General features: G+C 70.1%; 213 protein-coding genes, 2 tRNA genes, 7 pseudogenes and 1 riboswitch (2 of these 223 only partly in view). Of the genes and pseudogenes, 92 read left to right on the top strand and 130 right to left on the bottom strand.

What is annotated here, in order from left to right; genetic code table 11:
• Together OG584_RS09730 and OG584_RS09735 are read left to right on the top strand one after the other, a co-directional pair.
• A protein-coding gene (locus OG584_RS09730; RefSeq protein ID WP_405777033.1) for a carbohydrate ABC transporter permease crosses the window boundary here: on the top strand, nucleotides 1-548 show its 3' portion. The gene continues 298 nt to the left of window position 1, outside the view; the window shows 548 of its 846 coding nt (coding positions 299-846); its start codon lies beyond the left edge, outside the window; its stop codon occupies nucleotides 546-548.
• 118 nt (nucleotides 549-666) lie between these two features.
• Nucleotides 667-1,341 carry a helix-turn-helix domain-containing protein gene (locus OG584_RS09735; RefSeq protein ID WP_405777035.1) on the top strand — a complete coding sequence of 225 codons (675 nt, stop codon included), beginning with the start codon at nucleotides 667-669 and terminating at the stop codon, nucleotides 1,339-1,341.
• An 89-nt stretch (nucleotides 1,342-1,430) separates the two neighbouring features.
• Here the strand turns inward: OG584_RS09735 and OG584_RS09740 are convergent, their stop codons facing one another.
• A complete protein-coding gene (locus OG584_RS09740) occupies nucleotides 1,431-2,666 on the bottom strand; it encodes a hypothetical protein (RefSeq protein ID WP_405777037.1) in 1,236 nt (411 codons plus the stop codon).
• A gap of 121 nt (nucleotides 2,667-2,787) precedes the next feature.
• Here OG584_RS09740 and OG584_RS09745 point away from each other — a divergent pair, with 121 nt between their 5' ends.
• Nucleotides 2,788-3,426 carry a TetR/AcrR family transcriptional regulator gene (locus tag OG584_RS09745; RefSeq protein ID WP_405777039.1) on the top strand — a complete coding sequence of 213 codons (639 nt, stop codon included), beginning with the start codon at nucleotides 2,788-2,790 and terminating at the stop codon, nucleotides 3,424-3,426.
• A 109-nt stretch (nucleotides 3,427-3,535) separates the two neighbouring features.
• On the opposite strand, the gene OG584_RS09750 is transcribed toward OG584_RS09745, so the two are convergent.
• Nucleotides 3,536-4,561, bottom strand: a complete 1,026-nt coding sequence (locus OG584_RS09750) for an ATP-dependent 6-phosphofructokinase (protein ID WP_356827058.1) — start codon at nucleotides 4,559-4,561, stop codon at nucleotides 3,536-3,538.
• 260 nt (nucleotides 4,562-4,821) lie between these two features.
• On the opposite strand from OG584_RS09750, the gene pta reads away from it, so the two are divergent.
• From pta to pyk, 3 genes are all read left to right on the top strand, one after another.
• A complete protein-coding gene (gene pta, locus OG584_RS09755; RefSeq protein ID WP_405777041.1) occupies nucleotides 4,822-6,921 on the top strand; it encodes a phosphate acetyltransferase in 2,100 nt (699 codons plus the stop codon).
• Nucleotides 6,918-8,123, top strand: coding sequence for an acetate kinase (locus tag OG584_RS09760; protein ID WP_405777043.1), 1,206 nt, complete (start codon nucleotides 6,918-6,920; stop codon nucleotides 8,121-8,123). The genes pta and OG584_RS09760 overlap by 4 nt, the downstream gene beginning before the upstream one ends.
• Before the next feature lie 81 nt (nucleotides 8,124-8,204).
• Nucleotides 8,205-9,638: a pyruvate kinase gene (pyk, locus tag OG584_RS09765; protein WP_405777045.1), complete on the top strand. Its 1,434-nt coding sequence runs from the start codon at nucleotides 8,205-8,207 to the stop codon at nucleotides 9,636-9,638.
• Nucleotides 9,639-10,001: 363 nt separating this feature from the next.
• Here pyk and OG584_RS09770 read toward each other — a convergent pair whose 3' ends face one another.
• The 5 genes from OG584_RS09770 to OG584_RS09790 all read right to left on the bottom strand — a co-directional run bounded on the left by OG584_RS09770 (nucleotide 10,002) and on the right by OG584_RS09790 (nucleotide 15,471).
• Nucleotides 10,002-10,985, bottom strand: a complete 984-nt coding sequence (locus OG584_RS09770; protein ID WP_405777047.1) for a hypothetical protein — start codon at nucleotides 10,983-10,985, stop codon at nucleotides 10,002-10,004.
• Nucleotides 10,986-11,209: 224 nt separating this feature from the next.
• Nucleotides 11,210-12,586, bottom strand: coding sequence for a hypothetical protein (locus tag OG584_RS09775; RefSeq protein WP_405783967.1), 1,377 nt, complete (start codon nucleotides 12,584-12,586; stop codon nucleotides 11,210-11,212).
• Nucleotides 12,576-13,145 carry a DUF6114 domain-containing protein gene (locus tag OG584_RS09780; protein ID WP_405777049.1) on the bottom strand — a complete coding sequence of 190 codons (570 nt, stop codon included), beginning with the start codon at nucleotides 13,143-13,145 and terminating at the stop codon, nucleotides 12,576-12,578. Before OG584_RS09780 ends, OG584_RS09775 begins: the two co-directional genes overlap by 11 nt.
• A 95-nt stretch (nucleotides 13,146-13,240) precedes the next feature.
• Complete coding sequence (locus tag OG584_RS09785) at nucleotides 13,241-13,885, bottom strand: DUF6230 family protein (protein WP_405777051.1); 645 nt, start codon at nucleotides 13,883-13,885, stop codon at nucleotides 13,241-13,243.
• A 611-nt stretch (nucleotides 13,886-14,496) separates the two neighbouring features.
• Nucleotides 14,497-15,471: a tetratricopeptide repeat protein gene (locus OG584_RS09790; RefSeq protein ID WP_405777053.1), complete on the bottom strand. Its 975-nt coding sequence runs from the start codon at nucleotides 15,469-15,471 to the stop codon at nucleotides 14,497-14,499.
• Between the two features lie 384 nt (nucleotides 15,472-15,855).
• Between OG584_RS09790 and OG584_RS09795 the strand changes: the two genes are divergently transcribed.
• On the top strand, nucleotides 15,856-16,485 hold the full coding sequence (locus tag OG584_RS09795) for a TetR/AcrR family transcriptional regulator (RefSeq protein WP_405777055.1): 630 nt from the start codon (nucleotides 15,856-15,858) through the stop codon (nucleotides 16,483-16,485).
• A gap of 9 nt (nucleotides 16,486-16,494) precedes the next feature.
• Here OG584_RS09795 and OG584_RS09800 read toward each other — a convergent pair whose 3' ends face one another.
• Together OG584_RS09800 and OG584_RS09805 are read right to left on the bottom strand one after the other, a co-directional pair.
• Complete coding sequence (locus tag OG584_RS09800) at nucleotides 16,495-17,502, bottom strand: SDR family NAD(P)-dependent oxidoreductase (protein ID WP_405777056.1); 1,008 nt, start codon at nucleotides 17,500-17,502, stop codon at nucleotides 16,495-16,497.
• Complete coding sequence (locus OG584_RS09805) at nucleotides 17,499-18,632, bottom strand: UDP-N-acetylglucosamine--N-acetylmuramyl-(pentapeptide) pyrophosphoryl-undecaprenol N-acetylglucosamine transferase (protein WP_405777058.1); 1,134 nt, start codon at nucleotides 18,630-18,632, stop codon at nucleotides 17,499-17,501. Before OG584_RS09805 ends, OG584_RS09800 begins: the two co-directional genes overlap by 4 nt.
• A gap of 64 nt (nucleotides 18,633-18,696) precedes the next feature.
• On the opposite strand from OG584_RS09805, the gene OG584_RS09810 reads away from it, so the two are divergent.
• The 3 genes from OG584_RS09810 to OG584_RS09820 all read left to right on the top strand — a co-directional run bounded on the left by OG584_RS09810 (nucleotide 18,697) and on the right by OG584_RS09820 (nucleotide 21,457).
• Nucleotides 18,697-19,416, top strand: a complete 720-nt coding sequence (locus OG584_RS09810; protein WP_405777060.1) for a response regulator transcription factor — start codon at nucleotides 18,697-18,699, stop codon at nucleotides 19,414-19,416.
• Complete coding sequence (locus tag OG584_RS09815; RefSeq protein WP_405777062.1) at nucleotides 19,413-20,810, top strand: sensor histidine kinase; 1,398 nt, start codon at nucleotides 19,413-19,415, stop codon at nucleotides 20,808-20,810. Before OG584_RS09810 ends, OG584_RS09815 begins: the two co-directional genes overlap by 4 nt.
• Nucleotides 20,811-20,932: 122 nt before the next feature.
• Complete coding sequence (locus OG584_RS09820; RefSeq protein WP_405777064.1) at nucleotides 20,933-21,457, top strand: adenylyl-sulfate kinase; 525 nt, start codon at nucleotides 20,933-20,935, stop codon at nucleotides 21,455-21,457.
• 43 nt (nucleotides 21,458-21,500) lie between these two features.
• Here OG584_RS09820 and OG584_RS09825 read toward each other — a convergent pair whose 3' ends face one another.
• From OG584_RS09825 to OG584_RS09845, 5 genes and pseudogenes are all read right to left on the bottom strand, one after another.
• Nucleotides 21,501-23,201 (bottom strand): methylmalonyl-CoA mutase, encoded by a 1,701-nt coding sequence (locus OG584_RS09825; protein ID WP_405777066.1) that lies wholly within the window; start codon nucleotides 23,199-23,201, stop codon nucleotides 21,501-21,503.
• Nucleotides 23,202-23,275: 74 nt separating this feature from the next.
• A complete protein-coding gene (locus OG584_RS09830) occupies nucleotides 23,276-23,614 on the bottom strand; it encodes a DUF3817 domain-containing protein (RefSeq protein WP_405777068.1) in 339 nt (112 codons plus the stop codon).
• 117 nt (nucleotides 23,615-23,731) lie between these two features.
• Entirely contained in the window at nucleotides 23,732-24,238 is a 507-nt protein-coding gene (locus OG584_RS09835) for a MarR family winged helix-turn-helix transcriptional regulator (protein ID WP_405777070.1), read from the bottom strand.
• A gap of 86 nt (nucleotides 24,239-24,324) precedes the next feature.
• Nucleotides 24,325-24,489 (bottom strand): annotated as a pseudogene (locus tag OG584_RS09840) (thiamine-binding protein); the annotation flags it as partial.
• Between the two features lie 38 nt (nucleotides 24,490-24,527).
• Nucleotides 24,528-24,722, bottom strand: a complete 195-nt coding sequence (locus OG584_RS09845) for a hypothetical protein (protein ID WP_405777072.1) — start codon at nucleotides 24,720-24,722, stop codon at nucleotides 24,528-24,530.
• Between the two features lie 312 nt (nucleotides 24,723-25,034).
• Between OG584_RS09845 and OG584_RS09850 the strand changes: the two genes are divergently transcribed.
• Nucleotides 25,035-25,775 (top strand): helix-turn-helix transcriptional regulator, encoded by a 741-nt coding sequence (locus OG584_RS09850; RefSeq protein ID WP_405777074.1) that lies wholly within the window; start codon nucleotides 25,035-25,037, stop codon nucleotides 25,773-25,775.
• A 4-nt stretch (nucleotides 25,776-25,779) separates the two neighbouring features.
• Nucleotides 25,780-26,250 (top strand): NUDIX hydrolase, encoded by a 471-nt coding sequence (locus OG584_RS09855; RefSeq protein WP_405777076.1) that lies wholly within the window; start codon nucleotides 25,780-25,782, stop codon nucleotides 26,248-26,250.
• Nucleotides 26,251-26,558: 308 nt separating this feature from the next.
• Here OG584_RS09855 and OG584_RS09860 read toward each other — a convergent pair whose 3' ends face one another.
• The 5 genes and pseudogenes from OG584_RS09860 to OG584_RS09880 form a co-directional block, all read right to left on the bottom strand.
• Nucleotides 26,559-26,687, bottom strand: coding sequence for a helix-turn-helix domain-containing protein (locus tag OG584_RS09860; RefSeq protein ID WP_405783968.1), 129 nt, complete (start codon nucleotides 26,685-26,687; stop codon nucleotides 26,559-26,561).
• A 30-nt stretch (nucleotides 26,688-26,717) separates the two neighbouring features.
• A pseudogene (locus OG584_RS09865) lies at nucleotides 26,718-27,026 on the bottom strand (recombinase family protein); the annotation flags it as partial.
• A gap of 494 nt (nucleotides 27,027-27,520) precedes the next feature.
• Nucleotides 27,521-28,987, bottom strand: coding sequence for a recombinase family protein (locus tag OG584_RS09870; protein WP_405777078.1), 1,467 nt, complete (start codon nucleotides 28,985-28,987; stop codon nucleotides 27,521-27,523).
• A 19-nt stretch (nucleotides 28,988-29,006) separates the two neighbouring features.
• Nucleotides 29,007-29,144 (bottom strand): annotated as a pseudogene (locus OG584_RS09875) (MTH1187 family thiamine-binding protein); the annotation flags it as partial.
• Complete coding sequence (locus tag OG584_RS09880) at nucleotides 29,141-29,485, bottom strand: DUF3817 domain-containing protein (protein WP_405777080.1); 345 nt, start codon at nucleotides 29,483-29,485, stop codon at nucleotides 29,141-29,143. The pseudogene OG584_RS09875 and the gene OG584_RS09880, both read right to left, overlap by 4 nt.
• Nucleotides 29,486-29,645: 160 nt before the next feature.
• Between OG584_RS09880 and OG584_RS09885 the strand changes: the two genes are divergently transcribed.
• The 4 genes from OG584_RS09885 (at nucleotide 29,646) to OG584_RS09900 (ending at nucleotide 32,331) form a co-directional block, all read left to right on the top strand.
• Complete coding sequence (locus OG584_RS09885; RefSeq protein ID WP_405777082.1) at nucleotides 29,646-30,284, top strand: AIM24 family protein; 639 nt, start codon at nucleotides 29,646-29,648, stop codon at nucleotides 30,282-30,284.
• Nucleotides 30,284-30,934, top strand: a complete 651-nt coding sequence (locus OG584_RS09890; protein ID WP_405777084.1) for an AIM24 family protein — start codon at nucleotides 30,284-30,286, stop codon at nucleotides 30,932-30,934. Before OG584_RS09885 ends, OG584_RS09890 begins: the two co-directional genes overlap by 1 nt.
• A 23-nt stretch (nucleotides 30,935-30,957) precedes the next feature.
• Nucleotides 30,958-31,707, top strand: coding sequence for an AIM24 family protein (locus OG584_RS09895; protein WP_405783970.1), 750 nt, complete (start codon nucleotides 30,958-30,960; stop codon nucleotides 31,705-31,707).
• Nucleotides 31,708-31,857: 150 nt separating this feature from the next.
• Nucleotides 31,858-32,331 carry a MarR family winged helix-turn-helix transcriptional regulator gene (locus OG584_RS09900; protein ID WP_405777086.1) on the top strand — a complete coding sequence of 158 codons (474 nt, stop codon included), beginning with the start codon at nucleotides 31,858-31,860 and terminating at the stop codon, nucleotides 32,329-32,331.
• Between the two features lie 87 nt (nucleotides 32,332-32,418).
• Here OG584_RS09900 and OG584_RS09905 read toward each other — a convergent pair whose 3' ends face one another.
• Nucleotides 32,419-33,876, bottom strand: a complete 1,458-nt coding sequence (locus OG584_RS09905; RefSeq protein ID WP_405777087.1) for an ATP-binding protein — start codon at nucleotides 33,874-33,876, stop codon at nucleotides 32,419-32,421.
• Nucleotides 33,873-34,535: a response regulator transcription factor gene (locus OG584_RS09910; protein WP_405777089.1), complete on the bottom strand. Its 663-nt coding sequence runs from the start codon at nucleotides 34,533-34,535 to the stop codon at nucleotides 33,873-33,875. The genes OG584_RS09905 and OG584_RS09910 overlap by 4 nt, the downstream gene beginning before the upstream one ends.
• Before the next feature lie 117 nt (nucleotides 34,536-34,652).
• Here OG584_RS09910 and OG584_RS09915 point away from each other — a divergent pair, with 117 nt between their 5' ends.
• Nucleotides 34,653-35,288 (top strand): PepSY domain-containing protein, encoded by a 636-nt coding sequence (locus OG584_RS09915; RefSeq protein WP_405777091.1) that lies wholly within the window; start codon nucleotides 34,653-34,655, stop codon nucleotides 35,286-35,288.
• Here the strand turns inward: OG584_RS09915 and OG584_RS09920 are convergent.
• From OG584_RS09920 to OG584_RS09930, 3 genes are all read right to left on the bottom strand, one after another.
• A complete protein-coding gene (locus tag OG584_RS09920; protein ID WP_405777092.1) occupies nucleotides 35,215-36,513 on the bottom strand; it encodes an MFS transporter in 1,299 nt (432 codons plus the stop codon). The two genes, OG584_RS09915 and OG584_RS09920, sit on opposite strands and share 74 nt — an antisense overlap.
• Before the next feature lie 226 nt (nucleotides 36,514-36,739).
• The gene (meaB, locus tag OG584_RS09925; protein WP_405783972.1) at nucleotides 36,740-37,711 is read right to left on the bottom strand and encodes a methylmalonyl Co-A mutase-associated GTPase MeaB; all 972 of its coding nucleotides are present in this window, start codon (nucleotides 37,709-37,711) and stop codon (nucleotides 36,740-36,742) included.
• Between the two features lie 64 nt (nucleotides 37,712-37,775).
• Nucleotides 37,776-38,975, bottom strand: coding sequence for an acetyl-CoA C-acetyltransferase (locus OG584_RS09930; RefSeq protein ID WP_405777094.1), 1,200 nt, complete (start codon nucleotides 38,973-38,975; stop codon nucleotides 37,776-37,778).
• 134 nt (nucleotides 38,976-39,109) lie between these two features.
• On the opposite strand from OG584_RS09930, the gene mce reads away from it, so the two are divergent.
• The 7 genes from mce to OG584_RS09965 all read left to right on the top strand — a co-directional run bounded on the left by mce (nucleotide 39,110) and on the right by OG584_RS09965 (nucleotide 48,740).
• Entirely contained in the window at nucleotides 39,110-39,580 is a 471-nt protein-coding gene (gene mce / locus OG584_RS09935) for a methylmalonyl-CoA epimerase (protein WP_405777096.1), read from the top strand.
• Between the two features lie 176 nt (nucleotides 39,581-39,756).
• Nucleotides 39,757-43,476, top strand: a complete 3,720-nt coding sequence (scy, locus tag OG584_RS09940; RefSeq protein WP_405777097.1) for a polarized growth protein Scy — start codon at nucleotides 39,757-39,759, stop codon at nucleotides 43,474-43,476.
• Between the two features lie 114 nt (nucleotides 43,477-43,590).
• Nucleotides 43,591-44,529 carry a cellulose-binding protein gene (locus OG584_RS09945; protein ID WP_164267514.1) on the top strand — a complete coding sequence of 313 codons (939 nt, stop codon included), beginning with the start codon at nucleotides 43,591-43,593 and terminating at the stop codon, nucleotides 44,527-44,529.
• Nucleotides 44,530-44,815: 286 nt separating this feature from the next.
• Nucleotides 44,816-45,814 (top strand): ABC transporter ATP-binding protein, encoded by a 999-nt coding sequence (locus OG584_RS09950; protein WP_405777099.1) that lies wholly within the window; start codon nucleotides 44,816-44,818, stop codon nucleotides 45,812-45,814.
• Between the two features lies 1 nt (nucleotide 45,815).
• Nucleotides 45,816-46,583 carry an ABC transporter permease gene (locus OG584_RS09955; RefSeq protein ID WP_405777101.1) on the top strand — a complete coding sequence of 256 codons (768 nt, stop codon included), beginning with the start codon at nucleotides 45,816-45,818 and terminating at the stop codon, nucleotides 46,581-46,583.
• A 151-nt stretch (nucleotides 46,584-46,734) separates the two neighbouring features.
• The gene (locus OG584_RS09960; protein ID WP_405777102.1) at nucleotides 46,735-47,886 is read left to right on the top strand and encodes an ATP-binding cassette domain-containing protein; all 1,152 of its coding nucleotides are present in this window, start codon (nucleotides 46,735-46,737) and stop codon (nucleotides 47,884-47,886) included.
• Nucleotides 47,883-48,740, top strand: coding sequence for an ABC transporter permease subunit (locus OG584_RS09965; protein WP_405777104.1), 858 nt, complete (start codon nucleotides 47,883-47,885; stop codon nucleotides 48,738-48,740). The genes OG584_RS09960 and OG584_RS09965 overlap by 4 nt, the downstream gene beginning before the upstream one ends.
• A 14-nt stretch (nucleotides 48,741-48,754) precedes the next feature.
• Here OG584_RS09965 and OG584_RS09970 read toward each other — a convergent pair whose 3' ends face one another.
• Nucleotides 48,755-49,087, bottom strand: coding sequence for an ATP/GTP-binding protein (locus tag OG584_RS09970; RefSeq protein ID WP_405783974.1), 333 nt, complete (start codon nucleotides 49,085-49,087; stop codon nucleotides 48,755-48,757).
• Between the two features lie 219 nt (nucleotides 49,088-49,306).
• Here OG584_RS09970 and OG584_RS09975 point away from each other — a divergent pair, with 219 nt between their 5' ends.
• Nucleotides 49,307-50,338 (top strand): LLM class flavin-dependent oxidoreductase, encoded by a 1,032-nt coding sequence (locus tag OG584_RS09975; RefSeq protein ID WP_405777106.1) that lies wholly within the window; start codon nucleotides 49,307-49,309, stop codon nucleotides 50,336-50,338.
• A gap of 87 nt (nucleotides 50,339-50,425) precedes the next feature.
• Here OG584_RS09975 and OG584_RS09980 read toward each other — a convergent pair whose 3' ends face one another.
• Nucleotides 50,426-50,818: an SCO5389 family protein gene (locus tag OG584_RS09980; RefSeq protein WP_405777108.1), complete on the bottom strand. Its 393-nt coding sequence runs from the start codon at nucleotides 50,816-50,818 to the stop codon at nucleotides 50,426-50,428.
• A gap of 214 nt (nucleotides 50,819-51,032) precedes the next feature.
• On the opposite strand from OG584_RS09980, the gene nucS reads away from it, so the two are divergent.
• Nucleotides 51,033-51,704: an endonuclease NucS gene (nucS, locus tag OG584_RS09985; protein ID WP_405777110.1), complete on the top strand. Its 672-nt coding sequence runs from the start codon at nucleotides 51,033-51,035 to the stop codon at nucleotides 51,702-51,704.
• Nucleotides 51,705-51,797: 93 nt separating this feature from the next.
• Here nucS and OG584_RS09990 read toward each other — a convergent pair whose 3' ends face one another.
• The 4 genes from OG584_RS09990 to OG584_RS10005 form a co-directional block, all read right to left on the bottom strand.
• Nucleotides 51,798-54,401 carry an ATP-binding protein gene (locus tag OG584_RS09990; protein ID WP_405777112.1) on the bottom strand — a complete coding sequence of 868 codons (2,604 nt, stop codon included), beginning with the start codon at nucleotides 54,399-54,401 and terminating at the stop codon, nucleotides 51,798-51,800.
• A 191-nt stretch (nucleotides 54,402-54,592) separates the two neighbouring features.
• Nucleotides 54,593-54,916 carry an STAS domain-containing protein gene (locus OG584_RS09995; RefSeq protein ID WP_405777113.1) on the bottom strand — a complete coding sequence of 108 codons (324 nt, stop codon included), beginning with the start codon at nucleotides 54,914-54,916 and terminating at the stop codon, nucleotides 54,593-54,595.
• 146 nt (nucleotides 54,917-55,062) lie between these two features.
• Nucleotides 55,063-55,911 carry a 3-hydroxyacyl-CoA dehydrogenase family protein gene (locus OG584_RS10000; protein ID WP_405777115.1) on the bottom strand — a complete coding sequence of 283 codons (849 nt, stop codon included), beginning with the start codon at nucleotides 55,909-55,911 and terminating at the stop codon, nucleotides 55,063-55,065.
• Nucleotides 55,912-56,041: 130 nt separating this feature from the next.
• Nucleotides 56,042-56,677, bottom strand: a complete 636-nt coding sequence (locus OG584_RS10005; protein ID WP_405777117.1) for a TetR/AcrR family transcriptional regulator — start codon at nucleotides 56,675-56,677, stop codon at nucleotides 56,042-56,044.
• A gap of 101 nt (nucleotides 56,678-56,778) precedes the next feature.
• On the opposite strand from OG584_RS10005, the gene OG584_RS10010 reads away from it, so the two are divergent.
• From OG584_RS10010 to OG584_RS10020, 3 genes are read left to right on the top strand one after another with little or no spacing between them, the layout of a single operon-like run.
• Nucleotides 56,779-57,561, top strand: a complete 783-nt coding sequence (locus OG584_RS10010; RefSeq protein WP_405777119.1) for an ABC transporter ATP-binding protein — start codon at nucleotides 56,779-56,781, stop codon at nucleotides 57,559-57,561.
• Nucleotides 57,562-57,572: 11 nt separating this feature from the next.
• On the top strand, nucleotides 57,573-58,322 hold the full coding sequence (locus OG584_RS10015) for an ABC transporter permease (protein WP_405777121.1): 750 nt from the start codon (nucleotides 57,573-57,575) through the stop codon (nucleotides 58,320-58,322).
• 24 nt (nucleotides 58,323-58,346) lie between these two features.
• The gene (locus OG584_RS10020) at nucleotides 58,347-58,919 is read left to right on the top strand and encodes a cob(I)yrinic acid a,c-diamide adenosyltransferase (RefSeq protein ID WP_405777123.1); all 573 of its coding nucleotides are present in this window, start codon (nucleotides 58,347-58,349) and stop codon (nucleotides 58,917-58,919) included.
• A 324-nt stretch (nucleotides 58,920-59,243) separates the two neighbouring features.
• On the opposite strand, the gene OG584_RS10025 is transcribed toward OG584_RS10020, so the two are convergent.
• The 25 genes from OG584_RS10025 to OG584_RS10145 all read right to left on the bottom strand — a co-directional run bounded on the left by OG584_RS10025 (nucleotide 59,244) and on the right by OG584_RS10145 (nucleotide 85,355).
• Nucleotides 59,244-59,690: a DUF2550 domain-containing protein gene (locus OG584_RS10025; protein WP_405777125.1), complete on the bottom strand. Its 447-nt coding sequence runs from the start codon at nucleotides 59,688-59,690 to the stop codon at nucleotides 59,244-59,246.
• Nucleotides 59,691-59,808: 118 nt separating this feature from the next.
• Complete coding sequence (locus OG584_RS10030) at nucleotides 59,809-60,183, bottom strand: F0F1 ATP synthase subunit epsilon (protein ID WP_405777127.1); 375 nt, start codon at nucleotides 60,181-60,183, stop codon at nucleotides 59,809-59,811.
• A gap of 129 nt (nucleotides 60,184-60,312) precedes the next feature.
• Nucleotides 60,313-61,764 (bottom strand): F0F1 ATP synthase subunit beta, encoded by a 1,452-nt coding sequence (gene atpD, locus OG584_RS10035; protein WP_405777129.1) that lies wholly within the window; start codon nucleotides 61,762-61,764, stop codon nucleotides 60,313-60,315.
• Entirely contained in the window at nucleotides 61,765-62,682 is a 918-nt protein-coding gene (locus OG584_RS10040) for a F0F1 ATP synthase subunit gamma (RefSeq protein ID WP_405777131.1), read from the bottom strand.
• Between the two features lie 20 nt (nucleotides 62,683-62,702).
• Nucleotides 62,703-64,298, bottom strand: coding sequence for a F0F1 ATP synthase subunit alpha (gene atpA / locus OG584_RS10045; RefSeq protein WP_405777133.1), 1,596 nt, complete (start codon nucleotides 64,296-64,298; stop codon nucleotides 62,703-62,705).
• Between the two features lie 129 nt (nucleotides 64,299-64,427).
• Nucleotides 64,428-65,243, bottom strand: a complete 816-nt coding sequence (locus OG584_RS10050; RefSeq protein ID WP_405777135.1) for a F0F1 ATP synthase subunit delta — start codon at nucleotides 65,241-65,243, stop codon at nucleotides 64,428-64,430.
• Complete coding sequence (locus tag OG584_RS10055; protein ID WP_405777137.1) at nucleotides 65,240-65,788, bottom strand: F0F1 ATP synthase subunit B; 549 nt, start codon at nucleotides 65,786-65,788, stop codon at nucleotides 65,240-65,242. The genes OG584_RS10050 and OG584_RS10055 overlap by 4 nt, the downstream gene beginning before the upstream one ends.
• Before the next feature lie 24 nt (nucleotides 65,789-65,812).
• On the bottom strand, nucleotides 65,813-66,067 hold the full coding sequence (atpE, locus tag OG584_RS10060; protein WP_405777138.1) for an ATP synthase F0 subunit C: 255 nt from the start codon (nucleotides 66,065-66,067) through the stop codon (nucleotides 65,813-65,815).
• 74 nt (nucleotides 66,068-66,141) lie between these two features.
• The gene (gene atpB, locus OG584_RS10065; protein ID WP_405777140.1) at nucleotides 66,142-66,948 is read right to left on the bottom strand and encodes a F0F1 ATP synthase subunit A; all 807 of its coding nucleotides are present in this window, start codon (nucleotides 66,946-66,948) and stop codon (nucleotides 66,142-66,144) included.
• Between the two features lie 307 nt (nucleotides 66,949-67,255).
• The gene (locus OG584_RS10070) at nucleotides 67,256-67,699 is read right to left on the bottom strand and encodes a hypothetical protein (protein ID WP_405777141.1); all 444 of its coding nucleotides are present in this window, start codon (nucleotides 67,697-67,699) and stop codon (nucleotides 67,256-67,258) included.
• A 308-nt stretch (nucleotides 67,700-68,007) separates the two neighbouring features.
• Nucleotides 68,008-69,378 carry an MraY family glycosyltransferase gene (locus tag OG584_RS10075; RefSeq protein ID WP_405777143.1) on the bottom strand — a complete coding sequence of 457 codons (1,371 nt, stop codon included), beginning with the start codon at nucleotides 69,376-69,378 and terminating at the stop codon, nucleotides 68,008-68,010.
• A gap of 106 nt (nucleotides 69,379-69,484) precedes the next feature.
• Nucleotides 69,485-70,726, bottom strand: coding sequence for a serine hydroxymethyltransferase (gene glyA, locus OG584_RS10080; protein WP_405777145.1), 1,242 nt, complete (start codon nucleotides 70,724-70,726; stop codon nucleotides 69,485-69,487).
• A gap of 117 nt (nucleotides 70,727-70,843) precedes the next feature.
• Entirely contained in the window at nucleotides 70,844-71,491 is a 648-nt protein-coding gene (locus OG584_RS10085) for a protein-tyrosine-phosphatase (RefSeq protein WP_405777147.1), read from the bottom strand.
• A complete protein-coding gene (locus OG584_RS10090) occupies nucleotides 71,488-72,135 on the bottom strand; it encodes an L-threonylcarbamoyladenylate synthase (protein WP_405777148.1) in 648 nt (215 codons plus the stop codon). The genes OG584_RS10085 and OG584_RS10090 overlap by 4 nt, the downstream gene beginning before the upstream one ends.
• A gap of 68 nt (nucleotides 72,136-72,203) precedes the next feature.
• A complete protein-coding gene (gene prmC / locus OG584_RS10095; RefSeq protein WP_405777150.1) occupies nucleotides 72,204-73,049 on the bottom strand; it encodes a peptide chain release factor N(5)-glutamine methyltransferase in 846 nt (281 codons plus the stop codon).
• Between the two features lie 25 nt (nucleotides 73,050-73,074).
• Nucleotides 73,075-74,154 carry a peptide chain release factor 1 gene (prfA, locus tag OG584_RS10100; RefSeq protein ID WP_405777152.1) on the bottom strand — a complete coding sequence of 360 codons (1,080 nt, stop codon included), beginning with the start codon at nucleotides 74,152-74,154 and terminating at the stop codon, nucleotides 73,075-73,077.
• Between the two features lie 106 nt (nucleotides 74,155-74,260).
• Complete coding sequence (gene rpmE, locus OG584_RS10105) at nucleotides 74,261-74,488, bottom strand: 50S ribosomal protein L31 (protein ID WP_405777154.1); 228 nt, start codon at nucleotides 74,486-74,488, stop codon at nucleotides 74,261-74,263.
• A gap of 170 nt (nucleotides 74,489-74,658) precedes the next feature.
• Nucleotides 74,659-75,762: an LCP family protein gene (locus tag OG584_RS10110; protein WP_405777155.1), complete on the bottom strand. Its 1,104-nt coding sequence runs from the start codon at nucleotides 75,760-75,762 to the stop codon at nucleotides 74,659-74,661.
• Nucleotides 75,763-76,147: 385 nt separating this feature from the next.
• Complete coding sequence (gene rho / locus OG584_RS10115) at nucleotides 76,148-78,289, bottom strand: transcription termination factor Rho (RefSeq protein WP_405777157.1); 2,142 nt, start codon at nucleotides 78,287-78,289, stop codon at nucleotides 76,148-76,150.
• Nucleotides 78,290-78,635: 346 nt separating this feature from the next.
• Nucleotides 78,636-79,553, bottom strand: a complete 918-nt coding sequence (gene thrB / locus OG584_RS10120) for a homoserine kinase (RefSeq protein WP_405777159.1) — start codon at nucleotides 79,551-79,553, stop codon at nucleotides 78,636-78,638.
• 439 nt (nucleotides 79,554-79,992) lie between these two features.
• Nucleotides 79,993-81,066 carry a threonine synthase gene (gene thrC / locus OG584_RS10125; protein WP_405777161.1) on the bottom strand — a complete coding sequence of 358 codons (1,074 nt, stop codon included), beginning with the start codon at nucleotides 81,064-81,066 and terminating at the stop codon, nucleotides 79,993-79,995.
• Between the two features lie 6 nt (nucleotides 81,067-81,072).
• Entirely contained in the window at nucleotides 81,073-82,374 is a 1,302-nt protein-coding gene (locus OG584_RS10130) for a homoserine dehydrogenase (RefSeq protein WP_405777163.1), read from the bottom strand.
• Nucleotides 82,375-82,468: 94 nt separating this feature from the next.
• Nucleotides 82,469-83,860, bottom strand: a complete 1,392-nt coding sequence (gene lysA / locus OG584_RS10135; RefSeq protein WP_405777165.1) for a diaminopimelate decarboxylase — start codon at nucleotides 83,858-83,860, stop codon at nucleotides 82,469-82,471.
• A gap of 12 nt (nucleotides 83,861-83,872) precedes the next feature.
• On the bottom strand, nucleotides 83,873-84,841 hold the full coding sequence (locus tag OG584_RS10140) for a DALR anticodon-binding domain-containing protein (protein ID WP_405777167.1): 969 nt from the start codon (nucleotides 84,839-84,841) through the stop codon (nucleotides 83,873-83,875).
• Between the two features lie 55 nt (nucleotides 84,842-84,896).
• Complete coding sequence (locus tag OG584_RS10145; protein WP_405777169.1) at nucleotides 84,897-85,355, bottom strand: PleD family two-component system response regulator; 459 nt, start codon at nucleotides 85,353-85,355, stop codon at nucleotides 84,897-84,899.
• 155 nt (nucleotides 85,356-85,510) lie between these two features.
• Between OG584_RS10145 and OG584_RS10150 the strand changes: the two genes are divergently transcribed.
• Both OG584_RS10150 and OG584_RS10155 read left to right on the top strand, forming a co-directional pair.
• Nucleotides 85,511-85,582: transfer RNA gene (locus tag OG584_RS10150), tRNA-Arg, on the top strand.
• A gap of 558 nt (nucleotides 85,583-86,140) precedes the next feature.
• Nucleotides 86,141-86,920, top strand: a complete 780-nt coding sequence (locus tag OG584_RS10155) for an SDR family NAD(P)-dependent oxidoreductase (RefSeq protein WP_405777171.1) — start codon at nucleotides 86,141-86,143, stop codon at nucleotides 86,918-86,920.
• A 97-nt stretch (nucleotides 86,921-87,017) separates the two neighbouring features.
• Here OG584_RS10155 and OG584_RS10160 read toward each other — a convergent pair whose 3' ends face one another.
• Both OG584_RS10160 and OG584_RS10165 read right to left on the bottom strand, forming a co-directional pair.
• Nucleotides 87,018-88,022, bottom strand: coding sequence for a hypothetical protein (locus OG584_RS10160; protein WP_405777173.1), 1,005 nt, complete (start codon nucleotides 88,020-88,022; stop codon nucleotides 87,018-87,020).
• A 270-nt stretch (nucleotides 88,023-88,292) separates the two neighbouring features.
• On the bottom strand, nucleotides 88,293-88,658 hold the full coding sequence (locus OG584_RS10165; RefSeq protein WP_405777175.1) for a YybH family protein: 366 nt from the start codon (nucleotides 88,656-88,658) through the stop codon (nucleotides 88,293-88,295).
• A gap of 105 nt (nucleotides 88,659-88,763) precedes the next feature.
• On the opposite strand from OG584_RS10165, the gene OG584_RS10170 reads away from it, so the two are divergent.
• Entirely contained in the window at nucleotides 88,764-89,657 is an 894-nt protein-coding gene (locus OG584_RS10170; protein ID WP_405777177.1) for a LysR family transcriptional regulator, read from the top strand.
• Nucleotides 89,658-89,935: 278 nt separating this feature from the next.
• Complete coding sequence (locus OG584_RS10175; RefSeq protein ID WP_405777179.1) at nucleotides 89,936-90,601, top strand: hypothetical protein; 666 nt, start codon at nucleotides 89,936-89,938, stop codon at nucleotides 90,599-90,601.
• 75 nt (nucleotides 90,602-90,676) lie between these two features.
• Here the strand turns inward: OG584_RS10175 and OG584_RS10180 are convergent, their stop codons facing one another.
• The 4 genes from OG584_RS10180 to OG584_RS10195 form a co-directional block, all read right to left on the bottom strand.
• Entirely contained in the window at nucleotides 90,677-91,411 is a 735-nt protein-coding gene (locus OG584_RS10180; RefSeq protein WP_405777181.1) for a glycoside hydrolase family 75 protein, read from the bottom strand.
• A gap of 234 nt (nucleotides 91,412-91,645) precedes the next feature.
• Nucleotides 91,646-93,496, bottom strand: coding sequence for an MFS transporter (locus OG584_RS10185; RefSeq protein ID WP_405777182.1), 1,851 nt, complete (start codon nucleotides 93,494-93,496; stop codon nucleotides 91,646-91,648).
• Between the two features lie 385 nt (nucleotides 93,497-93,881).
• Nucleotides 93,882-94,151 carry a hypothetical protein gene (locus OG584_RS10190; protein ID WP_405777184.1) on the bottom strand — a complete coding sequence of 90 codons (270 nt, stop codon included), beginning with the start codon at nucleotides 94,149-94,151 and terminating at the stop codon, nucleotides 93,882-93,884.
• Nucleotides 94,152-94,228: 77 nt separating this feature from the next.
• A complete protein-coding gene (locus OG584_RS10195; RefSeq protein ID WP_405777186.1) occupies nucleotides 94,229-95,425 on the bottom strand; it encodes a Ku protein in 1,197 nt (398 codons plus the stop codon).
• Between the two features lie 83 nt (nucleotides 95,426-95,508).
• On the opposite strand from OG584_RS10195, the gene ligD reads away from it, so the two are divergent.
• From ligD to OG584_RS10225, 6 genes are all read left to right on the top strand, one after another.
• Nucleotides 95,509-96,399 carry a non-homologous end-joining DNA ligase gene (ligD, locus tag OG584_RS10200; RefSeq protein ID WP_405777188.1) on the top strand — a complete coding sequence of 297 codons (891 nt, stop codon included), beginning with the start codon at nucleotides 95,509-95,511 and terminating at the stop codon, nucleotides 96,397-96,399.
• A gap of 121 nt (nucleotides 96,400-96,520) precedes the next feature.
• Complete coding sequence (locus OG584_RS10205) at nucleotides 96,521-96,832, top strand: zinc-ribbon domain-containing protein (protein ID WP_405777190.1); 312 nt, start codon at nucleotides 96,521-96,523, stop codon at nucleotides 96,830-96,832.
• 226 nt (nucleotides 96,833-97,058) lie between these two features.
• Nucleotides 97,059-98,438: an FtsW/RodA/SpoVE family cell cycle protein gene (locus tag OG584_RS10210; RefSeq protein ID WP_405777192.1), complete on the top strand. Its 1,380-nt coding sequence runs from the start codon at nucleotides 97,059-97,061 to the stop codon at nucleotides 98,436-98,438.
• Nucleotides 98,435-99,892, top strand: a complete 1,458-nt coding sequence (locus OG584_RS10215; RefSeq protein ID WP_405777194.1) for a penicillin-binding transpeptidase domain-containing protein — start codon at nucleotides 98,435-98,437, stop codon at nucleotides 99,890-99,892. The genes OG584_RS10210 and OG584_RS10215 overlap by 4 nt, the downstream gene beginning before the upstream one ends.
• Before the next feature lie 63 nt (nucleotides 99,893-99,955).
• The gene (locus tag OG584_RS10220; RefSeq protein ID WP_405783976.1) at nucleotides 99,956-101,053 is read left to right on the top strand and encodes an amidase; all 1,098 of its coding nucleotides are present in this window, start codon (nucleotides 99,956-99,958) and stop codon (nucleotides 101,051-101,053) included.
• A 23-nt stretch (nucleotides 101,054-101,076) separates the two neighbouring features.
• Nucleotides 101,077-103,869, top strand: a complete 2,793-nt coding sequence (locus OG584_RS10225) for a SpoIIE family protein phosphatase (protein WP_405777196.1) — start codon at nucleotides 101,077-101,079, stop codon at nucleotides 103,867-103,869.
• A 77-nt stretch (nucleotides 103,870-103,946) separates the two neighbouring features.
• On the opposite strand, the gene OG584_RS10230 is transcribed toward OG584_RS10225, so the two are convergent.
• The gene (locus OG584_RS10230; RefSeq protein WP_405777198.1) at nucleotides 103,947-105,047 is read right to left on the bottom strand and encodes a ferritin-like domain-containing protein; all 1,101 of its coding nucleotides are present in this window, start codon (nucleotides 105,045-105,047) and stop codon (nucleotides 103,947-103,949) included.
• Nucleotides 105,048-105,175: 128 nt separating this feature from the next.
• Here OG584_RS10230 and OG584_RS10235 point away from each other — a divergent pair, with 128 nt between their 5' ends.
• Nucleotides 105,176-106,108: a diiron oxygenase gene (locus OG584_RS10235; RefSeq protein ID WP_405777200.1), complete on the top strand. Its 933-nt coding sequence runs from the start codon at nucleotides 105,176-105,178 to the stop codon at nucleotides 106,106-106,108.
• 44 nt (nucleotides 106,109-106,152) lie between these two features.
• On the opposite strand, the gene OG584_RS10240 is transcribed toward OG584_RS10235, so the two are convergent.
• The 3 genes from OG584_RS10240 to OG584_RS10250 all read right to left on the bottom strand — a co-directional run bounded on the left by OG584_RS10240 (nucleotide 106,153) and on the right by OG584_RS10250 (nucleotide 109,172).
• Entirely contained in the window at nucleotides 106,153-107,373 is a 1,221-nt protein-coding gene (locus OG584_RS10240) for an MFS transporter (RefSeq protein ID WP_405777201.1), read from the bottom strand.
• Nucleotides 107,374-107,614: 241 nt separating this feature from the next.
• Nucleotides 107,615-107,821 carry a DUF397 domain-containing protein gene (locus OG584_RS10245; RefSeq protein WP_405777203.1) on the bottom strand — a complete coding sequence of 69 codons (207 nt, stop codon included), beginning with the start codon at nucleotides 107,819-107,821 and terminating at the stop codon, nucleotides 107,615-107,617.
• 85 nt (nucleotides 107,822-107,906) lie between these two features.
• Entirely contained in the window at nucleotides 107,907-109,172 is a 1,266-nt protein-coding gene (locus OG584_RS10250) for a 4-hydroxybenzoate 3-monooxygenase (protein WP_405777205.1), read from the bottom strand.
• A 151-nt stretch (nucleotides 109,173-109,323) separates the two neighbouring features.
• Between OG584_RS10250 and OG584_RS10255 the strand changes: the two genes are divergently transcribed.
• From OG584_RS10255 to OG584_RS10265, 3 genes are all read left to right on the top strand, one after another.
• Nucleotides 109,324-110,067 carry a TetR/AcrR family transcriptional regulator gene (locus tag OG584_RS10255; RefSeq protein ID WP_405777207.1) on the top strand — a complete coding sequence of 248 codons (744 nt, stop codon included), beginning with the start codon at nucleotides 109,324-109,326 and terminating at the stop codon, nucleotides 110,065-110,067.
• Between the two features lie 75 nt (nucleotides 110,068-110,142).
• Complete coding sequence (locus OG584_RS10260) at nucleotides 110,143-110,466, top strand: hypothetical protein (RefSeq protein WP_405777209.1); 324 nt, start codon at nucleotides 110,143-110,145, stop codon at nucleotides 110,464-110,466.
• A 159-nt stretch (nucleotides 110,467-110,625) separates the two neighbouring features.
• Nucleotides 110,626-111,846: an NlpC/P60 family protein gene (locus OG584_RS10265; protein WP_405777211.1), complete on the top strand. Its 1,221-nt coding sequence runs from the start codon at nucleotides 110,626-110,628 to the stop codon at nucleotides 111,844-111,846.
• 54 nt (nucleotides 111,847-111,900) lie between these two features.
• Here the strand turns inward: OG584_RS10265 and OG584_RS10270 are convergent, their stop codons facing one another.
• The 5 genes from OG584_RS10270 to OG584_RS10290 are packed head-to-tail and all read right to left on the bottom strand — an operon-like array spanning nucleotide 111,901 to nucleotide 117,286.
• Entirely contained in the window at nucleotides 111,901-113,136 is a 1,236-nt protein-coding gene (locus OG584_RS10270) for a styrene monooxygenase/indole monooxygenase family protein (RefSeq protein ID WP_405777213.1), read from the bottom strand.
• A 14-nt stretch (nucleotides 113,137-113,150) separates the two neighbouring features.
• Nucleotides 113,151-113,777 carry a GTP-binding protein gene (locus OG584_RS10275; RefSeq protein WP_405777215.1) on the bottom strand — a complete coding sequence of 209 codons (627 nt, stop codon included), beginning with the start codon at nucleotides 113,775-113,777 and terminating at the stop codon, nucleotides 113,151-113,153.
• Nucleotides 113,758-114,165, bottom strand: coding sequence for a DUF742 domain-containing protein (locus tag OG584_RS10280; RefSeq protein WP_405783978.1), 408 nt, complete (start codon nucleotides 114,163-114,165; stop codon nucleotides 113,758-113,760). The genes OG584_RS10275 and OG584_RS10280 overlap by 20 nt, the downstream gene beginning before the upstream one ends.
• Nucleotides 114,144-114,632, bottom strand: coding sequence for a roadblock/LC7 domain-containing protein (locus tag OG584_RS10285; RefSeq protein WP_405777217.1), 489 nt, complete (start codon nucleotides 114,630-114,632; stop codon nucleotides 114,144-114,146). Before OG584_RS10285 ends, OG584_RS10280 begins: the two co-directional genes overlap by 22 nt.
• Entirely contained in the window at nucleotides 114,629-117,286 is a 2,658-nt protein-coding gene (locus tag OG584_RS10290) for a nitrate- and nitrite sensing domain-containing protein (RefSeq protein WP_405777219.1), read from the bottom strand. Before OG584_RS10290 ends, OG584_RS10285 begins: the two co-directional genes overlap by 4 nt.
• 376 nt (nucleotides 117,287-117,662) lie before the next feature.
• Here OG584_RS10290 and OG584_RS10295 point away from each other — a divergent pair, with 376 nt between their 5' ends.
• Complete coding sequence (locus tag OG584_RS10295) at nucleotides 117,663-118,445, top strand: hypothetical protein (RefSeq protein ID WP_405777221.1); 783 nt, start codon at nucleotides 117,663-117,665, stop codon at nucleotides 118,443-118,445.
• 126 nt (nucleotides 118,446-118,571) lie between these two features.
• On the opposite strand, the gene OG584_RS10300 is transcribed toward OG584_RS10295, so the two are convergent.
• Nucleotides 118,572-119,054, bottom strand: coding sequence for a MarR family winged helix-turn-helix transcriptional regulator (locus OG584_RS10300; RefSeq protein ID WP_405777222.1), 483 nt, complete (start codon nucleotides 119,052-119,054; stop codon nucleotides 118,572-118,574).
• A gap of 223 nt (nucleotides 119,055-119,277) precedes the next feature.
• Between OG584_RS10300 and OG584_RS10305 the strand changes: the two genes are divergently transcribed.
• Entirely contained in the window at nucleotides 119,278-120,102 is an 825-nt protein-coding gene (locus OG584_RS10305) for a lysozyme (RefSeq protein WP_405777224.1), read from the top strand.
• Between the two features lie 88 nt (nucleotides 120,103-120,190).
• Here the strand turns inward: OG584_RS10305 and lon are convergent, their stop codons facing one another.
• Both lon and OG584_RS10315 read right to left on the bottom strand, forming a co-directional pair.
• Complete coding sequence (gene lon / locus OG584_RS10310) at nucleotides 120,191-122,593, bottom strand: endopeptidase La (RefSeq protein WP_405777226.1); 2,403 nt, start codon at nucleotides 122,591-122,593, stop codon at nucleotides 120,191-120,193.
• Nucleotides 122,594-122,620: 27 nt separating this feature from the next.
• The gene (locus tag OG584_RS10315; RefSeq protein ID WP_405777228.1) at nucleotides 122,621-123,484 is read right to left on the bottom strand and encodes a rhomboid-like protein; all 864 of its coding nucleotides are present in this window, start codon (nucleotides 123,482-123,484) and stop codon (nucleotides 122,621-122,623) included.
• Nucleotides 123,485-123,643: 159 nt separating this feature from the next.
• On the opposite strand from OG584_RS10315, the gene OG584_RS10320 reads away from it, so the two are divergent.
• From OG584_RS10320 to OG584_RS10340, 5 genes are all read left to right on the top strand, one after another.
• On the top strand, nucleotides 123,644-124,336 hold the full coding sequence (locus OG584_RS10320) for a spermidine synthase (RefSeq protein WP_405777230.1): 693 nt from the start codon (nucleotides 123,644-123,646) through the stop codon (nucleotides 124,334-124,336).
• A 131-nt stretch (nucleotides 124,337-124,467) separates the two neighbouring features.
• Nucleotides 124,468-125,205, top strand: a complete 738-nt coding sequence (locus tag OG584_RS10325) for a response regulator transcription factor (protein ID WP_405777232.1) — start codon at nucleotides 124,468-124,470, stop codon at nucleotides 125,203-125,205.
• Nucleotides 125,202-126,356 carry an ATP-binding protein gene (locus OG584_RS10330; protein WP_405777234.1) on the top strand — a complete coding sequence of 385 codons (1,155 nt, stop codon included), beginning with the start codon at nucleotides 125,202-125,204 and terminating at the stop codon, nucleotides 126,354-126,356. The genes OG584_RS10325 and OG584_RS10330 overlap by 4 nt, the downstream gene beginning before the upstream one ends.
• A 269-nt stretch (nucleotides 126,357-126,625) precedes the next feature.
• Nucleotides 126,626-130,492, top strand: a complete 3,867-nt coding sequence (locus OG584_RS10335; RefSeq protein ID WP_405777236.1) for a multifunctional oxoglutarate decarboxylase/oxoglutarate dehydrogenase thiamine pyrophosphate-binding subunit/dihydrolipoyllysine-residue succinyltransferase subunit — start codon at nucleotides 126,626-126,628, stop codon at nucleotides 130,490-130,492.
• Nucleotides 130,493-130,725: 233 nt separating this feature from the next.
• Nucleotides 130,726-130,914, top strand: coding sequence for a DUF6104 family protein (locus tag OG584_RS10340; RefSeq protein WP_214949374.1), 189 nt, complete (start codon nucleotides 130,726-130,728; stop codon nucleotides 130,912-130,914).
• Nucleotides 130,915-131,029: 115 nt separating this feature from the next.
• Here the strand turns inward: OG584_RS10340 and OG584_RS10345 are convergent, their stop codons facing one another.
• Nucleotides 131,030-131,836 carry a hypothetical protein gene (locus OG584_RS10345; protein WP_405777238.1) on the bottom strand — a complete coding sequence of 269 codons (807 nt, stop codon included), beginning with the start codon at nucleotides 131,834-131,836 and terminating at the stop codon, nucleotides 131,030-131,032.
• Nucleotides 131,837-131,958: 122 nt separating this feature from the next.
• Here OG584_RS10345 and OG584_RS10350 point away from each other — a divergent pair, with 122 nt between their 5' ends.
• Nucleotides 131,959-132,810, top strand: a complete 852-nt coding sequence (locus tag OG584_RS10350) for a DUF4097 family beta strand repeat-containing protein (protein WP_405777240.1) — start codon at nucleotides 131,959-131,961, stop codon at nucleotides 132,808-132,810.
• A gap of 1 nt (nucleotide 132,811) precedes the next feature.
• Entirely contained in the window at nucleotides 132,812-133,948 is a 1,137-nt protein-coding gene (locus OG584_RS10355; RefSeq protein ID WP_405777242.1) for a helix-turn-helix transcriptional regulator, read from the top strand.
• 91 nt (nucleotides 133,949-134,039) lie between these two features.
• On the opposite strand, the gene OG584_RS10360 is transcribed toward OG584_RS10355, so the two are convergent.
• A complete protein-coding gene (locus tag OG584_RS10360; protein WP_405777244.1) occupies nucleotides 134,040-134,609 on the bottom strand; it encodes a Clp protease N-terminal domain-containing protein in 570 nt (189 codons plus the stop codon).
• Nucleotides 134,609-134,818, bottom strand: a complete 210-nt coding sequence (locus OG584_RS10365) for a helix-turn-helix domain-containing protein (RefSeq protein ID WP_405777246.1) — start codon at nucleotides 134,816-134,818, stop codon at nucleotides 134,609-134,611. The genes OG584_RS10360 and OG584_RS10365 overlap by 1 nt, the downstream gene beginning before the upstream one ends.
• A gap of 115 nt (nucleotides 134,819-134,933) precedes the next feature.
• On the opposite strand from OG584_RS10365, the gene OG584_RS10370 reads away from it, so the two are divergent.
• Complete coding sequence (locus OG584_RS10370) at nucleotides 134,934-135,779, top strand: MBL fold metallo-hydrolase (RefSeq protein ID WP_405777248.1); 846 nt, start codon at nucleotides 134,934-134,936, stop codon at nucleotides 135,777-135,779.
• Nucleotides 135,780-135,796: 17 nt separating this feature from the next.
• On the opposite strand, the gene OG584_RS10375 is transcribed toward OG584_RS10370, so the two are convergent.
• Nucleotides 135,797-136,762 (bottom strand): zinc-binding dehydrogenase, encoded by a 966-nt coding sequence (locus OG584_RS10375; RefSeq protein ID WP_405777249.1) that lies wholly within the window; start codon nucleotides 136,760-136,762, stop codon nucleotides 135,797-135,799.
• 281 nt (nucleotides 136,763-137,043) lie between these two features.
• Nucleotides 137,044-138,258, bottom strand: coding sequence for an NADP-dependent malic enzyme (locus OG584_RS10380; RefSeq protein WP_405777251.1), 1,215 nt, complete (start codon nucleotides 138,256-138,258; stop codon nucleotides 137,044-137,046).
• A gap of 557 nt (nucleotides 138,259-138,815) precedes the next feature.
• Between OG584_RS10380 and OG584_RS10385 the strand changes: the two genes are divergently transcribed.
• From OG584_RS10385 to OG584_RS10395, 3 genes are read left to right on the top strand one after another with little or no spacing between them, the layout of a single operon-like run.
• Nucleotides 138,816-139,769, top strand: coding sequence for an ABC transporter substrate-binding protein (locus OG584_RS10385; protein WP_405777253.1), 954 nt, complete (start codon nucleotides 138,816-138,818; stop codon nucleotides 139,767-139,769).
• 29 nt (nucleotides 139,770-139,798) lie between these two features.
• The gene (locus OG584_RS10390) at nucleotides 139,799-140,734 is read left to right on the top strand and encodes an amino acid ABC transporter permease (RefSeq protein ID WP_405777255.1); all 936 of its coding nucleotides are present in this window, start codon (nucleotides 139,799-139,801) and stop codon (nucleotides 140,732-140,734) included.
• Nucleotides 140,735-140,739: 5 nt separating this feature from the next.
• Nucleotides 140,740-141,516 (top strand): amino acid ABC transporter ATP-binding protein, encoded by a 777-nt coding sequence (locus OG584_RS10395; protein WP_405783980.1) that lies wholly within the window; start codon nucleotides 140,740-140,742, stop codon nucleotides 141,514-141,516.
• An 80-nt stretch (nucleotides 141,517-141,596) separates the two neighbouring features.
• Here OG584_RS10395 and OG584_RS10400 read toward each other — a convergent pair whose 3' ends face one another.
• The gene (locus OG584_RS10400; RefSeq protein WP_405783982.1) at nucleotides 141,597-142,286 is read right to left on the bottom strand and encodes a class I SAM-dependent methyltransferase; all 690 of its coding nucleotides are present in this window, start codon (nucleotides 142,284-142,286) and stop codon (nucleotides 141,597-141,599) included.
• Nucleotides 142,287-142,492: 206 nt separating this feature from the next.
• Here OG584_RS10400 and OG584_RS10405 point away from each other — a divergent pair, with 206 nt between their 5' ends.
• Entirely contained in the window at nucleotides 142,493-143,122 is a 630-nt protein-coding gene (locus tag OG584_RS10405) for a CGNR zinc finger domain-containing protein (RefSeq protein WP_405777257.1), read from the top strand.
• Here OG584_RS10405 and sodX read toward each other — a convergent pair.
• Nucleotides 143,026-143,451: a nickel-type superoxide dismutase maturation protease gene (gene sodX / locus OG584_RS10410; protein WP_405777259.1), complete on the bottom strand. Its 426-nt coding sequence runs from the start codon at nucleotides 143,449-143,451 to the stop codon at nucleotides 143,026-143,028. The genes OG584_RS10405 and sodX overlap by 97 nt on opposite strands.
• A 141-nt stretch (nucleotides 143,452-143,592) precedes the next feature.
• Between sodX and sodN the strand changes: the two genes are divergently transcribed.
• Nucleotides 143,593-143,988 carry a superoxide dismutase, Ni gene (gene sodN, locus OG584_RS10415; protein WP_405777261.1) on the top strand — a complete coding sequence of 132 codons (396 nt, stop codon included), beginning with the start codon at nucleotides 143,593-143,595 and terminating at the stop codon, nucleotides 143,986-143,988.
• 46 nt (nucleotides 143,989-144,034) lie between these two features.
• Here sodN and OG584_RS10420 read toward each other — a convergent pair.
• Nucleotides 144,035-144,576, bottom strand: a pseudogene (locus OG584_RS10420) (tyrosine-type recombinase/integrase); the annotation flags it as partial.
• Nucleotides 144,577-144,749: 173 nt separating this feature from the next.
• Between OG584_RS10420 and OG584_RS10425 the strand changes: the two are divergent.
• From OG584_RS10425 to OG584_RS10440, 4 genes and pseudogenes are all read left to right on the top strand, one after another.
• Nucleotides 144,750-145,715 carry a radical SAM protein gene (locus tag OG584_RS10425; protein ID WP_405777263.1) on the top strand — a complete coding sequence of 322 codons (966 nt, stop codon included), beginning with the start codon at nucleotides 144,750-144,752 and terminating at the stop codon, nucleotides 145,713-145,715.
• Nucleotides 145,716-145,718: 3 nt separating this feature from the next.
• A complete protein-coding gene (locus tag OG584_RS10430) occupies nucleotides 145,719-145,856 on the top strand; it encodes a hypothetical protein (RefSeq protein ID WP_405777265.1) in 138 nt (45 codons plus the stop codon).
• 78 nt (nucleotides 145,857-145,934) lie between these two features.
• A complete protein-coding gene (locus tag OG584_RS10435) occupies nucleotides 145,935-146,744 on the top strand; it encodes an aminoglycoside phosphotransferase (protein ID WP_405777267.1) in 810 nt (269 codons plus the stop codon).
• Nucleotides 146,745-147,008: 264 nt separating this feature from the next.
• Nucleotides 147,009-147,442, top strand: a pseudogene (locus tag OG584_RS10440) (NUDIX domain-containing protein).
• Nucleotides 147,443-147,603: 161 nt separating this feature from the next.
• Here the strand turns inward: OG584_RS10440 and OG584_RS10445 are convergent.
• The 5 genes from OG584_RS10445 to OG584_RS10465 all read right to left on the bottom strand — a co-directional run bounded on the left by OG584_RS10445 (nucleotide 147,604) and on the right by OG584_RS10465 (nucleotide 151,568).
• Entirely contained in the window at nucleotides 147,604-148,671 is a 1,068-nt protein-coding gene (locus OG584_RS10445) for a protein kinase family protein (RefSeq protein WP_405777268.1), read from the bottom strand.
• A gap of 417 nt (nucleotides 148,672-149,088) precedes the next feature.
• Nucleotides 149,089-149,547 carry a hypothetical protein gene (locus OG584_RS10450; protein WP_405777270.1) on the bottom strand — a complete coding sequence of 153 codons (459 nt, stop codon included), beginning with the start codon at nucleotides 149,545-149,547 and terminating at the stop codon, nucleotides 149,089-149,091.
• Nucleotides 149,544-149,807 (bottom strand): hypothetical protein, encoded by a 264-nt coding sequence (locus OG584_RS10455; protein WP_405777272.1) that lies wholly within the window; start codon nucleotides 149,805-149,807, stop codon nucleotides 149,544-149,546. The genes OG584_RS10450 and OG584_RS10455 overlap by 4 nt, the downstream gene beginning before the upstream one ends.
• A 4-nt stretch (nucleotides 149,808-149,811) precedes the next feature.
• The gene (locus OG584_RS10460; RefSeq protein WP_405777273.1) at nucleotides 149,812-151,242 is read right to left on the bottom strand and encodes a C2 family cysteine protease; all 1,431 of its coding nucleotides are present in this window, start codon (nucleotides 151,240-151,242) and stop codon (nucleotides 149,812-149,814) included.
• The gene (locus OG584_RS10465) at nucleotides 151,242-151,568 is read right to left on the bottom strand and encodes a hypothetical protein (RefSeq protein WP_405777275.1); all 327 of its coding nucleotides are present in this window, start codon (nucleotides 151,566-151,568) and stop codon (nucleotides 151,242-151,244) included. Before OG584_RS10465 ends, OG584_RS10460 begins: the two co-directional genes overlap by 1 nt.
• Before the next feature lie 497 nt (nucleotides 151,569-152,065).
• On the opposite strand from OG584_RS10465, the gene OG584_RS10470 reads away from it, so the two are divergent.
• Together OG584_RS10470 and OG584_RS10475 are read left to right on the top strand one after the other, a co-directional pair.
• Entirely contained in the window at nucleotides 152,066-152,752 is a 687-nt protein-coding gene (locus tag OG584_RS10470; RefSeq protein WP_405777277.1) for an ArsR/SmtB family transcription factor, read from the top strand.
• On the top strand, nucleotides 152,752-154,134 hold the full coding sequence (locus OG584_RS10475) for an MFS transporter (protein ID WP_405777279.1): 1,383 nt from the start codon (nucleotides 152,752-152,754) through the stop codon (nucleotides 154,132-154,134). Before OG584_RS10470 ends, OG584_RS10475 begins: the two co-directional genes overlap by 1 nt.
• Here OG584_RS10475 and OG584_RS10480 read toward each other — a convergent pair.
• The 9 genes and pseudogenes from OG584_RS10480 to OG584_RS10520 form a co-directional block, all read right to left on the bottom strand.
• On the bottom strand, nucleotides 154,075-154,674 hold the full coding sequence (locus OG584_RS10480; protein ID WP_405783983.1) for a DUF1349 domain-containing protein: 600 nt from the start codon (nucleotides 154,672-154,674) through the stop codon (nucleotides 154,075-154,077). The two genes, OG584_RS10475 and OG584_RS10480, sit on opposite strands and share 60 nt — an antisense overlap.
• Nucleotides 154,663-154,980, bottom strand: a pseudogene (locus tag OG584_RS10485) (DUF952 domain-containing protein); the annotation flags it as partial. The pseudogene OG584_RS10485 and the gene OG584_RS10480, both read right to left, overlap by 12 nt.
• Nucleotides 154,981-155,236: 256 nt before the next feature.
• Nucleotides 155,237-155,605 (bottom strand): annotated as a pseudogene (locus tag OG584_RS10490) (carboxymuconolactone decarboxylase family protein); the annotation flags it as partial.
• Nucleotides 155,606-156,022: 417 nt separating this feature from the next.
• The gene (locus tag OG584_RS10495) at nucleotides 156,023-156,373 is read right to left on the bottom strand and encodes a GntR family transcriptional regulator (RefSeq protein ID WP_405777281.1); all 351 of its coding nucleotides are present in this window, start codon (nucleotides 156,371-156,373) and stop codon (nucleotides 156,023-156,025) included.
• Nucleotides 156,373-157,299 (bottom strand): DUF1648 domain-containing protein, encoded by a 927-nt coding sequence (locus OG584_RS10500; protein ID WP_405777282.1) that lies wholly within the window; start codon nucleotides 157,297-157,299, stop codon nucleotides 156,373-156,375. The genes OG584_RS10495 and OG584_RS10500 overlap by 1 nt, the downstream gene beginning before the upstream one ends.
• A gap of 195 nt (nucleotides 157,300-157,494) precedes the next feature.
• The gene (locus OG584_RS10505) at nucleotides 157,495-157,923 is read right to left on the bottom strand and encodes a DUF6304 family protein (protein WP_405777284.1); all 429 of its coding nucleotides are present in this window, start codon (nucleotides 157,921-157,923) and stop codon (nucleotides 157,495-157,497) included.
• 219 nt (nucleotides 157,924-158,142) lie between these two features.
• Complete coding sequence (locus OG584_RS10510) at nucleotides 158,143-158,733, bottom strand: GNAT family N-acetyltransferase (RefSeq protein WP_405777286.1); 591 nt, start codon at nucleotides 158,731-158,733, stop codon at nucleotides 158,143-158,145.
• A 99-nt stretch (nucleotides 158,734-158,832) separates the two neighbouring features.
• Nucleotides 158,833-159,867 (bottom strand): family 2 encapsulin nanocompartment cargo protein polyprenyl transferase, encoded by a 1,035-nt coding sequence (locus OG584_RS10515; RefSeq protein ID WP_405783985.1) that lies wholly within the window; start codon nucleotides 159,865-159,867, stop codon nucleotides 158,833-158,835.
• A 117-nt stretch (nucleotides 159,868-159,984) separates the two neighbouring features.
• On the bottom strand, nucleotides 159,985-161,391 hold the full coding sequence (locus OG584_RS10520) for a family 2B encapsulin nanocompartment shell protein (protein WP_405777288.1): 1,407 nt from the start codon (nucleotides 161,389-161,391) through the stop codon (nucleotides 159,985-159,987).
• Between the two features lie 255 nt (nucleotides 161,392-161,646).
• On the opposite strand from OG584_RS10520, the gene OG584_RS10525 reads away from it, so the two are divergent.
• Nucleotides 161,647-162,549, top strand: a complete 903-nt coding sequence (locus OG584_RS10525) for a 1-aminocyclopropane-1-carboxylate deaminase/D-cysteine desulfhydrase (protein WP_405777290.1) — start codon at nucleotides 161,647-161,649, stop codon at nucleotides 162,547-162,549.
• Here the strand turns inward: OG584_RS10525 and OG584_RS10530 are convergent.
• Nucleotides 162,528-164,123, bottom strand: a complete 1,596-nt coding sequence (locus OG584_RS10530) for a Na+/H+ antiporter (RefSeq protein ID WP_405777292.1) — start codon at nucleotides 164,121-164,123, stop codon at nucleotides 162,528-162,530. The genes OG584_RS10525 and OG584_RS10530 overlap by 22 nt on opposite strands.
• Nucleotides 164,124-164,167: 44 nt before the next feature.
• On the opposite strand from OG584_RS10530, the gene OG584_RS10535 reads away from it, so the two are divergent.
• The 3 genes from OG584_RS10535 to OG584_RS10545 all read left to right on the top strand — a co-directional run bounded on the left by OG584_RS10535 (nucleotide 164,168) and on the right by OG584_RS10545 (nucleotide 166,056).
• Nucleotides 164,168-164,428 (top strand): UBP-type zinc finger domain-containing protein, encoded by a 261-nt coding sequence (locus OG584_RS10535; RefSeq protein ID WP_405777294.1) that lies wholly within the window; start codon nucleotides 164,168-164,170, stop codon nucleotides 164,426-164,428.
• A gap of 294 nt (nucleotides 164,429-164,722) precedes the next feature.
• Entirely contained in the window at nucleotides 164,723-165,136 is a 414-nt protein-coding gene (locus OG584_RS10540) for an anti-sigma regulatory factor (protein WP_327295308.1), read from the top strand.
• A 14-nt stretch (nucleotides 165,137-165,150) separates the two neighbouring features.
• Entirely contained in the window at nucleotides 165,151-166,056 is a 906-nt protein-coding gene (locus OG584_RS10545; protein ID WP_405783987.1) for an RNA polymerase sigma factor SigF, read from the top strand.
• 92 nt (nucleotides 166,057-166,148) lie between these two features.
• Here OG584_RS10545 and OG584_RS10550 read toward each other — a convergent pair whose 3' ends face one another.
• Nucleotides 166,149-166,577, bottom strand: coding sequence for a hypothetical protein (locus OG584_RS10550; protein ID WP_405777295.1), 429 nt, complete (start codon nucleotides 166,575-166,577; stop codon nucleotides 166,149-166,151).
• A gap of 82 nt (nucleotides 166,578-166,659) precedes the next feature.
• On the opposite strand from OG584_RS10550, the gene OG584_RS10555 reads away from it, so the two are divergent.
• Together OG584_RS10555 and OG584_RS10560 are read left to right on the top strand one after the other, a co-directional pair.
• Nucleotides 166,660-167,628 (top strand): diacylglycerol/lipid kinase family protein, encoded by a 969-nt coding sequence (locus OG584_RS10555; RefSeq protein WP_405777297.1) that lies wholly within the window; start codon nucleotides 166,660-166,662, stop codon nucleotides 167,626-167,628.
• Between the two features lie 321 nt (nucleotides 167,629-167,949).
• On the top strand, nucleotides 167,950-168,207 hold the full coding sequence (locus OG584_RS10560; protein ID WP_004937597.1) for a WhiB family transcriptional regulator: 258 nt from the start codon (nucleotides 167,950-167,952) through the stop codon (nucleotides 168,205-168,207).
• 198 nt (nucleotides 168,208-168,405) lie between these two features.
• Here OG584_RS10560 and OG584_RS10565 read toward each other — a convergent pair whose 3' ends face one another.
• Nucleotides 168,406-169,872 carry a histidine kinase N-terminal domain-containing protein gene (locus tag OG584_RS10565; RefSeq protein WP_405783989.1) on the bottom strand — a complete coding sequence of 489 codons (1,467 nt, stop codon included), beginning with the start codon at nucleotides 169,870-169,872 and terminating at the stop codon, nucleotides 168,406-168,408.
• Between the two features lie 290 nt (nucleotides 169,873-170,162).
• A complete protein-coding gene (locus OG584_RS10570; protein WP_405777299.1) occupies nucleotides 170,163-170,780 on the bottom strand; it encodes a TetR/AcrR family transcriptional regulator in 618 nt (205 codons plus the stop codon).
• A gap of 81 nt (nucleotides 170,781-170,861) precedes the next feature.
• On the opposite strand from OG584_RS10570, the gene OG584_RS10575 reads away from it, so the two are divergent.
• A complete protein-coding gene (locus OG584_RS10575) occupies nucleotides 170,862-171,614 on the top strand; it encodes an SDR family oxidoreductase (RefSeq protein WP_405777301.1) in 753 nt (250 codons plus the stop codon).
• Nucleotides 171,615-171,686: 72 nt separating this feature from the next.
• On the opposite strand, the gene OG584_RS10580 is transcribed toward OG584_RS10575, so the two are convergent.
• Entirely contained in the window at nucleotides 171,687-172,739 is a 1,053-nt protein-coding gene (locus OG584_RS10580; protein WP_405777303.1) for an SIS domain-containing protein, read from the bottom strand.
• 176 nt (nucleotides 172,740-172,915) lie between these two features.
• On the opposite strand from OG584_RS10580, the gene nagB reads away from it, so the two are divergent.
• Entirely contained in the window at nucleotides 172,916-173,701 is a 786-nt protein-coding gene (nagB, locus tag OG584_RS10585) for a glucosamine-6-phosphate deaminase (protein ID WP_405777304.1), read from the top strand.
• A gap of 81 nt (nucleotides 173,702-173,782) precedes the next feature.
• On the opposite strand, the gene OG584_RS10590 is transcribed toward nagB, so the two are convergent.
• The 4 genes from OG584_RS10590 to OG584_RS10605 form a co-directional block, all read right to left on the bottom strand.
• Nucleotides 173,783-175,297, bottom strand: a complete 1,515-nt coding sequence (locus tag OG584_RS10590; RefSeq protein ID WP_405777306.1) for a glycoside hydrolase family 3 protein — start codon at nucleotides 175,295-175,297, stop codon at nucleotides 173,783-173,785.
• An 8-nt stretch (nucleotides 175,298-175,305) separates the two neighbouring features.
• Nucleotides 175,306-176,136 carry a carbohydrate ABC transporter permease gene (locus OG584_RS10595; RefSeq protein ID WP_405777308.1) on the bottom strand — a complete coding sequence of 277 codons (831 nt, stop codon included), beginning with the start codon at nucleotides 176,134-176,136 and terminating at the stop codon, nucleotides 175,306-175,308.
• Between the two features lie 2 nt (nucleotides 176,137-176,138).
• Nucleotides 176,139-177,116, bottom strand: coding sequence for a carbohydrate ABC transporter permease (locus OG584_RS10600; RefSeq protein WP_405777310.1), 978 nt, complete (start codon nucleotides 177,114-177,116; stop codon nucleotides 176,139-176,141).
• Nucleotides 177,117-177,199: 83 nt separating this feature from the next.
• Nucleotides 177,200-178,483: an extracellular solute-binding protein gene (locus OG584_RS10605; protein ID WP_405777312.1), complete on the bottom strand. Its 1,284-nt coding sequence runs from the start codon at nucleotides 178,481-178,483 to the stop codon at nucleotides 177,200-177,202.
• A gap of 305 nt (nucleotides 178,484-178,788) precedes the next feature.
• On the opposite strand from OG584_RS10605, the gene OG584_RS10610 reads away from it, so the two are divergent.
• Entirely contained in the window at nucleotides 178,789-179,553 is a 765-nt protein-coding gene (locus OG584_RS10610; RefSeq protein WP_405783991.1) for a GntR family transcriptional regulator, read from the top strand.
• Nucleotides 179,554-179,574: 21 nt separating this feature from the next.
• Here OG584_RS10610 and OG584_RS10615 read toward each other — a convergent pair whose 3' ends face one another.
• Entirely contained in the window at nucleotides 179,575-180,540 is a 966-nt protein-coding gene (locus OG584_RS10615; RefSeq protein WP_405777314.1) for an aldo/keto reductase, read from the bottom strand.
• Between the two features lie 254 nt (nucleotides 180,541-180,794).
• Here OG584_RS10615 and OG584_RS10620 point away from each other — a divergent pair, with 254 nt between their 5' ends.
• From OG584_RS10620 to OG584_RS10640, 5 genes are all read left to right on the top strand, one after another.
• Nucleotides 180,795-181,037 carry a DUF3311 domain-containing protein gene (locus OG584_RS10620; RefSeq protein WP_405777316.1) on the top strand — a complete coding sequence of 81 codons (243 nt, stop codon included), beginning with the start codon at nucleotides 180,795-180,797 and terminating at the stop codon, nucleotides 181,035-181,037.
• Nucleotides 181,034-182,665, top strand: coding sequence for a monocarboxylate uptake permease MctP (gene mctP / locus OG584_RS10625; RefSeq protein ID WP_405777318.1), 1,632 nt, complete (start codon nucleotides 181,034-181,036; stop codon nucleotides 182,663-182,665). Before OG584_RS10620 ends, mctP begins: the two co-directional genes overlap by 4 nt.
• Before the next feature lie 129 nt (nucleotides 182,666-182,794).
• Nucleotides 182,795-183,295: a GNAT family N-acetyltransferase gene (locus tag OG584_RS10630; RefSeq protein WP_405777320.1), complete on the top strand. Its 501-nt coding sequence runs from the start codon at nucleotides 182,795-182,797 to the stop codon at nucleotides 183,293-183,295.
• A gap of 46 nt (nucleotides 183,296-183,341) precedes the next feature.
• A riboswitch (cobalamin riboswitch) is annotated at nucleotides 183,342-183,483 on the top strand.
• A gap of 127 nt (nucleotides 183,484-183,610) precedes the next feature.
• On the top strand, nucleotides 183,611-185,968 hold the full coding sequence (locus tag OG584_RS10635; protein WP_405777322.1) for a ribonucleoside-diphosphate reductase subunit alpha: 2,358 nt from the start codon (nucleotides 183,611-183,613) through the stop codon (nucleotides 185,966-185,968).
• The gene (locus OG584_RS10640; protein ID WP_405777324.1) at nucleotides 185,968-186,993 is read left to right on the top strand and encodes a ribonucleotide-diphosphate reductase subunit beta; all 1,026 of its coding nucleotides are present in this window, start codon (nucleotides 185,968-185,970) and stop codon (nucleotides 186,991-186,993) included. The genes OG584_RS10635 and OG584_RS10640 overlap by 1 nt, the downstream gene beginning before the upstream one ends.
• A gap of 108 nt (nucleotides 186,994-187,101) precedes the next feature.
• Here the strand turns inward: OG584_RS10640 and OG584_RS10645 are convergent, their stop codons facing one another.
• From OG584_RS10645 to OG584_RS10655, 3 genes are all read right to left on the bottom strand, one after another.
• On the bottom strand, nucleotides 187,102-187,374 hold the full coding sequence (locus OG584_RS10645; protein ID WP_405777326.1) for a DUF4190 domain-containing protein: 273 nt from the start codon (nucleotides 187,372-187,374) through the stop codon (nucleotides 187,102-187,104).
• A gap of 60 nt (nucleotides 187,375-187,434) precedes the next feature.
• A complete protein-coding gene (locus OG584_RS10650) occupies nucleotides 187,435-187,590 on the bottom strand; it encodes a hypothetical protein (protein ID WP_405777328.1) in 156 nt (51 codons plus the stop codon).
• A 73-nt stretch (nucleotides 187,591-187,663) separates the two neighbouring features.
• A complete protein-coding gene (locus OG584_RS10655; RefSeq protein WP_405777330.1) occupies nucleotides 187,664-190,072 on the bottom strand; it encodes an MMPL family transporter in 2,409 nt (802 codons plus the stop codon).
• Nucleotides 190,073-190,176: 104 nt separating this feature from the next.
• Here OG584_RS10655 and OG584_RS10660 point away from each other — a divergent pair, with 104 nt between their 5' ends.
• Nucleotides 190,177-190,785: a TetR/AcrR family transcriptional regulator gene (locus tag OG584_RS10660; protein WP_405777331.1), complete on the top strand. Its 609-nt coding sequence runs from the start codon at nucleotides 190,177-190,179 to the stop codon at nucleotides 190,783-190,785.
• A gap of 64 nt (nucleotides 190,786-190,849) precedes the next feature.
• Here the strand turns inward: OG584_RS10660 and OG584_RS10665 are convergent, their stop codons facing one another.
• The 7 genes from OG584_RS10665 to OG584_RS10695 form a co-directional block, all read right to left on the bottom strand.
• A complete protein-coding gene (locus tag OG584_RS10665; RefSeq protein WP_405777333.1) occupies nucleotides 190,850-191,164 on the bottom strand; it encodes a DUF4873 domain-containing protein in 315 nt (104 codons plus the stop codon).
• Nucleotides 191,157-192,077: a diiron oxygenase gene (locus OG584_RS10670; protein ID WP_405777335.1), complete on the bottom strand. Its 921-nt coding sequence runs from the start codon at nucleotides 192,075-192,077 to the stop codon at nucleotides 191,157-191,159. Before OG584_RS10670 ends, OG584_RS10665 begins: the two co-directional genes overlap by 8 nt.
• Nucleotides 192,067-193,005: a HesA/MoeB/ThiF family protein gene (locus tag OG584_RS10675; RefSeq protein WP_405777337.1), complete on the bottom strand. Its 939-nt coding sequence runs from the start codon at nucleotides 193,003-193,005 to the stop codon at nucleotides 192,067-192,069. The genes OG584_RS10670 and OG584_RS10675 overlap by 11 nt, the downstream gene beginning before the upstream one ends.
• Entirely contained in the window at nucleotides 193,005-194,051 is a 1,047-nt protein-coding gene (locus tag OG584_RS10680; protein ID WP_405777338.1) for a hypothetical protein, read from the bottom strand. The genes OG584_RS10675 and OG584_RS10680 overlap by 1 nt, the downstream gene beginning before the upstream one ends.
• A 29-nt stretch (nucleotides 194,052-194,080) precedes the next feature.
• Nucleotides 194,081-195,298: an acyl-CoA dehydrogenase family protein gene (locus OG584_RS10685; protein ID WP_405777340.1), complete on the bottom strand. Its 1,218-nt coding sequence runs from the start codon at nucleotides 195,296-195,298 to the stop codon at nucleotides 194,081-194,083.
• A gap of 93 nt (nucleotides 195,299-195,391) precedes the next feature.
• On the bottom strand, nucleotides 195,392-195,781 hold the full coding sequence (locus tag OG584_RS10690; protein WP_405777342.1) for an SCP2 sterol-binding domain-containing protein: 390 nt from the start codon (nucleotides 195,779-195,781) through the stop codon (nucleotides 195,392-195,394).
• An 801-nt stretch (nucleotides 195,782-196,582) separates the two neighbouring features.
• Complete coding sequence (locus tag OG584_RS10695) at nucleotides 196,583-196,789, bottom strand: hypothetical protein (RefSeq protein ID WP_405777344.1); 207 nt, start codon at nucleotides 196,787-196,789, stop codon at nucleotides 196,583-196,585.
• Nucleotides 196,790-196,871: 82 nt separating this feature from the next.
• Here OG584_RS10695 and OG584_RS10700 point away from each other — a divergent pair, with 82 nt between their 5' ends.
• Entirely contained in the window at nucleotides 196,872-197,849 is a 978-nt protein-coding gene (locus tag OG584_RS10700) for a helix-turn-helix domain-containing protein (RefSeq protein ID WP_405777346.1), read from the top strand.
• Between the two features lie 159 nt (nucleotides 197,850-198,008).
• Nucleotides 198,009-199,916, top strand: a complete 1,908-nt coding sequence (locus tag OG584_RS10705; RefSeq protein WP_405777348.1) for a family 20 glycosylhydrolase — start codon at nucleotides 198,009-198,011, stop codon at nucleotides 199,914-199,916.
• On the opposite strand, the gene def is transcribed toward OG584_RS10705, so the two are convergent.
• The 8 genes from def to OG584_RS10745 form a co-directional block, all read right to left on the bottom strand.
• Complete coding sequence (gene def / locus OG584_RS10710) at nucleotides 199,892-200,521, bottom strand: peptide deformylase (protein ID WP_405777350.1); 630 nt, start codon at nucleotides 200,519-200,521, stop codon at nucleotides 199,892-199,894. The two genes, OG584_RS10705 and def, sit on opposite strands and share 25 nt — an antisense overlap.
• A 76-nt stretch (nucleotides 200,522-200,597) precedes the next feature.
• Entirely contained in the window at nucleotides 200,598-201,581 is a 984-nt protein-coding gene (locus OG584_RS10715) for a tetratricopeptide repeat protein (RefSeq protein WP_405777352.1), read from the bottom strand.
• 154 nt (nucleotides 201,582-201,735) lie between these two features.
• Complete coding sequence (locus OG584_RS10720) at nucleotides 201,736-203,019, bottom strand: HD-GYP domain-containing protein (RefSeq protein ID WP_405777353.1); 1,284 nt, start codon at nucleotides 203,017-203,019, stop codon at nucleotides 201,736-201,738.
• Nucleotides 203,016-204,359 (bottom strand): HD-GYP domain-containing protein, encoded by a 1,344-nt coding sequence (locus OG584_RS10725; protein ID WP_405777355.1) that lies wholly within the window; start codon nucleotides 204,357-204,359, stop codon nucleotides 203,016-203,018. Before OG584_RS10725 ends, OG584_RS10720 begins: the two co-directional genes overlap by 4 nt.
• 231 nt (nucleotides 204,360-204,590) lie before the next feature.
• Nucleotides 204,591-204,905, bottom strand: coding sequence for a mycothiol system anti-sigma-R factor (gene rsrA, locus OG584_RS10730; protein WP_405777357.1), 315 nt, complete (start codon nucleotides 204,903-204,905; stop codon nucleotides 204,591-204,593).
• Nucleotides 204,902-205,558 carry a sigma-70 family RNA polymerase sigma factor gene (locus OG584_RS10735; protein ID WP_328536786.1) on the bottom strand — a complete coding sequence of 219 codons (657 nt, stop codon included), beginning with the start codon at nucleotides 205,556-205,558 and terminating at the stop codon, nucleotides 204,902-204,904. The genes rsrA and OG584_RS10735 overlap by 4 nt, the downstream gene beginning before the upstream one ends.
• A gap of 245 nt (nucleotides 205,559-205,803) precedes the next feature.
• On the bottom strand, nucleotides 205,804-206,457 hold the full coding sequence (locus tag OG584_RS10740; protein WP_405783993.1) for an alpha/beta family hydrolase: 654 nt from the start codon (nucleotides 206,455-206,457) through the stop codon (nucleotides 205,804-205,806).
• Between the two features lie 13 nt (nucleotides 206,458-206,470).
• Nucleotides 206,471-207,292: an SOS response-associated peptidase gene (locus OG584_RS10745; RefSeq protein WP_405777359.1), complete on the bottom strand. Its 822-nt coding sequence runs from the start codon at nucleotides 207,290-207,292 to the stop codon at nucleotides 206,471-206,473.
• A 57-nt stretch (nucleotides 207,293-207,349) separates the two neighbouring features.
• On the opposite strand from OG584_RS10745, the gene OG584_RS10750 reads away from it, so the two are divergent.
• The 4 genes from OG584_RS10750 to OG584_RS10765 all read left to right on the top strand — a co-directional run bounded on the left by OG584_RS10750 (nucleotide 207,350) and on the right by OG584_RS10765 (nucleotide 210,910).
• A complete protein-coding gene (locus OG584_RS10750; protein ID WP_405777361.1) occupies nucleotides 207,350-208,036 on the top strand; it encodes a M50 family metallopeptidase in 687 nt (228 codons plus the stop codon).
• 87 nt (nucleotides 208,037-208,123) lie between these two features.
• Complete coding sequence (gene aroA, locus OG584_RS10755; RefSeq protein ID WP_405777363.1) at nucleotides 208,124-209,464, top strand: 3-phosphoshikimate 1-carboxyvinyltransferase; 1,341 nt, start codon at nucleotides 208,124-208,126, stop codon at nucleotides 209,462-209,464.
• Nucleotides 209,465-209,468: 4 nt separating this feature from the next.
• Nucleotides 209,469-210,479 (top strand): ribosome small subunit-dependent GTPase A, encoded by a 1,011-nt coding sequence (gene rsgA / locus OG584_RS10760; RefSeq protein ID WP_405777365.1) that lies wholly within the window; start codon nucleotides 209,469-209,471, stop codon nucleotides 210,477-210,479.
• 107 nt (nucleotides 210,480-210,586) lie between these two features.
• Nucleotides 210,587-210,910, top strand: coding sequence for a DMT family transporter (locus OG584_RS10765; RefSeq protein ID WP_405777367.1), 324 nt, complete (start codon nucleotides 210,587-210,589; stop codon nucleotides 210,908-210,910).
• Between the two features lie 22 nt (nucleotides 210,911-210,932).
• Here the strand turns inward: OG584_RS10765 and OG584_RS10770 are convergent, their stop codons facing one another.
• From OG584_RS10770 to OG584_RS10780, 3 genes are read right to left on the bottom strand one after another with little or no spacing between them, the layout of a single operon-like run.
• Nucleotides 210,933-212,987 carry a dipeptide ABC transporter ATP-binding protein gene (locus OG584_RS10770; protein ID WP_405777368.1) on the bottom strand — a complete coding sequence of 685 codons (2,055 nt, stop codon included), beginning with the start codon at nucleotides 212,985-212,987 and terminating at the stop codon, nucleotides 210,933-210,935.
• Complete coding sequence (locus OG584_RS10775; RefSeq protein ID WP_405777370.1) at nucleotides 212,984-213,919, bottom strand: ABC transporter permease; 936 nt, start codon at nucleotides 213,917-213,919, stop codon at nucleotides 212,984-212,986. The genes OG584_RS10770 and OG584_RS10775 overlap by 4 nt, the downstream gene beginning before the upstream one ends.
• Nucleotides 213,920-213,933: 14 nt before the next feature.
• Nucleotides 213,934-214,917 carry an ABC transporter permease gene (locus tag OG584_RS10780; RefSeq protein WP_405777372.1) on the bottom strand — a complete coding sequence of 328 codons (984 nt, stop codon included), beginning with the start codon at nucleotides 214,915-214,917 and terminating at the stop codon, nucleotides 213,934-213,936.
• Between the two features lie 291 nt (nucleotides 214,918-215,208).
• Here OG584_RS10780 and OG584_RS10785 point away from each other — a divergent pair, with 291 nt between their 5' ends.
• Nucleotides 215,209-216,903: an ABC transporter family substrate-binding protein gene (locus tag OG584_RS10785; protein ID WP_405777374.1), complete on the top strand. Its 1,695-nt coding sequence runs from the start codon at nucleotides 215,209-215,211 to the stop codon at nucleotides 216,901-216,903.
• A 19-nt stretch (nucleotides 216,904-216,922) separates the two neighbouring features.
• On the opposite strand, the gene OG584_RS10790 is transcribed toward OG584_RS10785, so the two are convergent.
• Nucleotides 216,923-217,519 carry a TetR/AcrR family transcriptional regulator gene (locus tag OG584_RS10790; protein WP_405777376.1) on the bottom strand — a complete coding sequence of 199 codons (597 nt, stop codon included), beginning with the start codon at nucleotides 217,517-217,519 and terminating at the stop codon, nucleotides 216,923-216,925.
• Nucleotides 217,520-217,662: 143 nt separating this feature from the next.
• Between OG584_RS10790 and hisN the strand changes: the two genes are divergently transcribed.
• On the top strand, nucleotides 217,663-218,457 hold the full coding sequence (gene hisN / locus OG584_RS10795; protein ID WP_405777378.1) for a histidinol-phosphatase: 795 nt from the start codon (nucleotides 217,663-217,665) through the stop codon (nucleotides 218,455-218,457).
• 143 nt (nucleotides 218,458-218,600) lie between these two features.
• The gene (locus OG584_RS10800) at nucleotides 218,601-219,002 is read left to right on the top strand and encodes a cyclic nucleotide-binding/CBS domain-containing protein (protein ID WP_405777380.1); all 402 of its coding nucleotides are present in this window, start codon (nucleotides 218,601-218,603) and stop codon (nucleotides 219,000-219,002) included.
• A gap of 161 nt (nucleotides 219,003-219,163) precedes the next feature.
• On the opposite strand, the gene OG584_RS10805 is transcribed toward OG584_RS10800, so the two are convergent.
• Nucleotides 219,164-220,633, bottom strand: coding sequence for a catalase (locus OG584_RS10805; RefSeq protein WP_405777382.1), 1,470 nt, complete (start codon nucleotides 220,631-220,633; stop codon nucleotides 219,164-219,166).
• A gap of 126 nt (nucleotides 220,634-220,759) precedes the next feature.
• On the opposite strand from OG584_RS10805, the gene OG584_RS10810 reads away from it, so the two are divergent.
• The 4 genes from OG584_RS10810 to OG584_RS10825 all read left to right on the top strand — a co-directional run bounded on the left by OG584_RS10810 (nucleotide 220,760) and on the right by OG584_RS10825 (nucleotide 224,201).
• The gene (locus tag OG584_RS10810; protein ID WP_405777383.1) at nucleotides 220,760-221,176 is read left to right on the top strand and encodes a Fur family transcriptional regulator; all 417 of its coding nucleotides are present in this window, start codon (nucleotides 220,760-220,762) and stop codon (nucleotides 221,174-221,176) included.
• 153 nt (nucleotides 221,177-221,329) lie between these two features.
• Nucleotides 221,330-222,148: an ABC transporter ATP-binding protein gene (locus tag OG584_RS10815; RefSeq protein ID WP_405777385.1), complete on the top strand. Its 819-nt coding sequence runs from the start codon at nucleotides 221,330-221,332 to the stop codon at nucleotides 222,146-222,148.
• Nucleotides 222,145-223,008, top strand: a complete 864-nt coding sequence (locus tag OG584_RS10820) for an ABC transporter permease (RefSeq protein ID WP_405777387.1) — start codon at nucleotides 222,145-222,147, stop codon at nucleotides 223,006-223,008. The genes OG584_RS10815 and OG584_RS10820 overlap by 4 nt, the downstream gene beginning before the upstream one ends.
• A 62-nt stretch (nucleotides 223,009-223,070) precedes the next feature.
• Complete coding sequence (locus OG584_RS10825) at nucleotides 223,071-224,201, top strand: ABC transporter substrate-binding protein (RefSeq protein ID WP_405777389.1); 1,131 nt, start codon at nucleotides 223,071-223,073, stop codon at nucleotides 224,199-224,201.
• A 110-nt stretch (nucleotides 224,202-224,311) separates the two neighbouring features.
• Here the strand turns inward: OG584_RS10825 and OG584_RS10830 are convergent.
• Nucleotides 224,312-224,385 (bottom strand) — tRNA-Met (locus OG584_RS10830).
• Nucleotides 224,386-224,487: 102 nt separating this feature from the next.
• A protein-coding gene (locus tag OG584_RS10835) for a tetratricopeptide repeat protein (protein WP_405777391.1) crosses the window boundary here: on the bottom strand, nucleotides 224,488-224,528 show its end. Its footprint extends 1,756 nt past the window's final position; only the last 41 of its 1,797 coding nucleotides appear in the window; the start codon falls outside the window, past its right edge — the gene reads right to left on this strand; the stop codon is at nucleotides 224,488-224,490.

Consider the following 224,528-nt stretch of genomic DNA (forward strand, 5'->3'; position numbering starts at 1 on the left):
GCTACCGGTCCCGTTTCAACCGGCCGTACCTGCTCACGATCCTCTTCTCGACCTGTCTCCCGATCACCGCGATCATGGTCCCGGTGTACGGACTCTTCGTGCAGGTCAATCTGATCGACACGGTCTACGGCACCTCCCTCTTCCTTGCCACCTCCCAACTCCCCTTCGCCGTATGGCTGATGAAGAACTTCATGGACGGCGTGCCGAAAGTGCTGGAGGAGGCCGCCTGGACGGACGGTGCGTCCATGCCGCAGACCCTGTGGCGGGTGGTGCTGCCTCTCATGGGCCCCGGCGCGACGGTCGTGATGATCTACACGTTCATCATGCTCTGGGGGAACTTCTTCGTCCCGTTCATGCTGCTGCTCAGCCCGGACCAGCTGCCCGCTTCCGTCACGATCTTCACGCTGTTCGGAAACTACGGGTCGGTCGCCTACGGCCAGCTCGCCGCCTTCTCGATCCTCTACTCCACACCGGTGCTGGTGCTGTACATCCTGATCTCACGCCGGCTGGGCGGCGGCTTCGCGCTGGGCGGGGCCGTAAAGGGGTGATCCGGGGGGTGCAGCGGCGGCGCCCCGGCGGGAGGATCGCCCCGTACGTTTCTCCACATACCGAGACTGTGCGAACAAACCGTATTCGCGGGACGCTCCTTGCCCTTACCGTGTGCCCGTGCACCAGACCCCGCCCTTCGATGCCCCCGCCGCGCGCCGTCTGCGTGAGGCGCTGGGCATGGCGCCCGGCCACGTCGCGTACGGGCTGCGCGCCCAGTACGGACTCCTCGTCACCCCGGACGTGGTGGCCGCCTGGGAACGCGGCCTCCAGGCGCCGAGCGCCCGCGAGCTGACGGCCCTGGCCGGGGTGCTGTGGTGCTCTCCTGGCGACCTCATGATCGAGGCCGTCACCCTGCGCGAGCACCGGCTGGCCAAGGGGATGGCGCCCGAGGACGTGGCCCGGCAGGTCGGCATGGACGCCGGGACGTATCTCAAGGCCGAGGAGTCGGGCCGCTGGCGCGGCAACGAACGCCAGTCCGTCGCGCTCGCCGAGGCTCTCGCGCTGACCCCGGCGGCCTTCCTCACCGCGACGGGGCGCGACGGCGAGCTGGCCGGAATCCTGCGCAGCGCGGTGACGACCCGCTGGCAGGCCCATGTACGGGCCACGGCCAAGCTCGTACCGATTCCCCGCGACGCGCTGGAGAAGGTGCTGGAGCAGTTGCACTCCGACTACCAGGCGCGGATGGTGACGACCCTCAGCTGGGGATCGACGGAGGCGGCCGGGACGGGCGACGCGGGGCGGCAGTTCCTGGACTCGATCGTGGTGCGGTTCTGGGAGCTGGCCGGGGGCTGAGGGTGCGCACCGGCGGCATCGCGGGCGCGGCGAACGCCCCCGCTCCGTGCGCGGCGCGGTGCGATCTCCGGCGCCCCGGTGCGAGGCGCTCAGAAGCGGATGATGGTGGACAGCGGCGGGAGGCGGTTGCCGAGCTCGTAGCCGCCGATGCAGACGTTCTTCGCGTCGATGGGGTCGTGGGAGGCGAAGGTGCGGGCGTTGCGCCAGTAACGGTCGTACCGGTAGGCGTTGGATGTGCTGCGTGCGCCGGTGATCTCGTGGATCCCGGCGGCGGCTGCGAGGGAGGCCTCGACGGATGCGACCTTGGCACGGAAACACTCGATGATCACAGCGTCCAGTTCCCCGGCGCTCCGTGCGTCGCCGGTGTCTCCGGTGTCGTGGGACTCTTCTGCACCGCCGGATGCCTCCAGCTGGTCCGCCGCACTGTGCAACAGCGCGCGGGAGGCGGCCAGTCCGCTGGAGAGGGCGCCGATGCGGCGCAGGATCAGGGGGTCGTCGGCCGGGGTGGCGAACTGGGGCAGCGAGCCGCGCTCCATGGTGCGTGTGTGCCGGACGAGGGCGTCGAGGGCGCCTTCGCCGATCCCCTGCATCAGGGCGGCGTGCAGCAGCATGGCCGCGCCCAGGAAGCCCGGCGAGAACTGCCCCGCCGGCTGGTGCAGGCCGTCGGGCACGAAGACATCCTGATAGGTGACCGTCTGGCTGCGGGTACCACGCTGGCCCATGTTGTCCCAGTCGTCGTGCAGCCGGACCCGCGGGTGTTCCAGATCCACCAGGACCTGGTGCGTGGTCCGGTCCCCCTCCAGCAGGCACCGGACCAGGGCCATGCCCCGGCCGCCGCTGTTGGAGTTGAAGGACTTCGTGCCACTGAGCACGACCCCGCCCTCGGCCGGCCGAACGGTCGTCCTGCCCGTGACCCCCGACTCCGCGCTGGAGGAGACGAGCCTGAGGCCTTCGTCGAGTATCCGGCGCGCCAGTTCGGTACGGGTCGCCTCCGGGAGGCCGCTGCCGGGGCCGAACAGCTCGCGGGAGACCAGGACGGTGGTGAGCCAGTTCTGCCCGGTGGGGCCGTCGCCCGCACTGACCTCCCGCACCGCCCGGATGACCGCGCCCCACCCCCCGTGTTCCGTGCCGTCCCACAGCCCCCCGTACGCGCTGGGAACGGCCAGCCGCGCCGCTCCGGTCCCGGCAAGGAGGGCCAGGCCTTCAGCGGGGTCCGCGTTGTCACGGTCGGCGGCGAAACCGGCATCGGCCAGCTCCGCACGGCACTCCCGGACGGCGGCGATCAGGGCGCGGGCCTCCGCCGCGCCCTCCAGCTGCATGGACATGGGGCTCCTCGACCTGGACCGAACCGGATGCGAACGCGCGCTCGCATCTACGTAGTACAGGCGGGCGCCGAGCGGGTTGTCAAGAACTTCTGCCCGCGCCGGCGCCGATACGATGCGGACCATGACCGACGAGCCGAGCCGCCGAGTGCACTACCGGGAACCTCAGCAGGCGCGCAGCGCCGCGATGCTGGCCCGGGTGCTGCAGGCGGCGGAGGAGCTCGTCTCGTCCGCCGGCCTGGAGGAGATGACGATCACCGGCGTCGCCGAACGCGCCGGCGTTTCGGTCGGCTCGATCTACCGGCGCTTCGAAGGCAAGGAGCAGCTGATCTCCGCTCTGACGGAGCGGATGCTGGAACAGCGCGAGGAGTACCTGGCCGAGCAGCTCCGCTCGGCCGAGCCATCACTCCTCGGCGTCCTGAACGCCTACGCCCACGCGCTGCTGCGGTCCTTCGCCGGTACCAGCGGCCTCTTCCCCGAGCTGCTGCGCGCACGGGGGACGGGCGCGCCGGACCGCGGCGCCCTGACCATCACCAGAATCCACCGCCTCCTGCTCGAAGCGGCGGCCCCTTACGCCGACCGGATCCGGCGCTCCGACCCCGGGGCAGCACTGGACACCACGGCCCGCGCCGTCCTCGGTGCCTGCTTCCACAACTCCGTACGTCCCGACCGCTTCACGGACGAGGCGTCCCTGAGCCGGTACGCGGACGAGCTGAGCGACATGGCGATCGCCTACCTGCTGACTCCGGACCGCCCCCGCTGAGACCCCGCGGGACACGGGGACTCCACACGGTCCCGGTAGCGGACGGTGCCGCAGTCATGCGGCTCCCCGGGCGTGCAGCCTCAGCCGGAGGCGGCTCCAAGGAGACGGCCTAGAAGACCGACTCCGCCTCGTACATCCGGCTCTCGTCGACCGTCTTCAGGTGCGTCACCGCGTCCGCCAGCGGCACCATCGCGATGTCCGTGCCGCGCAGCGCCGTCATATTGCCGAAGTCGCCGCGGTGCACGGCTTCCACCGCGTGCCACCCGAAGCGGGTCGCCAGGACACGGTCGTACGCGGTGGGGGTGCCGCCGCGCTGGACGTGACCGAGGATGACCGGCCTGGCCTCCTTGCCGAGGCGGGTCTCCAGTTCGATGGCGAGGCGGGTCCCGATACCGGCGAAGCGCTCGTGGCCGAACTGGTCGATGACGCCCTTCTCGTACGGCATGGAGCCCTCGGCCGGGTGGGCGCCCTCGGCGACGCAGATGACGGCGAACCGCTTCCTGCGGGCGAAGCGCTCCTCGACCATCTTCACCAGGTCGTCCACCTCGAAGCGGCGCTCGGGCAGGCAGATGCCGTGGGCGCCGCCCGCCATGCCGGACTCCAGTGCGATCCACCCGGCGTGCCGTCCCATGACCTCGACGACCATCACGCGCTGGTGCGACTCGGCGGTGGTCTTCAGCCGGTCGATCGCCTCCGTCGCGACGCCGACGGCCGTGTCGAAGCCGAAGGTGCGGTCGGTGCCCGAGATGTCGTTGTCGATGGTCTTGGGGACACCCACCACGGGCATTCCGGCGTCGGAGAGCATCCGGGCGGCGGTGAGGGTGCCCTCGCCGCCGATGGGGATGAGCGCGTCGATGCCGTACCGCTCGGTCAGCTCGGCGCAGTTCTCGGCGGCTTCGCGCAGCCGGTCGCGCTCCAGACGGGCGGAGCCGAGGATCGTGCCGCCGCGGGCGAGGATGCCGCTGACCGCGTTGAGGTCGAGGGGGCGGTAGTGGCCGTCGAGCAGCCCCTTGAAGCCGTCCTCGAAGCCGATGACTTCGTCGTTGTGCCCGGCCACGGCACGGTGCACGACCGACCGGATGACGGCATTGAGGCCGGGGCAGTCGCCGCCCGCGGTGAGGACTCCGATGCGCATCGTGCTGATTCTCCTGCTCCTAGTGGTACCTGCGAGCCGTGCCGATTCTTCCACGGACGGCCTTCGTGGTGGGTTCGCGGCCGCCCCTGAGCAGGCACGGTCGGGCCGGGACGGCCGGCGGCAGGCGTGGACAGGCGGCCCAGCCAGCCCCGAGGGTACTGTCAAGAGGGCGCGCCAGGCCGCCGTGGGAGCCCCCGGGGGGCCCGGCGCCGCTGTCCGGGAAGACCCGGGAATCGTGAGGAAGAGGACGGAGAACACGCGTGACGCGCAGCGTGTACGTGACCGGCATCGATCGCGGCGACGGCCGTCAGGTCGTCGAGCTGGGGGTCATGGAGCTCCTCACCCGCCAGGTGGACCGGGTCGGGATCTTCCGGCCGCTGGTGCACGACGGGCCGGACCGGATGTTCGAGCTGCTGCGGTCCCGCTACCGGCTCAGCCAGGACCCGGCCTCGGTCTACGGCATGGACTACCACGAGGCGTCCACCCTCCAGGCCGAGCAGGGCACCGACGAGCTGGTCTCACGGCTGGTCGGCCGCTTCCACGAGGTGGCCCGCGGGTACGAGGTGGTGCTCGTCCTCGGCACCGACTTCTCGGCCACCCAGCTGCCCGACGAGCTGTCCCTGAACGCACGCCTGGCGAACGAGTTCGGCGCTTCCGTGATCGCGGTCGTGGGCGGTAAGGGCCAGACACCCGAGTCGGTGCGCTCCGAGACCCGCAACGCCTACCGCGCGTACGACGTGCTGGGCTGCGACGTCATCACCATGGCGGTGAACCGGGTCGCCCCCGGTGACCGCGCGGAGCTGGCCGCGCAGCTCGCGGAGCAGCTTCCGGTGCCGTGCTCGGTGCTGCCCGACGAACCGGCGCTGGCCGCGCCGACGGTCGCCCAGATCAGCCAGGCACTGGGCGGCACGGTGCTGCTCGGCGACGAGGCGGGGCTGGCCAGGGACGCACTGGACTTCGTGTTCGGCGGGGCCATGCTGCCGAACTTCCTGAACGCGCTGACGCCCGGCTGCCTGGTCGTCACGCCGGGCGACCGGTCGGACCTGGTCGTCGGCTCGCTCGCCGCACACAGCGCGGGCACCCCGCCGATCGCCGGTGTGCTGCTGACGCTGGACGAGCGTCCGGTCGAGGCGATCCTCAGACTGGCGGGCCGGCTGGCACCCGGTACCCCGGTGGTCGCCGTGTCGGGCGGGTCGTTCCCCACCGCGGGCGAACTGTTCGCGCTGGAGGGCCGGATGGACGCGGCGACCCCGCGCAAGGCGGAGACCGCGCTGGGCCTCTTCGAGCGCCATGTGGACACCGCGGAGCTGCTTGACCGGCTCTCGGTGGCGCGCAGCGGCCGGGTGACCCCGATGATGTTCGAGCACGAGCTGCTGGAGACCGCGCGGGCCGACCGCCGCCGGGTGGTGCTGCCCGAGGGCAACGAGGAGCGTGTGCTGCGGGCCGCCGACATCCTGCTGCGCCGCGGGGTCTGCGACCTGACGCTGCTCGGTGACCCGGAGGCCGTCCGGAAGAAGGCGGCCGACCTGGGCATCGACCTCACGCGGGCCGATGTCGTCGACCCGGTGACATCGGAGCTGCGCCAGCGGTTCGCCGAGGTGTACGCGGAGCTCCGCGCGCACAAGGGCATCACCGTCGAGCTGGCCCACGACGTGGTGGCCGACGCCTCGTACTTCGGCACGCTGATGGTCCAGGAGGGCCTGGCCGACGGCATGGTCTCGGGCGCCGTGCACTCGACCGCCGCGACCATCCGGCCCGCCTTCGAGATCATCAAGACCAAGCCGGACGCGTCGATCGTCTCGTCGGTGTTCTTCATGTGCCTCGCCGACAAGGTCCTGGTGTACGGGGACTGCGCGGTCAACCCCGATCCGGACGACGGCCAGCTCGCCGACATCGCGATCCAGGCGGCGGCCACCGCGGCCCAGTTCGGTGTGGAACCGCGTATCGCGATGCTCTCGTACTCGACCGGCACCTCGGGTTCCGGCGCGGACGTCGACAAAGTGCGCCGGGCCACCGAGCTGGTCCGCTCGGCGCGGCCCGATCTGCTCATCGAGGGGCCCATCCAGTACGACGCGGCGGTCGAGCCGTCCGTGGCGGCGACCAAACTGCCCGGGTCGGCGGTCGCGGGACAGGCCAGCGTGCTGATCTTCCCCGACCTGAACACCGGCAACAACACCTACAAGGCCGTGCAGCGTTCGGCGGGCGCCGTGGCGGTCGGTCCGGTGCTCCAGGGGCTGCGCAAACCGGTCAACGACCTGTCCCGCGGCGCGCTCGTCGAGGACATCGTCAACACCGTCGCGATCACCGCGATCCAGGCTCAGGGCGAGAGCCGGAGCCGGGCCCAGGAGGAATCCGTATGACCGCCACCCGTGTTCTCGTCCTCAACTCCGGCTCCTCGTCGGTGAAGTACCAGCTCCTGGACATGGCGGACGGCAGCCGGCTGGCGATGGGCCTGGTCGAGCGGATCGGCGAGGAGACCTCCCGGATCAAGCACACGCTGCTCGCGGACGGCGGCTCCACCCGTGAGCGGACCGGGCCCGTGCCCGACCACTCGGCCGCGCTCAAGGCCGTCGCGGCCGAGCTGGACGGCGACGGCCTCGGCCTCGACTCCCCCGAACTCGCGGCGATCGGCCACCGGGTGGTGCACGGCGGGCTGACGTTCACCGCTCCCACCGTCGTGGACGACGCGGTGCTCCGGGAGATCGAGCGCCTGGTGCCGGTGGCGCCGCTGCACAACCCCGCCAACATCACCGGCATCCGTACCGCCCGGCAGCTGCGCCCCGACCTCCCCCAGGTCGCCGTCTTCGACACCGCGTTCCACACGACGATGCCGGAGTACGCGGCCAGGTACGCCATCGACGTGGAGACCGCGGACGCCCACCGCATCCGCCGGTACGGCTTCCACGGCACGTCGCACGCGTACGTCTCACGGAAGACCGCAGCGCTGCTGCGCCGCACCCCCGATGAGGTCAATGTCATCGTGCTGCACCTCGGGAACGGGGCCTCGGCGTCCGCGGTGGCAGGCGGCGTCTGTGTCGACACCTCCATGGGGCTGACGCCGCTGGAGGGACTGGTGATGGGGACGCGTTCCGGTGACATCGATCCCGCCGTGATCTTCCACCTCTCCCGGGTGGCCGGAATGTCCATCGACGGGATCGACGCGCTGCTCAACAAGAAGAGCGGTCTGGTCGGGCTCTGCGGGGACAACGACATGCGCGAAATCGTCCGGCGGACGGACGAGGGCGATCAGCGGGCGCAACTGGCCTTCGACATCTACGTGCAGCGGCTGAAGAAGTACATCGGGGCATACACCGCGGTACTCGGCAGAGTGGACGCGGTGACGTTCACCGCCGGCGTGGGCGAGAACTCGGCGCCGGTGCGTGCCGCGGCCGTCGCGGGCCTGGAGGGGCTGGGCCTCGCCGTCGACCCCGGGCTCAATGCCGTACGTTCCGAGAATCCCCGGCTGATTTCTCCGGAGGGCTCCCGGGTGGCCGTGGCCGTGATTCCGACGGACGAGGAACGTGAAATCGCGCAGCAGGTATACGCCTTGGTAAAAGACTGACACCTGAGCGCCGTACCGCCCATTTGTACTTTCCGCCAGACGGAATATTCCGTTGCGAAACAAACCGATAGGATCCGCCTCATGCGCCGTTCCAAAATCGTCTGCACACTGGGCCCAGCCGTCGACTCCTACGAGCAGCTGAAAACGCTCATCGAGGCCGGCATGAATGTGGCCCGTCTGAATATGAGCCACGGGTCCCACGCCGAGCACGAGGAGCGGTACCACCGCGTCCGCAAGGCTTCCCAGGACACCGGCCGCGCCGTGGGGGTACTCGCCGACCTCCAGGGCCCCAAGATCCGCCTGGAGACGTTCGCCGAGGGCCCCGTCGAGCTGGTGCGCGGTGACGAGTTCACCATCACCGCCGAGGACGTCCCGGGTGACAAGACCATCTGCGGCACCACCTACAAGGGCCTGCCCGGCGATGTCACCAAGGGCGACCCGATCCTGATCAACGACGGGAACGTCGAGCTCAAGGTCGTCGAGGTCGAGGGCCCCGAGGTCAGGACCATCGTCATCGAGGGCGGTGTCATCTCCGACCACAAGGGCATCAACCTGCCCGGCGCGGCGGTGAACGTCCCGGCCCTGTCCGAGAAGGACATCGACGACCTGCGGTTCGCGCTGCGGATGGGCTGCGACCTGGTCGCGCTCTCCTTCGTGCGCGACGCGAGCGACGTCATCGACGTGCACAAGATCATGGACGAGGAGGGCCGCCGGGTCCCCGTCATCGCCAAGGTCGAGAAGCCGCAGGCGGTCGCCCACATGGAGGGCGTCGTCGCGGCCTTCGACGGGGTCATGGTCGCCCGCGGTGACCTGGCCGTCGAGTACCCGCTCGAAAAGGTCCCGATGGTGCAGAAGCGCCTCATCGAGCTCTGCCGCCGCAACGCCAAGCCGGTGATCGTCGCGACCCAGATGATGGAGTCGATGATCACCAACTCGCGCCCGACGCGCGCCGAGGCGTCCGACGTCGCCAACGCCATCCTCGACGGCGCCGACGCGGTCATGCTCTCCGCCGAGTCGAGCGTGGGCGCGTATCCGGTCGAGACGGTCAAGACCATGTCGAAGATCGTGGTCGCCGCCGAGGAGGAGCTGCTCTCCAAGGGGCTGCAGCCGCTGGTGCCGGGCAAGAAGCCGCGCACCCAGGGCGGTTCGGTGGCCCGCGCGGCCTGCGAGATCGCGGACTTCCTGGACGCTAAGGCACTGGTCGCCTTCACCCAGTCCGGCGACACGGCCCGCCGTCTCTCGCGCTACCGCACCTGCCAGCCGATCCTGGCCTTCACCACGGACGAGGCGACCCGCAGCCAGCTCGCGCTGAGCTGGGGCGTCGAGTCGTACGTGGTCCCCCACGTGGACAACACCGACGCGATGGTCGACCTGGTCGACGCCGAGCTGCTGAAGCTGAAGCGCTACAACGACGGCGACCGCATGATCATCACCGCGGGCTCGCCCCCCGGCGTCCCCGGCACCACCAACATGGTCCGGGTGCACCACCTGGGCGGCGAGGACACCCAGAGCTGACGGGATCTCCCGGCGCACGGCTGTGGCCCGCATCCTCCTTACCGGGGGATGCGGGCCACAGCCGTATCCTGCCCGGCCACGCTCGCTGAGGTACGTCTCCAGCCCTGCGGCCCCGGCCGGCGCCGCATGCCTCCCGCAGGTTCGGCCGGGCTCCACTCGACCGGGTCCACCCGGCGGTCGGCAGTCGGCGGTCGGCGGTCGGCGGTCGGCGGTCGGCGGTCGGCGGTCGGCGGTCGGCGGTCGGCCGGAATCCCGCCATCAGGTCATGGGTCACGCCTGGCCGTCCAGGAATGCGGCGGCGGTCGCCGGATACGCGTTGAAGTGGCGGTGCGGCTCTCGTCGTCGACCCGGCGCCGGGTGATGTCACGGTCCGGCCCCTCGATGTACCCGTCCAGGAACACGGGCGTCATCGGAATAGCCGTTCGCGTCGCGGTCCTCACCGGCGTCCCGCCGGTATGCAGCAGGGGTCGTGCCGCACTGCGGGGACGCCTCCGGGACCACGCCCGCGGCCCCCGCAGACCCCGTCGCCCCACCACGGCCGCGGCGGCCGGACCGGGTGCAGACCCCGAGGACCAGCGCCAGGGCCACAGCCAACAGGTGCTCGCGGCCCGCGAGGTTCGGTCTGAGCACCGACTGGAGGACGATCACCCCGCTGGTCGCCACGGCGAACACCGGGGCACGCCGGACGACGGCCAGATAGGCGAGGAGACCGGCCACGGCGGCCGACGGGCCGGTGTCGGGGAGATGCGCGGTCCCGGGCGGCAGCCCGATGGGGCCGTGCCCCAGCGCGATCATCGCGCGGGCGCCGAGCGTGCCCGCGAGGGACGTACCGAAGGCGATCAGCAGGGTCCGGGTGCGGCCGATGAGGAGTTCGGCGAGCGCGAAAGCGAGAAACAGCTTGGGCAGCCCCGCCCACACCGGCAGACCCGGATCCGTGATCACCAGCGATACCGGGGTGCGCAGCAGGACCAGCGGGACGGGCAGATCGCCGCGGACCTCGCCGGTCACCCGTATCGCACCCGCACCCGCGTGGGTGCGTATGAGCATGTGAACGGCGATCACCGAGAAGACGGCCACCACACCCAGCGAGACCCCCGGCACCCCGCGCCGCGCGAATGCCCGTGCGGGCCCGACCGCGATGCGCAGCCACTCACCGCGCAGCAGATCCCTCAGCGGATTCTTCCGCGGGCAGCGCCGCAGGCGACGCCGCGGGTGTTCCCCGTACGCCGTGCACCGGCCCACGGCCACTCCCGGACGGGCGTCCCCCGCGGCGGGCCCCCGCTCCTCGTCCGCGGCGGCCCCCCGCCCCTCACCGCCGGTCGCACGGCAGCCGTCGACAGCACCCACCAGCCACTCCCCCACGCTCCGGCCCGCAATCCGCCGCCCGGCGCCGCGCACCCCTGCCGGGCCGGGGACACGGACGGGCACGCCATCCGTGATTCTGCCGCACCGCCCCGAGACCTGGCCGGCGCGGGCGCGGCTTCCGCATACGGCTGTGGCCCGCACCCTCTGCTTCGAGGGTGCGGGCCACAGCCGTTTCCGCGGCTCCCGGAAGTTCTCGCGCCGGCGGGTCAGGCGCCGGTGAAGTAGTTCTGGAGACCGGGCACATGGAGCGTGCCGCCGAACTGCCCTGCCTGCTTCACCGTGACGTTCGTGAAGAACGCGAACGGCACGTTGATCGGCGGCGGGGTGTCGGGGCTGAACGTGATCGGGATGAGGCCGAAGAGGTTGCCCTTCAGCGACTCCGTGTACATCGTGACCTCACCGTCGCGGATGGTCGACGTCGAGCCCGATGCTGCCTTCACATGCCCGGTGGACCCGTTCGGGCCGACGGTCATCTGGTGCAGGTCCTTGATGTCCAGCGAGGACGAGGTGAACTTCAGTACCTTCTTGATCTTGCCGCTGCCCGTTTTGACCTCGACGATGCCCTTGTAGTCAAGGCCGTTGAGGGTCAGCATCGAGCTCTTCAGCGTCCACGGGTCGTCGGGCAGGGCGGGGATGCCCTGTTCCAGATCGGCCGCGGCGAGCGCCTTCGGGTCGGCGGTCGGGCACGGGTAGGACGGCTTGGCGCCGTCCGGGATGGCCGTGTCCTTCTTCGGGTCCAGGCCCTTGGCATCCGCGGGGAGGTCCTTGACCGTCTTGCCGGCTTCGGCCGCGGCCTCGCGGATCTTCTCGGCGGTCTTGTCGGCCGTGGACTTCGCCGCGCCGGTGACCTGGCCGGCCTTCTTCGCCGCGGAGTCGTCCGCGGCCTTCTTCTCGGCCGCCTTCTTGTCCGCGGCCTTCTTCTCGGCCGCCTTCTTCTCGGCCGCCTCCTTCTCCGCCGCGGTCTTCCCGGAGGACGCGGAGGACGACGGGTCCGGGGACGGGCTCGCCGAGTCCTTGTCCTTGTCCGGGTCGAACAGGTTCTTGAGCGCGTCGCCCACGCCCAGCGGGTCCAGCGGGTTCTTGGACTTCGTCGCGCTCGGCGACGGGCTGGACGAAGGGGCCGCCAGGCCGGCGGTGTCCGATGCGGAGGAGCCGGTGGAACCGGCCTTCTTCCCGGAGCCGGTCGCGCCCGCCGAAGGGGTGGCCGAAGGGGCAGGCGTGTCCGACGGATCCGCGGACTTGTCGTCCTTCTTGGCCTTGTCCCCGGACGCGTCGTCCGACGCGCTGGCCGAGGGGCTCGGGGAGTCCGACGGCTTCGCCGATTCGCTCGGCTCGTCGGAACGCGACACACACGGCCCGGCCGCGAACGGCACATCGCCGTGGTCGTCGGCCATCGCCAGCTTGGGGGTGAGTCCCATACCGACGAACACCGCGGTGGGCATGGCGGCCAGGGCTATCGCCTTGCTCGCGGGTATGTGCAGCTTCGTCAGCAGCGACTTCCTCGGGGCCGCGTGACGGCCCCCTCTTCTCTCTCGGAAGTCGTCGCCTTCGGTGGTACTCAGCTGCGCTTCGTCACCCCGCACGGTGCCTCCCACCGTTGGCATCCACTGTCGTGTCCTTGTCATAAGCGGCCGACTGCTGCTGGGGTACGGGCGCTTGGCCGAAGGCGGAGAACTCGTCCGCGGGGGCGGCGCCCAGGAGGACCTCCTCCTCGGGCTCACTTCCGGCAGGTACCGCTGATTCGGCCTGCTCCTTCGGGGGTGCCCAGGAGAGCGAGAGCGCCCCGCCGATCATCGACAGCAGGAAGCCGACGACGAAGCCGCCGATGTTGGCCACCGGGAGGGAGATCAGCGCCAGCAGGATCGCCGCTATACCCGCGAACACCCGGACGACGCTGTGGAACCACATCGTCACACCGAGCGTGACCAGCAGCACGCCGATGATCAGCGAACCGGCGCCGGCCGTGGTGGACATCGCCAGCGTCACATTGCCGAGGTGCATGTTGGCGTATGGGAAGTAGGCGATCGGCACGCCTCCCACCATGGTGAACAGGCCCGCCCAGAAGGGTCGGTTCCCGCGCCATGCGCGGAAGCGAAGCCGCCAGGAGGTGAAATCGCGGGGACCTGTGGACTCGGCGCTCATGGAAAACAGCTCCCTGGTACCGGTGTTGCTCTGAGAAGTAGGGGGGTTCGGGCGGCCGCAGTGCCAGGTTCGCGCTCCGGCCGCCCAGGGGGTGCTTAGTAGCACTCCTTGACGCCCGACTTGAGCCTCAGGCTCAAGTTGCTGAGCTTGAAGGTGCCGGCCGTGGTCGCCCACGCCGTCTGCTTCACGTGCTCCAGCTTCGCCTCATCGGCGCGCTGCGCAAAGCCGTTCGGGTTGACGGCCTTCTCCGTACCGTGCTCGATGCCCGTCTTGTTCGACGGGTCACCGGCCGCTACACCGATGTCGATGTTCTTGAACGTCGCATCGGCGTCGAGGCTCGCGACATCGAGGTACAGATTCGTAGCCTCGACCGGCTTCTTGGTGTCGGTGCCCGCGTGCAGCTGCAGCGTGACACTGCCAAGCCCGAACGGCAGGTTGGGCGTGACCACCGACTGGCACATGTTGTTGATCGTCGCGCTGCTGAAGCCCGAAACGGCAACCGCGTGCGCGGCGGACTTGCCGTTGAGGTCCTTGCCCGTCGCGACACTGCCGTACTGGACGAAGTCCTGGCCGACCAGCTGGTCGGCACTGACCTTGAAGCTCTGGCCGGACACGCTGAACGAAGCAGCGAGCGCACCTTGCGCGAGGCCTACACCCACCGCGGCGGTGGCGACCACGCTCGGGACCATGACAAGCGCGAACCGCTTCCATCTGGTTCCGCCACGTACCTGGGAACTCACTTAGTTTCCTCCTTCTCGGACGTACATCTCCGGATCGGGCTCGGAGCCCGTCCTGGGATGGGAGAAGTGCTACGTCCTCGGGAAGGAGAGCGCCCGTTTCAGAAGCGCGAACCGCGTCCGAAGCACCGGCGATCACCCCCGAGCGACAACCACTGGCCACGCCTTCGCGCAACCGCTGGACAGGCCCCGCCGGGTGGCAGGAACCCCCCTGTCCCGCAGTCGGCGCCACTGCCGCCGACCGGCTCGGTGGGGACCCAAGAGGCCTCGGCGCGACCGGGTGTCGCGCTGGTGCGTTATTGGACCGAGCCTGGCCGATCGTGGTGCATTCGCGGCTGTGGCACAAGGGGTTCGTTACCGGCTAGTAACGGCCGGATAACCGAACCGCGACCGGCCGATATCGGCCGGGCACACAGGGTGGAGCCGACGCCGGCGCTACATCAGCCGGTAGTCACCCATAACGGGGCAGACGGAGGCCCTGGATTTACTCGGAGTAACAGATGGCCGCAATTACCAAGTTTTGGCAAAGTGCGGCCATCTGTTATCGCTGTGTCGCCAAATCGTCAGCGGCATCCCGCTGACACCGCGCGTTTAATGACTGTTCAGAAGCGACGTCAGAACAGCACGCGCGCCAGGGCGGACCGGGCGGCGGTCACCCTCGGGTCGTCGGAACCGATGACTTCGAAGAGCTGGAGCAGATGAACGCGCGCGGCCTCGCGGTCGTCACCCACCGTGCGCTGCACCGTCTGGACCAGACGGCCGAAGGCGTCCTCGGCATGCCCGCCGACCAGATCGAGGTCGGCCGCCGCGGTCTGCGCCGGGACGTCGGAAGGCCTGTCGGCCGCGTCCTTCCGGACCTGCTGGGGGTCCAGACTCTGGACCCGGCCCAGCAGTTCGGCCTGGGCGAGGCCGAGCTTGGCCTCCTCGTTGGCCGGGTCCTGCGCGAGGACGTTGCGGTACGCCTGGACAGCGCCGGGGAAGTCATTGGCGTCCAGCGCCTGTACGGCGGCTTCGAGCAGCGCGTCGTAGGGGCCGGGCGGCGCCTCGGCGGGCTCCGCTTCCGGCGCGGCCTCCGCGTCCGGGTCGACCGGGATCCCGGTGAGCCCGAAGCGCTCCTCGCCGACCTGGATCAGCTGATCGAGGGTCTGCCTGATCTGCGCCTCGGGCGCCGCGCCCTGGAAGAGCGGAAGCGCCTGGCCGGCGACCACGGCGAAAACGGCCGGAATCCCCTGGATCCCGAACTGCTGCATCAGCATCTGGTTGGCGTCGACATCGACCTTGGCGAGCAGGAAGCGGCCGTTGTACTCGACGACGAGGCGCTCAAGGAGCGGACCGAGCTGCTTGCACGGCTCACACCACTCGGCCCAGAAGTCGATGACGACCGGGACTTCGGCGGAGCGCTGGATGACATCGTGCTCGAAGCCGGCTTCGTCGACGTCGATCACCAGCGAGACGGGCGACACGGCCGCGCTGCCACCCTGCCGCGCGGTCTCGGCACGCGCCTGCTCCGCTTTCTGCCGGGCCTCGCCGGCGGCCTTCACTGCGGCGAGGTCGACGACGCCGCTCATGGACATGTTCCTAGGCTGCATGCGTACATCCTCCCCCCTCCGCCACTCGTTCTGGAAAGCCGTTCAGGAAAGCTGTCGGCGTAATCCGCCGGTGTTGCGGGCCCGGCCCGGCCGTACACCCCCCGCCGGATGCGGGGCGTACGGACGGACGCGGGCCGTCGGCCCGATACGGGCCCGGAGCCGGCGCAGGGTCCCCACCCTGGCGCCAGTGGCTCTGTTGTGCGGTACTGCCGGTTGTCGCGTGGTCTGTCGCGTGGTCGTGGTGCAGCTGAGGCGTGGTTGCCGCTCTTTACGCTACGAGTCGTAGCGTAACTGGTGAACCGCGGGCAGCGGGCGTTAATACTCCGACGGTTTCTCGTGATCTGACTCACGGCGGCTGAGCTACTGACCGGTATGGTCGCGGGCATGCCGCACAGCAAGCCCACCCGAACGGGTCGCCCACGCTCCGCAAAGGCCGATACCGCGATCCTCGTGGCGACCAGAGCCGCGCTGGTCGACCTGGGCTGGTCGAAGCTGACCATGGGGGATGTGGCGATCCGTGCCGGGGTGGCGAAGACGACGCTCTACCGTCGCTGGTCGCACAAGAACGAGCTGGTCGTGGACGCGGTGGCAGTCCTCTTCGATGAACTCGAGCTTCCCGACCGGGGCAGCCTGAGCGCCGACATCGAGGGCGTGGTGCTCCAGTTCGCCGCACTCCTCGCACAGCCCGAGACCAAGACCGCGCTGATGGCGGTGGTCGCGGAGTCGATCAGTGACGAGGCGCTCCGCGTCCGGATCCGCTCGGCCATCGTCGACCGGCAGAAGCGGCTGGTGACCATCGGCCGCGCGCGGGCCCAGGCACGGGGTGAACTCCCCACCGAGGAGGACCCCGATGCCTCGGCCCGGCACACCGACCTGATCTTCGACGTGGTCGCCGGAGCGGTGGTGCACCGGGCCCTGGTGAGCGCGGAGCCGGTGGACGAGGAGTGGGCGCGCGAGTTCACCCTGCTGCTCTGCGCCGGGCTGAGCGCGGCGGCCTCGCCCCCGCCCGCATAGCGTCCCGCCTCAGACCTGGTAGCGGTCGGCCGCGAAGAGGTGCAGGTGCTCCGCGATCCACTCGGACGTCTGCTTCAGACCGTCGGTGAGCGTGACCTCCGGGCGCCAGCCCGCCCATTCGCGGGCCCGCGAGTTGTCCGAGAGCAGCCGCTGGACCTCGCTGCCCGACGGGCGGAGCCTTGCCGGGTCCACGACGACCTCCGCGTCACGGCCGGAGGCCGCGATGAGGGCCTGGGCCAGGTCCCCGATCGAAATCTCCTGGCCGGTACCGAGGTTGACGCTCTCGCCCAGAGCCCGGTCGCAGTCCGCGAGCGCGAGGAAGCCGCGCGCCGTGTCCGTGACGTAGGTGAAGTCCCGTGTCGGCGCGAGCGATCCGAGTTTGATCTCCCGGGCGCCGGAGTGCAGCTGGGCCAGGATGGTGGGGATGACGGCGCGCGCCGACTGCCGGGGACCGTAGGTGTTGAAGGGCCGCACCACCGTCACCGGCAGTTCGAACGCGTGCCAGTGCGAGAGCGCCATCATGTCGGCGCCGATCTTGGACGCGGAGTACGGGGACTGCGGCTGGAGCGGGTGCTGTTCGCTGATCGGAGCGGTCAGCGCCGTTCCGTACACCTCGCTGGTAGAGGTGTGCAGCAGACGGCGTACGGAGTGACGGCGGCAGGCCTCTGCGACGTTCTCGGTGCCGACGACGTTCGTGGCGACGTACGCGCCGGGGGCGTCGTAGCTGTACGGGATGCCGATGAGCGCGGCGAGGTGGAAGACCGTGTCGCAGCCCGCGACGGCGTCGTCGACCCGGCCCGCGTCCCGGACGTCGCCCGCCACCATCTCGACCTGGGAGCTGCCCAGATGGCGGGCGAGGTGGCCCTTCTCGCCGTACGGCTTGTAATGGACGAACGCACGGACCTGCGCCCCCTGCTCCACCAGCAGGTCGACGAGGGTCGAGCCGATGAAGCCCTCGGCTCCGGTGACGAGCACGGTGCGGTTCTGCCAGTGGGACGTGGTCGGCCAGGTGGTCATGAGGTGAGCTCCCTTGCGTGGGACAGGACCCTGGCGGCGAGGAGATCCGCCGCCAGGGCGTGGGTGGACGGTCCGGCCGCACCGCTCATCGCGGCGAGCCGGGCGGGGTCGGCGATGAGCGGTGCGGTCACTTCGGCGAGCCGCTCGGCCGTGGTCTCGGCATCGGTGAGCAGCACCCCGGCACCGGCGTCGCTGAGGACGCGGGCGTTGTGGGTCTGGTGGTCGCCCGGTGCGTACGGATACGGGACGAGGACCGCGGGGACGCCCGTGGTGGCGAGCTCGGCGACCGTGGCCGATCCGGCGCGGCAGACGACCAGGTCGGCCGCGGCGTACGCGAGGTCCATCCGGTCCAGGTACGGGACGGCGCGGGCGATCCGGCAGCCGCCCTCGTCGGCGAGCCGGGTACGGGCCGCTTCCAGGGCCGCCGGACCGGTCTTGATGAGCAGATGGACGTCGGTGCGCGCCTGCCAGCGGGCCGCGAGCCCCACCGCGGCCGCGGTGAGCCGGGCCGCGCCGAGGCTGCCGCCGTTGACGAGCAGCAGCCTCGCCCCGGCGGGGACGCCGAGAGCGTGCCGGGCCTCGGCCCGCAGAGCGGGACGGTCGAGGGCCGCGATCGGTGCGGCGATCGGCATCCCCACGGTCTCCGCGTTCTCACCGCCCGCGAGGTGGGCCCTGCTGCGGTCGAAGGCGACGGTGAGATGCGGGGTGAGCCGGGCCGCGAACTGGTTGGCGCGGCCCGGCACCGCGTTGGACTCGTGAATGACGCTCGGCACACCGGCCATCCGCGCCCCGAGGACGACCGGCGCGCTGGGGTAGCCGCCCATGCCGACCGCGACATGGGCCCCCTGCTCGCGCAGGATGGCCCGGCACTGCATGCCGGACTTCAGCAGGGCGGCGGGCAGCAGATAGCGCCTGGCGCCGAGCGCCGGGTCGAAGGGGATCATGTCGACGGTGTGCAGCCGGTATCCGGCGCCGGGTATGAGCGTGGATTCGAGGCCGCGTTCGGTGCCGACGAAGGAGATCACCGCGCCGGGTTCGGCCCGGCGCAGTGCGTCGGCGAGGGCCAGGCCCGGGTAGATGTGGCCGCCGGTGCCGCCCGCACCGATCACGACGGAGAGTGGTGTGCGCATGGACAGCACACTCGCGCCGTGGGGTAAGAAGGTTCTAAGACCCGGGTTTGGCAGGCTTTGCTCCATGAACCCGCACCCGCACGCACACACCGCGAGGCCACCGCAGCGAAAAATCCTGGTCGTGGACGATCAGCCGGAGGTACGCGTGGCGGTCGAGGACGGCCTCGCGGTGGAAGGGTACGAGGTGCGGGGCGCGGGCGACGGTCTCGCCGCCCTCTCGGCCGTCTCCTCCTGGCAGCCGGACGCGGTCGTGCTCGATGTGATGATGCCGGTCCTCGACGGACTCGCGGTCTGCCGCCAGCTGCGTGCCGTGGGCGACCGCACACCCGTGCTGGTGCTGACCGCGCTGGACTCGGTGAGCGAACGCGTGGACGGTCTGGAGGCGGGCGCCGACGACTATCTCGTGAAGCCCTTCGCTCTCGACGAGCTGGTCGCCCGGGTGCGGGCACTGCTGCGGCGGGCGGCGCCGGTGGAGGACGAGCCGGGCGCGCTGTCGTACGGCGACCTCACGGTGGATCCGGCGACGCGCACCGGGCGCCGGGCGGGCCGCTCCATCGAGTTCAGCAGGACCGAGTTCGCCCTGCTCGACCTGCTGCTGCGCCACCCCGGCCAGGTCCTCACCCGGGAGCTGATTCTGGAGCGTGTCTGGGGGCAGGACTTCGGCCCCGGCTCCAACTCGCTTGCCGTGTACGTCGGTTACCTGCGGCGCAAGCTGGAGGCGGCGGGTGAACCGCGCCTGGTCCACACCGTCCACGGGGTCGGCTACCGGCTGGACACGGCGTGAGCACCCGCGGCGAGCGCACGGGGCCGCGCCGGGCGCCCTCGCACCGGCTCGGTGCGCGCTGGCGCCGCCGGCGCCCGCTGCGCACCCGGCTGGCCCTGACCGCTTCGGCCGCGGTGGCCCTGGTGGCGCTCGGTGTGTGCGCTGCGGCCTTCTTCGTCCAGCGGTACGAGATCTACCACCAACTGGACCTCAACCTCGTCCAGTCGGCGTCCCTGGCGGCCGGAGGGCGCGAGCAGCCAGGCGTCGTCGAGGGCCAGTGCCAGTTCCTGGCGTCCCCCGCCTGCTCGCAGATCGTGCCGGCCAGTCCGGCCGCGGACCCCGCGCAGCCGTACCTCCTGCCGGTCTCCGGGCCGGTCCGGGAGGTCGCGTCGGGCAAGCGGGCCCCGTACCTCAGCAACATCACGCTGGAAGGCCGCCCCACCCGGATGCTCACCACCACCTTCGGCCACCACGAGGCGGTCCAGGTCGCCCTGCGCTCCGACCCGGTGGAGAAGAGCGTGCGGCGGACGGCCCAGCTGCTCGCCGCTGTCGGCGGTGGCGGGGTGCTGGTCGCGGCGGCGCTGGGCTACTGGGTGTCGCGTACCGGGCTCGCGCCGGTCGCCCGGCTCACCAGGGCCGCCGAGCGCATCGCGGCGACCAGGGATCCGCGCCACCGCATCGAGCTGCCGCCGGGGCCCGCGACCCGCGAGGACGAGGTCACCCGGCTCGCCACCACCTTCAACACCATGCTCGGCGAGCTGGAACAGTCGGTCACCGCCCAGCGCCGGCTGGTGGCGGACGCCTCCCACGAACTGCGCACCCCGCTCACCGCGCTGCGCACCAATGCCGAACTCCTCGCCCGCGGAGACCGGTTGACCCCGGCGCAGCGTGACCGGGCGGCCGGCGCGCTGACCCGGCAGATCCACGAGGTGACGACGCTGGTGAACGATCTGATCGAACTGGCCCGCGACGAGGAGCCCGTACCGCTGGTCGAGAGCGTCCCGCTGGCCCCGCTGGTCGAGCACGCGGTGACCGCGGCCCGCGGCCACTGGCCCGAACTCGTCTTCACCGTGGTGGTGGAGGCCGGCCCGGTGCTGAACGGCGTACCTGCGCGGCTCTCCAGGCTGCTCGCCAATCTGCTCTCCAACGCCGCGAAGTTCTCCGGTGCGGGCGGCGAGGTCGAGATCGCCCTCACCGCGACGGAGCTGACGGTGCGCGACCACGGTCCCGGGATCGCGCCCGACGACCTGCCGTATGTCTTCGACCGCTTCTACCGCGCGCAGGCCGCCCGTGCGCTGCCCGGTTCGGGGCTCGGGCTCGCGATGGCCCGCCAGATCGCCCGCGCGCACGGCGCGGAGCTCACAGCGGAACGGGCGCCGGGCGGCGGGGCGCTGTTCCGGCTGCGGTTGCCCTGAATCCGGGGGTGCCCGCGGGACGGGCCCAGTGCAAGGACCCCTGAGTCAGGGGTGACCGCCGGTGCGCGTCCCCGCGCGAAATCCGGGTGCCCGCGCCGTCGCGCACTGTCAGGCTCCCGCGCATGACTGCGTACGAGGTGCTCCTCATCGGCGGCCGCTCCGGCGTCGGCAAGTCCACCGTGGGCCACGAGGTGTCGGAGCTGCTGCGGCAGGACGGCGTGGCGCACTGCGTGCTGGAGGGCGACGCGCTGGGCGGGGCCCATCCGGCTCCGCCCGGCGATCCACACCGCTCGGCGATCACCGAGCGGAACCTGGCCGCCGTGTGGGCCAACTTCGCGGCGCTCGGCCACTCCAGGCTGATCTGCACGAACACGGTGAGCGTGCTGGAGAGCGCGATGTTCCGGCGCGCGATGGGCGGTGAGTCGCTGCGCGTCGTGAGGGTGCTGCTCACCGCGGGCGACGCGACGGCGCGTGCCCGGCTGGAGCGGCGCGAGAGCGGCTCGCTGCTCGGTGTGCACATCGAGCGGAGCGCGGCCGGGGCCCGGCTGCTGGCCGCGCGGACGCCGCCGGGAACGGTCCGGGTGGCGACCGACGGACGGACGGTGGCGGACGTCGCCCGCACGGTGCGGGACGCCACCGGGTGGTGAGCCTGGGGGCCGGGGGCGCGGCCCCCGGCAACGTCGGCCCGGGTCAGAAGCCCGGCGGCTCCGTATAGACGCCCCACTCGTCCCGCAGCACCCCGCAGATCTCGCCGAGCGTCGCCTCCACCCGGACGGCGGCCAGCATCGGCTCGATCATGTTCGAGCCGTCCCGGGCGGCGGCGAGCATCGCGTCCAGCGCCGCCCGCACACGGGCGTCGTCCCTGGCGGCCTTGCGGCCCACGAGTTCCTGGACCTGGTCGCGTTCCACCTCATGGCTGACGCGCAGGATCTCCAGGTCGCCGGTGACCGATCCGTGCAGGCAGTTGACGCCGACGACACGCTTGTCGCCCTTCTCTACCGAGCGCTGGTACTGGAAGGCGGACTCGGCGATCTCGCCGGTGAACCAGCCGTCCTCGATGCCGCGCAGGATGCCCGACGTGACCGGCCCGATCGGGTGCTGCCCGTCGGGGTGCGCCCGCAGGCCGCGCTCCTTGATCTGGTCGAAGATCTTCTCCGCGTCGGCCTCGATGCGGTCGGTGAGCTGCTCGATGTACCAGGAGCCGCCCAGCGGGTCCGCCACGTTGGCGACACCGGTCTCCTCCATCAGCACCTGCTGCGTCCGCAGGGCGATCTCGGCGGCCTGTTCGCTCGGCAGCGCGAGCGTCTCGTCCAGGGCGTTGGTGTGCAGCGAGTTGGTGCCGCCGAGGACGGCGGCCAGTGCCTCGACGGCAGTGCGTACGACGTTGTTGTACGGCTGCTGCGCCGTCAGCGAGACCCCGGCAGTCTGGGTGTGGAAGCGGAGCCACTGCGCCTTGTCGGTCCGCGCACCGTAGACGTCCTTCATCCAGCGCGCCCAGATCCTGCGCGCGGCACGGAACTTGGCGATCTCCTCGAAGAAGTCGACGTGCGCGTCGAAGAAGAAGCTGAGGCCCGGTGCGAAGACGTCCACGTCCATCCCGCGCGAGAGGCCCAGCTCGACGTAGCCGAAGCCGTCCGCGAGGGTGTACGCCAGCTCCTGCGCGGCCGTCGCCCCCGCCTCACGGATGTGATAGCCGGAGACCGAGAGCGGCTTGTACGCGGGGATGGAGGCGGCGCAGTGCTCCATCAGGTCGCCGATCAGGCGCAGGTGCGGCTCGGGCTGGAAGAGCCACTCCTTCTGCGCGATGTACTCCTTGAAGATGTCGGTCTGGAGCGTGCCGTTGAGCACGGCCGGGTCGATGCCCTGCCGCTCGGCGGCGACCAGGTACATGCAGAAGACCGGGACGGCGGGGCCGCTGATCGTCATCGACGTGGTGACGTCGCCGAGCGGGATGTCCTGGAAGAGGACCTCCATGTCGGCGGCCGAGTCGATGGCGACCCCGCAGTGGCCGACCTCGCCGAGCGCCTTCGGTTCGTCGGAGTCGCGGCCCATCAGGGTCGGCATGTCGAAGGCGACCGAGAGACCGCCGCCGCCGTTGGCCAGGATGGTCTTGTAGCGCTCGTTCGTCTGCCTGGCGTTGCCGAAGCCGGCGAACTGCCTGATCGTCCAGGTGCGGCCGCGGTAGCCGGTGGCGTGCAGACCGCGGGTGTACGGATACTCACCGGGCCAGCCGATCCGCTCGAATCCCTCGTAGGTGTCACCGGTCCTGGGCCCGTAGACCGGGTCCACCGGGTCGCCGGACAGGGTGGAGAAATCGGCGTCCCGCTTGCGGGCCTTGTCGTACCTGGCCTGCCAACGGCGGCGGCCCTCTTCAATGGCGTGAGCGTCCATACCCATGAATTTACTAGGACGTCCTAGTATCTGTCGATGGCAGACCGCCCGCACATCGTGCGGGCGGCGGTGAATCAGGCCTTTGCGGCGACCGGGGCAGCCGGGCTGACCTGGGGCTCCAGCTCGCGGGAGATCTTCCGCTCGACAAAAAAGGCCGCAGTCGGGATGGTGCCGGCCAGCAGCACCCAGATCTGCTTGGCGACCGGCCACTTCGCCTTGGAGCCGAGATCGAACGCGAAGATCAGGTAGACCACGTACAGCCAGCCGTGCGCGATGCCGACGATACTGACGAAACCGGTCGCCCCGTTGATGTCCAGCAGGTACTTGGCGATGACGCCGAGGGTCAGCAGGACCAGCAGCACACCGGTGACGTAGGCCATCACGCGGTAGCGGGTCAGCACGCTTCGTTTCATGGAGTCGAGCGTATCGGGGCGCTATGGGCGATCTTCGGCGGGGTTGTCATTCCCCGGGCGGCGCACCTCGCAGTACACGGCACCGCTCCCCCGCGTCCACTCCCTGGGCCCGGCCGGCTACTCCTCGAAGTCGTCCGCGGCCACCCGCAGCGGCCTGAGCATCGCGAAGATCTCGCTGCACTCCTCCGCGTCGTACGCGCGCAGCCCGAAATCCATCTCCATCAGGTCCGCACTGGCCGCCTCCACGACCTCGCGGCCCTTGCCGGTGATGGAGGCCAGCGTGCCGCGCCCGTCGTTCGGGTTGGGGCGCTTGTCGACGAGGCCCGACTTCACCAGCCGGTCGACGGTGTTCGTCACCGATGTGGGGTGCACCATCAGACGCTCACCGATCTTGGACATCGGCAGTTCGCCGGCCTTGGAGAACGTGAGCAGCACCAGGGCCTCGTACCGGGCGAATGTCAGCCCGTACGGCCTGACGACGGCGTCGACCTCCGCGAGCAGGATCTGGTGAGCGCGCATGATCGAGGTGATGGCAGCCATCGAGGGCACCGGGCCCCAGCGCTGCTGCCAGAGTTCGTCGGCGCGCGCGATGGGATCGAAGGGAAGACTGAGCGGCTTCGGCACGGCACCGACCCTACCGGCCGGTCATATGACGGTCAGCCCTGTCTCGCCCTTCGGTCCGCGCACAGACGGGCGGCCGGGGTGCGGCCCTACCCGGCGAGATGCCGTTCCACGGTGTCGACCTTGGACGTCAGTCCGTCCGTGACCCCCGGCCTGATGTCCGCCTTCAGTACGAGCGAGACGCGCGGCGCCCGTTGCTCGACCACCTCGACGGCGCGCCTGACGACGGCCATGACCTCGTCCCACTCACGCTCGATGGCAAAGTATGGAGTACATAAAATAGGCTTCACCCCTACGGAGCACGCTTCACGCCGTCGGGCGGGACCGTCCACTCACGACCCCCACCCTCGGGCCACACAAACGCCGTCGGCCGCTTCCTGCGCTCCCCCGGTGGGTCCGACGGGTCCTCGTAGTCCCGGATCACATCGCGCAGGATGCCGATCCTCCCCGCACCGTCCTCGACCCGGTGGCCTACGTCCTCATTCATGACCATCGGGGTGCTTCCGCATCAAGATGTTGGCGTCCGTCACAGTCGTCCAGTCCCCACCAACGCGCGCACGGGTCCGGACGTTGGCCGGCTCCGCGCAACCGGCGCAACCGTGGATGGGGGTCGGCTCCAGCTCGCCGGACCGATCCGGGAGGTCAACCGGTGCGCTTGGATACGTTCTTGGCTCGGTCATGGGGTGATCCTCCGGCTGGTCGCTGGGACGGGGGAACCTCGCACGTTTCCCACTTTGGGACGTCCCGCAGCGGGTAGAACGTCCCGAGCAACGTCCGCGAGTTGGGGGAGAGTCTGGCCATGCCAAATGAGCGCTTGCGGGCCGTCATGGCGTCCGGGGGTTGGACGCACGGGAGCTTGGCCGAAGCGGCGGGGGTCGATCCCAAGTCCGTTGAGCGATGGGTCAACCACGGCCGTACGCCACGACGAGTGACGGCGCTCAAAGCTGCCGAGATGCTGGGGGAAGACGTGCACGCACTTTGGCCGGCGCTCAGGCAGGCACGCGCCGCACGGGCTGTCAGTCCTGAGCTCGTCGCCCTGTACGACCAGCGGGCTGACCTCCCGGTGTCCGTGTTCGTGGATCTACTCGCGGCAGCGCGCGAGCGAATAGACGTACTCGTCTACGCCGCAGTCTTTCTGCACGAGGCGTACCCCCGGCTCAACGACCTACTGCGCGAACGGGCCGAGGCGGGTTGCGCGGTCCGAATCGCACTCGGTGACGCCGACAGTGAGAACGTTCAACAGCGCGGCCAGGAGGAAAAGTTCGGCCACGGGATCGAGAGCCGTTGCCGCCTGGCGCTGATGCACTACCGACCACTCCTGGGAGTTCCCGGCGTAGAGCTACGGACGCACGGAACGACCCTCTACAACAGCCTGTACCGCGCAGACGACGAGGTGCTAGTCAACGCCCACGCGTGGGGCGTGAACGCGTACGGAGCACCCTTGTGGCACCTTCGCCGCAGCAGCAACGGGGGGATGTTCGACACCTACGCGGACAGCTTCAACGCCGTATGGGACACAGCCCGTCCCGTGGAAGGGTGAACCGATGGCACGCACCGAGTACTACGACGACCCGAACGCCCCGAAGCCCGACAGCCTGGTGGTAGCAGCCTCCGCCGTCGTGACCGATGACAGAGGACGCATCCTGCTCCAGCGCCGCCGAGACAACGACCTGTGGGCCTTGCCGGGTGGCGGCATGGACATGGGTGACTCGCTGCCAGGCACGGCCGTCCGGGAGGTCAAGGAAGAGACAGGCCTAGACGTAGAGATCACGGGACTTGTCGGCACTTACACAGACCCTCGCCACGTCATCGCGTACACAGATGGAGAGGTACGGCGGCAGTTCAACGTGTGCTTTCGGGGGCACATCGTCGGCGGGACGTTGGCCATCTCCGACGAGAGCACGGAACTCCGGTTCGTAGACCCTGTCGAGCTGAATGATCTAGCCATGCATCACACTCAGCGGCTACGGCTCCAGCACTTCCTGGAGAACCGGCCATCGCCCTATCTCGGATAGCTCCGCTGGACGACACCAGAACCCGTAGCTAGAGCGACCTGCTATTACATTCCAGTCCCTGATTAGGGCGTTAACGGGCACTCCCCACCCCGTAACCATGCCGTTCCCATCCCACCTTGGCGGCATTCCATCAGGTCAGCGCCTTACGTGGGCAGAAAACGGCGTCACACCCAGCGCGGGTAAGGCGAGCTTGGGCCGGGATCGCCAGACGGGCCACTGTCTGAACTTTCACTGCGCCCTGCCCTCGCTCCGAACACGGCAAAAGACCGTCCGCCACCAGGGCAGACGGCCACTCAAGTCCGGTCGGGTTACACGGAATCGCTCAACGCCCGGTACAGCGTCGCGCGGGACACCTTGAGCGCCTTGGCAATGGCCGTGACGCTCTCCCCCTGAGCCTTGCGAGCCTTGGCCGCAGCGAGCTTGTCAGCGTCCATCACGGCCGGGCGTCCACCGGTGCGACCCTGAGCCTTGGCAGCGTCCAGTCCCGCACGGGCCCGCTCAACGATCATGTCTCGCTCAAGCTCAGCAAAGGCGACCATCATCGTAAAGAAGAACTTGCCCTCACCCTTCGGGGAGTAGCTACCGGCCAGCGTGCCCGTCAGGATGCGCAGGCTGATTGCCCGCGCGTGCAGATCCTCAGCGATGGTGAGCACGTCCTTGGTGGAGCGCCCCAACCGGTCCAGCTTCCACACGCACAGAGTGTCGCCCTCGCGCATGTAGTCGAGAGCGGCTATCAGTCCCGCGCGGTCGGCGTTCTTGCCGGACGCCTTGTCCTCAAAGGTCCGCGAGCACCCGGCCGCGGAGGACCAACGGCAGCACGCACAGCCTCACGCGCCCTGCGAGCAGCAACCTGCAACCGCGCCGACTCACGGCACAGCGGCGCACCGCACGTCGCACGGTCACCATGCGGGCGCACCCCTAGACACTCCGAACACATCGCGCGCGACTCCTCCAACGCCTCCACAACCCCCACCCGCCATCATTTTTGTTGATCATGAAAGCCTCTGGCGTGTCCCCTCTGGGCCAGTAGCCGCAAGGATCAGCACCACTCCCGGGGACGGGCAGAGAGGCGAAGCAGCGCGAGCGGAACCCCCACCCCCGAACGTCGTTCCACCATTCCCCCGACGAAACCCCGACCGAAGTGCGACATCACCCCGACCCTAAGCCCAGCCACCGACAACGCCGCCAGAGGTCCCCGCGCCCCCTGGAGCACCGAACGACCCGCCACCGGGGCAATCCCAGTAACGGGCCGCGAACGGCGCTCAGGCGCTTACAGCAAGCTCTCTTGTCGCGCAATGTCGTCCAAGACATCCTGCCGAATCTCGTCGTGCTCTTCATCCGATATAACGCGCCGGCGGGGCAACTCCTCAGCCTCAGCGACAGCAGCAAGCTCAGCGGCCTCAGGATCGGCTGGACCCCACGCGATTTCAAGGCGCTCCGCCCGTTGCTTGGGGTGCAGCGTCACCGTGAGGTGCATTGCTTCAAGCAACCGGCTCTTACCTGCGTCGTCCAGCGCCGCCCACGCCTCGCCCATAGTGCGACCCGTCGGTGTGGCCACCTCGCGAACTTCGGGATCATGTGCGGCCAACAGCGCGGCATATGCGGCTTCGAGCTTCACGCTCATCTCTTCGTACGTGCCCATCATCAGCGGTCCGGCCGTCGCCATCTGGGCACCGATGCGCGCAGCTTGCTCCTGGGCTTCGATCATCTCCGCCGAAAGGTCGTTGCCGCCTTCAAGGTGGACGTTGACTTCGTTGAAACATCCCCACACCTTGAGGAATTCATCTTCGACCCGCCGGTCAAGGGTCTCTGCGTAGACAGTGACGTGACCTGCCTTGCACCTGTAGAGCCGCACCCCCTTGTCGCTGGTGCCTCCGTTCAACCGGCCGTCACAGCGGTGACAAAACGCCATCCCAGCGCATAGGGGCGCTGCCTGACGGGGAGCACGGTCAGCGCCGGTCGCAAGGTCAAGCATCCGTTGGCGGACGGCCATCAGTTCAGCGGCAGACAGGATCGGTTCGGCGAACGCGACCGGGGTCACCCCGTCAGCGGCCACAACCAACTTCCCCTTATGGGCGCGCTGCCCCCGGAGCGTCGGCGACTTGAGCATCCGCCGCCATTGGGGTTCGCTCAAGCCAGTCGTACGCGCTGTTCCGGCGACGGTACCCCCGTCGATCAACTCCCTTACCGCTGTGCGAACTTGAGCGGCTTGGGCATCGTCGATCTCAAGGTATGCGGCACCGTCCCGGCGGACCGTCTTGTACCCGAACGGTGCACGTCCGGCACCCCAGCGCCCCAAGCTCCGCCGGGTCTCGTGCCCTTCGCTGATTCGGGCGGAAATCATCCCCCGTTCCCACTCCGCAAGCGAAGCAAGAACGGTGGCGACCATGCGACCGGTCGGCGTGAGCGTGTTCACTGTGTTGTCGGTCGTGGCAAGCCGTATACCCGCCACCTCAGCCCACGCCACGAGCCGAAGAAACTCTGCGACCGATCGGGCGAGGCGATCCAGCTTCCACGTGATCACCACGTCAGGGCGGTCCGCCATGAGCGCACGGAGCCCAGGGCGTTCCTCAATGGGCTTCGCGCCGCTGACGTTGTTGTCCACGTACTCGACAGCGTCAGCCGGGTCGTGATCGTTGGCGGTCAGCCATCGACGGCAGGCAGCGCGCTGGGTGTCGAGTGAGGCACTGTCGTCAGCTTCACGGGACAACCGTAGGTAGATCGCTACTGAGGTCATGTACTCAAAGGTACGCGCGCTCACCCTCGATCGAGGTGAACATGGCGTCCGTACGGTTCGGGAGGCCCGACTCGCGTACGACGCGGACGGCGTCGGCGACGTACCCGCCCACGTCCTCGCCCACTCCCAGCGGAGTGATCGAGAAGGCGACGATCATGCGACCACGCCCTCGCGGCGGGCGCGCGAGGCGATCACAGCGTCCTCGGCCTCACGGCGCAGCTTGCGCTCGGCGAAGAATCCGCCGATCGGCACCACGGAGAGCACGAGGTAGAGGATCCCCTTCTTCGCGGGCCACTTGGCGCGGTTCCAGGCGTCCAGGCAGAAGAGCACGTACAGGATGAACAGAAGGCCGTGGACCCAGCCCAGGACAGGTACCGGGTTGAACGAGGTGGTGCCCTTGAGCACCACGCCGATCGGCAGCAGCAGGAAGTAGGACACCGCCTCGGGAGCGGCTACCAGCCGGAACCGGCGGAGGGCGGAAGCGGTCTTGATGTCCACGGAGGGGCGGCCTTCCCAGTCGAGGGGTACAGGGGGGTGATCTTGTGAATGCGAGCACAAGCTCGTCCCATTGTTGCAGCCACCCGCTCCGGGGCTCGTTCCGGGTGCGCGTACGCCCGGCGCACTGTGCGTACCGCCTCCGGCCCGTTACCTTCGGACCGTGGCTCAGTTCCGACTCCAAGGCAGCAAGATGCTCGCCGTCGACATGACAGGCGACGCCGTCAAAGCCAAGAACGGCTCGATGGTGGCCTACGACGGCCAGATGACCTTCAAGAAGATGTCCGGCGGCGGCGAGGGGCTCCGCGGGATGGTGACCCGGCGCCTCACCGGCGAGCAGATGACCGTGATGGAGGTCCGCGGCAAGGGCACCTGCTACTTCGCCGACCGCGCCACCGAAATCAACCTCGTCACCCTGCGCGGCGAGAAGCTCCACGTGGAGGCGAGCAACCTGCTCGTCACGGACGCCGGGCTGCGCACCGGCACGACCTTCACCGGGCTGCGCGGCGCGTCCCAGGGCAACGGCCTGTTCACCACCACAGTAGAGGGGACGGGGCAGGCCGCGGTGATGTCCGACGGGCCCGCGATCGTCCTGCGGGTCAGCCCGCAGTACCCGCTCCTCGTCGACCCGGGTGCGTACATCGCGCACACCGGCAGCCTCCAGCAGCACTTCCAGACCGGGGTCAGCTTCCGGACCTTCATGGGCGAGGGGTCCGGCGAGTCCTTCCAGATCCGGTTCGAGGGCGAGGGACTGGTGTACGTGCAGCCCAGCGAGCGCAGCACGATCGGGGGTGAGGTGTGATGCCGTTCACCGAGATCAACTCGAAGATGGTCGAGGCGACAGTGGCACCCGGCCAGAAGCTCTACAGCCAGCGCGGGGCGATGCTCGCGTACCGGGGCGATGTGACCTTCACGCCGAACATCCAGGGCGGCCAGGGCGGCGTGATGTCCATGATCGGGCGGCGGGTGGCCAACGAGGCGACGCCGCTGATGACGGTCGAGGGCCGGGGGACGGTGATGTTCGGGCACGGCGGCCACCACATCCAGGTGATCTCGCTGGCCGGCGACACCCTCTACGTGGAGGCGGACCGGCTGCTCGCGTTCGACGGCTCGCTCCAGCAGGGCACGATGTTCATGGGTTCGCAGGGCGGGGTCATGGGGATGGTGCGCGGCCAGGTCACGGGGCAGGGGCTGTTCACCACGACCCTCAAGGGCCATGGGGCCGTGGCGGTGATGGCGCACGGCGGGGTCGTGGAACTGCCGATCACCCCGCAGGGTCCGGTGCATGTGGACCCGCAGGCGTACGTCGCCCACCACGGGGACGTACGGAACAAGCTGTCGGCGGCGCTCGGCTGGCGGGAGATGGTGGGGCGCGGCTCGGGTGAGGCGTTCCAGCTCGAACTGTCCGGCAACGGCGCGGTGTACGTGCAGGCCTCGGAGGAGAAGCTGTGACGGGACCGGTGGTCCACGACCCGATGACGCTGCCGGCCAACGACAACGTCAACAACTACACCTTCTGTGTGGAGCTGAACAGCAGTCAGTGGTTCCTGCAGAAGGGCAAGATGATCGCCTACTACGGGCGGATCGACTACAACGGCTTCGGCAACGGCCGCTTCGACCATCTGCTGCGCAGCAGCTTCCACTCGCCGATGCACGCCGCGGACTGGGTGGTGGCGGAGGGCTCGGGCAAGATGCTGCTCGCCGACCGGGCCTTCGATGTGAACTCCTTCGACCTGGACGAGGGCAATCTCACGATCCGTTCGGGGAACCTGCTGGCGTTCGAACCGTCGCTCTCCCTGAAGCAGTCGATCGTGCCCGGCTTCCTGACCCTGATCGGTACGGGAAAGTTCGTCGCCGCTTCGAACGGGCCCGTGGTCTTCATGGAGCCGCCGATCCGGGTCGACCCGCAGGCCCTGGTCGGCTGGGCGGACTGCCCGTCACCCTGCCATCACTACGACCACGCCTATATGACGGGGGTGCTGGGCGGGATCCGGTCGTTCACCGGAATCGGCGGGGTGTCGGGCGAGGAGCACCAGTTCGAGTTCGTGGGGGCCGGGACGGTGCTGCTCCAGTCGACCGAGGCGCTCCTGCCGGAGAAGCCGACCGGTTCGGTACCGGACGAACCGGGGGTCCCCGGCGGACAGGGACCCCGTTCCGGCCAAAACCGCCCGGGACCGCGTTTTCCCGGCCAGGTCGGAGATCTTCAACGCCGCTTCGGGCTGTGAGCGATAGCCTGCGGAGTGTAACGTCGAACATCTGAACCCCCGGCATATGCACCGGATCGCGATCGGATCGCGATGGCGCAGCATGCGCGCGCCGGACGGCGACACTCCCGGAATTGTCCAATATTCAACTTCTTAGGTAGAATTCTCATTATGGAGACCGAGACGGCCACCCCCTGGCTGAGCGACGCCGAGCAGTGCGCCTGGCGCACCTACCTGGACGCGAACAGGCTGCTGACGTACCAGATGGAGAAGGACCTCCAGCCGTTCGGACTGACGATGAACGACTACGAGATCCTCGTCAATCTCTCCGAGGCCGACGAACGGCGGATGCGGATGAGCGATCTCGCCGCTGCCACCCTTCAGTCCAAGAGCCGCCTCTCCCACCAGATCACCCGGATGGAGAAGGCCGGGCTGGTCCGCAGGGAGAACTGCGAGTCGGACCGGCGCGGGCTCTTCGCGGTCCTCACCGACCTCGGCGGCGAGACCATGCAGAAGGTCGCACCCCACCATGTGGCCTCGGTGCGCAGACACTTCATCGACATGCTGGCACCGGAGGCGCTGGCCGGACTGAGCCGGTCACTGACGCCGGTCGCCGACCGGCTGCGGGGGCTGCGCAAGAGTTAGGGGCCTTGCACTACGAGCGTCCCATGAGGTCGCGTGGGCATAGTGCAAGCACCCCTCAAGGCCGCCTCCTGCCCGGATCGGGCCGTATCAGACCGGGTCGGGCCGGTCCCCGTGGGCCCGCGCGGCGGGCAGGTCCAGCGCGAAGACGGCGCCGCCCCGGACGGTGAGCGTCCCGCCGTGCCGCAGCGCGACGTCGCGGGCGATGGCCAGGCCCAGACCGGCACCGCCCTCGTCCCGGGTCCGCGCGTCGTCGAGCCGTACGAACCGCTCGAAGATGCGCTCACGCTGCGCGGGGGGCACCGCGGGACCATCGTTGGCCACCTCCACGACGAGCCGGCCGGCCCGCTCGTGCGCGGAGACCTCGATCCCCGCACGGGCGTGCCGTTGGGCGTTGTCCAGGAGGTTCCCGATCACCCGCGCCAACTGGCCCCGTGAGCCCGCCACTTCGAGCCCTCCGGCGGCGTGGACCGTCACCGGCACCCGGCCCGCGTGCAGCCGGGACACCTCCTCGCGCACCAGCTCCCCCAGGTCGATCCGGGCCGCGGCCGGCCGCTCCCCCGCGTCCAGCCGGGCGAGCAGCAGCAGATCGGCGGCCAGTTGCTGCAGCCGTACCGTGTCCGCGACCGCGCCGTCCACATCCAGCAGCTCCGGGTGTGCGGCGCCGACCTCCAGCTGGGTACGCAGACTCGCGATGGGGCTGCGCAGTTCGTGCGACGCGTCCGCGACGAAGCGGCGCTGGCGGTCGACGGACTTCTCCAGGGCGGTCAGCGTCTCATTGGTGGTACGGGCCAGCCGGGCCACCTCGTCGTGCGAACCGGGCTCCGGGACCCGCCGGGCCAGATCCTCGGACGCGGTGATCGCCGCCATCTCCCGCCGGATCCCCTCGACGGGCCGCAGGGCGCGCCGTGTGACGAGCCATGTGACTCCGGCGACGACCATCAGCAGGGCGGGCAGCACGACGAGCATCGCGCCGCGCACGGTACTGACGGCACTCTGCTCGGTGGTGAGGGGAGCGCCCGCGTAGACGATCAGTGTGTCGTCACTGCCGTTGGTCACCTCGACCGCGGCGAACCGGTAGTCGGCGGTGTCGCCGTCCACGGTGGCCGTGCCGGAGCTGAAGCGGGCGTCGTCGTGCGAGACCTTGCCGCGCGACGGATCGTCGGCATCACCGTGGTCGTCGTCGCCATGTCCGTCGTCGCCGTGGTCGCCCTCCGGCGTGGACCGCTCGGGCCGCACCGCGGTGGTCGCCGTCCCCGTCACCGCCTCCAGGTCGTCGCCTGCGGCGCGCAGCCCGCCGTGCTCGGTGACCACCTGCACCGGGTTCTCGTCGGAGTCGGGCAGATCGAGCTTGCCGTACGGGACGTCGAGCGCCACCTGCGAGGCGACGTCCTGGGCGGCGACCTGGGCCCGCAGATCGGTCTGGCCGGTGAGGTTCGAGCGCAGGACGAGCAGGACGGCGAGCCCGGTGGCGACGAGTGCGACGGCGACGACGGACGTGGCGCCCAGCGCCGCCCTGGCCCGTACGGATCCGAGGAGACGGCTCACCGGGCGACCAGCCGGTAGCCCGCGCCGCGCACGGTCTGGATGCGGTCGGCGCCCAGTTTGCGGCGCAGGGCGCTCACATACACCTCGACGATGTTCGGGTCGCCCTCGTAGGCGAAGTCCCAGACGTGCTCCAGGATCTCCGGCTTGCCGACCACTTCGCCCTGGCGTACGGCGAGTTGTTCCAGTACCGCGAACTCCTTCGCCGTGAGGGTGACTTCGTCGCCCGCGCAGTGCACCCGGCGGGTGGCGGTGTCGACCGTGAGACTTCCCGCGGTCAGCACGGGCGACGGCCGGCCGGCCGCGTGCCTGCGCAGCAGCGCCCTGATCCTGGCGACGAGGACCACGTAGGAGAACGGTTTGGCGAGGTAGTCGTCCGCCCCGGTGTCCAGCCCCTCGGCCTCGTCGTACTCGCCGTCCTTGGCGGTCAGCATCAGGATGGGCACGTCGTTGCCGGCGGCCCTGAGCGCCGCGCAGACCCGGTAGCCGTTCATGCCGGGCAGCATGATGTCGAGCACGACCAGGTCGTACGGGCCCTCGGCGGCCCGGTGCAGCCCTTCGAGTCCGTCGTGCACGACATCCACGGCGTAGCCCTCGGCGGTGAGCCCGCGGGCGAGGGACACCGCGAGCCGCTTCTCGTCCTCCACGATCAACAGGCGCATGGGGACAGCCTCCCAAATGCCTCCTGAAGAGTTCTTCAGGAGGCTTCAGGCCGCCTTCAGTGTGCCCCCGTCACATTGGGAACCGTCCACAGCAGTCGAGAAGACGGAGGAATCCTCATGAAGCGCAATCACGTCATCGCATGCCTCGCGGCGGCGGCCCTGGCGACGGGCGGCACGGTCGCCGGCGTCGCCCTCGCCGAGGGCGGCTCGGGTCCGGCCGCCTCCCCGGCGGCGGGTTCCGCCGCCTCCACGACGGCGTCCGCACCGGGCAGGAGCACCACGCCGGGCTCCGGCACCCGTCCGGTCTCCGCTTCCGGCGGCCCGGTCACCGTCGACCGGGTGATCGGCGCCGCGCGGGCGGCCGTACCGGGCACGGTCACCTCCGCCGAACTGGACCACGGCCGCTGGGAGGTCGACCTCCACGGCGAGGACGGCGCCTGGCACGAGCTGCGTCTCGACCGGCTGACCGGCAAGGTCGTCACGTCGCGCCACGACGGCGGTGACCAGGACGACCGCAAGGGCGCCCCGGTCACCGCGGTCCGCGCCGCGTCGGCGGCCCGCGGAGCCGTACCGGGCACGGTCACATCGGTCGAGCTGGACAACGGCCGCTGGGAGGCGGATGTGACCGCCCGTGACGCCTCACGGCACGAAGTCCGCGTCGACCTGAACACCGGCAGGGTCACGTCCGATCACCTGCACCGGCATCGTCACGAAGACGACGGGGCCGACGGGGCCGACGGGGACGACGACTGATCCGGTAACCGGCCGGCAGGGCCGAGCCCGCGCTGAGCAGTGCGGGAGCCGCCGCGAACGCGAAACAGAGGGCGAGCGGAACCCTGCCGACCAGGACGCCGACGGCGGCCGTACCCCCCGTGGACCCGGCGTTCACCGCGGTGTTGACCCAGGCACCGGCCCGGGTGCGGGCGGCCGGGTCCGCGCTCTCGTCGGCGATCAGATACGCGGTCGTCAGGGCGGGCGCCACGAACAGCCCGGCCAGGAAGGCGGCAGCGCCCAGCAAGGCCGGATCCGGTGCGAGCCCGGCGCCGGCCAGGGCGAGCCCGAGCCCCGCGGCGGACAGCGCGAGACGCAGCCGGGCGGGCGCGCGCCACGTGACCGCCCCGTTGACCAGGCCTCCGGCCACGCTGCCCGTGGAGAGCACGGCCAGCACCAGGGTGACGGCTTCCGGACGGCCGTGCTGCCCGGCGTGGGCGACCACCAGCAGATCCAGGCCGCCGAGCGCCAGTCCCACCCCGGCGGCCACCACCACGGGCTGCCGGGGCATCGCACCCGGCCACCGGATCCGTACGCGCACGGATCCCGTGTGCGGGCGCCCGGCGGCGCCCGGGGAGCCTTCCGGGGCCGGTGGCCTGGCACCCCTACCGTGGTACGGGCCGTCCGCGACCGGCGATGTCACCATCGCCACGGTCCCCGCGGCCACCAGGAGGGCGCTGACGGCCACCGCGGCCGACGCCGGCGCACACGTCAGCAGGCCGCCGACGAGCAACGGTCCGGTGACGTAGAGCAGTTCCTCGGCGACCCCGTCCAGGCTGTACGCGCGCCGGAGCAGTTCCCGGCCGGGGACGATCCTGCGCCACAGGGTCCGCATGGTCGGCCCGAGCGGTGGAGTGACCGCACCGGCGGCCGCGGCCAGGGCAGCGACCAGCTGCGGGGACGCACCCGGGTGCGTGGTGACGGCGGCGAGCACGAGGAGCAGCAGCGCGTAGCAGCCCGCCATGGGGACGAGGGCCCGGCGGGGGCCGTGGCGGTCGACGAGGCCTGCTCTGGCGGGTGAGAGGCAGACACTGGCCGCTCCGAAGAGCGCCATGGCGGTACCCGCGGCGGTGAAGGAGCCCGTGGCGTTCTTGACGGCGAGTACGAGGGAGAGGGAGACCATCCCGTAGGAGAGACGGCCGACCAGAGCGGCACCGAAGGTGCGGCGGGCATGCGGGGACCGCAGGACAGCGGCGTAGGACGGCATGGGAGTTCCTCGGAGCGGCACGGACAGGACACCGGGTGGTGGGCCGGGTCCTACGCACGGGAGAGGAACATGCGGTCAAGGTAGCAGCGGCGCCCGCCGTCCGGAAGGCGCTCCTGGGCACCGCTCGGCTTCCCGCCGGGATCGGCGCCGTCCGGCGCCGGGCCTCAGGGGTCCTTGCACTACGAGCCTCCGGCGGGCGACCCGGACGGGCACAGCGCAAGGACCCTCAGGCCGATGGGTCCGCGGCCCCGGACGTCACGGCTTCGACCAGGGTGTCCGCCGCGGCGTACGGGTCCAGCTGCCCCGTCACGATCCGCTCGGCCAGGGCGTCGAGGCGACGGTCCCCGCGCAGGTCGCCGATCCGCTCGCGCAGGGCCGTCACCGCGATCGTCTCGACCTCGTGCGCCGCCCGGGAACGCCGGCGCTCGCCGAGGACACCGTGCTCCTCCATCCAGGCCCGGTGCTTCTCCAGGGCCTCGACGACCTCGTCGACGCCCTCTCCGCGCGCCGCCACCGTCTTCACGATGGGCGGGCGCCAGTCCCCGGCGCCGCGCGCCTCGCCCAGCCCCAGCATGTGGTTGAGCTCCCGCGCCGTCGCGTCCGCGCCGTCCCGGTCGGCCTTGTTGACGACGTACACATCGCCGATCTCCAGGATTCCGGCCTTGGCGGCCTGGATGCCGTCGCCCATGCCCGGCGCGAGGAGCACCACCGACGTGTCGGCCTGGGAGGCGATCTCCACCTCGGACTGGCCGACGCCGACCGTCTCCACCAGCACCACGTCGCATCCGGCGGCGTCCAGCACCCGGATCGCCTGCGGGGCGGCCCACGCCAGGCCGCCCAGATGCCCCCGGGTGGCCATCGACCGGATGTAGACCCCCGGGTCCGACGCGTGCTCGGACATCCGCACCCGGTCCCCGAGCAGCGCGCCGCCCGAGAACGGCGACGAGGGGTCGACGGCGAGCACGCCGACCCGCTTGCCTGCCCGCCGGTACGCCGACACCAGCGCCGAAGTGGAAGTCGACTTGCCGACACCGGGTGACCCCGTGAGCCCGACGACGTACGCGCCGCCGGTCAGCGGGGCCAGCCGCGCCATCACCTCGCGCAGCTGCGGGGACGCCCCCTCCACCAGGGAGATCAGCCGGGCGACGGCCCGGGGCCTGCCCTCGCGGGCCTGTTCGACCAGGGTGGGGACGTCCATGTCCACGTTCACAGCTCCGCTCAGTCCGATTCCGTGTCCGGGCGTCCGCCGCCCCGGACCACTCCTACCTGGGTACGCGCACGATCAGCGCGTCGCCCTGCCCGCCGCCGCCGCACAGGGCCGCCGCGCCGACCCCGCCGCCGCGCCGCTTCAGCTCCAGCGCGAGGTGCAGGACCACCCGGGCACCCGACATCCCGATGGGGTGCCCGAGGGCGATGGCGCCGCCGTTCACGTTCACCTTTTCCGGCGAGACGCCGAGGTCCTTCATTGACTGGACGGCGACCGCGGCGAACGCCTCGTTGATCTCGATGAGGTCGAGGTCCCCGACGCCGATGCCCTCCTTGCCCAGGGCGTGCTGGATGGCGTTCGACGGCTGGGACTGGAGGGAGTTGTCGGGCCCCGCCACATTCCCGTGCGCGCCGATCTCGGCGATCCAGTCGAGGCCGAGCTCCTGTGCCTTGGCCTTGCTCATCACCACGACCGCCGCCGCACCGTCGGAGATCTGCGAGGAGGTGCCTGCGGTGATCGTTCCGTCCTTGGTGAAGGCCGGACGCAGCTTGCCGAGGGACTCCGCCGTCGTCTCGGCCCTGATGCCCTCGTCCTGCGAGAAGAGGACCGGGTCGCCCTTGCGCTGCGGGATCTCGACCGGTGTGATCTCGGCCTCGAACAGGCCGTTCTTCTGCGCGGCGGCGGCCCGCTGGTGGGAGGCCGCGGCGAAGGCGTCCTGGGGCGCGCGGTCGATACCGAGGCGGGTGTTGTGCTTCTCGGTGGACTCGCCCATCGGGATGGACTCGAAGGAGTCGGTGAGGCCGTCGTACGCCATCGAGTCGAGCATCTCGACCGCACCGTACTTGTAGCCCTCGCGGGACTTCGGCAGCAGATGCGGCGCGTTGGTCATGGACTCCTGGCCGCCGGCCACCACCACGTCGAACTCACCGGCCCGGATCAGCTGGTCGGCGAGCGCGATGGCGTCGAGGCCGGAGAGGCAGACCTTGTTGATGGTCAGCGCGGGCACGTTCATCGGGATGCCCGCCTTGACGGCGGCCTGGCGTGCCGGGATCTGCCCCGCCCCGGCCTGGAGCACCTGCCCCATGATCACGTACTGCACCTGGTCGCCGCCGATGCCGGCGCGCTCCATCGCGGCCTTGATGGCGAACGCGCCGAGGTCGGCGCCGGAGAAGGACTTGAGTGAACCCAGGAGCCGGCCCATCGGGGTCCTGGCTCCCGCGACGATCACGGAGGTACTGCTGTTCGTTCCAGACATGAGGCGCGGCCCCTTGGAAGAGAGTGAACGAGGGTTTACTTGAATGTACTGAGCGGTACCCCGCTCGTCATCGCCCTGCCCATGTGATCGCGCGCACGTTGCGTAACCATGTGTCGGCGCGCTGCACTGAGGGAATGCTGACGCGAATCGACCACATCGGGATCGCCTGCTTCGACCTCGACAGGACTGTCGAGTTCTACCGGGCGACATACGGCTTCGAGGTGTTCCACACCGAGGTCAACGAGGAACAGGGCGTCCGGGAGGCCATGCTCAAGATCAATGAGACGTCCGACGGCGGCGCCTCCTATCTGCAGCTCCTGGAGTCCGTCCGCGAGGACTCCGCGGTGGGCAAGTGGCTGGCCAAGAACGGTGAGGGCGTGCACCACATCGCCTTCGGCACCGCGGACGTGGACGGCGAATCCCAGGATATTCGGGACAAGGGTGTCCGCGTGCTGTACGACGAGCCGCGCACCGGGTCCATGGGTTCCCGCATCACGTTCCTGCACCCCAAGGACTGCCACGGGGTGCTGACGGAGCTGGTCACAGCGGCGCCGCCGCACGGGACGCCGGAGGAAGCCGATCCACTGGCTCATAAGGAGCACTGACCTCCGGATACCCGGGCCGGTAGAGTGGGTGGCTCCGGTCCGGGGCCGGATCGGGGCCTGTGACCCATGCCTCGTCGTCGATCTGACACCATTCCCCCGGGGGCCCGTCTTCACGAAGACGGCGGCGCTCGTACGGGAAGAGTGTGTTGCGACCAGGGGACGGATGGGACCGCGCAGTGCGGGGCTACGAACGCCAGGAGAGCCACCGGGCTGAAGACGACCATCTTTCGCGGTTCGAGGCCGAGATGGACCGGCTGAAGACCGAGCGGGAGAAGGCCGTCCAGCACGCCGAGGACCTCGGTTACCAGGTCGAGGTCTTGCGTGCCAAGCTCCACGAGGCGCGCCGCAATCTGGCGTCCCGGCCTGCCTACGACCAGGCGGACATCGGCTACCAGGCCGAGCAGTTGCTGCGGAACGCGCAGATTCAGGCCGACCAGTTGCGCACCGACGCCGAGCGGGAGCTGCGCGAGGCGCGCGCCCAGACGCAGCGCATCCTCCAGGAGCACGCCGAGCACCAGGCCAGGCTCCAGGCGGAGCTGCACGGTGAGGCGGTCACCCGTCGCCAGCGCCTCGACCAGGAACTGGCCGAGCGCCGGCAGACCGTCGAGTCGCACGTCAACGAAAACGTGGCGTGGGCCGAGCAGTTGCGCGCGCGGACCGAGTCCCAGGCGCGCCGGCTCATGGACGAGTCCCGCACCGAGGCCGAGCAGTCCCTGGCGGCCGCACGCGCCGAGGCCGAGCGGCTGGTCGCCGAAGCCCGCCAGCGCCTCGGCTCCGAGGCCGAGTCGGCCCGCGGCGAGGCCGACACGATCCTGCGCAGGGCCCGCACCGAGGCGGAGCGGCTGCTCACGGCGGCGTCCACCCAGGCGCAGGAGGCCACCACCCACGCCGAGCAGCTGCGTACGTCCACGACAGCCGAGTCCGACCAGGCACGCCGGCAGGCCACCGAGCTCAGCCGCGGGGCCGAGCAGCGGGTCCAGGAGGCCGAGCGCGCGCTGCGCGAGGCGCGGGCGGAGGCCGAGAAGGTCCTCACGGAGGCCAAGGAGTCGGCGGCCAGGCAGCTCACCACGGCCGAGTCGGTCAACGAGCAGCGCACCCGCACCGCGAAGGCCGAGATCGCCCGGCTCGTCGGCGAGGCGACCAAGGACGCGGAGGCCCTCAAGGCGGAGGCCCAGCAGGCCCTTGAGGACGCCCGTGGCACCGCGGAGCGGCTGGTGGCCGAGGCGAGCGACAAGGCGCGCTCGGCAGCGGCCGAGGACGCCGCAGCCCAGCTCGCCAAGGCCGCCAGGACGGCCGAGGAGGTCCTGACGAAGGCCTCCGACGACGCCAGGTCGACCACCAGGGCCGCGGCCGACGAGGCCGAGCGGATCCGCCACGAGGCCGAGGCGGAGGCCGCGCGGCTCAGCGACGAGGCCGCCGAGTCGGCGGAGCAGCTCAAGGGCGCTGCCAAGGACGACACCAAGGAGTACCGCGCCAAGACGGTCGAGCTCCAGGAGGAGGCCCGCAGGCTCCGCGGCGAGGCGGAGCAGCTGCGGGCCGACGCGGTCGCCGAGGGCGAGCGGATCCGCGGCGAGGCCCGCCGGGAGGCCGTGCAGCAGATCGAGGAGGCGGCCCGGACCGCGGAGGAGCTGCTGGCCAAGGCGAAGGCCGACGCCGACGAGGTCCGCTCGGGAGCCAGCACCGAGTCGGAGCGGGTACGCGCCGAGGCCGTCGAGCGCGCCACCACACTGCGGACCCAGGCCGAGGAGACGCTGGAGCGCACCCGCGCCGAGGCCGAGCGGATGGCCACCGAGGCGGAGGAGCACGCCGAGGAGAGCCGCACCCGGGCCGAGGAGGCGGCGCTCGCGCTGCGCGAGGAGAACGAACGCGGCATAGAGGCCCGCAGGGCCGAGGCCGCCGACGAACTGGCCCGGCTGCACACCGAGGCACAGGAGCGGTTCAACGGCGCCGAGACGGCGCTGGCCGAAGCCCGCGCCGAGGCGGAGCGGCTCCGCAAGGAGACCGCCGACGAGACCGAGCGGCTGCGCACCGAGGCGGCCGAACGGGTCCGCGCGCTGCGCGCCCAGGCCGAGCAGGAGGCGGAGCGGCTGCGTGACGAGGCGGCGGCCGACGCCTCACAGGCCCGTGCCGAGGGCGAGAACATCGCCGTACGGCTGCGCGGTGAGGCCACCGCGGAGGCCGAGCGGCTCAAGTCCGAGGCTCAGGACGCCGCCGACCGGATGCGCGCCGAGGCGGCGGCAGCGGCCGAACGGGTCGCCACGGAGGCTCAGGAGGCGCTCGCCGCCGCCCAGGAGGAGGCCAACCGGCGCCGCAGGGAGGCCGACGAGACCCTGTCGTCGGCCCGCGGCGAGGCGGAGCAGGAGCGGGCCCAGGCCCGCGGCCAGAGCGAGGAGTTGCTGGCCGCCGCTCGCAAACGGGTGGAGGAGTCGCAGGCCGAGGCCGCACGGCTGGTCGAGGAGGCGGACCGCAGGGCCGGCGAGCTGGTGTCGGCCGCCGAGCAGACCGCACAGCAGGTACGGGAATCCGTCGCCGGTCTCCAGGACCAGGCCGAGCAGGAGATCACCGGGCTGCGGTCGGCGGCGGAGCACGCGGCCGAGCGCACGAAGTCGGAGGCGCAGGAGGAGGCGGACCGGGTACGCGGCGACGCGTACGCCGAGCGGGAGCGGGCGTCCGAGGACGCGAGCCGCATCCGCAGCGTCGCCCACGAGGAGTCCGAGGCCGCCAAGTCCCTGGCCGAGCGCACCGTTTCGGAGGCGATCGCGGAGTCGGACAAGCTGCGCGCCGACACCGCCGAATACGCCCAGCGGATGCGTACCGAGGCCTCCGACACGGTGGCATCGGCCGAGCAGGACGCGGCGCGCGCACGGGCCGACGCACGCGAGGACGCCAACCGCATCCGTTCGGACGCCGCGGGTCAGGCGGACGCCCTGATCGCGGAGGCTTCCGGCGAGTCGGAGCGGATGCGGGCCGAGGCAGCGGAGACGGTCGGCTCGGCCCAGCAGGCCGCCGAGCGCATCCGGGTGGAGGCGGAGCGGGTCAAGGCCGAGGCCGCCGCCGCCGCGGAACAGCTGCGGGCCGAGGCGCAGTCGGAGTCCGACCGGGTGCTCGACGAGGCCCGCGAGGTCGCGTCCAAGCGCCGCGCGGACGCCGCCGAACAGGCCGACCAGCTGATGTCGAAGGCCCAGGAGGAGGCGCTGCGCACCGCCACCGAGGCCGAGGCGCAGGCCGACACGATGGTGGGAGCGGCCCGCCAGGAGGCGGACCGGATCACCGCGGACGCGACCGTCGAGGGCAACAGCCTGGTGGAGCGGTCCCGTACGGACGCCGACGAGCTGCTCGTCGGCGCACGCCGGGACGCGACCGCCATAAGGGAGCGCTCGGAGGAGCTGCGGGACCGGGTCACTGCCGAGGTCGAGGAGCTGCACGAGCGGGCCAGGCGCGAGACGTCCGAGCAGCTGAAGTCGGCCGGGGAGCGCGTCGACAAGCTGCTGAAGGCTGCCGCCGACCAGCAGGCCGAGGCCGAGGAGAAGGCCAAGGAGCTGGTGTCGGACGCCGAGTCGGAGGCTGCCAGTGTCCGGATCGCCGCGGTGAAGCGGGCCGAGGCCCTCCTCAAGGAGGCCGAGCAGAAGAAGGCCGGCCTGATACAGGAAGCCGAGCAGCTCAAGTCGGACGCCGCGGCCGAGTCGGACCACCTCATCGAGGAAGCCACCCACGAGCACGACGTACTGATGCGCCGCCGGGCGGACATCCAGGCCGAAATCTCCCGTGTCCAGGACGTACTTGAGGCGTTGGAATCCTTTGAGGCACCGACCGGGAGCGGCAAGACCGCGGACGGCGTCAAGGCAGGTGCGGCAGCAGGGGGAACTCGTTCGAGTGGCAAGCCTTCTGATGGCTAGCCACTCAAAAGGCTGGACATTCTCCAGATCAAACGGGCATCCGCTCGATGACACGCCGCTTCGGCCCCTAGGATTCCCCCTATCACCTCACCGGTCTCATTCGACAGGAACCCCATGAGCGACACTTCCTCCCCATTCGGCTTCGAGCTCGTGCGGCGTGGTTACGACCGCGGTCAGGTGGATGACCGCATTACCAAGCTCGTCGCCGACCGTGACAGCGCTCTGGCACGGATCACCTCTCTGGAAAAGCGCATCGAGGAACTCCACCTCGAGACGCAGAACGCGCAGGCCCAGGTCAACGACGCGGAGCCGTCGTACGCGGGTCTCGGCGCGCGCGTCGAGAAGATCCTCCGGCTGGCCGAGGAGGAGGCGAAGGACCTCCGTGAGGAGGCCCGTCGCGCGTCCGAGCAGCACCGTGAGCTCGCCGAGTCGGCCGCCCAGCAGGTCCGCAACGACGCCGAGTCCTTCGCCGCCGAGCGCAAGGCCAAGGCCGAGGACGAGGGCGTCCGGATCGTCGAGAAGGCCAAGGGCGAAGCGTCCACGCTGCGTTCCGAGGCCCAGAAGGACGCGCAGTCCAAGCGTGAGGAGGCCGACGCGCTCTTCGAGGAGACGCGCGCCAAGGCCGCCCAGGCCGCCGCGGACTTCGAGACGAACCTGGCCAAGCGCCGCGAGCAGTCGGAGCGCGACCTGGCCTCGCGTCAGGCCAAGGCCGAGAAGCGTCTGGCGGAGATCGAGCACCGCGCCGAGCAGCTCCGTCTGGAGGCGGAGAAGCTGCGTACGGACGCCGAGCGCCGCGCCCGTCAGACGGTCGAGACCGCTCAGCGCCAGGCCGAGGACATCGTGGCCGACGCGAACGCCAAGGCCGACCGGATCCGCAGCGAATCGGAGCGCGAGCTGGCGGCGCTCACCAACCGCCGCGACTCGATCAACGCTCAGCTGACCAACGTCCGCGAGATGCTGGCAACGCTGACCGGTGCCGCGGTGGCCGCTGCCGGTACACCGGCCGACGAGGAGCCCGCCTCCCGCGGCGTTCCGGCCCAGCAGACCCGCTGATCCGCTCATCCGCTGAGTCTTCGAACCGTCAGGTCCTCGAACTGCCAGGTCGTCGAACAGCTGAGTCGCCGAGCCGCTGAGTGACTGATACGTAGCTTCTCCCCCGGGGCCGCGTCCCGGTCCGCCCGCGGTATCGGCTTCACCCGGCAAGCCCCTCGTCATTCCAGTGGCGGGGGGCTTGCCGTGCGCCTAGCCTGGCCTCCGTGCTGCCCTCAGGATTCCGCGGCCCGGCCGGGGGCAGGGGGGAAGGCCAGGCGACTCATCCGATACAGCGAGGCGGAACGCAGTGATCGAACTCTCGGGGCTGACCAAACGTTATGGCGAGAAGACGGCGGTCGACCAGCTGACCTTCAGCGTGCGACCGGGCATCGTGACCGGCTTCCTGGGGCCCAACGGCGCCGGTAAGTCCACGACGATGCGCATGGTCCTCGGCCTGGACAACCCCACGGGGGGAGACGTCCGGATCGACGGCAAGCACTACGCGGATCTCAGGAATCCGCTGCGGCACATCGGCGCGCTCCTCGACGCCAAGACGATGCACGGCGGGCGTACGGCCCACAACCATCTGCTCTGTCTCGCCCAGAGCAACGGCATCCCGGCGTCCCGGGTCGGCGAGGTGCTGGAGACCGTCGGGCTCTCGCAGGTGGCGAAGAAGCGTGCCAAGGGCTTCTCGCTCGGCATGGGGCAGCGGCTCGGAATCGCGGGGGCGCTGCTCGGCGACCCCGAGATCCTGATGTTCGACGAGCCGGTGAACGGCCTCGACCCCGAGGGCATCCACTGGATCCGCAACCTGATGAAGTCCCTCGCCTCACAGGGCCGCACCATCTTCGTCTCCTCGCACCTGATGAGCGAGATGGCCCTCACCGCCGACCATCTGGTCGTCATCGGCCAGGGGCGGCTGATGGCCGACACCAGCATGGCGGACTTCATCGCACAGAATTCGCGGTCGTACGTGCGGCTGCGCTCCCCCCAGCAGGAGCAGCTCTTCGACGTGCTGCACCAGGCCGGGTACAAGCCGGTCTCGGCCGGCGACGGCACGCTCGAAGTGGACGGCACCGCCGCGGCCGACATCGGCGAACTCGCCGCCAGGAACCAGCTCGTCCTGCACGAGCTGAGCCCCCAGCAGGCTTCACTCGAAGAGGCGTTCATGCAGCTCACCGCGGAATCGGTGGAGTACCACGCACACGACGGGTCCACGCCGACGGCTCCGGGCGCGCCACCGGACCCGCGGCAGCAGCCGCCCGAGCAGCCCCGGTGGGGCCAGAACCCGCAGAGGGGGGCCTGACATGGCGGCCGCCCAGGTGATGCAGTCGGAGTGGACCAAGATCCGCTCAGTGCAGTCCACCGTCTGGACGCTGGCGAGCGCGCTGGTCGTGACGGTGGCGTTCGGGGCGCTGTTCAGCGCGCTCTCGAACAACCAGTTCAGCAATTTGAACCGCTCGGACCAGCTCACCTTCGACCCGACATCGGTGAGTTTCGCGGGAATCGTGCTCGGCCAGCTCGCGCTGATCGTCTTCGGGGTGCTCGTGGTGTCCAACGAGTACAGCACCGGAATGATCAGGATGTCGCTGGCCGCCGTGCCACAGCGGGGCACCTTCTATTTCAGCAAGCTCGTGGTGGCCACGGTGCTCGCGTTCGTCGTCAGCGTGGTGACGAGCTTCCTGACGTACTTTCTCGGCCAGGCGCTGCTCGGCGGCCACCGCTCCCACATCAGTGATCCGGGTGTCCTGCGGGCCGTGATCGGCGCCGCCCTGTACATGACCCTGATCACGCTGTTCTCGATGGGTGTCGCCTCACTGCTGCGCAGTCCCATGCTGTCGCTGGGCATCCTGATGCCGTTCTTCTTCCTGATCTCGAACATCCTGGGAAGCGTCTCCGCGACCAAGAAGGTCGGGCAGTACCTCCCCGACCAGGCAGGGAGCAAGATCACTCAGGTGGTGACGAGCGGCAGCGACGCCCCGTACGGCCCGTGGGCCGGGCTGGGCATCATGGCCCTGTGGGTGGCGGCGGCGGTTCTCGCCGGATTCGTCCTGCTGAAGAAGCGGGACGCCTGACAGCCGCCGCACCGCCGCGGCCGCGAACCGCCTGGTTCTCACGACTTGGCCGGAACCGTCAAGGCCTGGATATCCTCCTCACTCATACGGGGGTGTTCGGCCGGACGAGGCCAGGCCCCGACGACACGAAAAACGTCGATGGGGCTGGAGAATGATCGAGGCAGTCGGCCTGACGAAGCGCTACGGCGCCAAGACGGCCGTGTACAACCTTTCCTTCCAGGTGCGGCCCGGTACCGTGACCGGCTTCCTGGGGCCCAACGGCTCCGGGAAGTCGACCACCATGCGGATGATCCTGGGCCTCGACGAGCCGAGCGCCGGTCATGTGACGATCGGTGGCCATCCCTTCCGCAAGCTGCCGAACGCCCCCCGCCAGGTCGGTGCGCTGCTCGATGCCAAGGCGGTGCACGGCGGGCGCAGCGCGCGCAGCCATCTGCTCTCGCTGGCCCAGCTCTCCGGGATCCCGGCGAGCCGGGTGGACGAGGTGCTCGGAGTCGTCGGTCTGCAGGAGGTGGCCCGTAAGCGCTCCAAGGGGTTCTCGCTGGGCATGGGCCAGCGCCTGGGCATCGCCGCCGCCCTGCTCGGCGACCCGCAGGTGCTGCTCTTCGACGAGCCGGTCAACGGCCTCGACCCCGAGGGCATCCTCTGGGTCCGCAACCTGATGAAATCCCTTGCCGCAGAGGGCCGTACCGTCTTCGTCTCGTCCCACCTGATGAGCGAGATGGCCCTCACCGCCGAGCATCTGATCGTGATCGGCCGCGGACAGCTGCTCTCCGACATGAGCGTGAAGGACTTCATCTCGCACAACTCGGCGGACTTCGCGCGGGTCCGGACCCCCGAGGTGCCGCAGCGCGAGAAGCTGACGGCCGCGCTCACCGAGGCCGGCGGGCAGGTCATGCCGGAGCTGGACGGGGCGCTGCGGGTGACCGGGCTGCCGCTCGCGCGGATCAGCGACCTGGCGCACGGCGCGGACGTACGGCTGTGGGAGCTCTCGCCGCACCAGGCGTCGCTGGAGGAGGCGTACATGCGGATGACGCAGGGCGCCGTCGACTACCGCTCCACCGCTGACCACCTCTCCGGCTTCGGGCAGTCCGGGGGCCCGCAGCCCGCGCCGCCGGAGATGCCGCAGCCCGACTGGTACGCGCCTCCGCCGCCCGGACAGAACCTGTACGCCACTCCCCCGGCGGCCGCGCCCGCGCCGCCCGTGGCGGCGGGCCCGCCGGCGCCCGCCGTACCCGCGGCGCCCTCCGTGCCTCCGCAGAGCGCCCCCGCAGCGCCCGCTTCCGCCCCGAAGGACCTCCGATGACGACCCCAGCTCCCGCGCCGTTCCAGGCGTCGCATCAGCAGCCTCCGCAGCACCCGCACTACGTCTCCCCGATCCCGGTGACCGACGCGCACCTCGGCCACGCCGTCGCCTCGGAGTGGACGAAGATCAAGTCGGTCCGCTCCACGATGTGGACGCTCGGCGTGCTCATCGTGCTCGTCTTCGGCATCGGCCTGCTGTCGACGGTCGCCGTGCGGTCGTCCGGTTCCACGATGAACGGCACCCCGGTGCTGAGCATGGGCTTCTTCGGTGTCCTGCTCGGCTCCATGTGCGTCATTACGCTCGGCGTGCTGACGGTGGCGTCCGAGTACGGCACCGGCATGATCCGTACGACCCTGACCGCCTGCCCGAGCCGGGCGCGGGTGCTGACCGCGAAGGCGATCGTCTTCTTCCTGCTGGCGTTCGTGATCCTGACGGTGACGACCACACTGGTCGCGCTGTTCCAGTACGCGATGCTGAAGGGGACGGGCGCCGGGCTGCCCAGTGGCGGGCAGTGGATCCGCGCGACGGTGGGCGTCAGCCTCTACGTCGCCCTCCTCGGACTGCTGTCGCTGGCCATCGGCTCGCTGATCAGGCACTCGGCCGGTGCGATCACGGTGATGCTCGGGGTGGTGCTGCTGCCCCTGGTGCTGGCGCTGTTCATGTTCGCGCAGTCCTTGTCGGGTCTGCGCGAGAAGCTCTTCGAGTACTCGATCCCGAATCAGCTCAGCGCGTTCTACAGCACCTCGGTCTCCAGTTCGGGGCCGTCCGGCTGGCAGCCGCTGTGGATCCTGCTGGGGGTGACCGCTGTCGCGTACGCGGGCGCGCTCGCGGCGCTGAGCAGCCGCGACGTCTGAGACGGCCGGCCCGGTCAGTACCTGGGCGCGTTACGGGACCGCTGCACCCTGGAGGTGCGGCGGTCCTTCGCGTTCCAGCAGGCCTTGTGCCAGTGCCTGCGGTCGTCGACCCCGCCGTACTCGGGCCAGGCCACCACGTGCGGCACCCCCGACGGGATCTCCTGGTCGCAGCCGGGGCAGCGGTAGCGCTTGCCCTGTGCGCTCGCCCCGCTGACCATGCGGACCGACCACTCCTCGCCCTGCCACGACTCGGTGGCCTGGAGGCCGAAGCGGTCGGCTCCCCCACCCCCGCCGACGGGCTCGCTCGGCTTCTCGCCCCCACGGGGGCGGTTGCGGCGCGGGGACACGTAACACCTCACGGGGCAGACCGGACAGTTTCTCGCTCGGTCCAGCGTACGGGCAGCGGAACGGCACATCCGTACCGCTCACCGTGAGAACGTGAAAGCCCTGGGGCTGGTCTTACCGGAAAATCACAACAACTTTGCGGTGGGCCGTGCCCTTGGCACGTGTCAGGCGTTGTTGCCGGTAAGGGGAGAGTCGCGTCGGCCGCAAGGAGGCAGAAGGCGATGCGTGTTGGGGCATTTGTACTGGCAGCCCAGTTCCCGGGGCAGGGACAGGAAGAGGCTCTGCACCGCGCGGTGCGGACCGCCGAGGTCGCCGAGGAATCCGGGCTCGACTCGGTCTGGCTGGCCGAGCACCATTTCGTGCCGTACGGCGTGTGCCCGTCCGCGGTGACACTGGCCGCACTGCTGCTCGGCCGCACCCGGCGGATCCAGGTCGGTACTGCGGTGAGCGTGCTGCCGACGGCGCACCCGGTCGCGCTGGGCGAACAGGCGGCGCTGCTGCACATCACCTCCGGCGGGCGGTTCAGCCTCGGGGTGGGGCGCGGCGGGCCCTGGGTTGATCTCGAGGTCTTCGGCGCCGGCATCGACGCGTACGAGAGCGGCTTCCCGGAGTCGCTGGACCTGCTGCTGAGCTGGCTGCGCGGAACCAGCGTGTCGGCCGCCGGGGAGCGTTTCCGCTTCCGTGAGGTCCCGGTCGTGCCGAGGCCTCAGGAACTGCGGTGCGGCGAAGTGCCGGGCCCCGAGGTCATCGTGGCCTGCACATCACCTGCCAGTGTGCGGCTCGCCGCCGAGCGCGGGCTGCCGATGCTGCTCGGGATGCACTCGAACGACAGCGACAAAGCCGAGATGATCGCCCTGTGGCGGACCCACGCGCGGGCGGCGGGACATCCACCGGAGACCGTCGCGGGCGCGGGACACGTGGCGGCCGGGGTGGCACAGATCGCGGACCGCCGGGCCGAGGCTGCCGAGACCCTGGTCAAGGCGATGCCTGGCTGGCTCAAACAGGGACTGGACGCCCATGTGACCGTCGACGGGAGGTACCGGGCGATGCGGGACCCCGTCGCGTACACGGAGATGCTCTGCGCGATCCACCCGGTGGGTCCTCCCCGCCTTGCTGCCGACCGGCTCGCGGCCACGGCGGAGAGGACCGGCATCACGCGCTTCGCGATGCTTGTGGAGGGTTCGGGCGATGTGGCGGCCACCGAGGAGAACGTACGGCTGATCGGAGCCGAAGTCATCCCGCAGTTGGGCTAGTTGACCCAGGCCCTGGCAGGCCGGACCGGCCGCTGCCGCCCCGGCAGCCAAGACACCTCCTGCGGTGCGGAGCGGCAGTCCGGCGCGTCAGCAGTCCCTGAGTTCCGGAGACTGGTTCAGCAGCTGGCCCCGGATCGAGGTGAACCGGCCGAGCCGGTCGTCGACCGAGGGATCCAGCGGGAAGACCGCCACACGGTGGCAGTTCTGGAATGCCAGGCGCACCCCGAAATGCCGCTGCAGCGCTCCTCGTATCGCGTCACTCGCGAGTGCGCGCAGCAGCTGGCCGCGCGCCTGCTCATTGGGGGGAGGCGTCTGGTTGTCGGCGAACTCTCCGCCGTCGACCTTCAGCTGGGCCACCAGAGAGCTGATCATCTCCCATGCGTAGGGCAGGGAGGTCCGGACGCAGTCGACGAAGTCCGCTTCATCGACCTCGCCTCGCTCGGCCTGTTCGAGTAGGGCCGGTGAGACGTCGAGCGACATGGGTTCTCCTCTCGCGACCCCGGAGAATCCGGGGCCTTACGGGCAGGGGCGGGAGGACCGCGACGCAGAGTACACGCGCGACAACCTCCTGCTTCCACGGTATGCGTGTGCAGGCGCCCGCACCAGGAGAATGGGCACACAACCGGCCAATAACGAACGGGGTTGTTCAGGGCGAATCGCGTACAACCCGCGGTGTCGAGTAGCGTTGCCGACCATGCGTCTCGTCATCGCCCGCTGCTCCGTCGACTATGCGGGCCGCCTCACCGCCCATCTCCCGTCCGCCCCGCGCCTGATCCTGGTCAAGGCCGACGGAAGCGTCTCGATTCATGCGGACGACAGGGCGTACAAACCCCTCAACTGGATGTCTCCGCCCTGCACTCTGAAGGAGGGGAGCGGGGACGATGCCGGCCAGTGGACCGTCGTCAACAAAGCGGGCGAGAAGCTCATCATCACGATGGAGGAAGTCCTCCACGATTCTTCGCACGAGCTCGGGGTCGACCCGGGGCTCATCAAGGACGGCGTGGAGGCCCACCTCCAGGAACTCCTCGCCGACCGCATCGAAACCCTCGGCGAGGGCCACACTCTGATTCGGCGTGAATACATGACGGCGATCGGCCCGGTGGACATCCTCTGCCGGGACGCGGACGGCGGGACCGTGGCCGTCGAGCTCAAGCGGCGCGGCGACATCGACGGCGTGGAGCAGCTCACCCGCTATCTGGAGCTGCTGAACCGGGACCCTCATCTGGCGCCGGTGAAGGGGGTCTTCGCGGCGCAGGAGATCAAGCCACAGGCACGCGTGCTGGCGACGGACCGCGGGATCGAGTGCGTGGTGCTGGACTACGACGCGATGCGGGGCATCGAGGACGACAAGCTGCGGCTCTTCTGAGGGCCGGACGGCAGGGCGAAGGGCCCCGGCGGATGTCCGCCGGGGCCCTTCGCCGTACCGCGCCGTGCCCGGCCGGCGCAGGCGTGGACCGTGTCAGTCCGCCGCGGGAGCCGTGGAGGTGTCCGACGGGGTGGACGTGCTTCCCGTACTCCCGGAGGGCACCGGCCCGTTGGAGGACCCGGAGGGCCGTACGGCGCTCTGGGACACCGAGGGCGAACCGGCGGGCGGCGGGTCCTCGGTCGTGGAGTCCGACGGCGTGGGCGTCGGGCTGTCCGGCGGGTCGCTCGGCGAGGTCGAGGGAGTGCCGGACGGCGAGTGCGAGGGCTTGGTCGGGGGCGAGTGCGACGGCTTCGTCGGCGGCTTGCCGCTGGAGTGGGAGGGCTTGTCCGACGGCGACGAGGGCTTGCCGGACGACGAGGAGGACCCGTCCGACGGCGTACCGCTCCCGGAGGGCTTCGTGCTGCCGGTGGCACCCGTGTCGCCGGGAGACGGGGAGCCGGTGGTGCCGCTCCCGGCCGAGTTGTCCGATTCGCCGGGTGAACTCTGGGACGGGTCGTCCGCGCTCATGCCGTCCTTGCCCCCGTCGTCGTCGTTGACGGACCTGCCCGTCCTGCCGTTCCCGGTGTCCGGGTCGCTGTGGCTCGTCGCCCCGAGGGTCACCACGGTGCCGAGCACACCGGCGAGGAGCACACCGGCTCCGGCCGCCACCAGATTGCGCCGGGCGCCTCCCAGCACCGTGCGGCGCTTTCCGTGCGAAGCACCGCCCGCCGGCACCTCCCGGGACACCAGCGTGATGTGGTCGTCAGCGGGGGCCGGGGAGAGCGAGACGACCGCGCCGGCCGCGCCGACGGGTGATGTGACCTGGTCCTCACGTCCGGTCGGCGGAGGCACGAAACCTTCGGACGGCGTGTCGGCGCCACCGGGGACATAGCCCCCCGCCACGAATCCGCCGAGCGACGCTGCCCCCGAGCGGTCGGCGATGAGAGCGAGCGCCCTGCGCCCCGCGACCGTGCCCGCCTTGTCGGCCAGCGCGCCGCGCAGCGCTATGGATGCCTCCAGCTCGGCCAGTGCCCGGTCGGCGTTTCCGGTGCAGAGCGCCAGGACACCCAACTCATGGTGGAAATAGGCCTCTTCGGCAACCTCGCCGGAGAGCCTGGCGGCCTCCTGGCCGGTGCGCAGGGCGCGCTCCCAGGCGCTCCAGTGCAGTCCGGCCGCGAAGGCGGGGGCGGCGCTGCGGGCAAGCAGCACGGCGGCGCTGGGGTGTCCGGCGTCGGAGCCGGGCACGAGCGCGCTCATCGCGGCGAGGACGGCGTCGGCTTCGGCAGCGGCCCGTTCGGGCGCCACGGAGGGGTGACCGGCCCACCAGGCGTAGTGCTGTGCGGCGGCCCGCGCGTGTCCGGCGGACCCGTCGGCGTACCCGCCGGCCTCCAGCTGCTGGGCGACGCCGGCAGCGAGGCGGTAGTGCGAACCCGCCGGGGAGAGCAGCCCGCACTCGGCGAGCTCCCCCATCGCCGCGTCGGCGTGGGTGTCGCCCACCAGCGCCGGCAGATGGGCCTGGTGCGGCACCTCGCCGCCGAGCGCCACGGCAAAGGCCAGTGTGGCCCGTGCCGCGTCACTCAGCCGCTCGGCGAGCAGCTGGGCGGGCGCGGCGCCCTGGCCGAGGGTGGGCAGCTGCACATCGGGGGCCTCGCCCGGCATGCCGTCGGCGCTGGAGCCGTCGGTGAAGACCTCGTCGGTACGTGGCCCCGGGTAGGCGCCGGGGGTACCGGGGGCCGCGCCCAGCAGATCGCGCTGGCGCAGCAGCGCTCCCGCCTGGACGAAGCGCAGGGGCAGCCCCTCGGACTCGAACCACAGGTCGCCGGCCCAATTGGCCTCCTCATCGGTGAGCGGCCGCTCCACGGCACGCTCCAGGAGGTCGAGGGACGCACCGCGCCCGAGGCCGCCGAGGAAGACCTCCTCCAGGTGGGACTCGGCGAGAGGACCGGTCACGTCCGGGGTGACGGCGAACAGGAAGGCGCACTCGGGGGCGGCATCGAGCAGCTCCTCGAGCGCGGCTCCGCCGAACTCCAGGTCGTCGAGGACGACGATCGCGCCGATCCCGTGCACGAGGGCGAGGAGCTCGGTCCTGTCGGGCCGGTGGAGGGGTGCGCGGTAGACGGCGGCGAAGAGCGCGTGCAGGAGGTCGGCGGGGGTGCGGTGGTAGCCGGAGAGCCGGACGACGCCGTCGGGCGCGAAGCCCGAACAGTCCCGGGCCACGGCGTCGAGCAGGGAGCTGCGCCCGGAGCCGGCGGGACCCGTCAGACGCACGGACCGCCCGCGCGCCAGCAGCCGTACCAGCCGCTCGCGCTCTTCCTGCCGCTCCAGCAAGGGGAGTTCGGGGCCGGCGGGCCCTGGCGGCACCGGTGGCCCCGCGGCGCGCAGCAGGTCCCCGCGCTCCTGTGCGCCGTAGCGGGTGGGGGCGCCGGGGTGTTCGCCCGGCGGGCAGTGTTCGATCTCACTGCCGTCGACCGGGTTCACGGTGACCAGGAAGTCACCGGTGACGAGCCGGACGGTGCGGGCGCGGGTGGGCGCCTGCTGTCCGAGGTCGGGTGCGAGCGGATCACGCGGAGGTCTGGGCGCGGCAGGGCCGCCGGGCGGTGCCGGACGGTGGCCGGAATCCTGGCCGTACTCGTCCGGTCCACTGTTCATCGGGTCCATAGGTGAAAGCCCCCAGCTGGCGTTGCGCGCGGTCTGCCCTCCCGGCCTCGCACACCACGCTGTCGCTTCTGGTCCGGTGCCTACCGCACATGGGTTCGTCAATCAGTAGGCGACCGAACCCTAGACCTTCGGCCAGTATCCGTCATCTTCCGGGGTGCCCGGTGCCAGGACCGGGTGGTTCCCTGGGCGCGTCACACGCGGGGCAGGCATTCGGCGGCGATTCCGCCCTCGATGGCCAGAATGCGGTGCAGCCGGGTCGCCACCAGGAGGCGCTGCATCTGCGGCGGCACCCCGCGCAGCACCAGGCGGCGGCCGCATCTCCCGGCCCGCCGGTGGACGCCCATGATCACCCCGAGGCCGGTGGCGTCCCACGAATTGAGCTCGGTCAGGTCGAGTACCAGATCGCCGACACCGTCGTCGACGGCCGAGTGCAGGACCGTACGGGCGTCCGCCGCGCTCCGGACGTCGAGGCGGCCCCCGACGACCAGCTCGGCGTGGTCGCCCCTGATATGCATATGCGCTCCCCGAGAGTTCTCGGACTCCGTCACGTCTTTCACGTCTGTCACTGAACTGACTGCCCCGCCGGGAAAGAAGTTGCCGTCCGTAAGCGAACCGATACCGAATTCACCTCACCGGGTGATCGCGGGGCAGTCTGTGCGATTCAGTGCTTGTAGAATCCCTGCCCGCTCTTCCGGCCGATGTCACCCGCGTCGACCATTCGGCGCATCAGCTCCGGTGGAGCGAACTTCTCATCCTGGGATTCCGTGTAGATGTTGCCGGTGGCATGCAGCAGGATGTCGACACCGGTCAGGTCCGCGGTGGCCAGCGGCCCCATGGCGTGACCGAATCCGAGCTTGCAGGCGATGTCGATGTCCTCGGCGCTGGCGACGCCCGACTCGTACAGCTTGGCCGCCTCGACGACGAGAGCCGAGATGAGCCGGGTGGTGACGAAGCCGGCCACATCGCGGTTGACGACGATGCAGGTCTTACCGACCGACTCGGCGAACTCCCTTGCGGTGGCCAGGGTTTCGTCGCTCGTCTTGTATCCGCGGACCAGTTCGCACAGCTGCATCATCGGGACGGGCGAGAAGAAATGCGCCCCGACGACCCGCTCCGGGCGCTCCGTGACGGCCGCGATCTTGGTGATCGGGATGGCCGACGTGTTGGAGGCGAGGACCGCGTCCTCCCGTACGAGCTTGTCCAGCGCGCGGAAGATCTCGTGCTTGACCTCCAGCTGCTCGAACACCGCCTCGACGACGATGTCCGCGTCGGCGACCGCGTCCAGGTCGGTGGTCGGGGTGATGCGCGCGAGGGCCGCGTCCGCGTCGGCGTCCTCCAGCTTGCCCTTCGCGACGAATCGCGCGTACGACGCCTTGATGGCGTCGGTCCCGCGGGTCACGGCCGCATCGGTGACATCGCGCAGGACCACGTCCCAGCCGGCCTGGGCCGACACCTGCGCAATTCCGGAACCCATGAGTCCGGCTCCGATGACAGCGAGCTTCCTGGCCAATTGGCACCCCTTTGACGGCTTCCTGCAAACGGCTCTGGGGCGGAGGCTATAGGGAGCGGGGCGCCTTGTGGTGGCTAAGAGATGCGCGTCACGTCCCACATGGCGGACATCACACTCCGGGGCGTCATCCTCAGGCCTTTACCGCGTAGTTGAGCACTTTCTCCCCCAGAACCTCTTCCATGTCGTCGAGGAGATCCAGGGCCCGCCGGGAGACTTCGGCCGGAGCGTGGCCGGAGATCATCTCGTCCCCGATCCAGGCCATCAGCGTCGCCTGGATCCAGGAGAGCTGACCGGCCACCAGCGTCGGGAGCGTGTCCGACACGGCCGCACCCGTCTCCTCGCGCAGGGCCGCCTCCACGTTCGCCAGGGACTGCTGCTGGATGTGCCACATCCGGGAGCGGAGAGTGTGCGCGTCCTGCACGACGCGCATGAAGCGGTCGTAGCCCTCGAGGAGGCCGACCGTGGGCGAGACCGCAGCCACCTGGTCCCGCAGCTCGCGAAGGACGGCGCGCGCCGCCGACTCGCCGGGGTCACGGGCACGCACATAGCGCGCGAGCCGGTCCACCACACCCTTGCTGCGGTCCAGGAAGAGGTCCTCCTTGGCCGGGAAGTAGTTGTACACCGTGTTGACGGAGACCTCCGCGGCCTCGGCCACCTCCGCGACGGTCACCGCGTCGAAGCCCCGCTCCAGGAACAGGCCGGTCGCCACGTCCGAGATGTACTGCCTGGTCCGGCGCTTCTTGCGCTCCCTGAGCCCCTCAGCCATGCCCTCATCGTATGCGGGCCACTGAGATCGATGAATACTTGGTGGCACCCCAACTTTTAAGTCGATTGCAAAACTCAAGTGACTCTGTTTTTCTGGGTGCCATGCCAATCATCAGTACGTCCGGGCTGGCCCGGACCTTCACCACCAAAGCCGGCCCGGTGGAAGCCGTACGCGGGATCGACCTGAGTGTCCGCGCGGGCGAGATCCTGGGCTTCCTCGGCCCCAACGGCGCCGGCAAGACCACCACCCTCCGGATGCTCACCACCCTGCTGGCGCCCAGCGCCGGCACGGCCACCGTCGCGGGATGCGACCTGGTGCGGGACCCTGCGGGCGTCCGCCGGAGGATCGGTTACGTCGCGCAGGCCGGCGGGGTCGACCCCCAGATGTCCGTACGCGAGGAACTGGCCACCCAGGGCCGCCTCTACCGGCTGAGCCGGACGCACGCCACGGCCCGCGCCGGCGAGCTGGCGGCCGAACTGGGCCTGACCGCCCTTCTCGACCGCAAGTGCGCCGCTCTCTCCGGCGGCCAGCGGCGGCGCCTGGACATCGCGATGGGCCTCACCCACCGGCCCGACGTGCTCTTCCTCGACGAACCCACCACCGGCCTCGACCCCGGCAGCCGCGCCGATCTGTGGGAGCTGGTGCGCGCCCTGCGGGAAGAGCACGGCACCACCGTCATCCTGACGACGCATTACCTCGACGAGGCGGACGCCCTGGCCGACCGGCTGGTCGTCGTGGACAAGGGCGCGGTGGTGGCCGACGGCACACCCGGAGCGCTGAAACTCCAGTACACCGGGTCGATCGACGCGACTCTCCAGGACGCCTTCCTCGCCATCACCGGCCGCACCGCCGCAGCCGACGAGACCGCCCCCGTAGCCGTGTAGGAGCCCTTCAGATGTTTGTGCACGACATCGCGCTGATCTTCGGCCGCTACGCCCGGCAGACGGCGCGCTCCAAGTTCCAGATCCTCTTCGGCGTCCTGATGCCGCTGCTCTACCTGCTCTTCTTCGGACCGCTGCTGACCGGTCTGCCACTCGGTTCGCGCGGCGACTCCTGGCAGGTACTGGTCCCCGGCCTGCTCCTCCAACTCGCCTTGTTCGGGGCCTCGTTCAGTGGCTTCGCCATCATCATCGAGAACCAGACCGGGGTGTTCGACCGGATGCGGGCGACCCCGGTGAGCCGGCTCGCGCTGCTGCTCGGCCGCGTGCTGCGGGACGCAGCGCTCTTCGTCCTCCAGTCCGTGCTGCTGGTCGTGGCCGCTCTGCTGATGGGCCTGCGGGCGCCGCTGGGCGGGGTGCTGATCGGCTTCGCCTTCGTGGGCGTCCTGACGGTGGCGCTCGCCTCGCTCTCGTACGCGCTGGCCCTGAAGGTCTCCAAGCCGCACGAGTTCGGCCCCGTCATCAACGCGGTGACCATGCCGTCCATGCTGCTCTCCGGGCTGATGCTCCCCATGGCGCTGGCCCCGGGCTGGCTGAACGTGCTGTCGCACTTCATGCCGTTCCGCTACCTGGTCGACGCGGTACGTGCGGGCTATGTGGGCCAGTACGCCGGTACGGCCATGCTCTACGGGGTACTCACTGCGGCGGCCCTGGCGGCCGTCTCCGTGACAGTGGGCACACGTGTCTTCCGCAGGGCCGGCGGGTGAGCGCGGGCCATTAGGCTCGGCCGCATGGTCAATCTGACGCGCATCTACACCCGTACCGGCGACAAGGGCACCACCGCGCTCGGTGACATGAGCCGGACCGCCAAGACCGATCTGCGGATCTCCGCGTACGCGGACGCCAACGAGGCCAACGCGGCCATCGGTACCGCCGTCGCGCTCGGCGGCCTGGCTGACGAGGTCGTGAAGGTGCTCGTCCGCGTCCAGAACGACCTGTTCGACGTGGGGGCCGACCTGTGCACGCCCGTCGTGGAGGCTCCGGAGTACCCGCCGCTGCGGGTGGAGCAGTCCTACATCGACAAACTGGAGGCGGACTGCGACCGCTTCCTGGAGGGCCTGGAGAAGCTGCGGAGCTTCATCCTGCCCGGCGGAACACCCGGGGCGGCGCTGCTGCACCAGGCGTGCACGGTGGTGCGCAGGGCCGAGCGCTCGACCTGGTCGGCCCTCGAAGTGCACGGCGACGTGATGAACGAGCTCACGGCGACCTATCTGAACAGGCTCTCCGACCTGCTGTTCATCCTGGCACGCACCGCGAACAAGGAGTTGGGGGACGTCCTGTGGGTGCCGGGAGGCGAGCGGTAGGGGCGGTCACGGCCGCCTTTCCGCAGGGGGGGCCTCCGCTTCCCTGGCCTCATCTCCACCGCGCCGGAGCGCCCACCCCACGGCTCGGGGTGCCCTCGGGTCCACCGCGGTCATCGGCATCGGCGCCACGCCAGACGCGATAATGCGGACACGGCCCAGGGGTCGACGCGTGGCTCGGCGCGGCGAGGCGCGGTGCCGGGCCGCGCGACCCGGGCGGGCATAGTGCAAGGATCCCCAAGCCACATTGCCCCTCCCCCCGGACTCCGTCCAGGGGCACCCCCAACCAACGAGAACCTGCTTAAGCCACCTGCTTAAGCCACCTGCTTAAGCCACATTGACTCGTTGGCCGGGTGGGGCGGCTTCCAGCCAGGCGAGGAAGCCGGTCAGGGCGTCCTCGCTCATCGCGAGTTCGAGCCGGACACCCCGGTGGGAGCACCGGAGCACGGTCGCGTCGGAGAGCAGCGCCATCTCCTCCTCGCCCTCCGGCGTACGCCGGGAGACGACCTCGATGGACTGCCGCTCCAGCGTCCGGCGCGGGCGCGGGGCGTACGAGAAGACGCGGAACCACATGATGCGGTCGCCGCTGTACCGGGCGACCCCGTACACCCAGCCCTTGCCGGACACATCCGGTTTCTCCGGGAGATCCCAGCGCACACTGCAGTCGAACGTGCCCCCGGAGCGCTGGATCAGCCGCCGGCGCAGGCCGAAGACGAAGAGTCCCACCGCTACCAGTACGACGACCAGGCCGCACACAAGCAGAGCGAGGGTCATCTACACCGACCTCCTCGCCTCATGCCGTAAGGGAACTGGTTATGCATCGCCTCAGCCGCGACCCGGTCCGGATGCTTCCGGACGGGCCGCGGCTGAGGTCAAATCTCGGTGGGAGGCGTCAGTTCCCCGTCACCGCACGCAGTCGGACATCGGCGCGCCGCTCGGCGACCGCGTCATCCTCCGACTTCGCGCTCTCCAGGGCGCGCTCGGCGCGCTGGACATCGATTTCGTCCGCCAGCTCAGCGATCTCGGCGAGCAGCGAAAGCTTGTTGTCGGCGAAGGAGATGAAACCGCCGTGCACAGCGGCGACAACGGTCCCGCCGTCGCTCGTACGGATCGTCACCGGGCCCGATTCCAGCACACCGAGCAGCGGCTGGTGACCGGCCATGACGCCGATGTCGCCGGACGTGGTGCGCGCGACAACCAGGGTCGCCTCGCCGGACCAGACGTTACGGTCCGCCGCGACCAGCTCGACGTGCAGCTCAGCAGCCAAGGGTGGCTCCTCGGGTCACCACCCGGCACTGCTGCCGGGTGTTGGGTCAAAGTCTAATGGGCGTACGGAGAGGGGCGGGACATACCCGCCCCTCTCCAGGAGTCTGATGACTCACACGGGTGACCCGGCTCAGGAGACGCCGAGCTCCTTGGCGTTGGCCTTGAGGTCCTCAATGCCACCGCACATGAAGAACGCCTGCTCGGGGAAGTGGTCGTAGTCACCGTCGCAGATCGCGTTGAACGCGGTGATCGACTCGTCGAGCGGCACGTCCGAACCGTCCACGCCGGTGAACTGCTTGGCGACGTGGGTGTTCTGCGACAGGAAGCGCTCGACACGACGGGCGCGGTGGACAGTGAGCTTGTCCTCCTCGCCCAGCTCGTCGATACCGAGGATCGCGATGATGTCCTGGAGGTCCTTGTACTTCTGAAGGACACCCTTGACGCGCAGCGCGGCGTCGTAGTGGTCCTTCGCGATGTAACGCGGGTCCAGGATGCGGGACGTCGAGTCCAGCGGGTCGACCGCCGGGTAGATGCCCTTCTCCGAGATCGGACGGGACAGCACGGTCGTCGCGTCCAGGTGGGCGAAGGTGGTCGCCGGCGCCGGGTCGGTCAGGTCGTCCGCGGGGACGTAGATCGCCTGCATCGAGGTGATCGAGTGACCGCGCGTCGAGGTGATGCGCTCCTGCAGCAGACCCATCTCGTCGGCCAGGTTCGGCTGGTAACCCACCGCGGACGGCATACGGCCGAGCAGGGTGGACACCTCGGAACCGGCCTGGGTGTAACGGAAGATGTTGTCGATGAAGAAGAGCACGTCCTGCTTCTGCACATCGCGGAAGTACTCCGCCATGGTCAGACCGGCCAGGGCGACCCGCAGACGCGTGCCCGGGGGCTCGTCCATCTGACCGAAGACAAGCGCCGTCTTGTCGATGACGCCGGACTCGGCCATCTCCTCGATCAGGTCGTTGCCCTCACGGGTACGCTCACCGACGCCCGCGAACACCGACACACCGTCGTGGTTGTTCGCCACGCGGTAGATCATTTCCTGGATCAGGACGGTCTTGCCGACACCGGCACCACCGAACAGACCGATCTTTCCACCCGTGACGTACGGGGTGAGAAGGTCGATGACCTTGATGCCGGTCTCGAACATCTTGGTCTTCGACTCGAGCTGGTCGAAGGCCGGAGCCTTGCGGTGGATCGGCCAGCGCTCGGTGATCTCCGACTCGGCCTCGGGGTGGTTCAGGATCTCGCCGAGGGTGTTGAAGACCTTGCCCTTGGTGATGTCGCCGACCGGCACCGTGATGCCGTTGCCGGTGTTGACCACCGGGGCCTGGCGGACCAGGCCGTCGGTGGGCTGCATCGAGATCGCGCGGATCACTCCGTCACCCAGGTGCTGGGCGACTTCGAGGGTCAGGGTCTTGAGCTTGCCGTCCTCGGCCGGGTCCGCAACCTCGACCTTCAGGGCGTTGTAGATCTCCGGCATCGCGTCGACGGGGAACTCCACGTCGACGACCGGGCCGATGACCCGGGCAACACGGCCCATGGCGGCGGCCGTCGCCGCCTCGTCGATAGTCGTCGTCATTTACTTGTCACTCCCCGCGGTCGCGTCGGCCAGGGCGCTTGAGCCACCGACGATCTCGCTGATTTCCTGGGTGATTTCGGCCTGGCGGGCCGCATTGGCAAGCCGGGAGAGGCTCTTGACGAGATCCCCGGCGTTGTCGGTGGCCGACTTCATCGCGCGACGGCGTGCGGCGTGCTCGGAAGCAGCCGACTGCAGAAGCGCGTTGTAGACACGGCTCTCGACGTAACGCGGCAGCAGTGCGTCGAGAACGCCCTCCGCCGACGGTTCGAACTCGAACAGCGGAGGCACTTCGGCCTTCGTGTCCGACTCCTCGGCGGACTTGTCGAGACTGAGCGGCAGCAGCCGGTTCTCGACCGGCGTCTGCGTCAGCATCGACTGGAACTCGGTGAAGACGATGTGGAGCTCGTCCAGACCGCCTTCGGCCGTGTCCTGCTGGACCGCCGCGATCAGCGGTGCCGAGACGTTCTTGGCATCCGCGTACGTCGGGTTGTCGGTGAAACCGCCCCACGACTCCGAGACCTTGCGCTCACGGAAGCCGTAGTAGGCGACACCCTTGCGGCCGACGACGTAGGTGTCGACGTCCTTGCCCTCACCGCGGAGCCGCTCGGTGAGCCGCTCCGCCGCCTTGATGGCGTTGGAGGAGTACCCGCCGGCCAGACCGCGGTCGCTCGTGATGAGCAGGACTGCGGCCCGGACCGGGTTCTCGGCCTCCGTGGTCAGGGCGTGCTTGGTGTTGGAGCCGGTCGCCACCGCGGTCACCGCACGGGTGAGCTCGTTGGCGTACGGCATCGATGCCTGCACCTTGCGCTGCGCCTTGACGATGCGCGAGGCGGCGATCATCTCCATCGCCTTGGTGATCTTCTTGGTCGCGGTGACGGATCGGATGCGACGCTTGTAGACCCGGAGCTGGGCTCCCATGAGTCAGGTCCCTTCCGTCGTCACTTGGAGACGCTGACGGCCGGCGCGTCGTCGCCGAGGAGCTTGCCGTCCGAGGTCTCGAACTGCCGCTTGAACCCGGCGATGGCGTCACCGATCGCGGTCACGGTGTCGTCCGACATCTTGGCGCCCTCGCGGATGGAGGTGAGGAGTTCCTTGCGCTCACGGCGCAGGTGCTCCAGCAGCTCCTCCTCGAAGCGGCGGATGTCCTCGACCGGTACGTCGTCCATCTTGCCGGTGGTGCCGGCCCAGACGGAGACAACCTGCTCCTCGACCGGCATCGGCTGGTACTGGCCCTGCTTCAGCAGCTCGACCATGCGCTTACCGCGCTCCAGCGACGCCTTGGAGGCCGCGTCCAGGTCGGAACCGAAGGCGGCGAACGCCTCCAGCTCGCGGTACTGGGCGAGGTCCACACGGAGGCGGCCGGACACCTGGCGCATGGCCTTGTGCTGGGCGGAGCCACCGACACGGGAGACCGAGATACCGACGTTCAGCGCGGGCCGCTGCCCGGCGTTGAACAGGTCGGATTCCAGGAAGCACTGGCCGTCGGTGATGGAGATGACGTTGGTCGGGATGAACGCCGACACGTCGTTCGCCTTGGTCTCGACGATCGGGAGGCCCGTCATCGAACCGGCACCCATCTCGTCGGAGAGCTTCGCGCAGCGCTCCAGCAGACGGGAGTGCAGGTAGAAGACGTCGCCCGGGTAGGCCTCACGGCCCGGCGGACGGCGCAGCAGCAGCGAGACGGCGCGGTAGGCGTCGGCCTGCTTCGACAGGTCGTCGAAGATGATCAGGACGTGCTTGCCTGCGTACATCCAGTGCTGGCCGATGGCCGAACCGGTGTACGGCGCCAGGTACTTGAAGCCGGCCGGGTCGGAGGCCGGAGCAGCGACGATCGTCGTGTACTCCAGGGCACCCGCCTCCTCCAGCGCACCGCGCACGGACGCGATGGTGGAGCCCTTCTGGCCGATGGCGACGTAGATGCAGCGGACCTGCTTCTTCTCGTCGCCGGAGCGCCAGTTGTCACGCTGGTTGATGATCGTGTCGACGGCCAGGGCGGTCTTGCCGGTCTGGCGGTCGCCGATGACCAGCTGACGCTGGCCACGGCCGATCGGCACCATCGCGTCGACAGCCTTGTAGCCGGTCTGCATCGGCTCGTGCACCGACTTACGCACCATGACGCCGGGAGCCTGCAGCTCCAGCGCACGGCGGCCGTCGGTCGCGATCTCGCCGAGGCCGTCGATCGGGTTGCCGAGCGGGTCGACGACGCGGCCGAGGTAGCCCTCGCCCACACCTACCGAGAGCACCTCACCGGTGCGCTGCACCGGCTGGCCCTCCTCGATACCGCTGAACTCACCGAGAACAACAGCACCGATCTCGCGCTCTTCGAGGTTCAGCGCAAGACCGAGCGTGCCGTCCTCGAACTTCAGCAGCTCGTTCGCCATGGCCGAGGGAAGACCCTCGATCTTGGCAATACCGTCGCCGGCCACGCTGACCGTACCGACCTCCTCGCGCGAGGCCGCGTCCGGCTTGTACGACTGGACAAAGTTCTCCAGCGCATCCCGGATCTCCTCCGGCCGGATCGTGAGCTCCGCCATCTGGGTTCCCTGCTCTCCTTGTTGGGCCCGAAGTCTTTGGGGGTCTGGGGGCGACCCCCAGGAATCTTCTGCAATTTCTGCACGGCCCAACCGGGCCGCTCTTCTTGCTCTGCTGTTGTGCCGGCAGCCTCAGCCGGCCAGTCGCCTGGACGCCTCGTCGAGACGCTCGGCGATCGTGCCGTTGATGACCTCTTCACCGACTCGCACCGAGATCCCGCCGAGGACCTCGGGGTCCACGTCCAGGTTCAGATGCATCTGGCGGCCGTACAGCTTCGCCAGCGCGGCGCCGAGACGCTGCTTCTGCCCGTCGGTGAGCGGCACCGCCGATGTGACGACGGCGACGACACGGTCCCGGCGCGCGGCAGCGAGCCTGGACAGGGTCTGGAGACCCGCCTCCAGGCTACGTCCCCTGGGGTGCGTCACGAGACGCACGACCAGACGCTCGGTGACCGCGTTCGCACGGCCGCCGAGCAGGCTGCGCAGCAGCTCGCTCTTGGCGGTGACGGTGGCCGCACGGTCGGTGAGCGCGGCTCGCAGTGCGGTGCTCGACTCGACGATCCGGCCGAACCGGAACAGCTCGTCCTCGACGTCGTCGAGTGCACCGGCCTGCTGGGCCGCGGTCAGATCGGCGGTGGCTGCGAGCTCCTCCACCGAGTCGACCAGGTCACGCGAACGCGACCAGCGGGAACGGACCATGCCGGCGACCAGGTCGACGGCCGGGCCGCCCACCTGTCCGGACAGCAGCTGCCCCACGAGCGCGGCCTTGGCCTCGCCCTCCCGCGCCGGCTCGGTGAGGACCCGGCGCAGGGTCACCTCGCGGTCGAGCAGCGTGGTGACCTCGGCCAGCTGGTCCGCGAGCTGCGTGGCGTCGACCGACGGGGTGTCGGTCAGCGCCTCAAGACGCTCACGTGCGGCGGCCAGCGCCTCGCGGCTCGCTCCGTTCATCGCGTGGCCTCGGCCTTCGAAGCGCTGTCCTCGAGGTCGTCGAGGAAGCGGTCGACCGTACGGCTCTGCCGGGCGTGGTCCTCGAGGGACTCGCCGACGAGCTTTCCGGCCAGCTCGGTCGCGAGCTTGCCCACGTCCTGACGGAGCGCGGCGGCCGTGGCCTTGCGGTCCGTCTCGATCTGGGCGTGACCCGCGGCGACGATCTCCTCGCGCTGCCGCTGGCCTTCCGCCCGCATCTCCTCGATGATCGTGGCGCCCTGCTCGGTCGCTTCCTGGCGCAGGCGTGCAGCCTCGTGCCTGGCCTCGGCGAGCTGTGCCTTGTACTGCTCGAGCGTCTGAGTCGCCTCGGCCTGAGCCTCGGCCGCCCGCTCGAGACCACCCTCGATCGCGTCCTGACGCTCATCCAGAGTCTTCTGGATGTTCGGCAGGAGCTTCTTTCCGAGAATGCCGAAGACGATGAAGAAGCAGAGCAGGCCGACAATCAGTTCCGGGATTTCGGGGATCAGCGGATTCTGCGCCCCCGCTTCCGCCAGGAAGGTCATCATGTCTGAACCTTTCGTCCGGTACTGCTACTTGGCCGAGAAGATGAAGGGGACGACCAGGCCGAGAAGCGCGAGGACCTCACAGAGCGCGAAGCCCAGGAACATGTTGGTACGGATGATCGGCATGGCCTCGGGCTGGCGGGCCATGGCCTCGATCGAGTGGCCGAAGACCAGACCGATACCGACACCGGGGCCGATCGCGGCGAGACCGTAGGCGACGGCGCCCAGGTTTCCCTGAATAGAAATGTTGCTGGCGGCGAGGTTGACAAGCTCGGCAGACATCTTCCTGTCTTCCTGTGTGATGCGATCCGCTGGGGGACTTCCCAGCGGAGGTCTGATGGGGACGGGCGCGGGGGTCAGTGACCCTCTTCAAGCGCTCCGCTGATGTAGATCGAGGCGAGCAGCGTGAAGATATACGCCTGGAGGAACTGGATCAGCACCTCGAAGGCGGTCATACCGACGGCCAGGACGAAGGAACCGCCCGCGACGGCCGACAGGAAAGAGGGGGTGAGCAGGTACCAGCTGGCAACGCTGAACATGACGATCAGCATGTGGCCGGCGAACATGTTGGCCCAGAGTCGCACCGCGAGGGTGAACGGCCGGGTGATCACGTTCTGGATGAACTCCAGGAGCACGATCAGCGGCACGAGCGGCTTGGGCAGACCCTCGATCCAGACCAGGTTCTTGACGCCGCCCTTGAAACCGTGCGTCTTGAACGTGAGGTACATGTACGTGATGAACACCAGCGCGGCAAGTCCGACCGGGAACGCGAAGCGCGAAGTGGCCGGGAACTGTGCCAGCGGAATGATGGACATCACGTTCATGATCCACACGAAGAAGAAGATCGACGTGAGGAAGGGGACGTACTTGTTGCCCTTCTTGCCGATCACTTCCCTGGCAATGCTCCGCGCGACGAAGTTGTAACCGATCTCGCCGACCAGCTGGAACTTCCCCGGCACCAGCTTCGGCTTGTTGAAAGCGGCCCAGAAGAAACCGACAACAAGCAGCATGCAGATGACTGCGAGAAGCATCGGCTTGGTGAAGTCGAAGCTGCCGATGCTGAAGATCGGCTTGAAGTCGAACGAGTGGAGGCCCGGCGCCGGGAAGCCACAGTCCGCATTGATGTGGCACCCGCTTTCAGCGAGCAGCGTTTGGGCACTCACCCGTGACTCCTTCGTCGTGACGCATAAGTAACGGCAACCTTGTGTGTCAGCGCGGCTGCTGGGGCCGCTTGTCGGCACTGGGGACGTGGTGGTGTGGCGGTGCCGCCGCGGTGTGCTGGAAGCATCCGCCGAGGACCGGGCATCCCGGATTCCGCGCCGTGTTCACAGCTGCCGGGCCGAGTACGCCGCCGGTCGTGAGGGCTGCACCCTCCTCCGCCCATCAGGCGGGAGGGGCCTTCACTGGAAGCGATTCCGGACGATAGCAGACCGGGATCAACTCCCTTTAGGCCCCCCCTACACCCCATGATCAGGACTCCGTCTTCGCCAGGTCCGCCGGCCCCTTGGCGGGGACGGAGGGCTCAGGATCCACATAGAGCATGCGGCTCGTGAGACTGTGCCGGACCTGGCCTCCCACCCATGCCAGCGCGGTGACCAGCAGAGTCAGGGCGAACGCGCGGCCGTTGAACAGTGTCGTGTGACCGAAAGCGATGATGAAGACACCGATGAGCAGGATCTGCACGGCGTAGACCAGCAGGCCTGCCGTCATCGCCACCTGAGGCTTGTCCCGGGTGATGCGCATCAGGGCGGCGAACCCGAGCACGAAGAAGACACCGACGACGGCCAGTGCCACCAGTCCGCCGATCAGGCCCTTCTCGCCGGCGACGAGCGCACTGACAACGGTGGCGACAATACCGACAGGGGCAGCGATGATCGTCGCGCCCCGGAGGATCCGGGCGTCGTTGGACGGCATGCGAACAGCTCCAGAAGGAGTTGGGGGGTGGATATGCATGTGGTGACTGACGGCGACTCGTCGATGGTCTTACGTCGATCAGAGGTTAGCGCCGGGAGATGCGCCGGGAGACAGCTGCGGCTCGCCCAAAAGACCTTCCTACCAAGGCCTTTCGGTGCTTCAACCGGTGGTAGTGAACGCTATCACAAACTATTTGATGAGGTCTTTACCATGATGGTGTGCTGCCCGTCACACATGAGAGTCAATCTGCGCGTCTGTGCACGCGAGCCGCCGGTTTGCCTGATATTGGCGGCTGTTGAGTCAAATGCTCAACGCCACGTCCTGGTATCGCGTCGATCAGGAAGCCCGGATCGGGGACCAATTGCTGTCGCCCCGTTGACGCCTGCCGGAATCGGCTCTTTTCCGTGCACACCGACGAGCGCGGTGGGATCTTCCATTTCAGCGGAATTGCCCGACTCGTCGGATTCTGTGGCGGCTGCCGTCTCCGGTTCCGCTCCGGCGGCCGGACGGCGGCGCCCGCGGTATCGGGGCGGGACGAAATGCTGGGCCCATTTCGGGGCGCGCGGAGTGAAGCGCGGCATGAGCAGCAGCACGAGGCCGACGGCGCTCAGCACCACGACCGCCAGCAGGATCCAGGTGGATGTGGAGCGCACCGAGTAGGCCAGGGCGCCGAAGGCGAACAGGGCCGACCAGAAGTACATGATCAGCACAGCCCTGCTGTGCGAGTGGCCGATCTCCAGGAGCCTGTGGTGGAGGTGGCCGCGGTCGGCCGCGAACGGCGACTGGCCGTTCCAGGTGCGCCGGATGATCGCCATCACCAGGTCCGCGAAGGGCACCGCGATGATCGTCAGCGGCATCAGCAGCGGGATGAAGACGGGAAGCATGGCATGGGTGGCCTCGCGCCCGCCTCCCAGGTTGAGGCTCATGGCGTCCGGGTCGACCTGGCCGGTCACCGAGATCGCTCCGGCGGCGAGCACCAGGCCGATCATCATCGACCCCGAGTCGCCCATGAAGATCCGGGCCGGATGCATGTTGTGCGGCAGGAAGCCCAGGCACATGCCCATCAGCACGGCGGCGAAGAGGGTCGCCGGGGCGGCTGCCTCGATCCCGTACCCGTACCAGATCCGGTACGTGTACATGAAGAAGGCCGCGGCGGCGATGCAGACCATGCCGGCCGCGAGACCGTCCAGGCCGTCCACGAAGTTCACCGCGTTGATGGTGATCACCACCAGCGCGACGGTCAGCAGCGTGCCCTGCCACGAGGTGAGCGAGACGGTTCCGACGCCGGGGATGGGCAGCCACAGGATCGTCAGCCCCTGCATGACCATCACGCCGGCCGCGATCATCTGGCCGCCGAGCTTGATCAGGGCGTCGATCTCGAACTTGTCGTCCAGGACGCCGATGATCCAGATCAGACCGGCGCCGGAGAGCAGCGCGCGCGGCTCGTGCGACAGCGTGAAGACGCTCCCGAGGTTCTGGAGATGGGCCGCGACGAGGAGGCCCGCGCAGAGCCCGCCGAACATGGCGATGCCGCCGAGTCTCGGCGTCGGTTCGCGGTGCACGTCACGGGCACGGATCTCCGGCATCGCCCCGGCCATGATGGCGAACTTCCGCACCGGCCCGGTCAGGAGATACGTCACCGCGGCCGTGACGCAGAGCGTCAGCAGGTATTCACGCACGGGCTGCCCCACAGATATCGCTGGCCATCTCAGCCCCACACCTTAGCTTCGGCCTGCATGGGGTGGATGACACACGGGTAGCCCCGATGGTTGCACGAACATCGCTCTAGCCCGAATTCGACGGAAATCTCCTGGCGAGTTCCCGGACTTCTTCACGCGTTCCCCGCTCTTCGCGCAGTGCGGCCGAGAAGAGCCCGGCGATCTCGGCCATCTCGGGCGCCGCCATCCCCTGCGTGGTGACGGCGGCGGTGCCGAGGCGGATGCCCCGCTCGTCACCGTAGGGCAGAGCACAGGTGTCCAGCACCACCCCGGCCGATGCCAGCAGGGACCGTGCGGTCAGGCCGCCGGTACCCAGCGGCGCCGGGTCGGCGGTGATCAGGTGGGTGTCGGTACCTCCGGTGGTGACCGCGAAGCCCTCGGCCGCCAGCCCCGCGGCGAGCACGCGCGCGTTCGCCACCACCTGGTGCGCGTACGCGGCGAACGCCGGGGCCGCCGCCTCGCCGAAGGCGACCGCCTTGGCGGCGATCGTGTGCATCTGGGCGCCGCCCTGGGTGAACGGGAAGACCGCGCGGTCGATGCGGTCGGCGAGCCCGGCCCCGCAGAGGATGAGTCCGCCGCGGGGGCCGCGCAGCACCTTGTGGGTGGTGGCGCAGACCACGTCCGCGTACGGAACGGGGCTGGGCGCCGCTCCCCCGGCGATCAGGCCCATCGGGTGGGCGGCGTCCGCGATGAGGTAGGCACCGGCCTCGTCGGCGATCTCCCGGAAGAGCGCGTAGTCGGGGTGGCGGGGATAGGAGATCGAACCGCAGACGATCGCCCGGGGGCGGTGCTGCCGTGCGAGGGTCCGCACCTGGTCGTAGTCGATGAGACCGGTCTGCGCGTCCACGCCGTACCCGACGAAGTCGAACCACCTGCCGGAGAAGTTGGCGGGCGAACCGTGGGTGAGGTGACCACCGTGGGGAAGCCCCATGGCCAGCACGGTGTCACCGGGCCGCAGAAGGGCCGCGTACGCCGCCAGGACGGCCGAGGAGCCGGAGTGCGGCTGGACGTTCGCGTGCTCGGCTCCGAAGAGCGCTGCGGCCCGCTCACAGGCGATCCGCTCGGCGAGATCGGCCAGCTCACAGCCGCCGTGGTAGCGGGCTCCGGGGTAGCCCTCGGCGTACTTGTTGGCCAGCGACGAGCCGAGTGCGGCCAGGACGGCGGGTGAGGTGAAGTTCTCGGCGGCGATCAGCTGGAGCGAGCCGGCCTGCCGCTCGTCCTCGCCGAGGAGCACGTCGGCCATCTCGGGGTCCTGCCTGCGCAGGGCCTCGAAGCCGGCTGGGTGGGCTGCGGTGGTGGTGACCGGCATCGTGGGCTCCTCGGCGTCCCGTCCAATGTAGGACGGCCCACGCGCCGGCGCCTGCCGGTGATCTGCCGTACGGCGGACGGGCCCGCGCGGAACCGCCCCGCACCGCACCCGGGGGCCTCAGTGCGGCGCTGTCACACCTGTGAGCGCCGTGACCACCGGGTCGAGCGCCTGGTTGATCTCGTCACCGATCGACCGGAAGAACGTGATCGGCGCCCCGTACGGGTCGTTCACCTCGTCCGCTTCCACGGTCGGCGCGAGCAGCCAGCCCCGGAGCGCCGCGGCGGCCCGGACCAGCGCCCGTGCCCGCTCGACCACGCCCTCGTCGAGCGGGTCCGGCAGCGTCGCCGGGTCTATGGCCCGTACCAGCCGGGTGAACTCCTTCAGGGTGAAGGTCCGCAGCCCCGCCGAGTGCCCCATCGAGATCACCTGGGCCCGGTGGTCACGGGTCGCGGTGAGGACGAGATCGGCACGGATCACGTGGTCGTCGAGAAGTTCGCGGCCGAGGAAGCCCCCGGCGTCCGCGCCGTAGTCCGCGAGCACGGTCGCCGCGTTGGCCTCCATCGGGGCGCCCTCGTGGCCCCAGGTGCCCGCGGACTCCACGATCAGACCGTCGGCGAGGCCGGAGCCAAGACGGTCCGACAGGGCATGGCGGGTCAGCCGCTCGGTGATCGGCGAGCGGCAGACGTTGCCTGTGCTGACGTGGAGGATCCTGAACGTGCCGCCGGAGGCGGACACGCCTATGCCACGCCCCTCAGGGGCTGTCAATTGGCCACCTCAAGGTCGGGTACCACCTTGCGCAGTTCCTCGGCGGAGAGCGCGCCCGCACGGAGCAGGACGGGGACCTCGCCGGTGACGTCGACGATCGACGACGGCACGATGCCGGGGGTGGGGCCGCCGTCCAGGTAGACGGAGATGGAGTCGCCGAGCATCTCCTGCGCCGCGCCGCAGTCCTCCGGCGCGGGGTGCCCTGTCAGGTTGGCGCTGGAGACGGCCATCGGGCCGACCTCCGTGAGCAGCTCGATGGCGACCGGGTGCAGCGGCATGCGTACGGCGACGGTCCCGCGGGTGTCCCCGAGGTCCCACTGGAGCGAGGGCTGGTGCTTGGCGACGAGCGTCAGCGCGCCCGGCCAGAAGGCGTCGACCAGCTCCCAGGCCTGCTCCGAGAAGTCCGTGACCAGGCCGTGCAGGGTGTTCGGGGAGCCGATGAGGACGGGGCTGGGCATGTTGCGGCCGCGCCCCTTGGCGTCCAGCAGATCGGCGACGCCCTCGGAGCTGAAGGCGTCGGCGCCGATGCCGTACACGGTGTCCGTCGGAAGTACGACGAGCTCGCCCCGGCGGACGGCGGACGCGGCTTCACGCAGACCGGTGGTGCGGTCGGTCGCATCGTTGGTGTCGTATCGCCGTGCCATTTAGCGGGCCTCCCTGAGCAAAACCTGCAGAGCCTGAGAAATATGGTGCGGAACCGGTCCTGCCATCGTCACGGCAGGGCCTTGCGGGCCGTGGCGAAGCGGGGCCGGTTGTTCAGGTCGGGGTGGTCGGCCGCGTCGGCCCAGCCCCGCTCCTCGGTGAAGATCCACGGGACCTGGCCGCCCTGGGTGTCGGCGTGCTCGATGACGACGACGCCGCCGGGCACGAGGAGACGGTGGGCGGTGCGCTCGATGCCGCGGATCGTGTCGAGGCCGTCCTCGCCGGAGAAGAGCGCCATCTGCGGGTCGTGGTCACGGGCCTCGGGCGCCACGTACTCCCACTCGGTGAGCGGGATGTACGGCGGGTTGGAGATGACCAGGTCGACCTGGCCGTCGAGTTCGGGCAGGGCGCTGAGGGCGTCGCCCTGGTGGACGGTCACCCTGGAGCCCTCGGCGTTCTTCCGGGTCCAGCGCAGCGCGTCGTCGGAGAGCTCCACGGCGTGCACGCGCGAGCGCGGCACCTCCTGGGCCATGGCCAGCGCGATGGCGCCGGAGCCCGTGCAGAGGTCGACGATCAGCGGCTCCACGACGTCCATCGCGCGTACGGCGTCTATGGCCCACCCGACGACCGACTCGGTCTCCGGACGGGGTACGAACACCCCGGGGCCGACCTGGAGTTCCAGGTAGCGGAAGAAGGCGCGCCCTGTGATGTGCTGGAGCGGCTCCCGGGCTTCCCGGCGGGCGATGGTCTCCCAGTAGCGGGCGTCGAAGTCCGCGTCCTTGACGTTGTGGAGCTCGCCCCGCTTGACGCCGTGCACAAAGGCGGCGAGCTCCTCCGCGTCGAAGCGCGGGGAGGGCACGCCGGCGTCGGCCAGCCGCTGGGTGGCCTGGGCCACCTCGGCAAGCAGCAGGTTCATGCGGTTCTCCAGTACGGGCCGGCTACTACTGGGCGGCGGCGAGCTTGGCCGCGGAGTCCGCGTCCACACACGCCTGGATCACTGCGTCCAGGTCGCCGTCGAGCACCTGGTCCAAGTTGTACGCCTTGAAGCCGACACGGTGGTCGGAGATCCGGTTTTCCGGGAAGTTGTACGTCCGGATCTTCTCGGACCTGTCGACGGTGCGGACCTGGCTGCGGCGTACGTCGGAGGCCTCCTGCTCGGCGGCCTCCTGGGCGGCTGCGAGCAGCCGGGAGCGCAGGATGCGCATGGCCTGCTCCTTGTTCTGGAGCTGGCTCTTCTCGTTCTGGCAGGAGGCGACGACGCCGGTCGGCAGGTGGGTGATGCGGACAGCCGAGTCGGTGGTGTTGACGGACTGGCCGCCGGGGCCCGACGAGCGGTAGACGTCGATCCGCAGGTCGTTGGAGTGGATCTCGACGTCGACCTCCTCCGCCTCGGGCGTGACGAGCACACCGGCGGCCGAGGTGTGGATACGGCCCTGGGACTCGGTGGAGGGCACGCGCTGCACGCGGTGCACACCGCCCTCGTACTTCAGTCGCGCCCAGACACCCTGGCCGGGCTCGGTCGCGCCGTTGCCGCCCTTGGTCTTCACCGCGACCTGGACGTCCTTGTAGCCGCCCAGTTCGGACTCGGTGGAGTCGATGATCTCGGTCTTCCAGCCGACGCGCTCGGCGTAGCGCAGGTACATGCGCAGCAGGTCGCCCGCGAACAGGGCGGACTCGTCGCCGCCGGCACCCGCCTTGACCTCCAGGAGAATGTCCTTGTCGTCACTGGGGTCGCGGGGCACCAGGAGCAGCCGGAGTTTCTCGGTCAGCACGTCGAGCTGCTTGTCGAGCAGCTTGACCTCGGCTGCGAACTCCGGTTCGTCGTAGGAGAGTTCACGCGCGGTCTCGATGTCCTCCCCCGTCTGCTTCCAGGAACGGTACGTGGAGACGATCGGGGTCAGCTCGGCGTAGCGCTTGTTGAGCCTGCGCGCGTTGGCCTGGTCGGAGTGGACCGACGGGTCCGCGAGCTGCTCCTCGAGACCGGCGTGTTCGCCGATCAGTTCCTCGACCGCCTCGAACATCGGGGTTTCCTGCTTTCGTACGTCAAGAAGGGCTGCTTCCGGGACGGCAAAAGCGCCGGTCCGGGCGCTCCGGTGAGGAGCGTCCGACGACCGGCGCTGTAGCTCGCTACTTGGCGGCGGAGTCCGCGGCCTTCTTGCCGAAGCGGGCCTCGAAGCGGGCCACACGGCCACCGGTGTCGAGGATCTTCTGCTTGCCCGTGTAGAACGGGTGGCACTCGGAGCAGACCTCGGCACGGATGGTGCCTTCGGAGAGGGTGCTGTACGTGGTGAACGAGGCACCGCAGGTGCAGCTGACCTGGGTCTCGTGGTACTCGGGGTGGATGTCGCGCTTCAAGGTGACTCCTAGTTTCGGGAGGGCGCCGGGTCGTGCGGGCGGAATTGTCCACACGTGAACCGGGGCCAGCGGACCAGTCTGCCAGGAGTGGCCCGCCCGTCAAAATTCCGGACAGTCGGTGAACCGGGGGCGGAGCGGATCTATTCCGCCCACCGCCGCCCGGGGACCGGTCAGGAGCTGGTCACGACCTTGCCGGCATCGCCCTTGTCACCGGCGGAGCCCTTGGTCGCGGAGGCCGGAATCGGCTTGTCCTGCTTCAGCGCGGTCCACACCTGCCGGGACTCAGCCTCCAGCGGGATCACGCGGTTGGGGTCCGAGGGGTCGTACTCGACCGGCATCGTCACCATCTTCGTGGAGCCGGCGCCTATGCCCTTGAGACCGTCGGCGAAGGACGCCAGGCTCTTCACCGAGTCGATGTCGGAGTCGGTGGTGACGGTCTTCGTGGCGGTGTCGGCGAGGCTGTAGAGCTTGTTGGGGCTGGAGAAGATGCCCACGTGCTTGACCTGGCTGATCAGTGCCTTGATGAACGCCTGCTGCAGCTGTATTCGGCCGAGGTCGCTGCCGTCGCCGACACCGTGCCTGGTCCGTACGAGACCGAGCGCGTCCTTCCCGTTGAGGGTGTGGGCGCCCGCCTTCAGGTTCAGGTGGCTCTTGTCGTCGTTGATCGCCTTGCTGGTGGTGACCGGCACGCCGCCCAGGTCGTCGATGAGCTTCTGGAAACCGGCGAAGTCGACCTCCAGATAGTGGTCCATCCGGATCCCGGACATCTGCTCCACGGTCTTCACCGCGCAGGCCGGGCCACCGCTCTCGTACGCCGTGTTGAACATGGCCTGCTTGGCACCGGGGGCGGTCCCGCCCTTGGAGGTGGTGCAGTCGGGGCGGTCGACCAGGGTGTCGCGCGGTATCGAGACCACGCTTGCCTTCTTGTGGCCCTTGTACACGTGGACGACCATCGCGGTGTCCGAGCGGGCGCCGCCCTCGTCCTTGCCGTACTGGGAGTTGGCGCCGGCCCGGGAGTCGGAGCCGAGCACCAGGATGTCCATCGACCCGTTGTCGACGTTGTGCGGGCGGTCGGCACCGAGCTGGGCGTTGATGTCGACGCTCTTGAGATTGCCGTCGAGCTTGAAGTAGAGGAAGCCGAGGCCGCCGCCGCCGAGCACGACCACGCCGGCCGCCACCCATGCGGTGATCACGAGCGCCTTCCGGCGCGATGAGGCCTTCCTGCGGCGTTTGCCGCTGCCCCGTATTCGGCTGCCCTTCTGCGGCTCGCCCATGTCCCCTCCAGCTTTCTCGGTGGTCCCGCTACCTCCTGCCCCGAAAGATCAGGCGCGGTCTGTCGTCACTTGTGAGACGACACATCTCGCAAAATCGTTGCACAACGGTCCGTGACTCCGGAGCGGTGCGAACGTCACGGGGCGTAGCCGGGCGAAGGCCGTAAAAGCGCTCCCCACCTGGGGTTTTCGGGCCGCCGCCACGGATTGTCGGGGGCCGGGGCGGGGCGTGGTCTGTGGCGAAGATCTCGGCGGCCCCGGGCGCCGCACGGCGGCGGCGTGGCCGGCGTGTGAGCGGCCCGTGAGTGCCGTACACCCACCACGCACAACTGGCCCGCCCCGTCACTTCCGTGACGGGGCGGGCCAGTTGACGTTCCGTGACGGAAGGTCAGTCGTTGCCGTTGCCGGGCGAAGGCGTCGTCTTCGCGATCTGCATCAGGAACTCGGCGTTCGACTTGGTCTTCTTCATCTTGTCCAGCAGCAGCTCGATCGCCTGCTGCGAGTCGAGCGCGTGGAGCACCCGGCGCAGCTTCCAGACGATGGCGAGCTCCTCCGCGTTGAGGAGGATCTCTTCCTTGCGGGTACCGGACGGGTCGACGTCCACCGCGGGGAAGATGCGCTTGTCGGCGAGCTTCCGGTCGAGCTTGAGCTCCATGTTGCCGGTGCCCTTGAACTCCTCGAAGATCACCTCGTCCATGCGCGATCCGGTCTCGACCAGCGCGGTGGCGAGGATGGTCAGCGAGCCGCCGTCCTCGATGTTCCGCGCGGCACCGAAGAAGCGCTTCGGCGGGTAGAGGGCGGTCGAGTCGACACCACCGGAGAGGATGCGCCCGGAGGCCGGGGCCGCCAGGTTGTACGCACGGCCCAGGCGGGTGATCGAGTCGAGCAGCACGACCACGTCGTGACCCAGCTCGACGAGGCGCTTGGCGCGCTCGATGGCCAGTTCGGCGACGGTGGTGTGGTCCTCGGCGGGGCGGTCGAAGGTCGAGGAGATGACCTCGCCCTTCACCGACCGCTGCATGTCGGTGACCTCTTCGGGCCGCTCGTCGACGAGGACGACCATCAGGTGGCACTCGGGGTTGTTGACCGTGATCGCGTTGGCGATGGCCTGCATGATCATGGTCTTACCGGTCTTCGGCGGGGCCACGATCAGACCGCGCTGGCCCTTGCCGATCGGTGCGACCAGGTCGATGATCCGGGTCGTCAGCACACCCGGGTCGGTCTCCAGACGGAGCCGGTCCTGGGGGTACAGCGGGGTCAGCTTCTGGAACTCCGGGCGCCCACGGCCGGATTCGGCCGCCATGCCGTTCGCCGAGTCGAGGCGGACGAGCGCGTTGAACTTCTCGCGGCGCTCGCCGTCCTTGGGCTGGCGGACGGCCCCGGTGACGTGGTCACCCTTGCGCAGGCCGTTCTTGCGGACCTGGGCGAGCGACACGTACACGTCGTTGGGGCCCGGCAGGTAGCCGGAGGTCCGGATGAACGCGTAGTTGTCGAGGATGTCCAGGATGCCCGCGACGGGGATCAGGACGTCGTCGTCGGAGACCTGCGGAGCGTCGCCGAACTCCTGGCGCTCACCGCGGCGGCCACGGCGGTCGCGGTAGCGGCCACGGCGTCCGCGGCGGCCTCCCTCGAAGTCGTCGTCGTTCTCGTCGGCGCGGGGGCCGTTGTTCTGGTTGCCCTGGCGCTGCGGGCGCTGGCCGCCGCCCTGCTGCTGGTCGTCGCCCTTGCCGCCCCGGTCACGGCGGTCACGGCCACCGCGCTCGCCGCGGTCCTGACGGTCGCCGCGCTCCTGGCGGTCACCGCGGTCCTGGCCCTGGCGCTCGCCGCGCTCCTGCCGGTCACCGCGGTCCTGGCGCTCACGGCGGTCACCGCGCTGGCCGCGGTCCTGGCGGTCACCGCGCCGGCCGTCGGCGGTGTCGGTGGCCGCCTCCGCCTTGGCCTCCTTGGACTCGGCCGGAGCCGAAGCCGTGGCGGGGGCCGCCACGTCGGTGGCCACGGACGACTCGGCCTTGGCCTCGGCCTTGGCCTCGGCCTTGGCGGCCTTGCTCCCGGCGGCGGACGCCGAGGGCTCGGGGCTGCCGGCCTGGGCGGTGGCCCGGCGGCGGCGCCGCTCACCGGTGGGCTGCTGGTCGTCGCTCGCGGGCTGGCCGGGAATGTCGATCTGCTGCTGGGCCGCGGACTTCTCGGCCGCCGCGGGCTCGTCACCCGTGCGCGACTTGGAAGTGGCACGGCGCTTCGGCTTGGTCTCGGCTGCGCCGTCGCCGCCGGCGTCGGCCTTGGCGCTCTTCGGCGCGGACGAACCGGCCTGCGCCTCCTTGATGACCTCGATCAGCTGGCTCTTGCGCATCCGCGCAGTGCCCTTGATGCCGAGGCCGGACGCGACCTGCTGCAGCTCGGCCAGGACCATGCCGTCGAGGCCGGTGCCGGAGCGGCGGCGCCGTGCGGTGCTGCCGGTGGCAGCACCGGCGGCGGACGCGGCCTCGACAGTGTTGTCGGCAGTCACGCCCATCAGATCGGTGGTGTCGCTCACGAAGGGTCCTTCCCTGGAGCGGGCGTCGGCCTGTCTGGCTCGGCGACCGGTTGTGCTGTCCGACTGCGGTTCTGATCTTGACTGATCGCGAACCGACGCCGGGGCGGTGGTCCGCCGGGGTACGGCGGAGGGCAAGACGTGCTTGGGGTCCGGCAGAGGCCGGTTCCGGAGCGTGCTCGAAACTGCTCAGGCAGGCTGTCAGGCAGTTTGGGAGGCTCCCGGAAGAAAAGGCGGTCCCTGATGGGGACTCTGAGCACCGCGCCGCGAAGACGTCGAGTGCAGACTTGAGGTTAACACTACCGGATCCAACAAATATTCCCCCTCTCGTTCACCGGCAACCGGGCGCCTACGTACCCAGCGGCAGGACGTTCGCACCGGAGGCGTCGAGCGGCAGCCGGTTGGCCGCCCATCCTTCGCCGGCCAGTCGTGCGACCTTGTCGGCCGCACTGCTCTCGACCAGCGCGAGCACCGTGGGGCCCGCGCCGGAGATGACCGCGGGGACGCCGTCCGCCCGCAGTCGGTTGACCAGGGCCACGCTCTCGGGCATCGCCGGAGCACGGTACTCCTGGTGCAGTCGGTCCTCGGTCGCCGCGAGCAGCAGCTCGGGGCGCCTGGTCAGCGCCTCCACGAGCAGGGCCGCGCGGCCCGCGTTGGCGGCTGCGTCCACATGGGGGACGGACCGCGGAAGGAGACCGCGCGCGGTCTCGGTGAGCACCGGCCTGCCGGGGACGAAGACCACCGGAACGATGGACTCCGCCGGATCCATCCTGATGGCGCGCGCCGCTCCGCCGTCGGTCCAGGCCAGCGTGAAGCCGCCGAGCAGGCAGGCGGCGACGTTGTCGGGGTGGCCCTCGATCTCTGTGGCGAGTTCGAGCAGGGCCTCGTCGTCGAGTTTCTCCGCCCCGCCTATGGTCACGGCCCGCGCGGCGACGATTCCGGCACAGATGGCCGCGGAGGAAGAGCCGAGGCCGCGGCCGTGCGGGATGCGGTTGGCGCAGACGACTTCGAGGCCGCGCGGCTGTCCGCCGAGCAGGTCGAAGGCGGTCCGCAGGGAGCGTACGAGCAGATGGCTCTCGTCGCGCGGGAGCGTCTCTCCTCCCTCACCTGCGATGTCGACGTGCAGTCCGGCGTCGGCGACCCGGACGACCACGTCGTCGTACAGCCCCAGCGACAGGCCGAAGGCGTCGAAGCCCGGTCCGAGGTTGGCGCTGGTGGCAGGGGTGCGCACCCGGACGGCGGCGGCACGGAACGCGGGACCGGCCATCGCTCTGACGACTCTCCTTGTGAGACTGCGAGTCTGGTTTCGACCGCGGGATTCGTACGGTGAATTCGGCTGTGCTTTCCGGGAGAACACTCCCCCGGAGCCCCTCGGCCGGACAACCCCGACAGGCCAATCGGGCACCTGCGGGCCATCACGGCAGCAACACCGCGGCATATGCGGCGGAGTGGGTTGCCTACAGCTTATCGAAGGAAGGTTCTGTCGCGACATAGGGCGCACAGGAGGCGCACGATGCGTGTCGCACGCTACCCATGCGCTCCGGACCGCACAGGCCCGCCGACCGGTGTCCCCCGCGGGTGACGCAGCAGGTCAGGAGCGTGGCCGGGGCGTCTCCCGGCCGGGCAGGGCCTTCGGAGGCGGTCAGCCGGGTCGCCGCGGAACTGCGGAATCGCGTTCCACGGCGACCCGGCCGGACGGCCGGAGGCTACGGGGCCAGGCCCAGCCGCTCGGCGGCCACCACGGCGTCGACCGGCACGGTGACGGGCTGCGGGGCTCCCGCGACCGCCCAGTCCGGGTCCTTGAGACCGTTCCCGGTGACCGTGCAGACGATCCGCTGGCCGGGGTCGACCTTGCCCTCTTCCGCCGCCTTCAGCAGACCGGCGACCGAAGCGGCCGACGCGGGCTCCACGAAGACGCCCTCCTGCGAGGCCAACAGCCGGTACGCGGCCAGGATCTGACGGTCGGTGACCTCGTCGATGAAACCGTCCGACTCCTCACGCGCGTCGAGCGCGAACTGCCAGGAGGCAGGGTTCCCGATCCGGATCGCGGTGGCGATGGTCGAGGGGTCCTTGACGATCTCGCCGCGCACGATGGGCGCGGAGCCGGAGGCCTGGAAGCCCCACATGCGAGGGGTCCGGGTAGCCGGCCCGTCCGCCGCGTACTCCTTGTAACCCTTCCAGTACGCCGTGATGTTACCGGCGTTGCCGACGGGCAGTACGTGGACGTCGGGGGCGTCACCGAGGGCGTCGACGATCTCGAAGGCCCCGGTCTTCTGACCCTCGATACGGGACGGATTGACCGAATTGACCAGCGCCACCGGGTAGTTGTCCGAGAGCGAGCGGGCCAGCGTGAGGCAGTCGTCGAAGTTGCCGTCCACCTGGAGGATCTTCGCGCCGTGTACCAGGGCCTGGCCCATCTTGCCGAGGGCGATCTTCCCCTGCGGCACCAGGACCGCACAGACCATCCCCGCCCGCACGGCATAGGCGGCGGCCGAGGCCGAGGTGTTGCCGGTGGAGGCACAGATGACAGCCTTGGCGCCCTGCTCCTTGGCGTGGGTGATCGCCATCGTCATCCCCCGGTCCTTGAAGGAGCCGGTGGGGTTGGCGCCCTCGACCTTGAGGTGTACCTCACAGCCGGTGCGCTCCGAGAGGACCTGCGCGGGGACGAGCGGCGTACCGCCCTCACGGAGCGTCACGACAGGCGTCGCTTCCGTCACCGGGAGGCGGTCCCGGTACTCCTCGATGATGCCGCGCCACTGGTGGGTGCCCTTGGTGGTCATGGGTCCTTACTCCCCTTCAACACGCATGATGCTGGCGACACCGAGCACGGTGTCGAGCTTGCGCAGCGCCTCGACGGTGCCCGAGAGGGCGGCGTCGGGCGCGCGGTGGGTGACGACGACGAGGGATGCCTCGCCGCCTCCGTCCTGCCGGCCCTGCTGGCGTACCGTGTCGATCGATACGCCCTGCTCGGCGAAGACCGTGGCGACCTGGGCGAGAACGCCAGGCTTGTCGGCCACGTCGAGGCTGATGTGGTAGCGCGTGACGACATCACCCATGGGACTCACGGGCAGCATCGTGTACGCGGACTCGCCGGGCCCGGTGGCCTCGTTGAGCCTGTTTCGGCAGACCGCGACGAGGTCGCCGAGTACTGCGGAAGCGGTCGGTGAGCCACCGGCGCCGGGGCCGTAGAACATCAGCTGCCCGGCGGCCTCGGCCTCGATGAACACCGCGTTGTACGCCTCGCGCACCGAGGCCAGCGGGTGGCTGAGCGGGATCATCGCGGGGTGGACGCGGGCGGTGACGGACCTGCCGTCGGCGGCGCGCTCGCAGATGGCGAGCAGTTTGACCGTGCAGCCCATGCGCTTGGCGGACGCGATGTCGGCCGCGGTGACCTCGGTGAGGCCCTCACGGTGGACATCGTCAAGACGTACGCGCGTGTGGAAGGCGATTCCGGCGAGGATCGCGGCCTTGGCCGCGGCGTCGAACCCCTCGACGTCGGCCGTGGGGTCGGCCTCGGCGTATCCGAGCGCGGTGGCCTCGTCCAGCGCCTCCGAGTAGCCGGCGCCGGTGCTGTCCATCTTGTCGAGGATGAAGTTCGTGGTGCCGTTGACGATGCCCAGGACGCGGTTCACCTTGTCGCCCGCGAGCGATTCGCGCAGCGGGCGGACGAGCGGGATCGCACCGGCGACGGCGGCCTCGTAGTAGAGGTCCCTGCCGTGCCCCTGGGCGACCGCGTGCAGCTCGGCGCCGCCCTTGGCGAGCAGCGCCTTGTTGGCGGAGACGACGCTCGCGCCGTGCTCGAAGGCGGCGGCGATGAGCGAACGGGCCGGCTCGATGCCCCCGATGACCTCGATCACGACGTCGATGTCCCCGCGCTTGACCAGGGCCATCGCATCCGTGGTGATGAGCGCGGGGTCGATGCCCTCACGGACCTTGGAGGGGCGGCGGACCGCGACACCGGCGAGCTCGACGGGGGCACCGATGCGTGCCGCGAGGTCGTCGGCGTGCGTCGTCATGATGCGCGCCACCTCTGAGCCGACGACTCCACAGCCCAGCAGCGCCACCTTCAGCGGACGCGTACGCATCATCCGACCTCACTTCTCATACTTCTACGGTTTGACCAGTCTCACTCACCGGACGGGGGTTTCTGTCCCCCGTCCGGATTCTGAGATGACTATTTCACTAGCCGACATCCAGACGCAGGAGATCTTCCTCCGTCTCACGCCGGACGATCACCCGGGCCTCGCCCTCCCTGACCGCGACGACGGGCGGGCGCAGGGCGTGGTTGTAGTTGCTCGCCATGGCACGGCAGTAGGCGCCGGTGGCCGGGACCGCCAGCAGGTCGCCGGGGGCGAGGTCCGCGGGCAGGAACGCGTCCTTGACGATGATGTCGCCGCTCTCACAGTGCTTGCCGACCACCCGGACGAGCATCGGCTCGGCCGTGGAGGTCCGGGAGACGAGGGCCACGCTGTATTCGGCGTCGTAGAGGGCGGTACGGATGTTGTCGGACATCCCGCCGTCGACGCTGACGTAGGTCCGCAGCGCTTCGAGCGGCTTGATGGTCCCGACCTCGTACAGGGTGAAGGCGGTGGGCCCGACGATGGCGCGCCCCGGCTCGACCGAGAGGCGCGGGGTGGCGAGGCCGGCCGACTCGCACTCACGGGTGACGATCTCGCCGAGCGCCTTGGCGATCTCCTGCGGCTCACGGGGGTCGTCCTCGGAGGTGTACGCGATACCGAGGCCGCCGCCGAGGTCGATCTCCGGGAGCTCCACACCGTGTTCGTCGCGCACCTCGGCGAGGAGCTGGACGACGCGGCGCGCGGAGACCTCGAAGCCCGCCATGTCGAAGATCTGGGAGCCGATGTGCGAGTGGATGCCGATGAGTTCGAGCCCGTCGAGCTTGAGCGCCCTGCGGACGGCTTCGGCGGCCATACCGTCGGCGAGGGCGATCCCGAACTTCTGGTCCTCGTGGGCGGTGGCGATGAATTCGTGCGTGTGGGCCTCGACACCGACCGTCACCCGGATCTGGACGGGCTGGCGCACCCCGCGGCTCTGCGCGATGTGGGCGACGCGGACGATCTCCTGGAACGAGTCGAGCACGATGCGCCCGACACCGGCGTCGACGGCCCGCTCGATCTCGTCGGTGGTCTTGTTGTTGCCGTGGAAGGCGATGCGCGCGGCGGGCATCCCGGCCGCGAGAGCGGTGGTCAGCTCGCCGCCCGAGCAGACGTCGAGGTTGAGCCCCTCTTCCTTGAGCCACTTGACGACGGCGCGCGAGAGGAATGCCTTGCCCGCGTAGAACACGTCCGCGTCCCGCCCGAAGGCGTCCGCCCAGGCCCGGCACCTGGCCCGGAAGTCGGCCTCGTCGAGGAAGTAGGCGGGGGTGCCGAATTCCTCGGCCAGCCGGGTCACTTCGATACCGCCGACGGTGACGACCCCGTCCGCGTTGCGGCCGACCGTACGCGCCCAGACCTTCTCGTCCAGGGAGTTGAGGTCGTCGGCGGGGGCCGAGTAGTGGCCCTCGGTGTAGACATCGGCGTGCCGGGGTCCGGCGGGGTGTGCGGAACGGCTCATCTCTTCGCTCTCTCAGATGTTTTCGGGTGCGCTGACACCGAGCAGGGACAGGCCGCCTGCCAGCACCGTCCCGGCGGCCTCGGTGAGGGCGAGCCGGGAACGGTGGGCGGCCGAGGGTTTCTCGTCCCCGACGGGGAGCACCGCGACGTGGAACGTCAGGAAGGCGTCGGCGACCACCACGAGCTGGCGGGCGATCCGATGCCCGGCGCCGAGGGGTACGGGGGCGCCGGGCGCCTGCGCTGGGGCGTCCGCGGCTTGCGCGGGAGTGCCGGGCGCCGGGGCGGCGGACGCGGTGGCGCCTTCGCGAGGCGCTGTGCGGACGTCGGCGCCGATGGCGGATTCAACGGCGGCGGGGTAGTCGGCGATGGCCGCGACCAGGACGGCGGCTCCGCGGTCCCGCTCACAGGCCGCGTCGTACTCGGCTCCGGACGCGGCTCGGAAGCCGAGATCGCGGGCATTGCGCAGCAGGGCGCGGCTGCGGGCGTGGGCGTACTGGACCCGGAACAGCGGATTGCTCTCCCGCCGCACCAGCAGCTCGCCACCGCCACCGCCGAAGAGGGCCCCCCAGCGGGCGGCGTCGAGGCTCGGGTGGTCGGCGTCGGGGCTCGGGTGCCCGGCCGCGGCCGGGCCGGGCCTGCCGCCCAGGCCGTACCCCGCGCCCTCGGCGAGCACGGTGCGTACGACCGTGCCGGAGCCGTCCGGCACCAGCGTGAAGTTCAGGAAGCCCGGCCCGGTGATCTCGACCCGCTCGATCCCCCGCGTACCGGCGATGCGCTGCCGCAGGGCCTCGGCTACCGCGCGGGGAGCCATCCCGGCCGGGCCGGCCAGCTGGAGGGCCGCACTGGTCGCGTAGTCGCCGCTTCCGCCGGGCCTGGGCCGCTCGACCCTGACCCGCTCGGGAACAGGCACGCACAGGGCACCCTCGTCGACCGCGCGGCGCACAGCGCGCGCGACGGTACGGGAGAGCTCTGCGGGAGTCACAGGACCAGCGTATGGGAGAAGGGGGGCCACTCCGCGAACCGGTTTCGCCATCCGGTCAGCCGAGGGTGCTCCCGGCCCACCCGGCGGGCCTGCTTCCGCCGCCGGGACTGCTGCGGTCCGGCCGCCTCGACGCCGACTGCTCAAGACGCATCAGCCTGCCGACGAGCCTGATCAGCTCGGCGGGCTCGAAGGGCTTGGCCAGAAAGGCGTCGACCCCGGAGGCGAACCCGCGCTCGACCTCCTGCTGCGAACACGCACTGATGATCGCCAGCGGCAGCCGGCTGGTCCGCGGGTCGTCACGCAGCCGGGCAGCGGTACGCAGACCGTCGAGGCGCGGCATGACGACGTCGAGAGTGATCACATCGGGAGCGACCCGGTGGACGACATCCAGGCACTCGGCACCATCGGCCGCGGTCACGACCTCGAAGCCCTCCAGTTCGAGATTGACCCTGATCAACTGCCGGATGACCTTGTTGTCGTCGACAACGAGCACCCTGCCGTACGCGCCTGACACACCAACGAGCGTAGAACCGCGGCCACCGTCGCGTCCGGGTTTTGCCCACTTCCACCCTGTGCGGGGACCGGGGGCGGTTCCCCGCCGAAACCTGTTCATGCTCACCCCCGCTGAGCTGGTAGGGTTCAACCCGTCGCCGCTTACCGCAGCGATACGCCCCCGTAGCTCAGGGGATAGAGCATCGGCCTCCGGAGCCGGGTGCGCAGGTTCGAATCCTGCCGGGGGCACTTCCGGATGGACCCTCTGACCAGTGGAAACACTGAGCAGAGGGTCTTTTTCATGCCCTCATTGCCGGACACCCGCTGCACACATCCACCGAGTCGGGGCCACGCGCCCGGACCGGGCAGCCAGGCCGGGGCCTGAGGTCCGGCTTTCGCCCGCCATGCACGCCCCCGGCCGCAGAGAGAGCCGGCCGGCGCGCGTCCGCGGAGTCCGTGCCACCGCCGCACGGGCCGTGCGGTGACCGCTCCGGCTGATGTTCCTGGTACTGGCAGTCCCGGGAAGGCGGGTCCACTCGCTGATCGTGCGGTTCGTCCCCATGGTGGAGGCATGACCGCGACAGGAGCACCCACCGCCCCCGCAGTGGGCCGGGTCGGACCGGCGACCAGGGCCTGTGCTTGGCCGTCGCCGTCGCCGTCACCGGATGAGCGAGGCGGGTACCGGCGCCTCGGCCGTCACCGTGCGCGGGACCGGCGGTGCTCGCCGGCTGTCCGGACTCCTGGACCGGATCAACGCCTGACCGAGCGACCGGATTCAACTCACCGACAACGTAAGGAACAGACCGTATGAGCAAGCTCGCACTCGTCACCGGCGCCACCTCAGGAATCGGCAGGGCATTCGCCGAGCGGCTGGCCGCGGACGGCTACGACCTGGTGATCGTCGGCAGGCGGGAGGAGAGGCTGGAGGAGTTCGCAGCCGCCCACCCCGAGGTCCGGGTCCGCCCGGTCGTGGCCGACCTGTCCACCGGCAAGGGCATCGACACCGTCTCCCGGTTCTGCGCGAGCGAGCCGCTGATACTCCTGGTGAACAACGCCGGCGTGGCCCACTACATGCCGCTGGCCGAGCTTCCCGCCGACAAGGCCCGCGAACTCGTGAACGTCAAGGTCCTGGCACCCACCATGACCTCCCGCGCCGCGGTCGCCGGCATGCGGGACCGCGGGCAGGGGGCCATCATCAACGTGGCCGGGATGATCGCCTTCAGCGGCCCCGCACCCCACTCCCAGATGCCCCGCCGTGCCGTCTACGCCGGTGCCCTCGCCCATCTGGTCGCCATGTCACAGGCTCTCAGCGCCGAACTCGAAGGCACCGGCGTCAGAGTCGAGGTCGTATGTCCGGGAGTGGTGGCGACCGAGTTCCACGAGCGCCAGGGCCTCGACCTGAGCGCCGTGCCCCGGATGAGTGCCGGCGACGTCGTCACCGCCGCCCTGCGTGGCCTGGAACTCGGCGAGGTCGTGTGCGCCCCGGGCGTCGAGGACGCGGGCCTTCTCGACACCGTCGCACAGGCCGATCTGGCGGCCTTCGGAGCTCAGAGCCCCGAACTCGCCTCCCGCTACCGGGCCGGCTGACGGCGCTGCCGCGCCGGGCCCGGCGCATGCGCTCGGGCCTGCCTGCGGCTCAGCGGGCCGTGAACCGGGGCGCCGCAGGCCGGAGTTGTCCGTGTGGTCATCCGGTCAGGGGCCGCCACCGGGCTTCCGTCTTGGGGTCGATGCTGCTGAGCCACACCAGCGTCCCGCCGATCAGCCCTGGTGTGTCCCGGGCCGCGAGGGTGGGGGCTTCGAGTGAGTCGGCGGTCTCCTCCAGGTACGTGACCAGCGTGTCGAGCACTTCGCCGGCGGGCTCGTCGAAACGGGACCACTCACCCAGGAAGCCGGTCTCCGTGTCCAGATACAGGCCGCTGGTGGTGTCGGCGGGGCTCATGGCGACAATCGGGATCCAGGCCGGCTTCCAGTAAGTGATCCGCTCTTCTCGGGCGCGGCCCGCCCCGGCGATGTCGTCGTGGTTCTGGACGGCCATCCTCTGCCGGTAGACGGCGGCGACGGCGTCCAGGCCCATCAAGGCCCGGTTGCCGGGCAGGCACCCTTTGCCGGTGACCCCGCTGTCGCCCGCGGTCAGCATCCACAGGACGCTCAGCTCGACGGGCATCCGCATGCCCAGGTCACCCTCCAGGGCGGCGATGCCGGCGGGGCCCGCACCGGCGTGCAGCGCGGCGCAGGACTCGGGAGCGTTGGCCCGGAGCCAGCTGGTGATGCGGCGCCAGGCATCGGCGACCTCCCGCACGGTGAGCGCGACCGCGGCAGTATCAGCAGGCTGCGCCCACCGGCGATCCCGGCCGGTCCCTCGATTCCCCTGCGGCTCCTGCCTGTTCACGGCGGGTTCTTCCGATGGGGCCGGTGTCACGAACCGGATCTGGATCCACTCGGGCTCCCGGATGTAGCCGATGGACAGGGCGGGACAGTCCTCGATGAGATCGCCGTCGAGCGTCACCGTGAGAATGCCCGGCAGATCCGAGGGGCGCCCCATGTCCGGATCGTCGGCGAGCCGGCCGGCCACGACCTTCAGAGCGAACGGGACGCCTGCCCCGATGTGGTGGGCGGTGTCCAGCAGATGCTGACTGATCTCGACGTCCACACGTCGGCGCTCCTGCGGGTAGATGTCGGTCGAGGCCATACCGATCGAAGATGTGAGCTCCGGAGTATGTCACCACGCGGACGAGGCCCGGCAGAACTCCCGTACGGATCAACGGAGTTCCAGCGATCACCCCGCGGCGCAACGGCCCCCCGGTCGATGTCCGGACCGCAACAGCAGCCCTCGCGGAGTTCTCCTCACGTCCGACCCGACGCCCCCTGCCTCCCCCGTCGGCCTGGCCAGGACGGAACGCGCAGGCTATCGGCTCGCTGCCGGGCGGGGATCCGACCTCGCACCGGATTCCGCCCGCGCTCAGCCGGTCGGCGGGACGAACTCCGGCTGGTCGAGAAGGCGTTGCCAGCTTCCGTCGGGCTGGCGGCGGACGACCTGCGCGCGGGCCCCGGACCCGTCCTTCGGCGGAGTCGAGGTGAGTGCGATGTCCCCGCTGACCAGCGTCGGCAGCGGCTGCTCCGGCTCGAAGCGGGGGCGGTGGGCGAGCACCTTCTCCCACAGCGCGCGGATCGCCTCGCGGCCCACGGTCTGTCCGCCCGGCGGGTAGGCCATCACCGCGTTCTCCTCGTAGAGCGCTGCGACACCTGCCGCGTCACCGGCATTCGACCGTTCGACGAACAGACGGGTGATGTCCTCGGGGCGCATGGCCTTCTCGTACTCCGTCATGGCTTCCTCCTCATGGTCGCTTCCGGCTCCCGTACACCTCCAGCGTGAGCCCCTCTCCGTAAGAAGTCCAACAGCTGGTTTCGATGGGAACTAGAATCAACAGTCATGGACCTGAGACAGCTGGAGTACTTCGTCGCCGTCGCCGAGGAGCGGAACTTCACCCGGGCCGCGGAGCGCGTGCACATCAGCCAGTCGGGCGTCAGTGCTCAGATCCGGCAGCTGGAGCGCGAACTGGGCGCGGAGCTGTTCGACCGCTCGGCCCGTACCGCCACCCTGACCGTCGAGGGCAGCGCCGCACTCGACCACGCGCGAGCGGCGCTCGCCGCCGCCGGGGCGGTCGGCAGGGCGGTGAGTGACGTGTCGGGCCTGGTCCGGGGCCGTATCGCCGTGGGGATGGTCACCGGCTGCACCATCACGCCGCTCTTCGATGCTCTCGCCGCGTTCCACCGGGCGCACCCCGGGGTGGAGATGTCGCTGCAGGAGGACAACTCCGCCCGGCTCGCCGAAGGCGTGCGCGCCGGTGCCGTCGACCTGGCTCTGATCGGTACGGCCGCGCCTGCCCCCGCCGGGCTGGAGACGCTGACACTTGTCAGCGAGCGGCTCGTGGCGGCGGTCCCGGCCGGGCACGCGCTGACGAGACAGCGGCGGGTCACCCTGCGTGACCTGAGCCGCCACCCGGTGGCCTGCATGCCGGTCGGCACCGGCCTGCGGACGGTCTTCGACCGGGCCTGCGCGGCGCAGCAGCTAGAACCGGTCATCGCGCTTCAGGCCAGCGCGGCGGACGCCATGGCCGACCTGGCGGCCCGCGGCCTCGGCGTCGCCGTGCTCAGCGAGTCGATGGCCGCCCGCTACCGCGACAGGCTCGTCCCGCTCCCCCTGGTCGACGTGGAGGCGCCGGCCCTGCTCGTACTGGCCTGGAAGAAGACGCCGAGCCCGGCCGTACGCGAGCTGCTGGAGCACAGCAGACGGGCATTTTTCGGGCCCGAGCCCAAGGACTGACCCCCGGTGCGGGCTCCGGCGCACCCGTGGGCCCCGTCGGCCCGGAGCCCGCGCACCGCGCCTCGGAGCCGGAGCGCGGCCAGTGGGAGTCAGGGTCGGTCGGCTTCCGGCGACCTGCCGGTGATGGCCCAGGTCGTGGTGGGTACGGTGGCCGTCCGCACCTCCGGCGCACGGAGCGAGCGGAGCAACAGAGCCGTGCGCGGCGGGCGGTGGCACCACGCGGGCAAGCAGGCGGACTGAGCGGCGTAAACGGAGCCGTGCAATCGGGGGATCGGCGCATGAATCGACGCACAGCTGTCGGCGCACTGGCAGTCGTGGCCGGGCTCGGCATCGGACTCGTCGGCTGCTCCGGCGGCAGCGACGGCGGCAGCAGCAAGCCGTCCGCGGCGGCCGTGGCCTCCGGTCCTTCCGACCCCGTGAGCCCGAAGGCGCTGGCTCCCGGGGCCGCCGCGAAGGTGTCGCTGAAGGACCCGGCAGCGATAGCGGCGGCACTCAGGGACCAGGGGTATCCGCTGAGGGTCAAGGCGTCCTACACCAAGGCCGATTACCCGCCGTCGATGCGGTATCCGCTGGACACGTCACCGGCCAGGGGGCTCAAGTTCACCGACCCCGCGGTCCATGGGTTCACGACGGGGAACGACAACCCGCTCGACGGCAGCGCGATGATCGATGTCTACGCGGAGCACTCCGGTGCGCAGAGGGCGCAGGACGAACGTACGGGCTTCGCGAATGGCGATCCCAGTTTCAAGGAGTTCGACTTCGTGAACGGCCCGGCGCTGCTGCGGATCGCCGGAAAGCTGACGACGGATCAGGCGGAGTCGTACTGCCGCGCCTTCACCGGCCTCGGCCGGACGGGCACGAAGGGCGCGTCCAGCCCTTCGGCCACCCCGTCGGCGGACGACGTCTCCGGTTGCGACTTCCACCTGCGCGTGCCGCGGCACTGAGGGCCGGCCCCGCACCGCAGCGGCCGGCTCGGGGCCCGGCCGGCCGAACACCCCGCCGGGCCCCGGCCTCCGGTGTCAGTTGGCAGCGATGAACTGCTTCGCCAGCGATTCACCGCTGGTCACCGCCGCGGAATGACTCTCGATGGGGCTGGCCTTCGAGTTCTTGAAGAGGATGTACGTGACGCCGGATTCGGCTCCCCCCGTCTCCGGGTCGGGGTCGATGCCCAGACTCTTGGCCGTGCTGTAGGAGGCCTCGCCGATGATCTCGTCCGGGCCGGTGTCCCCGACGACCGCGTACTCGACCTTGTTGTCGTAGATGACGGCCACCACTCCCCCGCCCTTGATGCCGGCCGATGAGTAGTCCCAGATGCTGCTGGAGCTCGGGACGACGACGTAGGGGAGCGCCGCGGCGCTCAGCGCCTTGCCGTCGGACTGGTGGAAAGCCGTGTCGTCCTGGAACCAGGGGTCCGTGCCGTCGTTGCACTGCGAGGTGACCTGGCCGTCGCAGTCGACGTCCATGTCGGCCTTCCAGAAGACCGCGCCGTTCTTGCCGCAGACCGGAACGGTCGCCGAAGTCTCCTCATCCGTGCGGTACTTGCCACTGGAGATCTGCGAACAGCTGCTGACCTTCGCCAGCAGGTCCACCGCACTCACCGAACCCTCCTGGACCTTCCGGTCCTGCTGGGACTGCTGGGGCTGCTGGGCCCGTGGCGTCGCGGCGGTTTCGTGCGGGCTCGCCGACGCGGGCAGCGCGGCGGCGAAGGGGGCTGCGGCGGTGATGAGGAGTGCGGCGAAGAGACGGCGGCGCATGGGGGGCTCCTCTGTCAGGAAGGGCGTCGGGAAACCGGCTGTTAGGAAAGTTTCCTTACTTGGACATGACAAAGGTGCCCATCGCCACTCGTCCCGTCAACCCCGCGTACGGAAAGAACGTGAGGGCCGCGCGTGTTCCGGCTCCCCTACCGGAAGCCCCGCTCCGGCGGCGGCCCCGCGAGCGGTGGCGGCACCCCGGCCGGATGGCTCGAAGGCGCCGCCACCGGCTCCCGGTTACGTGCGCGGTGTGCCGCCGCGCCCCGCCGAAGTCGCCCCGCGACCGGGACCTGCCGGGCGGGAGCCCTCGCCGTCCGGCACGACCGGCTCGCTCAGACCGAGGCCCGCAGCACCGGAGACCCCGGCCAGCTCGGAGCCCAGCGATTCGGCCGGCAGCACCCGGTGCTTACGGCTCACGCGTCCGGTCAGCAGCGAGGAGAGCGCCGCCACCAAGCAGGCCGCCACCGCGAACCAGAAGGCGATGACCAGGCCCTGGTGGAACGGGCCGGAGATCAGATGCGGGAAGAACTCCTTGCTGGTGAGGTGCTTCCCGCCGTCCGGCAGCTTGGCCAGATGGCCCCCGAGGAGCTGCTGGAGGGGGTTGTACCCGAGGAACGCCGCGAACAGGACGGCGATCGGCGGGAGCTGGGACACCTGCGAGGCCTCGCCGCTCGGGACGCCCTGCGCCACCAGGCCGTCGTGCATCGCGCTCGGCAGGGTGTGCGAGAGACCCGCGATCATCAGGCTGAAGAAGATGCCGATCGACAGCACCATCGCCGAGTTCTGGAACGTCGCCGTCATCCCCGATCCCGCCCCGCGCGACTCCGCCGGGACGGCGTTCATGATCTCGGCCCGGTTCGGTGAGGCGAAGAGGCCGGAACCGACACCGTTGACCAGCAGCAGCAGCGCGAAGATCCAGTAGTGGAAGTCGGTGGGCAGCGTCATCAGCGCCAGGAAGCTCACCGCCGTCAGCAGCGCACCGCCGACCGTGAACGGCCGTGCGCCGAGCCGGTCCGACAGCCAGCCGGAGAGCGGGGCCGACAGGAGGAATCCGACGGTCAGCGGGATCATGTAGATGCCCGCCCAGAGCGGGGTCTTCTCGAAGCTGTAGCCGTGCAGCGGCAGCCAGATGCCCTGCAGCCAGATGATCAGCATGAACTGGAGGCCACCACGCCCCAGAGCGGTGAGCAGGCTGGCGATGTTGCCCGCGGTGAAGGCCCGCAGCCGGAAGAGGGAGAGCCGGAAGAGCGGCTCGGCCACTTTCAGCTCGATCCAGACGAAGGCCCCCAGCACGGCCACCCCGCCGATCAGCGCGGTCAGCACCCATGGGTTGCCCCAGCCCATCGTGGAGCCGCCGTAGGGCTGGATGCCGTACGTGATGCCGACCAGCACCGAGATCAGCCCGACCGCGAACGTGACATTGCCCCACCAGTCCATCCGCGCCTTGGCCCGCACGCCGGTGTCGTGCAGCTTCACATAGGCCCAGATGGTGCCGAAGACTCCGAACGGCACCGATACCAGGAAGATCATCTTCCAGTTCACCGGGGCCAGCACGCCGCCCAGGATGAGCCCGAGGAACGAACCGGCGATGGCGGCGATGGAGTTGATACCCAGCGCCGTACCGCGCTGGTTGGCCGGGAACGCGTCGGTGAGGATCGCCGTGGAGTTGGCGAAGAGCAGCGCGCCGCCGACGCCCTGCGCGATGCGCCAGCCGATGAGCCAGAGCGCGCCCGCGCTGCCGTCCATCCAGGTGATGGAGAGCATGATCGAGCAGAGAGTGAAGACGGCGAAGCCGAGGTTGTACATACGGACCCGGCCGAACATGTCACCGAGCCGGCCGAAGGTGACCACGAGCACCGCGGTGACCACCATGAAGCCCATCAGCATCCAGAGCAGATAGCTGGTGTTGCCGGAGTCCAGCGGGTCCAGATGGATGCCGCGGAAGATATCCGGAAGCGCGATCAGCACGATCGACTGATTGATCATCACCATCAGCACACCGAGCGTGGTGTTCGACAGCGCGATCCATTTGTAGTGCTCCCCCGGCCCGGCCGGGGGCGACGACTCTGTGGTTATTCGACCGTTCATGCCCACCATGCACGTTCCCCTCTGCGCGCACCCCTGCCCTCCGACACCGGACGGGCACGGGTCGTTAGTTGACGCAAGCAATCTAACTCTTGTAGATGGCATCCACATTTCGTGACGGCGCGAGAACCGCACCGGCGGGCGGCCACTTCACCCCACCCACCCCACGCGCCCCAGGGGTCACCGGCCGCGGCGCGCGGGTGCGGGTCGCGGATAGACCGGGAAAGCGGCACGTCAAGAGGCGCACGCTCCGGCGCTCCACGGGATCGGCGGGGGCGCGGCGATGGGGCGCACGACCTCGCTTTGATTCGTACCCAGATGCGGTTTGTGACTCAGATCACTACCAAATGGGGGGGGCGGCGCGCCAAGAAGGGATCGGCCAGCGCGATCAGGCCTTGCGGGCGTAGCGCGTGGCCATCGCACGGAAGACCCCCTTGGGCTCCCAGCCCAGCCCGCGAGAGGGCGGGTCCGCCGCCGTGGCCGGTGAGTCGAGCGTCTTCACCACGCCGTACGCGGCCATGCCCCGGTCGTGGCGGGGGCCGTCGGGGCGGTGCGGTGCCCCGCACCCGGCGAAGCCGGACCAGCAGGCCGCGTCGACGCCCTCTTCCCCGAACACGGTGAGCGGCTCCAGGCGGCTGCCCCGCAGGCGGCAGGACATTTGCCAGTCCCGGCGCCATGGCCCACAGCGGACAGCCTGCCCCGGCACTGGGGCCGGCGGGCCGGGCGGGGCCGACGTCACGCCGACGCGCGCTTCTTTCCCCTGGCCCCCGATGACCCGGTACCCGCGGCCGCCTTCTTGGACGTGCCACTCCTGGCCGACGACTTGCCGGCGGAGGCCTTCTTCGACGCGGATGCCTTCGAGCCGGAGGCCCCGCCGCCTCCGCCGCCCGACGCCGTACCGCGCTTACCGGCCGCCGTCGCGGATGTCTTGCGTGCGGTCGTCTTGCGCGCCGCCGTCTTGCGGGCCGCCGTCTTCTTCGGTGCCGCCTTGCCGGAAGCCTCCTTCTTCGGGGCGGCATCACCGTGCTCAGCGGACTGCGCCCCGCCGTGCGCACCCCCGCCTGCGCCCTTCGCGTCCGCCTTCTTCCTGCCGGCCGGCCGCAACTCCCTGACCTCGGCGTCCGCCCCTTCGGCGGTCTCCTCGTCACCCTCGCCCCGCGACGTCTTCGCCGCCTGCACGCTCTTCTCCAGCGCCGACATCAGGTCGATGATCTTTCCGGCTCCGGCATCCGCCGCGGGCGAGGCGGGTATCTCCTCACCGGACGTCTTGGCGGCGATCAGCTCCTCGACCGCCTCCCGGTACTCGTCGTGCAGCGTGTCCATCTCGACCTCGCCCAGCGTGTCCATCAGGGTGTCGGCCAGGTCGAGTTCGGCGTCTCGGACGGTCACGGGCGTTTCCGGTGCGGCCCCTTCGTACGACCTGATCTCGTCCGGCCAGAGCAACCCGTGCATCGCGATGGCATCGCCGACGACCCGCAGCATGCCCAGCCGCTCCCGCCCGCGCAGTGCGAATTTGGCGATGGCGACCCGGCGGCTGCGTTTGAGCGCCTCGCGCAGCAGGGTGTACGGCTTCGCCGCCGGGGCCCCGCCGGCGACGAGGTAGTAGGCCGAGCTCATCTGCAACGGGTCGATCGAGTCGAGCGGCACGAACGCCACGATGTCGATCGTCTTCGCGGTCGGCAGCGGCAGCTCGGCCAGGTCGTCATCGGTGATCGGGATCATCGAGCCGTCCTCGGCCTCGTACGCCTTGCCGATCTCGTCCGTGGTCAGCTCCTCCCCGTCCAGCTCACAGACCTTCCGGTAGCGGATGCGGCCGCCGTCGGCGGTGTGGATCTGCCGGAAGGAGACCGAATGGTTCTCGGTGGCGTTCACCAGCTTGATCGGGATGCTGACCAGGCCGAAGGAGATGGCCCCGTTCCATATGGATCGCACGATGGCTCCCGTCCGTCAGTACCATTTGGTGAAGATTTAAAGCTGTATGCCGTATTCATCCAGTTTCGTGCGATTCTCATCGTATGTCGCCTATCACCGAGGTGGAGGGGCGGCGTCTTCCGCTCACCCACCTCGACAAGGTCCTGTATCCGGCCACCGGCACCACCAAGGGCGAGACCCTGCACTACTGCGCCAGCACGGCGGGGGTACTCCTGGCGCATCTGCACGACCGCCCGGTCTCCTTCCTGCGGTATCCGGACGGCCCCGACGGCCAGCAGTTCTTCACCAAGAACGTGCCGCCGGGCACCCCCGCCTGGGTGCATACGGCGGACGTACCGCGCTCCAGGGAGAGGAATGCCCGCCAGGTGCTGGTGCAGGATCTGGCGAGCCTGATGTGGGCCGCCAATCTGGTGGTCGAGTTCCATACACCGCAGTGGCGGGCCGACGCGCCGGGCATGGCCGACCGGCTGGTGCTCGATCTGGACCCCGGAGAGCCCGCCACGGCGGTCGAGTGCTGCGTCGTGGCGCGGTGGCTGCGCGAGCGGCTGGCGGCGGACGGCCTGTCCGCGTACGGGAAGACTTCGGGGTCCAAGGGGCTCCATCTGCTGACGCCGCTGGAGCCGACCCCGTCGAACCAGGTCTCGGCGTACGCCAGACAGCTCGCCGTCGAGGCCGAGGAGGCCCTGCCCGATCTGGCCCTGCACCGGATGAAGCGGGCGCTGCGGCCGGGCAAGGTGTTCGTGGACCACAGCCAGAACGCGGCGGCGAAGACCACAGCGGCCCCCTACACCCTGCGCGCGCGGGCCGAGCCGACCGTCTCCACACCGGTGACCTGGGAGGAGATCGAGGCGTGCGAGGCCCCGTCCGACCTGGTCTTCATGATCGATGACATCGGGCCCCGGCTCCAGCGGTACGGCGACCTGCTCGGCCCGCTGATCAACCTCAACCGGGCCAGGCCGCTGCCGCGCCCCTGACAGCCGGGTGCCGTGACCGTGCCGCGGACCGGCCCCGCGCGGCCACGGGGCAGCCCGGACACCGGCGGGACGAGAAGCCGGTTACGGTGTACCGCGATTACTGACCAGGAGGGGACCAATCATGATCATTTTTGGCAGCAGAGGATATCTCTACCAGCTGGCCATACTGACGCTGGTGTGCGGACGGTGCGGCAATCCGTCGGCGCACACGCTCCGCAAGCGCGTCACCAAGTTCACGCTGTTCTTCGTACCGCTCTTCCCGTTCTCCACCAAGTACACGACGCAGTGCACGTTCTGCGGTGCGGAGAACCGGGCGACCAAGGAGCAGGCCGAGCAGCTTCTCGCCCAGAGCGCGGGCCAGCCGCAGGGTCCGCAGCAGGGATACGGCTCGCCCGCGCCGCAGCAGCAGGGGCAGAACCCGTACCTGCAGTGAGCCGCACGCCCGTCCGGCGCCGGCGGTACGGCCGGCGGCGCGGCACGGGACAGCGCGGCCGGTCCTGACGCCCCCTCACGCAAGCAGTCGCACCCGCCCGCCGCGGCAGCGCCGCCCGGCACTCGGGGACACTGTGGCCGGCCGTCGCGCCACCCGGACCCGGCAGCGGTTCGGAACACCAAGACATTAACGGACATAGCGTCACCGTCTTGCTACGTTGCCTGGCATGACCGCAACGACGGCGGACGCTCCCCCGCCCGAACTACGTCTGCCGAAGCGTCGAGGCGTCGAGCTGGTGCTGCTGACCGGCGCCGTGCTGATCTCCGTCTACGGCTACATCGATGTCGGGCTCGCCAGGAACGACACCGTACCGGCGGACGCCGTGAACTACGGCGCCGGTCTGGGCCTGCTGGCTCTCCTCGCCCATCTCGCCGTCCGCTTCCGGGCCCCGTACGCGGACCCGCTGCTGCTGCCGATCGCGGTGCTCCTCAACGGCATCGGGCTGGTGCTGATCTACCGCCTCGACCTGGAGACCCCGGGCAACACCGCGGCCCCCGCACAGCTGATCTGGTCGACACTCGCGGTGGCGCTCTTCATCTGCTGCGTCCTCTTCCTGCGCGACCACCGGGTGCTGCAGCGGTACACCTACCTCTCGGTCGCCGCCGCTCTGGTCCTGATGATCATCCCGATCTTCTTCCCGGCGGTGAACGGCGCGAAGATCTGGATCCGGGTCGGCGGTTTCTCCATCCAGCCCGGCGAGTTCGCCAAGATCCTCCTCGCGGTCTTCTTCGCCGCGTACCTGTCGGCCAACCGCAACGCGCTCTCCTACACCGGCCGCCGGATCTGGCTGCTCCAACTGCCCACCATGCGGGTGCTGGCACCCGTTCTGGCGATCTGGGTGATCAGCGTGGGCGTCCTCGTCCTGGAGCGCGACCTCGGGACCTCGCTGCTCTTCTTCGGCCTGTTCGTGATCATGCTGTACGTGGCGACGGGCCGTCTCAGCTGGATCGCCATCGGCATGGTCATGGCCGCCTTCGGGGCGTTCGCCGTGGGCAGCCTCGAACCCCACATCCGCGCCCGCGTCGAGGACTGGCTGCACCCCTTCGCCTCGATCGACGCGGGCCACGGCGCCAATCAGCTCGCCCAGTCGCTCTTCTCCTTCGCGGCGGGCGGGGTACTGGGCGCGGGTCTCGGGCTCGGCCACTCGATCCTCATCGGCTTCGCGGTCAAGTCCGACTTCATCCTGGCGACAGCGGGCGAGGAGCTGGGGCTCGCCGGGCTCTCCGCCCTCTTCCTGCTGTATGCCCTGGTGGTGGCCCGTGGGTACCGGGCCGGGCTCGCGCTCCGCGACTCCTTCGGGCGACTGCTCGCGATCGGCCTCTCCTCGATCCTCGCGATCCAGGTGTTCGTGATCGCGGGCGGCGTGATGGGGCTGATCCCGCTGACCGGCATGGCGATGCCCTTCCTCGCCCAGGGCGGCTCCTCGCTGGTCACCAACTGGGTGATCGTGGCCCTGCTCATCCGCATCAGCGACTCCGCGCGCAGACCGGACCCCGGCTTCGTGGAGACCGGGGTCATCGCGCCGATCGTGGAGGCCCAGTCGTGATCCGCTACATCCGGCGCGCCGCCGCCTGCTGTCTGCTGCTCCTGCTCGCCCTGCTGGCCAACGCCGCACGGGTGCAGGTCTTCCAGGCCGACTCCCTGGACAAGAACCAGGCCAACCGCCGTCTGACCATTGCCCGTTACCACGAGCCGCGCGGAAACATCCTGGTCGGGGGGAAGAGCGTCACCGGATCCAGGGACAGCGGCGAGCAGCTGCGGTACGAGCGGACGTACCGCAGCGGGCCGCTGTACGCCCCTGTCACCGGCTACGCCTCTCAGACCTACGGGACCACCCTGATCGAGAACGCCGAGGACGGCATCCTCTCCGGCACCGACTCGGCACTCGCACCCTTCCCGCTCTGGAACGAACTGAGCCGTTCCCAGCAGCCGGGCGGCAGCGTGGCCACCACCATCAAGGCCCCGGTGCAGGAGGCCGCGTACAACGGGCTGGGCCGCAGACGCGGCGCGGTCGTCGCTATCGAGCCGTCGACCGGGAAGATCCTCGCGCTGGTCAGCAGCCCCTCCTACGACCCCGGGCAGATCGCGGGCACCGGCCCTTCGGCCACCGGCACTTGGGAGCGGCTGAACCGCTCCGCGAGCCAGCCGATGCTCAACCGGGCGATCCGGCAGACCTATCCGCCGGGTTCGGCCTTCAAGATCGTGACGGCGGCGGCCGCGCTCGACTCGGGGGCGGTCACCGACATGAACGCGGACACGGACACCCCCGATCCGTACACCCTCCCCCACACCACGACGGTCCTGCCGAACGAGGCGAGCGGCTGCGGGGACGCGTCCCTGGCCTACGCCATCGAGGTCTCCTGCAACACGGTGATGGCCAGTCTCGGCGTGAAGGTCGGGCTCAGCGGAATGGACGAGGCCGCCGGGAAGTTCGGCTTCAACGACACCGGCCTGAAGATCCCCTCCGGTGTCGCCAGGAGCAACTTCGACACCGACATGAGCGAGGACCAGCTGGCGCTCTCCTCGATCGGGCAGTTCAACACCTCGGCGACACCACTGCAGATGGCGATGGTCTCGGCGGCCGTCGCGAACGGCGGCGAGCTCATGTACCCCCATCTGATCGACCGGACGAGAACACGCGGGGGCAGGGTCGTCAGCCGCAACAGCCCGAGGACCTACCGCCGGGCGATGGAGGCCTCGACGGCGGTACAGCTGCAGCAGATGATGGTCGACGTCGTGACGCAGGGCACCGGCTCCAACGCGGCGATCCCGGGCGCGACAGTGGGCGGCAAGACGGGCACGGCGCAGAACGGTGTCGGCAACGCCGGTACGCCGTACGCCTGGTTCATCTCATGGGCGAAGGCGGACGGCGCGAGCGAGCCGGCGGTCGCGGTCGCCGTCGTCGTCGAGGACGCGTCGGCGCACCGCGCGGACATCAGCGGCGGGGGCTTCGCCGCACCGATCGCACGGTCGGTCATGCGGGCCGCTCTGGGAGACTGAATCCGGCGGGTGGGCCCGGCGGACGGAACGCGCCCGCACGGAGGGGTGAGGGCGGCGGTGGCGATGACGGCAGCGGTGGCTGAGGCTCTCGGACGGATCGCGCGGCTCGACCCCGCGCTGAGCGCCTTCGTGGAGGTCTGGCCGGACGCGGCCCGCGCTGCCGCGGCGCCCGCGCGAACGGCACCGCCGGACGGCGCGGACGGGCCACCGCTCTCCGGGGTCCCGTTCGCGGTGAAGGGGCCGGCCGGTGTCCGCTCGTACGCGGCCGGGCGGCTGCGGGCGTCGGGCGCTGTCCCGGTCGGGTCGACGGCGGTGCCGGGGCCCGGGACGCACTGGCAGACCTGGGGCATCGGCGCACACGGCGTCACCCGCAACCCGTGGCGCCCGGACCGCACGCCCGGTGGTTCGTCGGCCGGTTCCGCGGTGGCGGTGGCCACCGGGATGGTCCCGCTGGCCACCGGGAGCGACGGTGCGGGATCGGTGCGCATCCCGGCGGCCTGGTGCGGCGTGCTGGGGCTCAGGACGACGGCGGGGCTGCTTCCGTCGCCCGACAGGACCGGGCTGGCCTCGGCGGGTGTCCTGGCGGCGGGGGCCGCGGAGGCGCAGGCGTATCTGCGCTCGGCGACGGGGGCCTGCGCACCGTCCCTGCCGGTGTTTCCGGTGCCGGCTGTCTGGTCGGCCGACCTGGGATTCGCCGATGTGGACGACGAGGTGGAGCGGGTCGCGCGGCGGGCGGTGGAGCGTATGGCCGCGGCCGGCCTGGTGCGCCTCGACGCGACCTCGTACGACCTGCTCGACCCGTGCGACGCCTGGCTCGCGGTACGTGGTGGGGATCCGGACGCGGCGACGTCGGTCCGCGCCGAGAACGACCACCGTCTCGCGTCCCTCTTCGGCCGCACCCCGTTGCTGCTGACCCCGGTGACGCCGAACCGTCCGCACGGGCACGCCGGGCCTGGCAAGCGCTACTCGACCGCGCTGACCTGGGCTTTCAACCTCAGCGGCCACCCGGCCGCGAGTATCCCCGCGGGGTTCGACCCGGACGGGTGCCCGGTGGGACTGCAGATGGTGGCGGCCCACGGGCAGGACGCGTCGCTGCTGGAGATGGCCCGCGCGGCCGAGACAGTCGTACACAGGACCGATTGGTCCGCTTCGCCCCGGTGATGGATCAGTGCTAAGAAACGAGAGTGACCGCACACCACCGGAGCTCCGCGCCGCACCCGTCCCGCTGGGGACTGCGCCGGACTGTGGCGGCGCAGGTGTTCGGGCTGCAGGTGGTACTGATCGTTCTGCTGGTCGCCGCCGCAGCGGTGGTGCTGGCACTGCAGTCCAGGTCCGAGAGCGTGGGCGCTGCCCGCAGCCGCTCGCTGGCCGCGGCCGCGGCGTTCGCCAACGCTCCGGGACTGCCGCAGGCCCTGCGCTCGCGGGATCCGACGGCCGCGCTTGAGCCACTGGCGGAGGCCGCGCGCAGAGGGGCGAAGGTCGATTTCGTCTCGGTGATGAACACCGACGGGCTCCGCTACACGGACCCCACGCGCTCGCTGATCGGCAAGCGGGCCACGGGCGATCTGAGCAGAGCCCTGGCCGGGCATCCCTTCACCGAAGTCTTCACCGGGCCCCCGTCCGACGCCGTGCGGGCCGTCGCTCCCGTGATGGACGCCCGCGGTCACGTCGTCGGACTGGTCTCGGCCGGAATCGAAATCAGCAACGTGACGGATCTGGTGAGCCGCAGACTGCCGCTCCTGCTCGGCGCCGCCGCGGCCGCGCTCGCCCTGGCCACCCTCGGGGCCGCCCTGGTCAGCAGACGCCTCAGCCGTCAGACGCACGGCCTCGGGCCTGCCGAGATGACCCGAATGTACGAGCACAACGACGCCGTCCTGCACGCGGTGCGCGAGGGCGTGCTGATCATCGGGAGCGACGGGCAGGTACTGCTGGCGAACGACGAGGCGCGCCGGCTGCTCTCGCTGCCCCGTGAAGCCGAGCTGGGCAACGTCGCGGATCTCGGTCTGGCCCCCGCCACGGAGCAGCTGCTGACCCGCGGAGAAGCGGTGACCGACGCCGTGCATCTGACCGGCGAGCGGCTGCTCGCGGTCAACCTCCGGCTCACCCGCGCCCGTGCCGGGCTCGGCAGCTCGGTGGTGACCCTGCGGGACACCACCGACCTGCGCGCGCTGGCCGGCCGCGCGGAAGTGGCGCGGGAGCGGCTGCAGCTCCTGTACGACGCGGGAGCGCGGGTCGGCACCACCCTGGACGCCGTACGGACCGCCGAGGAACTGGCGGAGGTGGTCGTACCGCGGTTCGCCGAGTTCGTCACGGTCGACCTGACGGAGCCCGTGCTGTCCGGCGAGGAGCCCGGCGGTACGTTCACGCCCTTGCGGCGGGCCGCCGTGCGGGGCGTCCGGGAGACCTCCGTACTGGACCCGGCGGGTACCCGGACCGATATCGAGCCCGGAAGCCCGCTGGCGCAGTGCCTGACCGCCGGTGAGGCGCTGCTGGAGGCGGACCTGCCAGGTACGTACGACTGGCGTCACCAGGACCCGGCCGGCGGTCTGCGCGCGGTGGAGGAGGGCTTCGGTTCGCTGATCCGTATGCCGCTCACGTCGCGCGGGGTCGTGCTGGGGCTCGTGAGCTTCTGGCGCACCGCGGAGAGCACCTCGTACGAGCCCGACGACCTCTCCTTCGCCGAGGAGCTGGCGCTGCGGGCCGCTCTGAGCGTCGACAACGCCCGCCGGTTCACCCGCGAGCACACCACGGCGGTCACCCTCCAGCAGAGCCTGCTCCCCCACGACCTGCCGGAGAACAGGGCCCTGGACGTGGCCCACCGCTATGTCCCGGCCCGCGCCGGGGTGGGCGGGGACTGGTTCGACGTCATCCCGCTGCCCGGCGCGCGGGTCGCCCTGGTCATCGGTGATGTCGTCGGGCACGGGCTGCACGCCGCGGTGACCATGGGCAGGCTCCGCACCGCCGTCCACAACTTCTCGTCCCTGGACCTGTCGCCCGACGAGATCCTCGGCCACCTGAACGACCTGGTCCTCACCATGGACGAGGGCAGCAGCTCACTGGGTGACGGCATGGCCGTCACCGGCGCCACCTGCATGTACGCGGTCTACGAGTCCGCTTCGGGCCGGTGCACGCTGGCGAGCGCCGGTCATCTGGGCCCGGCGCTCGTCCGCCCCGACGGCGCGGTGCACTTCCCCGATGTGCCCGCGGGTCCGCCGCTGGGCGCCGCCAACATGCCTTTCGAGACGGTCGAGTTGGACCTGGCCGCGGGCACCAGCCTGGTGCTGTACACCGACGGCCTGGTGGAGGAGCGGGGACGGGACATCGACGTGGGCCAGCGGCTGCTGCGCACCACCCTGGAGGAGCAGGCCGGACTGGACACCGAGCCGCAGGAGATGTGCCGGAGCGTGTTCGAGGCGCTGGCGCCGTCGCACAAGGAGGACGACGCCGCCCTCCTCGTGGCCCGTACCAGGCTGCTGGACCCGTCGGCCGTCGCGGACTGGGAGATGCCTGCCGACCCGTCGGCCGTCGCCACGGTGCGGTCCGAGGCGGCCCGCCGGCTCGGCGAATGGGGGCTCGACGAGATCGCGTTCAACACCGAGCTGATCCTGAGCGAACTGCTCACCAACGCGGTCCGCTACGGGACCGCTCCCATCCGGGTACGGCTGCTCCACAGCGCCACCCTGACGTGCGAGGTCTCGGACAGCAGCAGTACGTCACCGCATCTGAAGCGGGCGGCCGCGCTGGACGAGGGCGGCCGCGGGCTCTACCTCGTGGCGCAGTTCGCGGAACGGTGGGGCACCAGGTACCCGCTCCGCGGGAAGATCATCTGGGCCGAGCAGCTCCTCACCGGGCCGCAGCCGCAGCCACAGCCGTGGTCCGTGGATCTGGACGACCTGGACGACCTGGAGGGGCTGGGAGGCCTGGAGGGTCCGGGCGGGCTGGAGGGTCCGGGCGGGCTGGGCGGCCCCGACCGGTAACGGGCCGGGACTGTACGACGGGACCGGGCGGCGGGCCGTCGGACGTCCTGGCCGCGGGGTCCGGGGCCGGGTTCCGGTCAGGCTCCGTCCGCGATCGCCGACTCGACCTCGGCGACCCGCTCCTGCTCCTCCTGCGCGAACCGCTCCCGGTCCAGCTGTTCGGCGATCTCCTCGTCCTGGGACATCAGCAGGTCCAGGTTCGAGTTGCCCATCTCGAAGACGCCCATGTCGACGTACGCCTTCTGCAGCCGCTTGCCCCAGAGGCCGATGTCCTTGACGCACGGGACGATCCGGCTGAAGAGCAACTGGCGGAAGAGCATGAGGAATTCGGACTGCTCCGAGAGCTGCTCGGCCTCCTTCTTCGGGATGCCGAAGTTCTCCAGGACCTCGACGCCGCGCAGCCGGTCGCGCATCAGGTAGCAGCCCTCGATGACGAACTCCTCGCGCTCCCGCAGTTCGGCATCGGTGAGCTGCTTGTAGTAGTCGCGCAGCGCCATACGCCCGAAGGCCACGTGCCGGGCCTCGTCCTGCATGACGTACGCCAGGATCTGCTTGGGCAGCGGCTTGTCGGTGGTGTCGCGGATCATGCCGAAGGCAGCGAGTGCAAGGCCCTCGATGAGGACCTGCATGCCCAGATACGGCATGTCCCAGCGGGAGTCGCGCAGCGTGTCACCCAGCAGGGCCTGGAGGTTGTCGTTGATCGGGTACAGCATCCCGAGCTTCTCGTGCAGGAAGCGGCCGTAGATCTCGGCGTGCCGGGCCTCGTCCATGGTCTGGGTGGCCGAGTAGAACTTGGCGTCCATGTCCGGAGCCGACTCCACGATCCGGGCCGCACACACCATCGCGCCCTGCTCACCGTGGAGGAACTGGCTGAACTGCCAGGACGTGTAGTGCTTTCGCAGCTCGCCCCGGTCGCGCTCGGTCATCTTCGCCCAGTGGGGCGTTCCGTACAGGGTCAGCGCCTCGTCGGGCGTACCGAGCGGATCGTACGGGTCCACTTCGAGGGACCAGTCGATGCGCTTCGCACCGTCCCACTGTTTGTCCTTGCCCTTCTGGTAGAGGGCGAGCAGACGTTCGCGCCCTCCGTCGTACTCCCAGCTGAACCGGGCCGAACCAGATGCCGGTATCTGCCAGTTGGGCTCGACCGATCCGTTGGTGTAGAGCTCATGCGTCGACATACGTGGCAGGCTCACACGTTGGTAGACGCCCAGTCAACAAGTCGCGCACAAGGGATTGACGCACCTTACTGACACGGAGTCTCATAAGGAGTGACCACCGGTAACCCCAAGCGCGAGGTATCCCAGCGATGACGACAGCGACCGACCGCGAAGTGCTCCGCGATGCCCTCGGCCTGCTCAGGGACCGTGAACAAGTCGCTGAGCGCCTGCTCGAATCGTCCGCCAGGCACTCGTTCGACCCGGACAGGGAACTGGACTGGGTGTCCCCGTCCGAGGACGGCAAGTGGTTCTGGCCGCCCGAGCTGGTGTCGCTCTACGACACCCCGCTCTGGCGGAAGATGTCCGAGGACCAGCGGATGGAGCTCGCCCGGCACGAAGCGGCGTCGCTCGCCTCACTCGGCATCTGGTTCGAGATCATCCTGATGCAGCTGCTCGTCCGGCACATCTACGACAAGTCCCTGACCAGCAATCACGTGCGGTACGCGCTCACCGAGATAGCCGACGAGTGCCGGCACTCGATGATGTTCGCCAGGATGATCCAGAAGGGCGGAGCGCCTTCGTACCCGGTCCCGCGGATGTACCACAACCTGGCGCGGGTGCTGAAGACCTTCTCCACGACGCCGGGCTCCTTCTCCGCGACCCTGCTGGGCGAGGAGATCCTCGACTACATGCAGCGGCTGACCTTCCCCGACGAGCGGGTACAGACCCTGGTCCGCGGGGTGACCCGCATCCATGTGATCGAGGAGGCGCGTCATGTGCGCTACGCCCGCGAGGAGTTGCGCCGCCAGATGGTCACCGCGCCGCGCTGGGAGCAGCACTTCACCCGGATCAGCTGCGGTGAGGCGGCGCGGGTCTTCTCCACCTGCTTCATCAACCCGCAGGTGTACACGAACACCGGGCTCGACCGCCGCGAGGCAGTCGCCCAGGTCAAGGCGAGCGGCCATCGCGCGGAGGTCATGCAGAACGGCGCCAGGCGGCTGACGGACTTCCTGGACGACATCGGCATACTGCGGGGCGCGGGGCGGAAGTTGTGGGTGAGCTCGGGACTGCTCGCCAGATAGGCGGACCCGGCCGTGCTCCGGACCGCATTCCGGCGCCGGCCCTCCTACAGGCCTCTGCCGGCCGTGGCCGGCCCGCGCACCGCGCGCAGGCCGGCCACGGCCAGTACGGCCATCGCCGTGGTGGCCGCGGCGGCGACCGCGAAGCCGCCGTGTGCGCCGAACCCGTCCACCACCCGGCCGGAGACCGCCGCCGCACCGGCGGAACCTGCCGCACCGGCGGAGTTCAGCCAGGTGAACCCCTGGGTCACAACGGCCCGGTGCACAGCGGCCTGGGCCAGCACCGACAGGAGTACCAGGACAGGCGGAACCGCCGCGCCGGTGAGCACGGACACGGCCCCCAGCGCCGTGGGCGACCCGGCCGAAAGCAGCAGCAGACTGCCGAGCGCCAGGCCGGCCGTGGCGACTGCCAGCTGGGTTCCGGGCGCCGTACGCCATCGCCTCAGCCCGTACAGCCATCCGGCCGCCAGGCCGGCGCAGTTCGATACCGCGAAGACCGGTGCGGCCGCGGCTGCCGCGTGGTGCTCGACCGCGAAAGCCGTCACCGAGACCTGCACGGCGCCGAAGTACCCGCCGATGGCGAGGTTGAGACCGGCCAGCACCACGAATCCGGGCCGCAGCAGTGAGCGGCCCGCGCGGGAGCGCTCGGCCGCTCCGTACGGCGAGGGCGGCGGCGCGGTACGGCGCTGCGCGGCGAGGGCGCCTCCACCCGCCACCACCAGGGCGGCCGCAAGCCCGGTTCCCAGCGCCGGGTGCCCGCTCGCTCCCAGGGCGCTGACCAGGGCCGGACCGGCCAGGAAACCCAGGGCGTTGGCGAGGGACTCCAGGGCGAAGGCGCTGGGCAGACCGGCCGGGCGCTCATCGCGCAGCAGCGCCACCCAGCGGGCAGCGGACAGCGCGCCCAGCTGTGGGACGGTGGCACCGGCCAGTGCCCCACCCAGCGCCATCAGCGCGATCGGCCGGCCACCGGCGATCAGCGCCAGCAGCGCGGCCACCGCTGCGGCATGGGCGAGCAGCGTGGGCGGCAGCACCCTGGTCTGCCCGAAGCGGTCGGTCAGCCGGGCCAGTTGAGGCCCGACGAGGGCCTCGGCGACGGCGAAGCCGCCGGTCACCGACCCGGCAGTGGCGTAGGAGCCGGTCCGGGCGTGCACCAGCCAGACGATGCCGAGGCCGGTCATCGCGATGCCGACGCGGCCGACGGTGGCGGTCAGGAAGAAGGCCGCGGCACCGGGGGTGCGCAGCAGAGTCCGGTAGGGCGCCGTCGACACGGCGTGTCCTCTTCGCTGCCCGGCGGGGCGGACCACCCTGGGTCGTCGGCGTCCGGATTACCGACCCGTGGTCATCGCCTGGAACCGTCCAGTGCTGGCGTGGAGCAGGGACACACACCCCACGCCGACTCCGTCACCGGGCAGAAGTCTCTCGTACGGTTTCGCGGTTCCGGCCGGTCCCGGCCGTTCGCGTCCGGCGAGCGTAGAAGCCCGCGCCGGTCATGTCCAGACCTCGGAGCGCTCAGCTCGCGCAGGCGTACGCGACGAGATCCGCCCAGAGATCGGGGGTGAAGCCGAGGTCCGGGCCCTGCACGTTCCTGGAGTCGCGGACGTGGACCGCACCGGGTGCGGATGCGGCCTCGACGCAGTCGCTGCCGCCCGGAGTCCGGGTGATCGTGCAGGCGCCCGCCGACCGTTGGGGCGTGGCGCCGGGGCCCGTCCCGCGCAAGGTGGTGCGGGCGGAGGCCGACCTCGTACCGTGACGGCCGCCGGCAGGCGCCGCGCTGGCCCGGGGTGCGGGAGCTTCTCAGCGCTCACTTCCCCGGCCCGTTCTCCTCCCCCATGTACAGCCCGGCGAACGCTGTGGCGTCCGGCCCGGATGCCAGCAGCCGTTGCAGCCGGGCCCGTGCCGTACCCGCCCGGAAGCGGTCACCCGACGAGGCACCGTGCAGCACGTCCGAGAACCACTGCGAGAACTCCTGGTACTGCCAGACGCGCCGAAGGGCTGCCTGCGAGTACCCCGCGAGCCCACCGCCATCGTTGTCAGGCGCGCTGTCACCGGCGCTGCCCCCGTAGCTGCTGCGGTCGGCCGCGATCAGGGCGTCCGAGAGCAGCAGCGCGTCGTGGACGGCGAGGTTCATGCCCTTCGCCGCGATCGGGGCGATCAGGTGCGCGGCGTCGCCCGCGAGGTGGAGACGGCCGTAGGACATCGGCTCCACCACGTAGTTGTGCATGTCCAGGACCACCTTCTCGATGAGCGGCCCCTCCTTGAGCCGCGGGGCCCCGCCTGCGGCGAGCCGGATACCCAGTTCGTGCCACACCCGCTCGTGCGGCCAGTCGCCGGACGTGTCACCGGGCGGGACCTGGAGGTAGTAACGGGTGACCTCGGGGCTGCGTGCCATGTGGGCGCCGAGCCCGCGCTCATGGATACCGAAGACCACGCCGTCCGCCGACGGCGGCGCCTGGGCGAGCAGCGCCATCCAGGCGACTCCGTCGTCCCGGCGGCTGACAGTGAGGCGGCTGTCCGGTATCGCGGCCCTCGCGACCCCCCGCGCGCCGTCGCAGCCCGCGACGAAGTCGCAGGCGATGTGGTGCCGGGCGCCGGTGAGCGGATCGGTGTACGACACCACGGGCCGGTCTCCGTCCACGCCGTCCAGCCGTACGTCGCGGACGCCGAAGCGGGCGTCCCCCGCACCCTTGTCCGCGTACGACGCGATCAGGTCGGTGACCAGCTGCGGCTGCGGATAGACGAAGTGGCGCCGCCCGGACAGCTCGGCCGTGCGTACGGTGTGGCGCTCCCCGTCGAACCGGAACTCGAACTCGCCCTGCGTCAGGGCGTGTCCGAGCAGCCGGTCGGCGAGGCCGTGTTCGGCCAGCGCCCGCACCGCCCCCTCCTCCAGGAACCCGGCACGCGGCCGCTGCTCGATGAACTCCCTGGTCTCCGCTTCCAGCAGTACACAGCCGACACCGTTGTCGTGCAGTCTGTTCGCCACGACGAGCCCGGCGGGGCCTGCCCCTACGACGACGACGGTGGTGTGCGTGAGAACGGGGGGAACCGGAGACACGTCGGAGAATTCCATTCGGGTTCGGGGGCAGGGGCGAAGACCCGGCGGGACGCGGGCACGCAAGAGCGGAATGATCACTCGCAGTATGGCGGTGGCGCAATGGCGGGGCGCGTACCGGGGCGGCAGGAACATGCCCCGGCGCCAACACCGGCATTACGCTGCGGTCATGACCCCCGCAGCGATCCCCGCGTACCGACGCCTCGGCGTCGAGGAGCGCCGTTCCCAGCTCCTCGACGCGGCCCTGTCGCTCTTCGCGCACCGGGCGCCCGACGAGGTCTCGCTGGACGATGTCGCCGAGGCGGCAGGGGTCTCCCGGCCTCTCGTCTACCGCTATTTCCCCGGTGGCAAGCAGCAGTTGTACGAGAAGGCCCTGCGCTCCGCCGCCGACGAGCTCGAACTCTGCTTCGCCCAGCCGCAGACAGGTCCTGTCACCGTGCGGCTGGCACGGGTGCTCGACCGCTACCTCGACTTCGTCGACCAGCACGACGCCGGGTTCTCGGCTCTGCTGCAGGGAGGCAGCGTCGCCGAGACCTCCCGTACCGGCGCGATAGTCGACGAGGTGCGGCGGGCCGCGGCCGAGCAGATCCTCGTCCACCTCGGCGTCGCGGGGCCGGGGCCCCGGCTGCGCATGATGGTGCGGACCTGGATCAGCGCCGTCGAAGCCGCCTCGCTGATCTGGCTGGACGAAGGGAAGCAGCCGTCTCTCGACGAGCTCCGCGACTGGCTCATCGACCACCTCATCGCGCTCCTGGCGGCGAGCGCCACGACCGACCCGCAGACCGCGGCGATCGTGCGGACTGCGCTGGCCACCGAGCGGCCCGACGGGGCGGTCGGAGCCCTGGCGCGCAGGCTGCTGCCGGTGATGGACGAGGCCGCGCATCTGCTGGACGGCGGGGCGACCGCGCCCTGACCCGGCCGGGCCCTTCCCCGTCAGGCGGCCCGGGGGCTGCTGTGGGGGGCGGGGCCCCTGCGTCAGACTGGCCCGGTGAAGAGCGAAGAGACCCTGTTCGTGGGCGGTCCGCTGGACGGGCGGGTCCTGCCCGTCCTGCTCGGCCCGACCGGTCAGCCGCCCAAGGTGTACGAAGTTCCCGTCCCGGACGCCGCGGGCGGGCCGCCGACCGTGCTGGTCTATGTCCGCACCCCGGCCGGCCATACCAAACGGCTGGGCATCCAGCGCGGCTGGACGTACGAGTACGCCCCGGACGGCCGGCCCCGCACGCTGAAGTGGCCGTGGTCCAAACCGGACGTGAAACCGGACACCGGGCCGGAAGCCGGGCCGGAAGCCGGGCCGGGCGCCGGGCCCGCCTGATCTGACGCACTGCCAGATGCGGGGCCGGGCCATGAGCCGGATCCGACCTGTCCGGGTGACCGGATTGGGCCGATCCGCCCACACCGGAGGTGGCATCAGCGGCTTCGTCCCATGCTCGGTCCGGGGCGGATGACCCGCCCCGGAAGCAGAGGTGATGTGGTGTCAGGCAGACTGCTGCGGTTCATCTGTACGACGGCGCTGGCCACCGTGGTCGTCGGTACGACCCCCGCACTGGCCGACCCGGTCGGCCGCATCGGCAGCCCCGTACCGGAACCGGGCCCGGTGACGGCGCCCGCTCCCTCGGGCCCCACGGCCCCCGCCGGCCCCGAAGCGACCGGCGGCCCGGCCGGACCGGCGGCCCAGGGCGAACCGGTCGCACCGGCCGACCCCGCGGCGGCGAGCCCGGCTCCGGGCGAACCGGGTGTCGCGCCCGAAGCCCCCCGCACCACGGCCGAGGCCACCCTGACCCGGCTCCGGACCCTCTACCAGCAGTCCGAGCAGGCCGGACAGACCTATCGCGCCACCACGGAAGCGCTCAAGCGTCAGGAGACCGCCGCCAAGACCGTCGGCGCCGGTCTGGTGAAGGCGCGGATGGAGCTCGCGCAGAGCCGCAACGCGGCCGGCAGGCTGGCCCGCGAGCAGTACCAGGGGCAGTCCGAGCTCTCGCCCTATCTGAGTCTGATGCTCGGCGCCGACCCCCAGCAGGCTCTCGACTCGGGCCACCAGGTCCAGCGGGCATCGGCCGACCTGCTGGCCAAGGCCGCCAGGCTCAGGACCGCCGAGAAGCACGCCGGGACGCTCGACACTGCGTCACGCGCCGCACTGCAGAAGAAGCAGGCGCTCGCCGCCCGGCAGAAGAAGCAGTACCAGACCGCTGTGGCCCGGCTGCGCGAGGCGGAGGCGCTGCTCGCCGGCCTCTCCCCCAGCGAGGCATCCGACGTCAGGACGCAGGACGACGCCGACACCACGGCTGCCCAGGACGCGCTGGACGCGTCCGGGGCGCTGAGCGGCCCGCCGGCCACGGCGACATCGCAGGGCACCCGTGCCGTCGCCTACGCACTCGCGCAGGTCGGCAAGCCGTACCTCTGGGGCGCCGAGGGCCCCCACTCCTTCGACTGCTCGGGGCTGACCTGGCGCGCCTGGGCGCACGCGGGGCGCAGGATCCCCCGGACCAGCCAGGAGCAGTGGCGCCGACTGCACAAGGTGTCCCTGCGGGCGCTGCGCCCCGGCGACCTGATCGTGTACTTCCCCGGGGCAACCCATGTGGCGCTCTACATCGGCGGTGGGAGAGTCGTGCAGGCGCCCCGGCCGGGCGCCAACGTGAGGGTCTCGCCCATGGCGTCGAACCCGATCCTCGGCGCGGTCCGCCCGGACGCCTGAACAGGTCCGGGGGCCGGGCGGCGCGCCGGGCGCACAGGGAGTGAGGCCGCCGGGTCAGGCTCCTGCGACCGAGGCCAGGTACGCGTCGGTCTTCTCCGGCTCGAAGAAGAAGTTGCCGAAGTCGGCGGGGTCGTTGAACCCGTTGGCGAAGCGGTCGGCCACCGGCTGGAGCTGTCCCGCGGCCCCGATGAGGTTCAGCACGTGCTCCGGGGGGACACCCAGCATGGCGTTCGTCCACTTGGTGACGTGCTGCGCCGTCTCCCAGTACCGGTCGAACGTCTGCTGCATCCAGGCCTCGTCGAAGGGCTCGTCACCCCGGTCGACGATGGATCCGAGGTAGGCGGCGGCACACTTCGACGCCGAGTTGGAGCCCTGTCCGGTGATCGGGTCGTTGGCCACGACCACATCGGCGACGCCGAGGACCAGGCCGCCGCCGGGCAGCCGGCCGACCGGGTTGCGGACCGTGGGGGCGTACCGGCCGGAGAGCGTGCCGCCCGCGTCGGTCAGTTCGACCTTGGTGGCGCGCGCGTACTCCCAGGGAGTGAACTGCTCCATGAGTCCGAGCGTGAGGGCCAGGTGCTCGGACGGGTCCTTGACGCCCTGGAAGGCGTCCAGCGGTCCGCCGGGTATGCCCTCCCAGAAGAGGATGTCCGCGCGGCCGCTGTTGGTCAGGGTGGGCATGACGAACAGCTCGCCGACGCCCGGCACCAGATTGCAGCGCACCGCTTCGAAGTCCGGGTGCTCGGGGCGTACGCCCATGCCGTGCACGTACGCCACCGCCAGCGCGCGCTGCGGCGCGGTGAACGGGGAGCGCGAGGCGTCCCTGCCGAACATCGAGACCAGCTCGCCCTTGCCCGCCGAGACCATCACCAGGTCGTACGTCCGGGCGAAGAAGTCCAGGTCGGAGACTGCGGCACCGTGGATGACCAACTGCCCGCCGCGCTGGGCGAAGGTCTCCATCCAGCCGGCCATCTTGACCCGCTGGTCGACCGACTGGGCGTAGCCGTCGAGCTTGCCGACCCAGTCGATGACGCGGGAGGAGTCGGGGCCGGCGACCGAGACTCCGACGCCCTCGATCTTCGGTGCCTGGGACTCCCAGAAGTTCAGCTGGAGGTCGCGCTCGTGCTGCAGCGCCGTGTGGAACATGCACTGCGTGGACATGACCCTGCCGGAGCGGATCTCATCGGCCGTGCGGTTGGACATGAGGGTGACCTCGTAGCCCTTGGACTGGAGGCCGAGGGCGAGCTGGAGCCCGGACTGGCCGGCTCCGACGATGAGTATCTTCCGCATGGCGGGTTGTTCTCCTATTCGGGGGCGGTGTCGAGTGCGTGCCCCACCAGGGCCAGCAGTGAATCGACCACCGTGATTCTGTTACGCGCGTCCATGATCAGTACAGGTACGTGCGGAGGAATCGTCAGGGCCTCGCGCACGTCCTTCGCCTCGAAGGCGGGTGTGCCCTCGAAGTGGTTGACCGAGACGATGTACGGCAGCCCGCAGCTCTCGAAGTAGTCCAGCGCGGGGAAGCAGTCGGCGAGCCTGCGGGTGTCGGCGAGCACTATCGCGCCGATAGCGCCGCGCACCAGGTCGTCCCACATGAACCAGAAGCGCTGCTGCCCCGGGGTGCCGAAGACGTACAGCACGAGGTCGTCGTCGAGGGTCAGCCTGCCGAAGTCCATCGCGACCGTGGTGGTCAGCTTGTCCGGTGTGGCGCTGAGGTCGTCGGTCTCCTCGCTCGCCTGGGTCATCAGGGCCTCGGTCTGGAGCGGCGTGATCTCCGAGACCGCGCCGACGAAGGTCGTCTTGCCGACGCCGAAGCCGCCCGCCACCACGATCTTGGTGGATATGGGGGCCCGGGTGCGGTCGTTCTGCCAGGCCTGGACGGACTCATCGGCCTCGGCGGGGATCAGCGTCTCAGAGACGGCGGAGTCCACTCAGCACCCTTTCGAGCAACGCGCGGTCGGGCTGGCCTTCGCCGTGCCCGGTACCGTACACACGGATCTTTCCCTGGTCTGCGAGGTCGCTGAGCAGGACGCGGACGACCCCCAGCGGCATCTTGAGCAGCGCCGAGATCTCCGCGACGGTACGCATCCGCCGGCAGATCTCGACGATGGCGAGCATCTCCGGCATGAGACGCGCGGGGCCGTTGGCCAGCTCCGGACGCTCCGGGGACGCTTCGATCGCGGCCACGAAGGTCTCCACGAAGAGGATGTGGCCGAACTTGGTGCGGCCGCCGGTGAGCGAGTACGGGCGTACGCGCGCGGGGCGGCGATCCGGGTTACGGACCGGAAGGGCCGGGGTCACTGGGCGCTCTCCATCGATTTGCGCAGCTCGCTGCGGAGTTCGGGGGTGAGGACATGACCGGCGCGGCCCACGAAGAGTGCCATGTGGTAGGCGACGACGCTCATGTCACAGTCCGGGGTGGCGTGTACGCCGAGGAGCGAGCCGTCGCTGATCGACATCACGAAGACGCTGCCCTCCTCCATCGCGACCATCGTCTGCTTGACGCCGCCACCGTCCATCAGCTTGGCGGCGCCGATGGTGAGGCTGCCGATGCCGGAGACGATGGTGGCGAGGTCGGCGGCGGATCCCTTGGGACCGCCCTGCCGGGCGGCCGGGACCGCGGGCCTCGCCGCCGGGACGTCGGGGTCCGACGAGAGCAGCATCAGCCCGTCGGACGAGACGACGGCGACCGAACGGAGCCCTGGCACCTCCTCGACGAGATCCTTCAACAGCCAGTGCAGGTTCCGGGCTTCACTGCTGAGTCCGAATGTGCTGGGCGCAGTCAACTGCGTGCCTCCTCGACACTGTCCCCCGCGTCATCGGTACGTACGACATCCGATCTCTGCTCCGAGATCTCCGTTTCGACATCCTTGCGGCCGTCCTTCGCCCCCTGGTGGAAGCCTCCGAGTCTGCTGCGCAGAGCCGCGGCGTCCACACTGCCGGTGCGCTGCTTCGGCGCCGCCCCGGCAGCCTTGGTGACCTTGGGGACGCGCTTGGGCAGCCCCTTGTCCGTGGTGCGTTCGGCCCCCTGCTCACCCTGCTCCGGGATCAGCCCGGTGGCGGAGTCCGGGCCGCTGGCGGCTTCCGGGGCGGCGGCTGCCTGGCCGGGGCCGCCGTCCGGGCCGGGGCCGCTTTCCGGGCCGGGGCCGCTTTCCGGGTCCGGCTGCCGCACGGGCTCCGGTCCGGAGTCCGGTCCGGGCTCCGGTACGGGAGCGGGGCGCCGCATCATGAAGGTCGGCTCGTCGACCTCGTCGGCGGTGCGCTCGTGGGCGTCGGCCCCTATCGCGTAACGCGACCTGGCCGGGATCGTGTTGGAGTTGGCCTCGGCCACCGAGCCCGGCATGTTCAGTGCGGGCGCCGCCCCGGCGCCCGGCACGAAACGCGCCGGGACGGCCGGGGGCTCCTCGGGCAGCAGCGCGCTCGGCAGCACCACGACGGCGGCCACCCCGCCCTGCTTCTGCTCCCGCAGTTCGACCCGTACGCCGTGCCGCTTCGCGAGCAGCGACGCCACCTGCAGGCCGAGCCCGGACTGCTCGTCGCCCGGTGCGCCCGGACGCGGCGCGTCGGGGTCGGCCAGCAGGGAGTTGAGTTCGGTGCGGCGGCCGGGCGACATGCCGATGCCCTCGTCCTGCACGGAGAGCATCACCTCGCCGTTCTCCAGGAGCCAGCCGGAGAGCTGGACATGGACGTCCGGCGGGGAGAACGCGGTGGCGTTCTCCAGCAGTTCGGCGACCAGGTGGCTGATGTCGTCGGCGGCGAACCCTGCGACCTGGGCGTGCGGCGGCAGGGACTGGATCGCGACCCGCTCGTAGCGCTCGATCTCACTGACCGCGGCACGCAGCACGTCCACCAGCGGTACCGGGCCGGCACCCTGCCCGGTACCGTGCTCGGTTCCGGCCAGGACCAGCAGGTTCTCGCTGTGGCGGCGCAGCACGGTCGCCATGTGGTCGAGCTTGAAGAGGGTGGCGAGCCCTTCGGGGTCCTGTTCGCGCTCCTCCAGGCCCTCGATGACGGTGAGCTGGCGCTCGACGATCCCGAGGCTGCGCAGAGAGAGGTTGACGAAGGTCGCCTGCACGGTGTGGCGCAGCCGGTCGAGGCGGGCGGTCGCATCGGCCGCGGCGGCCTCCAGCACGGCGCGTTCGGCGTCGAAGCGCTCCTGGTCCCCTTGCAGGTCGCGCTGGTCCCCGGCGAGCCGCTCGGCGCGGGCGTCAGCGGTGAGGACCTTGCTGTGCAGGGCGTTGATGGAGCGGACGACCTGGGCGAACTCGTCGTTGCGGCCGGTGAACCCGATCGGCTCCTCCGACTCGGGGGCGCCGGCCAGCCGTGCGGCGCCGATCCGCAGGACGGCGAGCGGGCGGGTCAGCGTACGGGCCACGGCCGCGCCGACCGCGACGGTGATGAGCAGCAGCACTCCGGCGAGGGCGATCCGCAGTTCGAGCGCGGTCACGGCGTCGTCGCGGAGCGCGGCGATCCGCTTGTCCTGCCGGGCGGCGAGCGAGGCCTCGACACCGCGCATCTGGTCGACGCGCGCGGTGAGCGCCGCGCCCGCCTTGGCCGGGTCGGTGCTGAGGTCGGCGGCGGAGAGGGTGGGCTCGTCGGCGAGATGGGAGAGGTAGGTCTCGGCGCTGCTGACCTCGGGACCCGAGACGGTGGAGGTCAGTGCCTCCTGGTCGGCCGGGTCGGCGGCCTGGTCGAAGTCCGCGAGAGCGGAGAGTTCGCCGACCCTGGCCTGCTGGGCGGCGGCGCTCAGTCCGTCCCGGGTACGGCCGTCCGCCCCGCCGGCGGCGCCCTGCCGCTGGACGTAGGTACCGCTCACCGGGTCGTACACGGTGGTCGGTGCGGGGCGGGGGACTGCCAGCGCGGCGAGCAGCAGCCCGCGGGTCTGTGACGCCTGATCGACCGCGTGGCCGAGGGCGACACCCGCACGGGTGGCCGCAGCGGCCTCGGGCGGTGTCCTGTCGGCGAGCTGACGGGAGGTCTGCTGGACCTTGTCGATCAGGTCGGAGTACGCCTTGTCGGCGTCGAGCGCGGTGCTCTTGCCGGTCAGCGCGGTCCTGCGCACGGAGGGGAGCGTGGCGAGGTCGTCCCGGAGGGCGGCCGGGGCTGCCGCGCCGATCTCCTGGATCTCGCTGTCGACACGGGTGGCCCGGTCGGCCGCGAGCTTGTCCTTCTTGTCGCGCCCGCCCGCGATGTAGACCGTGACGTCGTCGCGCTCGTCCGCGAGTGCGTGTGCGAGGGAGACGGTCTGCTGGTCGAGGCCGGAGAGGGTGACCAGCCGCTGGGCGTCGGTCAGTTCCGCCGAAGCGCTGTAGACCGCTGGGGCGCTCGCCGCGAGGACGGCGAGACCGACGACGGCCACACCGGCGACCAGGCGCCTGCGTACCCGCGTTGTGCGCTCGGCCGGTACGCCGCTGTCGCCCCGAAGCCGCTTGTTCTGCACCGGTGCTCACAATCTTGACTCGTCCACGCATGACGCCGAGGTGACGGCTGATCACCAGGATGCGCTCCCACCTCTGGTACGGCTTCAGACCATTCCAGTGGTTTTGGGAGGGGAGTGCGCATCGCCAGGTCAGCCACCTGAACGAGTGAACATCAACAGCAAGTTGGCGAACAACTCTGCGACCCGCGCACGCGAGGCGCGCACGGAGCGCCGGTTGGAACTTCCGGACCGGCTTTGGCAGGATGCGCGCCCGCACAGCACCGCAGGAGTCACGGAGCCGTACATTCCGTGCCAAGTTCCTCGGTGTGTGCGGCGGTCCGTACCTTTCACCCCCGGCTGTGCGCCCACGGTGAAGGCCTCGGGCAGACTGGGCGGTATGCGCATCGAACTCGCCTCAGCCCCCGGCAGCCCCGGACGCCCCAACGAGGACTGGGCCGGCGCGGTCCTGCCCGCATCGGGAAGGGGTGGCCTCCTCGTGCTGCTCGACGGCGTGACACCGCCCGCGGGTTCCGACGGATGTGTGCACGGTGTGCCGTGGTTCACCGCCCGACTCGGCGGCGCCCTGGTCGAACTGTCCGGTTCGCGGGGGGATATGACTCTGCGTGAGGTACTCGCGGAGGCGATCGGCCTTACCGCCGCGGCGCACGGCCCAACCTGTGACCTTTCTCACGTACGCACGCCTCAGGCAACGGTCGTCATGGCGCGTTGGTCCGCCGACACCGTCGAGCACCTGGTGCTCTCCGACTCGGTCCTGCTGGTCGAGGACCCGGCGGGGGCCGTACGGGCAGTCCTGGACGACCGTCTCGACCGGCTGCCGCGCGAGGTGCTGGCGACCGAGGCGACGGCCGACGCGGCACGGAACCAGGAGGGCGGGTTCTTCACGGCGGCCGCCGATCCGGCGGTGGCGGCGCGCGCGGTGGCCGGGCGCACGCCCCTGGCCGAGGTACGGGCGCTGGCCGCGCTCAGCGACGGCGCGAGCCGCTGGGTGGAGGTCTTCCGGGAGGGCGACTGGGCGGAGTGCCTCGGGGTGCTGCGCAAGGAGGGTCCGCAGGCGCTGATCGACCGGGTACGGGCGCTGGAGGACGCGGACACGGACCGCGCCTTCCTGCGGAACGGCAAGACGCACGACGACGCGTCGGCCGTACTGCTGGAGCTGTAGGGCCGCACCTGCCGGCAGGCGGCGCGCGCCACCACCCGGCACACGGACCTCCGCCCCGGCCCCGGGCCCCTCAGGGGCCCCTGCGCTGTGAGCGACCTCATCGGACGCTCACAGCGCAGGGCGCCCTCAGTCCTCCGCTCGTGCGTTCAAGTGGTGCAGCAGGCGGGCGAGTTCGGCGACCTCGGACCGGTCCCAGCCGTCCAGCTTGCGCACGTACTCGGCACGGCGCGCGTCCCGCACCCGGCGCATTCGTTCACGCCCCTCACCGGTGAGCTGCACCATGAAGGCGCGCCCATCACCCGGATCCTGCTCACGGGTGACCAGACCGAGGTCCTCGATGGCCCGCAGTTGACGGCTCATGGTCGCCCTGCCGACCCCGATGTAGGCGGCCAGATCGGTGGCCCGCTGCCCGCCCCACTCGTCGAGGCAGACCAGCAGCCCGTAGGCGGCGGCCTCCAGGTCGGGGTGGACGGCGCGCGACATCTCGCCGGACGAGGCCCGCGCACGGCGCAGAAAGACGGTCAACTCCCGCTCCAGCGCCAGGAATTCATGGTCCACACCACTCCCGGCCGGGACGGGGAGTTCACTTCCGGTCCCACTGTCGTGCACGTCAGCACCCCTTACGAGCTTTCCCGATCCTGAAAGTTTCTTTCATCGCCTGCCATCGCCGCAGCTGGGTCAGTATTTCGCAGGAGTAGACCAACGGCAGCATCCAGGCCCCCTTCCGCCCCGCGGGTCTACGTGCGTAGCTTCGTCCTTGCTGACATGTCCACACCACGACATGCCGGATACTTCTCCCAGCTCCCCCACCGAGCCTTTCGGAGGCACGCACATGCCCGTGCTCAGATCCGGAACGGCCCGACGCGGACGCATCGCCGCAGTCGGGATTCTTCTCGCCTTCCTCACCTCTCTGCTGACTCTGCCCGGTACGGCGTCCGCGGCGGACACCCCCGCACGCGGCACAGCCACCATGGGGATGGGCGTCATCGCGCACGACGGCCAGGGCGGCACCCCCCGCGACACCCGCGTGGCCCAGACCGAAGGTGTCGACGTCTCCGGTTACCAGGGCAACGTGAACTGGGCGACCCTCTGGGGCAGCGGCGTGAAGTGGGCCTACACGAAGGCCACCGAGGGCAATTACTACACGAACCCCTCCTTCACGCAGCAGTACAACGGCGCGTACAACGTCGGCATGATCCGCGGCGCGTACCACTTCGCGACCCCCAACGACTCCAGCGGTGCGAACCAGGCGAACTACTTCGTCAGCCACGGCGGCGGCTGGTCCCGCGACGGCAAGACCCTGCCCGGTGTGCTGGACATCGAGTGGAATCCGTACGGCGACGCCTGCTACGGCCTGAGCGCGGCATCGATGGTCGCCTGGATCCACGACTTCGCCAACACCTACAAGTCGCTCACCGGGCGCGACGCGGTCATCTACACCGCGACCAGCTGGTGGACGCAGTGCACGGGCAACAACAGCAGCTTCGGCGCGACCAACCCGCTCTGGATCGCCCGCTACAACTCCGCGCCGGGCGCGCTGCCGGCCGGCTGGGGGGTCCAGACGATCTGGCAGTACACATCGACCGGGCCGACGGTCGGCGACCACGACAAGTTCAACGGCGCGCTGGACCGGGTGCAGGCACTCGCCAACGGCTGACCGGCGTACGGACACCGCGCAGGCCGGACCCGCGGCGCCGGATGGCGCCGGGGGTCCGTGCGGCCGCGCCGGGGAGAGCACCGCGGCGTCAGGCAGCGGCCGGAAGCCGTACCTCCGCGGGGGACAGCGCGATCTCCAGGACCTGCCGGACATCCGTGACCGGGTGCACCTCCAGCGTGTCCAGCACCTCGGCGGGGACGTCGTCCAGGTCGGCCTCGTTCCGCTTGGGGATCACCACGGTCGTGATGCCCGCCCGGTGCGCGGCCAGCAGCTTCTGCTTCAGCCCGCCGATCGGCAGTACCCGGCCGGTCAGCGACACCTCGCCGGTCATGGCCACGTCCGTACGGACCTGCCGCCCGGACAGCAGCGACGCCAGTGCCGTCGTCATCGTGATGCCCGCGCTGGGGCCGTCCTTGGGCACCGCGCCCGCCGGGAAGTGGATGTGCACCCCGCGGTCCTTCAGATCCGCGACGGGGAGCTCCAGCTCCGCTCCGCGCGAGCGCAGGAAGGAGAGCGCGATCTGCGCCGACTCCTTCATGACGTCGCCGAGCTGCCCGGTCAGGTTCAGCCCCGCGCCGCCCGTCTCGGGATCGGCCAGCGACGCCTCGACGAAGAGGACGTCGCCGCCCGCGCCGGTGACCGCGAGGCCGGTCGCCACGCCGGGCACCGCCGTACGGCGCTCGGCCGGGTCCTGGGCGGACTCCGGCACATGGTGCGGGCGCCCGATCAGCGGCCGCAGCTCCGCCTCGGTGACGGTGAGCGGCAGCTCCTGCTCACCCAGCTCGTGCCGGGCGGCCACCTTCCGCAGCAGCCTGCCCACGGCCCGCTCCAGATTCCGCACGCCCGCCTCGCGGGTGTACTCCCCCGCCAGCTTGCGCAGCGCGGAGTCGTCGAAGGTGACTTCGCCGGGCTCCAGACCCGCGCGCTCCAGCTGCCTGGGCAGCAGGTGGTCGCGGGCGATGACGACCTTCTCGTCCTCGGTGTAGCCGTCGAGCCTGACCAGCTCCATCCGGTCGAGCAGCGCCTCGGGGATGGCTTCCAGCACGTTCGCGGTGGCCAGGAAGACCACGTCGGACAGGTCCAGGTCGACCTCCAGGTAGTGGTCCCTGAAGGTGTGGTTCTGGGCCGGGTCGAGCACTTCGAGCAGGGCGGCCGCCGGGTCGCCCCGGAAGTCGGACCCCACCTTGTCGATCTCGTCGAGCAGGACGACCGGGTTCATCGAGCCGGCCTCCTTGATCGCCCGCACGATGCGTCCGGGCAGGGCGCCGACGTAGGTGCGGCGGTGTCCGCGGATCTCCGCCTCGTCCCGCACGCCGCCGAGCGCGACGCGGACGAACTTGCGGCCCATGGCGTGCGCGACCCCCTCGCCGAGCGAGGTCTTGCCGACACCGGGCGGCCCGACCAGGGCCAGCACTGCCCCGCCCCGGCGGCCGCCCACGATGCCCATGCCCCGGTCGGCGCGGCGCTTGCGCACCGCCAGGTACTCGGTGATGCGCTCCTTCACGTCGTCCAGACCGGAGTGCTCGGCGTCCAGGACGGCCTTGGCGCCGGCGATGTCGTACTCGTCCTCGGTGCGTTCGTTCCAGGGCAGTTCGAGGACGGTGTCCAGCCAGGTCCTGATCCAGGAGCCCTCCGGGCTCTGGTCGGACGAGCGCTCCAGCTTCTCGACCTCCTTGAGCGCGGCCTCCCTGACGTATCCGGGGAGGACCGCGGCCTCGACCCGCGCCCGGTAGTCGTCGGACTCGTCGTCCGCCTCGCCGTTGAGCTCGGAGAGCTCCTTGCGTACGGCCTCCAGCTGGCGGCGGAGCAGGAACTCGCGCTGCTGCTTGTCCACGCCCTCCTGGACGTCCTTGGCGATGGACTCGGCGACGTCCTGCTCGGCGAGGTGCTCGCCCAGCCACTGGACGGCGAGCTTCAGACGGGCCACCGGGTCGGTGGTCTCCAGCAGCTCGGTCTTCTGGGCGAGGGTGAGGAACGGTGAGTAGCCGGAGTTGTCGGCGAGGGCCGACACGCCCTCGATCTGCTGGACGCGGTCGACGACCTGCCAGGCTCCCCGCTTCTTCAGCCAGTCGGTGGCGAGGGCCTTGTACTCCTTGACGAGTCCGGTGACGGAGCCGGGAAGCGGCTCGGGGTCGGGCTCGTCGATCCGGGTCCCCTCGACCCAGAGCGCGGTGCCCGGACCGGTCGTGCCGGCGCCGATCCGGACCCGTCCGCGGCCGCGGACCAGGGCTCCGGGGTCTCCGTCCGAGAGTCTCCCCACCTGCTCGACGGTGCCGAGGACGCCGGTGCTCGCGTAGCTGCCGTCGAGCCGCGGAACGAGAAGGACCAGCGGCTTGTTGCCGCTGGAGCGGGCGGAGGACGCCTGCGCGGCCTCCACGGCGGCGCGTACGCCGTCGTCGGAAAGGTCCAGCGGCACCACCATTCCGGGCAGCACGACCTCTTCGTCGAGCGGCAGCACGGGCAGGGTGAGCGGTGTGGACGTGTCAGCCATGATCTCCCCTTAGGCAGTGAAGTTGAGCTATGCAGACTCAATGCCGAAAAGGGTGCTGGTGTTCCCGGGGGGACGTTCGCTCTCAGCGATCGGGCCCCCGGAGGCCGCAGGAGCGGGATCCGCGGCGCCCGGGGCGGCGCCGTCGGCGGAGGCGTCGGCGGCGAGCGCTCCCGCTGTGGCGTCCGGGCCGGCCGGGGCGGAATCCGGCTCCAGCGGGGCGCGCCCGGACCTCGCGGAGGCCCAGCGGCGTACGAGCGGCCAGCAGGCCAGGCCGATGGTCAGCGAGAGCGGGTGGCCCCAGTCCGTGAGCGGGTCACCGAGGGCCAGCAGCGCCTGGACGAGCGCCGTGGCGACGGCCGCCAGGAGCGGCCAGCGCAGCAGTGGCGGGAGCAGTCCGGCCAGGGCCCCGAAGCAGGCCATCAACCCGAAGCTGATGCCGTAGTCCAAACGGTGGAGTGAGGAGTCGGGCAGCCGCCCCGCGGCGACCGCGACACCGACGGGGATCTCGGTGGCCAGCGTCGCCAGGACGTGCCCGGCGAGGAAGACGGCGCCCGTGCGCAGGGCGCCTATGCGGCGCTCCAGGGCGGTGAGGACCAGCAACAGGCCCACGGCGGAGAGCGAGAAGATGCCGCCGGCTATCCACAGCGCGCTGCCCACCAGGACGAGCAGCGGAGTACGGGCCAGGTGCGCCAGGTCCGTACTGGAGTCGCGCAGCAGGGTGGTGACGGTGTGCGGATCGGCGTGCTCGGCGAAGAGCGAGGTGGCGACGAGGACCAGGAGGTAGACGAAGGTGAAGGGCGTCCCGCCGGGGGTGGGCAGCAGGCGCAGCAAGGGCAGCAGGGTGCGGGCCGTGCCACCGGCCGGCCTTCGCGTCCGCTGCGTGTGGTGCACTCTGTCCGTCCCGTCGGCCGTCGGTCTGTCCGTCCGAATCCACTTCCCCCAACATTCACTCTCCGCGATAGCCTCCGACCCCGCCTATGACATGCACCACAGGAAGCAACCCCCGGACCCCTCCGAGGCGTCCCGGGCCGACCAGGGAGGCGAGACCCCATGGACGCCATCGACCCCACCGGCAGCGACGCCGTACGCACACTGGACCGGCGTGAGGGCCCGTACGGCGAAGTGGCGCTGCGCGAGCGCGGCGAGCACTTCGAGATCATCGCCAACGGGTGCTTTCTGATGGACACGTCGGACGGCCGTTCGGAACGGCTGCTGATCGATGCGGCACTGGCCGCGCTGCCCGCCGGACGCGACCGTCCCTCCGTACTCATCGGCGGACTCGGTGTCGGCTTCTCACTTGCACACGCCGCGGCCGAGCCCCGCTGGGGTGCGATCACGGTGATCGAGCGTGAGCAGGCTGTCATCGACTGGCATCGGGAGGGCCCGCTCGACCGGATCTCGGGTGCGGCGCTCGCCGATCCCCGGACTGTGATCCTGCCCACCGATCTCGTCGCCCACGTCCACGGTTCCACATCGGCATATGACGCTTTGTGCCTGGACATCGACAACGGGCCGGGGTGGACGGTCACCGATGACAACGATGGCCTGTACACCGCCAAGGGACTCGCGGCCTGTATGAATCGCCTCAGACCGGGAGGAATCCTTGCCGTCTGGTCCGCACAGCCCTCGGCGGCTTTCGAGGAAGCCCTGCGGAATGCCGGATACACCGGGGTAAGGACCGAAGAGATCCCAGTTGCCCGAGGCGTGCCTGACGTGGTCCATCTCGCTGTTCGCCCTGCGTAGCCGGGACGGCGTCCGTGCATCTAGTCTGCTGACCGGCAGATGAGATCTGGACGCCGTGTCCAAGAGCGCAGCTGAGAACAGAGCCGCGCGCAGCAGAACGCAGACCAAGAGCGCACTTCCAGGGGCGGGCGATGGAGCAGACACACACCACCCACAACGGCGTCGCGACCACTCCGGGCGCCCAGCGCCGGGTGCTGGTCGTCGAGGACGACCCGACGATCGTCGACGCCATCGCCGCCCGGCTGCGGGCGGAGGGTTTCCAGGTGCAGACGGCAACGGACGGCCCGGCCGCGGTGGACGCCGCCCAGGGCTGGCAGCCGGATCTGATGGTTCTCGACGTGATGCTGCCCGGCTTCGACGGCCTTGAGGTCTGCCGCCGCGTCCAGGCGCAGCGGCCGGTACCGGTGCTGATGCTCACGGCCCGGGACGACGAGACCGACATGCTGGTCGGGCTCGGCGTGGGCGCCGACGACTACATGACCAAGCCGTTCTCGATGCGTGAGCTCGCGGCGCGCGTCCATGTGCTGCTGCGCAGGGTGGAGCGGGCGACCATCGCCGCCTCGACGCCGCGCAGCGGCATCCTGCGGCTCGGCGAGCTGGAGATCGACCACGCGCAGCGGCGCGTGCGGGTGCGCAACGACGACGTCCATCTGACACCCACCGAGTTCGACCTGCTGGTCTGCCTGGCGAACACCCCGCGCGCCGTCCTCTCCCGCGAACAGCTGCTCGCCGAGGTCTGGGACTGGGCGGACGCCTCCGGCACCCGGACGGTCGACAGTCACATCAAGGCGCTGCGCAGGAAGATCGGCGCGGAGCGCATCCGTACGGTGCACGGTGTCGGATACGCGCTGGAGACCCCGGCGCCATGAACCGGCAGCGGTTCCACCGGACCTGGAGCGGTACCTGGCCCGGTAACCGGACCCGGATCCCGCCCTGGACGTGGCCCTGGAACCGGCAGCGGCCGTTCCCGGTCTCGATCAAGGCCAAGCTGGGCACGCTCGTGGTGGTCTCGGTCTTCATCACCACGGGGCTGCTCCTCGTGGCGCTGCGCACCAAGACGGAGCTGCGGTTCATCACGGTCTTCTCGGTGATCGCCTCGATGCTGATCACCCAGTTCGTGGCGCACAGCCTGACCTCGCCGCTGGACGAGATGAACACCGTCGCGCGGTCGATCTCGCACGGTGACTACACCCGGCGGGTGAGCGGGGCCGACCGCAGGGACGAGCTGGGCGACCTGGCGACGACCATCAACCGGATGGCCGGGGACCTGGAGGCGGTGGACCGGCACCGCAAGGAGCTCGTCGCGAACGTCTCGCACGAGCTGCGGACGCCGATCGCGGCGCTGCGGGCGGTGCTGGAGAACGTCGTGGACGGGGTGTCGGCCGCCGACCCCGAGACGATGCGCACCGCGCTCAAACAGACCGAACGGCTGGGCAGGCTCGTCGAGACACTGCTCGACCTCTCCCGCCTCGACAACGGGGTCGTACCGCTCAAGGCGAACCGTTTCGAGGTGTGGCCGTATCTGTCGGGCGTGCTGAAGGAAGCGAGTCTCGCGGCCGTGCACCGCCGGGGCACGCCGGGCTCCGGTGGCCAGCACACGCGGACGGACGTCCACCTCCATCTGGATGTCTCGCCGCCCGAGCTGACCGCGCACGCGGACGCGGAGCGGCTCCACCAGGTGGTCGCGAACCTGATCGACAACGCGGTGAAGCACTCCCCGCCGCACGGCCGGGTCACCCTGCGCGCCCGGCGGGGGCCGCAGCCGGAGTCGCTGGACCTGGAGGTCCAGGACGAGGGTCCGGGCATCCCCGAATCCGAGCGCCACCGGGTCTTCGAGCGGTTCAACCGGGGCCGCGCACCCTCGCCGCACGGTCCGGGCAGCGACGGCGGTACGGGGCTCGGCCTCGCCATCGCCCGCTGGGCGGTCGATCTGCACGGCGGACGGATCGGGGTGGCCGAATCGTCCCGCGGCTGCCGGATACGCGTCACTCTTCCGGGCGTATCCAAAACACCAAGTTGACGTAAAGTCTGCAGCGGAAGCTCGCGTTCCGGACGGAACCCGCGGGTATGCGCGTCAGAGGGTGCCGGCCAAGGGGCGGTAGCTGTGACGCGTCATACCCGAATGATGCGGAACCACGCTTGTTTCCCGCCATTTCAAGCCCCGAAACCAGCTTTCGAGTGTGACTTGTGCGACGTTGACCCGCCCGGCCTGCACCTCCAGGCCAGGGAGGCGTAGCCTTTATTTCCGCTGTCCATCACCTTGTGAAGCGGAAGAGGGCGGTTGCCGCCGTGTCGTCTCAGTCCCCCAGTAACTCGAGCATCTCGACCGACCAGGAGGGGCAGGGCAAGAGCCCTGCCGACGCTTTTGGTCCCAATGAGTGGCTCGTCGACGAGATCTACCAGCAGTACCTCCAGGACCCGAATTCAGTTGACCGTGCCTGGTGGGACTTCTTCGCCGACTACAAGCCAGGCTCTGCCGGTGCTCCCACAGCGGGTGCGGATCCGGTGAGCGCGAGCCCTCCACATCAGTCCGGTGAGAGCGGCCGGGCCGCCGCCGAGCAGGGTGGTGCAGCCGCGGGGGCTGCTCCCACCGCCTCCGGGGCCCCTTCGGCCCCTTCGTCCGCGCCTGCTGCTCCCCCGGCTGCCGCGCCCGCGGCGCCGCAGGCCCCGGCTCCGGCCGCGCCTGCCGCCGCGAAGCCCGCGGCCGCCGCGCAGCCGGCCGCCCCGGCCGCGAAGCCGGCGGCGAAGGCCCCCGCAGCGGCCGAGCCCGCAGCCGAGGCCCCAGCGGGCCCCGAGCTGGTGACGCTGCGCGGTCCGTCCGCGGCGGTCGCGAAGAACATGAACGCCTCGCTGGAGCTGCCGACGGCCACGTCCGTCCGCGCAGTCCCGGTGAAGCTGCTCTTCGACAACCGCATCGTCATCAACAACCACCTGAAGCGCGCCAGGGGCGGGAAGGTCTCCTTCACCCACCTCATCGGCTTCGCGATGGTGCAGGCCCTCAAGGCCATGCCGTCGATGAACCACTCCTTCGCGGTGAAGGACGGCAAGCCGACGCTGGTCAAGCCGGCCCACGTCAACCTCGGCCTCGCCATCGACCTGGTGAAGCCGAACGGCGACCGTCAGCTCGTCGTCGCGGCCATCAAGAAGGCCGAGACGCTCAACTTCTTCGAGTTCTGGCAGGCGTACGAGGACATCGTCCGCCGTGCCCGCGCGAACAAGCTGACGATGGACGACTTCACCGGGGTCACCGCGTCGCTCACCAACCCCGGCGGTATCGGCACGGTCCACTCCGTGCCCCGCCTGATGCCCGGTCAGGGCCTCATCATGGGCGTCGGCGCGATGGACTACCCGGCCGAGTTCCAGGGCACGTCGCAGGACACCCTGAACAAGCTGGGCATCTCGAAGGTCATGACCCTGACCTCGACCTACGACCACCGGGTCATCCAGGGCGCGGCCTCCGGCGAGTTCCTGCGGATCCTCGCGAACCTGCTGCTCGGCGAGAACGGCTTCTACGACGACCTGTTCGAGGCGCTGCGCATCCCGTACGAGCCGGTCCGCTGGCTCAAGGACATCGACGTCTCGCACGACAACGACGTCACCAAGGCAGCCCGCGTCTTCGAGCTGATCCACTCCTACCGGGTCCGCGGCCACGTCATGGCCGACACCGACCCGCTGGAGTACAAGCAGCGCAAGCACCCCGACCTGGACATCATCGAGCACGGGCTGACCCTCTGGGACCTGGAGCGCGAGTTCGCCGTCGGCGGCTTCGCCGGCAAGTCGATGATGAAGCTGCGCGACATCCTGGGCGTGCTGCGCGACTCGTACTGCCGCACCACCGGCGTCGAGTTCATGCACATCCAGGACCCCAAGCAGCGCAAGTGGATCCAGGACCGTATCGAGCGCGGCGCACACGCCAAGCCCGAGCGCGAGGAGCAGCTGCGCATCCTGCGCCGGCTGAACTCGGCGGAGGCGTTCGAGACCTTCCTGCAGACCAAGTACGTCGGCCAGAAGCGGTTCTCGCTCGAAGGCGGCGAGTCCGTCATCCCGCTGCTCGACGCGGTCATCGACTCGGCGGCCGAGTCGCGCCTCGACGAGGTCGTCATCGGGATGGCCCACCGCGGCCGTCTCAACGTGCTGGCCAACATCGTCGGCAAGTCGTACGCGCAGATCTTCCGCGAGTTCGAGGGCAACCTCGACCCGAAGTCGATGCACGGCTCGGGCGACGTGAAGTACCACCTCGGCTCCGAGGGCACCTTCACCGGTCTGGACGGCGAGCAGATCAAGGTCTCGCTGGCCGCCAACCCCTCGCACCTGGAGACCGTCGACCCGGTCGTCGAGGGCATCGCGCGCGCCAAGCAGGACATCATCAACAAGGGCGGCACGGACTTCACCGTGCTGCCGGTGGCGCTGCACGGCGACGCGGCCTTCGCGGGCCAGGGCGTCGTCGCCGAGACGCTCAACATGTCGCAGCTGCGCGGCTACCGCACCGGCGGCACCGTGCACATCGTCATCAACAACCAGGTCGGCTTCACCGCCGCCCCGGAGTCGTCGCGCTCCTCGATGTACGCCACCGACGTGGCCCGCATGATCGAGGCGCCGATCTTCCATGTGAACGGCGACGACCCGGAGGCCGTGGTGCGTGTCGCGCGCCTCGCGTTCGAGTTCCGCCAGGCGTTCAACAAGGACGTCGTCATCGACCTCATCTGCTACCGCCGCCGCGGTCACAACGAGGCCGACAACCCCTCGTTCACACAGCCGCTGATGTACGACCTGATCGACAAGAAGCGCTCGGTGCGCAAGCTCTACACCGAGTCCCTCATCGGTCGCGGCGACATCACGCTGGAAGAGGCGGAGCAGGCGCTCCAGGACTTCCAGGGCCAGCTGGAGAAGGTCTTCGCGGAGGTCCGTGAGGCCACCGCCGAGCCCGCCGAGGCCACGGTCCCGGCCCCGCAGGCGGAGTTCCCGGTCGCCGTGGACACCTCGATCTCCCAGGAGGTCGTGAAGCGGATCGCCGAGTCCCAGGTCAACATCCCGGACCGGATCACCGTGCACCCGCGGCTGCTGCCGCAGGTGCAGCGCCGGGCCGCGATGATCGACGAGGGCACGATCGACTGGGCGATGGGCGAGACCCTCGCCATCGGCTCGCTTCTCCTGGAGGGCACCCCGGTCCGCCTCTCCGGCCAGGACTCGCGCCGCGGGACCTTCGGCCAGCGGCACGCGGTGCTCATCGACCGCAAGACCGGCGAGGACTTCACCCCGCTGCTCTACCTCTCCGACGAGCAGGCGCGTTACAACGTCTACGACTCGCTGCTGAGCGAGTACGCGGTGATGGGCTTCGAGTACGGCTACTCGCTGGCCCGCCCGGAGTCGCTGGTCATGTGGGAAGCGCAGTTCGGTGACTTCGTCAACGGCGCGCAGACCGTGGTGGACGAGTACATCTCGGCCGCCGAGCAGAAGTGGGGCCAGACGTCCGGCGTCACCCTGCTCCTCCCGCACGGCTACGAGGGCCAGGGCCCGGACCACTCGTCCGCCCGCCCGGAGCGCTTCCTCCAGCTGTGCGCGCAGAACAACATGACGGTCGCCATGCCGACGCTCCCGTCGAACTACTTCCACCTCCTGCGGTGGCAGGTGCACAACCCGCACCACAAGCCGCTGGTCGTCTTCACCCCGAAGTCGATGCTCCGCCTCAAGGCGGCCGCGTCGAAGGCGGACGAGTTCACCACGGGCGGCTTCCGTCCGGTCATCGGGGACGACAGCGTCGACCCGAGCGCCGTGCGCAAGGTGGTCTTCACGGCCGGCAAGGTCTACTACGACCTGGACGCGGAGCGCACCAAGCGCGGTGTCACGGACACCGCGATCATCCGTCTGGAGCGTCTGTACCCGCTGCCGGGTGCCGAACTGCAGGCGGAGATCGCCAAGTTCCCGAACGCCGAGAAGTACCTCTGGGCGCAGGAGGAGCCGGCGAACCAGGGTGCGTGGCCGTTCATCGCGCTCAACCTGATCGACCACCTGGACCTGGCGGTCGGCGCCGATGTGCCGCACGGTGAGCGCCTGCAGCGCATCTCGCGACCGCACGGCTCGTCGCCCGCGGTCGGCTCCGCCAAGCGTCACCAGGCCGAGCAGGCCCAGCTGGTCGCCGAGGTCTTCGAGGCCTAGGCGGTACCGGCAGGTTCACCCGTGGGGCCCGTACGCATCACACGATGCGTACGGGCCCCGCGGCGTACCGGGCGCAGAGGACCCCGCCGGGCGACGGCTCACCCCGGGCAAGGTACCGGGACGGCCTTCCGGGTTCACCGCGTTCCGGGCGTCCCGGAACCCGCCACGGACCGGGCGGGTCGGCGCCGCGCATAATCTGGAAGGGAACATCCGGAACGCATCAGGAGCGACACGTGTACTTCACCGACCGCGGCATCGAGGAACTGGAGAAGCGGCGGGGCGAGGAGGAAGTCACTTTCGAGTGGCTCGCCGAGCAGCTGCGTACGTTCGTCGACCTGAACCCGGACTTCGAGGTGCCGGTCGAGCGCCTGGCGACCTGGCTGGCCCGGCTGGACGACGACGAGGACGAGGACGACGCGTAGCGGCTCCGGGGCGCGCTTCCGGGCGGGAGCGTAGCTCCGGCCGGCGCTCCCGCGGACGGGCGCGCGCGTCCGGGCGGCGCCGCCCGGACACCGTCCCGGCCGGCCACCACCGGGGTCAGGCGCCCGCGCGCATCCGGTCGTACGCGAGGCCAAGGACCCCGTGTGCCATCAGCAGCGCGGCCGCCGTGGTCCAGCCGGCGCTGCGGCGGCTGAAGCCCCAGAGGGCGAGCGGCAGTCCCGCGGCCAGCTGGGCCGCGCCGAGAGCGCGGGCACGCGGTCCGCGCAGCCAGGGGCCGAGTGAGCCGTCCTCGAAAGCGGCGAGCCCCGACCGCAGGGCTTCCCGCAGTCCTGTCGGTTCGACCCGTCCGGCGGCCGGGTGGATCCGGGCCACCTCGCGCAGCCGGTCGGCCGGGTCGCCGGGGGTGAGCCCGGTGGGCAGAGTGAGGCCGGCCCCGGTCAGGACCGCGGTGAGACCGGTCAGCCGGGAGCGCGAGTCGGCGAGCTGGTCAGGGACGGTGAGCTCGGTCAGGGCCTGGAGATCGAGTACGGGATCGAGCCGCAGCCGTGCGCCGAACGTGCGCATCGCGCCGTCCTCGCCGACCGGGGTGCCGTCCGCGCGCCACATGTAGCCGACCGGCCGCCGGAATCCGGAGGCCTGGGTGAGCCCCGACCGGTCGCAGTCCCACCACAGGGCCAGCACCGGCCAGGGCGAGGAGACCGCGAGCGCGGTGACCCAGCCGCCGGCCACCCGGTCGACCGGTTCCTCCCCGTGCAGCCACGGCTTCCCCTCGGGGACGAGCACGCTCCATCCCTCACCCGCCGGGGCGAGCAGCAGCTGCTCTCCCAGCACCTGGGCCGCGGGACGTACGGCGGCCGGGGCCGCGCGGCAGAGCAGCAGGACACCTGTGGCGTTCTCCGACATGACCCCACGCTAGGACAGAAACCTGCATTCCACCCCTGCGCTTGACTTCGGCCAACCGCGATATATCGTGTTCTTCAGGAGACGCGATATGTTGCGTTGCAGCGACCCGGGAGGTCAGTTCCATGTCCGAGAGGTCCGTGGCGGAGCCGCAGAAGCTCACCTTCGACGAACCCGTCACCGCACTGAACGTGCGCATCGTCAACGGCACGGTGAACGTCGTGGGCACCGACGATGCCGTACTGAGCGAGCAGGGCGGCGCCCGGCTGGAGATCTCCGGCATCGACGGGCCGCCGCTGACCGTGACGCTGGTGGACGGCACGCTGACCGTGGCCTACGAGGATCTGCCCTGGAAGGGGTTCCTGAAATGGCTGGACCGGGGCAGCTGGCGGCGCAACGCCGTCGTATCGGTCGCGGTGCCCGCGTCGGCCCGGGTCGAGGTCGGCGTGGTGGGCGCGGGCGCCGTCGTCTCCGGGATCCGGGGGCGCACCGAGGTCCGCGGCGTCAGCGGCGACACGGCCCTGGTCGGGCTGTCCGGGGCCGTTCTCGCCGAGACCGTTTCGGGGAACATCGAGGCTCAGGCCGTCAGCGGAGATCTGCGCTTCCACTCGGTCTCCGGTGACCTCACCGTGATCGAGGGGACCGGCTCGTCCGTACGGGCGGAATCGGTCAGCGGCGACATGGTCGTCGACCTCGACGCGACGGGGAAGCCGACGGACATCGCCCTCACCACCGTCTCCGGGGAGGTCGCCATCCGGCTGGCCCAGCCGACGGATGCGGAGGTCAGCGCGAACACCACGAGCGGCGCCGTCTCCAACGCCTTCGAGGACCTGCGCGTGAGCGGCCAGTGGGGCGCGAAGAAGATCACCGGGACCCTGGGCGCGGGGACCGGCAGACTCCGGGCGACCACCGTGAGCGGGGCCATCGCCCTGCTCCGCAGGCCCGCACAGGACGACATCGCTGAGAAGGTGCTCTGACATGGCTCCCGTTTTCGCCCACGGCCGGCTCCGCCTCTACCTCCTGAAGCTCCTGGACGAGGCGCCGCGCCACGGCTACGAGGTGATCAGGCTCCTCGAGGAGCGCTTCCAGGGGCTGTACGCACCGAGCGCGGGCACCGTGTATCCGCGCCTCGCCAAGCTGGAGGCCGAGGGACTGGTCACCCACGCGTCGGAGGGCGGCCGGAAGGTGTACTCGATCACCGAGGCCGGGCGCGCCGAACTGGCGGGCCGCAGCGGTGAACTGGCCGACCTGGAAATGGAGATCCGCGAGTCGGTCTCCGAGCTCGCCGCCGAGATCCGGGCCGACGTCAGCGGCTCGGCGAACGACCTGCGACGTGAGATCCGGGAGGCCGCGAAGGAGGCACGCGGGGCGTCCTCCGGCGCGGCGGGCGGCGGCCGGAAGCCGGGCACGGCGGACGGAGCTGGTTCCGGCGCCGGAAAGCCGTTCCCCGGCTTCCCCGAGGCCTCCGACTTCTTCGACGGGAACTGGACCGACAAGGAGGGCTGGCGCCAGGCCAAGGAGGAGTTCAAGCGGGCCAAGCAGGAGTGGAAGGAACAGGCGCGGCGGGCGAAGGACGAGTCACGCCGGGCCCGTGAAGACGCCCAGCAGGCCCGCCGCCAGGCCCAGGAGGCCAAGGAGGACGCCCGCGAGCAGATGCAGCGGGTCGCCGAGCAGGTCCAGGACCACTTCGCCCGCGGTGACTGGCCCGCCGGGGTACGCGAGGGTCTCGCCGAATTCACCAGGGAGCTGGGCCGTTTCGGCCGCGCTCCCGACCCCGGCGCGGCCGGCCGTACGGCCACGGGCGCCGGTACGGGCCCGGCGGCGGGGACAGCCACCGGTGCCGGTACGGGCCCGGCGGGGCCCGTCGGCTTCAGCAAGGCCGGCTCCGGCACGGGGGACGACAGCGGACCGGCACCGGAGCCGGAGTGGGCGCGCGAGGAGCCGTCCGGCAACCCGGCACGCGACCTGGACCGGCTGCTCGACCGTTTCCGCGACGGCATCCGGGACGCCGCACGCGATCACGGCGTCACGGAGACCCAGCTCCAGGACGCGCGGCGGCATCTGTCGGCGGCGGCGGCGCACATCGGCGCCGCACTGCGCGGGCCCGGTTCCTGACGGCGCGACCGTGCCCGCTCCCTCCGTCCGGGCGGTGGGAGGAGCGGGCACGGTCCGCCCCAGGGCGCTCAGCGGCCACCCGCACACCCGCTCATACCGCGCTCAGCAGCCCCTCACCCGGCTCGCCCCGGTGGAGTACCCGCTCCACATCCGCGTACGACACCCCGCAGGCCGCCAGCGCGTCCGCGGCCACACCGCCCCGCTCGATGAGGGCAAGGAGCAGGTGCTCGTCGCCGAGATGGCGCTCCCGGCGGGTCGCCGCCGTCCGCAGGGCGATCCGCAGAGTGTCCTTCGCGCCGGGTGTGAGCGGTCGGCGCACCGTCCGGACCCCGGACCGCTCCGCCGCCAACGCCCCCCGGCCGTGCACCTCTTCGATCCGGTCGACGATCTCGTCGACATCGATTCCCAGCCCGGCCAGTGCCACGGCGTCGGCCTGCGACATGCCGCCCCGGCGCCGGGCCTCCGCGAGAGCCGCGGCCAGCCGCTCCCGCCATCCGGTGGCGCCGAGCGACGCCAGCACGAAGGACGCCTTCGTACCGCGTGCGTCGAGCAGTGCCATCAGCAGATGTTCCTCGGTGATCCTCGGCTCGCCCGCACCGCCGGCGTACCCGACCGCTCCGCTGACGACGTCCCTGGCCCCTTGCGTGAAGCGTTCGAACATCACTGCCTCCCGTGCTTCTTGTGGGCCGCCTGCCTGCTGACACCGAGCTCGGCGGCGATGTCCTGCCACGACCAGCCCTGGTTGCGTGCGCTGCGCACCTGTACGGATTCGAGCCGTTCGAGCAGCCGCCGCAGCGCGGCCACCGCCCGCAGGCCGACTCGCGGATCACTGTCGCTCGCCTGAGCGGCGAGTTCCGTTGCCTCGGTCATGGTGTCAACGTACATTGACACGTATCGGCCGTCAACTCACATTGACACGTGGCGGGGTGCGGCACCCGGAAATCCGTATCCCCCCGGCGGTCGGCGGGGGGATACGGTGCCGCTCGTGATCGACTACCAGTACGGGGCTCCTGTCCCCGGCAGCCTCGACGTCCACTGGCACCACGGCCGGCCCCCGGCGGAACACGACCCGGATCCGGAGATCCAGGTCCACGCCTGTACCGAACACACGCTGATCCTGCGGCAGAGCAAGTCCGTGCACTTCGAAGCACCCTTCCTCTTCCTGCTGTTCGGGAACGAGAGGGCGATGCTCCTGGACACCGGGGCTTCGGAGGACCCCACGCGCTTCCCGCTGCGCGCCACCGTGGACGCGCTGGTCGACGCGTGGCTGCTCCGCCATCCGCGCGAGGACTACGAGCTGCTGGTCGCCCATACGCACGGCCACGGGGACCACGTGGCGGGCGACGCTCAGTTCGCCGGACGGCCGCTGACCACCGTCGTGGGCCGGAGCCAGGAGGAGGTCGCCGCGCACTTCGGGCTGGCCGACTGGCCGCACCGGCAGGGCGAGCTGGACCTCGGCGGACGGGTCGTCGACGTCATCCCGGGGCCCGGACACCAAGAGGCCGCTGTCGTCTTCCACGACCGGCACACCGGGCTGCTGCTGACCGGCGACTCGCTCTACCCGGGCCGGATCCACGTGGCCGACGAGGCCGCGTTCACGGCCACGGTCGAGCGGCTCCTGGAGTTCTGTGCGAGCCACCGGGTGACGCATGTGCTCGGCTGTCACATCGAGATGACGGCCACCCCGTACGAGGACTACCCGCGCGGCACCACGTACCAGCCGGACGAGCCGCCACTCCAGCTCACGACCGGACATCTGCGGCGGCTGCGGCAGGCGCTGGCGGACGGAACGGACGACCCGCAGGGCGAGTTCCTGGTGGTCACCGGCTGACCACGGCGAACCGCGGCTCAGGAACCGGTCAGCACGATCTTGCCGAAGAGCTCACCCGACGCCATCCTCTCGAAGCCCTCGCGGGCCCGGTCGAGCGGCAGCACCTCGTCGATGACGGGCCGCACCCCGGTGGCCGCACAGAACGAGAGAAGGTCCTCCAGCTCGTCCTTGGTCCCCATCGTGGAGCCGACGACCTTCAGCTCCAGGAAGAAGATCCGGGTGAGCTCGGCCGACACCGGGTCGGAGCCGCTCGTGGCACCCGAAATCACCAGGGTCCCGCCCGGCTTGAGCGACTTGACGGAGTGTGACCAGGTGGCGGCCCCCACCGTCTCGATGACGGCGTCCACCCGCCGGGGCAGCCGCGCACCCGGCTCGAAGGCCTCCACCGCACCCAGCTCGACCGCACGCCGGCGCTTGGCCTCGTCCCGGCTGGTGGCGTACACCCGCAGACCCGCGGCCTTGCCGAGCACGACGGCCGCCGTCGCCACGCCACCGCCCGCGCCCTGGACGAGTACGGAGTCACCGGGCCGCACACCGGCGTTGGTGAAGAGCATGCGGTATGCCGTCAGCCAGGCTGTGGGCAGACAGGCGGCCTGCTCGAAGCTCAGCTCCTTCGGCTTGGGCAGCACGTTCCACTCGGGTACGGTGACCCGCTCGGCGAACGTCCCCTGGTACTTCTCCGTCAGGATGGAACGCCCCTCCTTCGGCCCGACGCCGTACCCGCTCTGCCCGATGACCGAGTGCAGGACGACCTCGTTGCCGTCCTGGTCGACCCCGGCGGCGTCGCAGCCGAGGATCATCGGCAGCTTGTCGGCGGCGAGCCCCACACCGCGGAGCGACCAGAGGTCGTGATGGTTGAGGGAAGCGGCCCTGACATCGACGGTCGTCCAGCCGGGCCGGGCCTCAGGGGCCGGACGCTCCCCCAGCTCAAGGCCGTTGAGAGGCTGGTCGCGGTCGATGCGGGCTGCGTAGGCGGCGAACATGGCCCTGACGATAGGCGTGGCGGGTTCCGGACGGAACCGGCCACGAGTGTGACGCTGCTAGCACCCGCAGGCTCCGCACCCACGGCACCACTGCGGCCCGCTCGAAGCCGTCCGTCCGGAGGCGTCCACCCGGAGGCGTCCACCCGATACTGCCCGTTGGTCCCCGTCCGCTCGCCGCTGTCCGGCGCACGGACGGCGGGGACGAACGGGCAGCCGAACAGGCACGGGCGCCGGGGCCGGTGGGCCGGGAGCCGTTCCGGCCCCGGCCCTCCGTCCGGACATCAGCGCCTGGCCACGCCTTCCGCACGTGCCGCCGCGGCCACCGCGGCGGTGACCGCCGGGGCGACCCGCTCGTCGAACGGCGACGGAATCACGCAGTCCGCGCTCAGCTCGTCGGCCACCACGGCCGCCAGCGCCTCCGCAGCGGCGAGCTTCATGCCCTCCGTGATCCGCGAGGCCCGCACCTGCAGCGCCCCGGCGAAGATCCCGGGGAAGGCCAGCACATTGTTGATCTGGTTCGGGAAGTCGCTGCGCCCGGTGGCGACGACCGCCGCGTACTTGGCGGCGACCGTGGGGTGGATCTCCGGGTTGGGGTTAGCCATCGCGAAGATGAACGAGCCTTCGGCCATCGACGCGACCGCCGGCTCGGGGACCGTACCGCCCGAAACCCCGATGAAGACGTCCGCGCCGGACATCGCCGTCTCCAGCGAGCCGGTCAGCCCAGCCTTGTTGGTGAAGCTCGCGACCTCCCGCTTGATCTCGGTCAGGTCCTCGCGGTCCGCCGAGACGATGCCCTTGCGGTCGCACACCGCGACATCGCCGATTCCGGCCTCGATGAGGATCTTCGCGATGGCGACACCCGCCGCACCCGCACCCGAGATGACCGCGCGGAGCTGCCCGAGCGAGCGACCGGTGAGGGTGGCCGCGTTGCGCAGGGCCGCCAGAGTGACGACCGCGGTGCCGTGCTGGTCGTCGTGGAAGACCGGGATGTCCAGCTGCTCCTGGAGCCTGCGCTCGATCTCGAAGCAGCGCGGCGCGGAGATGTCCTCCAGGTTGACCCCGCCGAAGGAGGGCGCGAGCCGGACCACGGTCTCGATGATCTCGTCCGTGTCGGTGGTCGCCAGCGCGATCGGGACGGCGTCGACGCCGCCGAACTGCTTGAAGAGGATGGCCTTGCCCTCCATCACCGGAAGGGACGCCTCCGGGCCGATGTCACCCAGCCCCAGCACCGCCGTACCGTCCGTCACGACGGCGACGACCTGCGACTTCCAGGTGTAGTCGTGGACGAGCTCCGGCTTCTCGGCGATCGCGCTGCACACCTTGGCGACACCGGGCGTGTACGCGAGGGACAGGTCGTCCCGGTCGCGGACCGGCACCGTGGCCTGGACGGCCATCTTGCCGCCCCGGTGCAGGGCGAAAACCGGGTCGAAGGTCTCCTCGTCCTGCGAGGAAGTGCTCAAACTTTCGCTGCGAGGATTGACGATCTCCGCTGCCATTGGTTGTTACCCCTTAAGTCTTCATCAGTTGAGGGTGGCCACTCCTGGTTGAGGAGGGGTGGGCGGGCACCGCGTATGTGCCCCGCGCCGGCCGGTTGGCCCGCCGGGCGGGGGGAGGTACATACGCGCGGGCGCGCCGCACACGCGCCCTGAGCCCCGGATGAGGGGTGTAACCGTCTGTTCTACCGGATGGACCGCACCTCGGACGAGTCCATATCGAGTCCGCACCGAAGCGGTGAGATGACTCATAGCGGGATATCCGGGCAGGTCGGCCCCGCCGCGGAACAAGTCCATCCTTCGAGACGCGCCCCGGAACGGTGTGGGGCGGACCGGAGATCCTCCGGCGGATGGTGCGTTTGCCAGCAGATGGTCCGGTCGTGCCGTACCGGCCAAGTGGAGAACGGGGGTCACCCGTTACCCGATTTTGACATGACCAGCGACCTGATTGGACCAGTACGGCTGGCAAGATGCCGTCATCCACCCATGGTCGTGGCACGGACTCCATGTGTCGCGGCTCCTGCATTCAGCTGTCTCTGATCCGCCGGAGGACCACCAACATGACCGCACGCTCCACTCGCATCACGACCGCAATGAAGTCCCGGACAGCCGCGGTCGGCGCGATCGCGGTCGCCGGCGCACTGCTGCTGACCGCATGCGGCGACCAGACCAAGAACGACGGGCCCAAGGGGAACAGCGCGGGCAAGTCCGCCGCACCGCTCGCGCACCTGCTGCCGCAGGCCATCCGGGACAAGGGCACCGTCAAGGTCGGCTCCGACATCGCGTACGCGCCCGTCGAATTCAAGGACGACTCCGGCAAAGTGGCCGGGATCGACCCGGATCTGGGTGCCGCGCTCGGCAAGCAGCTCGGCGTGACGTTCCAGTTCGAGAACGGCACCTTCGACACCCTGGTCACCGGCCTGCGCGCCAAGCGCTACGACATCGCGATGTCCGCGATGACCGACACCAAGGACCGGCAGAACGGCATCGCCGACGGCAAGAAGGTCGGCGAGGGCGTCGACTTCGTCGACTACTACTCCGCCGGAGTGTCGATCTACACGCGGAAGGGCAAGGACGAGGGCATCAAGACCTGGTCCGACCTCTGCGGCAAGACGATCGTCATGGAGCGCGGCACGGTCTCCCACGACCTCGCCAAGGCCCAGGCGAAGAAGTGTCCGGCCGGCAAGAAGCTGACGATCCAGCCCTTCGACGACGACCAGCAGGCCCAGACCCGGCTCCGCTCGGGCGGCGCCGACGCCGGTTCGGCCGACTCCCCCATCGCCGCGTACGCGGTGAAGACCTCGGGCGGCGGCAAGGACTTCCAGATCGTCGGTCCGACGGTCGAGGCCGCCCCGTACGGCATCGCCGTCGCCAAGGGCAACGACCAGCTCACCAAGGCCATCCAGCAGGCGATGAGCGCGATCATCAAGAACGGCACGTACAACAAGGTCCTCGCCAAGTGGGGCGCCGAACAGGGCGCGGTCACCGAGGCCAAGCTCAACGGCGGATCCTGACCGGACGCCGGCGCTGAGAGGTATCACCCATGACTGCTGACATGCAAAAAGCGGGCGCCGTCGACGCGCCGCCCATAGGCCCGCAAGCGATCAAGGCCATCCCGGTCCGGCACTACGGGCGGTACGTCGCCGCGGTCGTCGCCGTCGCCCTGCTCGCCGCGATCGTCTACTCGTTCTCCCAGGGCAAGATCAACTGGGGTGCGATCCCGGACTTCTTCTTCGACCACCGGATCATCCACGGGGTGGGCCAGACCCTGCTGCTCACCGTGCTCTCCATGGTGATCGGCGTCGTCGGCGGCATCGTCCTCGCGGTGATGCGACTGTCCAAGAACCCGGTGACCTCGTCGATCGCGTGGTTCTACATCTGGTTCTTCCGGGGCACGCCCGTCCTCGTCCAGCTGATGGTCTGGTTCAACCTGGGCCTGGTCTTCACGTACATCAACCTCGGCCCGATCTACAAGGACTACTGGTCGAGCTTCATGACGCCGCTGCTGACGGCGCTGCTCGGCCTGGGCCTGAACGAGGCCGCCTACATGGCGGAGATCTGCCGGGCCGGGCTGCTCGCGGTCGACGAGGGGCAGACCGAGGCCGCGCACGCGCTCGGCATGAGCCACGCGAAGACGCTGCGGCGGATCGTGGTCCCGCAGGCGATGCGCGTCATCGTGCCGCCGACGGGCAACGAGGTCATCAACATGCTGAAGACCACCTCGCTGGTGGCCGCGGTGCAGTTCTACGAGCTGCTCCGCACGGCCCAGGACATCGGGCAGACGTCGGGCGCCGCGGTCGAGATGCTGTTCCTGGCCGCCGCCTGGTACCTGGTGCTCACGACCCTCTTCTCCATCGGCCAGTTCTATCTGGAGCGCTACTACGCGCGCGGCTCCAGCCGCAGCCTGCCGCTGACCCCGCTCCAGCGGGTCAGGGCGAATCTGGCTTCCTTCAGCAACCGCTCGGGGGTGTCCGCATGACGGCGATGGTGAAGCCCGGGAAGACGGCCATGGTGAAGGCCGAGGGCGTCCACAAGTCCTTCGGGCCGACTCAGGTGCTCAAGGGAATCGACCTTGAGGTCGCCCCGCGCGAGGTGTTCTGCCTCATCGGCCCATCGGGTTCCGGCAAGTCGACCTTCCTTCGGTGCATCAACCACCTGGAGAAGGTGAACGCCGGCCGCCTGTACGTCGACGGGAACCTGGTCGGCTACCGCCAGAAGGGCGAGAAGCTCTACGAGCTGAAGGACAGCGAAGTCGCGCTGAAGCGCCGGGACATCGGCATGGTCTTCCAGCGCTTCAATCTCTTCCCGCACATGACGGCCATCGAGAACGTGATGGAGGCACCGGTCCAGGTGCGCGGCGAGGCCAAGGCCGTCGCGCGCGCCCGAGCCGAGCGGCTGCTCGACCGGGTCGGGCTCTCCGACAAGGCGGGCAGCTATCCGACCCAGCTCTCGGGCGGCCAGCAGCAGCGGGTGGCGATCGCCCGTGCGCTGGCGATGGAGCCGAAGCTGATGCTCTTCGACGAGCCGACATCGGCGCTCGACCCGGAGCTGGTGGGTGACGTCCTGGACGTGATGCGCGGCCTCGCGGACGACGGCATGACGATGATCGTCGTGACCCACGAGATGGGCTTCGCCCGTGAGGTGGGCGATGCGCTGGTCTTCATGGACGACGGTGTGGTCGTCGAGTCGGGCCACCCCAGGGACGTGCTGACCAACCCGCAGCACGAGCGGACGAAGTCGTTCCTGTCGAAGGTGCTGTGAGCGGACACACCCGGCGTACGTGAAGGGGGGTACGGGCCACGGGCCGTACCCCCCCTTCCGTGTTTCACCCGCGCCGGGGCCTACTTCACGGCGAGCACCAGGGTGTCCGACGGCGATGCCCAGACGCCGCGCGCCTCCGCGAATCCCGCCGCGCGCAGCGTGTCGGCGTGCCACCGCGCGGACGGCATGTCCCCGTCCGCGTGCTCGCCGTAGATCCGGTACCGCTCGGCGGTCGGTCCGGCGAGGACCGGGTCCTTGGCGGCGAGTGCCCACCAGTCCGCCCAGTCGAGGGCTCCCCCGGCCTTGGCCCGGTCCATGGCGGCGTGCCGGTGGGCGCGCTCGGCCGCATTGATCCGCGGCGTCCCGTCGTCGATCATGTGGTCGGCGTTCATGAACACGCCTCCGTCCACGACGAGGGAGCCGATCTGCCCGTAGAGCGCGGCGAGCGGTTCGGCGTGCAGCCAGTGCAGCGCGGTCGCGGTGAGCACCGCGTCGTACTCCCGGTGCGGCAGCAGCCCGGTCCAGCCGGAGTCCTTGAGATCGGCGGTCACGAAGCTGACCCGTTCGTCACCGGCGAAGTACCCCTCCGCGATGGCGAGCAGCGCCGGGGCGAGATCCACGCCCGTGCTGGTGGCCTCGGGGAACCGCCTGAGCAGCCGATCCGTGATACTTCCCGTACCGCATGCGAGATCCAGCACCCGGGGCGCGGGTCCCACCGTCGCCTCGACCATGTCCAGCATGACCCGGAACCGCTCCTCGCGGTCGGGCATGTACCACTCCTGCTGGCGGTCCCAGCTCTCCTGCCAGGACTGCCAGTCCGTACCCTCAACCGACTCCGTCACTGTCTTCTCCGCTTCCCCCGCCGGCCGTGCGCCGGGAATCCCCCACAGCGCCCACAAGTAATACCCTCGATGCAGAGGCAGCCATTACGGCCGCCGCGCTCGTCGACACTAGACCGCCTCCGTAAGGACTACAAGTGGAACTGGCCTATTACTCGGACTACGCCGTGCGCCTGGTGAACACCGAGGAGCCGGCCCGCAACAAGGACGCCCTCACCTCGGTCGACGCGGTGCGCGAACTCTTCGGTACGAACGCGTCCGCGGCACGCCGCGCCACCGACGCCGACGTCACCCGCTTCCGGTCGGTGCGGGGCAGGCTGCGCGCCGTCTTCACGGCGGCCGACGAAGGGGACGAGACGCTCGCGGTGGACCTGCTGAACTCGCTGCTGCTCGAGTTCCCGGTCTCCCCCCAGATCTCCGGCCACGACCACCGCGACGAGGACGACCGCCCCCTCTGGCACATGCACCTGGCCGACCACCCCTCCAACGCGACATCCGGCTATGCGGCCATCGCGTCGATGGGGCTCGCCTTCCACCTCACCGAGTACGGAGTGGACCGGCTCGGACTGTGCGAGGCGGCACCGTGCCGCAACGCCTATCTCGACACATCGACAAACAGATCTCGCCGCTACTGCTCGGACCGCTGCGCGACCCGTGCCAACGTGGCCGCCTACCGCGCGCGCAAGCGCCTGGAGACGTCCCGGTCCGACAGCACGGGACGCACCGCCGACGCCAGCCAGGAGAGCACCACAGCCGCCGAGCGCTGACGGCCGGGCGTGATGGGCCGGTACCGGGCCCGCACCCGCCCGAGCAGCAGCTCCTCCGGGACGGCGCCGAACGCCCGGCTGTCCACCCCCTCGGCGTGCGCGTTGTCCCCGAGCACCCACCAGCCGCCCTCACGCCGCTCGACCAGCCGCTTCACGATCAGCAGATCCTGCTGCAGCGGATGACGGAGCACGGCCACGTCGCCGGGCCTGAACTCGGCGCCGTAGTGCACGAGCAGCTGGTCGCCCTGGAGCAGAGTGGGCAGCATGGACGGCCCCGTCACCTCTGCCACGCCCAGCGGAGCCCGCGTCTCCCGCCCCTGATCCGTCATCCGGCCCTCCCGGTCCGATCGTCCACCAGTCCCATACTGACCCTGGACTTTTGTCCTAAGCCCCAGGGGGCACTCGCGAAATCGGGCTTCTCACGGAGTAATGTCCCACCCGAGAAGACGATCACGAGGAAGGACCGCTCCATGCTTTCCCGCCTGTTTGCCCCCAAGGTGACGGTCAGCGCCCACTGCGACCTCCCCTGCGGCGTGTACGACCCGGCCCAGGCCCGTATCGAGGCCGAGTCGGTCAAGGCCGTCCAGGAGAAGTACCAGGCCAACGAGGACCCGCACTTCCGGGCCCGCGCCACGGTCATCAAGGAGGAGCGCGCCGAGCTCGCCAAGCACCACGTATCGGTGCTCTGGAGCGACTACTTCAAGCCGCCGCACTTCGAGAAGTACCCCGAGCTCCACCAGCTCGTCAACGACGCCCTCAAGGCGCTGTCGACGGCCAAGGGCTCGACGGACCCGGCCACGGGCCAGAAGGCGCTGGACTACATCGCCCAGATCGACAAGATCTTCTGGGAGACCAAGAAGGCTTGATCCACGGCTGGACCGCCTGACTCGCGTTCATGCGGGTCGTCACAGCGTCCACCGTTCCGCACCCGGCCCGCAGGCCGCCGAACGCGGCGACCACGTGGGCCGGGTGCGGTCTTCTTCTCCTGGCCACAGGTGCGCGTAGATCCGCAGGGTGATGACGGCGGACGTGTGGCCGAGGACCAACCGGACCTGCTTGACGTTCGCCCCGCCTGCGATGAGCGCGGAGGCGTAAAAATGCCGCAGGCCCGTGGGTCACCATGTGCGGCAGCTCGACGGGCTTGCGGCCCTCGCGCTCGGCTGTCTCGTTCTCAGTCGCCTGGAGCGCGCGACGAGCGCAATTCCATTCGGTCTTCCAGCGGCGGTAGTTGAGGGGGCACCCTCCTCCATCGTGAACAGCCACTCCTTGGAGGGGCGTGCGGCGAGGTGCGCGAGGAGCGCGTCCGTGACGACCTCGCCGACCGGGACCGTACGGCGACACTTTGCGGTCTTCGGCGGGCCGATCATTCCGGGTCGGGGGCGCTGCCGCTCGACGCGGATGGTGCCCTTCTTGAAGCGGATGGTGCCCTTCTTGAAGTCGACGTCCGCGATCTTGTCGGCAGCCCGAGTGAGGAGTCCGTACGCACGCACTGATCGCCGCCCCGTATCTCGAGTGTCACCTCCTCGTACGGCCGGGCAGACCGAAGGCGGCGCGCCTTCCTGTCCACCGGTAAGAGGAGCTGCACACCACGCCGCACACCTCAGCAGCACCCGCGTGGCTGGTCGACGTGGCCCGCCGCGCTTGGGAGCTCGATCTGAGCGGCCGACCTCTCGGTGAGACTGTGCTGGTCCCCGCCCGCTCTCCCTATGGCTACGGGCGCGCCTCCTATGAACTGAACCTCGGCGGCAACTACGACTGCGAGCACTGCTACCTCGGCCTGAAGCAATTCGCCGGCCTGGGCTGGCCGGAACGTGAACGCCTGTTTCACGTCATCCAGGAGTCCGGGGCGCTCTGGCTCCAGCTCACGGGCGGCGAGCCGATGATCGACAAGCTGTTCCCCGAGACGTACCGACTGGCGTACGGGCTGGGCGTGATGGTCGAGATCCTCACCAATGGCTCACGCCTCGCCGCTCCGAGGAACCTCGCCCTGCTGACACGCCTGAGGCCGAACCGGATCACACTCAGCCTCTACGGAGCCACCGCAGAGTCCTACGCCAGGCTGACCCGGCGTCGGGGCGCGTACCTCATGTTCGTCAAAGGACTGGACGCAGCCCACGAGGCCGAGCTGCCTCTCGACCTGGCCTTGATCATCACGCGGCACAACGTCCACGAGGCCGACCTCATGCGCGCCTTCGCCGAACGCTACGGGCTGCCGTACAGCGAGTACACCCACATGTCACCGACCATCTACGGCGGCGCGGAAACCCTCGCCACCCAGGCCCCGGACCACCTCGCCGACCGCGAGCCCTTCAACGGCTGCAACGCCGGCCACACGTTCTTCCACGTCGACCCGCACGGAATGGCTTCCATCTGCAAGGTCGGCCGCGACGACGCGATCCCCCTCATGACCACGGGAGTCGAGGGCCTGAGCCACCTCGCCGGCGTCGCCGACTCCCTGATGCTTCGCACCGGTGGCTGCACCGGCTGTCAGTTCTCCGGCCCCTGCCGGGTAGGCCGACCGCTGGCCAAGGTCTACCAGGAGGCGAAGGCACCAATGGACAGGTACTGCCAGCACGCGACAACAAGGAGCTGAACCATGACCGCCGTAGCAGTCGAAATCGCCCCCATCCGCCCGCCGTCCGAGCCCGATGGGGAGATCACCCTCATCGAAGACGTGGACGCCTTCACCACAGCCACCGCGTCCGCCTGCGGTGACGACAGCCCGTACAACTAATCATCCGGCCAAGGGGCTTCCCGTCGCACGTCGCGCCGGGAGCCCCTACCGGCACGCAGGTCTGGAAGCCTGACCACCATGCCCACAGCCCCCATCGCCTTCGATGAACTCCCAGCCACAGTCCGTACCGCCATCGAGGCTGAAACCGGCCTGATCCGCAGAATCGAGAACATCAGTACCGGTCTCAACAGCTCCCTCTCCGCACGTGCACACACCACCGGCGGGGTCGTCTTCCTCAAGGGCCTGCGGACCGACCACCACTGGGTCTGGACGCAGCAACGCGAGGCGGACATCAACCCGTACGTCACACCGCTCGCCCCGCGTCTGCTCTTCCACGTCATCGCCGACGGCTGGGACGTCCTCGGCTTCGAGTCCATCGACGGCCGCCATGCCGACTACTCACCAGGCTCCTCCGACCTGGCCAAGGTCACCGACGCACTCCGAGAGCTCGCCTCCCTCCCCTGCCCGGACATCGAACTCCGTCATGCCGAACAGCGTCTGGCAGCCTACGTGGCCCATCCCGCCGACGCGGACGCTTTCGCGGGGGGCACCCTGCTCCACACCGACTGGAACAACCACAACGTCCTCATCGCCGACGACCGCGCCCACCTCATCGACTGGGGCTGGGCCACCCGCGGGGCCGCTTGGCTCGATCCGGCCCATTGGATCATCTGGCTCACGGCGGCGGGCCACACACCATCTGACGCAGAAGACTCTGTCGTGCTTCTTCCCGCCTGGGCATCGGCACCACCCCGGGCAGTAGACGCCTTCGCCCACGCCAGCGCAAACCTCTGGGAAGAGATCGCAAGTTCCGCCCCAGACAATTGGACAACGAACTTGCTTGACGCCACACGACTCTGGCAACAGCACCGAAGCGATCACTCCTGAGGAGACCAACGGTTCGCCGGGCTGAACCGGGGCTCTGACCTACACGGAGTGCATGACCTCCGACCGCACCCGCAAGGCCATCACTTCGATCCTCTCCACCCTCGCGGTCTACCAACGGCGCAAGGTACCCGGCTGCCGCCGATCTCGCCCGCCGCGCCCGCGAAGCCCTCGCTTAACAGGCCCGACAACCAGTCCGCCGAAGGGACCTCCCGTGACCCAGCGGACCACGACCAGCCAAAGGTCCTCAAGCCAGCGCTCGAATCGATGACCCTGCTGGTCGGCGCGGTAACTGTCCACGACAAGGCCACCAACCGCGTCGTCCTCCTCCAGCGCAGCAAGAACGCCAAGTTCGCCCAGGGCATGTGGGCCTGCCGGTCGGCACGAGCGAACCCGGCGAGTCCATCACCGAAACCGCCGTCCGTGAGCTCAACGAAGAGACCGGCCTCACAGTGAAACCCGGGTCCCTCAAGGTCGCCCACATCATCCACGGAGCCTGAGGCGTCGAAGCCCCCAACGGCTTCCTCACCGTCGTGTTCGCCACCCACGAATGGGCCGGCGAACCCGAGAACCCCGCAAGCACGCCCAGGTCCGCTGGGTGAACGCCGATGCCGCCCCGGGGAATTCGTGGAGACCACCGCCAGCGCCCTGCACCGCTATCTGGAGGCGGCCCGCAGGTCTCCCTGAACGGCTGGCAGTAGACGAGAGCCACCTGCGTCTGGCACCGCGTAACCCGCCTGACCTTCAACGGCTTCCATCCAGACCGGCACCGAGTCCTACGCGTGGCTCACACCAAGCCACATGCCGAACGCGCCACGGCCAACTGCCCCGAGGGGCGGCAGGCGCTCACTCTCCTAATCGCTCATGCCCCGGTCAGGGCTCGCTGGACCTCGTCTGCGGGGAACGGAGTGCGCTTGCTCTTTGTGATCAGGCGGTCATGGAAGTCGTCCAGGATGATCGCGTGCCGTGCGTGACGGCCAATGATCGCGCCGATGTCTTTCGGAACGCCAGCGGGCCGGTGGCCTGCGACCCATTCGCGCAGGAAAGCCCCGTGTTCAGCGCCACCACGCACGCCGTCGGGAAGGTGATAGCGAAGCAGGTGGCCCGGCGCGTAGCAACGGTCGTACACGAGGTGATCGGCAAGGAAGGTGCCCTCTTTTGCCGAGAGTTCGAAGTTGCGGCTCAAGGCCAGACCGAAGTCAGCGAAGTACACCTGGCGACCGTCGGTGAGCAGGTTGGAGAAGTGCGCGTCGAAGTGGACCAGTCCGCGCGCACTCATGAACTCCGTCCCCCGCCGCAACGCATCCTCAACCCATAGGTAGGGCGACGGACCTCCCCACTCCTGCCTGGCCACGTCCCGGGTCCCGCCGAGCCACGCACCGAGTGTCTGCGGCACATGCTCCAGGAAGAGCACCAGGCTGAAGGACGACCGTCCGATGGCTTCCAGCCGGCGGCGCACCGCCGGCGACCCATCCCAATGTGCCACGGCCCCTTCAACACCCCCGAACTCGTCGGCGAAGCTCACGGGGGCACTGTCCGGCAGGACTCGCCAGTGATACAGCAGTGGAAAGCCCGCGTATTCGCCCTTCAGTACCCACCCTGTGGTCATGATGTGCGCGGCAAGCTCACGCCAGGCACCGAACCCCGCTGACCCCACCCCGTATTGATAGAAGAGGGGAAGATCGAACAAGTTAGCGGTCGACCGCACGTGCTCCGGCAACAACTCGAAATCAGTCAGCGGGACCCGCTTGACGAAGACACGCCTTCCCTCCACTTGTATCTCAGCCGACCTGCCGCCGATGCCGGACCCACGACTCGCCCCGGCGGCCAGTGCTTCTCCAAGCCGCCGGTCGCTGAACAGGGACAGCCGTGCGCCCACACCCGCATACGCGGACACTCGCGCTGAATGCCCAGGCTCAGTCACATCCATGAGTTGATCATGACAGGGAACCGAACCTGACTCCGAAGTCATCGCCAAATACCCCCTTGGGGCAGTCATCGCTACAGGTCGCCGACCCGGCCCATTACTTGGAGACCAAGAAGGCTTGATCCACAGTTAGGCCGCCTGACCTGCGGTTTCGCTGGTCATGTCGCCTACCTGTCCGCACCCGGCCCGCAGGCCGCCGAACGCGGCGACCACGTGGGCCGGGTGCGGTCCTTTTTGCGCAGGTGCCGCGGGCGCGCGGCCGCCACGTTCTCAGAGGCCCGGAGCGGCGACGAGCGCCGTCCCATTCCGCCTGCCAGTCGGCCTGTCAGCCGCAGCAGTTGACGCCAGGGGGAGCCCACCGGCCCGACCCGCGCGTCGGAACACAGCCGTTCAGGACGCGGCCATTCAGAACCAAGCCCTTCAGGACCCAGCCGGTTCGACCTGTACATCGACGGCGTCGTCGGCCGGGTTCTTGACGCGCCAGATCTTCAGGACCTTGATCCGGACGCCGTAGTCGGTGACCGTGTCGCCCTGCTTCACCGTGTGGAAGTGCGCCTTGGCGGTATCGCCGTCAGGAAGGACATCGATCCGGGCGGTGTGCGGCGCCGTACCGTCGTAACGCTTGAGCAGGCCCAGCCCCACCTTGGTGCCGTCGGCGAGCGTGGCCCCGCCGGTCGGGTCGGAAGGATTGCCGATCCGGATCACGGTGAGACGCTGGACGCCTGCGGCGTGCGAGCTCAACGGCGGTGGCCGGTCCGTGCCGTCGTCGTGTCCACCGGGGGCCCTGAGAACAACGACGAGGACAACAGCGACGACGGCGACGAGCAGGACAGCCGCCGACGCGATCCATACGGTACGACGGGGACGGTTGGCGGTCACTGCTGGAGCCTCTCGATGGTGAAGGCGATATGGCCGTCGCGGGTGCCGGGAACCACCTCGGCGAAGGCGAGGACATGGGCGCCGGTCCGGACCTCGTCGCCGGCACGGACATCCCGGATCTCACCGAAGTCCGAGCTGCGGTCGACGATGTTCACCCGCGCGTACGGGTCGTCCGGGTCGGTACTGGTCCGCACGATGCCCAGGGTGAGGTCGCCGTGGCTGAACTGGCTGCGCCGACCGAGGCGGAAGAGCTCGGGCATGCGGTCAGACTCCCGTCTTGGTGAGGCCGATTTCGTCGAAGTTCTTGCGGTACTCGTCCTGGGTCAGAGTGATCTCCTGCGGCATGACCTTGCCGTTCTCCACACCGCCGCTGCCCCACGGATTGAGCAGCGTGATGGTGGGTGGATCGGCGTTCATGTCGACCCTCTCGACCGAGTACTCGTGTCCGCTGACGATACGGTCGTCATGGACGTCACCGTCGCCCCTGGTGCCGGAGGTCACGGCCTGGCCGTCCCTGATCTTCTCGTCGATGTCGGCGAACGACAGGTCACCGGTGTCCGTTCGCTGCGTGGGCTGCCCGGTGAGGTCGCGCAGGCCGACATCGCCCCAACCGCCGTCGATCTTCCCGTAGCCGCCGCGGAACTGCGCGTACGCCTTCTCGTAGACCGCCACCCACATCACCTGGTCGGGGGCCTTCGCGTAGGCCGGGTTGCCGTCGGCGCCCACCGGCAGTTTGTTGTCGACCGTGATCTCGACGGGCTGCGCCGGCATGCCGGGGAGCGGACCCGGCCGGTAGAAGGTGACGGTGTAGGTCCCGTTCGGGTTCTGCGTGATGTGCTGCTGGAAGAAGGCCGGGTCCCGCTCCGAGATGGCCGCGAGCGAGGAGAGGAACCAGCAGTCACCGTCCTGCCCCTGGTGCAGGTCGTGCTTGATGTCCACGCCGTCCGGGCCGAAGAGGCTGCCGTCCACAGCCTGGTACTTGAGCCCATCGGTGTACTGAGTGTCGGAGTCGGGCTGGAACTGCAGGTTGGACAGCGCCGGAGTGATCTTCGTCAGCGTGGCGGGACCGAGGCCCTTCGTCAGCATGTTGACCCACTGGGCCTTGACGTTGCCGTCGGCTCCGCCCGCACCCCACCACGAAGAGCCCTCGCCCAACTGGCCGTTGAGCTGCTGCAGCTGCTTCGGTGTCATGCGGCTCATCACCGCGTCGAGTTCGGCGGGTGACAGCGCCTCGAACTTGTCCAGCACCTCCTCGGCGCCCTGCGCCGAGTTGGACCACAGAAAGCCGCCGGAGTCGTCGATGTGGTCGTCGAAGTACGACAACGCGTCATCGATCTTCTTCTGGTCCGGCACCGGCTCGTCGTCGAAGTACAGGCTGGGGTCGACCTGGTAACCCTTGAGGTCCAACTGCTGAAGGCCGTCGATCTGCGCACAGCGGCGGGTCAACGAGGCTGACGTGTCGTCGAGTTCCGGGTTCAGCGAGGCCGGCAGGCCCGAGTAGAAAAGCGGCATGATCTGGCCGACGAGCGGCTCCAGACGCGGGCTGGTGGTGGCAGGCTTGCCGTCGAGCAGACCCTGCGCCTCCCTGAGTACGCCCGCCACATCCCCGTGGAGGCTGCGGGCCCCCGGTCCGATCTTCTTCATATGTCCGGCCATGGCGCGTATCTGTGCGCTGTCGAAACCGCGGAAGGCCATCAGTGGTGCCCTCCGGGCTTCTTGGCGGCCTGCTTCGTCGCCTCGTCCTCGATCCGGCTCGCCTCGGACTCCCAGCGCGCCACGTCCTTCAGCAGATCACCGGCCATGTCGCGCAGATGGCTCTGCCGCTGGCCCAGGGTCAGCGTGGTGGTCTCCGCGTAGGGACCGTTCCAGATGGGAGGCGAAGCGGTTGCCTGGTTCACCGTCTTGTCCAGATACGGCCCGAGAGCCCCGGCCAGCCCGCGCGCTCGGCGAGCACAGTCCCTGAGCTTCCTGGCCCGTTCCTTCATCTGCTGAGGCGTTTCGGCCTCCTTCTGGTTTCCCACCCGTTCCCCCGTATCACGTCCGGCACCCGACAACACCGGCGAGGATTGTACGATGCACCGGCATTGACGCGGACACGTCGCCCGGCACCGGAATGCGGCAGCCGGGACCGCCGCACCGGACACCCGCCGTACCGGACGTCATCGGCGCGTACAGCTCACTGCGGCTGTGCGGGAAGCAGTCGCACAGCCCGCCGTCCCCGGTCTCCGGCAGCAGCTGCCCGATCAGCTTGACGCAACTGCCCTCTCCGCCGTGCAGACGATCGAGACCGCCCCCATCCTGCGTGTAGGCAAACACCTCACCCGCCCCACACCCTCACGCCGGGCCCGTCCAGGGCAGGCGCTCGTCCGGAGGCCGCGGACCTGGCGGCTACGCCGCGGTCAGCAGGTTTTGCCGCGGGGCGGCGACCGTGCCGTCGTCAACCGCCCCTCAGTCAGGGGAGCTTGAGAAACACGGAAGAACTCTTCCGGAACGTCTCTTCTGCTTCTAGGGTGTCGGCATGGCCGAACCGACCGCTCCGCAGCCGGACGTACCGCAGAAGCGCATACCGCAGGCGCCCGCCCCGCCGCTGCCGCCCGAGCCGCTCGCGCCCGACCCCGCGCCCGACATCACGCTCGACGCCGCCGCACTGCGGGTTCTCGCGCATCCCGTCCGGCTGAGTCTGCTGAGCCGGCTGCGGCAGTACGGGCCCGCCACCGCCAGGCAGCTCGCCGCGCACTTCGCACTCGACCCCGGATCGGCCAGCTACCACCTGCGCCGACTCGCAGCGGGCGGGCTGATCGAGGAGGACCCGGAGCGCGGCACCCGGCGGGACCGCTGGTGGCAGGCCGTGCACCGGACGTCCTTCCACGCCCCCGGCGCCAGCACCCCCGCGGAGCAGGCGGACAGCCGCGCCTACGCCCAGGCGCTGCTGCACGCCTACAGCGATCAGCTGCGCAGGCTGGCGGGCACGGTGCCGCTACTGCCCGACGACTGGTACGCCGCCTCGGTCTTCAGCGACTACACGCTGCACCTCACACCGGACGAACTCAACGCGATGAAGAGCGAGTTGGTCTCGGTCGTCGGCCGCTACCGGAAACGCGGACCCACCCGGCCCGAGCACGGTCCGGGCGGCACGGCAGGCGAAGTGCCCGCGCCCGTACCCGTATCGGTCCAGCTGCAGTCGTTCCCGCTGCTCGACCTCTGATGACCGCGGCCCACCGGGACGCCAACGTCCTTCGCTGGCTGGGCGCCTACACAGCGTCCGTGACCGGCGACGTGACCTACTTCCTCGCCCTGACCTGGGCGGCCACCCGCACCGCGGGGCCCGCACAGGCCGGCGCGGTGCTGGCCGCCGGTTCCGTGCCGCGGGCCCTGCTGATGCTCGGCGGCGGTGTCGTGGCCGACCGGTTCGGTGCGCGACGTGTCGTCATCGGCAGCGATCTGGTGCGGTGCGCGGTGCTCCTCAGCGCTGCCGCGTTCACCTGGCTCGCGGGCAGCCCGCTATGGCTGCTCTACGTCCTGGCGGTCGTCTTCGGTACCGTGGACGCGCTGTTCATGCCCGCTGTCGGGGCGCTGCCGCCGCAGCTCACCGCACCGGACCAACTCGCCCGGGTCCAGGGCATGCGCACCCTGTCCGTGCGGTTCGCCAACGCCGTGGGGCCGATGGCCGGGGCCCTGGTACTGGCCGCGGGCGGTGCGGCCGGTGCCTTCGGGACGGCGGGGCTGCTCTTCAGCGGGTCGCTGGTGCTGCTCCTCGGGGTACGGGTACGTCCGGTGGCGGGCGACGCCCCAGCAGGGGCAGGCCGCACAACCCCTGCCCAGGACTTCCGGGCCGGTCTGCGCCATCTCCGGCAGAACCCCCACCTCAGCAGACTGGTACTCGTCATAGGGCTCGGCGAGATGTGCTTCAGCGGGCCGGTCAGTACCGGACTGCTGCTCCTGACCGACGAACGCGGCTGGGGCGCGGGCCCGCTCGGGTGGATCCTGGCCGCCTTCTCCCTCGGCGGGGCGGCCTCCGGCCTCCTGCTGACCGCCGTGCGCCGTGTCCCGTACGCGCGCGCCGTGATGTCCTGCGCGCTGCTCGTCACCGCTGTCCTGGTCGCGGCCGTGGGCCGCGCGCCGGGACCGGGCACGGCCGTCACGGAGGGCGCACTGCTCGGGGTGGCCAGCGGTGCGGCCACGGTGCTGAGCAACGCACTGCTCCAGGAACGGACCGAGGCCCGCTATCTGGGCAGGGTCTCCTCGCTGACGAGCCTGTGCACGGTGGGGCTCAGCCCGCTGCTCTACCCGCTGGCCGGGCTGGTCGCCGCCGCCTGGGGCACCGGGGTGTTCTTCGCCGGGTGCGGCGCGGTCTGTCTGCTCGCGGCGGGTGTCAGCTTCTCCGTCCGGCCGCACAGGCCGCCGGCAACGGACGGTACTGAACGGGCTGCTGCCTCCGGCACGGACCGTACTGAACGGGCGGCCGCGGCCGGACCTGCTGCCTTCCCCGGGCTGCCCCACGCCGCCCGGTCCGGCCCGCGTCCCCCGTCAGCCGTGGAGCTGCCGGTCGGCCGGGCCGACAGCGAACCGGGTGAAACGGATCTGTAGCCCCGCGCGCTGCGGTGAGCAGCAGAACGGCCCCGCCGCTGCCTTCGCTCCGGGGTCGAGCGGCGTCAGCCGGATCATCCGCCACGGCTCTCCGGCGGCCCGCGCCCGCACCGTCACGGCGTCCCCCGACCGGGCCGCCCGGACCGTGACCGCCCGGCCCGCCCACTCCGGGACCGGCGCCATGGACCAGTCCGACACTCCACGCGTGGCCACCGCGCCGACGTGCGGTGCGCCGTCCGTCATCTCGACGCCCGCCTTGATCCAGTTCTCCGCGTCCACCCGGACCATGACACCCGCCTGGTCGTAGAGGGTGTCGAGGTCGGCCAGGAACGTCACTTCGACCGCCGATCCCGCGCTCAGTCCGGTCAGCAGGGCGTGCCCGTCGTCACGGACGAAGCCGTAGCCGGTCGTGCGCCAGAAGTCGGTCCTGTCACGGGTGGTCACCACCAGCTCCGCGCCCTCCGTCCGGGCCTCCGCGGGCGGGTTGAGCCAGGTCCCGTCCGACCAGCCGAGCACATAGCCGTCGTTCCAGGGAACCACTTCGGTGACCGCCTCCACCGGGAGCGGACCGTAGATGTGCGGGAACATGTCGGTGCCGGGCGCCGGGGCCTCGTAGCGCAGCGGTACGGAGAGCCGGTCGCTGTCGATGACGAGGACGACCAGCTCGTCGTGGCCGCCCCGGTTTCCGTAGAGGAACTCGGCCACCGCGACGAGCTGGCCGCGCAGTGAGCAGTGGATGAATCCCTCCTCCTGGAGGGTGCGGCCGCGGGTCGACATCTCGTACGCGCCGACCGCGCGGGCCGCCTCCCACAGGGGGCGCTCGGTGATGTGCAGCAGTTCGGTCATGGCCCAACGCTATGCGCTACACGGGGCCGGTCTGATTCCTGACGGCCTGTTCCCGGACCCGCGGCTCCCTGACGGCCTGTTCGCTCATCGTCTGTGCGGGGATCGTCCGAGCGCCGACGTCCCGCTCCCGGGCGCGCTGTTCTCTGACGGCCTGTCCGCCGTCGCCCTGGCCGGGGACCGCCTGCCCCGGAACCCCCCGGCCGGGGACCGCGGATCCGTGGACGCCGGCTCCGTCGACGTCCTGCCCGGTGCCGCCCGGCTTCTCCCGCCCGGCGAGCAGACCGTGTTCGGCGAAGACCTTCTTCGCCACAGCGGTGGCGTTGAGCGCCTTGGGCATGCCGCAGTAGACCGCGGAGTGGAGCAGGGCCTCGACGATCTCCTCCGCGCTGAGGCCGACGTTGAGCGCGGCGTTGATGTGGACGTCCAGCTGCGGTTCGCAGCCGCCGAGAGCGGTGAGCATGCCGAGGGTGACCAACTGGCGGTCACGCAGCGCGAGCTGGGGTCTGCTGTAGATGTCGCCGAAAGCCCAGGCGACGATGTGGTGCCCCAGGTCGGGTGAGATGTCGGCCAGCGAATCGATGACCTGCCGGCCCGGTTCACCGACAACGCGGTCGAGCATTCCCATCCCCCGCTGCAAGCGGTCCTGACGGGTCTCGGCGACAGTGTCGGACGCGAGTTCCATGGCGGGTTCCGGGGTCGCCGGATCGGTCGGGATACTCATGGGTGCTCCGTTCGGGGCTGCTCGTCGGGTAGCGAGAAGCCGTGCAAGGTGACCGTACGAGGTTTCCGTACAAGGTGGTTGAACATTCGCCGTTCGTAGGAGAGACGGTAAGTGCCGGCCTTCGCGCCGGATCCCGGCGGGGCACAGCAGATTTTCAGCGGGCGGCGGTTGTCGCGGTGAGGATCCGCCCACTGAGCGGCAGGACCGCCGGACTGGTGCACCGGCCCCTTGGCCCGTGGGGCGGTGGGGCGCGCCGGTGGAGCGGCGGGGCGGGCCGCTGGGCGGTGGGGCGACCGGGCCAATGGGGACCTCAGGGGAGCCTCACAGGGCCTCGCGTACGAGCGCCACCACAGCCTCGTCCGTGAGGCCCAGCTCCTTTGCCTCGGCGGCGAATTCCCTTACCCTCACCAGCAGTCGCGCGCGTACTTGGGAGGCCCCTCCTACGACCACCGCGCCACGTCCTCTGCGCAGTTCGATCAGGCCCTCCTCCCGCAGCCGCCGGTAACCGCGCAGCACGGTATGGACGTTGACCCCGAGCGATACCGCGAGCACGCGGGCGGCGGGCAGCCGCTCCCCCGCGCCGACCGTGCCGTCGGCGACGGCGCCCCGGACACAGGCGGCGATCTGGTCCCCGAGCGGGGCCGCGGACGACGGGTCGATCCGGAAGAGCATCAGCGGCCCGCCTTCCGCTCCGCCAGAGTGTTGAGCAGTGCGGCGGCATCGGCCGAGCCGTCGACGGTGACGGCGAACTCGCTTCCGCCCCTGCGCCGGACCACGATGGCCTCCCCCGAGCGGAGGATGAGTCCGGAGCGGCCGGGCCGGACACGGTAGCCCCAGCCCCCGAAGTCCTTCACGGCGCGGACCTCGCGGCTGGTCGCCTGCTCGATCCGGTCCAGGGGCACCTGGATACGCGGCCAGGGCAGCCGGCCCGCCGAGACGGTCAGGCCCCTGCGGTCCACGGTGACGTACGGCCTGGCGAAGGCCATCAGCACCAGGCCGACCGCGACAGGCGGCACGGCCGCCCGCCACCCGGACACGGACGTCACCACGACTCCGGTGCCGGCCACGACGACCGCCAGGATCTGCACCAGGCGGGCGCCCGTGTGCCGCGCCCAGCCCGCCCTCTCGCCGGCCGCGAGAGCGATCCGCTCGCCGGGGCCCTCGGCGGCCGGCGAGGTCACGGACGGGACGAAACGGGCCGCCCACCGGCCCGCACCCCCAGCGAGGGCCGCCACCCCGACAGCGGCGGCGGCCCGCCGGAGCGGGAACTCGACCGGGGTGTCGAGGTTGGCGCGGAGGATCAGCGCCATCAGCGCACCGAGGAAACCGGCGAGCGCCCAGCCCGTGACGATCAGGCTGCGCACCCCTCGGGCGATCAGCACCCAGATCACGCCCAGACCGATCAGGAGTCCAGTGGTGACCAGTAGGTACTCCAGATGCCCCGCGGAGTCGTTCGCCTGACCCCCAGTTACGAAGTGGCTGGCCAGACGGTGCGGCAGCCGGTCCCGCAGCTGGGCGAAGACCGCCAGGTCGACGGCGTAGGCGAGCAGGAAGGGCAGCCCGGTCACTGCCGTGCGCTGGATCCGGCCGTGTCTCATCAAAGCCCCCATTGTTCGCATGCAAGTAGAACAATGCGGCTGCGAGCCGTCAAGCGGTACGCCGGAAGGACGGCCTCCGGGGCGCGTCACTGACGCGAACAAGCACAGCGGCCCCGCGCCGGAGGTCGATTCCGGTGCGGGGCCGCTGCCAGGGTCCGGGCCGCTTCGCGTGGGACGCCGCCGCACGCGGGCGCGTTACACGGCCGCGGAGAACGGCGACTGGAGGGTGGAGCCCGGCGGGAGCTGCTCCTGGATCAGGGCGACCGCGGCGCCGAAGTCGCCCTGGTCGTTGCCCGATACATAGCTCGTGCCGCCGTAGTGCAGCGTCACGCCGAGATCGGTGGCCGGCCTGCGCAGGGCCAACAGGCAGCTCAGCGTGGCCTGCTGGGCCGAGCTGTCCCCGGCGACGACCGGGAGCGGCATGTCCCATTCCAGAACGCAGTCGCTCAACGGCCCGGCGCCCTCCGGCGTGTGGTCACCCACCGGTTCGAACGAGTCGAACGAAGCTCCTGCGTAGTCGACTCCCCTGATCCGGGTGTGGAGTTGACGCTCTACCGCGCTGATCACTAGGGCATCTGATCCATGGCTGTCCCGGTACCAGCCGGCCCATGACTGTGGTGTCATGAGCGCGACTGTAGCGCCGCTACCAGCCTGCCGTCACCAAGAGTGATCGATTCCGGAATTTCTGGTTCCTGACCCACTCCGCCTCGGGCACCCCGTCCCCGACGGCCCGCAGGGCCCGCAGCGTGGCCGCTCATGCCACCCGACGAGCACACGTACGAGTGACCGGCCTGGCCGACGGACGGGCCGTCCGCACATCCCCGCGGTCCGGGCCTTCGCGGATCAGCCGCGCGGCTCGCGCCACATCGGCCACATCCGGGGGCCCCGGGGCAACTGGACCGCGGTGCCCGTGAACACGAACCCGAGCCGTTCGTACAGCCCGCGGCTGCGCTCACTGCTCGCCTCCAGGTATGCCGGTACCCCTTCCCGGTCACAGCGCTCCAGCACAGGGGCGATCAGCTCGGTGCCCAGCCCCTCCCCCTGCCGTTCCGGAATCACGCCGATCATCAGCAGGTAGGCGTGTGCCCTGTCGTGCGGGTGGAGCTCCCCTGTCAACCGCCCGACCAGTTCGGCCCGTTCGTTGTCCGGGTCGGCGGCCTCCCGCATCCGGGCCGGGGTGCCGTCCTCCTCCGGCGCACCGGCGGGGACATCGAGCCAGAGGGCCATCGCCGCGTGGTCCTCCGCGAGATCGACACGCCCCTCGGCCAGGGCCACATCGATGAAAACCCCGAGGAACGCGCCGTGCACCTGCCTTCGGTGCGATTCGTCGGGGAACACCCAGCTGCTCACCGGGTCCTGCATAAAGGCCCTGTCAAGCAGCTGTACGAGCACTTCGCGGTCGGCCTCGCCCGCCTGCCGTATCGGCACGCCCATGGTCAGGTCCCTCTTCTCTCGCCGCTCACACCGTGTCGGTCGATAACTCACCGACATGATCCTAGAGTTGAGCGAACCCGACCACGGGCGCGGTACTGCTCAGCGGCTGCGCCGCGTCACATACTCCGCGAGAGAGAGCAGGCCGCCCGCCGCCGCGAGGTCGGGAACCGCGCGGGAGAGGTGGCCCACGGCTCTGGCCATCCGGTCGGCAGCCTCGGTCTGTGCCCAGTCCCGGCCGCCGGCCCGGTCGACCGCGTCGGCCGCCCGTCTCACACCGTCCTCGTCGAGAGGGCCGCGGTACAGCTCGGCCAGCTCCCGCGCCGCACTGGTGCCCGAGCCCAGCGCGGCCACCACCGGCAGGGACTTCTTGTGGGCGACGAGATCCGCACCGGCCGGTTTGCCGGTGTGGGACGGCTCCCCCCAGATCCCGATCAGGTCGTCGATCAGCTGAAAGGCGAGCCCGGCCTCCCGGCCGAACGCGTCCATCGCGGACGCCGCCTCGGGGCCGGCCCCCGAGTAGAGAGCTCCCATCGCGCAGGCGCATCCGAGCAGCGCACCGGTCTTGGCCTCGGCCATGGTCAGGCATTCGTCCAGCGAGACCTCCGCACGGGCCTCGAAGGCGCAGTCCGCCTGCTGGCCCGCGCAGAGTTCGATGACGCAGGCGGCGAGCCGCCCGGCGGCCGCTTTCGCCGCGGGGTGGGGGTCATCCGCGAGCAGCCGCAGCGCCACCGCCTGCATCGCGTCCCCGGTGATGATCGCGTCAGGTATGCCGAAGACGGCCCAGGCGGTCGCCCGGTGTCTGCGGGTGGCATCCCGGTCGATGACGTCGTCGTGCAGCAGCGTGAAGTTGTGCACCAACTCGACCGCGGTCGCCGCCCGCACCGCCTGCCGCGGCTCTCCGTTCAGTGCCTGGACAGCGGCGAGGACGAGCGCGGGTCTGATCGCCTTGCCCGCCTGCCCGGCGGCCGGTGAGCCGTCCGCGTGCTCCCAGCCGAAGTGGTACATCCCGATGTGCCGCATGGGGCCCGGCAGGGACTCCAGTGCGGCGCGGAGCTCAGGGTCCACGACGGTGCGGGTACGTTCCAGGAGCGCTGCGGCCTCATGTCCTTCGGTCGCGGCGTCCGTTCTGGTCATGGTCATGGTCACTTCCTCTGTGGCGTGCGTACGTCGTGGTCGCCACGGCCGCCCCGGACACACCGGTCCCTGCGGCAGCCTGCACGCCGTCCGGGCCGGTCCGTCCGGGGCCTCACGTCACCGCCAGCGGCTGACTTCGACGTTCTCCAGCACACCGAGGGCATCCGGCACGAGAACCGCAGCGGAGTAGTAGGCCGTCACCAGGTAGGAGATGATCGCCTTCTCGTCGATCCCCATGAACCGGACCGACAGACTCGGCTCGATCTCGTCGGGGATCCCGCTCTGCTGGAGCCCGATGACGCCCTGTTCGGCCTCGCCGGTCCTCATGCAGATGATCGACGTGGTGCGGGCGTCACTGACCGGGATCTTGTTGCACGGCAAGATCGGCACCCCGCGCCAGGCGGGCACATGCTGGCCTCCGACATCGACGCTCTCCGGCACCAGCCCCCGCCTGTTGCACTCGCGGCCGAACGCGGCGATGGCCTTCGGGTGCGCGAGGAAGAGCTTCGATCCGCGCCGGCGCGACAGCAGTTCGTCCATGTCGTCCGGGCTGGGCACTCCGTCGTGCGGCTGGAGCCGCTGCCCGTAGTCGCAGTTGTTGAGCAGGCCGAACTCGCGGTTGTTGACCAGCTCGTACTCCTGGCGCTCGCGCAGCGCCTCGACGGTGAGCCGCAACTGGTGCTCGGTCTGGTTCATCGGCTGGTTGTAAAGATCGGCCACCCTGCTGTGGACCTTCAGCACGGTCTGGGCGACGCTCAGCTCGTACTCCCGGGGCGCACCCTCGTAATCGACGAACGTGTGCGGGACACTCGCCTCGCCCACATGGCCCGCGGAGAGGTCGATCGCTGCTTCGCCGTAGCTGTTGGTGCGCTGCTCGGGCACCGAAGCGCGGCCCGCGAGATGCTCGCGCAGCGAGTCCGCTCGCTCCGCGAGGTTCAGCACGTCGGCCCTGGTCAGCTCAAGGGCGACACACGCCGTGTCGGCGCGGACCGTGTACTCCCAGGTGGCGTCCTCCTCCAGCAGCGCCTGGTCGCCGAAGTACGCCCCGTCGGCCAGCGAACCGAGCACGGTCTCGTCCCCGTAGGGCCCCGTGCCGACCTTCTGCACCCGGCCGTGCGCCAGCAGGAACACCCGGTCCGCCGCGTCGCCCTCGGCGGCCAGCACAGCGCCCTCCGCGAACTCCCGCTGCGTGCAGCGCTGCGCCAGCTCGGCCAGGGCCGCATCGTCGGCGTAGTCCCGCAGTGCGGGCAGCTCACCGAGCTCGGCCGGGATGACCTCGACACGGTCTCCGGTCTGCACAAACGTCACACGACCGTCGCCGACCGAGTAGCTCAGCCTGCGGTTGACCCGGTACGTACCACCCTGCACCTGGACCCACGGCAGCGTCTTGAGCAGCCACCGTGAGGTGATCTCCTGCATCTGCGGCGCGGACTTGGTGGTCGTTGCGAGGTTCCGCGCAGCTGCCGTGCCCAGACTCTGCTGCGGCGGTGCCTGCGTGTCGCGAACCTCTTCACCAACGGACATCTGACGTCCTCTCGATCATCGGCTGACCTACGGGAAGGAGCCTTCCAGGGCAGACCGACGGCGCGCCATTACACAAAAGAGTGTGACTAATAGGGCTTTGAGTTGGGCACATTGGCGCCCGCGTTCAGCAACTCGTTCTGTGCACGTCACGGCTCGCCCGCCGCCGGCCGGGCGCCTCCTCCGCAGGACAGGCGCCGGCCGGGGACGGCCTGGGGCGGCCGGCGGCCTGGGCGGCCGGGGGCGGACAATGGACCCATGTCCCCTGGAGCCCCCGGCCCTGCCCCCGGCCCCGGCCGGCTGCGGCCGCAGCTGCCGTCCCCGCTGGAGCCGCTCGACGACGAGCGCTTCGCCCGGTACGGCGTACAGCTGCTGCTCAAACGTGACGATCTGATCCACCCGGACCTGCCGGGCAACAAATGGCGGAAACTCGCGCCCAACCTGACCGCCGCCGCCGGCCGGACCGTGCTGACGTTCGGCGGCGCGTACTCGAACCATCTGCGGGCCACAGCGGCGGCGGGCCGGCTGCTCGGTTTCCCGACCGTCGGCGTCGTGCGGGGGCAGGAGCTGGCCCACCGCCCGCTCAACCCCTCCCTCGCCCGGTGCGCCGCCGACGGCATGCGGCTGCACTTCGTGGACCGTCGGACCTACCGCGCCAAAGCGGTCCCTGCCGGTATCGACACCTCCGGGATGTACGTCGTCCCGGAGGGCGGCAGCAACGCCGCGGCCGTGCACGGCTGCGGGGCGCTCGGCCGGGAACTGAACGGCCTCGCGGACACTGTCGCGGTGGCGGTCGGCACCGGCGGCACGCTCGCGGGGCTGGCGGCCGGCCTCACGGAGGGCGGGCAGGCCATCGGATTCCCCGTCCTGAAGGGCGGTTTCCTCGGCGCGGAGGTCGCAAGGCTCCAGCAGGCCGCTTTCGGGGGCCCGGCCGGTGAGTGGCGGCTCGACGACCGATTCCACTTCGGCGGGTACGCCCGTACCTCCCCCGCCCTCGAAGCGTTCGCCGCCGGATTCGAGGAGCAGCACGGACTGCCCGTCGAGCGGGTCTACGTCGCCAAGATGCTGTACGGACTGACAGCGCTGGCCGCGGACGGCGCCTTCCCGCCGGGCACCCGGGTCGCCGCCGTCATCACCGGTCAGCCCTCCTCGTCCCGGTAGGCCGCGGCCTCCTCCAGGTCAAGTCTGCGCAGCAGCGTCCTGAGCAGCTCGTCGTCGATGCGCCGCCGGTCGCGCAGTTCGACGAAGACCTCGCGCTCGGCCCCGATCATCGCCCGCGCGAGCCGCCGGTAGGTGTCGTCCGCGCTCTCACCGGTGTGCTCGTTCACCGTGCCGAGCCGCTCCCAGACCGCGTTCCGGCGGCGGGCCATCACAGCGCGCAACCGGTCGGCGAGCGGCTCCGGGAGCCCGTTGTCCTCGTCGGCGAGCATCGTGTCCAGCAGCTCCTGCGCCGCCTGCGACGCCTCGTTCTGCGCCTCGGCCTCGGCGAGCGTCTCCGCGTGCGCGTCCCGCCCCGGGATCCTCAGCAGCCGGATCAGCGGCGGCAGCGAAAGGCCCTGGACGACCAGCGTCGCGATGACCGTGGTGAAGGTCAGGAAGAGCACCAGGTTCCGGGCCACGAAGGGTTCCCCGTGCGCGGTCAGCGGAATCGAGAACGCGATGGCCAGTGAGACCACACCGCGCATTCCGGCCCACCCGACGACGACAGGCGCGGTCCAGTCCGTATCGGGCTCGCGTTCACGGATCCTGCTGGAGAGCACGCGCGGCAGGAAAGTGGCCGGAAACACCCAGACGAAGCGCACCACGACGACCACCACGAAAACGGCCACCGCGTACCAGGCGGCCTCCCCTCCCCCGTAAGTGCCCAGGCCCCGCAGCACAAAGGGCAATTGCAGCCCGATCAGCGCGAAGACCGTCGACTCCAGAATGAAGGAGACCATTTTCCAGACGGCCTCCTCCTGAAGCCGGGTGGCGAAGTCGACCTGCCAGGAGCGGTGTCCCAGATAGAGCGCGACGACCACCACGGCGAGCACCCCCGACGCATGCAGACGTTCCGCCAGCGCGTAAGCGACGAAAGGGATGAGCAGCGAGAGCGTGTTCTGGAGCAGCGCCTCCCTGAGGTGGGTGCGCAGCCAGTGCAGCGGCACCATCAGGACCAGGCCGATGCCGATTCCGCCCACCGATGCCAGTGCGAATTCCTCGAGGCCGCCCGCCCAGGAGACCCCGTCGCCGACGGCGGCCGCCAGCGCCACCTTGTAGGCGGTGATCGCGGTCGCGTCGTTGACCAGGGATTCGCCCTGCAGCACCGTCGTGAGCCGGGAGGGCAGACCGAGTCGACGGGCGATGGCCGTGGCCGCCACCGCGTCGGGCGGCGCGATCACCGCGCCGAGCACCAGGGCCGCGGTCAGCGGAAGGTCCGGCACGATCAGATGGGCCAGCCATCCCACCGCGAGGGTCGCGAAGAGCACGTAGCCCACCGAGAGCAGCGCGACCGGCCGCAGGTTGGCCCGCAGGTCCAGGTACGAGGAGTCGACGGCCGCCGTGTAGAGCAGCGGCGGCAGCACCAGCGGCAGGACGATCCCCGGGTCGAGCGTGTACTCGGGCACGCCCGGCAGATACGCGGCGCCCAGCCCGACAGCGACGAGCAGCAGCGGTGCGGCCACCGGAGTGCGGCGCGCGACCCCCGCCACCGCCGCGCTGCCCGCCACCAGTGCCACCAGCGGCAATGCGTCCATGGGTCTCCCCGCCCTTGATCCCGGTCCGTCGTAACCTGGCAATCATGAGTGAGTGCCAGCACGTTGCAGAACTGCCGCGCCCCGAGCCGGCCCCGTTGAGCGACACCTGTCCCGAGTGCCTGGCCATCGGAAGCCATCCCGTGCAGCTGCGCCTCTGCCTGATCTGCGGGCATGTGGGCTGCTGCGACTCCTCCCCGTACCAGCACGCCACAGGTCACTTCAAGGAGACCGGGCACGCGGTGATGCGGAGTTTCGAGCCGGGAGAGCGCTGGCGATGGTGCTTTGTCGACGGTTCGATCGTCTGAGCTCTGGGTACGTCAACCGTCCGCTGTGTCTTTCCGGTTGACCGGAGCGCCCCGGACCTCACGGGCCCCGGATGTTCCGGAGAATCACAGCGCCGCAACCGGATGTGCACACCCCTGGCGACCGTATGTACTCATGGGCTTACCATGAGTGACAGTTGCCGGGTGGGGGCCCTGGCGACAGGGAACCTTGGATCGCGATAGCGTCACGGCGTCAGGAAGCGACCATGTCACGCACGGTCGCGGGAGCATGCTTTCCCCGACCATGAACGAGCTTGTGCCACCTTGGAGGTGAGGGTGTCCCAGATCGCAGGCGAGCCCGGGACCCAGGACTTCGTGGAAGTCCGGCTGCCCGCTGCGGGTGCCTATCTGTCCGTACTGCGTACGGCCACGGCCGGCCTCGCAGCGCGCTTGGACTTCACCCTCGACGAGATCGAGGATCTGCGCATCGCGGTGGACGAGGCCTGCGCGATCCTGCTTCAGCAGGCCGTGCCCGGCTCCGTACTGAGCTGCGTGTTCCGGCTCGTCGAGGACTCCCTCGAAGTGACGGTTTCCGCACCCACCACGGACGGCCGCGCGCCGGAGCGCGACACCTTTGCCTGGACAGTGCTCTCCGCACTCGCGGGCAAGGTCGAATCGACGGTCGCCGACGACCGTACGGTCAGCATCAGCCTGTACAAACAGCGCGGCGCTGGACCAGGACCGGCGTGAGCGGGGACGGACCGGTGCGGGACGGCGAGCGCGGCGCGCAGGCGCGGGGCGCGGGGGACATCCCGGAGCAACAGGCCCGGCCGCATCCGGTGGAAGGCCTTTTGGAGTCGGCGGATCAGGCGGGCCTCATGAGCGAGCAGGACGAGCACCACGAGCAGCACAACCCGCGGGACCGCAGCGGGGCGCGGGCGCTCTTCATCGAGCTGCGCGAGCTCCCGGACGGCTCACCGGAGAAGGCCGACCTGCGCAACAGGCTGGTGCGGATGCATCTGCCGCTGGTCGAACATCTGGCCCGCCGGTTCCGTAACCGGGGCGAGCCGCTGGACGATCTGACCCAGGTCGCCACGATCGGTCTGATCAAGTCGGTGGACCGGTTCGACCCGGATCGCGGAGTGGAGTTCTCCACGTACGCGACACCGACGGTGGTCGGTGAGATCAAGCGGCACTTCCGCGACAAGGGCTGGGCGGTCCGGGTACCGCGGCGGCTCCAGGAGCTGCGGCTGTCCCTGACGACGGCCACAGCGGAGCTCTCCCAGCAGCACGGCCGGGCACCCACGGTCCACGAGCTGGCGGAGCGGCTGGGCATCTCGGAGGAAGAGGTCCTGGAGGGCCTGGAATCCGCGAACGCCTACTCGACGCTGTCGCTGGACGTCCCCGACACGGACGACGAGTCGCCGGCGGTCGCGGACACCCTGGGCTCGGAGGACGAGGCGCTCGAAGGCGTCGAGTACCGCGAGTCCCTCAAGCCGCTGCTGGAGGATCTGCCGCCGCGAGAGAAGCGGATCCTGCTGCTTCGCTTCTTCGGCAACATGACACAGTCGCAGATCGCCCAGGAAGTGGGGATCTCACAGATGCACGTCTCGCGACTGCTGGCCAGGACACTGGCGCAGCTGCGCGAGCGCCTGCTGGTCGAGGAGTAGCCCGCCGACGAGCGGCCGGGGCCCCCGCGGGCAGTTCGAAGCGGGGCCCCGCCGTTCCGCCCCGGGCGGCGACGCGACTTCGCGGACACGTCCTACGCTCCCCGCGGTCCCCGGATTCCCAGTGCCTTGGCCGTCGTCGGATTCACCAGCAGGACGAGCGCCGCGACGGCCACCACGGCAAGCACCACGCCCGCGGGAATCAGCACACCCTGCGCGGAGAGCAGCGTCCACGCCACGGGCAGCGCGATGATCTGGGTGACGATCGCGGGACCCCGGCTCCAGCTGCGGCGGAGCAGCAGGCCGCGGGCCGCGAGCAGCGGGATCAGGGCCAGGACGATCAGCGTCAGTCCGGCCAGTACCGACTGCTCGGGGCTGTCGCCACCGGCGAACACCCCCTTGCCGATCACGTACAGCCCCCCGGCGGCCATCGCCGCCCCCTCCAGCGCGGCCAGCGCCGCGGCGGCGGTCAGACGGGCGGGGCGGGGGCCGCTGGGCTGCTCTGCGGTCTGGTCGGTACTCACCCCTGCAGGGTAGCGGGCACCCCGCGGTCCGGATCGAGGCCGGGGCTGGGCCCGGTACCAAGCGGTAGGTAATCTTCAGAGCATGCGCGCACTCCTTGTGGTCAATCCGGCAGCAACCACCACCAGTGCCCGCACTCGTGACGTACTGCTGCACGCACTGGCCAGCGAGATGAAGCTGGAGGCGGTCACGACCGAGTACCGGGGGCACGCGCGTGACCTCGGCAGGCGGGCCGCGGAGAGTGACGACATCGACCTCGTCGTCGCACTGGGCGGCGACGGCACGGTCAACGAGGTGGTCAACGGGCTGCTCCACCACGGCCCCGACCCCGGCCGCCTGCCCGGCCTCGCGGTCGTGCCCGGCGGCTCCACCAACGTCTTCGCCCGTGCCCTCGGGCTGCCGAACGACGCGGTGGAGGCGACCGGCGCACTCCTGGATGCGCTGCGTGAGCGCCGGGAGCGGACGGTCGGCCTGGGCCTGGCGGCCGGCACCCCGGGCACGGCGGACGAGGGGGTCCCCTCGCGCTGGTTCACTTTCTGTGCGGGGCTCGGTTTCGACGCGGGTGTGGTCGGCCGGGTCGAACAGCAGAGGGAACGCGGAAAGCGGTCCACCCATGCCCTCTACGTGCGCCAGGTGGTCCGCCAATTCCTGGACGAGCCGAGCCGCAGGCACGGTGCGATCACCCTGGAACGTCCGGGCGAGGACCCGGTCTCCGGTCTCGTGATGTCCATAATCTGCAACACGTCTCCCTATACCTACCTGGGCAATCGCCCGATGTACGCCTCCCCCGAGGCGTCTTTCGACACCGCGCTCGACGTGCTGGCGCTGTCAAAGATGTCGACCGCTCATGTGACGCGCTTTGCCACTCAATTGCTCACTTCGACGCCTGAACGCGGTCCGCACGGAAAGCACGCAGTTTCGCTGCATGACCTGACGGACTTCTCCTTGCATTCCAAGGCCCGACTCCCCTTCCAGATGGACGGCGACCACCTGGGACTGCGTACGAGCGTGACGTTCACAGGCGTACGCCGTGCACTGCGTGTGATTGTGTGAGTGGAAGGGCCCAAAGTCCTTTAACTCGAACGTTTGGGCTGGGATCCACCCCATGGAAGTACGGCTGTGACCTAGCCGACACCGAGGAATCAAAAAAAACTTTCCAGAAGGGGTTGTATCCGCAGCCGAGGTTTGCGAATCTCTACATGGCGCTCGGGACGGCCCGCAACACCGGCCTCCCGGAAAGCCAGAACCCCACCTCAACACACAGGACCCGCAACCAGGTCATCTGGAAGTCGGCCCTTCACTTGTGGGGGGATTCGTGAAAGCGTTCACATTCACAAGCAACCTGCACGTAACACCCTAAGAGAGGTAGCAGCCATGGACTGGCGTCACAACGCCGTTTGTCGTGAGGAAGACCCGGAGCTGTTCTTCCCCATCGGCAACACCGGTCCCGCGCTGCTGCAGATCGAGGAAGCCAAGGCCGTCTGCCGCCGCTGCCCCGTCATGGAGCAGTGCCTGCAGTGGGCGCTCGAGTCCGGCCAGGACTCCGGCGTCTGGGGTGGCCTCAGTGAGGACGAGCGCCGCGCAATGAAGCGCCGTGCCGCTCGCAACCGGGCGCGCAACGCGACCGCCTGACCACCCTGTTCACGAGCTTGAGCCCGGCGGCGCGCGTACAGCGAGTACGCACCACCGTCGCCCCCGAACCGCAGCGCGCAGTACCCCCGATGCGCACGCAGTACTAGAACGCCGGGAGATTCGGTCTCCCCAGCACACAGTGAGCCCCGGACCACCATCCATCGGTCCGGGGCTCACCGCTGTGCCCACGCGGCCGGTCTACGCGTCACCCGGTACCGGTATGTCGAGCACCACCTGGGTACCGCGCTCCGGAGCCGGGACCATGTCGAAGGAGCCGCCCAACTCTCCTTCCACCAGAGTCCGTACGATCTGGAGCCCCAGATTTCCCGCGGTCTTCGCGTCGAACCCCTCGGGCAGTCCGCGCCCGTTGTCCTGCACCGTGATGAGCAGCCTGGCGTCCTCACGCAGCCCGCCCCGGACCGCGGAGACCTCCACGGTGCCCAGTTCGCCCGGCCCGAAGGCGTGTTCCAGTGCGTTCTGCAGCACCTCGGTCAGCACCATGGAGAGCGGTGTGGCGACCTCGGCGTCCAGGATGCCGAAGCGGCCCGTACGGCGGCAGTCGACCTTGCCGGGCGAGATCTCGGCCACCATCGCGATGACCCGGTCGGCGATCTGGTCGAACTCGACACGTTCGTCGAGATTCTGCGAGAGCGTCTCGTGGACGATCGCGATGGAACCGACGCGCCGCACCGCCTCGTTGAGCGCCTCCCTGCCGCGGTCCGAATCCATCCGCCTGGCCTGGAGGCGCAGAAGCGCGGCCACCGTCTGGAGGTTGTTCTTCACCCGGTGGTGGATCTCACGGATCGTGGCGTCCTTGGTGATCAACTCGCGCTCCCGGCGGCGCAGTTCCGTGACGTCCCGCAGCAGCACCAGCGAGCCGATCCGGACGCCCTTCGGGGAGAGCGGGATGGCGCGGAGCTGGATCACTCCGTCGTTCCCCTCGACCTCCGTCTCCCGTGGCGCGTAGCCGCTGGCCAGTTTGACCATGGCCTCGTCGACCGGGCCGCGGCTCGGTGCGAGGTCGGTCGTCAGCTGACCGAGGTGCTGGCCCACCAGGTCGGACGCGAGTCCGAGGCGGTGATAGGCGGAGAGTCCGTTGGGGCTGGCGTACTGGACCACACCGTCCGCGTCGAGGCGGATCATTCCGTCGCCGACGCGCGGCGACGCGTCCATGTCGACCTGCTGGCCGGGGAAGGGGAACGAACCCGCCGCGATCATCTGGGCCAGATCGGAAGCCGACTGGAGATACGTGAGTTCGAGGCGGGAAGGTGTACGGACAGTGAGCAGGTTGGTGTTGCGGGCGATCACTCCGAGTACACGGCCCTCCCGGCGGACCGGAATGGACTCGACCCGTACGGGCACCTCCTCCCGCCACTCCGGGTCACCCTCGCGCACGATCCGGCCCTCGTCGAGGGCCGCGTCCAGGAGTGGACGCCGGCCGCGGGGAACGAGATGGCCGACCATGTCGTCCTGGTAGGAGGTGGGGCCGGTGTTCGGCCGCATCTGTGCCACGGAGACATAGCGGGTGCCGTCGCGCGTGGGGACCCACAGCACGAGGTCGGCGAAGGACAGGTCGGAGAGCAGTTGCCACTCCGAGACCAGCAGATGCAGCCACTCGAGGTCGGTGTCGCCCAGAGCGGTGTGCTGGCGTACGAGATCGTTCATGGAGGGCACGTGTGTGAGCGTACCCGCCGGAATCTTTCCGTCGTACGCATGGACATCGGAGAATGGTCTAGTCCACAATGTGCGTGCAAAGACTTCCGCTCTCCCCGCACAGGAGAGTGGAGACGAGGTACGCGGCGCTCTCTGCCCTGACTGCGCCAAGTCCTCCCACGGCCGCCGGGAACCGCACACCTGACGGCCGATGCAGCTGAGGGCTGCGGTGCCGTACGGCCGGGCCGAGGGTCCCTGCCGCACCGGCGCCGCGGCCCGCAGTCGTTTCCGGGTGGCGCCGCTCACCTCTGTGTGGCGCCCGCGCCCCGTCCGGGCCAGGCCAGCATCGCGGTGTCCGCCAACTGCTGGAGCTCATCGCGCGTCGCCCCGTCCCTGGCCTGCTGGGACATGCCCTGGAGCACCGCCCCGCTGAAGCGCGCCAGCGTGCCCGCGTCGACGCCGGGCGGCAGTTCCCCGCTCGCCATATCGGCTCTGATCCGGCTTTCGAAGTCCGCGACGCTGGCGTTCCGCCGCTCGCGGAGGCCCTGCTCCACCTCCGCCGTCGAGCAGTTGGCCGCGGCGCTGATCACGAGGCAGCCGCGCGGATGGGCCGGGTCCGTGAGCTCGGCGGCCGACTCGCGCAGCAGCCGCGCGATCCCCGCACGCGCGGTGGGCTCCTCACGCAGGGCGCGGACCGAGTACGAGCCGTACGTCGACGCGTACACCTCCACGACCTCGCCGAAGAGCGTCTTCTTGTCGCCGAACGCCGCGTAGAGGCTGGGGGCACCGATCCCCATCACACGGGTGAGGTCGGCGACCGACGTCGCCTCGTAGCCGTGCTCCCAGAACGCCATCATGGCCTGCTCCAGGGCCTGCTCGCGGTCGAACGACCGGGGCCGCCCGCGCTGTTTCGTCGCCATGCCCCCATTCTATAGCGGTCGCTAGACAATATGTTACGGTCATTCTGTATCGATCACTAAAGAATGCAGGGGGGCACAGCCATGAGCAGGCTCAAGGGCAGGACGGCACTGGTCACGGGCGGGAGCCGGGGCATCGGCCGGGGGATCGCCGAGCGGCTGGGGCGGGACGGGGCGCGGGTCGCCGTGCATTTCGGGCGCAACGAGGAGGCGGCCCTGAAGACCGTCGCAACGATCGAGTCGATGGGCGGATCCGCGTTCGCTATAGGCCAGGAGCTGGGAGTGCCCGGTGACGCGGAGACGCTCTGGAGCGCTTTCGACCAGCAGGCCGACGGGCTGGACATCCTGGTGAACAACGCGGGCATCGGCACATCCGAGCCCTTCGAACGGACCACGGAGGCGGAGTACGAGCGGCTTTTCGCCGTGAACACCAGGGCGCCCTTCTTCCTGGCCCAGCTCGGCCTCGGCCGGCTGCGGGACGGCGGCCGCGTCATCAATATCTCGACCGGCCTCTCGCACGCGGCACTGATGCCCGAGCTGATCACCTACGCGATGACCAAGGGCGCACTCGACGTCTTCACGAAGTACCTGGCCAAGGTGGTCGGACCGCGCGGGATCACCGTCAACGCGGTCGCGCCGGGAATCATCGACACGGACAACACGGCGGCGATGCTGCGGGCGAGCGACGACTCGTGGGCACAGGCGGCCGCACTGTCGGCGCTGGGCAGGGTGGGAACGCCCGCTGACGTTGCCGACGTGGTGGCCTTCCTGGCCTCCGACGACGGCCGCTGGGTGACAGGGCAGTGGATCGACGCCACGGGCGGATCGCTGGCCTGAGGCGATGCCCCGGGACACGACGCCCGAGGCGCCGCGCCGGCCGGGGCACCGGTCGCGTCCGGCGCGGACGCGTCAGCGGGTCTCCGTCACCTTGGTCAGGGCCCTCGGGGAGTCCGGGTCCTGGCCGCGGGCGACGGCGACCTCGTACGCCAGCAGCTGGAGCGGGAGGATCTCCAGGATCGGCTGAAGGGCCTCCGGCACCCCGTCGGTGGGCAGCACGAAGCCGGCCGACGCCGCGTCGACCTGGGCCTTCGGGCCGATGACCACCAGGTCGGCGCCACGGCCCCGCAGCCGGTCGAGGACCGGCTGGAGGGCCTCGCCGCCCCGGCCGCCGGTGACGACGGCGATGACCGGCGAGACGTTGTCCACCATCGCGAGCGGGCCGTGCAACAGGTCGGCCCCGGAGAAGGGCAGCGTCGCGATGTAGCTCGTCTCCATGATCTTCAGCGCGGCCTCCTTGGCCGTCGGGTAGCCGTAACCGCGCGAAGTGATCACCATGCGGGTGGCGAACCGGTAGCGCGCGGCCAGCACCCTGATCTCCTCGCGCCGGGCCAGCACCTGCTCCGCCAGCCCCGGCAGCACCCCCGCCGCCGAACCGTCCCCACCGCACAGGCCCTCGGCGAAGAGGTAGAGGGAGAGCAGCGACGCGGTGTACGTCTTCGTCGCCGGCAGCGCTCTCTCCGGGCCCGCGAGGATATCGATGTGGTACTCGGACACGGCGGCCAGCGCCGAGTCCGCGTTGTTGGTGACCGCCAGGGTGATCGCTCCGGCCCTCCGTGCGGCCCGGGTGGACGCGACCAGGTCGGGTGAGCCGCCGGACTGACTGACCGTGATGACCAGTACGTCGGTCAGGTCGGGCTCGGCCCCGTACGCCGTCGTCGTGGACATCGAGGCGAGCCCGCACGGCAGCCCGAGCCGGATCTCCAGGTGGTACTTGGCGTGGAGCGCGGCGTTGTCCGAGGAGCCGCGTGCGTTCAGCAGGACGAAGCGCGGCCTGCGCCCGGCGACGGCCGCCGCTGTAGCGGCGATCCGCGGTGCGCCCTCCGACAGGATCCGGCGGAGCACCGCGGGCTGCTCGGCCGTCTCGCCGGACATCATGCGCCCCGGTTGTTCGCTCTGGTGCATCCGAGTGCCTCCGCGAGCTGTTCCGTGCGTTCCCCCCGCGGTCCACAGGTGATCCAGGTGCGATGCACCCGCCTTCAATCGAACATGAGATGACGGGGAACCGCTAGCGGGAACGGCGCGCTCTGCTAGATTGGTCTATACCACATATCTGCACTCTCCAGATCGGCAGGCCCAGCGTGGAAGTTGTCATCGTCCCGGACGCCAAGGCAGGCGGCGAAGTCATCGCGGAGGCCATGGCCGGCCTGCTGCGCCGCAAGCCCGACGCTCTGCTCGGTGTCGCCACCGGCTCGACCCCGCTGCCCGTCTACCAGGCGCTGGCCGCCAAGGCCGGCGCCGGGGCAGTGGACGCGGGGCGCGCCCGGATCTGCCAGCTCGACGAGTACGTCGGCCTTCCGGCCGGGCACCCCGAGTCGTACCGCTCGGTGGTGCTGCGCGAGGTCGTGGAACCGCTCGGGCTCACCGAGGCCTCCTTCATGGGCCCCGACGGATCGGCCGACGACATCCCGGCGGCCTGCCACGCGTACGACAGGGCGCTCGCCGAGGCCGGCGGGGTCGACCTCCAGCTCCTGGGTATCGGCACCGACGGGCACATAGGCTTCAACGAGCCCTGTTCGTCGCTCGCCTCCCGCACCCGGATCAAGACGCTGACCGAGCAGACCCGGATCGACAACGCCCGGTTCTTCGACGGCGACATCGAGCAGGTGCCGCACCACGTCATCACCCAGGGCATCGGGACCATCCTGGAGGCCCGCCATGTGGTGCTGCTGGCCACCGGTGAGGGCAAGGCCGAGGCCGTGGCGCAGACCGTCGAGGGGCCGGTGGCAGCGGTGGTGCCCGCATCCGCGCTCCAGTTGCACCGGCACGTGACCGTCGTCGTCGACGAGGCGGCCGCGTCCAAGCTGAAGCTGGCCGACTACTTCCGCCACACCTTCGCGTCGAAGCCGGAGTGGCAGGGCCTGTAACAGGCCGCAAGGCGATGGCCGGGCACCCTCGGGTGCCCGGCCATCGTCTTGCGCTCCTGACGTTTCGCTCCGCGCGGTGCGCTAACGCGTGGCGACGCCCGCGATGACCTCGGCCGCCGCACGGCCGCAGACCCGGGCCGCGCCGTGCGTCGCCAGGTACAGCGCCCCGCGCGGCTCGGCCAGCGGGACACCCATCTCGACCACCACGGTGTCGGGGCGCGCGGCGAGCAGCGCGTCGAGCACGGCCGGCATCCACGGGTGGCGGTGGGCGTCGCGGACGACGGCGACGATCGTGCGCCCGCCCGCGGCGGCCAGCACATCGCCCGGCGCGCTGTCCGCTCCGTACGTGCCGGTGCCGGTTCCGGGCAGCAGGGCCGCCAGCTCGGCTGCGATGCCCCACGGGGTCTCGTCACCGACAGCGATGTTCGCCCCGGGGGTGAAGGCGGCGACGTAGGGGGCGGTGGTCAGCGGACGGTGGTCGGCCGGGACGGCCCGCAGCGCACGCCGGGCCGCGACGAGGCCGACGTCGGAGCCGGGCGCGGTCCCCTCCTGCGACGCCGCGCCCGGCTCCGAAGCCCCCCTGGCCCGGCGTGTCCACCCTGCGAGCTCGCGTACCCGCGTGGCGGCGTCCGCCAGCCGTTCCTCGGGCAGTTCGCCCGCCCGTACCGCCGCCACCAGCGCGTCACGCAGCCGCAGGACGGTGCCCTCGTCCGAGAGGCCGCCGCCCACACAGATGGCGTCGGCGCCGGCCGCGATGGCGAGGACGGTGCCGCGTTCGATGCCGTACGCCGACGCGATGGCATTCATCTCGATGCCGTCGGTGACGATCAGCCCCTCGTAGCCGAGTTCGCCGCGCAGCAGACCGGTCAGAATCTGCGGGCTCAGCGTCGCCGGGCGCTCACGGTCGAGTGCGGGGAGCAGGATGTGCGCGCTCATGACCGACTTGGCGCCCGCTGCGATGGCGGCCCGGAAAGGCACCAGCTCACGGGCGTTCAGCGTTTCCAGGTCGGCGTCGATCCGGGGCATCGCGTGGTGCGAGTCGACCGCAGTGTCCCCGTGGCCGGGGAAGTGCTTGGTGCAGGCCGCGACCCCGGCGGCCTGGAGGCCCTCGACGTACGCGGCGGTGTGCCGGGCCACCAGTGCGGTGTCGGAGCCGAAGGACCGTACGCCGATGACCGGGTTGTCCGGATTGGAGTTGACGTCGGCGGACGGGGACCAGTTGTGGTTGACCCCGCACTCGGCGAGACGCCGGCCCAGCTCGCGGGCGACGGCGCGGGTGAGCTCAGGGTCGTCGACCGAGCCGAGCGCGAGGTTCCCGGGGAAGGACGAACCGGTGCGCACTTCCAGACGGGTGACGTCGCCGCCCTCCTCGTCGATCGCGACGAGGACGTCGTCCCGCTCGGCCCGCAGCTGGGCGGTGAGCGCGGCGACCTGGGGAGCGCTGGTGACGTTGCGGCCGAACAGGGCGACGGACGCGAGCCCTTCGCTGATCCTGCGCAGCAGCCAGTCGGGCGCCGTGGTGCCGGTGAAGCCGGGCTGGAGAACGGCCAGCGCGTCGCGCGTGAGCTTGTCCGTACCCGTGGTGATGGTGGTCATGGGCGGCGTTATCCCTTCACTGCACCGGAGGTGAGACCACTGACAGCCTTGCGCTGCAAGTAGACGAAGAGGATCAGGATCGGGATGGCGAAGAGCGAGGAGGCAGCCATGGTCGCGCCCCAGTCGTCACCGAACGCCGTCTGGAACTGGGAGAGCCACAGCGGAAGCGTCTGCGACCCGATGTCCTTGTTGAGGATGAGCACCAGCGGGAACTCGTTCCACGCGGTGACGAAGCCGAAGAGCGAGGTGGCCATGAGACCCGGGCCGAGCAGCGGCAGGATCACCTTGATGAACGCCTGCGGGCGGGTACAGCCGTCGACCATGGCGGACTCCTCCAGTTCCTTGGGCACCGCGGCCACATAGCCCCGCAGCGTCAGGATCGTGAAGGGCAGCACCATCATCATGTAGAAAACCGTCAGTGGGACCAGGCTGTTCAGCATGTCCGCATCGCGGACCAGCATGTAGATCGCGATGACCATGACCTCCCAGGGCGCCATCTGCGCGATCATGAAGGTCAGGAGCACCCCGCGCCTGCCCTTGAAGCGCATCCGCGCCATGGCGAAGGACGCGAGGAGCGCGATCACCAGGGACGAGAGCACCGAGACCACGGTGACCACGAAGGAGTTGCGTACCAGCGTCCAGAAGTGGTCCGCGGCGACGACCTTGCTGAAGTGCGACAACGTGGCGTCGGTCGGGAACCACACGGGGGTGTCGGTGATGATGTCGCCGGTCGGCTTGAAGGCCGTGGCGAACATCCAGTAGACGGGGAAGGCGAAGCCTATGAAGAGAATGATCGCCGTTGCGTTGGGCCAGAACCGGCCGAACAGGGAGCGCCTCACAGCTAGTCCTCCTCTTGCTTCAGTACGGTGCGAAGGTAGTAGCCCGTCAGTACGAGCAGCACGATCATCGTCAGGAACGAGATCGCCGCGCCCATGCCGAAGTGCTGGTTGCCGACGCCCTCGACGAAGGCGTACACGGGCAGAGTCTCGGTGAGCCGGTCCGGGCCGCCGCCGTTGATCGCGAAGATCTGGGTGAAGGACTTGAAGACCCAGATGACTTCGAGGAACGTCGTGGCCAGCAGGAACGGCTTGAGCAAGGGGAACGTCACCGAGGTGAAGCTCTTCCAGTTCCCGGCGCCGTCGAGCGACGCGGCCTCGTAGAGCTCCCCGGGGATGGTCGTCGATGCGGCGTAGAGGTTGATCGCTACGAAGGGGACCGACTGCCAGACGATCAGGAGCGTGACCACCGAGAACGTGGAGAACTGGCTGCCGGTCCAGTTGAAGTCGGCCATCGAGTGCCAGCCGAGGCTGTCGAGCACGTAGTTGACGACACCGAAACGCTGGGCGAACAACCACTGGTAGACGGTGGTGGCCGCGATGACCGGCATCGCCCAGGCGAGCACCAGACCGAGCATGAGAAGCAGACGCATCTTCTTGCCGAGGCGGGCAAGAAGGAGGCCGGTGAGCGTACCGAGAACCATGATCAGTACGACGTTCGCCGCGGTGAAGAAGATCGACCGCTCGACGACCTTCCAGAAGTCCGAGCCGCCCAGGACGTCCTGGTAGTTGGAGAAGCCGTTCCACTCGGTCAGATGGAGGATCAGCTGGCGCGGGTTGAGGTTCTGGAACGACAGCATGCCGTTCTTGACCAGGGGGTATCCCAGCAGCACCACGGTGGCGAGCAGTGCGGGGACCAGGAGCAGATAGGGGGCCGCGCCGCCGGTTCTCCTTCCGGCCGCCGCCGGACCGCCGGGTGGCGCGTCTTCCTTGGCGGGGACGGCCTGGGGGACCGAGTCCGCGTGTTCGGTCTGCACTGACATGCTCGCCATCTCTTCTTGAGCCGTACGGTCGAGATCCATGCGGGCACGCCGGGGGGCGGTGGCCCGCCCCCCGGTGGCCGCGGTCAGTTCTTCTGCGCCAGGCGCTTGTTGATCTCACCCTCGACGGCTGCCGCGGCGGCAGCCGGCGACTTCCCGGAGAGGACCGAGGTCATGTAGCTCTTGACCGGGTTGGGGTCGTTCTCCACGGCCGCCCACTCGGGGATGAGCGGGGTGGTGCCGCCCGACACCGCGGCGGCGGGGGCAGCGGCCTCGCCCGCGGCGTTGCCCTTGAGGTTGGAGTCGAGCGACGCCTTGTTCGGGACGATGCCGCTCTCCTTGGCGAGCGCGCCCTCGAACTTGTCCCCGAGCGCCATCTTCAGGAACTCCTTGGCCAGGTCCTGCTTCTTGCTGGCCGCGGCCACCGCGAAGTTCGACCCGCCGAGGAAGACGCCCTCGGGCTTGGCGGCGGTCTCACCGGGGATGGTGAAGTAGCCGATGTCCTTAGCGATCTTCTTGTTGGCCGTGATGGCCGTACCGGCCTCCCAGCCCATGCCGATGAAGGCGCCGACGTTGCCCTTGGCGAAGACCTCGGCCTGCTGCGGGTTGGCCTCGTCCTTGTCCTTGGACGCCTTGGAGTACGACTGGTACTTCTTGTAGAGCTCCATCGCGGCGGTGACCTTGGGGTCGGCGAGGTTGGAGACGTACTTGCCCCCGCTCTTCTTGACGAGGTCCGCGCCCTGGCCGATGGTGAGGCCGTCGAAGAAGTACCAGTTCTGGCCAGGCAGGTAGATCGGCTCGGCCTGGCCCTTCTTCTTGATCGCGTCGAGGTCCTTGAAGAACTCGGCGCGGGTCTTCGGGGTGCCGGTGATACCGGCGTCCGCCCAGACCTTCTTGTTGTAGATGACCACGCGGTTCGCGAAGTACCAGGGGGCCGCGTACTGCTTGCCCTGGTAGACCGAGGACTTGCTGAGCGACGGCGTCCAGTCGGCGCCGATCTGGCTCTTCAGGTCGCTGAGGTCGGCGAGGCCGCCGGTCGCCGCGTAGGCCGGGGTCTGCGTGTTGCCGACCTCGATGACGTCGGGCGGGGTCGACTCCGAGAGAGCGGTGGTGATCTTCTGCTGGATCCCGTCCCACTTCTGGGTCTCGAACTTGACGGTGGCGCCGGTCTTCTTCTTGAAGGCGGCCTGGAGGTTCTTGGTCCAGCCGGGGGGCGTGGAGCCGTCCATCGCCCAGACGGTCAGGGTCTGCCCCTTGTAGCCGTCGGCCCCCGCCTTCTTGCTGCTGTCCTTACTGTCGTCCGAGCCGCAGGCCGCAACACTGGCCAGCATTGCCGCCACACCGATCGCCGCGATGAGTCCGCGCTTCACGACACCCTCCTCAGGGATGAAAAAAGCTTCCCCCCACCACCCGAGAACGCCGTTTCTGCCGCAACAAGTGCGACCGGTACTGCCCGTGGGGCTGGGACCTGGTCTTTAATGGTTTAGACCAGTACTCGGGAGCTTGGCCTAGACCTATTGGGGTGTCAAGGGTGTATAAGAAAGGCTGTCGTGTCCGTTATCGGACCGACACCTGAGGGAGGGCGGCGACCCATGACCGGACCGTGCCACCATGTGAGCCGCGACAGACGGAGGAGCCGGTGACGGCAGCAGCGCAGCACTCGGGAAGGCAGGCGATGGGCACCAACGGGGGGACCGTGGAGGCGGGTGGCACAACACCCGGACGCACCGCGCGGGTGCCCAAGTACTACCGCCTCAAGCGGCACTTGCTCGACATGACGGAGACGCTCCCCCCGGGCACACCCGTGCCGCCCGAGCGGACCCTCGCCGCCGAGTTCGACACTTCGCGCACCACTGTGCGCCAGGCGCTCCAGGAACTGGTCGTGGAGGGCCGTCTGGAGCGCATCCAGGGCAAGGGCACGTTCGTGGCCAAACCCAAGGTCTCGCAGGCCCTCCAGCTCACCTCATACACCGAGGACATGCGGGCGCAGGGGCTTGAGCCCACGTCCCAGCTGCTGGACATCGGTTATGTCACCGCGGACGACACCCTCGCGGGACTGCTCGACATCACGGCCGGCGGACGGGTACTGCGGATCGAGCGGCTGCGACTGGCGAGCGGTGAGCCGATGGCCATCGAGACCACGCATCTGTCCGCCAAGCGCTTCCCCGCGCTGCGCCGTTCGCTCGTGAAGTACACCTCGCTCTACGCCGCGCTGTCCGAGGTGTACGACGTCCGCCTGGCCGAGGCGGAGGAGACGATCGAGACCTCACTGGCCACGCCGCGGGAAGCCGGGCTGCTCGGGACGGACGTCGGGCTCCCGATGCTGATGCTCTCGCGCCACTCGATCGACGAGCGGGGCGAGCCGGTGGAGTGGGTGCGCTCGGTCTACCGCGGCGACCGCTACAAGTTCGTCGCGAGGCTGCGGCGGCCGACCGGCTGACACCGGCCGGCCCCGCTCCGGTCAGGCCGCGTCGAGCAGAGTGCGGTGCTCGGCGTCGAGTTTGAGGTCGACGGCGGCCAGACACTCCTCCAGCTGGGCGACGGAGCTGACCCCGATGACGGGCAGCACGGAGGGCGAACCGCCGAGGAGCCACGCCAGGACGACTTGGTTCGGCGTTGCTCCCGTCTCCGCCGCCACCGCGCGCACCGCGGCGAGGCGGGCGGCCGTCCCCGGGTGGTCGTACTCGGCGGGCACCGGCCGGTCGTCCCGGCCGTACGCACCGCTCAGCAGCGTGGAGTAACCCAGCAGCGTCAGCTCGTCGGGCTCGGAGCTTACATAGTCGAGAAGTTCATCGGAGGCGTGCGGATTGACCCCGAAATCGACGCCGGGCCGGGGCTGGAGGTAGGTGTAGCGCTGCTGGATACAGCTGTATCCGGCCACGGACAGCTCCCGGGCCGCGACGCGGGCCTGCTCGATGCGCCACGCGGTGTGGTTGCTGGCTCCGAGCACCCGTACCTTGCCGTCCGCGACCAGCGAGCCGAGCCCGGCCACCTGCTCGTGGACCGGAGTCCTGCGGTCTTCGATGTGCGAGTAGAAGACGTCGATCCGGTCGGTGCCGAGACGGCGCAGTGCGGCTTCGGTCTGACGTCGCATCACCTCGGGCGCCAGCCCCTCGGCCTTTTCGGGCCAGGGCGCGTCCAGCGGGTCGGGCAGCGCCCCGGCCTTGGTGGCGAGCACGACCCGGTCCCGCACACCCCGGCCGGCCATCCAGCGGCCGATGAGGTTCTCGCTTTCCTCGCCGGTACAGCCGTCGACCCAGAACGCATAGGTGTTGGCGGTGTCGATGAACGTGCCGCCGGCGTCGAGGAAACGGTCGAGTATCGCGAACGCCGTGGCCTCGTCGGTCATCGAGCCGAAACGCAGCGCACCCAGGCAGAGTGCGCTCACATCGAGGCCTCCGGTCCCGCCCGTCCTCACGTACTTCATATGTGCTCCCAGCCAACTGAAGGTGCCGGGCCACCCGGCATCCGGTCCCGACTGTAGGAGCCGGGCGGCCGCCACGTGGCCATATCCGAAAAAAGGTCTAGGCCAATAGCGGCGCAGGGGTGGTTGCCGTCGAAATCAACCGATTGAGCGGCGTTGCCGTTCCGGTATGCGGATAGGGCTTCCGCCGGACGAGCTTCCTCGCCTAGATTTCCTGCGCGTTGTACCAGGTGCTCAGTGAGGGGACGGACCGCACCATGCCCGAGAAAAAACCGGTGGTCACGCCGGTGCGCGTGATCATCGCGGTTTGTCTGATCGCACCCTTCGCAGCCATGCTCTGGGTGAGTTCGTACGCGAAGGTGGACCCGGCCTTCATCGGTATCCCGTTCTTCTACTGGTACCAGATGCTCTGGGTGCTCATCTCGACCGTACTCACGATGACCGCGTACAAGCTGTGGCAGCGCGACCAGCGCGCGCGCAAGGGAGGTGCGTCCGCATGAAGGACGGTGTGAACGGCGTCGCGCTCGGCGTCTTCATCTTCTTCTTCGTGGCCGTCACGGTCGTCGGCTTCATGGCCGCCCGCTGGCGCCGCGCGGACAACGCGGCCACCCTCGACGAATGGGGGCTCGGCGGACGGTCGTTCGGCACGTGGGTCACCTGGTTCCTGCTCGGCGGCGACCTCTATACGGCGTACACCTTCGTCGCCGTCCCCGCGGCCGTCTACGCGGCGGGCGCGGCGGGATTCTTCGCCGTGCCGTACACGATCCTCGTCTACCCGCTGATCTTCACCTTCCTGCCGCGGCTCTGGTCGGTGTCCCACAAGCACGGCTACGTGACGACATCGGACTTCGTCCGCGGGCGCTTCGGGTCGAAGGGGCTCTCGCTGGCCGTGGCGGTCACCGGAATCCTCGCCACGATGCCGTACATCGCGCTCCAACTGGTCGGTATCCAGGCGGTTCTCGATGTCATGGGCGTGGGCGGCGAAGGCAGCAACTGGTTCGTCAAGGACCTCCCGCTGCTGATCGCCTTCGCGGTGCTCGCCGCATACACCTACTCGTCGGGGCTGCGGGCCCCCGCACTGATCGCCTTCGTCAAGGACGGCCTGATCTACATCGTCATCCTGGTGGCGATCATCTACATCCCGATCAAGCTCGGCGGCTTCGACGACATCTTCGCCAAGGCAGGCCACGCGTTCTCGCAGACCAACCCTGCGACGGGCAAGCCACGCGGGGCGCTCGCGCCGGCCGCCGCGGGACAGTGGGGTTACGCGACGCTGGCGCTCGGATCGGCGCTCGCGCTGTTCATGTACCCGCACTCGATCACGGCGACGCTCTCCTCGCGCAGCCGCAACGTGATCCGCCGCAACACCGCGATCCTGCCGCTGTACTCGCTGATGCTCGGACTGCTCGCGCTGCTCGGCTTCATGGCGATCGCCGCGGGCATCAAGGTGAAGAACGGCCAGCTGGCGATCCCCCAGCTCTTCGAGAACATGTTCCCCGACTGGTTCGCGGGCGTGGCCTTCGCCGCCATCGGCATCGGCGCCCTGGTACCGGCCGCGATCATGTCCATCGCGGCGGCGAACCTCTTCACCCGCAACATCTACAAGGACTTCATCAAGCCGGGTGCGACACCCGCCCAGGAGGCCAAGGTCTCCAAGCTGGTGTCACTCGTGGTCAAGGTCGGCGCGCTCCTGTTCGTGCTCGCCATGGACCCGACGGTGGCGATCAACTTCCAGCTCCTGGGCGGCATCTGGATCCTGCAGACGATGCCGGCGCTGGTCGGCGGGCTCTTCACCCGGTGGTTCCACCGCTGGGCGCTGCTCGCCGGCTGGGCGGTCGGCATGGTCTACGGCACGCTCGCCGCCTACGGCGTGGCCAGCCCGACCCAGGCGCACTTCGGCGGCTCGTCCAAGGAGATCCCGGGCATCGGGCAGATCGGCTACATCGGTCTGACGGCGTTCGTGCTGAACGTCGTGGTGACGCTGGTACTCACCGTCGTGCTCAACGCGGTCAAGGCACCGGCCGGGATCGACGAGACCTCGCCGGAGGACTACACGGCGGACGCCGGTGACAAGGACGTCCAGGTGGAGCTCCCGCCGGCCACCGCCGCCAGCCCCGCCGGACGCTGACGGGCCGGACACCGGCAGCAGGTCCGGGCCGCCGCATCTCCCCCGGGAGATGCGGCGGCCCGCTGCGTTTCCCCGGCCCGCAGGCTGACGCCCCTGCCGCGGGCCGGCGCCGTACGGCACACTGCCCGCATGGACATCGCCATCAGGCCCGCCGAACCGCGGGACTACGAGGAACTCGGCGCGATCACCGCCCGCGCCTACCTCCAGGACGGGCTGCTGGACTTCGGCGCCGACGACCCGTATCTCGACCTGCTGCGCGCGGTGGAGCAGAGGGCGGCCGGGGCCGAAGTACTGGTAGCGGCCGATGATTCGGGGCGGCTGCTCGGCGGGGTGACCTTCGCCCGGCCCGGCAGCGAATGGGCCGACATCGCCGGACCGGGCGACGCGGAGTTCCGGATGCTCGCGGTGGACCACACGGCTCGGGGGCAGGGCGCGGGTGAGGCTCTGGTCCGTGCCTGCGTCGCGCGGGCACGGACCTGCGAGGGGGTCTCGCGGCTCGTCCTGTCCACTCAGCCGGCGATGGCCGGGGCCCACCGGATCTACTCCCGGCTGGGCTTCATACGGACGCCTGAGAGGGACTGGGACCCCATTCCGGGGCTGACCCTGCTGACGTACGCACTGCTCCTCTGAACCCGAGCTGACCGCCCACGACACAACATATGGGGGGTGCTTTCCGAACGGCACCCCACATGTATGCTCGTGCTCGCTGTCGTCGCAGGGGAATCCGGTGCGAATCCGGAACTGTCCCGCAACGGTGTGATCAGTGCGCTTTCGCGCACCGCGGAGTCCGAGGACCTGCCGACAGCACATCCGGTTCGACCGAACCGGATGGGAAACGTCCGGGCCTCGCGGTAGGGCCTGCGGATGCTGTGCGGTGTGCTGCTCTGCTGTGCCCGTACGCGCCCGTGCCCCCGCCGGCCCCAGCCGAGCGAGGGAGAGCGCACCGTGACCATCGCGCCCACCGCACCTGTCACCGAGCAGGTGGCGGACGCCCCGGGAACCGTACTGCTGCGGACCCTGACCGACCTCACCGCCGATCTCACCGACACCGACCCCGGCAAGGTCGCCGCTGCCGCCCTGCGCGGGCGCAACGCCGCGTCGGACGAGGCCGAGTTGCGGGAGCTGGCCACCGAGGCGGCCGCGGGTCTCATCTCCGAGGACCCGGCGTACTCGCGGCTCGCCGCCCGGCTGCTCACCCGCACCATCGCGGACGAGGCGGCCGGACAGGGCGCGGTGTCGTTCTCGGAATCCGTCGCCGCGGGCTTCCGCGAGGGCCTGATCGCCGACCGCACGGACAGCTTCGTACGGCTTCACGCCGCGCGGCTGGACGCGCTCATCGACACTTCGGCCGACGACCGCTTCGGGTACTTCGGGCTCCGCACCCTCTACAGCCGTTACCTGCTGCGCCACCCGATCACCCGCCAGGTGATCGAGACCCCCCAGCACTTCATGCTCCGGGTCGCCTGCGGTCTGGCCGCCGACGAATCGGCGGGCGCCCTGGACGAGGTGGCCGCGCTGTACGCGCTGATGAGCCGCCTCGACTACCTGCCCTCCTCCCCCACGCTCTTCAACTCGGGCACCCGGCACCCGCAGATGTCCTCCTGCTATCTGCTGGACTCGCCGCTGGACCAGCTGGACTCGATCTACGGGCGCTACCACGAGGTGGCCCGCCTCTCGAAGCACGCGGGCGGCATCGGCCTCTCGTACTCCCGTATCCGCTCCCGCGGTTCGCTGATCCGGGGCACGAACGGGCACTCCAACGGCATCGTCCCCTTCCTCAAGACCCTCGACGCCTCGGTCGCCGCGGTGAACCAGGGCGGCCGGCGCAAGGGCGCAGCAGCCGTCTACCTGGAGACCTGGCACTCGGACATCGAGGAGTTCCTGGAGCTGCGCGACAACACCGGTGAGGACGCCCGGCGTACGCACAACCTCAACCTGGCGCACTGGGTACCCGACGAGTTCATGCGCCGGGTCGACACCGACGGCACCTGGTCGCTGTTCTCGCCCGCTGATGTGCCGGAGCTGACCGATCTGTGGGGCGACGCCTTCGACGCCGCGTACCGCAAGGCCGAAGCCGAAGGTCTGGCCAGGAAGACGATTCCCGCCCGCGAGCTGTACGGGCGGATGATGCGCACCCTCGCCCAGACCGGCCAGGGGTGGATGACCTTCAAGGACGCGTCGAACCGGACTGCCAACCAGACCGCCGAGCCCGGCTCCGTCGTCCACTCGTCGAACCTCTGCACCGAGATCCTCGAAGTGACGGACGACGGCGAGACGGCGGTCTGCAACCTGGGCTCGGTCAACGTCGGCGCGTTCGTCTCGGGCGACTCGCTCGACTGGGAGCGCCTGGACGCGACCGTCCGCACCGCGGTCACCTTCCTCGACCGGGTCGTGGACATCAACTTCTACCCCACCGAGCAGGCGGGCCGCTCCAACGCCAAGTGGCGTCCGGTGGGCCTGGGCCTCATGGGGCTCCAGGACGTCTTCTTCCAGCTGCGGCTGCCCTTCGACTCCCCTCAGGCCAGGGCGCTCTCCACCCGGATCTCCGAGCGGATCATGCTCGCCGCGTACGAGGCGTCCTGCGACCTCGCCGAGAGCAACGGTCCGCTGCCCGCCTGGGAGCGGACCCGCGCGGCGCGCGGTGTGCTGCACCCCGACCACTACGCGGCCGAGTCCGCCTGGCCGGAGCGCTGGGAGGCGCTGCGCGCCAGGATCGCGAAGACCGGTATGCGCAACTCGCTGCTGCTGGCCATCGCGCCGACCGCCACCATCGCCTCGATCGCCGGGGTGTACGAGTGCATCGAACCGCAGGTCTCCAACCTCTTCAAGCGCGAGACCCTCTCGGGTGAATTCCTCCAGGTCAACGCCTACTTGGTGAACGAGCTCAAGCAACTGGGCGTCTGGGACGCGCAGTCCCGTGAGGCGCTGCGCGAGGCCAGCGGTTCGGTCCAGGGCTTCAGCTGGATCCCCGAGGAGGTCCGCGTGCTGTACCGCACGGCGTGGGAGATCCCGCAGCGCGGCCTGATCGACATGGCCGCGGCCCGTACCCCGTACATCGACCAGAGCCAGTCGCTGAACCTCTTCCTGGAGACGCCCACCATCGGCAAGCTCTCCTCGATGTACGCCTACGCGTGGAAGCAGGGCATCAAGACCACGTACTACCTGCGCTCCCGTCCGGCGACGCGCATCGCGCGGGCGGCGCGCTCCGCCACCGTCCCCGCCCAGCAGGCCCCGGCCGCCGCGGACGCGGACGCCATCGCCTGCTCCCTTGAGAACCCCGAGTCCTGCGAGGCCTGCCAGTAATGAGCACCGATTCCCAGAAGTCCGAGAAGAACCTGCTCGACCCGGGCTTCGAGCTGACCCTGCGTCCGATGCGCTACCCGGACTTCTACGAGCGCTACCGGGACGCGATCAAGAACACCTGGACGGTCGAGGAGGTCGACCTCCACTCGGACGTCACCGACCTGGGCAAGCTCTCGCCGGGTGAGCAGCACATGATCGGCCGGCTGGTCGCGTTCTTCGCGACGGGCGACTCGATCGTCTCCAACAACCTGGTGCTGACGCTCTACAAGCACATCAACTCCCCCGAGGCGCGGCTGTATCTCTCGCGCCAGCTCTTCGAGGAGGCCGTGCACGTCCAGTTCTATCTGACGCTGCTCGACACCTACCTGCCCGACCCGGAGGACCGCGCGGCGGCCTTCGACGCGGTCGAGGAGATCCCCTCCATCCGGGAGAAGGCGCAGTTCTGCTTCCGGTGGATGGACTCGGTCGAGAAGATCGACCAGCTGGAGACGCAGACGGACCGCCGCCGCTTCCTGCTGAACCTCATCTGCTTCGCCGCGTGCATCGAGGGGCTGTTCTTCTACGGGGCCTTCGCGTACGTGTACTGGTTCCGCTCGCGGGGGCTGCTGCACGGTCTGGCGACCGGCACCAACTGGGTGTTCCGTGACGAGACCATGCACATGAACTTCGCGTTCGAGGTGGTCGACACGGTCCGCAAGGAGGAGCCCGAACTGTTCGACGACGCGCTGCGGCAGCAGGTCACCGACATGATGCGCGAAGCGGTCGAGGCGGAGCTGCAGTTCGGCCGGGACCTGTGCGGCGACGGGCTGCCGGGGATGAACACCGAGTCGATGCGCGAGTACCTCCAGTGCGTCGCCGACCAGCGGCTGACCCGGCTGGGCTTCGCGCCGGTGTACGGCTCGGAGAACCCGTTCTCCTTCATGGAGCTGCAGGGCGTCCAGGAGCTGACGAACTTCTTCGAGCGGCGCCCCTCGGCCTACCAGGTCGCGGTCGAGGGCTCGGTCTCCTTCGACGACGAGTTCTGACGGGCCCGGAGGATCAGTACTGCCGCGGGGCTGTCCCGGGACCTCTCCCGGGACAGCCCCGCGGTCTTCGGCCGGTGGCGTCCGGAGTCCGGCTGAACGAGTCCCCGGTCAGGCGGTGAAGCTCCAGACCAGCGTCCCGTGCGCGGTGACCAGGACCGCCATGACCACCAGGTCGGCCACGCCGAGGCCGAGTCCCAGCAGCGCCCTGCCCCGGCGCGGAGTGCCGAGCCACAGCGCCATCGCGGCGAGGACTATCGCCATGGGGCCGAGGAACACGTTCATCACCAGCAGCCCGACGAGCCCGAGCACGAATGAGGCGACGGCCATCCCGTCGGCGTCCCTGGCTTCGCGACGGGTCGGGGAAGTGGAGGCGACATCCATGGCTGGACTCCTGTTCCGGTTCGGCACCGGTCCGGTTCGGCGTTTGTTCGGGTGGGGCGCTCAGCGCCGCGTACGCGGGTAGCGCTCACGGATGGCGAAGCCCAGCAGCCAGCAGCCGATGACGGCGGAGGCAACGAGGCTGATGTGGCCGGGGATCTGTGTGACAGCGCCCATCAGGACACCGAACAGCAGGAGCACGATCTCGACGGGAAGCATCTTGCGTCCTTTCGGTCTGCGCGCACGCGGACGGAGCAGGGAAACGGCTCGAACGGCCCGGCTGCGGAAGCCCTCAGCGACGGGCGAACTCCGCGGACTCCTCCCCGTGCGGCGCGGTGTCGTGCGTACCGCTCCCCGCGGCGGAACCGCCGGGGTCTGGACGACCGGGCATCCACCAGTTCCAGCGGCCCATGAGCCGCATCGCGGCCGGGACCAGGACGAGCCGTACGAGTGTGGCGTCCAGGAGGACCGCGATCGCCATGCCGAAGCCGAGTTGCTGGATCGGCACGATCCCGGCGAACCCGAACGCGCCGAACACGGCGACCATCAGTGCGGCGGCGCCCGAGATCAGCGGCGCGGTACGCGTCAGACCGCGTGCGACGGAGGCCGTGTTGTCGCCGCTCACCCGGTACTCCTCACGGACCCGGCCGAGCAGGAAGACCTCGTAGTCCGTACTGAGGCTGAACAGCAGCGCCAGCAGCAGCACCGGCACGAAGTTCTGCAGGTAGTCCGTCTTCTGGAAACCGAGCAGCCCGGTGCCGAACCCCTTCTGGAAGACCAGGACGAGCACACCGTAGGTCGCCCCGATGGACAGCAGGTTCATGGCGATGGCCTTGACCGGGAGCAGCAGTGAGCGGAACGCCAGCATCAGCACGATGAACACGGCCACCAGCATCAGCGCGATGACCTCGATCAGATGGTCCTGGATCACCTGATTGGAATCGATGCCCTCGGCGGTCTCACCTCCGACTACGGCGTGCAGCGGTCCGGACAGGGAACCGGACCGCTGCCGCACGTCGTGCAGCAGGGTGCGTACCGCGTCGCTGGACGAGCGGTCGTCGGGGATCACCTCGAGCACGGTGGTCCGGTCCGTGTCCGCGACGTAGTGCCGGACGGTGTGGCGGGCGTCCGCGGGCAGTTGTGCCATGCGTGCGCCGGTCAGAGCCGCGAACGGCGCACCGGGAGAGACCTTCTGCAGTGTGCCGATCCCCGATTCGACCCGTGCCACGTGCGGCAGTGCGGCCAGGTCGTCCCGCAGTCGCACCAGCTGCTCCGACTGCGGCACCGACTGGAGCGGGCTGGAGGAGGTGACCACGACCTGCAGCGGGGACGTGGTGCCGACGCCGAACTCCTTCTGGACCTCGTCGTAGCCGACCCGGACCGGCGAGGAGTGCGGGATGATCCGCGAGTCCGGCGAGAAGGTCCGCAGCTGCACGGCGGGCGCGGCGACGGCGAGCAGCACGACGGTGGTGCCCACCAGGAACAGGACGGGGCGGTTCATCACCCGCACCGCGGTCCGGTACCAGCGGCCGGACGTCACATCCGTGCTCGCGGCGGCGGGGGTACGTGAACGCCACGGCATCCGCACCCGGCCGGCGTTGATGCGGTGGCCGAGGAAGTGCAGCAGCACCGGGAGGAAGACCACGGAGCTGAGTACGGAGAACGCGACGACGACGATGCTGCCGAGGGCGATGGAGAGGATCACGTTCAGGTTGATCAGGAACAGGGTGCACATCGCCATCGCGATGGTGATTCCCGAGGCGATCACCGTATGGCCGGAGGTGCGCAGCGTCGCGGCCACCGCGGCTTCGACGTCCTTCCCCGCTGCCAGCTCCTCCTTGAATCTGGTGATCATGAAGAGCGAGTAGTCGACTCCGACGCCGAGTCCCAGCATCGTCGCCGCGTTCTCCACGAAGACCGACAGCTCGACGTGCGCCGCCAGCGGCGCCAGCAGGCCGAGAGTCAGCACGATCGCGGTGACGCCGGCGGCGAGCGATGCCAGCGCGGCGACCACGCCACGGAACAGGAACAGCAGGATGACCACGATGAGCGGCAGCGTGATCAGCTCGGCCTTGACGAGTCCTTGCTGGCTGAGGGTGTTGATCTCTCCCCAGAAGGACGCCGGGCTCACCAGCGAGACGTCCAGACCCTGAGCGCCGAAGCGGTCGGTCAGGTCCTTCTGGACCTTGGGAAGTTCACGGCGTGCTGAGCCGTCGTCCCGGCCGAGTGCCACCGAGACGGTGGCCGTCCGCCCGTCCTTGCCCTGGAACGCGGCACGGTTCTGCCGGGAGAGCGTCGTCCAGCCGTAGCTGTCGGTGACCTTCAGGGCCGGTTCGGCCGTCACCGCCTTCGCCACCGACCGCACGCGCTGCTCGAACTGCGGCGACCCGGCGCCGTACCGCTTGTCGTGGACGACGAGCGTGACCGTGACCTGGCCCCGGCCCGTGAAGCCGTGCTCCAGCCGGGTCGCGGCCTTGGCCGAGTCGGATCCGCTCACGAACCATCCGCCGCCGCTCAGCGAGTCGGCGATGGACATCGCCCCGGTGCCGGCCACGGCAAGCGCGACGATCCACAGAACCAGCAGGGGCCAGCGGAGACGGGAGGTGAACCGCGCCGTGGCTGCCGCCACCCCGCGCCGGCCCGCGACGGCGGCCCCTTTGCGCCCGGCCCTGGGCGGCGAGGAGGAATGATGCTCGGTCATGACGTGGCTCCCGATGCCTGGAGAAGTCGACAGATTCGCGGGATACTGAAAGCAACTCGCGTTCACTTACATACTCACAGTCGGTGAGTATCCTTGGAGGTACTATGCCAGTCAAGTCACGACGCGAGGAGTACGCGGCTCTGACCAGAGCGGCGTTGCTGGAAGCGTCATCACAGCTGTTCGTGGCGAAAGGTTTCGGCCCCACCTCGGTCGACGACATCGCGGCCGCCGCGCGGGTCAGCAAGGGCGCCGTCTACTACCACTTCCCCGACAAGCGGACGATCTTCGACGAGGTGTTCCGCGCCAGTCAGCAGGCGGTCATGACGCACGTCGCGGAGGCCGCGTCGACCGACCAGGACTCTCCATGGGCGCTCGCGGAGTCCTCGGCGCGGGCCTTTCTGCACAGCTTCGAGATCGACGCGGACAAGAGGTCCCTGCTGCGGCAGTCCGCCGGGGTCCTCGGTGTCGAACGCTGCCGCCAGATCGACGAAGAGCTGGCCCTGCCCCAGATGCGTTTCCTGCTGGAGGTCCTGGACAACCGCGGTGAGCTGCAGCCCGTCGACCTGGACACCGCGGCGACCGTGATCTTCGGCATGCTCTGCGAGGCAGCGACGTCGGTGGCTTTCGCCCGCAGCCCCAAGAAGGCGGCGCGCGACGCAGGCGAGGTCGTCGTCCATCTGCTCTCGGGGCTGCGGAAGCCCGCGGAGTCGTGAGGGCGGTCCAGGCCACTCCGGTCGCCGCTGCGACCGGAGTGCCTGGACCGCGCGCTGCAAGGGTTCAGCTGACTTCTTCGACAGTGCTGATGACGTGGAACGGCGGTGCGCCCACCCCGCGGATGCGGTAGCGGTCCCACAGATCGGGTTCGGAGATCTCCGCCTCGACCGCACCCGCCGATGTGGCCAGCACGCAGGCGGTCTTGCGGCTCCCGACCGTGGCGCCGACGGCCGGATTGCCGGTCACCCTGCCGTACCAGTGGTAGCGGCCGTCGATGGGCTGGAAATACCCGGCGAGCCGCACGGTCACCGCCAGTTCGGTGTCGTTCACGATCACGACGGCGGGGCCCTCGTAGCCGATGTCGTCCTCGTCAGTCACGGCTGTCCGCCTTCAGGAATCCGGCCTTCCGCCAGATCCTGGCGCTGGAGCCGCCGATCAGACCGAGCGACCGGTAGTACGTCGTGATCCGCTCGGCCGCCGAGCTGAAGGTCTCCCGTACGTACGGATTGGCCACCGCCTCCTTGCGGGCACTCGCGGGAAGCCCCGCACGGGAGTACATCAGGGGATTGAAGAACTCCTGGCTGAACGTCTGGATGGAGAGGGCCAGGAGTGTCCGCAGTGCCGACAGCCGGGCCTTGGACAACTGCGGTACGAAGCGTTCGAGTTCGGTCCGGGCGAAGCTGATGTGCCGGGCCTCCTCGACGACATGGATCCGGGACATGGTGCGCACCAGCGGCTGGACGGTCTCGTCCGCCGCGACCTCGCGCTGGATCTGGTCGAAGATCTCCTCGGTGAGGAGGATGAGCGCCCAGAGCGCGGCAACGGGGACCACGGACTTCAGCAGGCGGCCGCTCTCCCGGATGCGCCACGGGGTGAGATAGACCTCGCTGCCCATCTTCTCGACCACGTTGGCGAACATGATCATGTGCCGGACCTCGTCCGCCACCTCGGTCAGCGCGAACTGGACCTGCGGGGTTGCCACGTTCCGGTCGTAGATGTACCGCGAGACCATGTGGAGCAGCATGTGTTCCGTCCAGACGCCGAGGCCGATGGACGAGGCCATCTCCTCGCGGCTGGACACGATCTTCTGTTCAAGGGTGAGCGTGTCCCAGATGGGGGTGGAGTAGAGGGTGCAGCGCTTCTCCGGCAGGAACCACTTGCCCTCCACCAGTGGGGCGTCCCAGTCGATGTCGAGCCGCGGGTCGTAGGAGTGCCGGCTCGATGACACCAGCAGCTGCCGGGCCTTCTTCGTCTGGCCGGCCAGCGGGTCGGCGGTCGTCTCAATGGCCACGGGTGTTTCCCTTCTCAGGTACCGGCGGGGAGGACAGCGGTGAGTACGCGCGCTTGCGGGCGGCCAGCTCTCTCAGCCCGCCGAGCAGGACGAGGGGCCGCTGTGTGGCCGCGGCCCAGCGGCCCGCGCGGCGGCGGGTGGCCCGGTGCACATCCACCGCGACATTGCGGCGTACCTGCTCCCCGGCCAGGATCTCCGCGGTCATCCGTGCGCTGAGAGCGCCGAACAGCAGTGAGGCGTACACGAGTTGCGGAACGCTGTACTCCGTGTCCGCCAGATGCTCGCGGGCGTTGAGCAGCATCTCCAGGGGGATGTGGCGCACCGGTATCACCTTGAAGAGCAGGGACCACACCATCGCCTGCTCGGTCATGGCCGCGGTGATCTTCCCGTCGAACGGGCGGGACCCGGCTCTGCGGTAGTCGTAGAAGCGGATGTACTGCGTGCCGGCCATGTCGTAACCGGTCAGTACCGGCAGGCGTTCCCGGACCGCGGCGGCGTGCAGCAGGTACTTCGCCCGCCACCCGGAGCGCTCGGTGACATCGACACCGTCGATGACGAGGGAGCAGCCCGAGACCAGGCGTGCCACGTTGTCCTCGGTGATGCCCTCCGGAACCACCTCCACCTGGGCATACGGGTTGATGGCTGTCACACGCGCGGCGGCGACATCCGCCTTGTTGCTGCCGATGTCGGTGACCACGGCGTGCTGCCGGTTGAGGTTGTTGAGTTCGAAGCTGCCGTTGTCCGCGAGCACGAAGTTCTGCGCGCCGAGGCGGACCAGGGGTTCCACAGCGGCTCCGCCGGTCGAGCCGCAGCCGGCTATCAGCAGCCGGGCGCGGCTCAGCTCGGACTGCGCACGGTCCGACACGAAACCGCGGTTGCGCCGGGTCAGGTCCGCGTAGAAGTCCGGCTGCGTTGCGTGCGTCGTCATCAGGCCGCCACCTCGATGCTGTTCACGGTCCCCGCGAGACTGGCCATCAGATCCCGTACCGCACGGAACGGCGCCGCCGCCGTGGCGGCCTGCTCGACCAGCGCGGCGCGCCGTACCGCTTCCTCGCGTGGGGGAAGCACCGCGATGAAGGGAAGCACCTTGTCGCGGGTGACGTACATCGGGTGCATCAGGTCGGTCGGCCCGAGGTCGGGTGTGGTGCCTTCCACCAGATGCACTTCCAGCCCGAGCAGCACCAGGTGCCGCAGCGCCACGTGCCGTTCCACATCGCCGACGAGCATCCGCGTACGTGAGTCGGGGTGGCACAGCGCTCCGGTGATTCCGGACAGGAGCTCCAGCGTGACGCGGAGCCGCTGGGTCCGGTCGGTCATCGCGTGGTCGTGGACGAAGCGCTTCACTTCCCGTATCGCGTGGGTCGACAGGCCGCGCGACGCGGGCAGCAGCGACAGGAGCCGCATCCCGTGGGCCTGCTCGCAGGGGAAGAGGACGCGCTCCTCGGCGGACACCGGCTGCGGCTCGGGGTCGCCGCTGTGCGCCAGCGAGACATAACCGAGGATCCGGCCGGTCCCGGTGTCGGTGGCGATCACATGGATGTCGGCATCGCCGAACCCGTGTATCGGTTCACAGAATAAGGACTCGTTGAAGACGATGTCCGGGCTCGCATACCCGGCCTGCAGGTACTGGGAGAGCCGGAACACTCCGAGACCCATGAGATAGCGGCGCGGAATCTGCTCGGTGAGTGCTGCCGTCACGGTCACACCCTGACCGCGGTCCGCGCGGTACAGGTAATTACCGCTCTGTTCCAGCTCCTTCGAGAGACCTCGGAAGCTGAGCCGTTCCTGCATGGCGAGGATGTCGCGGATGTAGCGACGGCGTATTCGGACGATCGCGGGCTCAGCCGGCGGTGCCGGACTGTGAACGGCCTTGAGCGGAGTGGGTCGGGGTCCGGGTGCCTCCAGGTAGGGAATACCGCTGGGAACATGCCATGGAACTGCCGCGCCGACGGCGGGCATTGCGATCCCGTCCATTGGGGCTCCTCTTGTTGAAGCGGTGGGGATCAGAAGTCGTCCTCGGAGTAAAGGGCTTCCGTGATGGCGAGTGCGAGGACCTCGGGGGTCCCTTCGTAGATGCGGGCGCCGAAGGATTCACGGACGAACTTCTCCATGCCGTGCTCGCGCAGATATCCGCGGGCGCCCATGAGCGACATGGCTTCCTGAGCGACCTCGATCGCGACACGGTCCGCGAAGAGTTTCGCGGTGGCCGGCTCATAAGCGGGGGCAGGCATGGCCGTGTCGGTCGTCTGGGCGGCCTTGAGATACATCAGCCGCGCCGCGTCGGTCTTCGATGACATCTCGGCGAGCTTGCGCGCAGTGAACTGGTGCATGTACAGCGGAACACCACCCTGCACACGGTCTTCGCACCACTGCTTGGCGAGATCGAAAGCGCCTTGTGCGATGCCCGTGGAGATGGCGGCGACCGTTGCTCGCGCCATGTTCATCTGCTGGATGTTGATGAGCATGCCGTTGCCTTCGCCACCGACGATGTTCTCCACCGGTACCTGCACATCTTCGAGGAGCAATTCGCTTCCGAGGCACGCCCGGTAACCCATTTTGTCGGCGACCGGGCCACGCGTGATTCCGGGGGTGTCCAGCGGAACGATGAAGGCGGTGAGGCCGGTGGCGCCCGGATGCCCTTCCAGGTTCGCGTACACACACCCGAAGTCGGCGACCTTGGCGTTGGTGATGAAGCGCTTGCGGCCGTTCAGGACGTAGTGGTCGCCCTGCCGGCGCGCGCTGACGACATCGGTGGCGTGCTCGGCGTTCTCCGGGATGAGCAGGTCACAGCCCGCCGCGTCCTCGGTGATCGCGTTGCACGCCAGCACGGGGGTGTCGCCCGAGAACCGCGGAAGGAACCGGGACTGCAGACGGGTGTCGGCCGAGAGCAGGACCGGCGCCTGGCCCAGAAGTGTGGCGCCGAAGATCAGGGCCGTTCCGGCGCACGCCTTGGCTATCTCCTCCAGGGCCACGGCCACGCCGAGGACGCCCATCCCCAGGCCGCCGTACTCCTTGGGAACAACCAGGCGCAGCAGTCCGGCCTCATGTCCGCGCTGCACCAGTTCCCAGTCGAAGTCGTCGAAGGCGGCCCGGTCGTTGTCCGCGACCCGGGGCCTTACCTCCTTGTCGACGAAGTCCCGGACCCGCTGCCTCAGCTCCTGGATGTGGGAGGGCTCGGTGAGGAAATCACCGGATGAAGTGTTCTCTGTCGTGATGCTCACTGTTCTCCATGCCTTTATCGTGATTTTTTGCGTGCAGCCTGCCGGACCCGGCCCGGGATGCACGGCAGGACGGACTGTCCGGGATCTCCGCCGTCAGGTGGGCAGTCCTTCGGACTCGGCGATCTCCGGGTACTGGTCGAACGCAGGCTGGAGAAGCGGAACGAATTCGAGGACCTTGGCCACATTGCCCTTGATGCGCACCTTGCCCGTCGCCAGCGCGACCGGCATCAGCAGCTTGCCGAGCCAGAGGCTGTGAGCGGTGTCGCTGCTCATCTTGATACGGATCGCCGCAGCGCGTTCCGGGGCGCCCAGGGTGACGTCGTCGGGAGTGACCGACAGCTCGAACTCCGGCCTGGTCTGGATGAGATGCAGGGAGATCTGGGAGTCACGCATACGGCGCGCGAACCCGTCGTCCTTGATGAGGATTTCGAACAGCCCGCTGAAGACCTTGATGGCCTGCTCGGGGGAATTGAAAATTGGCATGACAAAACTCCCGTGTCGTTCTGGGACCGCCGAGCGGACATCGGCAAACGGACGGCGAGAATTACGGCGCCGGTCATCATGGCACCATGAAGCAATCCGCACCCGGCCGAAGTCGACGTCGCACACAGCGGAATGAACCATGGGCCGGAATGAACCCATGGGTGAGTACACGACATGTGCCGGCGGGGGCGACACAGACGTACAGGGCCGTGAGGGCCCCAGCGGTCAGAGTTGCCGACAGCCGGGGGTCACGCGGGATGTGTCACGGTCGGGCCGTAGAGCCAAGGGAATACGGGGCATGAAGGGCCCACCGGAGAACGCCACTGGGCCACGCCGAAGAGAGGGCGCGGCTGTCGTCCGCGATCTGGAGTGGTACGCGGCAGGCGGAGCGGTGCGGCGGCATCGCGTGACATCTCTGCTGTCGAGAGCGTTCACACGATCCAGGCACTGACGATTCGTCGCCTGAAAGGGAAACAAAGCCGGTATCGCTGGTTCGCACACTTCCGCACTCCCCCGTGATGATGCTTCTCTCCGTCTCCCCCCGGCATCACATCACCGATGAGCAGGAGAAGCGTCGCTGCGCTGTACCACGCCTGAATGTTACTGCCACCCAGTCAGCGACTGCAAGTCAGTCATTGGGCGCGTGTTGAATGATGAGCGGATCCTGTCGGCCGTGTCGATGCGGACGTGTTCCGCGCCACCCGGGCGTGTGTTCCACAGTTTGATATGGCCCTGGTGGCAACGGCATTGGGCGCGGCGGAGACCTTCCTCCACCGCGCCCGAATACGCCTCGTGCTCATGTCAGACGCTTCGCGCGCCCTCGCTCCGCACGGAAGGAGAACGGAGCACCCGGATGCGCGGCTCCCGCCCGGCGGCGGGCCCGGGTCCCGGCGGGCGCTGGGCGAGTTGACGGTCGATGCGGCGCTCGCGGGCGTGCCAGATCAGCGACGGCAGGGCGAGGAGAAGGAAGACGGCGGCCACGGTCAGATAGTTCAGGAAGGTGCTCATGGACTCAACCCTGGCGCCGGGAGCCCGGAAAAATCAGTGGCAGGACTGACACACAACAGGGAATTACTGCCACACTCGACGCATGTTGAAAAACGTCGTCGCTGTCCTGCTGGACGGAGTGAACCCCTTCGAACTCGGCGTGGTCTGCGAGGTGTTCGGACTCGACCGCAGCGATGAGGGCCTCCCGGTGTACGACTTCGCGGTGGCCTCCGCCGAAGGGCCCGCCCTGCGGACGCACGCCGGGTTCACGCTGTGCACCGAGCATGGCCTGGAGCGGCTGGAGGAGGCCGACCTGATCGCCGTGCCGGCCGCCGAGTCCCGGGGGGACCGCGACTATCCGCCGGCGCTCCTCGACGCACTGCGCCGGGCGGTGGAGAGAGGCGCCCGGGTACTCAGCGTCTGCTCCGGCGTCTTCGTGCTCGGCGCGGCGGGGCTGCTCGACGGCCGCCGCTGCGCCGCGCACTGGCGCCACGCGGACGAGCTGGCCCGCGCCTTCCCGCGGGCCGTGGTGGAGCCCGACGTGCTGTACGTGGACGAGGGCTCCGTCATCACATCGGCGGGCACGGCCGCCGGCATCGACGCCTGCCTGCACATCATCCGCAAGGAGCACGGCCCGCACGTCGCCAACAGGATCGCCCGGCGCATGGTGGTTCCACCGCACCGGGACGGCGGTCAGGCGCAGTTCGTCGAACGCCCGGTGAGCCCGGCTCGCGGGGACAGCGTCGCGGATGTGCTCGGCTGGATGGAGCAGCACCTCGACGAGGAGCAGACCGTGGAACAGCTCGCGGCCCGCGCCCTGATGTCACCGCGCACCTTCGCCCGCCGTTTCCAGCAGGAGACGGGAACAACGCCGTACCGCTGGCTGCTGCGCCAACGGGTTTTGAGGGCACAGGAGTTGCTGGAGGCGTCCGACGAAACGGTGGATGCGATCGCCGGCCGGGTCGGTTTCGGTACGGGTGCGGGGCTGCGGCACCACTTCCTCCGTACGCTCGGCACCACCCCGAACGCCTACCGCCGTACGTTCCGGGGCCCGGCCGCCGCCCTCCCGGACGCGTCCTGAGCGAGGGCGCACCGGCCGCACTGCCAATGCGACGACAGCCCTCCGATGTCACACGTCAGGTTTGTCCAACCACGATGGACTCCTGTCCATGGACATGCCATTGCGGCACCGTAAAGGTCGGGGCACCAGCCCTACGGAAGGACGTGGACGATCATGTGGATGGCAAGTCGGCATACCGCGGCCGCGGCCATGGCGGCGGTAGCCGCGCTGTGCGCCGCGGTGCTGCCCGCACAGAGTGCGGCAGCCGGGGAAACGTCCGGCGGCGCGCCGCCGGAGGTGCTGCCCGCACTGAGCGAGTGGCACGGTGAAGCAGGCCGGTTCACGCTGACCGGCAGCGCGCGCATCGTCCTGCAGGGGACGGACCGCCGCACGGACAGCGACGCCGCACGCTTCAGCGGCGAGCTGACGGGCCACCACCGGCTCACCCGCGGCGGGGCCAGGAACGGCGATGTCGTACTGGCCGAACAGCCCTCCCTCAAAGCCCGGCTGGGGAACGAGGGGTACCGGATCTCGGTGGGCGAGCGGGTGACCGTCACAGCCGCGACCTCCACCGGTGTCTTCCACGGCACCCGGACTGTGCTCCAGCTGCTGAACGACGACAGCCGGGCGGCCCGTGGGTCCGCCACCGACATCCCCGCGTACCGCGAACGGGGTGTCGGCGTCTGCGCCTGCTACATCCACGTATCCCTCCCGTGGTTCGAGCGGCTGATGAAGGACATGGCGTCGCAGAAGCTCAACCAGCTGTGGATCGAGGCCAAGGTCAGGAGCGACGTCGACCCGAAGACCGCTTTCTGGGGCTACTACACCAAGGCCGAGGTCCGGCGGCTGGCCGCGCTGGCCGCGAAGTACCACATCGAGCTGGTCCCCGAGATCAACTCCCCCGGCCACATGGACCCGTACCTCAAGAACCACCCGGAGCTCCAGCTCAAGGACAAGAACGGAGTGCCGTCCCCTACCCGGCTGGACATATCCAAGCCGGCGGCGCTGACGTACTACACCTCACTGGTCGACGAGGCGCTGAAGGCGTGGGGCGCCAGGCAGTGGCACATGGGCGCGGACGAGTACATGATCGGCTCCGCGTACCCCGACTACCCGCAGCTGCAGACCGAGGCGGTGCAGCGGTTCGGCGCGAGTGCGACCCCGGACGATCTCTTCACCGACTTCATCAACCGGGTCAACACCCATGTGAAGGCGGGTGGGCACCCGCTGCGCATCTGGAACGACGGGCTGACCGGAAAGAACTCGGTCGTACCGCTGGACCGTGACGTCACCGTGGAGCACTGGACCAGCGGTGGCACCATGGAGACGCCGTCCCGGCTCATCGCCGAGGGGCGTCCCGTGATGAACTCCGCGTACTCGCTCTATCTCGTACGCGGCGGCTACACGACGCAGACCCAGCGGCTGTACGACAGCGGCTGGACCCCCCTGGAGTTCGAGGGCCAGACCCTTGCGTCGAAGCCCGCGAACCTGACCGGCGCGAAGATCTCCCTCTGGCCGGACAGTGCGGCGGCCGAGACCGAGAACGAGGTCGAGGCCAAGACGTTCATGCCGCTGCGCTTCATCGCGCAGGCCACCTGGGGCGGGCCGAAGCCGAGCCCGGCATACGCCGGTTTCGAGGCACTGGCGAAGAAGATCGGGCACGCTCCGGGCTGGTCGGACACCGACCGTACGCCGGTCGCCGACGGCACCTACCGGCTGACGGCCGGGGACCACAAGGCCCTTGCCCCGGCTGCCGGTTCGGACGTGGTGTTCGGCAAGGACGCCTCAGCGGCCTGGACGCTCAAGGCCACCGCCGACGGGTACTACACCCTGGAGTCGGCCGCCACCGGCCAGTGTCTGGAGGACAACCGGGGCGAGCTGCACACCGGGGCACCGCTCGACGTGGGCTCGGAGATCTCGGTGAACACGTGCTCGGCGGACTCACGCACCCAGCGCTGGCAGCTGGAGCGCACGGCCGGCGGCCTGCTGGTCCGCAACGCCATCTCCCAGCTCGCCATCGGCGAACGGGCGTCGGACGGCGCCGCGGTCCAGGCGCTGCGGGGTCAGACGTTCGCGACGGTCTCGTAGCGCGGCGTGCCCTCTTCCATCTGCCGGAGCGCGTCCTTGCGGTCGCGCTTCGACAGACGGTCGATGTACAGCGAGCCGTACAGGTGGTCCGTCTCGTGCTGGAGGCAGCGGGCGAAGTAGCCGGTGCCGCGCACCTTGACCGGGTTGCCCTCGGCGTCCTGTCCCGTGACCTCCGCGTAGTCCGGGCGGGCCAGCTCGGCGTAGGCGGTCGGCACGGAGAGGCAGCCCTCGTTGGACTCGTCGAGGTGGCGGCGCTCCGCCGGGGTCTCCGTGAGCACCGGGTTGCAGACGGCTCCGACGTGGCGGTTGCCGTCGTCGTCGAGGCAGTCGTAGACGAAGACCTTGAGGTCGACACCGATCTGGTTCGCGGCCAGGCCCACGCCCTCGGCGGCCTTCTGGCTGGCGAACATGTCGTCGATCAGCCGGCCGAGCTCGGCGTCGAACGACGTGACGTTCTTGCACTCCCGGTGGAGCACGGGATTGCCCACGACGGTGATGGGACGGGCGGTGCCGCGGGCCCGGTGGGCCTCCTCGCGCTCCTCGCAGTCCTCGGTGTCCACGACGAAACCGTCATTGACCTGCTGGTCCGTCTGCTGCTGCGACATGTCCGCCGTACGCCTTCCTCAAAAACCCGGATCTATCCCGTACAGCCTATCGGGCCGCCCGGCTACGGGGCGCGGCTCAGCAGACCTCTTCGAGGTCCCGCCACGCGCGGCTGTCCGGGCTGTCGGAGACCCAGCCGTCGAGCAGTCCGCGCACCAGTCCCGCCGGGGCCGCTATGCCGCATTCGCGCTCGGCGACCCAGAGCCCGCCCGCCGTGCGGTGGCCGAGCGGGCCGGGGTGGCCGGGCTCACTGTGGTCGTGCGGGTCGGGGGGCTGCTCGCCCTCTCCCTCGTCGCTCTCCATCTGCGACTCGGAGCAGGCACGGCAGAGCAGCCGCACGGATGACGACCAGTCCTCGGCGGCGAATCCTGCGTCGGCCGCCAGCTGCTCAAGGGCGTCGCGGTCGGCCTCGGTCGCCGCTTCGAGCAGGACCACCCAGGTCGGCACGGGCGAGGGCGCCCACAGCTCGATCTCGTCGAAGACGGGGTAGGAGGGGCCGGCGGCGGTGACGCGCTCGCCGTGCGGGACACCGTCGTGCAGCACGACCTCGCCCCAGCGCCTGCCGGAGGACGGCAGCGGGATGGAGAGCACCTCGATCCGGGCCGGGTCGAGACGGCGGCCCCAGACGACCTCGGCCTCCCCCTCGGGGGAGAGCCGCACGGCGGCGGAGCCGAGATTCATCCCGGCGGGCTCGCCGCTGGCCACGGGCTCACCGGGCACCCGCAGCCCGTACGCCTGCCAGGCCCGGCGGGCCAGCGGCCAGTCCTGCAGCGCGGTGGCCGCGATCCCCACGTTCCACCAGTCGGGGGCGCCGGCCCCGCGGTCAAGGAGGGCCACGGCGCGCAGCCCGGCGGTCCGTGCCCGGTCCCAGTCGTGCCGGAACTTGTGCAGCAGGGCCAGATTGAACCAGGACTCGGACAGCCACGGTTCGAGATCGGCCGCGCGGGTCAGCAGCGCTCCCGCGTCGTCGTACCGACCGTCGCCGATCAGCGTGAACGCGCGGTCCGTGGCCTGCCGCCAGGATGCGGAGGGCCGATGCCGTACCTTCCCGAAGATCCTCACGATTCCCGCCTGCCGGTCGCTGAAAAAGTCTCTGCTTCCCGGGCTCCGGTTCCCCAGGACACCCTCTCCTGGCATCCAACCATGCCCAGTCGGAGCGGCGCTCATTACCCACTGGTTACCCGCTCCGGGGCCCGGATTCCGCGCCGGGCCACCGTCAGGTGACGCTGCCCCGGGAGAGCACACGGGCCAGGGATTCCACGACTTCGGGCTGGTAGTCGTGGCCGGTCCCCAGGCGCAGCCGCTCCAGTGCGCCCAGCGGCCCGCCCGCACCCCTCACCTCTTCGTTTTCCCCCGCCAGATCCTCGTACGCATTGACGGCCCGGACAATCCGGGCGGTGAGCGGCTGCTCGCGGTACGGATCCGCCTGGCGCTCCACGATCACCGCGACTTTCGCGTCGACGCCGGTCTGGCGGACCACGGCGCCGCCCAGGAGTGCGATTCTGCGCTGTTCTCCGGGGGCCAGGGGCGCCGTGGCGCCGCCGGGGACCGGGTCGACGAGCGAGAGCTGGCCGATGTCGTGCATCAGAGCGGCGTACTCCAGGACGGTCAGCACCGGTTCGGACAGCCCCAGCTCCCGGCCGACGGCCCGGCTGAGCGCGGCGACCCTGAGGGCGTGGCCCTGCGGCGTGTACCCGGCGATCTCGGTGGCCCTGGCCAGTGAGGTGATGGTCTGGCGGTAGGTCGCGCGTACCAGGGCATGACGGCGCAGCGAGAGCTGGGTGAGCAGCAGCGGTACGCAGAAGACGGGCAGCGCCCACAGGCCGGCGACGGCGACGCCCAGCGCCATCACGGCTCCGGTCGCGCAGACTGCCGAGCCGATGCCGGCGAGCGCGCGCAGTTCGTCGCCGAGCAGCGGGCCGATGGGGACTCCCCTGCTCGTGCGCGACCGGGAGCCCGGGGACTGCCGGCGGGTGCGTGAGTGGGTCATCGCCGCTGCCAGGACGGCGTCGCAGAGGGCGGTCAGGCCGAGCAGGAGCAGCAGCACGACGGTGTACGACGGCCCGTGGACCGCCCAGGACGCCGCCCGGCCCGAGCCGCACAGGGGCTGGAAGCAGGCGGCGGCGAAGGTGACCGTGAGCACCCGGCGGGCCATGTGGTCCGCGGTGGGGCCGCGTCCGCGCGCGACATGCGGCGCGGCACCCGCGAGCGCTCCCGCGACAGCGACGGCCACGACCTGGGGGACGCCGTGGACGGTGGGGCGGCCGCCGACCTGGGCGAGCAGCGCGTAGGCGAGGGCTCCGGCCGCGCCGAGCGGGGCGGGTTCCCGCTCGCTGCCGGGGCCGGTGCGGCGGGTGAGTTCGCCCGCCGCCACCAGCAGCCCGAAGGCGAGGGCGGTGTCCGCGTCGTCGACGCCGTGCCACAGGGTCCAGCCGAGCGCGGCCACGGCGACCAGGGCGGCGGCCACATGGACGGGGCTCACGGGCGTACGGGCGCTCACGCGGGGTGCTCCTGGTCGGCGGGCGGGCCGGGCGCCGCGGCGCGTGCGGGCGGGACCGCGCCCGGTGGGCGGGCGTCCGGTTCGTCCGCGGTGACGGCCGGGCGCCAGCCGTGCCGGGCGAGTGCCCTGACGAACGCCTGGACCATCAGCGGGTCGAACTGCGATCCCGCGCAGCGCACCAGCTCCCGCAGAGCCGCGTCGACGGGTCTGGCCCTGCGGTAGGAGCGGGTGGACGTCATGGCGTCGAAGGCGTCCGCGATGGCGACGACCCGGGCGAACTCGGGAATCTGCTGCCCGGAGAGTCCGTACGGGTAACCGGAGCCGTCGAGCCGCTCGTGGTGGTGGAGGATGGCGGCCCTGGCCTCGCCGAGGAAGCCGATGCCGCGGACCATCTCGTGCCCGTACTCGGGGTGCAGCTCGATGACGCGCCGCTCGTCGGGCGTGAGCGGCCCGTCCTTCCTGAGGAGTCTGGTGGGCACCCCGAGCTTTCCCACGTCGTGCAGGATCCCGGCGAAGCGCAGCGCCTCCAGCCGGTCACCGTCCATGCCCAGCTCCCCGGCGATCATCGCCGATGCCCGGCCGACGCGTTCGCTGTGGCCGCGGGTGTACTGGTCCTTGATGTCGACGGCCTGGACCAGGGCCCTGATGGTCGCCTGGTGGGCGGCCCGCTCCCGGTGGTACTGAGCGAAGACCCAGCCGGAGATGTACATGGGCAGGAGCACGGAGAGGGCCGCGGGCGGCCCGAAGGGGCTGCGCCACAGGACGGCCATCATGAGTCCGGCGAGCCCGTGAGCGGTGTGCGGGGCGATGGAGCGCAGCAGCGCGTCACGTGCGGTGCGTGCGGGCCGGCGCTCGGCGGCGGCCCGCACGATGCCGTCCAGCACCGCCAGGACCAGGCAGAAGGCCAGGGCTGCGGCGAGGGCCGGCAGCAGTGCGTACGGGAAGTCGGGGGGCCGGTGGAGCCCGCCGAGGAGCGCCGGGACCTCGGCGGCGGCCCGTACGGCGATTGCCGACTGCACCGCGTGCCAGACGCGCCGGGCCCCGTACGGAGAGTGCTCGGCGCTGCCGAGCAGCGCTCCTGGCACGGCGGCGAGCGATGCGGCGGCGGGCGGCAGGAGCAGGGCGGCGGCCAGGAGTACGGCGAAGAACGGTCCGCTCCCCTGCGGTCTGCGGGCGAGCAGCTCGCACCCGGCGTACACCGCGGCGAGCAGGGCGGCCTCCGCCCAGGGCGTGGCGGGGTCCGTGACCGCGGGCAGCACGCAGCCGGCGGCGCCCAGGACCGCACAGCCCAGGACCGCGCGGAGGAGGCAGGCCCGGACCGTCGGCGGCAGTGCCCGCATGGCGGCCTCCTCCTCCGGGATCCGTACGGCGCCGGTGGCCGTCCAGGTTGGGGAGAATAAGCGCGGGCGGGCTGCTCCGGGGCCGCATCGGCGGATCGGCAGCCCATCGGGTGACAGTCCGGGGCGCAAACCGGGCACGGTCCGCGGAACACGACGAGACCGCGGCGTGGGCGCCGCGGTCTCGGGTGTGTGGTGAGGGTATGGCGGACGGCCGCGCCGTCCGGCACGGGGTCACTCCTTGGCGGCCGCCGACCGGTCGGTGACCGTGATGTCCTGGTCGGGCACTGTCTGGCCGGAGCGGATCAGGTCGATGCGCCCCATGACCTTGGACCGGAGGTCCGCCGGTACGTCGTCACTGCCGCAGCAGCGCTTCACCAGCTTCTTGACGGCCTGTTCGAGGCCGTACTTCTCCAGGCACGGGGAGCACTCCTCGAAGTGCACCTCGAACTTGGTGCAGTCGTTGTCCGGCATCTCGTGGTCGAGGAACTCGTAGAGATGGTCCAGGACCTCTGAGCAGTCCGTTTCGTGCGGCTCTCCGCAGCTCATGAGTCCGAACCTTTCGCTTCGTTCGACTCTCCGGCGCCCGCGGGGACCAGCCCGCGGTCGCGTGCGTAGTCCTCGAGCATGCCGCGCAGCTGACGGCGGCCCCGGTGCAGCCGGGACATGACCGTCCCGATGGGTGTCCCCATGATGTCTGCGATCTCCTTGTAGGCAAAGCCCTCTACATCGGCGAGATACACCGCGATGCGGAACTCCTCCGGGATCGCCTGGAGCGCGGACTTCACGTCCGAGTCGGGCAGGTGGTCCAGCGCCTGCGACTCGGCGGAACGCAGACCGGTGGACATGTGCGACTCGGCGCGTGCGAGCTGCCAGTCCTCGATCTCCTCGGCGGCACTGCGCTGGGGCTCACGCTGCTTCTTGCGGTACGAGTTGATGAACGTGTTCGTGAGGATGCGGTACATCCACGCCTTGAGGTTGGTCCCCTCGCGGAACTGGTGGAACGAGCCGTACGCCTTCGCGTAGGTCTCCTGCACCAGGTCCTCGGCATCGGCCGGATTGCGCGTCATGCGCAGCGCGGCCGAGTACATCTGGTCGAGGTAGCCGAGGGCATCCCGCTCGAAGCGCGCGTTGCGCTCCGCGGCCGTCTCTTCCGCATGGCCGTCTTCGGTCCCTGTGTCGGTCCCAGTGACCGGACCCACCTCCTCCAACGCCGTGGTGGACCCGAATGCGGACCCACTCGAATCGGAGGATAGACGACGATCCGGTCCGCCCGCCGCCCGGGAAGGACCGCTCGGTGTTGCCGAGAGCACGGTCCACTCCAGGTCAGCGGCGTGCGGGCGACGCGGGCAGATGGTCGAACCCATGCGACGGACTCCCTCTCCACGAACAAGCTTCTGGGTACTGGTCTCCAGCACCGATGTTCCCCACAACAGCACTCCGGGACTCAGCATTCCCGCAGCCGCACGGCCCACCCGGCCACGGCGTCCGTGATGACCTTCAGCGCCTGCTCCTGGCCGGTCGCCGCCCGCTTCGGTACGGCGAAGCCGTGGTCGGCGTCCGCCACCTCCACCAGTTCGAAGCCCCCTGCGGTGAACTCGGCGGCGTCCGGGAACTCGGCCGGTCTGCCGAACGGATCCCTGCCGCCCTGGACGACCAGGGTGCCGGTCCCGGTCCCGGTCAGCTCCTTCTTCCGGGACTTCTCCGGCTTCCCCGGCGGATGCAGCGGGAAGCTCAGCGCCAGCACGCCGCGGGCGCCCAGCTCACCGGCTGTCCGGCAGGCCACCCGCGCCCCGGCGCTGCGACCGCCCGCGACCACCGGCAGTCCGGGTCTGCACAGCGCGGGCCAGACCGCGCGCCACCCGGTGTCCAGGGTCTTCGGGGCGGGCGCGACCTTCCGGCCCGCCACCCGCCAGGGCTGCTCCACCAGCGCGACGCCCACGCCCAGCGGTGGCAGCGCGGCGGCCAGCGCCTGCAGGTCGCGCGCCTCGATTCCGCCGCCCGCGCCGTGGCCCAGGGCGACCACGAGATGCGGGCGGGCGGCGGGGTGCCAGGTGATGCGGGCTTCACCTGCGGGGGTGTCGACACTCTCCACGATCATGCTCTGAGTCACATCAGAAGAGTGTGCCCTCCTCGGGGCCCTCCAGTGCGGTCAGCAGCTCCGGGCCGTTGTTGCGGACATTGCTGACCGCAGTCGACACCGGGTACGCCCGTACGAGTCCGGCGGGCGGCGGCTCCAGCAGCGGGACAAGGCGCGCCGGGTCCGTGTCCGCCGGATCCAGCCAGGCGTCCCAGCGGTCCGGAGTCAGCATCAGCGGCATCCGGGGATGGATGGCGGCCAGCGACTCCGGGCCGCCGTCACCGGCCGCCTGTCCGGCGAGCGGGGTGGTCTCCGCCTCGGTCGTGACGATCGTGCAGGTCGCCCACCAGGCCTGCGGGTGGTCACCGGGCAGCGAGGGGTCCCGCCAGAACTCGTACAGCCCGGCGAAGGCCATCACGGAACCGTCCGCCGGTGTCACGAACCAGGGCTGCTTGCGTGCCCGCTTCTTCTTGCCCTCGACCTCCAGCTGCCGCTCGTCCGGCTCGGTCATCCACTCGTAGTAGCCGTCGGCGGGGACGATGCAGCGGCGCGCTGTGAAGGCGCGGCGGAACGACGGCTTCTCCTGCACGGTCTCGGCCCGAGCGTTGATCATCCGGGCCGCGCCCTCGGGTGATTTCGCCCACGACGGTACGAGCCCCCACCTCAGATTCCGCAGCTGACGAACCGGACGGCGCGATGCGGCGTCCTTCAGGGGACGCTCCAGTACGACCTGGACCGACTTCGTCGGCGCCACGTTCCAGTCGGGGACCACCGTCTCCGCTGGGTCCCACTTCTCCGCCCCGAAGACCCCTGCGAGATCCTCGGGTCCACGACTCGCCGCAAACCGTCCGCACATGTTTGCCAGACTGCCACGACCGTCAACTCCCCCGACCTCCGAGGAGCCCTCGCCCCCATGGACCGCGTCTTCGGCACCCAGTCCGACCCCGACCAGTGGCTGGTGATCGTCACCGGTGCCGTCGCGCTGCTGGCGGTCCTCCCGCACCGCATATGGCGGCTCACCCGCAACGCCGTCACCATCGCCCACGAGGGCGGCCACGGGCTGATCGCCCTGCTCACCGGACGCAGGCTGGACGGCATCAGGCTGCACTCCGACACCAGCGGCCTCACCGTCAGCCGCGGCAAGCCGTCCGGCATCGGCATGGTCCTCACGGCGGGCGCCGGCTACACCGCCCCGCCGCTGCTCGGTCTCGGCGGGGCCTGGCTGCTCGCGGCCGACCACATCACGCTCTTCCTCTGGGCCGCCTGCGTCCTGCTCCTCGCGATGCTCGTGATGATCCGCAACGCGTACGGGGCGCTCACCGTGATCGTCACGGGCGCCGCCTTCGTCCTGATCTCCTGGCTGACCAGCTCCGAGGTCCAGGCGGCGTTCGCGTACACGGCTGTCTGGTTCCTGCTGATCGGCGGGGTGCGCCCGGCCTTCGAGCTGCAGCGCAAGCGGGTGCGCGGCCACGCGGGCGATTCGGACGCCGATCAGCTCGGCCGGCTCACGCATGTCCCGCCGACGGTCTGGCTGCTGCTCTTCCACGTCGTCTCGCTCTGTGCGCTCATCGGCGGCGGCCGCTGGCTCCTCGGCCTGTGAGCCGGGCAGGTGGGAGCGGGTCCCGTGAGACGGGGCCCGTGAGACGGGCGGCGCCCCGGCCCCCCTGCCATCAGTAAAGTGAGGGCCATGACCGAAAGTTCCGTGCACACCGCTCACTGGCCCGCCCCGTACGCGTCCGGAGCCGTCGACGCGACGGTGACCGTGCCCGGATCGAAGTCGGTCACCAACCGCGGTCTCGTGCTGGCCGCCCTCGCCGCCGAGCCGGGCTGGCTGCGCCGCCCGCTGCGCTCCCGCGACACCCTCCTGATGGCCGACGCCCTGCGGGCCCTGGGTGTCCGTATCGAGGAGACCGTGTCGTCCAGCTCCGCCGCGGTCGGGGCGACGAGCGGCACCGGCGAGGCCTGGCGGGTGATCCCCGCGGGGCTGCACGGCCCGGCCACCATCGACGTCGGCAACGCCGGTACGGTCATGCGCTTCCTGCCCCCGGTCGCCGCGCTCGCCGACGGCCCCGTCCGCTTCGACGGCGACCCCAGGTCGTACGAACGCCCGCTGCACGGCGTCATCGAGGCGCTGCGCGCGCTGGGCACCCGCATCGACGACGACGGGCGAGGGGCGCTGCCGCTGACGGTGCACGGCGGCGGGGCGCTCGACGGCGGGAGCGTCGAGGTCGACGCGTCGTCCTCGTCCCAGTTCATCTCGGCGCTGCTGCTCTCCGCGCCGCGTTTCAACCAGGGCGTCCAGCTGCGGCACACCGGTGCCACGCTGCCGTCGCTGCCGCACATCCGGATGACCGTGGACATGCTGCGGGCGGTCGGCGCGCAGGTGGACGAGCCGGAGACCGGCGGCGAGCCGAACGTCTGGCGGGTCTCCCCCAGCGCCCTGCTCGGCCGGGACCTGACCGTCGAACCCGACCTCTCCAACGCCCAGCCGTTCCTCGCGGCCGCCCTGGTCACCGGCGGCCGGGTCACCATTCCCGACTGGCCCGCGCGGACCACCCAGCCGGGGGACGCACTGCGGGAGATCTTCACCGGGATGGGTGGCGGCTGCGCCCTGACCGAGCACGGTCTGGAGTTCACCGGGACCGGCCGGATCCACGGCATCGACGTGGATCTGAGCGAGGTCGGCGAGCTCACCCCGGGCATCGCGGCCGTCGCCGCCCTGGCCGATTCGCCGTCCACGCTGCGCGGTGTCGCGCACCTGCGCCTGCACGAGACGGACCGGCTGGCCGCGCTGACCGCGGAGATCAACGGGCTCGGGGGCGATGTCAGCGAGACCGCCGACGGACTCCGGATCCGCCCCCGCCCGCTGCACGGCGGCGTCTTCCACACGTACGACGACCACCGCATGGCCACGGCCGGCTCGGTCATCGGGCTCGCCGTCGAAGGCGTCCGGATCGAGAATGTGGCCACCACCGCCAAAACACTCCCCGACTTCACTGAGATGTGGACCGAAATGCTCAAGGCCTGACGCGATGCGCCGATACGGCAAGAACCCCGACGAGGACGACATCCGCGTCCGCCCCAACCCCAAGGGCAACCGCCCCCGTACGAACATCCGCCCCAAGCACGAGGAAGCCGCCGAGGGCATGGTCCTCACGGTCGACAGGGGCCGGCTCACGTGCCTGGTCGACGGCCGCGCGGTGACCGCGATGAAGGCCCGCGAGCTGGGCCGCAAGGCCGCCGTCGTGGGCGACCAGGTCATGATCGTCGGGGATCTCTCCGGCGCCAAGGACACCCTGGCGCGCATCGTGCGCATCCAGCCGCGGAAGTCGGTGCTGCGCCGCACGGCCGACGACGACGACCCGTTCGAGCGGGTGGTCGTCGCCAACGCCGACCAGCTGGCGATCGTCACCGCCCTCGCCGACCCCGAACCGCGCCCGCGCATGATCGACCGCTGTCTGGTGGCCGCGTACGACGGCGGGCTCTCCCCGCTGCTCGTCCTCACCAAGTCCGATCTGGCATCGCCGGACGAACTGCTCGCCTCGTACGGGGCACTCGACATCCCGTACGTCGTCACCAGCCGCGAGGAGCTGGCGAAGGGGGAGGCCGCGGACCGGGTCAGGGACTTCCTGAACGACAAGGTCACCGCGTTCGTCGGACACTCGGGCGTCGGCAAGACGACTCTGGTGAACGCGCTGGTTCCGCAGGACCGGCGACGCAGCACCGGCCATGTCAACGCGGTCACCGGCCGGGGCCGGCACACCACGACCTCGGCCCTGGCGCTCCCGCTTCCGGACGATCGCGGCTGGGTCGTCGACACCCCGGGCGTGCGCTCCTTCGGGCTGCACCATGTGGACCCCTCACGTGTCATCCTCGCGTTCCCCGATCTGGTGCCGGGGACCGAGGAGTGCCCGCGCGGCTGCAGCCACGACGAGCCGGAGTGCGCCCTGGACGCCTGGGTGGCCGACGGACACGCCGACCCGGCGCGGCTCGACTCGCTGCGCCGGCTGCTGGCCACGCGGGAGCGGCGCGAGGGCGACTGATCCACCGGTTTGCCGCCCGGCCGTCCCGGCTGAATGCATAATCGCTCCCAGTGCGGCCGAGCGAGCCCGGCATGATCCGAACGACAGGCCCTATGGGGAGGCACTGAATGGCGTGGCTGCTGGTCGTGGTCGCGGGACTTCTGGAGACCGGCTTCGCCGTGTGTCTCAAGCTCTCGCACGGGTTCACCCGGCTCTGGCCGACGATCGCCTTCGCCTCGTTCGCGCTGGGCAGCTTCGGGCTGCTGACGCTCTCGCTGCGGAAGCTGGATGTCGGGCCCGCCTACGCCGTGTGGACCGGCATCGGCGCGGCGGGCACCGCCATCTACGGGATGATCTTCCTCGGGGACATCGTCTCCACGCTCAAGCTCGTCTCGATCTCGTTCGTGATCGTGGGCGTCATCGGACTGCAGGTCTCGGGGTCGGCGCACTGACCCGGACGCAGGCCGGGCCGGATCACACCACCTCGCGCACCGTGGGGAAGTGACAGGCCGCCACATGGTCTGCCGCGTGTTCCCGGTCCACCGGCACCTCGCTCTCGCAGCGGCTCCGCTCGTCCGCGCCGAGCCGGGCGAACACGGGACACCGGGCCCGGAAGCGGCAGCCCTCGTAGCGTTGGGTGGGGCTGGGCGGGTCGCCGGGCAGCAGGATCCTGGTGCGCTGCCGCTCGCGCTCGCGCACCGGGTCGGGCAGCGGCACTGCGGAGAGCAGCGCCTGCGTGTACGGGTGCCTGGGCCGCTCGAAGACCTCGTCGACCGTCCCGGCCTCGACGGTGCGTCCGAGGTAGACGACGCTGACCCGGTCCGCGATGTGCCGCACCACCGACAGGTCGTGCGAGACGAAGAGGTAGGCGAGCCCCAGCTCGGACTTGAGCCGTCGCAGCAGGTTGAGTACGCCGGCCTGGACGGACACGTCGAGCGCCGAGACCGGTTCGTCGAGCACCAGCAGCTTCGGCCCGACCGAGAGGGCGCGGGCGATCCCGATGCGCTGGCGCTGGCCGCCGGAGAACTCGTGCGGGAAGCGGGTGGCGTGCGCCGCTTCGAGGCCGACCTGTTCGAGCAGTTCACCGACGTGTCCCGCGGCGGTCCTGCGGTCCATGCCCTGGGCGCGCAGCGGCTCGGTGACGATGTCACCGACCGTCATCCGGGGATCGAGGCTGGCCATCGGGTCCTGGAAGACGATCTGCACCTGCCCGCGCAGCGCCCGGCGGGCGGCAGCGCCGAGTGTGCCGAGCGGCTGACCGAAGAGCTCGATCCCCCCGCCCTCGGGGCGGGCCAGGTTGAGCAGTTCGAACAGGGTGGTGGACTTGCCGGAACCGGACTCGCCGACCAGCGCGAGCGTCTCACCGCGGCGGATCCGCAGGTCGACCCCGTCCACGGCGTGCACGGTGCCGACCCGCCGCTTGAAGGCGCTTCCCTTCAGAACGGGGAACGTCTTGACGAGCCCGCGCACGTCCAGCACGGTGTCGCCGCCCGTCCGTTCGGCCTCGTCCGCGGCCGCGGTGTCCACCGGCGGGATCTCCGGGACGGGGAACACGTCGAGCGGGCCGAGCCGCTTCTGCGCGATCTCGTCGGCGCGTACGCAGGCGACCGCGTGCCCGTCCACGGCCCGCAGGGCGGGCTCCTCCGTCAGACAGGGGTCACCGGCCAGCGGGCACCGCGGTGCGAACGGGCAGCCAGGCCCGGTGTTCCCCGCCGCGGGTGGTGAGCCGGGGATCGGCACGAGCACCTCACCCGCCGTGTCGAGGCGGGGAACCGCGCCGATCAGGCCCAGTGTGTACGGCATCCGGGGCCGTTCGAAGAGTTCCTCGGCGGGGGCGCTCTCCACGATCCGCCCCGCGTACATCACCGCCACCCGGTCCGCGGCGCCCGCGATCACGCCGAGGTCGTGGCTGACGAGGACCAGCGCCGCGCCGGTCTCGCGCTGCGCGGTGCGCAGCACGTCGAGCACCTGCGCCTGGATGGTGACGTCGAGTGCCGTGGTGGGCTCGTCGGCGAGGATGACGTCCGGGTCGTTCGCCATGGCCATCGCGATCATGGCTCGCTGGCGCATGCCGCCGGAGAACTCGTGCGGGTACGCCTGCGCCCTGAGCGCGGGTTCCGGTATCCCGACGAGGTCGAGCAGTTCCACGGCGCGGGCCCTGGCCTTCTCGCGCGAAACGTCCTGATGGGCCCGGACCGCCTCGGCGATCTGATCGCCGATCCGGTAGACGGGGGTGAAGGCGGAGAGCGGGTCCTGGAAGACCATGCCGATCCGGCTGCCGCGTACGGCGGACAGCGCACGGTCCGACGCGCCGACGAGTTCCGTGCCGTCGAGTTTCACCGATCCGCGCACGGCCGCGTTTCCCGGCAGCAGGCCGAGGACTGCGAGTGCGGTCGCGGACTTGCCCGACCCCGACTCGCCCACCAGGCCGAGCACTTCGCCGCGCCGCAGCGCGAAGCTGACCCCTCGCACAGCGGGCGCTCCGTCGAAGTCGACCTCCAGACCGCTCACTTCGAGTACCGAGGTCATCGTTTTGCCCCCTTGCGGCTGCGGCGCCGGCGCGACGTCGGGTCGAGCGCGTCGCGCAGCCCGTCCCCCACCAGGTTCACCGCGAGTACGAAAATGATCAGAAGCCCCGCTGCGAAGAAGAACATCCAGGGGTACGTGACGGCAGCCCCCGTCGAGGAGGCGATGAGCGTGCCCAGCGACACGTCGGGCGACTGGACACCGAAGCCGAAGTACGAGAGCGCGGTCTCGCTCATCACCGCGCCGCCGACCGCGATGGTCGCGTCGATGATGAGGAAGGAGGCGATGTTGGGCACCACATGGCGCCAGATGATGCGGAAGGGCCCGACTCCCATGTACCGGGCCGCGCGGACGAATTCGCGTTCCTTCAGGGACAGTGTCATGGATCTGACCACCCGCGCGGTGATCATCCAGCCGAAGACCGCGAGCAGCCCGACGAAGGCGAACCAGCCGCCGTCCTGCAGCCGCGGCGAGATGATCGCGATGATCAGGAACGACGGGAAGACCAGCAGCAGATCGACGAAGAACATCAGGATCCGGTCGGTCCAGCCGCCGAAGTACCCGGCGCAGGCGCCGGCCAGTGAGGCCAGGACGGTGGAGAAGAGCGCCACCAGGAGACCGATCAGCAGGGACTTCTGGAGTCCGCGGATGGTCTGGGCGAAGACGTCCTGGCCGATGCGGTTGGTGCCCCACCAGTGCCGGGCGCTCGGGGCTTCCCGCAGGGCGGTGTAGTCGATGTGGCTGTAGTCCCAGCGGCTGATGAGCGGGCCCGCGAAGGCCAGCAGGAAGAGCAGCAGCAGGAGGACGGCTCCGGCGAGCGCTCCGCGGTTGCGTACGAAACGGCGCAGCACCACTGAGGCACGCCCCGCGGGGCGTATCGGCTCCGCACCCTGGCCGGCCGCGTCGGCGGCGGCGGTCTCTATGACAGCGGTCATGGTGTCCGTACTCCTCAGGCGTTCCGGATGCGCGGGTCGAGCGCGGCGTGCAGGACGTCCGCGAGGAAGCCGGAGAGCAGCACCAGCACGGCGGCGAAGGTGTTGACGGCGACGACCGAGTTGACGTCGTTCTTGCCGATGGAGGAGACGAACCACTCGCCCATCCCGTGCCAGCCGAAGATCGTCTCGGTGAAGGTGGCGCCGGTGAACAGCGCGAGGAACCCGTAACTGAAGTACGTCGACATCGGGATCAGCGCGGTCCGCAGCCCGTGTTTGACGAGCGCCGTGCGCCGGGTGAGGCCCTTGGCCTGTGCGGTGCGCAGGTAGTCGGAGCCGAGGACGTCGAGCATGGTGGAGCGCTGGTAGCGGCTGTAGCTGGCGATGGTGCCGAGCGCGATGGACACGGTCGGCAGCAGCAGGTGCACCGACCGGTCCTTCAGCACGGTGAAGAAGCCGGAGTCCACTCCTGGACTCTTCTCACCCGTGAACTTGATGAAGTCGGTGCCGGTCTTCTGGTTGAACCAGATCGCGCCGATCTTCAGCAGCACCGCGAGCAGGAACACCGGCGTGGAGAGCAGTACGAAGGAGATCAGGGTCACCGTGCGGTCGGAGAGCCGGTACTGGCGTACGGCGGTCCAGGCCCCGGCGAGGACGCCGACGACCGTGCCGAGGATGCTGCCGAGCAGCAGAAGCCGCAGGCTGACCCCGATCCTGCGGCCGAACTCCGCGCCCACCGAGGTCCCGTCGATGGTCTGCCCGAAGTCACCGCGCAGGGCGTGTCCGGCCCAGTGGGTGAAGCGGGTGAGCAGCGGCTGGTGGTCGTTGACGCCGAGCGCGGTGAGGTGGTGGTCGACGGAGCTGGGTGAGAGGGGCGGCTGGCGCCCCTCGTAGTACGCGCGCGGATCCAGCGCGAGTGAGGCCAGCAGATACGACAGACAGATGGCGACAAGCAACAGGACGGCGTAGTAGCCGAGTCGCTTGGCCAGGAAGGCGGCCACGGGTGTTGGTCCTCCGCTGGGGTTCGGTCGCTGGGGATCGTGGTGGGATCGCGGCCGCGGCAGGCCCCATCGGTGCCTTTGTCCGGTGCTGATCGGATATCGATCTTCCGGCGTTGTTCATCGGGTGCTTTTCGTCGGCTTGTTGATCCAGTTTGACCACTGTTTGTTGCGCGCATGCAAAGAATGGATAACAGCATCACCGGAGCTCTCCCGTTGTGCAAGGAGAGCGACTTACCGTCTCGGGAGCCTGTGGCCTCGATCAGGTCACCTTGAACCGGAGGAAGAACACCGATGCGCAGAACCACCGTTGTCGCCATCGCCGCAGCACTGTCGGCCACCCTGGCGGTGGCGGGCTGCAGTTCTTCCGACAGCGACAGCAAGTCCGCCAAGAAACAGGCGGCTCCGCAGGCGGACGGCCAGAGCATCAACGCGCACCCGGTGAGCGACCTGAAGCAGGGCGGCTCGCTGCGGTTCGCAATCGATCAGTGGATCACGCAGTACAACGTCAATCAGGTGGACGGCCAGCAGGGTGACGGCGCGGACCTCGCCGGAGCGATCCTGCCCGACCTCTTCGACGCCGACGCCAAGGGAATCGGCCACCCCAACCCGAACTTCGTGGCCTCGGCCAAGGTCACATCCACCAGCCCGCAAGTGGTGACGTACAAGCTGAACCCGAAGGCCAAGTGGTCCGACGGGAAGCCGCTGAGCTGGAAGGACTTCCACGCCCAGTGGAAGGCGCTGAACGGGAGGGACAAGGCTTACGAGGCGGCCGACACCACGGGCTACGACCAGATATCCAAGGTCGAGCAGGGCGCCGACGCGCACGCGGTGAAGATCACCTTCAGCACGCCGTACGCCGACTGGCAGCGCCTCTTCGACCCGCTGTACCCGGCCGGGTACATCGACACCCCGAAGAAGTTCAACACGGGCTGGACGCAGAAGGCACCGGTCACCGGCGCCGCGTTCAAGGTCGGCACGTACGACAAGACCGGCCAGACCGTCACCCTGGTCCCCGACCCCAAGTGGTGGGGGAACAAGCCCAGTCTGGCCTCGATCGTCTACCGCGTCCTCGACACCAGCGCCAACACGGAGGCGTACCTCAACAAGGAAGTCGACGACGCTCCCGCCATCCAGCCCGAGGACTACAAGCGCCTGGCCAAGGACCCGGACACCGACATCCGGCGCGGGGCGCGCTGGGACGAGGTGCACATCACGCTCAACGGCGGCCGCGGCCCGCTCAAGGACGTCAGGGTGCGCAACGCCCTGCAGGCGGCGACCGACCGCAAGGGAATCAACGCCAGCTTCGCCAAGGACCTGTCCTTCGAACTGAAGCCGCTGAACAACCACTTCTACATGCCCAACCAGCAGGGCTACCAGGACAACACCAGCGAGTTCGACAAGTTCGACCCCGAGAAGGCCAAGAAGCTCCTGGACGAGGCCGGCTGGAAGGACCAGGGCGAGGGCAAACCGCGCACCAAGGACGGCAAGAAACTCACGCTCGACTACATCCTGAGCGCGGGCGGCATCTCGTCCACCACCGACCAGGCCGAACTGGTGCAGCAGATGTACGCCGCAGTGGGCGTCCGGGTCGAGATCAAGAAGGTCCCGGCCAACGACTACTTCAACAAGTTCGTGAACCTCGGCAACTTCGACCTCGCCAGCTTCCGCAACGTCGACGAGAGCTACACGAGCAAGATCTACCCCGTCTTCCAGCAGCCGCAGGGCAAGAACCTCTTCCAGAACTTCGGCTCGGTCGGCTCCCCGAAGATCGACGACCTGATGAAGAAGGCCGGCGAGGCCACCGACCACGCCGAGGCCGTCAAGCTCTACAACCAGGCCGACGTGGAGATCTGGAAGCTCGGCCACTCCATCGAGCTGTACCAGCGCCCGCAGATCATCGCGGTCCGCAAGGGCTTGGCCAACTACGGCGCGACCGGCCTCGCCGACACCGACTACACCAAGGTCGGCTGGCTCAAGAAGCAGTAGGCGAAGCAGTACGCGCCGTTCACGCCGCCCGCACCACCGCGTCGCGCACCAGGTGATCGAGTGTCAGGTCACCCGGTGCGACGATGTGCGAGAGCGCGAGGCGTACGGCCACCTCACAGCGGTACACGAGGTCGTCCGCGTCCTCCACCGGGTGCCCGGCCGCCATCACCAGCGCCGCCCTCTGGCGCACCGCCGCGATCAGCTCGCCGGGCGCAGGCGGTCCGGCGTCGGCGCGGCGCTGTGCGGGGACGTACGAACGGCCGGGCCGGGACGCGGGGCCGGGGGCGGGCAGCCGTCCGGACCAGCAGCCGGTCAGCAGCGCCCGGACCAGCGGGCGCGTACGGGCGGCGCAGGCCGTCCACTCGGCGACCGCCAGCATCCGCTCCCGGTCCGTGGGCTGCCCGGCCAGCGCACGGTCCACGCCCTGGAGATACCGGTCGGCCTCGCGCCGCACCAGTGCGCGGGCCAGGCCGTCCTTCGAGCCGAACTCGTTGTACAGGGTCTGCCGGGACACCCCGGCGGCGGACGCCACATCGGCCATGCGCACACCGCACCAGTCCCGGTCGGCAAGGGCCGCGAGAGCGGAGTCGAGCAGGGATTCGCGCGCTGCGGGCATCGTCGCCTCCCGGGCGGTACGGCTCTGCGCTCAGAGTTGACGGACCGCGCGGCACTGTCAATACCCCCGGCGGGAGGGGCGCGACCTACCGCCGGACAGGGCCCTGTGGCTCCATCGGCGCCCCGGTGGATACTGTGACGACCATGCCCGACTACCACGATGATCTGCGCCTCGCCCATGTCCTCGCGGATGCCGCCGACGCGACGACCATGGAGCGCTTCAAGGCCCTCGACCTCAAGGTCGAGACGAAGCCGGACATGACGCCCGTGACGGAGGCCGACAAGGGGGCCGAGGAGCTGATCCGCGGACAGCTCCAGCGCGCCAGGCCCCGCGACGCGATCCTCGGTGAGGAGTACGGCCTCTCGGGCACCGGGCCCCGCCGCTGGATCATCGACCCGATCGACGGCACCAAGAACTACGTACGCGGTGTACCGGTCTGGGCGACCCTGATCTCCCTGGCCGTGGCGGGCGACAACGGCCTCGAACCGGTGGTCGGCGTGGTCTCCGCACCGGCGCTCGGCCGCCGCTGGTGGGCGGCGAAGGGCGGCGGCGCGTACACCGGCCGCAGCCTGACCTCGGCGACCCGGCTGCACGTCTCCAAGGTCTCCAAGGTCCCGGACTCCTCGTTCGCCTACTCCTCGCTCGGCGGCTGGGAGGAGCAGGGCCGGCTCGACGGCTTCCTGGATCTGACCCGGGACTGCTGGCGCACCCGTGGTTACGGCGACTTCTGGCCGTACATGATGGTCGCCGAGGGTTCGGTGGACATGTGCGCGGAGCCCGAGCTGTCGCTCTGGGACATGGCGGCCACCGCCGTCGTCGTCCAGGAGGCCGGCGGGGAGTTCACCAGCCTGGACGGGGTGCGTGGCGTGGAGGGCGGCAACGCGGCCGCGTCCAACGGACTGCTCCACGGGGAACTGCTGAGCTATCTGCGCGCGTGAGGAGCCGGTTTCAGCTCCTCCCGCACTCTCTCCTCCCGCACCCTTGCCGACTCCGCACACGAGTGGGACTCTGAGAGCTCCCCCACTTGTGAACTTGTGAATTCAGGCGCATGCTGGATTCCCCCAGGAGGTGGCTCCCCGCCATGTTCGTCCGCGACGCCATGAGCACGGTGGTTCTCACCATCGGCCCCGCCCACACCCTCCGGCAGTCGGCCGCCCTGATGTCGGTGCGCCGGATCGGCGCGGCTGTCGTACTCGACCCCGATACCTGCGGGGTCGGCATCCTCACCGAGCGCGACATCCTCAACGCCGTCGGACGCGGCCTGGACCCCGACCGGGAGACCGCGGGAGCCCACACCACCACCGATGTGGTCTTCGCCGCGCCGTCCTGGACCCTGGAGGAAGCGGCGGGCGCGATGTCGAACGGCGGTTTCCGCCACCTCATCGTGCTCGACGACACCGGCCCCGTCGGGGTCGTGTCGGTGCGCGACATCATCCGCTGCTGGGCGCCCGCGCGAAGTGGGGCCGCGGCGCTGGTGCCCTGACCGGCGCACGGCGAGCCCGGCGAAGGCAGCCCGCCCCCGTACACCGCGCGGCCCGGTACACCCGCTCCTGCACACGACAGGAGGGCCGTACCCCCGCAGGGGTACGACCCTCCTCAGCCGGTGCCCGGCCGCGACGCCTCTCAGCCTGCGGCCGGTGCGGTTCAGGCGCGCAGGGCCTGGACCGCGGCCTCCAGCCGCTTGCCGAAGTCACCGTCGGCCTGGCGGAAGTTGTTCACCGCGCGCTCGGCGATGTCGTCGCGCGAGACCTGCGAGATGAAGTCGGCCAGGTTGTCGACGAGACGGCCCTTCTCCTCCTCGGACAGCTGGCGGTAGAGATTGCCGGGCTGGACGAAGTCGTTGTCCTCCGCGTGGGTCGGGGCGGGGTGGTTACCCGTGCCGCCGCTGACCTGGGTGGACTTCCAGAGCGGCTGCTCGGTCTGGAAGGGGCCGCCGAAGCTGTTCGGCTCGTAGTTCTTGCTGCCCTGGTGACGGCCGTCGTACAGCACGCCGTCCCGGTAGTTGGTACGCGCCTCGGCGGCGTGCGGGCGGTTCACCGGCAGGTGGTCGGCGTTGATGCCGACGCGGTAGCGGTGCGCGTCGCCGTACGCGAAGAGGCGGCCCTGGAGCATCTTGTCGGGCGAAGGACCGATGCCCGGAACGAAGTTGGCCGGCGAGAAGGTGGACTGCTCGACCTCGGCGAAGATGTTCTCCGGGTTGCGGTTGAGCTCCAGCTTGCCGATCTCGATCGGCGGGTAGTCCTCGTGCGGCCAGACCTTGGTCAGGTCGAACGGGTTGAAGCGGTACGACGCCGCGTCGGCCGCCGGCATGACCTGGATCTGCACGGTCCAGGACGGGAAGTCACCGCGCTCGATGGACTCGCGCAGGTCGCGCTGGTGGCTGTCGGGGTCCACACCCGAGAGGCGGTTGGCCTCGTCGGTCGTGAGGTTCTTGATCCCCTGGTCGGTCTTGAAGTGGTACTTGACCCAGAAGACCTCGCCGTCGGCGTTGTTCCACTGGTACGTGTGCGAGCCGTACCCGTTCATGTGGCGGAACGTCGCGGGGATCCCGCGGTCACCGAAGAGCCAGGTGACCTGGTGGGTCGACTCGGGGCTGAGACCCCAGAAGTCCCAGACGTTGTCGGCCTCCTGCGAACCGGTGTACGGGTCGCGCTTCTGGGTGTGGATGAAGTCGGGGAACTTGATGGCGTCCTTGATGAAGAAGACCGGGGTGTTGTTCCCGACGAGGTCGTAGTTCCCGTCCTCCGTGTAGAACTTCAGCGCGAAGCCGCGGGGGTCGCGCACCGCGTCCGCCGAGCCGAGGTTGCCCGCGACGGTGGAGAAGCGCAGGAAGGTCTCGGTCTGCTTGCCGACCTGGGAGAGGAACTTCGCGCGCGTCCACTCCGAGACGTCACGGGTCAGCGTGAAGGTGCCGTAGGCGCCGGCGCCGCGCGCGTGGACGATGCGCTCCGGGATGCGCTCACGGTTGAAGTGCGCGAGCTTCTCCAGGAGCAGCTGGTCCTGCACCAGGACCGGACCGCCGGCGCCCGCGGTCTCACTGTTCTGGTTGTCGGCAACCGGAGCCCCGGTCTCCGTGGTGAGTGGTCCCTGCGTCACGAGCGCCTCCTGCGTCATCCTGCTGTGTCCTGTCCCTTGGCGTGTGCCGTTCCCGATCCTACGATGGACTTTGTCTAAGTCAAGTGATAGTCCAAAGTCACATCCGTTCGGGACTCGACCCCTACTCCTGTTAGGCTGGACCTTATGAGTGACCTGTTGGAACGCCTGCGCGACCGCGGCTGGCGGATGACCGCCCAGCGTCGCGTCGTGGCCGAGGTCCTCGACGGGGACCACGTTCATCTGACCGCCGACGAAGTGCACGCCCGCGCCGCGTCGCGGCTGCCGGAGATCTCCCGGGCGACGGTCTACAACACGCTGGGCGAGATGGTCGTCCTCGGTGAAGTGATCGAGGTCTCCACGGACCGCCGCGCGAAGCGGTACGACCCGAACGCACACCGGCCGCACCAGCACCTGGTCTGCGCCCAGTGCGGCTCCATCCGCGACGTCCACCCCGCGGGCAACCCGCTGACGGACCTCCCGGACACCGAGCGCTTCGGGTTCACGATCTCCAACGTCGAGGTGACGTACCGCGGGATCTGCCCGTCCTGCGCGGCCGCCTGACCGCCACCCCGCACTCGCACAGCGCGCACCAGCACAAGGAGCCCCGGAGCCGGAAGCCCGGGGCTCCTTCGCGTGCGCACCCCTTCCAGTATCTGACGACCCGTCATATCCTCTGCGGCGATCGCCCGTCCACCACCTCCGCAAGGAGACACCGTGGGAGACCCGCACCCGCCCCCACTCGCCCCCGACCCGGCACCCGACCGGCCGGCCAAGCTCCACGCCCGGTCCCTGACCCGTACCTTCGGCCGCGGCCGTACCGCCCTGGACGCCCTCGGCCCGGTGGACCTGGACATCGCCCCGGGCGAGTTCACCTGCATCGTCGGCCCCTCGGGGTGCGGCAAGTCCACCCTGCTGCGGATCGCGGCGGGCCTGCTGCGGCCCAGCACGGGCGAGCTGGCCATCCGGACCGGGTCCACACGCCCGGCCGCGATGATCTTCCAGGACTACGGCATCTACGACTGGAAGAACGTCCTGGCCAACGTCAGGTTCGGCCTCGACATCCAGCGCGTCCCGCGCAAGGAGGCCGACCGCCGGGCCCGTGACTGGCTGGCCCGTATCGGACTGGCCGACTTCGCGGACGCCTACCCCGGAGCCCTCTCGGGCGGCATGCGCCAGCGCGTGGCCATCGCCCGCGCACTCGCCGTGGAGCCCGAAATCCTGCTGATGGACGAACCGTTCGCGGCGCTCGACGCACAGCTGCGCACCATCCTCCAGGACGAACTGCTCGAACTCACCCAGACCACTCGCACGACAGCCCTCTTCATCACCCACAGCCTTGAGGAGGCGATCGTCCTGGGCGACCGCGTCCTGGTGATGTCCGCGCGGCCCGGCCGCATCATCGCCGAGCGACGCCCGCCGTTCCCCCGGCCCCGCAGCGGCGCCATGCGGTCGGCCCCCGGGTTCACCGAGCTGAAGAGCGAGCTGTGGGAGCTGCTGCGCGGCGAGGTCCGCAGAGAGGCGGTCCCGGCATGAGCACAGCGGTCAAGGCACCGAAGGACGGCGTACTGGTCAGACGGCCCGGTCCGCAGGAACTGCACCCGCTGCGCACCCACCGCAGGCGCCGCACCCTGGAACTGGCGCTCGCCGTCGCCGTGCCCGTCGCCCTGGTCCTGCTCTGGCAGCTGGCCGCGTCCCGGTCCTGGATCGACGACCGGGTCTACCCGGCGCCGTCCACGATCCTCTCCGACGGCTGGGACCGCGCAGCCCGCGGCATGCTGTGGCCCGATGTGTGGGCCACGCTCAAGCGGGTGCTCGGCGGCTACGCGATCGGCACCGTCTCGGGGTACGCCCTCGGCCTCCTGATGGGATCACTCGCCCTCGTACGGGCGGCCCTCGAACCGCTGCTCGACGCGCTGTACGTGGTACCGAAGCTCGCCCTGCTGCCGGTCTTCCTCAACATGTTCGGGCTCGGCGAAGGCCCTCAGATCGCGCTGGTCGCCGCCACTGTCTTCTTCTTCGTCTGGATCTCCACGATGGCCGCGGTACTCGCCGTGCCGGCCGGGCACCGCGACGCGGGGCGGGTGTTCGGCGCCTCCGCGTGGCAGATGTTCCGGCACGTCCTGCTGCCCGCCTCGCTGCCCGCGGTGCTCGTGGGGGCCAGGATCGCAGCAGGCGTGGCCGTGCTCGTCATCGTCGCGTCGGAGCAGATCGCGGCGTCCGACGGCCTCGGGCATCTGATCTTCGACTCCCGCGCGCTCTTCCAGAACGACGTGATGTTCGTCGGGATCGTCTGCGTGGCCGTCCTCGGAGTGGTCTTCTCCGAACTCGTGCGGATCGCCGGACGTCTGCTCACCCCGTGGGCCCCGCGCGACCGCGGCCGCAGCCAGTCCTGAACGGGCCGCCGCCCCCCGGCGCGAACCCCCGCAGCCCCGATGTCCGCACGTACGGAGGCCCCATGCGTATCAGCACGCTCTGCACGACCCTGTTCGTCGCCGGCTCCCTGCTCGTGTCCGCCGGGTGCGCGGAACACGACGACGGCCGGGCACCCGCCGCGAAACCCCGGCCGGTCAAGGCCGTCGCGGGCTGCGCCAAGGGCTGGACCGACCCGGCCGACCTCGCCCCCGGCCGTGCGCCGGCCCGCTGCGTGAAGGGCGCACCGGCCCCGCGGCCGCTGGCGAAGAAACGCAGACTGGTGCTCGCGACCGGCACACTGGCCGCCGAGTATGTCGCACCGCTGGAAGTCGCCGTGGAGAAGGGGGAGTTCAAGAAGGAGGGACTGGATGTGCGGCTGAAGGTGCTGCCGACACCCGACGCCCTGCCGCTGCTCGCCAAGGGCGATATCGACGCCCAGTGGGCAGCACCCGAGGCCGCCGTGATGAACGGCATCAGGGGCGGCTTCGACATCAAGTGGGTCGCGGGGAACTTCTCGCCCGACCCCGCGTCCAAGAGCGGGCTGTGGGCCCGCCTCAAGAACGGTGAGACCGCTTCGTCGGTGTCCATGAAGGGCCGGAGGATGGGCACGATGATCGGCAAGGGGTCGGTCGTCACCTACGCGATGGAGAAGGCCCTGCAGCAGCACGGCGGCGGGCTGAACTCCATCGGTTTCCAGCAACTGGGTTCCGCGGACGTCCTGACAGCGCTGCAGAACGGCGGGGTGGACTCCGCGTGGCTCCTCGACCCGGTCTGGCGGAAGGTGGACGGGAACGCGAAGTACACCTTCCTCGGCGGCCAGCCACTGGGTGAACCGCTCGGCGGGCTGCTCTTCGGCCCGAATCTGCTGGCCAAGGACCCGGACGCCGGCGTCGCTTTCCTGCGCGCGTACATCCGGACCGTGAACACCTACTTCGCCGGCGACTACAAGGCCGACAAGGGCTTCACCGCGTCGCTCGCCAAGCTGCTGAAGACCGACGAGCCGGTCCTGACCTCGACGCCCTCGCTGAGGATGGACTGGGAGATCCGCAAGGGCACAACGGACCGGCTGCAGAAGGCGTATCGCGACGCGGGGGTCTCGCAGGGCGACCCGATCCCGGAGGACAAGGTGGTGGACCGCGACCTGTACGGCGAAGCGGTGGGCCACCGGCCCTGACGGTGGCGGCCTGTGGGACATGACCGCCGCGCGGCGACCGACCGTGAACGGGTGACAGTCGCACATGCCGAAGGCCCGGACTCTTTCGAGTCCGGGCCTTCGGTTTTCAGTAGCGGGGACAGGATTTGAACCTGCGACCTCTGGGTTATGAGCCCAGCGAGCTACCGAGCTGCTCCACCCCGCGCCGTTGTGATTGCAACTCTACGTGGGGCCGCCGACCAGTGCAAATCCGTTCCTGCGGGCAACCGCCGGCGCGGCCGGCAGGTGTTCCCGGCCGGCCGCGCTGTCACGCGCTGAGCTCCTGGCGGAGCGCCTCGCTGAGCCGCG

Source organism: Streptomyces sp. NBC_00859, assembly GCF_045161865.1.
Lineage (GTDB): Bacteria > Actinomycetota > Actinomycetes > Streptomycetales > Streptomycetaceae > Streptomyces.

Excerpts from the sequence above, each read along its gene's own strand:
- OG584_RS09870 (WP_405777078.1), bottom strand. The coding sequence starts at position 28,987 with ATGACCTCAGTAGCGATCTACCTACGGTTGTCCCGTGAAGCTGACGAC.
- OG584_RS10210 (WP_405777192.1), top strand. The coding sequence starts at position 97,059 with ATGACCGCAACGACGGCGGACGCTCCCCCGCCCGAACTACGTCTGCCG.
- OG584_RS10020 (WP_405777123.1), top strand. The coding sequence starts at position 58,347 with ATGGTCAATCTGACGCGCATCTACACCCGTACCGGCGACAAGGGCACC.
- OG584_RS10130 (WP_405777163.1), bottom strand. The coding sequence starts at position 82,374 with ATGATGCGTACGCGTCCGCTGAAGGTGGCGCTGCTGGGCTGTGGAGTC.
- OG584_RS09990 (WP_405777112.1), bottom strand. The coding sequence starts at position 54,401 with ATGGACCCGATGAACAGTGGACCGGACGAGTACGGCCAGGATTCCGGC.
- aroA (WP_405777363.1), top strand. The coding sequence starts at position 208,124 with ATGACCGAAAGTTCCGTGCACACCGCTCACTGGCCCGCCCCGTACGCG.
- OG584_RS10740 (WP_405783993.1), bottom strand. The coding sequence starts at position 206,457 with ATGATCGTGGAGAGTGTCGACACCCCCGCAGGTGAAGCCCGCATCACC.
- OG584_RS10025 (WP_405777125.1), bottom strand. The coding sequence starts at position 59,690 with ATGACCCTCGCTCTGCTTGTGTGCGGCCTGGTCGTCGTACTGGTAGCG.
- atpE (WP_405777138.1), bottom strand. The coding sequence starts at position 66,067 with ATGTCTGCCGAGCTTGTCAACCTCGCCGCCAGCAACATTTCTATTCAG.
- OG584_RS10660 (WP_405777331.1), top strand. The coding sequence starts at position 190,177 with ATGCCAGTCAAGTCACGACGCGAGGAGTACGCGGCTCTGACCAGAGCG.
- OG584_RS10580 (WP_405777303.1), bottom strand. The coding sequence starts at position 172,739 with ATGCACCAGAGCGAACAACCGGGGCGCATGATGTCCGGCGAGACGGCC.
- OG584_RS10575 (WP_405777301.1), top strand. The coding sequence starts at position 170,862 with ATGAGCAGGCTCAAGGGCAGGACGGCACTGGTCACGGGCGGGAGCCGG.
- OG584_RS09760 (WP_405777043.1), top strand. The coding sequence starts at position 6,918 with ATGACCGCCACCCGTGTTCTCGTCCTCAACTCCGGCTCCTCGTCGGTG.
- OG584_RS10345 (WP_405777238.1), bottom strand. The coding sequence starts at position 131,836 with ATGTCGGAGAACGCCACAGGTGTCCTGCTGCTCTGCCGCGCGGCCCCG.
- OG584_RS10430 (WP_405777265.1), top strand. The coding sequence starts at position 145,719 with ATGACCGCCGTAGCAGTCGAAATCGCCCCCATCCGCCCGCCGTCCGAG.
- OG584_RS09915 (WP_405777091.1), top strand. The coding sequence starts at position 34,653 with ATGAAGCGCAATCACGTCATCGCATGCCTCGCGGCGGCGGCCCTGGCG.
- OG584_RS10170 (WP_405777177.1), top strand. The coding sequence starts at position 88,764 with ATGGACCTGAGACAGCTGGAGTACTTCGTCGCCGTCGCCGAGGAGCGG.
- OG584_RS10175 (WP_405777179.1), top strand. The coding sequence starts at position 89,936 with ATGAATCGACGCACAGCTGTCGGCGCACTGGCAGTCGTGGCCGGGCTC.
- OG584_RS10180 (WP_405777181.1), bottom strand. The coding sequence starts at position 91,411 with ATGCGCCGCCGTCTCTTCGCCGCACTCCTCATCACCGCCGCAGCCCCC.
- OG584_RS10360 (WP_405777244.1), bottom strand. The coding sequence starts at position 134,609 with ATGTTCGAACGCTTCACGCAAGGGGCCAGGGACGTCGTCAGCGGAGCG.
- sodX (WP_405777259.1), bottom strand. The coding sequence starts at position 143,451 with ATGACGGATCAGGGGCGGGAGACGCGGGCTCCGCTGGGCGTGGCAGAG.
- OG584_RS10365 (WP_405777246.1), bottom strand. The coding sequence starts at position 134,818 with ATGACCGAGGCAACGGAACTCGCCGCTCAGGCGAGCGACAGTGATCCG.
- OG584_RS10295 (WP_405777221.1), top strand. The coding sequence starts at position 117,663 with ATGCGCATCGAACTCGCCTCAGCCCCCGGCAGCCCCGGACGCCCCAAC.
- OG584_RS10805 (WP_405777382.1), bottom strand. The coding sequence starts at position 220,633 with ATGACGCAGGAGGCGCTCGTGACGCAGGGACCACTCACCACGGAGACC.
- OG584_RS10825 (WP_405777389.1), top strand. The coding sequence starts at position 223,071 with ATGCGTATCAGCACGCTCTGCACGACCCTGTTCGTCGCCGGCTCCCTG.
- OG584_RS10500 (WP_405777282.1), bottom strand. The coding sequence starts at position 157,299 with ATGAGACACGGCCGGATCCAGCGCACGGCAGTGACCGGGCTGCCCTTC.
- OG584_RS10520 (WP_405777288.1), bottom strand. The coding sequence starts at position 161,391 with ATGTCCGTTGGTGAAGAGGTTCGCGACACGCAGGCACCGCCGCAGCAG.
- OG584_RS09790 (WP_405777053.1), bottom strand. The coding sequence starts at position 15,471 with ATGCAGCCTAGGAACATGTCCATGAGCGGCGTCGTCGACCTCGCCGCA.
- OG584_RS10745 (WP_405777359.1), bottom strand. The coding sequence starts at position 207,292 with ATGTGCGGACGGTTTGCGGCGAGTCGTGGACCCGAGGATCTCGCAGGG.
- OG584_RS10050 (WP_405777135.1), bottom strand. The coding sequence starts at position 65,243 with ATGAACGGAGCGAGCCGCGAGGCGCTGGCCGCCGCACGTGAGCGTCTT.
- OG584_RS09855 (WP_405777076.1), top strand. The coding sequence starts at position 25,780 with ATGGCACGCACCGAGTACTACGACGACCCGAACGCCCCGAAGCCCGAC.
- rsgA (WP_405777365.1), top strand. The coding sequence starts at position 209,469 with ATGCGCCGATACGGCAAGAACCCCGACGAGGACGACATCCGCGTCCGC.
- ligD (WP_405777188.1), top strand. The coding sequence starts at position 95,509 with ATGTCGCCTATCACCGAGGTGGAGGGGCGGCGTCTTCCGCTCACCCAC.
- hisN (WP_405777378.1), top strand. The coding sequence starts at position 217,663 with ATGCCCGACTACCACGATGATCTGCGCCTCGCCCATGTCCTCGCGGAT.
- OG584_RS09980 (WP_405777108.1), bottom strand. The coding sequence starts at position 50,818 with ATGTCGCTCGACGTCTCACCGGCCCTACTCGAACAGGCCGAGCGAGGC.
- OG584_RS09930 (WP_405777094.1), bottom strand. The coding sequence starts at position 38,975 with ATGTCTGGAACGAACAGCAGTACCTCCGTGATCGTCGCGGGAGCCAGG.
- OG584_RS10800 (WP_405777380.1), top strand. The coding sequence starts at position 218,601 with ATGTTCGTCCGCGACGCCATGAGCACGGTGGTTCTCACCATCGGCCCC.
- OG584_RS10615 (WP_405777314.1), bottom strand. The coding sequence starts at position 180,540 with ATGAAGTACGTGAGGACGGGCGGGACCGGAGGCCTCGATGTGAGCGCA.
- OG584_RS10810 (WP_405777383.1), top strand. The coding sequence starts at position 220,760 with ATGAGTGACCTGTTGGAACGCCTGCGCGACCGCGGCTGGCGGATGACC.
- pyk (WP_405777045.1), top strand. The coding sequence starts at position 8,205 with ATGCGCCGTTCCAAAATCGTCTGCACACTGGGCCCAGCCGTCGACTCC.
- OG584_RS10220 (WP_405783976.1), top strand. The coding sequence starts at position 99,956 with ATGACGGCAGCGGTGGCTGAGGCTCTCGGACGGATCGCGCGGCTCGAC.
- OG584_RS10250 (WP_405777205.1), bottom strand. The coding sequence starts at position 109,172 with ATGGAATTCTCCGACGTGTCTCCGGTTCCCCCCGTTCTCACGCACACC.
- OG584_RS10630 (WP_405777320.1), top strand. The coding sequence starts at position 182,795 with ATGGACATCGCCATCAGGCCCGCCGAACCGCGGGACTACGAGGAACTC.
- OG584_RS10600 (WP_405777310.1), bottom strand. The coding sequence starts at position 177,116 with ATGTCAGTGCAGACCGAACACGCGGACTCGGTCCCCCAGGCCGTCCCC.
- OG584_RS10445 (WP_405777268.1), bottom strand. The coding sequence starts at position 148,671 with ATGGATGTGACTGAGCCTGGGCATTCAGCGCGAGTGTCCGCGTATGCG.
- OG584_RS10785 (WP_405777374.1), top strand. The coding sequence starts at position 215,209 with ATGCGCAGAACCACCGTTGTCGCCATCGCCGCAGCACTGTCGGCCACC.
- OG584_RS10305 (WP_405777224.1), top strand. The coding sequence starts at position 119,278 with ATGCCCGTGCTCAGATCCGGAACGGCCCGACGCGGACGCATCGCCGCA.
- OG584_RS09830 (WP_405777068.1), bottom strand. The coding sequence starts at position 23,614 with ATGAAACGAAGCGTGCTGACCCGCTACCGCGTGATGGCCTACGTCACC.
- OG584_RS10190 (WP_405777184.1), bottom strand. The coding sequence starts at position 94,151 with ATGTCCTGCCGCCTGCGGGGCAGCCGCCTGGAGCCGCTCACCGTGTTC.
- OG584_RS10820 (WP_405777387.1), top strand. The coding sequence starts at position 222,145 with ATGAGCACAGCGGTCAAGGCACCGAAGGACGGCGTACTGGTCAGACGG.
- OG584_RS10505 (WP_405777284.1), bottom strand. The coding sequence starts at position 157,923 with ATGACACCACAGTCATGGGCCGGCTGGTACCGGGACAGCCATGGATCA.
- OG584_RS09745 (WP_405777039.1), top strand. The coding sequence starts at position 2,788 with ATGACCGACGAGCCGAGCCGCCGAGTGCACTACCGGGAACCTCAGCAG.
- mctP (WP_405777318.1), top strand. The coding sequence starts at position 181,034 with ATGAAGGACGGTGTGAACGGCGTCGCGCTCGGCGTCTTCATCTTCTTC.
- OG584_RS10655 (WP_405777330.1), bottom strand. The coding sequence starts at position 190,072 with ATGACCGAGCATCATTCCTCCTCGCCGCCCAGGGCCGGGCGCAAAGGG.
- OG584_RS10070 (WP_405777141.1), bottom strand. The coding sequence starts at position 67,699 with ATGCCGTCCAACGACGCCCGGATCCTCCGGGGCGCGACGATCATCGCT.
- OG584_RS10775 (WP_405777370.1), bottom strand. The coding sequence starts at position 213,919 with ATGACCGCTGTCATAGAGACCGCCGCCGCCGACGCGGCCGGCCAGGGT.
- prfA (WP_405777152.1), bottom strand. The coding sequence starts at position 74,154 with ATGTTCGAGGCGGTCGAGGAACTGATCGGCGAACACGCCGGTCTCGAG.
- prmC (WP_405777150.1), bottom strand. The coding sequence starts at position 73,049 with ATGAACCTGCTGCTTGCCGAGGTGGCCCAGGCCACCCAGCGGCTGGCC.
- OG584_RS10015 (WP_405777121.1), top strand. The coding sequence starts at position 57,573 with ATGTTTGTGCACGACATCGCGCTGATCTTCGGCCGCTACGCCCGGCAG.
- OG584_RS09805 (WP_405777058.1), bottom strand. The coding sequence starts at position 18,632 with ATGCGCACACCACTCTCCGTCGTGATCGGTGCGGGCGGCACCGGCGGC.
- OG584_RS10235 (WP_405777200.1), top strand. The coding sequence starts at position 105,176 with ATGACGACAGCGACCGACCGCGAAGTGCTCCGCGATGCCCTCGGCCTG.
- OG584_RS09750 (WP_356827058.1), bottom strand. The coding sequence starts at position 4,561 with ATGCGCATCGGAGTCCTCACCGCGGGCGGCGACTGCCCCGGCCTCAAT.
- sodN (WP_405777261.1), top strand. The coding sequence starts at position 143,593 with ATGCTTTCCCGCCTGTTTGCCCCCAAGGTGACGGTCAGCGCCCACTGC.
- thrB (WP_405777159.1), bottom strand. The coding sequence starts at position 79,553 with ATGGCCGGTCCCGCGTTCCGTGCCGCCGCCGTCCGGGTGCGCACCCCT.
- OG584_RS10330 (WP_405777234.1), top strand. The coding sequence starts at position 125,202 with ATGAACCGGCAGCGGTTCCACCGGACCTGGAGCGGTACCTGGCCCGGT.
- OG584_RS09825 (WP_405777066.1), bottom strand. The coding sequence starts at position 23,201 with ATGGACGCTCACGCCATTGAAGAGGGCCGCCGCCGTTGGCAGGCCAGG.
- OG584_RS10165 (WP_405777175.1), bottom strand. The coding sequence starts at position 88,658 with ATGACGGAGTACGAGAAGGCCATGCGCCCCGAGGACATCACCCGTCTG.
- OG584_RS10570 (WP_405777299.1), bottom strand. The coding sequence starts at position 170,780 with ATGGCGACGAAACAGCGCGGGCGGCCCCGGTCGTTCGACCGCGAGCAG.
- OG584_RS10525 (WP_405777290.1), top strand. The coding sequence starts at position 161,647 with ATGTCCCCTGGAGCCCCCGGCCCTGCCCCCGGCCCCGGCCGGCTGCGG.
- OG584_RS10460 (WP_405777273.1), bottom strand. The coding sequence starts at position 151,242 with ATGGCCTTCCGCGGTTTCGACAGCGCACAGATACGCGCCATGGCCGGA.
- OG584_RS10560 (WP_004937597.1), top strand. The coding sequence starts at position 167,950 with ATGGACTGGCGTCACAACGCCGTTTGTCGTGAGGAAGACCCGGAGCTG.
- OG584_RS09820 (WP_405777064.1), top strand. The coding sequence starts at position 20,933 with ATGACTGCGTACGAGGTGCTCCTCATCGGCGGCCGCTCCGGCGTCGGC.
- OG584_RS09900 (WP_405777086.1), top strand. The coding sequence starts at position 31,858 with ATGGAGACCGAGACGGCCACCCCCTGGCTGAGCGACGCCGAGCAGTGC.
- OG584_RS10350 (WP_405777240.1), top strand. The coding sequence starts at position 131,959 with ATGTCCGAGAGGTCCGTGGCGGAGCCGCAGAAGCTCACCTTCGACGAA.
- OG584_RS10645 (WP_405777326.1), bottom strand. The coding sequence starts at position 187,374 with ATGGATGTCGCCTCCACTTCCCCGACCCGTCGCGAAGCCAGGGACGCC.
- OG584_RS10675 (WP_405777337.1), bottom strand. The coding sequence starts at position 193,005 with ATGACGACGCACGCAACGCAGCCGGACTTCTACGCGGACCTGACCCGG.
- def (WP_405777350.1), bottom strand. The coding sequence starts at position 200,521 with ATGTCGCAGCAGCAGACGGACCAGCAGGTCAATGACGGTTTCGTCGTG.
- OG584_RS10590 (WP_405777306.1), bottom strand. The coding sequence starts at position 175,297 with ATGACCACCATCACCACGGGTACGGACAAGCTCACGCGCGACGCGCTG.
- OG584_RS10205 (WP_405777190.1), top strand. The coding sequence starts at position 96,521 with ATGATCATTTTTGGCAGCAGAGGATATCTCTACCAGCTGGCCATACTG.
- OG584_RS10040 (WP_405777131.1), bottom strand. The coding sequence starts at position 62,682 with ATGGGAGCCCAGCTCCGGGTCTACAAGCGTCGCATCCGATCCGTCACC.
- OG584_RS10010 (WP_405777119.1), top strand. The coding sequence starts at position 56,779 with ATGCCAATCATCAGTACGTCCGGGCTGGCCCGGACCTTCACCACCAAA.
- mce (WP_405777096.1), top strand. The coding sequence starts at position 39,110 with ATGCTGACGCGAATCGACCACATCGGGATCGCCTGCTTCGACCTCGAC.
- OG584_RS09920 (WP_405777092.1), bottom strand. The coding sequence starts at position 36,513 with ATGCCGTCCTACGCCGCTGTCCTGCGGTCCCCGCATGCCCGCCGCACC.
- OG584_RS10230 (WP_405777198.1), bottom strand. The coding sequence starts at position 105,047 with ATGTCGACGCATGAGCTCTACACCAACGGATCGGTCGAGCCCAACTGG.
- OG584_RS09955 (WP_405777101.1), top strand. The coding sequence starts at position 45,816 with ATGGCGGCCGCCCAGGTGATGCAGTCGGAGTGGACCAAGATCCGCTCA.
- OG584_RS10555 (WP_405777297.1), top strand. The coding sequence starts at position 166,660 with ATGCGCGCACTCCTTGTGGTCAATCCGGCAGCAACCACCACCAGTGCC.
- OG584_RS10680 (WP_405777338.1), bottom strand. The coding sequence starts at position 194,051 with ATGGACGGGATCGCAATGCCCGCCGTCGGCGCGGCAGTTCCATGGCAT.
- OG584_RS10770 (WP_405777368.1), bottom strand. The coding sequence starts at position 212,987 with ATGACCTCGGTACTCGAAGTGAGCGGTCTGGAGGTCGACTTCGACGGA.
- OG584_RS10620 (WP_405777316.1), top strand. The coding sequence starts at position 180,795 with ATGCCCGAGAAAAAACCGGTGGTCACGCCGGTGCGCGTGATCATCGCG.
- OG584_RS10270 (WP_405777213.1), bottom strand. The coding sequence starts at position 113,136 with ATGCGGAAGATACTCATCGTCGGAGCCGGCCAGTCCGGGCTCCAGCTC.
- OG584_RS09780 (WP_405777049.1), bottom strand. The coding sequence starts at position 13,145 with ATGAGCGCCGAGTCCACAGGTCCCCGCGATTTCACCTCCTGGCGGCTT.
- glyA (WP_405777145.1), bottom strand. The coding sequence starts at position 70,726 with ATGCCGGTCACCACCACCGCAGCCCACCCAGCCGGCTTCGAGGCCCTG.
- lon (WP_405777226.1), bottom strand. The coding sequence starts at position 122,593 with ATGGCTGACACGTCCACACCGCTCACCCTGCCCGTGCTGCCGCTCGAC.
- lysA (WP_405777165.1), bottom strand. The coding sequence starts at position 83,860 with ATGAGCCGTTCCGCACACCCCGCCGGACCCCGGCACGCCGATGTCTAC.
- OG584_RS10705 (WP_405777348.1), top strand. The coding sequence starts at position 198,009 with ATGGCAAGTCGGCATACCGCGGCCGCGGCCATGGCGGCGGTAGCCGCG.
- OG584_RS10395 (WP_405783980.1), top strand. The coding sequence starts at position 140,740 with ATGGTGAAGCCCGGGAAGACGGCCATGGTGAAGGCCGAGGGCGTCCAC.
- OG584_RS09960 (WP_405777102.1), top strand. The coding sequence starts at position 46,735 with ATGATCGAGGCAGTCGGCCTGACGAAGCGCTACGGCGCCAAGACGGCC.
- atpA (WP_405777133.1), bottom strand. The coding sequence starts at position 64,298 with ATGGCGGAGCTCACGATCCGGCCGGAGGAGATCCGGGATGCGCTGGAG.
- OG584_RS09895 (WP_405783970.1), top strand. The coding sequence starts at position 30,958 with ATGACGCTGCCGGCCAACGACAACGTCAACAACTACACCTTCTGTGTG.
- OG584_RS09845 (WP_405777072.1), bottom strand. The coding sequence starts at position 24,722 with ATGAATGAGGACGTAGGCCACCGGGTCGAGGACGGTGCGGGGAGGATC.
- thrC (WP_405777161.1), bottom strand. The coding sequence starts at position 81,066 with ATGACCACCAAGGGCACCCACCAGTGGCGCGGCATCATCGAGGAGTAC.
- OG584_RS10375 (WP_405777249.1), bottom strand. The coding sequence starts at position 136,762 with ATGTTCGCCGCCTACGCAGCCCGCATCGACCGCGACCAGCCTCTCAAC.
- OG584_RS09995 (WP_405777113.1), bottom strand. The coding sequence starts at position 54,916 with ATGCATATCAGGGGCGACCACGCCGAGCTGGTCGTCGGGGGCCGCCTC.
- OG584_RS10160 (WP_405777173.1), bottom strand. The coding sequence starts at position 88,022 with ATGGCCTCGACCGACATCTACCCGCAGGAGCGCCGACGTGTGGACGTC.
- OG584_RS10515 (WP_405783985.1), bottom strand. The coding sequence starts at position 159,867 with ATGACCAGAACGGACGCCGCGACCGAAGGACATGAGGCCGCAGCGCTC.
- OG584_RS10470 (WP_405777277.1), top strand. The coding sequence starts at position 152,066 with ATGGCCGAACCGACCGCTCCGCAGCCGGACGTACCGCAGAAGCGCATA.
- OG584_RS10535 (WP_405777294.1), top strand. The coding sequence starts at position 164,168 with ATGAGTGAGTGCCAGCACGTTGCAGAACTGCCGCGCCCCGAGCCGGCC.
- OG584_RS10510 (WP_405777286.1), bottom strand. The coding sequence starts at position 158,733 with ATGGGCGTGCCGATACGGCAGGCGGGCGAGGCCGACCGCGAAGTGCTC.
- OG584_RS10725 (WP_405777355.1), bottom strand. The coding sequence starts at position 204,359 with ATGCGGGCACTGCCGCCGACGGTCCGGGCCTGCCTCCTCCGCGCGGTC.
- OG584_RS10005 (WP_405777117.1), bottom strand. The coding sequence starts at position 56,677 with ATGGCTGAGGGGCTCAGGGAGCGCAAGAAGCGCCGGACCAGGCAGTAC.
- OG584_RS10765 (WP_405777367.1), top strand. The coding sequence starts at position 210,587 with ATGGCGTGGCTGCTGGTCGTGGTCGCGGGACTTCTGGAGACCGGCTTC.
- OG584_RS10495 (WP_405777281.1), bottom strand. The coding sequence starts at position 156,373 with ATGCTCTTCCGGATCGACCCGTCGTCCGCGGCCCCGCTCGGGGACCAG.
- OG584_RS10475 (WP_405777279.1), top strand. The coding sequence starts at position 152,752 with ATGACCGCGGCCCACCGGGACGCCAACGTCCTTCGCTGGCTGGGCGCC.
- OG584_RS10325 (WP_405777232.1), top strand. The coding sequence starts at position 124,468 with ATGGAGCAGACACACACCACCCACAACGGCGTCGCGACCACTCCGGGC.
- OG584_RS10355 (WP_405777242.1), top strand. The coding sequence starts at position 132,812 with ATGGCTCCCGTTTTCGCCCACGGCCGGCTCCGCCTCTACCTCCTGAAG.
- OG584_RS10435 (WP_405777267.1), top strand. The coding sequence starts at position 145,935 with ATGCCCACAGCCCCCATCGCCTTCGATGAACTCCCAGCCACAGTCCGT.
- OG584_RS10790 (WP_405777376.1), bottom strand. The coding sequence starts at position 217,519 with ATGCCCGCAGCGCGCGAATCCCTGCTCGACTCCGCTCTCGCGGCCCTT.
- OG584_RS10695 (WP_405777344.1), bottom strand. The coding sequence starts at position 196,789 with ATGAGCACCTTCCTGAACTATCTGACCGTGGCCGCCGTCTTCCTTCTC.
- OG584_RS09810 (WP_405777060.1), top strand. The coding sequence starts at position 18,697 with ATGAACCCGCACCCGCACGCACACACCGCGAGGCCACCGCAGCGAAAA.
- OG584_RS09975 (WP_405777106.1), top strand. The coding sequence starts at position 49,307 with ATGCGTGTTGGGGCATTTGTACTGGCAGCCCAGTTCCCGGGGCAGGGA.
- OG584_RS09910 (WP_405777089.1), bottom strand. The coding sequence starts at position 34,535 with ATGCGCCTGTTGATCGTGGAGGACGAGAAGCGGCTCGCGGTGTCCCTC.
- OG584_RS10090 (WP_405777148.1), bottom strand. The coding sequence starts at position 72,135 with ATGGCACGGCGATACGACACCAACGATGCGACCGACCGCACCACCGGT.
- atpD (WP_405777129.1), bottom strand. The coding sequence starts at position 61,764 with ATGACGACGACTATCGACGAGGCGGCGACGGCCGCCGCCATGGGCCGT.
- OG584_RS10320 (WP_405777230.1), top strand. The coding sequence starts at position 123,644 with ATGGACGCCATCGACCCCACCGGCAGCGACGCCGTACGCACACTGGAC.
- OG584_RS09890 (WP_405777084.1), top strand. The coding sequence starts at position 30,284 with ATGCCGTTCACCGAGATCAACTCGAAGATGGTCGAGGCGACAGTGGCA.
- OG584_RS10185 (WP_405777182.1), bottom strand. The coding sequence starts at position 93,496 with ATGAACGGTCGAATAACCACAGAGTCGTCGCCCCCGGCCGGGCCGGGG.
- OG584_RS10565 (WP_405783989.1), bottom strand. The coding sequence starts at position 169,872 with ATGAACGATCTCGTACGCCAGCACACCGCTCTGGGCGACACCGACCTC.
- OG584_RS09965 (WP_405777104.1), top strand. The coding sequence starts at position 47,883 with ATGACGACCCCAGCTCCCGCGCCGTTCCAGGCGTCGCATCAGCAGCCT.
- OG584_RS09850 (WP_405777074.1), top strand. The coding sequence starts at position 25,035 with ATGCCAAATGAGCGCTTGCGGGCCGTCATGGCGTCCGGGGGTTGGACG.
- OG584_RS10400 (WP_405783982.1), bottom strand. The coding sequence starts at position 142,286 with ATGCCCGACCGCGAGGAGCGGTTCCGGGTCATGCTGGACATGGTCGAG.
- nucS (WP_405777110.1), top strand. The coding sequence starts at position 51,033 with ATGCGTCTCGTCATCGCCCGCTGCTCCGTCGACTATGCGGGCCGCCTC.
- OG584_RS09945 (WP_164267514.1), top strand. The coding sequence starts at position 43,591 with ATGAGCGACACTTCCTCCCCATTCGGCTTCGAGCTCGTGCGGCGTGGT.
- OG584_RS10640 (WP_405777324.1), top strand. The coding sequence starts at position 185,968 with ATGAGCACCGATTCCCAGAAGTCCGAGAAGAACCTGCTCGACCCGGGC.
- OG584_RS09800 (WP_405777056.1), bottom strand. The coding sequence starts at position 17,502 with ATGACCACCTGGCCGACCACGTCCCACTGGCAGAACCGCACCGTGCTC.
- OG584_RS10055 (WP_405777137.1), bottom strand. The coding sequence starts at position 65,788 with ATGATGACCTTCCTGGCGGAAGCGGGGGCGCAGAATCCGCTGATCCCC.
- OG584_RS10530 (WP_405777292.1), bottom strand. The coding sequence starts at position 164,123 with ATGGACGCATTGCCGCTGGTGGCACTGGTGGCGGGCAGCGCGGCGGTG.
- OG584_RS09740 (WP_405777037.1), bottom strand. The coding sequence starts at position 2,666 with ATGTCCATGCAGCTGGAGGGCGCGGCGGAGGCCCGCGCCCTGATCGCC.
- OG584_RS10385 (WP_405777253.1), top strand. The coding sequence starts at position 138,816 with ATGACCGCACGCTCCACTCGCATCACGACCGCAATGAAGTCCCGGACA.
- OG584_RS10610 (WP_405783991.1), top strand. The coding sequence starts at position 178,789 with ATGGGCACCAACGGGGGGACCGTGGAGGCGGGTGGCACAACACCCGGA.
- OG584_RS10690 (WP_405777342.1), bottom strand. The coding sequence starts at position 195,781 with ATGCCAATTTTCAATTCCCCCGAGCAGGCCATCAAGGTCTTCAGCGGG.
- OG584_RS10390 (WP_405777255.1), top strand. The coding sequence starts at position 139,799 with ATGACTGCTGACATGCAAAAAGCGGGCGCCGTCGACGCGCCGCCCATA.
- OG584_RS10750 (WP_405777361.1), top strand. The coding sequence starts at position 207,350 with ATGGACCGCGTCTTCGGCACCCAGTCCGACCCCGACCAGTGGCTGGTG.
- OG584_RS10255 (WP_405777207.1), top strand. The coding sequence starts at position 109,324 with ATGACCCCCGCAGCGATCCCCGCGTACCGACGCCTCGGCGTCGAGGAG.
- OG584_RS10700 (WP_405777346.1), top strand. The coding sequence starts at position 196,872 with ATGTTGAAAAACGTCGTCGCTGTCCTGCTGGACGGAGTGAACCCCTTC.
- OG584_RS10455 (WP_405777272.1), bottom strand. The coding sequence starts at position 149,807 with ATGCCCGAGCTCTTCCGCCTCGGTCGGCGCAGCCAGTTCAGCCACGGC.
- OG584_RS10650 (WP_405777328.1), bottom strand. The coding sequence starts at position 187,590 with ATGCTTCCCGTCGAGATCGTGCTCCTGCTGTTCGGTGTCCTGATGGGC.
- OG584_RS10155 (WP_405777171.1), top strand. The coding sequence starts at position 86,141 with ATGAGCAAGCTCGCACTCGTCACCGGCGCCACCTCAGGAATCGGCAGG.
- meaB (WP_405783972.1), bottom strand. The coding sequence starts at position 37,711 with ATGGACGTCCCCACCCTGGTCGAACAGGCCCGCGAGGGCAGGCCCCGG.
- OG584_RS10380 (WP_405777251.1), bottom strand. The coding sequence starts at position 138,258 with ATGGCAGCGGAGATCGTCAATCCTCGCAGCGAAAGTTTGAGCACTTCC.
- OG584_RS09795 (WP_405777055.1), top strand. The coding sequence starts at position 15,856 with ATGCCGCACAGCAAGCCCACCCGAACGGGTCGCCCACGCTCCGCAAAG.
- rsrA (WP_405777357.1), bottom strand. The coding sequence starts at position 204,905 with ATGAGCTGCGGAGAGCCGCACGAAACGGACTGCTCAGAGGTCCTGGAC.
- OG584_RS10110 (WP_405777155.1), bottom strand. The coding sequence starts at position 75,762 with ATGGGCGAGCCGCAGAAGGGCAGCCGAATACGGGGCAGCGGCAAACGC.